We start from the raw sequence: 228,993 nt of genomic DNA, 5'->3' as shown, positions 1-228,993 counted from the left end.
GGACGGCGCCGGGTCCACCGACGTCGTCACGGTGCGCCCCGACGGCTCGACCCGCACGCTGCGCCTGCCGACGGTGCTGACCCGCACCACGCCTCCCGACGACGACCCCGACCTCCCGGAGGACGCCCGATGACCGACACCGACACCGGCGTCGACCTCAACCCCGAGCTCAAGGCGACGAGCTCGCTGTCGCTGTTCGACGGCGACGAGGGCGGCCTGCTGCTCGAGCAGCGCCGCGCCCTGCTCGCGCTCGTGAAGCTGCGGTTCATCACGGCCCGCACCCACCCCCGCGAGTGGGCGGCGCTCATGGAGAACCCCCGCGCGATCGTGTCGCGCCTCAACGACCTCTTCCTCGAGCTCGTCGTCGACACCGAGCGCGAGGTGGCGTTCAAGCGCCAGGCCGTGCCCGAGGCCGGCGGGCGCTTCCCGACGCTGCTCCACGACACCGCGTGGAACCGCGAGGAGACCATCACGCTCGTCTTCCTCCGCAACCGCCACTTCACGGACTCCGCGCGGGGCGAGGAGCGCTCCTGGGTGGACGTCGCCGAGGTCGTCGAGCACCTGCTCTCGATGCGCCCGGCCGACGCGACCGACGACGCCGGCGACGAGGCCCGGGCCCGCAACGCGGTCGCGTCGGTCTACAAGGCCGGCCTGCTCCTGGGGCCGGCCACGGCCGAGCGGTTCGAGATCAGCCCGGCCGTCGAGACGCTGCTCCCGCTGGAGCGGCTCGTCGACCTCCTGTCCTGGCTGGAGGAGCAGGCCACCGAACCGGTGACCGAACCGACCGAGCAGCCCGCGACCGACGAGACCCCCGAGGACGAGGCGTGACCGAGGAGACGACGGAGACCACCGAGGCTCCCCTCGAGCCGACCCTCGAGCCCACCCTCGAGGTGGACCCCACGCTCGACGCGGCCGATCTCGCGGCGTACACGGCCCCCGAGGTGCCCGACGAGGGCCTCCTGGAGGCCGCCGACGAGGCCCTGTTCGGCATGCACGGCGCCACCGAGGGCAGCACCCAGTGGCGGATCACGTCGCTCCAGCTCGTCAACTGGGGTGGCTTCAACGGCCACCACGTGGTGCCGCTGCACAGCGAGACCACGCTGCTCACCGGTGCCTCGGGCGTCGGCAAGTCCTCGCTGCTCGACGCGTGGACGACGCTGATGATGCCGTCGGACACCCGCCTCAACGGCGCCTCCAACGACGTCGCGCCCGGGCGGGCCCGCTCGGCGGGCCAGCGCAGCCCGCTGTCCTACCTCCGCGGTGTCGTCGACCAGGCCGAGGACCGCGCCGGCGGCGGGTCGCGGCAGGTCACGCTCCGCGGCTCCGACGAGGACACCTGGGGCGCCGTCGCCGCGACCTTCGTCGACGACCGCCAGCGGCGGTTCACGGTGCTCCGCATCTTCTACGTCCCGCGTCGCGCCACCCGCACGAGCGACGTGCTCACCCGCCTCGCGACGGTGGAGGGCGAGCTCGACCTCTCCGAGCTGCAGCAGGCCGTCGGCTCCCGCTTCGCGCCGCGCGAGCTGCGGGCGCTGTTCCCGCGGCTGCAGTGCCACGAGACCTACGCCGTCTTCGCCGCCCGTCTCCACGCCCGCCTCGGCATCGGCGCGAACGGCGACGGCGACAAGGCGCTGCGGCTCCTCGCGCGGATCCAGGCCTCGCAGCCGGTGCGCTCGGTGGACGAGCTCTACAAGGAGATGGTGCTCGAGCGTCCCGCGACGTACGCCGCGGCCGACCGCGCTGTCGAGCACTTCGACGACCTCGAGGCGTCCTACGAGACGATGGTGACGGAGCAGCAGAAGTCCGACCTGCTGGCCCCGATCGAGGACCACCACCGCGTGCTCGTCGCGGCGCAGGACCGGATCGGCGAGCTCGACGCCTACGGCGCCACGTCGCCCGGCCCCTCGCCCCTGCGGCTGTGGGAGCTGCGACGCCACGCCGGCCTGCTGGCCGAGGCGGTGCGCGCCAACCAGGCGGCCCGCGAGACCAACCGCGAACGTCGCGCGAGCATCGCGCGGAAGGTCGCCGACCTCCAGGTCGAGCTGTCGACCGCGCGCGAGGCCCACCGCGGCGCGGGCGGCGAGACGCTCGAGCTGCTGGGCGCGGAGCTGAAGAAGGAGCAGGCCCGCGCCGAGGAGCTCGCCGAGCGCCGCGACCGGCTCGCTCCCCGCGCCGCCGTGCTCGGCGTCGACCTCACCTCGGCGGAGTCCTACGCCGCGGCCCAGGCGGAGGGCCGGGTCTTCCTGGCGGGGTACGACGCGGAGCTCGCCCGCCTCGAGGACGGCGTCGTCGACGTGGCCCGGCGCCAGGGCCCGCTGCTCGAGCGCCGCGCGGAGCTGCGCAAGGACCGGGCCTCGCTGGCCGGGCGGCGGGGCCGGGTGCCCCGCGAGCTCGACGAGATCCGCCGCCTGCTCGCCGAGACCGCGGGCCTGACGACCGCCGAGCTGCCGTTCCTCGCCGAGCTCGTCGAGGTGCGGCCCGACGAGGAGCGCTGGCGCACCGCCGTCGAGACCGTGCTGGGCGGCGCGGCCCGGCAGCTGCTCGTGCCGGCCGAGAAGCTGCGTGACTTCTCCGCCGCGATCGACCACCTCGACCTGCCGCGCCGGATCACGTTCGTCGGCGCCGACCTCGACGTGGACCCGCCGACGCCGGGGTCGTCCGACCGGATCTCCGGCAAGCTCGACCACCAGGACGGGCCCTTCGCGGGCTGGGTGCGCTGGTACCTCGCCGACCCCTCCCGCGACGCGCTCTGCGTCGAGTCCGCCGCCGACCTCGACGGCGGGGGCTTCCGCGTCACCCTCGCGGGCCAGACCCGGTCGGGCCGTCGCGGCTCCCACGGCCGCAGCGGCGGCGCCGACATCATCGGCTTCTCCAACAGCGAGGCCCTCGCGGCCGTCGACGCCGCCCTGGGCCGGATCGAGGACCAGCTCGACGGCCTCGACCGCGAGCGCACCGAGGTCGCGGGCCGCAAGCGGGCCGCCGAGGCGCGGCTCGCGGCGTACCAGACCATCGCCGACGTCCCCTTCGCCGACCTCGACGTGGCGAGCAGCCAGGAGCGCTGCGACGAGCTGAGCGCCCAGCGGGAGCGCGTGCTGGGCTCCGACGCCCACCTGCGCACCCTGGCCGGCCAGGTCGACGAGATCGAGGCGGCGATGCGCGCCGCCGAGGTCGAGCGCACGCTCGCGGCCGACGAGCGCGCCGAGCTCGAGCAGGAGCACGCCCGCCTCGTCGACGCGGAGGACGCCTGCCACGACGAGCTCGACCGCGTCGAGCAGGCGGCGGACCTCACCGACGACCAGGCCGCCCGCCTCGACGCCGAGTTCGCCGCCGCTGTCGGGCCGGGCGTGGAAGGCTCGCTGGAGCGCTTCGCCGAGAACTGCTCGCGGCTCCGTGACCGCCTCGGCGAGGCGGCGCGCACGGCGTCGGAGCAGATCGCGGCCGCGTCGCGCGAGCTGGTGCGGATCTTCACGCTCTACGCCGAGCGCTGGCCTGACCCGAACCGCGGCACCGCGCTGACGAGCTACCGCGACTACGCCGACATCCTCGCGGAGATCCGCCGCACGGGGCTCGCCGACCGTCGCGAGGAGTGGCGCCGGCGGCTGGCCGACTGGTCCGGGCAGGATCTCGTGCCGCTCGCCGGCGCCATGGCCGCCGCCATCGAGGACATCGAGGACCGGCTCGCACCGATCAACGACATCCTGCGGCGCCTGCCGTTCGGTGCCGGTTCCGACCGGCTGCGCATCCGGATCCGTCGACTGACCCCGACCGCGGTCACCCTCTTCCTCGGTGACCTGCGGGAGCTCTCGCAGGGCACGGGCGAGCGGCTCGCCGGCGAGCAGCTGGAGGCCCGGTTCGTGCGCCTCCAGAGGTTCATGGCGCAGCTGCGCACCGCTGACGACCCGCGCGCCGGCGCGGCCGAGGCGCGCCTGCGGGACGCGCTCCTCGACGTACGACGGCACGTCGAGGTCTCCGCGGAGCGCTACGACCCGCGGACGGGGGCGCACCAGGCCTGGTACCGGACCCTCGGCGAGAAGTCGGGTGGCGAGTCGCAGGAGCTCATCGCGTTCGTCATCGGCGCTGCGCTGCGCTTCCGGCTGGGCGACGAGCTCCGCTCGCGGCCCCGGTTCGCGCCGGTGTTCCTCGACGAGGGGTTCGTGAAGGCGGACGCCGAGTTCGCCGGTCGTGCCGTCGCGGCCTGGCGCGGCCTCGGGTTCCAGCTCGTCGTGGGCGCGCCGTTCGACAAGTTCACGGGGCTCGAGCGGCACATGGACGAGTTCCTCGAGGTCGTGAAGAACCCCGTGACCAACGCCGCCCGCGTGCGACGTGTGGTGGACGCCACTCCCTCCTGAGCGGTCTCCTCGCGTCATCCGCGTGACGGTCGTGCGTCTTCCGACGACCACCACACGTCGGAGAGATCGGGGTCCCATGACGACGACGTCGGAACAGTGCTGCGGACCGCGGAGCGCGCGGCACGATGAACCACGACCCCCGGGTGTCGGCGTCGTCGGGCCGGTCCCGCCCTCAGACCCGTCGCACTGGCGGAGCAGGTCGCCGCGGCGGTGCTCGGTGTGCCCGGCGTCGTCGGGCTGCGGGCCGGTCGTGACGGCCTCGCCGTCACCTACCTGCCCGACCGCCTGGTGACCGGGGTGCGGCTGCACCTGAGCGGCTGCGAGGTGCACGTCGCGATGGCGTGGGAGGCGTCGGTCGGCACGACGACGAAGGCCGTACGGCGCGCCGTCGCCCCGCTCGTGGGTGGGGCCGTCGACGTGACGGTGGACGAGATCACGCCGCCCGCGCGTCGGTCCAGCCCGTTCGCGTGCCCGGCCCCGGTGTCCGCCCTCGGGCTGAGCCTGTAGCCGGGCGCAGGGCCGCGAGAGAACCTGGAAACCCAGGTGACACCGTTCAAAGAAGCATTTGAAATACTTCTTATCCACGCTCCTGGCAGCGGCCGATCGAGCGGCCGCGTCGCCACCACCCTTCGAGCAACGGGAGCGTCAGATGACCATCAACTTCACGATGTCCGACCAGCAGAAGAAGCTGCAGTACGAGGTCCGCGACTTCTCCGAGAACGTCCTGCGCCCGGTCGTCGCAGCGGCGGACGCCGAGCCCGACCCCCTCGTCGGGTTCCAGATGACCAAGCCGGCCTACGTCGAGGCCTACCGCGCGGGCATCGCGATGAGCATGCTGCCCGCGGAGTACGGCGGAGGTGGCATCTCCTGCGTCGACCTCGTGATCGCCGCGGAGGAGATCTGCGCGGTCGACCCCGGCTTCGCCTGCACCGTGCTGTGCAACGGGCTCGGGTTGATGCCCATCGCCTGGTACGGGAACGAGGAGCAGAAGCAGAGGTTCCTGACGGCGGCCACCTCCGACCCGACGGGTGAGTACCTCGGGGGTTGGACGGCGAGCGAGCCGCCGGGCAGCCCCTCCGGCACCGCCAACTTCGACATCCCGCTGCCGCGTCCCGCGGGCGTCGGTCTCACCGCCGTGCGGGGACGGGGACGACTTCGTCGTCAACGGCCGCAAGTACTGGCCGTCCTCGGCCGGGTGGGACGAGCGAGGGGTCAACGCGGGCACGCTGATCGTGCGCACCGACTCCGAGAAGGGCGGCACGGAGGGGCTCTCCGCGCTGGTGCTCGAGCGCGACACCCCTGGGGTCACCTACCGCCACCTCGACAAGATCGGTCACCGGCTGGCCTCGAACGCCGAGATCGTCTTCGACAACGCGCGCATCCCGGTCGCCAACCTCCTCCCCGGTGCGGCCGGAAACGGCGACCTGGTGATCAACCGGAACTTCGCGTGGTCGGGGCCGGTGGCTGCAATCGCCGCCGTCGGCATGGCCCGTGCGGCGTACGAGACCGCGCTCGAGTTCGCCAAGGGCAACACGGCCGGCGCTCTCCGCCCGATCATCGGGTTCCAGAACGTGGGCTACGTCCTGGGCGACGTCGCGTCGAAGATCGAGATGGCGCGCGCGTTCTGCTGGCGTGCCGCCGACTACCTCGACAAGCACGACCAGCACGCCGAGCTCGTCGGCGCGATGAACAAGATCCAGGTCACGGAGCTGATGTTCGACTGCGTCTACAAGTGCATGCAGATCGTGGGCGTGAACAGCCTCGAGACGAAGTACGGCTTCGGCAAGCTGCTCCGGGAGGCCGCCGTCCTGCCCATCTACGACGGCGGCAACATGGGCATGCAGCGCCGCCGGGTGCACGGCATCATCGCCGACCCCGCGTTCAACCCGCGCGCGATCCTGGAGGACGAGTACGTCGAGTTCGGCAAGCAGCACGAGAGCATCGGCACGCTCGTCGGCTGAACCGCAGGAACGTCGCCGTCGCGGTCCGTGGCGCAGCTCGTGCCGCGGATCGCGACGGTCCGGAGCAGCGCGCGGGAGTACCGTGTGGTCGATGCTGATCGAGACGAGCCGGCCATGAAGCACACCACCCACGCGGACTTCGCGCTCCGGGTACTGCTGTACCTGCGCGTCGCCCCGGAGCGCCGCGCCTCCATCGCCGACATCGCATCCAGTCACCGGGTGTCGCAGCACCACCTGGACAAGGTCGTCCAGCGGATGTCCGGCGCTGGGCTCGTCACGACCGTCCGCGGCCGCGGGGGCGGCGTGCACCTGGAGCGTGATCCGGCATCGATCAGCGTCGGCGAGGTGATGCGGGCCATGGAGTCCGACTTCGCGGTGGTCGAGTGCCTCGGGCCGGTGCGCTTCTGCCGGGTCGCGGGGGTCTGCGGCGCCCGCAGCGTCTTCGCCGAGGCGCTCGACGCCTACTTCGCGGTCCTCGACGCCTCCACCCTGGAGGACATCGCGTCGAACCCGCAGGGACTGCGGGGCGCGCTGGGACTCGTCCCCGGGGTGGTCGGCAACTGATCCGTGGGGGCCGGACCGGCCCACGACCGCACGCCGAGAGGATGCCGTGTCGATCGACTTCGACCTCAGCGACGCCCAACGAGCACTGAAGTCCACGGCGCGGGAGTTCGCCGAGGAGGTCCTGCGCCCCGCGGCGGAGCACGCGGACAGGATCGCCGATCCGCAGCAGGCGTTCGCCGCGATGCGGCCGGTCTACGCCCAGGCGGCGGCGGCCGGGCTGACCTCGATGTTCCTGCCGCGCGAGTACGGCGGCGGTGGCTCGTCGCAGGTCGACTTCCTCATCGCCATCGAGGAGCTCTGCGCCGTCGACCCCGGCTTCCCGACGATCCTCCTGGTCAACGGCCTCGCGCTGATGCCGATCCTGTGGCACGGGACGGAGGAGCAGAGGGAGCGGTGGATCGGGCGTGCTGCCGCCGACACCACCGGAGACTTCCTGGCGGGATGGGTCGTCAGCGAGCGCGGTGGCACCGCGAACTTCGACCACCCGAGCCCCCTCGCCGGCATCCAGGTCGTCGCCGACCTGGACGCCGGGACCGGGAGGGTCACGCTGAACGGTGAGAAGCACTGGCCGTGCAACGCCGGCGGGTGGGACCTGCGCGGTGCGGACGTGAACGTCTGCGTCGTCCGCACCGACCGGACCGTCGGAGGTCGCGGCGGGCTCGGTGCCGTGATCGTGGAGCGGGACACGGCGGGCGTCGAGTACGAGGTGATCGACAAGCTGGCCCACCGCACCTGCCAGAACGTGACGATGACCTTCCGGGACGTGCACGTCCCGGAGGAGAACCTGCTCGCCGTCGGCGACGGCGACCTCCTGATCAACCGCAACTTCACCTGGTCGAGCCCGATCGCCAGCATCGCGGCGGTCGCGGTAGCGCGAGCGGCCTACGACTTCGCACTCAAGTGGGCCCGCACCTTCACGGGGGGCGGCTCCGCGCCGATCATCCACCACCAGGCTGTGGGCAACCTGCTCAGCGACGTCGCAGGGAAGATCGAGGCGGGCCGCTACCTGTCCTGGAAAGCGGCGCACTACCAGGACACGCATCCCGGCGAAGGACACGCGCTGGGCGCGATGGACAAGGTGTTCTGCGGGGACCTCATGCAGAGCGTGGTGGTCGACTGCATGCGGATCGTGGGGGTCAACGCCCTCGACCGGAAGTTCCCGATGGCGAAGCTCTACCGCGAGGCGTCCGTGTTCTCGTTGTACGACGCGGGCAACCTCGCGATGCAGCGCCGGCGCGCGTGGGGCGTCATGGCCGACCCGGCGTTCTCGCCGGACACCTTCTCCAACTCCAGCTCGCTGCCCTTCGACCGGTCGATGGAGGGGTACGGCATCGTCACCGACCGGCGCTGACGAGCGGGGCGCGGGAGGCGTCAGTCCAGCCCGTTCGCGTGCTCGGCCTCGGCCGCCGAGCGGGGCGGGTCCTCCGCCAGCGACTCGATCGCCGCCGGGAGCACGCAGCCCTCGACGGCGGTGTCCATCCGGAAGGTGAGGGTGTAGCCGTCCTCCGTCGACGGCATGCGGAACAGGGCCGTCTCCGGGTCGTCGTCGAGGGACTGCCGGTAGACGGTCAGCGCGTCGATGACCCGCCCCCAGTCCGCCGCCCACGCACGGGCCGGCTGGTCGCCGTCGAGCACGTCGTCGTCGAGGGCGAGCACCGTGGCGGGGATCGGTCGCGCGGCCGCCAGGACGGCGTCGACCTGCGCGCGCCGCCGCTCGAGGTCCTCCGCCGGGCGTGCGATCTGGTCGCCGAGGCGCTCGACCTCGGCGCAGACGGGGTTGATCGCGAACAGGATGGTGTCGTCCTCGATGAACTCCAGGCGGTCGTGGTCGGCGTACTCGTAGAACGCGACGGCGAGGAAGGCGAGACACCCGGCGACGAGCACGCCGACGACGGCCATCGTCCCCACGACGACCCGTGACGCCCGCGGCGGTGGCGGCGAGGGCGCCTGCGGCGGGCACGGGATCTCGTACACCCACAGACCGGAGGGCTCGCGCTGCTTCACACGAGCGAGTCTCGGTCAGGAGGGGGCGCCGCGTCCGCCGTACCGCCCCCTCAGCTCATGTAACGCGGTGTTCCTGCTACTTCTGCGGTGGTCGACCGCGTGTGGAGTAGCCCGGACACCGCGTTACACCCGGGCGGGCGGCCCCCCTGTGGGACGATCGCGCCGTGACCAGCGGGGCCGACCTCACGCTCCTGACGCTGCTGCGGCGGGTCCGCGACCGGATGGACCGGGAGCACGCGCAGCCGCTCGACGTGGCCGCGCTCGCGGCCGGCGTGCACCTGTCGGCGGGCCACCTGAGCCGCGAGTTCAAGCGGGCCTACGGGGAGTCGCCGTACTCCTACCTCATGACCCGCCGCATCGAGCGGGCCATGACCCTGCTGCGCACGACCGACCGCAACGTCACCGACATCTGCTTCGCGGTGGGCTGCTCGTCGCTCGGCACCTTCAGCACGCGGTTCAGCGAGCTCGTCGGGATGTCCCCCAGCGCCTACCGGGCGCAGCCGGAGCACGCGGCCGCGGCTCTCGTGCCCTGCGTCGCCCGCCGCGTCACCCGACCGGTCAGGAATCGAGAAGCGACCCCCGGCGGGCGATCGTAGCGTTTCCCGCCATGGACATCACCATCAACGCCACCTTCCTCCCCCACGTCGACCCGGACGTCTCGCTCGCGTTCTACCGCGACGTGCTCGGCTTCGAGGTGCGCAACGACGTCGGGTACGAGGGCATGCGGTGGATCACCGTCGGACCGGCCGGCCAGCCGGACACGGCGATCGTGCTCCACTCGCCGGCCTCGATCCCGGGCCTGACGCCCGAGGAGGTCGCGACGCTGGAGGGCATCGTCGCCAAGGGCGCCTACTTCGGCGTCAACCTCGCCGTACCGGACGTCGACGCCGCCTTCGAGCGGCTCGTCGCCCGCGGCGCCGACGTCGTGCAGGAGCCGATGGACCAGCACTACGGCACGCGCGACTGCGCCGTGCGCGACCCCGCCGGCAACGAGCTGCGGATCCAGCAGCGCGCCTGACCACCCCGCCCGCCGACCGTCCCGGAGGATGGCCCGCATGAGCCCCCACGCCGCCGACACCCACGACCTGATCCGCGTCGTCGGGGCGCGCGAGAACAACCTGAAGGACGTGAGCGTCGAGCTGCCCAAGCGGCGCCTGACGGTCTTCACCGGCGTGTCCGGCTCGGGCAAGAGCTCGCTCGTGTTCGCGACGATCGCCGCCGAGTCGCAGCGGATGATCAACGAGACCTACAGCTCGTTCGTCCAGGGGTTCATGCCCTCCCAGGCCCGCCCCGACGTCGACGTGCTCGAGGGGCTGACCACCGCGATCATCGTCGACCAGGAGCGCATGGGCGCCGACCCGCGGTCGACGGTGGGCACGGCGACCGACGCGAACGCGATGCTCCGCATCCTCTTCAGCCGGCTCGGGCAGCCCCACGTCGGTCCGCCGCAGGCGTTCTCCTTCAACGTCGCCTCCATCAGCGGCGCCGGCGCGGTCACCACGTCCAAGGGCGGGCGCGAGGTCAAGGAGCGCCGCAGCTTCTCGGTGCTCGGCGGCATGTGCCCGCGGTGCGAGGGCCGCGGCGCGGTCAACGACATCGACCTCACGGCGCTGTACGACGCGTCCAAGTCCCTCAACGAGGGCGCCCTCACCATCCCGGGCTACAGCATGGAGGGCTGGTACGGACGGATCTTCCGCGGCTGCGGCTGGTTCGACCCGGACAAGCCGATCGGGGACTACACGCGGCGCGAGCTCGACGACCTCCTCCACAAGGAGGCGACGAAGATCAAGGTCGACGGGGTCAACCTGACCTACCTCGGCCTCATCCCCCAGATCCAGAAGTCGTTCCTGTCCAAGGACCGGGAGGCGATGCAGCCGCACGTGCGGGCGTTCGTCGACCGGGCCGTCACCTTCACCACCTGTCCCGAGTGCGGGGGCACGCGCCTGACCGAGGCGGCGCGGTCGTCGAAGGTCGGCGGCATCTCCATCGCGGACGCCTGCGCGATGCAGATCAGCGACCTCGCCGCCTGGGTGGGCACCCTCGACGAGCCGTCGGTCGCGCCCCTGCTGCGCAACCTGCGCGACCTGCTCGACTCGTTCGTGGGCATCGGCCTCGGGTACCTCTCGCTCGACCGCCCCTCCGGCACCCTGTCGGGCGGCGAGTCGCAGCGCACGAAGATGATCCGGCACCTCGGGTCGTCGCTGACCGACGTGACCTACGTGTTCGACGAGCCCACGATCGGGCTGCACCCCCACGACATCCAGCGGATGAACGAGCTGCTCCTGCGGCTGCGCGACAAGGGCAACACGGTGCTCGTGGTCGAGCACAAGCCCGAGGCCATCGCGATCGCCGACCACGTCGTCGACCTCGGCCCCCGGGCCGGCGCCGCGGGCGGCGAGATCGTCTTCGAGGGCACGGTCGAGGGGCTGCGGGCCAGCGACACCCTCACCGGCCGCCACCTCGACGACCGCGTCGCGCTCAAGCCCGAGGTGCGGCGGGCCACCGAGCACCTGGAGATCCGCGGCGCGGACACCCACAACCTCCGGTCCGTGGACGTCGACGTGCCGCTCGGCGTGCTGACCGTCGTCACCGGCGTCGCCGGCTCCGGCAAGAGCTCCCTCATCCACGGGGCGATGGCGAAGCGGGAGGGCGTCGTCGTCGTCGACCAGACGGCGATCAAGGGCTCGCGACGGAGCAACCCCGCGACGTACACGGGTCTGCTGGAGCCCATCCGCAAGGCCTTCGCGAAGGCCAACGGGGTGAAGCCCGCGCTGTTCAGCGCCAACTCCGAGGGCGCGTGCCCCCACTGCAACGGCGCGGGGACCATCGTCACCGACCTGGGGCCGATGGCGACGGTGACGTCGACCTGCGAGGTCTGCGAGGGGCGGCGGTTCTCCGCCGACGTGCTCGACTACACCTTCGGCGGGCGCTCCATCGCCGACGTCCTCGACCTGCCCGTCGCCGAGGCGGTCGCGTTCTTCGCCGACGGCGACGGCAAGCTGCCCGCGGCCCACAGGATCCTCACGCACCTGGCGGACGTGGGGCTGGGGTACGTCACCCTCGGCCAGCCGCTCAGCACCCTCTCCGGCGGCGAGCGGCAGCGGATCAAGCTGGCGACGCGGATGGGCGAGAAGGGCGACACGTACGTGCTCGACGAGCCCACCACCGGCCTCCACCTCGCCGACGTCGAGCAGCTCCTGGCCCTGCTCGACCGGCTCGTCGACGCGGGCAAGTCCGTCGTCGTCATCGAGCACCACCAGGCGGTCATGGCGCACGCCGACTGGATCATCGACCTCGGTCCCGGTGCGGGGCACGACGGTGGCCGTGTCGTCTTCGAGGGCACGCCCGCCGACCTCGTCGCGGACGGCTCGACGCTCACCGGGCAGCACCTCGCGGCGTACGTCGGCGGGTAGGGACGTCGGGGACTACGCGGGGTGGTCCCCGAACCGCGCCCGCAGGATCGCGCGGTCGTGCGCGACGCGGTCGAGCGCGCGCCGCGCCCCCGGGAGCGGTACGGCGAGGGAGGCGCCGCCCACGACCACGGCGGCGGCCGCGACCAGGGGTGCCGGCGTCACGGTCATCGCCGCGACGGCGCTGCACCAGCAGGCGACGAGCGCGCCGACACCCCCGAGGGTGACGTCGACGGGCCGCAGGCTCAGCGCCGCGGCGAGCCGGCCGGGCGTCGGTGCGGCGCCCTCGGGCAGGGGGCCCGTGAGCTCGGCGAACAGTCGTCGCTCGGCCCGCCGGGCCGCCGCGAGGGCAGCGCCGACGACGGCGACGAGCCCGGCCAGCACGACCACGGTCAGGACGAGCCGGGGCACCCGCTGACCGCTGGGCGTCGGCTCCCGGTCGCGCAGGTTGGGCCAGTCCATGGGCAGGGCGAGGAGCAGCAGCACCAACCCGAGCAGCGGGACCAGTCCCGCCGCGCTGAGCCAGGAGCCGCGCGTGTCCGCGTCGCGACCGACGCCCTCACCGCCGCGCTGACGAGCGGCGGCGAGGTCGGCGAGCGCGGGTCGCGGGGGCCGGGTCGCGAGGTGGACCGCCACCGCGACCAGGCCGCTCGCCACGAGGGCGAGGAACGGCGTGCCCAGGCCCACGTCGGCGTCCAGGGTGTCCGCCGCGGACCCGACCACGAGGAGCAGCGGGAGACCGACCAGCGCGCCCAGGGCCCAGCCCGCGGCGGCGGTCGCGACGATCGGTGCGGCCATCCGACGCGTTCAGCTCGGCCGGTCGCGGGTGACGACCTCGCCCGGCAGGCCCCACTCGGTGCCGCCGAGACGGGCCAGCGGGGCGAGCAGGTCGAAGCGGGGGTGGTCCCCGTCGAGCACAACGGGGTCGATCGTGAACGCGACGACGTCGGCGAGCAGGAGGGTCGCTCCGCCGACGGGGATGGTGGTGCGCAGCCGGCACTCCAGCGACGCCGGCGAGCCCGCGACGCGCGGCGGCGCCACGACCCGGCTGGGGGCCATCTGGAGCCCGACCCGGTCGGCCTCGTCGACGTCCGGGTCGACGCCGGCGCTCGTCGCGTTGACGGCGTCGATCAGCGGCTCACTGGCGAGGCTGATCGTGAGCTCGCCCGTGGCGCGGGCGTTGCGCAACGTGTCCTTCTCGCCCACCGACGTCACCTGCACCACCGGGGGGTCGGCGCTCGCGACGGTGAAGAAGGAGTACGGCGCGAGGTTGCCCACCCCGTCCGCGGAGATCGTCGAGACCCAGGCGATGGGCCGCGGCACGACGAGCGCCGTCAGCAGGCGGTAGGCGTCGACGCCCTCGTCGTCGGGACGGAGCACCACGTGGTCGGTAGCCATGCCCCCGATGATGCCCGGCGCCCCCACCCACCCCAGGACGTCATGCGGTGCGGTCGCCGGGGGCGCCGGGGCGCATGACGTCCGACGGGGTGGGGCGCCCGGTCCGGCCCACCAGCGCGAGCAGCACCACGGCGCCGACGACGGTGGTGCTGTCGATGGCGACGGCCAGGAGGAACGGGTCGGGCGAGAGGTCGGACCTCCACGCCGTGGGGGCGTAGGCCCAGATCCCGGGCATCGCCGGCTCCCACGGCCCTGCCGGCGACACCGCCCACAGGGGCACGAGCAGCGCGGCGGTCGCCGCGACGTACCCGGGCCGGCGCGCCCGCGCCGCCAGCAGCGTCGCGAGGAGGACGACGGCCGCGGCGAGCGCGACGACGAGGGGCGGCAGCGTCCACGACGAGAACCACACCAGGCCGGCGCCGTCCTGCACCGACTGCAGGACGTGCCAGCGCTCCACGAGCGTCAGCACGCCGTGGGCCAGGGCCAGCAGTGCCACGACGGCGTACGCGGCCCGCAGCACCCGCACGTGACCCTGCCGCCGCGTCTCGATCGTCTCCACGCGCTCCTCCGTTCGTCGGGCCCCGCCGCACAGCGTGGTGGCCGGGCACAACGATGCACGACGACGTCGTCCCCGTCGACGCGGGCGGGGTGCGGGACAATCGCGGGATGCAGACGTGGCGGACCGGCACCCGGTTGTCGCTGGCCGTCGACGCCCTGGCGGCGGACGAGGCCGATCCCGCGGTGGCGCGGCTCGTCGCCGCGTTCGGCGGTGAGCCGGCGTCCGTCGAGGAGGAACGGCTGGTCGGGGAGCCGCCGCGCCGGTCTCGGCGGCTGAGGTTCGCCTCGGGCGGGGAGGTCCTCCTGCAGGACGGAATCGTTGCCGCGGTCACCCTCCACGTCGTGCCGGTCCCGGGCGTGCCCCGCGGGCTCGACCTCACCGCGTGGCTCGGCGCGGGCGACGACACCCTCGACGTGCTGCGCGCCGCGCTCGGCACCCGTCGCGGTTTCGGGGGCTTCGGCACGCCGTACTTCGTCCTGGGCGAGGCCTACGCCCGCTGCGACTACCGCGACCGCCGGGGCTGGAACGAGTCCGGCAACCTGCTGGCCCTCACCGTCAGCCTCAAGCAGCCCGGCCGCGACCACCAGCCCGACACCGACTTCTGCCCCACGTGCGGCGACCTCCTCGTGCGGGGACCGGGCGACGCGCTGGACCTCGAGGCGACGGTCGGCACGCTCGCGGCGGCGGTGGCCGACGGCCGCCTGCGGGAGGACCCGTCGTGGGTGCCGCTCGGCGACGTGCTCCCCCTCGCGACGTCCGGGCTCATGGAACGGGTGGAGGCCCACCTGACCTGCACGACCTGCGCCACCGTGCTCTGCCTGACCCTGCCACGCGGAGGCGCTCCGGCCGTCGCCCGCACGTCGCTGGACCGGGCCCAGCGCCGCCCGATGGGTCCGGTGCCGCCCGTGGAGGAGTGGGGCGACGAGGCCCGGGTGGCCGCAGCACGGGACGCGATGCACTACGTCGACCACGAGCCCGGCGCGTGGTTCCTCGTCGAGGAGCGGGGCGTCCTCCTCCTCGACGCGCGGTACGTCGTCGGGAGCATGGCCGACGACTCCGCGCTGGTGCGCCTCGACGAGGGCGAGCTCGCGGCGTACCGGGCCGACGGCCACGACTACCTCACCGCCCTCGCGCGGCGCATCCACGACGGGAGTCCGCACCGGGAGGACTCGGTGTTCCGCGGGCGGGACCTCTACCGGGGGCCGGACGCGCAGCGCCTCCGGGCCGAGGTGAGCGCCGCGATCCGCGACCACACCTGGCTCGCCGCCCAGCGGCGCGGATGACGCCCGCTCAGGCGCGCCCCTCCTGCAGGAGGTCCGCCACGTGGGCCAGCGCCACGGCCACCTCGGTGAAGCTCGTGCTCAGCGGCGACATGCCCGCCCGCAGACCCATGGGCCGGCGGAAGTCGGGGACGACCCCGCGCCGCCACAGCTCCTCGACGACGGCGGCCATCGCCGGGTGCTCGAGCGTGACGTGCCCGCCCCGCCGGTCGGGGTCACGCGGTGAGGCGACGGTGACGCCGAGCGGGGCGAGGGCCTCGTCGGCGACCGCGATCGCGAACGCCGTCAGCTCCCGTGACTTCGCCCGTACGACGCGGATCCCGACCCGCTCGACGAGCCGCGCCATGTCCTCGAGCGGCAGCATGCCGAGGATGGGGGGCGTGCCGCTGATGAACCGTCGGATGCCCGGTGCCGGCTCGTAGCCCTCGCCCATCGCGAACGGGTCCGCATGGCCCATCCACCCGGCGATCGGCTGGGTCACCTCGTGCTGGAGCGCCGCGTTGACGTAGGCGAACGCCGGCGCCCCGGGCCCGCCGTTCAGGTACTTGTAGCTGCAGCCGGTCGCGAGGTCCACGCCCGCCGCGTCGAGGTCGACCTCGACCGAGCCCACCGAGTGGGACAGGTCCCAGAGCACGAGGGCGCCCACCCGGTGGACCGCGGCGGTGATCCCGGGGAGGTCGGCGATGTAGGCCGACTTGTAGGCGACGTGGCTGAGCGCGACGAGAGCGGTCTGCTCCCCCACGACCGCCTCGACCTCCTCCAGCGTCACGCCGGTGGCGGGGTCGGGACGGATCCATCGCATGCTCAGCCCCAGCTCGGCCGCGATGCCCTCCAGCACGAAGCGGTCCGTCGGGAAGTTCTCCGAGTCGGCGACGATCTCGGTGCGCCCGGGTCGGGCGGCCACCCCCGCGCGGGCGAGCTTGTAGAGCAGCACGGTGGTGGAGTCCGCGACCACCGTCTGCCCGGCCGCAGCGCCGAGAGCCGCGCGGCCGATGAGGTCGCCGAGCTCCGTCGGCCGGGTCATCCAGCGCTCGTCCCACGACCGGATGAGGCGCTCGCCCCACTCGGTGTCGACGAAGGTGCGGAGCCGCTCCGCCGTGCTGGCCAGCGGCCGGCCCAGCGAGTTGCCGTCGAGATAGGCCACGACGCCCTCGGGCAGCACGAACGCGCTGCGGTGCTCCGCGAGCGGGTCGGCGGCGTCGAGGGCCGCCGCCCGGTCGACGAGGTGCGTCGGGAGGAGGTCGAGGATGTCAGCCACTGATACCGGTCCTCACGCTGTAGAGCTCGGGGAAGAAGGTGAGGTCGAGCGCGCGACGGAGGAAGCCGACGCCGGAGCTGCCGCCGGTGCCGGGCTTGAACCCGATGGTGCGCTGCACGGTGCGCAGGTGGCGGAAGCGCCAGAACTGGAACGCGTCCTCCAGGTCGACGAGGTCCTCACAGGTCGCGTACTCCTCCCAGGCCGACGACGTGTCACCGTAGATCCGCTGGAACACCGGGACGAGGCCGGGGACCTCGACCCACGCCGCGCGCACGTCCCGCTCGAGCACGTCCGCCGGCACCGCGTGGCCCCGGCGGGCCAGGAGGCGGAGGAACGCGTCGTACACGGTCGGGGTGTCGAGGAGGCCCTGGAGCTCGGCCCGAGCCGCGGGCTTGGCGTCGAAGACCTCGAGCATGCGGGCGTTCTTGTTGCCGAGGATGAACTCGACAGCGCGGTACTGGTGGGACTGGAAGCCCGATGACGCGCCGAGGGAGCCGCGGAACTCCGCGTACTCGCTCGGGGTGAGCGTCGCGAGCACCGACCACTGCTCGGCGAGCGTCTTGAAGATGTGCTTCACGCGCGCCAGCGCCTTGCGGGCGCGGCTGACGTCGTCGGCGTCGAGGTAGCCGCGCACGGAGCGCAGCTCGTGGAGCACGAGCTTGAACCACAGCTCGGTCGTCTGGTGCTGGACGATGAAGAGCAGCTCGTCGGGGTGCACCGGGTCGCTGACCGGGTGCTGCGCCGAGAGCAGGCGGTCGAGGTCGAGGTAGGACCCGTAGTCCATCGTCGAGCGGAGGTCCGTGCGGACCCCGGGCTCGAGGGGACGCTCGCCGGCCGTCACTGCGCCATGTCCACGAACCGCGAGTAGTGGCCCTGGAACGCCACGACGATGTCGCGGGTCGCGCCGTTGCGGTGCTTGGCCACGATGAGGTCGGCCTCGCCGGGGCGCGTCGACTCCTTCTCGTAGACGTCGTCGCGGTGCAGCAGGATGACCATGTCCGCATCCTGCTCGATGGAGCCGGACTCGCGCAGGTCGCTGACCATCGGTCGCTTGTCGGCGCGCTGTTCCGAGCCACGGTTGAGCTGCGACAGCGCGATGACCGGCACCTCGAGCTCCTTGGCCAGCAGCTTGATCTGGCGGGAGAACTCCGAGACCTCGAGCTGGCGACTCTCGACCTTCTTGCCGGAGCTCATGAGCTGCAGGTAGTCGATGACGACGAGGCGCAGGTCGTGCTTCTGCTTGAGCCGCCGCGCCTTCGCCCGGATCTCCATCATCGTCATGTTGGGGCTGTCGTCGATGAACATGGGCGCGCTGGAGACCTCACCCATCTTCGTGGCGAGCTTCGTCCAGTCGTCGTCGGTCATCTGGCCGTTGCGGATGTGGTTGAGCGGCACCCGCGCCTCGGCCGAGAGCAGACGCATCGTGATCTCGGCGCGGTTCATCTCCAGGCTGAAGAAGACGCTCGTCATGTTGTTGTGGATCGAGGCCGCGCGGCAGAAGTCGAGGGCCAGGGTGGAGTTGTGCGTCGGCACCATCGACCGGCCCGCGAGGTAGAGGTGCGCTTCGTTGTCGACCTGCACGCACCGCACGGGGACGGAGGGCACCGGGCGGACCTCGGTGATGTAGCGACGCCCGATCCGAGCCGTGCTCGTCGGGCGCTCCTCCTTGTGGAGCAGGTGCTTGCGCTCGAGGCGGAAGACGTCGTCGGTCGTCGAGAAGTTGAGGATGTGGCACACCGAGTGCGCCGCGTCGCGGCCCTTGACAGCCCTCGTCGTGCGACCGCACCGGTAGCCGAGCGAGACGACCAGCTCGTGCACGTCGTCAGCCAGGCGCTGATCCGTCACCGCGAACTGGCAGGAGCCAACACCTTTGACGACCGTGCCATCGGTGTCGAGCAGGCCGGCGAGCAGGGCTCGACGGTCAGCCTCGGGGGCACGCAGGTAGGCGGCGGGAATGTGCTTGCGCCCGAGCACACCCGCCTTCCGCAGCAGAGCGGTGAAGGTGCCGTGGTCCGCCCAGCAGGTGACGCACCGCGGCCGGGGGCCTGGCAGGGGTGCACCGCACGAGAGGCAGCACCCGTCGATCGACTCCTCGGGGGCGAGCCGGATCGAGTAAGTCATCCCGCCCCGTGGCTCGACCGCGTAGCCGTCCGCCTCGACGTGCATCGGGATCTCCGGCGTCTCGGACGTCAGGCGATTCCCAGCGCGGTGTGACCGTCGCCGAGCCAGGCGCCCAGCGTGTACGGCGCGACCGGCAACGCCGCGTCGTGGCCGGTGAGTGGCGCGGCGTTGAGGACCGCGTGGTTCGCCCGCTGCTCGGCGCCGACTCGCACGGTGGCGGCGATCTGCTCGGTCGTCACGACGGACGCCCGGATGTTGTGGTTGCGGGCTCGGTTGTAGTTGTTGGCCGCCGCCCACGCCGACTTCCGCGCCGCTCTGGTCTCGGTGAGCCACTGGTGCTCCGCGTCGGCGACGATCGTCGTGCCGTCGGAGAAGACGACCTCGTAGCAGGGGCGGTCGACCATCACCTCGGTCGCCGCGACGACGCGCGTCGCCCGACCGTCGGCGTCCACGAGCTCGTCGCCGACAGCGACCTCACCCATCGTGGTCCAACCCGTCGGGGTGGGGAGCGGGGTGTCGAGCGCGAGCGCCTTCCCCATGGCAGGCCTCGCCGCGATGATGATCATCTGCCCGGAGTGCAGGCCGTTGGTCAGCTCGTCGAAGTCGGCGAAGCCCGTCGGCACGCCGTAGACCCCGCCGTCGCGGTTGCCGATCGCCTCGATCTCGTCGAGGACGCCCTCCATGATGTCCGCCAGCGGCGCGTAGTCCTCGCCCGACCGCTTCTCGGCGAGCTTGAAGACCTCGGCCTGGGCGACGTCGACGATGTCGTCGACCTCGCCCTCCCCGGCGTACCCCATGTGGACGATCCGCGTGCCGGCCTCCACGAGGCGCCGGAGCACGGACTTCTCGCGCACGATCTCCGCGTAGTACCCCGCGTTGGCCGCGATGGGCACGTTGGCCGACAGGGTGTGCAGGTAGGGCGCTCCCCCCACCCGCTGCAGCTCGCCCTTGCGCTGGAGCTCGGCGGCCACGGTCACGGGGTCGGCGGGCTCGCCGCGGCCGTAGAGGTCGATGATCGCGTCGAAGACGGCCTCGTGGGCCGGGCGGTAGAAGTCGGTGCCGCGGATCGTCTCCACGACGTCGGCGATCGCGTCCTTGCTCAGCAGCATGGACCCCAGGACCGACTGCTCCGCCGCGTTGTCCTGCGGGGGCGTGCGGTCGCCGCCGGAGCGCTGGGGGGCCTCGCCCGGCGCGTACGACGACGGCCCGTCGCCCCACTCCTCCGGAGGAGGTTCGGCGAACGACTGGTCCGTGTGCGCGACGCTCACGCTGCCTCCGATCTCGAGCCGCCGACGGGCCGGTCCAGGCCCTCGGGACGAGGGTGCCGGGGACCACCGACAGTTTCGCGGCGACCCAGCCGGGTCGTCCCGCGACGGCTGAACGTACGTGGCGCGGCGCCCCTCCGACAGCACCTTGTCCACAGGGCCTGTGGAGAACCGGTGGATAACGGTGGAGGACACGCCGCTGGACCGTCCCTTGCTGGGGACAAGCCTGTGGGAACGGCGCCCGCTAGTCGGCCCGCAGGCCTGTGACCTGCGGCAACGGGTTCTCCACCCTGTGGATGAAAACTTCTGACCTGTGGATTGCAATCGGTCGCACGACACGCCGAGAGGCGTTTCGGACGGCACCGGGTACCACCGCTATGCACAGGAGGACCCCCTTTACACACAGGCCGCCGCTTTGTCCATCGAACCCGGGCGAGTCGGGACCTCCGGCCGCCCTCGGGGGCGACGGAGCACCCTCCTAGGATCGGTCGGTGCTCGGACCACGTGACCGCGAGATCCTCCGCCTCGCCGTGCCCGCGTTCCTCGCGCTGGTCGCCGAGCCCCTCTACCTCCTCGCGGACGCGGCCATCGTCGGCCACCTGGGCACGGCCGAGCTGGCCGGTCTCGGCATCGCCGCGGTCGTGCTGCAGACCTTCGTGGGACTGTGCGTCTTCCTCGCCTACGGGACGACCGCGGCGGTCGCGCGCCTCCTCGGTGCGGGGGACCTGCGCAGGGCCCTCGACCAGGGCATCGACGGCATCTGGCTCGCCGTGCTCCTCGGCGTGCTCGTCATGGCCGTCGGCATCCCGCTGTCCCGTCCGCTCGTGGCCGTCTTCGGCGCCGGCGAGGCCGTGACGGACCTGGGGGCGACGTACCTCCGCGTCTCCCTGCTCGGCGCCGTCCCCCTGCTCGTCATGCTCGCCGCCACCGGCGTGCTCCGCGGGCTGCAGGACGTGACCACCCCGCTCGTCGTCGCGATCGCCGGCAACGCCCTCAACGTCGTGCTCAACCTGGTGCTCGTCTTCGGCGCCGGGCCCGTCCCGGCCCTGGGCATCGCGGGCTCCGCCCTCGGGTCGGTGATCGCGCAGACCCTCAGTGCGCTCGCCCTCGTCGTCGTGGTCGCCCGCGGCGCCCACCGCCACGGGGCGTCGCTGCGCCCCCGCCTCCCGGGCATCCGCGCCGCCGGGCGCGCCGGCGTGCCCCTCGTCGTGCGCACCCTGACGCTGCGAGCGGCGCTGATCGTGACGACGTACGCCGCGACCCTGACCGCCGTGCGCGGCACCGGCGCCGACGAGGCGGTGACCCTCGCCGCGCACCAGCTGGCGGCGACGCTGTGGGGCTTCCTCGCCTTCGTGCTCGACGCCATCGCCATTGCCGCCCAGGCGCTCACGGGCCGGTCCCTCGGGGCGGGGGACCGGGAGGGGACCCGCGACACCACCCGCCGGATGGTGCAGTGGGGTGTCGGCAGCGGGGTCGTCACCGGCGTGCTGCTCGCGGCGTCGAGCCCGTGGCTGCCGCGGCTGTTCACGCCCGACGCGTCGGTCCACCCCCTGCTGACGGCCGCGCTCCTCGTGATCGCGCTGGGCCAGCCCCTGGCGGGGGTCGTGTTCGTGCTCGACGGGGTGCTCATCGGGGCGGGCGACGGGGTCTACCTCGCCTGGGGCGGCCTGGCGGTGCTCGTCGTCTACGCGCCGGTCGTGCTCGGTCTGGCCCTGCTCGCGCCCCACCTGGTCGCGGTGTGGGTCGCGCTGACGTTCGTGTTCATGGGCGCCCGCGCCGTCGTGCTGCTGCGCCGCGCGCGCACCGACGCCTGGATGGTGACGGGGGCGGCCTGACCGGGCGTCACTTTCCCCGGTCGACCGGGGAAAGTGTCACTTCGCGTATCAATGTTGATGGTCTAAGCGGCGTGTTCCCCGGTCGACCGGGGAAAGTGTCGGCCCCCCGAACGCAGAACGGGCCGCCCTCCGAGGAGGGCGGCCCGTCGTGGTGGAGCTGGGGTCAGGCAGCCTGCACGTTGATCGACACGGCGGCCGACACCTCGTCGTGCAGCTTGACCGACACGTTGTGCGCGCCGAGCGACTTGATCGGGTTGGTGACCACGATCGTGCGCTTGTCGACGGACTCGCCCGTGGCGCCCGTGATCGCCTCGGCGATCTCGGCGACCGTGACGGCACCGAAGAGGCGGCCGCCCTGGCCGGCACGGACCTTGACGTCGACCGTCGCGCCCTGGAGCTTGGACTTGATCTCCTCGGCGTGCGCCTGGTCGCGCACGGCGCGCGCGGACCGCGCGGCCTTGATCGACTCGACGGTCTTCTCCGCACCGCGCGTCCACGCGATGGCGACACCGCGGGGCACGAGGTAGTTGCGGCCGTAGCCCGGCTTCACGTCGACGACGTCGCCGGCGGCACCGAGGCCGTCGACTTCCTGGGTCAGGATGAGCTTCATGGTTCTCTGACTCCCCTTCTCAGCGACCGGCGGACGAGTAGGGCAGCAGAGCGACCTCGCGGGCGTTCTTGATCGCCATGGCGATCTTGCGCTGCTCCTGGACGGTGACGCCGGTGACGCGGCGCGCGCGGATCTTGCCGCGGTCCGAGATGAACTTGCGGAGCAGGTTGACGTCCTTGTAGTCGATGACCTTGACGTCGGCCGCCTTGAGCGGGTTCTGCTTCTTCTTGGGCTTGCGGATGACTGGCTTCGCCATTGTGGTGCTCTCCTCACGAGAAAGCCCGGCTCAGTTGCCGGAATGGGTCGATGGTTGGTTCGGACGGCCCGGGGGCCGTCATGGGTGTCGCGTGCGACGCGACGCCGCGAGGATCAGGACAGGATCAGAACGGGGGCTCGTCGGAGCCGCCGCCGACACCCGGGGCACCCCAGGGGTCGGCGCCGCCACCGGACTGGCCACCGCGCGACCCGCCGCCACCCGACGGCGCGGGCGAGGCCCACGGGTCGTCGGCCGCGGGACCGGACGAGCGGGAGGGGCCACGGTCGTCGCCGCCGAAGCCGCCACCACCGCCCTGGCCCCCGCCGTAGCCACCGCCGCCACCGCGCTGTCCGCCCCCGCCGCCTCCGGCGCGGGTGACCTTCGCGGTCGCGAACTTGAGCGACGGACCGATCTCCTCGACCTCGACCTCGAAGACGGTGCGCTTCTCGCCCTCGCGGGTCTCGTAGCTGCGGGCCTTCAGCCGACCCTGCACGACGACACGCATGCCGCGCTGCAGGGACTCCGCCACGTTCTCGGCCGCCTGCCGCCAGATCGAGCAGCGGAGGAACATGGCTTCGCCGTCCTCCCACTCGTTCGTCTGCCGGTTGAAGTTGCGCGGCGTCGACGCGACGGTGAAGTTGGCGACCGCAGCCCCGGAGGGGGTGAAGCGGAGCTCGGGGTCGTCGGTCAAGTTGCCGACGATGGTGATGACGGTCTCGCCTGCCATGTCAGGTCTCCTCGTTCGGGACGTCGGTGCCCCGGTCGGGCTGCGCGACGGGTGTGCCGGTCATCGTCGCCGAAGCGACGCTGCCTGGCGACCCGCGATCCACAGCTCGATCAGGACGACTCGGATCGAGTCAGCCGCGGATGTCGGGCCGGATGACCTTCGTGCGGAGGATCGACTCGTTCAGCGTGAGCTGGCGGTCGAGCTCCTTGACCGTGGCAGGCTCGGCCTGCAGGGTCACGACGGCGTAGATGGCCTCGGCGTTCTTCTTGATCTCGTAGGCGAGGCGGCGCTTGCCCCACACGTCGACGTTCTCGACCGTGCCACCGTCGTTCCGGACGACGTTCAGGTACTTGTCGAGGGACGCGCCGACGGTGCGCTCCTCGATGCTCGGGTCGAGGATGACCATCAGTTCATAGCTACGCACAGCGGTCTCCACCTCCTCTGGACTAGGCGACCACGGTCTCTCCGTGGCAGGAGGGCTCTGCGTCACCCGCCTCCCCGGGAGGGCGGCGGGTGGTTCGCTGCTCCGCCACCCGTCGGTGGGCGCAGAGCAGACGCGTGAGACTAGCAGCGCCGTACGACGCCGGAGAAATCCTCCACAGGCCCGCCCCGCGCGGGGACAGGGCGCGGGATCGACCGGTCAGGACCGTCCGTGCCGCTGCCTACGATGGCCGGCATGAGCGAGCTCGTCATCGGTGCGCACGTCGACCAGACCGACCCGATCGCCGAGGCGCAGGCCCGGCAGGCCCCCGTCGTCCAGATGTTCCTCGGCGACCCGCAGGGCTACAAGGGTCCCGAGGTGGCGTACGCCGGGGGTCCCGCCGCGCTCCGGGAGGCCGCGGCCGCCGCCGGGGTCGGGATCTACGTGCACGCGCCCTACATCGTCAACGTCGCGACGACGAACAACCGCATCCGCATCCCCAGCCGCAAGCTGCTCCAGCAGCACATGGACGCCGCGGCGGAGATCGGTGCGCTCGGCCTGATCGTCCACGGCGGCCACGTCAACAAGGCCGACGACCCGGCGAAGGGCTTCGACAACTGGCGCAAGGCCGTCGAGGCCACCGACATCAAGGTGCCGCTGCTCATCGAGAACACGGCGGGCGGCGACAACGCCATGACGCGCTACCTCGAGCGTATCCAGGGCGTGTGGAACGCCATCGGGTCCGCCGAGGGGGCCGACCAGGTCGGGTTCTGCCTCGACACCTGCCACGCGCACGCCGGCGGCAACGCGCTGGAGTCGGTGGTGGAGGACGTCCGCGCCATCACGGGACGCATCGACCTCGTCCACGCCAACGACAGCCGCGACGACTTCGACTCGGGCGCCGACCGCCACGCCAACTTCGGCGCCGGCCGCATCGACCCCGACCTGCTGGCCTCCGTCGTGCGCGACGCGGGCGCCCCGGTGATCTGCGAGACGCCCGGCGGGGCCGACGAGCACGTCGCCGACTTCGCCTGGCTGCGCGAGCGGCTCTGACGGGCCCCCGAGCACCGCCCCGAGCACCGCCCCGCCCACCGGTAGCCTCGCTCCCGTGACGACGACGACCCCCTCCGCCCCGGTCACCGCCCGCGGCCCGCTGGCCGTGCGCACGATCACGGGAGAGGAGCACCTCGCGTTCGTCCGCAGCCGTCGCTCGGCGAGCTTCCTGCAGACCCCCGCGTGGGGCGCGGTGAAGGCCGAGTGGCGCCGCGAGTCGGTCGGCTGGTTCGCCGGCGCCGAGCTCGTGGGCGCGGCGCTCGTGCTCTACCGCCAGGTGCCCAAGGTGAAGCGCTACCTGGCCTACCTGCCGGAGGGTCCCGTCATCGACTACGCCGACGGTGACCTCGAGGGGTGGCTCCGCCCGCTCACGACCCACCTCAAGGGCCAGGGCGCCTTCGGCATCCGCATCGGGCCGCCCGTCGTCGTCGCCCGCTGGGACGCCGCGACCGTGAAGGAGGGCGTGGCCGACCCGGAGGTCCGCCGCCTCGGCCAGCTGCCCCCGACGGAGCGGTCGGCCGCCGGCGCGACCGTGGTGTCGCAGCTCCAGGAGCTCGGCTGGCGCAAGCTCGAGGCCGAGGGCGGCTTCGCGGCGGGCCAGCCCGCCTTCAACTTCCAGGTCCCGCTGCGCACGCCCGAGGGCGAGCCGCGCACGGAGGCCGAGGTGCTCAAGGGCATGAACCAGCTGTGGCGCCGCAACATCAAGAAGGCCGACAAGGCGGGCGTCGAGGTGACGACGTCGGTCGACGACGCCGCGCTCGAGGCGTTCCACGCGCTCTACGTGCACACGGCGGAGCGGGACCACTTCACCCCGCGCCCCCTGGCCTACTTCCGCACGATGCGCGACGCGCTCAACGCGGAGGAGCCCGACCGGTTCACCTTCTTCCTCGCCCACCACGAGGGCGACCTCGTCGCCGCGACCATCGCGATCCGGGTCGGTGCCCACTACTGGTACTCCTACGGCGCCTCCTCCACCGCGAAGCGCGACGTGCGCGGCTCCAACGCCGTGCAGTGGGCGATGGTCCGGGCCGCCCTGGCCGCGGGCTGCGACGTCTACGACCTGCGCGGCATCACCGAGACCCTCGACGCCGACGACTCCCACGTGGGCCTCATCCAGTTCAAGGTCGGCACGGGCGGCGAGGCCGTGGAGCACGTCGGGGAGTGGGACCTCCCCGTCAACCGGTTGCTCTACAAGGCGTTCGACCTCTACATGAGCCGGCGCTGAGAGAGGTACGACGATGAGCCTGGTCCTGAACGTCGACGGTCCCGTCTGGCGCGACCACCTGCAGTCCTTCGCGGCGGCCCACCCGGGCCTCGTGCCCGTGCTCAAGGGCAACGGCTACGGCTTCGGCCTGGGCCGGCTGGCCCGCAAGTCCACCTGGCTGGGCGTCGACACCATCGCGGTCGGCATCCACGAGGAGCTCGGCGAGGTCGCCAACCGCTTCGACGGCTCGCTGCTGGTGCTCACCCCGTGGCGCCCGTTCGGCGCCGCGCTCGAGCTCGCGCCCGGCAGCCCCCTAACCCGCCGCGTCATCCACACCGTCAGCCGGCTCGAGGACGTCGAGGCGCTGCTCGCGCACGACCCGTCCGCCCGCTTCGTCCTGGAGCGCACGACGTCCATGCTGCGCCACGGTCTCTCGGCCCGCGAGCTCCGCGAGGCCGGGGCGCTGCTCGAGGCCCGCGGGGGGCTCGCCTCCCAGCTGCAGGGCGTGGCGCTCCACCTCCCGCTGGCGCAGGGCTCGCACGTGGGCGAGGTGCGGCGGCTCATGACCGACGTGATCGCCGCGGGCCTGCACACGACGACGATCTGGGTCAGCCACCTCTCCGACGCGGAGCTCGCGACGCTCGCCGCGGCGTACCCCGACTACACCTTCCGCCCGCGCGCCGGCACGGGGCTGTGGCTGGGCGCCCGCGGCGCGACCCGCGTGACCGCCACCGTGCTCGACACGCACCCGGTGGAGCGGGGCGACGTGTTCGGCTACCGCGGCCGCTCCGCGCCGAAGGCCGGCACGATCCTCGTCGTCTCCGGCGGCACGGCGCACGGCATCGGCCTCGAGGCGCCCGCCGGCGACCTGTCCCTCAAGGCCCGCGCCGCGACGCTGGCCCGGGGCGGGCTCGACGCCGTCGGCTTCGTGCGCTCGCCGTTCTCCATCGACGGCAAGCAGCGGCTCTTCGCCGAGCCGCCCCACATGCAGGCCTCGATGCTCTTCCTGCCGGCGGGCTCGCGCGTGCCGGCCGTCGGCGACGTGGTCGACGTGCGGGTGCGCTACACCGCGACGTCGTTCGACCGCACCGAGGTGAGCTGACGCTCGACCCCGACGGGGTCGCGTGACGGCATCGCGACGTCACGCACGACCCATCCGGCGAGCGCGAGGAGCGCCACCACCCGCAGCAGGGTGAGCGCGGCGAGGGGCGCGTCGTTGGTCGAGCTCCCCGACGCCAGGGCCCCGGTGGTCGTCCACCAGAGCACGGCGGCGTGGGCCAGCTCGACGGCCTGCCACGTGAGCAGCGGCTCCAGCCGCGGCCGCGCCAGCACGGCGAACGGCAGCACCACGAGCACGTCGCCCGGCCCGGCGGCGAACAGCACGGCGCCGGCGACCACGACGAGCAACACCGCCTGCTCCGGTCGCGGGGGCCGCGGCGCCCGGAACGCGAGCACCGCGACGGCGCCGATCCACAGCGCGAGCACGACGAGGGCGACGAGCGGGTACGCCGGGAGCTCGCCCCCGCCGGCGGCCGTGCCGATCCAGCGGACGGACCCGGTGCCCGCGGCGTCGTCGAGGGCGGCGCGCCAGCCGGCCCGCCAGACGCCGGCGCCCGTGACGAGGGCGGGCAGCGACACGGCGAGCCAGGTGAGCGCCGTGACCAGGACGAGGGTGAGCGGGTCGGCGCCGGGGGTGCGCGCGGCGGTGTCCCGCGCGAGCGCCCGCGCCGCGAGGGCGACGAGGAGGCCGGCGAGCACGAGCCACGCGGCCCACGTGAGGGTGACCGCGGCGCCCAGCATCAGTCCGGCGGCGAGGGCCTGCCCGCGGCGTACCGCCAGCAGCGCCCCGGCCGCGAGGGCCACGCCGACGAGCCCGACGTCGACGAGCGCGGCGACGACGAGCAGCGGAGAGGCGGCCACGAGCACCCCGTCCCACGCCCGCAGCGGTCGGACCCGGGCGACGACGAGCACCACGAGCATCGCCGCGAGGCCGACGAGCACGGCAGCCCAGAGGACGGTCGCGGCGGCCTCCGCCCGCACGTCGTGGTCGCGGTAGAGGTCCGCCACCGGCAGCCCCGCGCGCTCCTCGCGCACGTCGGCCCCGGGGGCGACGAACGAGGCCAGCGCCGCGTGCAGGTACGTCGCGCCCGCCAGCGCCTGCGTGCCGTCGACCGTGTAGCGCGCGGGGGCCCCGCCCGCCGGGGGCGTCGCCGACGGGTCGCCGACGCGCTCGCCGTACGGCCACACGCCCTCGGCGCCGCCGCCCGCGACGTACGCGTGCGGGAGCGCGGAGAAGCAACCGGGCGCGAACCGCGGCGAGTCGGCCGTCCAGCCGTCGGTCGAGCAGCCCGCCCGCAGGCCCGCGCCGAGCGCCACGAGGAAGCCGGCGAGGAGGCAGCCGACGACCAGGGGCGTCCACCACCGGCCCCGCGCGTGCAGGCCGCCCGGACCGCCGAGCACCTCGCTCAGCCGCGCGACCGCCGGGTCGTCGAGCGTCGGCGACGCGGGTGAGGGGCGCACCGACTAGTCCTGGCGGCCCTGGCTGCCGCCGCCCGGCAGGATCCCCGTGGGCTCGCCCGTCGGCTGTCCGGTCGGCTGCCCCGTCGGCGGACCGCTCGGCTCCGGGTCGGGGGTGGGCTCGCCCGTCTCCGTGGCGGGCGGGGGCTCCTCGGTCGGCTCAGGCTCGACGGGCGCGCTCGTCGGCGGGGCCGTCGTGGTCGGCGGCGCGGTCGTCGACGGTGCCTGCGACGGCTCGTCGTCGGAGCCGCCGCCGCCGTTCCCGCTGCCGCCGCCCTGCGGCGCCTGCGGCCGGCCGCTGTCACCGTCGAGGAAGACCGGGTCCGGGAAGTCCATCTCCTCGGTGCCCTCGAGGGCGCGCTCCATCACCTCGGCCCAGGTCTGGGCCGGGAAGCGACCGCCGAAGTACTCCGGCAGCCAGCCCTGCAGCTGCATCCGGCCCGTGCCCCGCACGTAGGTGACCGCCGTGGCGAGCTGGGGGGTGTAGCCCACGAACCACGACGACGAGACCTCGCCGTCGTCGTTGGTGGCGGTGCCCGTCTTGCCGGCCGCGGGGCGGTCGATCTCGCCCGCCCGCGTGCCGGAGCCCTGCTGCACGACCTGCTGCAGCGCGTACGACGTGTCCGCGGCGACGTCGGAGGAGATGGCCCGCTCGGGCGCCTTCTCGTGCTCGTACTTGACGGTGCCGAAGCGGTCGGTCACCCGCTGCACGACGTGCACGGGGTTGTAGACGCCGTCGTTGGCGATCGCGCCGTAGGCCGCGGCCATGTTGATGGGGCTGACGTCGCCCGAGCCGAGCGACACACCGAGGTTGGTGTCGAGGCCGCGCGACTCGGTCGGGATGCCGAAGTCGCCGCCGTCGTTGGACGGGATGCCGAGGCGGTTGGCCGTGCCGAGGATCTGCTGCGGACCGTCCTCCATGTCCTCGGTGAGCTCGATGAACGCGGTGTTGATCGAGTCCTCGGTGGCGGTCTCGAGGCTGACCTGACCGTAGGACCGGTTGCCCTGGTTCTCGATCTCGCTGCCGTCGTCGGTGCGGAAGGGCGAGTTGCCGTTGAAGCGGTCGCGCAGCGAGTAGCCGTCGGTCAGCGCCGCCGCGACGGCGAAGGCCTTGAAGGTCGACCCCGGCTGCACGAGCTGCGCCGCCCAGTTGAGCTGCGAGTCGAGGTAGTCCTGGCCGCCGTAGAAGCCCTTCAGCGCCCCCGTGTTGGGCTCCACCATCGCGACGCCGACGTGGAGCGCCTCCGACTGGTTCTGCTCCGGGTCCTCGTAGTAGTTGGCGAAGCCCTCGGGGAACTCCTCCGCGACGCCGTCGGCCGCCGCCTGCATCGCCTGCTCGGTGAAGGTGGTCTCCACGCGGAGGCCGCCGCCGTCGATCTCGGAGGCGCTGAACCCGAGGTCCGACAGCTCCTCGCGCACGAGGGTCAGCATGTGGCCGCTCTGCCCGCCGTACGTGTCGTTCTGCTCGATGACGGGGAACTCCGGCAGCGCGTCGCGCACCGCGTCGGCGTCGGTGGCGGCGATGTCGCCCGCCTCGACCATCCCGTCGAGCACGTACTGGTAGCGCCCGAGGAGCCGCTGCTCGGCGTCGGGGCCGTTGGCCGGGTCGAAGCGCGTCGGGTTGTTGATGACCGAGGCGAGCACGGCCGACTGCGCGAGCGTGAGGTCCTTGGCGGGCACGCCGAAGTACGCCTGGGCGGCGGCCTGGAGGCCGTACGCACCGCGCCCGAAGTAGATGGTGTTGAGGTAGCCCTCCAGCACCTGCTCCTTGCTGAGCTGGCGCTGGATCTTCAGCGAGAGGATCGCCTCCTTCGCCTTGCGCGTCAGCGTGCGCTCCTGCGTGAGGTAGAGGATCTTCACGTACTGCTGCGTGATCGTGGACGCGCCCTGCGTGGAGCCGCCCGAGGCGTTGGAGAAGGCCGCGCGCATGATGCCCTTCGGGTCGATGCCCCGGTTGGTCCAGAAGCTGCGGTCCTCGGCCGCCACGACGGCGTCGCGGGCCGTCTCCGGCATCTCGTCGAAGGTGATCGACTCGCGGTTCTGGGTGGCGAACGACCCGATCTCCGCGTCACCGCCGCTGTAGTAGATCTTCGTCGTCTGCGTCTGGAAGTCCGAGTTGGGGTCCGGGATGTCGATGCTCTGGTAGAGCACGATGAAGCTCCCGACCGCCACGAGCGACAGGGACAGGAACACGACGGCGAACCACAGGAGCAGGCGCTTCCAGAGCGCCCGCTTCGGGCCCTTGGCGCCCTTCGCTCCCTTGCGCCCCTGCTGCGGGGGACTGTCGGCGCGTCGCTTTCCAGACATGGGGCGGGGGTTCCTCCTGCTGTGCGGGTACCGCGGGGGCGGTCAAACCCGGACAGAGTACGCACCCGCGCTGTGGGCCCGTCCCGGACACGTGACGGACGACGCGCGCTCACCGGTGGTTCACCGTTGCGGATATATCGCTACGATAGGTCGCATGGCACGTCGTGGAGAGACCATCGAGCTAGCAGTCCTCGGACTGCTGCACGAGGCACCCATGCACGGCTACGAGCTGCGCAAGCGGCTGAACCTGATGCTCGGGTGGGGTCGCCTGCTGTCCTACGGCTCGCTCTACCCGGCGCTGAAGCGGATGCTGCGCACCGGGCTCATCACGGAGACCACGGTCTCCACCACCCCCGTGACGCGGCGACCGCGCATCGTCTACGAGGTGACCGAGGACGGCAAGCTGGAGTTCAAGCGCCTCATGTCGGAGGTGGGTCCTGCCGCGTGGGAGGACGACACCTTCGACATCCGCTTCGCCTTCTTCAGCCGCACCGACATGGAGATCCGCCTGCGGGTCCTCGAGGGGCGGCGCACCCGACTGCAGGAGCGGCTGGACCGCGTGCAGTCCGACCTCCGGCGCACCCAGCAGGAGGTCGACCAGTACGCCGCGGAGCTGCAGCGCCACGGCGTCGAGTCGGTCGAGCGTGAGGTCCGGTGGCTCTCGGACCTGATCGACGCCGAGCGCGGTCGCCCCGTCGACCGGGCGCCCGGCGACGGTCACCCCCCCGACACGCCGCCCGCCGCCGCACCGGCAGCGGGCACCTGAGCCGGGCACCGCAGCACGCTCCGCAGCAGCACGCACCGCAGCACCGCCAGCAGCGACACATCCAGACCTGTCCAACCAGGAAGAGCAAGTGAGGAGAGCCCCATGGGTTCGGTTCGAGTAGCGATCGTGGGAGTCGGCAACTGCGCCACCTCCCTGGTCCAGGGCGTCGAGTACTACAAGGACGCCGATCCCGCAGGCACCGTCCCGGGGCTCATGCACGTCGTCTTCGGTGACTACCACGTCGCCGACGTGGAGTTCGTCGCCGCCTTCGACGTCGACGCCAAGAAGGTCGGCTTCGACCTGGCCGAGGCGACGCAGGCCAGCGAGAACAACACCATCAAGATCTGCGACGTGCCGCCCACCGGCGTCACGGTGCAGCGCGGCCCGACGCTCGACGGCATCGGCAAGTACTACGGCGAGACCATCGAGGTGTCCGACGCCGAGCCGGTCGACGTCGTCCAGGTGCTCAAGGACACGAAGGCCGACGTCATGGTGTCCTACCTCCCGGTGGGCTCCGAGGAGGCGGACAAGTTCTACGCCCAGGCGGCCATCGACGCCGGCGTCGCGTTCGTCAACGCGCTCCCCGTCTTCATCGCCTCCGACCCGGAGTGGGCGGAGAAGTTCCGCGCCGCGGGCGTCCCGATCGTCGGCGACGACATCAAGAGCCAGGTCGGCGCCACCATCACGCACCGCGTGATGGCGAAGCTGTTCGAGGACCGTGGCGTGACGCTGGACCGCACCTACCAGCTCAACGTCGGCGGCAACATGGACTTCAAGAACATGCTCGAGCGCGAGCGCCTGGAGTCGAAGAAGGTCTCGAAGACGCAGGCCGTCACGTCCAACCTCACCGGCAGCCTGGCCGGCAAGGTCCACGACAAGAACGTCCACATCGGTCCCTCGGACTACGTGGCGTGGCTCGACGACCGCAAGTGGGCCTACGTGCGCCTCGAGGGCCGCGCGTTCGGCGACGCCCCCATCAACCTGGAGTACAAGCTCGAGGTGTGGGACTCCCCGAACTCGGCCGGCATCATCATCGACGCCATCCGCGCCGCGAAGATCGCCAAGGACCGCGGCATCGGTGGCCCGATCATCTCCGCGTCGTCCTACCTGATGAAGTCCCCGCCGGTGCAGCTGCCGGACGACGAGGGTCGTCGTCGCGTGGAGGCGTTCATCCGCGGCGAGGAGTGACCTCCCCGCACCCCTGAACGACCGCGATCCACCCCGATCCACCCCGTTCCACGCGAACGCCCCGCGACCTCACCGAGGTCGCGGGGCGTTCGTCGTACCGGAGCGGAGCCGGGTCAGGGGCGGGTCACGAGGTGGGCACCGGCGCCCACTCGTAGGCCTGGATGACGACGAACCCGGGGCCGTGGAAGACGTACTGCAGCGCCTCGCCCGTGCCGCCGCGCAGCAGCGACTTGGCGTTCATCGAGTTGTGGACGCCCGGTGCCAGGTTGGCCGACCAGCAGACGGCGGCGTCGGAGTCGACGTAGACCGGGCCCTGCGAGGCGTCGAGCACCGTGACGAGCCCGACGGCCACGATCGCGACCGTGCCGGTGCCGCCGATCGTGGTGTTGAAGAGACCCGCGCCCATCATGCCCGCGCCCTTGGTGCGGTTGATGTCCCACTGCAGGTCGGCGTCGAAGGCCAGCAGGTTGCGGGAGTTGATCGAGATGCCCTCGTTCTCGAGGTGCAGCAGGTTGACGTAGCCCGCCGACTCCGCGAAGTAGACCTCGCCCTGGCCGCGCACCCGCATGAGGGCGAGGTTCTCGCTCGTGAACACCTTCTTCGCGAGCTTGCCGATGCTGCCGGCGCCCTCGTGGTCGAAGGTGACGTTGCCGCGGTAGGCGATCATCGACCCCTTCGCTGCAAGGACGTCGGGGCCGAGGCCGACGCGCAGCGTCTGGGGGTTCTGGAGCAGGTAGCGGTCACCGCTCTGCTGGGGCAGGTTCTCCTTGGCGAAGAGTTCGCTTCTCATGACGGAGGTTCCTACCCCAGCAGGACAGCGATCAGGCCTCCGCGGTCCGCTTGATCCGCGCCAGCGTCTGCTGCATGCCCTCCTGCAGCGCGCGCGTGAAGCCCGGAACGCCGCCGAGCACGTACTTCGTGAGGTTGAGCGACACCCCGGAGATGCCGTCGGGGGTCTCGCGGCGGTGGACCAGCGTCGTACCGCCGTCGGAGGGCACGAGCCGGTAGGACCACACGGTGCGGTTCTCCCGCACGCGGAACGCGATCTCGCGCTGGGGGTCGAAGCGCACGACCTTCGCGGTGGTCGGCCAGAACTTCCAGCCCTGCCGGTTCAGGTTGACCATCGTGGCGCCGAGCCGCACCCCGCCGGGCACGAACGTGCGCACGACCTGGTCGCTGAACTCGGCCTGCCGGGGCAGGTCGGAGACCAGCGCCCACACCTGGGCGGGGGACGCGTCGATGTCGATGGTGGCCTCGAGCTCGGTCGAGGTGGGTGCTGCGGTCACGGCGGGCTCCGTCGCGGTCGGGGGAGGGGACCCCCCGACGCTAATGAACGCGCGTCAACAAGGCAAGGGTCGGAGCCTCAGCCCTGGCGCTCGGCCCACCACGCGCGCAGCGCGGCCTCGGCGGTCGCCGGGTCCTGCGGGCCGTGGTCCATGCGCTGCTCGAGCAGGAACTTGTAGGCCTCGCCGACGTCGCGGCCGGGGCCGATCCCGAGGATCCCCATGATTTGGTTGCCGTCGAGGTCGGGCCGCATGGCGTCGAGCTCCTCCTGCTCGGCCAGCTCGCCGATGCGGCGCTCGAGGTCGTCGTACGTGCGGCGCAGCCGCTCGGCCTTCCGCCGGTTCCGCGTCGTGCAGTCGGCGCGCGTGAGGATGTGGAGGCGCTGGAGCTGGTCGCCCGCGTCCCGCACGTAGCGGCGGACGGCGCTGTCGGTCCACCCGCCGTCGCCGTACCCGTGGAAGCGCAGGTGCAGCTCCACCAGCTTGCTGACCGCGTCGATCTGCTCGCCGGAGAAGCGGAGCGCCTTCATGCGCTTGCGCACGAGCTTGGCACCCACCACGTCGTGGTGGTGGAAGGTGACGGAGCCGTCCTCGAGGAACCGCCGCGTGCGCGGCTTGCCGATGTCGTGCACGAGCGCGGCGAAGCGCACGATGAAGTCGGGCGTGCCCGGGCCGTCCGGGGCGGCGAGCCGCTCCTCGAGGTCCATCGACTGCTCGAGCACGGTCAGCGAGTGCTCGTAGACGTCCTTGTGCCGGTGGTGCTCGTCGCGCTCGAGCTGCAGGGCGGGCAGCTCGGGGAGCACGCGGGCGGCCAGGCCGGTCTCGACGAGGAGGGCCAGGCCCCGGCGGGGGTACGGCGCGCACACGAGCTTCACGAGCTCGTCGCGCACCCGCTCGGCGGAGATGACGTCGATGCGCTCGGCCATCGCCGTCATCGCGGCCACGACGTCGGGCGCCACGTCGAAGCCGAGCTGCGCCGCGAAGCGGGCGGCCCGCATCATCCGCAGGGGGTCGTCGGAGAACGAGTCCTCCGGGCGGCCCGGCGTGCGCAGCACGCGGTGGGCGAGGTCGCCGATCCCGCCGAAGGGGTCCTCGAAGACCCGCCCCGGCACGGAGACGGCCATGGCGTTGACGGTGAAGTCGCGGCGGCCGAGGTCGCCGACGAGGTCGGTGCCGTAGGCGACCTCGGGCTTGCGGGAGTCCGCGCTGTAGGCCTCGGAGCGGAACGTCGTGATCTCGATCGTCCAGTCGCCCTTGCGGCAGCCGATCGTGCCGAACGCCCGCCCGATGTCCCAGACGGCCTCCGCCCAGCCCTTGAGGAGGCGCTCGACGGCGTCGGGGTGGGCCGACGTCGTGAAGTCGAGGTCGTTCTGGAGGCGCCCGAGCATGGCGTCGCGCACGGGACCGCCGACAAGGTGGAGCGAGTGGCCAGCCGCCTCGAAGCGCTCGCCGAGCTCGTCGACGACCACGCCGATCCGCTCCAGCTCGCTGCTCACGCGCTGCTGCACCTCGACCATCGAGAGGGGCGGCGTGGGGGCGTCCGGCGTCGTCGCGGGGACGGCCGGGGAGGACTCGAGACCATCGGGCGACACGACCGATCACCCTATGTCATCGGCGCCCTCCGGCCCCGCCGCGCGGGCGCGACGGAATCCCGACCGGAAGCGCGGCTGCCCTAGCATCGGTCCATGCTCGATCGGGACGCGTCGCCGCTCCGCGCGACGACCTCCCCGAGGCTCGCCGCGCTGCTGCTCGTGCTCGCCGTGCTGCTGGGGCCGCTGTCGACGCTGGTTGCGGGCCCCGCCGGGGCGGTCGGGCCCGCCGCGGGCCCGGCCCTGGCCGACGAGGAGACCGGCACCCCGCTCACCGTGACCATCGACGGGGTGACCCCCGACGTGGGCGTCCTCGCCCCGGGCACGGTGGTGACGGTCACGGGCACCGTGACCAACGCCTCGGACGAGACGTGGACGGACCTGCAGATCTTCCCCGTCACCTCGAGCGCGCCGCTCACCACCGAGGCCGAGCTCGAGGCCGCGGCCGACTCCGACCCGCTCTCCTTCATCGGGGAGCGCCTCCTGGTGGACGGCCTGTTCGACGAGTCGGTCACGCGCCTCGCCCCGGGCGAGACCCGCCCCTACCGCCTCGACCTCCCCATCGAGCAGCTCCAGATCAGCGGTGCCCCCGGCGTGTACTGGCTGGGCGTGCACGCCCTCGGTGCCGACGGCGACGGCACGCGCAGCGGCAACGCCGTCGGCCGCGCCCGCACCTTCCTGCCGCTCCTCGACCGCGGCCGGGCGGCGGACACCGCCGGCCGCGCCAGCGTCGTCGTCCCGCTCCGCGCCCCCGTCCGGTACGCCGCGGACGGCAGCATCGCCGACCCCGAGGCCTGGGCGGTGCAGCTCGGCGACGGTGGGCGGCTGCGGCGGATCGCCGACGTGATCGACCCCGACTCCGGCGCCGGCCCGACGTCGATCCTGCTCGACCCCGCCCTGCTCGACGTCGCGCGGCGCCTCGCGGAGGGCAACCCGGCGCGCTCCCTGGCGCCGACGTCGGACCCCGAGGAGGAGCCGGAGGAGGAGCCGGACGACCCGGGCTCGACCGGCACCGACGCCACGGAGGAGCCGAGCGACGACGCCACCGACCCCGGTTCGGTGGGGGGTGACACGGGCGACCTGCAGGTGGCCGACGGTCCCCTGGCCGCGGCCGCAGCCTCCTGGCTGGAGGACGTGCTGGCCGCCGCGACGGCCGGGGACCTGCTCGTGCTGCCCTACGGCGACGTCGACCTCGGCGCCGCCGCCCTCCACGACCCGGTCGCCTACGGTCGCGCCCGGCTGCTCGCGGACGACGCCCTCGACCGCTACGGCCTCGAGGGCACCCCGGCGGTCGCACCGCGGGGCGAGGGCCTGCCCACGGGGGTCGTCGACGCGCTCGAGGACGACGTCGTCGTGCTCGTGGGCGACGGCGAGCTCGGCGCGGACGCTCCCGAGGGCCTGTCGGCGGCCGCGCCGCACGCCGAGGCCGACGGACGTCAGGTGGTCGTCGTCGACGACGCCGTCGCCGAGGGTGGGCCCGCCCCGGGCGACCGCACCTCCGGCGTGCTGCTGCGTCAGCGGCTCGCGGCCACGATGGTGGCGGGCGCGCTCGCCGACGAGGAAGGTGCCACGCAGGAGCGGGCCGTGCTGCTCCCGGCGCTGTGGAACCCGGGCGACGCCGGCACCCCGACCCGGGGCCTCACCACCGGGTGGCTCCGCTCGGTGCCGCTCACCGACCTCGCGACCGCGGTCGACGCCGAGCCCGTCGCGACCGGTCTCGCCGACCTGGCCACCGAGGTCGACCCCGCCCAGGCGCTCCCGGACGACCTGTTCGTGCTGTCGCGGTCGCTCGTGACGCGGGGCTCGCGGCTCGACTCGATCCTCCCCGAGACCGACGCGGTGCGGAGCCAGACCGAGCGAGCGGCCGCAGCCGTGCTGTCCTACGAGCACCGCGGCGACCTCGCCCGCGTGCGCTCCGGCGTGCGCGACCAGATCGAGCAGGTGCAGGGCCTCCTCGCCAGCGTCACGGTCGAGGCACCGCCCACCATCACGCTCTCCGGCGACGACGGCGACTTCAACGTCCGGGTCGTCAACGGCCTCGACCAGCCCGTCGTCGTCGAGCTCCGCGGCGACGAGAGCCGGCGGGTCACCGTCGCACCGTCCGGTCCGGTCGAGGTGCCGGCCGGCGGGAGCGCCAGCGTGCGGATGACGGTGACGATGCACCGCCTCGGCGTGTACGACGTCGACGTGCGCGTCGTCGACGAGACCGGTACGGCGCTGGGCGGCGCCGTCGCCGTGCCCGTCCGCTCGGCGGCCGTCAGCGACATCATCTGGGCGATCATCATCGGCGCCACGGTGCTGCTGGTCGGGGCGACGCTGTGGTGGTACCGCGGCCGCCCCCGCCGGCGCATCTCCACCCCGGCCTCGGTCGCCGCGGTCTCCCGGCCGGACGACGACGCCGACGCCCAGGCCGACGCCCAGGCCGACCCCCAGGCCCCCGCGCCGCCCCCCCACGGCCCCACCGGCAGCGAGGAACACGCGTGAGCCACGACGACCCCCTCGGCTCCGGCGCGCGCCACCGCGCCCCGGGTCCCGCGGACGCGACGCCCGACCCGCTGCCGCCGCCGGTGCTCAACCCGCTCTACGACACGATCCCCACCGGCGGCCAGGGCACGACGTTCGACACCGTGCCCGACGGCACGACGACGTTCCCCGTGCTCACCCCCGACGGCACCGCGCGGCACCCGAAGCACGCCGACGCGGTGGCGGCCGTGGTCGGCGGCGGACGGTCGACGACCACCTCGGGGAAGGAACCGCCGGAGGAGCCCGCGGAGGAGCCGGCGGGCAGCGCCGGCACGAGCTCCGCCGTGCTCGGCTCGAGCGCGATCATGGCCGCCGGCACGATCGTGTCGCGGCTCAGCGGCTACGTGCGGGGCATCCTGCTGGCCGCCGCGCTGGGCACGAAGCTCCACGCCGACATCTTCACGATCGCCAACACGATCCCGAACATGGTCTACATCCTGCTGGCGGGCGGCGTGTTCAACGCCGTGCTCGTGCCCCAGCTCGTGCGGGCGCTCAAGAACGACGAGGACCGCGGCGCGGCGTACGTCAACCGGATCGTCACGCTCGCCGTCCTCTTCCTCGGCACGGTGACGGTCCTGCTGGTGGTGGCCGCCCCCTGGGTGATGTCGATCTACCTGGACGGCAAGTTCGACGGCGCCGAGCTGGTCGAGCAACGGGAGTCCGCCGTCGCGTTCGCGCGCTACTGCCTCCCGCAGGTGTTCTTCTACGGCATGTTCGTGCTGCTCGGGCAGATCCTGAACGCGCGCGGCCGGTTCGGCCCGATGATGTGGGCGCCGATCGCCAACAACGTCATCTCGGTGGCGGTGCTCGTCGTCTACCTCGTCGTCTTCGGCCCGGTCGCCCCCGACGCGCTCGACTCGGCCTTCTCGGCGAACCAGGAGCTGCTGCTCGGCATCGGCTCGACGCTGGGCATCGTGGCCCAGTTCGCGATCCTGCTGCCCTACCTGCGCAAGGCGGGGGTCAGCCTCCGGCCGCGCTTCGACTTCCTCGGCACCGGTCTCGGCCACACCTTCAGGCTGGCGACCTGGACGATCGCGTTCGTCGTGGTCAACCAGGCGGCCTACACCGTCGTCGTGCGCCTCGCCTCGAGCGGCACGACCGCGGGCGAGGACGGCACCGGCTACACGGTCTACTCCAACGCGCTGCTCATCATCATGGTCCCGCACTCCGTGGTGACGGTGTCCCTCACGACCGCGATCCTGCCGCGCCTCTCGGCCGCCGCCGCCGATCGTGACCTGGGCGGCCTGGCGACCACGCTGGCGGCGACACTGCGCACGACGCTCTCCTTCGTCGTACCGGCCGCGGCCATCGTCGCCGTCTCCGCCCCCAGCCTCGCCAACGTCATCTGGGGGTACGGCGCCGCACGGGACACCTTCGACGACTTCATCCCGACCCTCGTGCTGTTCGCGCCCGCCATCGTGCTGTTCACGGTGCACTACATGATGCTGCGCGGGTTCTACGCCCTCGAGCAGACGCGGCGCGTCTTCTGGATCCAGTGCGTCATCGCGGCGGTCAACGTCAGCGTCGCGCTGCTGCTGGTGAGCCGGGCCAGCGCCCAGGACACGGTGCCGGCGCTCGTCGTCGCCTACGGCGTGGCGTACGGCGCGGGTGCGCTCGTCTCGTACTCCGTCCTCTCCCGCACCGTCGGAGGCCTCGGCACCGCACGGACCCTCGGGTTCGGCGCACGCCTGCTGGTGGCCGTCGGCCTCGCCTCGGCGCTGGCGTGGGGGCTGCGGCTGCTGCTGGAGGACCACCTGGCCCTCGGATCGGCGAAGCTCGAGGCGATCGTGACGCTCGGCCTGCTCGCCTCGGTGCTCGGCGGGACCGTCGTGCTCCTCGCCCGTCTCCTGCGGATCGACGAGGTCAACGAGGTCGTGGACGCCGTCGTGCGACGCGTGCGGCCCGCTCGACGCCGCTGACCCACGATTGACGGCGGCGGCCTACGATGTGCCCACGAGCGGACGCGTGGCCCGACCCGGGCCGAGCACAGGCCCAGCACCGGAGGGGGTGGCATGCCGACGACGATCCGGCCGGGTGACGTGCTGGCCAACCGTTACCTGCTGATCGACCTGCTCAGCGAGACCGGTGACGGCCGCTTCTGGCGGGCCCACGACCGCGTGCTCGGACGCCACGTCTCCGTCCACGTCATCCCGTCGGGCACCCCCCGGGCCGAGGTGCTGCTCGACGCCGCCCGCGGCTGTGCCCGCCTCACCGACCGCCGCTTCCTCCGCGTGCTCGACGCCGAGGTGAAGAACGGCGTCACCTACGTGGTGACGGAGTGGGGCACCGGCACGAGCCTCCAGCTCATGCTCCAGCACGCGCCCCTCGCGCCGCGGCGGGCCGCCTGGCTCGTCGGCGAGGTCGCGGGCGCCATGGCCGCCGCCCACGCCGCCGGCGTCTGCCACGGCCGCCTCGTCCCCGAGAACATCATCGTCGACCTCTCCGGCACCGTGCGGATCGTCGGCGCGCAGGTCGACGCCGCCCTCAAGGGCCTGCCGACCGCCGACGAGCGCGGGGACGTCCACGAGCTCGTCAGCCTGCTCTACGCGGGCCTCACCGGTCGCTGGCCCGGACGCTCCCCGTCCGAGATGCCGGCGGCGCCGCTGGAGAACGGCTCCGTGCTGCGGCCCCGCCAAGTGCGGGCGGGCATCCCCCGCGTGCTCGACGAGCTCTGCGACGACGTCCTCAACGCCGACGCGCCCCCGCGCGCGCCGTACGACCTCGCGACGGCGCGCGGGATCGCGGACTACCTGCGGGAGTACGTCGGCGACCCCGCCAGCATGGCCGCGGCCGAGGCCGAGCGCGGGTCGACCGCGACGAGCGGTCTGCCGACGCTGCCGCCCGAGCTGCTCGACCCCCTGCCGCCGGTGCTGCCGCACGACGCGCGACCGGCCGCCGGCCCGAGCACCCCGAGCGCGCCCGCCGTGGCCCCCGTCGCCGCGATGGCGGTCGAGGGAGCGACCACCACGCCTCCGGCCCACGACCCCCTCGACGGCGGCACCGCGGTGCGCCCCGTGCTGCCCGCGGAGTCCGGCGAGTCCGGGGACTCCGGCGCGGCCGCCGCTCCGGCGGAGGAGCCCGCCGCCGGGTCCGCCGACCAGCCGGCCCCTGCCCGTGCGCGCGCCGCGTCCACGGGTGACGTGCCGACGCAGGCCGGGGTGCCCATCTTCGACGAGGAGGCCGACGAGGTCTCCTGGCTGGCGAAGCGCGCCGAGCCGCCGCCGCCCCCGCCGGACTTCGAGCCGCCGCCCGAGCGCCCGCTGTTCGCCCCGGAGACGCCCGAGGAGATCGAGGCCCGGCGCCGCCGCGCGGCCGCCGAGTCCGCGGCGACGTCGTCGCCGACCGCCCCGGCCGCCGCCGGGAACGGGTCCGGCAGCGACGACTACTGGCCGTGGGCCACGGGGCACACGACCGGCGCGGTGATCCCGCACCCCGTGCGGGAGCCCGGCGCCCGGCGCAACGAGAAGCCGGGACGCACGTGGCTCCAGCTCGCCGGGTTCCTCGGCGCCCTCGTCGCCCTGCTCCTCGTGGTCGCGCTGGCCTACCAGATCCTCGGCTCCTCCTCCGACGACGGCGGGGGCTCGGGCAGCACGGCGTCCTCCGACTCCCCCTCGTCCCCCCTGCCCTCGTCGGCCCCGACGCCGATCACCGGCATCACGGCCGTGCCGTTCGACCCGCCCCCGGACGGGAACGGCGAGGAGAACGACGACAGCGTCCCGAACGCGCTCGACGGCGACCCCGCGACCTCCTGGAACACGCTGACCTACCGCCAGCAGCTCGGCCCCAGCGGCCTCAAGAGCGGCGTGGGTCTCCAGCTCGACCTGGGCACGGCGCAGAACCTCCGCCAGGTGCGGCTCGACCTCACCGGGTCGCCGACGTCGGTGTCCGTCTACGTGACGGCCGACCCCGTGACCTCCGTCGAGGACCTCGAGGCCGCCGGCAGCGCCGACATCACGGGCGAGGAGGGCACGATCGACCTCGCCGAGGGCACGACCGGGCAGTACGTCACGGTCTGGCTCACCTCCCTGCCCAGCGTCTCCGGCGGCTTCCGGGGCGAGATCGCCGAGGTGCAGGTCCTCGGGTGAGGACGCCGGTCCCGGGGGAGCCGGAGGGGCACGACGCGGACGACCGCGCCCTGCTGGCGGCCCACGTCGCCGGTGATCCGGACGCCTTCGGCGTGCTCTTCGCACGGCACCGGGACCGGTTGTGGGCGGTGGCGCTGCGCACGACGGGCAACCCCGAGGACGCGGCCGACGGCCTGCAGGACGGGATGGTCGCGGCGTACCGGCGGGCCGGCTCCTTCCGTGGCGACAGCGCCGTCACGACGTGGCTGCACCGGGTCGTCGTCAACGCCTGCCTCGACCGGATCCGGGCCGCCAAGGTGCGGGCGGCAGACCCGTTGCCCGACGACCTCGACGACCCCTCGCGCCGGGGCGCCGTGGTGCGCTCGGACGCGTCGCCCGCCGTCGTGCCGCGCCCGCCCGACGACCCGGCGGATCTCGCGCTCGCCGGCGACCGTCGGGCACGGGTGCTGAGCGCGCTGGGACAGCTCGGCGCCGAGCAGCGGGCCGCGCTGGTGCTGGTCGACATGGAGGGGTACGCGGTGGCCGAGGCCGCCGCGATCCTCGACTGCGCGGTCGGCACCGTGAAGTCCCGCTGCGCGCGCGGTCGCGCGCGGCTCGCCGAGCTGCTCGCCGACCTGGTTGCCACGGACGAGCCACCGGGCCTCCCGGCCGCCGGGAACCGGTGGGCGTCGGCCGACGTCCCATCACCGGGCGATCCGCGCGGCCCACCGACCGCTGCGCCCTGACCCCCGACCCGAGAGCCCGACGACCCGCCCCGGCACGACCGACGAGGAGGTGACATGCCCCCCGAGACGCCCGACACTCCCGACGAGACCGGTCCCGACCCGGTCCTCGACCCGGCGACCGCGGCGGCCGTGCGTCGTCTGCTCGCCGAGGCGCGCCACGACGAACCCGTCCCGCCCGCGGTGGCCGCACGGCTCGACGCGACGCTGGCCGGGCTGCGGGCCGAGCGCGGGGGCAGCACCGCGCCGGTCGCCCCGCCCGCGCTGCCGCCGCGCCCCGGCGGCGACGCGCCCATCGACCTCGCCGCCCAGCGTCGCCGGCGCCGCGGGTCCCTGCTCCTGGCCGCCGCGGCCGCGGTCGTGGTGGTCGGCGTCGGCGGGGTCGCCGTGCCCCGGCTGGGCGGCTCCGGCGACGACGCGACGTCGTTCGACTCCGGCGGGCAGTCCGAGGGCGCCCCCGGGGCGGGTCAGCTGCCCCAGCAGCCCTCGCCCGAGGGCAACCCGGAGGAGGAGGAGCCCGGCGCGTCCGCGCTGCCGCCCCCGACCGCCGAGGACCGCATCGTCGCCGCGGCGGGCGGTCTCGCGGCGTACGACGGCACCCTGCTCGACGGCGACGGCCGCACGCTGAGCAGCAGCTCCCTCGACGACGACCTCGCCGGGCTCCTCGGACGCGTCGCCGCGGACCCGGAGCCAGCCGTCCCCACGGGCTGCGGCGCGGAACCCGCGGACGGGGCCGTCGGCGTGGTCTCCGAGCTCGACGGCGAGAACGTCGTCGTGGAGGTCACCCCGACGCCCGGCGGCGCCGCCGTACGGGTGCTCGGCTGCGACGGTGAGCCGCGTCAGGAGGAGCAGTACGGCGCGGAGTGACCCCGTGCGGTGACCCGGCGTGGTCGCCCTCCGCGCAGGGACGTGGCCGGGGAATCTCCCTGCCCTACCATCGGTTGAGCACCGTGGAGGGCACGCCCTCGCCACCGCATCCATCCCAGGAGTCGCATTTCCATGACCGACCAGTCCACCTCGACCGCCAGCACCGCGTCCGAGCCGCGCAACGTCATCGTGATCGGCTCCGGTCCCTCGGGTTACACCGCGGCGGTGTACGCCGCGCGGGCCAACCTCAGCCCGCTCGTCTTCGAGGGGTCGGTGACCGCCGGTGGCGCGCTCATGAACACCACCGAGGTGGAGAACTTCCCCGGGTTCCGTGACGGCATCATGGGCCCGGCCCTCATGGACGAGATGCGCGCGCAGGCCGAGCGCTTCGGCGCCGAGCTCATCCCGGACGACGTCGTCGAGGTCGACCTGACCGGCGACATCAAGGTCGTGCGCACCGAGACCGCGACGTACACGGCCCGCTCGGTCGTGCTCGCCATGGGCTCGGGCTACCGGAAGCTGGGGCTCGACAAGGAGGACCTGTTCTCCGGCAAGGGTGTGTCGTGGTGTGCGACGTGCGACGGGTTCTTCTTCCGCAACCAGGAGATCGCGGTCGTCGGCGGCGGTGACTCCGCTGTCGAGGAGGCCACCTTCCTCACCCGGTTCGCGTCGAAGGTCTACCTGATCCACCGCCGTGACGAGCTCCGCGCCTCCGCGATCATGGCCGAGCGCGCGCTCGCCGACCCGAAGCTCGAGATCGTCTGGAACTCCGAGGTCGCCGAGATCAACGGCAGCGACAAGCTGGAGAGCGTGACCCTGCGCGACACGGTCACGGGCGACACGCGTCCCCTGGCGGTCACCGGCCTGTTCGTCGCGATCGGCCACGACCCCCGCTCGGAGCTGCTCGGCGGCCAGGTGGACCTCGACGACGAGGGCTACGTGCTCGTGCAGCACCCGTCAACCGCGACCAACGTGCCCGGCGTCTTCGCCGCGGGCGACCTGGTGGACCACCACTACCGCCAGGCGATCACCGCGGCCGGCACCGGCTGCGCGGCGGCCCTCGACGCCGAGCGCTACATCGCCGACCTCGACCACACGGCCGCCACCGCGCAGCAGGCGCAGGACGCCGTCGCGGCCGAGGCCGCCGTCTCCGAGGTCGTGCAGACCGCCGGTCTCTGACACCGGCGCGGGAAGGATTCGACCCCGACCGACGTTCCATCCCCACGTTCCCCCGACAGAAGAGAGGTAGCACCGTGGCTGACATCGCCGCCGTGACCGACGCCGAGTTCGAGGCGCAGGTCCTGAAGTCCGAGAAGCCCGTCCTGGTCGACTTCTGGGCCGAGTGGTGCGGTCCGTGCCGCCAGGTCTCGCCGATCCTCGACGAGATCGCCAAGGAGCACGGCGACAAGATCACGTTCGTCAAGATGAACGTGGACGAGAACCCGGTGACCCCCTCGACGTACCGCGTCACGGGCATCCCGACGCTCAACGTCTACCAGGGCGGCGAGGTCGTCAAGACGATCGTCGGCGCCAAGCCGAAGGCCGCGCTGCTGCGCGAGCTCGGCGACTTCATCGCCTGATCGGATGCGCCCCGACGGGGCCGGCTCCCTCTCCGGGGGCCGGCCCCGTCCGCATTTCCTCGCGCTAGGGTGTGGCGTCCGTCCACGCCGCCGAGGGAGTCCGCCGTGCTCGACCTGACCTACCCCGTCGTCATCGCCACCGCGAAGACCGCCTTCCGCGCACTGGGGCAGAACTTCCAGATGACCGGAACGGAGCGTGTCCCCCGCACGGGCGGCGTCATGCTGGCGGTCAACCACGTCGGGTACGTCGACTACGTCTACGGCGGCCTCGCCGCGAACCCCTCGGGCCGGTACGTGCGGTTCATGGCGAAGAAGGAGATCTTCGACAACCCGGTGGGCGGCCCCGTCATGCGGTCCTTCCACCACATCGAGGTCGACCGCGGCGACGGGGCCAAGTCCGCCGCCATCGCCGTCGACTACCTCCGCCGTGGTGAGGCCGTCGGCATCTTCCCCGAGGCGACGATCTCCCGCTCGTTCGAGATCAAGGAGATCAAGACCGGCGCGGTGCGCATCGCGGCCGAGGCCGGTGTGCCGCTGCTGCCCGTGGTGGTGTTCGGCACCCAGCGGATGTGGACCAAGGACCACCCGCGCGACTTCTCCCGCGGCACCACCATCGGCATCCACGTCGGGGAGGCCCTGCACCCGACCGGGGACGACCCCGTCGGCGAGACCGCCGAGCTCCACGCGTCGCTGTGCTCGCTGCTGGACAAGGCCGTCGAGATGTACCCGGCCGACGAGAAGAAGCCGGGCTCCTGGTGGATCCCCGCTCGCTTCGGCGGTTCGGCGCCGACGCTGGAGGAGGCCGCCAAGCTCGACGCCGAGGAGAAGCGGGCGCGGGCTGCGAAGCGCGCGGCGAAGCGGGCGTCCGGCAAGAAGTAGTTTTGTCGACAAAGCGAGTTATTGCTTTGTCGGTTGCAACCCACTCCTGCGTGCCGCACGGCGGTGTCGTGGTGCCACCCCCGTGCGCTCGTTCCTGGGTCAGTAGCGCGCGGACAGCGCGCCGTCCACCTGCAGCAATTGTCCCGACGTCCATCGCCCGGCCGGAGAAACGAGGAACGCAACCATCTTGGCGATGTCGGTCGGAGTTCCGAGCCGACCGAGAGGCGTGTGGTCAGCGGTCGTGCTCCTCGCCTCGTCGTCCATCCACCCGGTGTCGATCGGCCCAGGGTTGAGCACGTTGGCGGAGATACGGAGAGGGCCCAGCTCGCGAGCTGCCGAGATCACGATGCGGTCCAGCGCTCCTTTCGAAGCGCCGTAGGGGAGGTTCCCGGTGGTGTGGTCGCTGGTCATCGCCACGATGGCACCGCCCTCGTGCGGCACCTGTCGCGCAAACGCAGCAATCAGCAGAAGACTTGCGCGCGCGTTCACGGCGATGTGTGCGTCGAAGCTCTCGGCGGTGGTGTCGAGGATGCCCGACTCGACGCCGTGGGCGTGGCTGAGGATGAGTGCCTCGATGGGGCCTTTCTCGCGGGTCACTGCTTCGACCAGCTGGGCCGGGCCCTCGGCAACTGACAGATCGCAGGGGTGAGTCCCGGCGGCGAGATCGCTGGTGGCGACGTCCCAACCTTCCGCCTCAAGCTGGCGCGTGATCCCCGCGGCGATGCAGTTGGGCCGGCCCGCGCCGGTGATCAAGGCGATGGGCATGCTGGTCACCGTAGCTGCGTCGGCTCCTCCACGTCACCTCGATTGTGGGCACCTCGTCTTCCCTGGCCACGGGCGCAGTAAGCGTTGCACCTGGTCCGTTGAGAGGACGGTCGTGATCCCGGCCGCGCACGTCCCGAACTCGGTCACGTGGGTCAATCGGCCCGACCGTGATCGGTCAATGTCGCTGACGGCCACACCTCAGCGGGACCCACTGGATCAGCCGCGGCGGAGACTGCGGCGCGCTAGGGGCCTGCGGGATCTTGCTGAGCACTGCTCCGGCGACGTCACGGAGCAGCAGATTCAAGGTTCCACGTGAAACATGCTGTCGTCCCACCCGCGCGCCCGAACGACGGGCCTGCTCCACGCTGGAGGACTGCGCAGGGGACCGTGCTCGTACGGCGTCTTCCGTGGGCTCGGCCGGTTGGGGGTTGCCGTGCCCGGAATCGTCCCGCAAGGCCACAGGAGCCCGTAGCGGCACCGCAACGCCGCCAGACGCGCCACGGCCCCTCAGAGAAGCCGCAGGCCGCTCAGATCACGCGGTCGGTCCGATTCCGGGGATCCATGATGTCGACGATTCGCTGCAGGTCCTCGAGCGTCGCGAACTCGACCGTGATCCGGCCCTTCGACTTTCCCACGTCGACCTTCACCCGGGTTTCGAAGCGATCCGAGAGCCGCGCGGCGAACTCACTGGTCGCCGGGTCGCTCCGCTTCAACGGCCGGCGGCGCGGCAGTGCCTCGTCCGTCACGTCGCCGAGCGCGACGATCTCCTCCAGCGCCCGCACGCTGATGCCCTCAGCGACGACACGAGCCGCCAGGCGGTCCTGCGCGTCACCGTCCGGTACCGCGAGCAGGGAGCGAGCGTGGCCCGCCGACAGCACGCCGGCAGCGACCCTGCGCTGCACCGCGGGGCTCAGGCGGAGCAGACGGAGCGTGTTGCTGATCTGCGGCCGGGAGCGTCCGATCCGCTGAGCAAGCTCCTCGTGCGTGCACGCGAAGTCCTCGAGCAGCTGTTGATAGGCCGCCGCCTCCTCCAACGGGTTGAGCTGCGACCGGTGCAGGTTCTCGAGCAACGCATCGCGGAGCATGTCCGTGTCGTCGGTCTCCCGCACGATGGCAGGAATGACGTCGAGGCCGGCCTCTTGCGTGGCCCGCCAGCGGCGCTCACCCATGATGAGCTCGTAGGCATCGTCCGATGTCTTGCGCACCACGACCGGCTGGAGGAGCCCGACCTCGCGAATCGAGTGCACCAGCTCCGCCATCGCGTCCTCGTCGAAGACCTGGCGGGGCTGACGCGCGTTGGGGGCGATCGCCGTCACTGGCAGCTCGGCGAAGTACGCGCCCGCCACCGGCGCGAGGCCCTGAATGTCGCCAGTCGCTGCGGAGTCGCTGCTACGGTCCGTTTCACGTGAAACGCCGCCTGCACCTCCGGTGTCGGCAGCGCCGCCGCCAGCGGCGGACTCCGGCTGAGCGTCCTCGAGATCCTCGTCCACGTCGGACGCCACGGGCGCCGCCGTCGGGATCAAGGAGCCCAGGCCGCGGCCCAGGCCGGGCTTGGGCTTGCGCTGCGGCTTGCTCACGACCGCACCGCCCGCTGAGTGATCTCCCGAGCGGCCTCCAGGTACGCCATCGCACCGGGGGAGCCCGGGTCATAGGTCATTACCGTCTGGGCGTACGACGGCGCCTCACTCACGCGCACCGACCGCGGAATCATCGTCTTCAGGACCTGCTCTCCGAAGTGGGAGCGGACCTCCTCCGCCACGCCGGCTGCGAGGCGGGTACGTCCGTCGTACATCGTCACCAGAATGGTCGAGATGCGGAGCTCGGGATTGAGGTGCTTCTTCACCATCTCCACGGTCTCCAGGAGCTGACCGAGGCCCTCGAGCGCGTAGTACTCGGCCTGGATAGGGATCAACATCTCGTGGGCTGCCACGAGTGCGTTGAGCGTGAGCAGACCCAGCGACGGCGGGCAGTCCACCAGCACGTAGTCGTAGCGGTCCTCGCCGACCTCCGGACCACCCACACCCGGGTGTGCGCTGATGGCCTTGTTCAACCGGTTCTCGCGCGCCACCACGCTGACGAGTTCGATCTCCGCCCCTGCCAGGTCGATCGTGGCCGGGACGACGTCGAGCCCCTCCACCTCCGGACAGGGCTGCAGCACGTCCGCGAGCGGAGCGCCGTCGACCAGCAGGTCGTACGTCGACGGCGTGCCTCGGCGGTGCTCGATGTTCAAGGCAGTCGACGCGTTGCCCTGCGGATCCAGATCGATGATGAGGACGCGCTGACCGAGCTGCGCGAGGGCCGCGCCGAGATTCACCGTCGACGTCGTCTTGCCGACGCCGCCCTTTTGATTGGCCACGACCATCACTCGCGTCCGTGCGGGACGGGGCATCGCCATACGGCGCGCGCCATCGCGCACCAACAGCGACGCCTCGACCGCACGAGCAAGCGGGGTCGTCGTGTCATCACTCGGCGGCGTCGCCTCCGCCAGGTCGGCCGCCGTGCGGGGGCGGTACGGCGCCGCAGCACCCTCCGCCGTTTCACGTGAAACCACGTTGTCGACCTTTCGTCACTGCCTGTGGAAGAACTTCGTCAATCTGTGGAAAACCGGCGCGGAGCCCGCTCAACCACGCGGATCTGCCCTGTGCACAAACGTCGGACGTGTAACAGCCTGAGGCGCCCGCACGACACACGCATCCACCGCACGATCAGCGACCCAACCTATCCGGGTCACTTCGTCCGCACCACTCGAACCAGCGTGGTCGGTGGATAAAGCACGCCCTCGCCGACCACGAGCACGTCTGCGCTCCCACGCGACCAGCGGCGGAGGACTTTCCCCGCGGCGGCGATCTCCTCGGGCGCCCGCTCGCCCTTCATCGCGAGCATCTGCCCCCCGACCGCGACCAGCGGCATACACCAGCGAGCCAGCTTGTCGAGGGCCGCAACCGCGCGGGACGTCACCACGTCGAAGCCGTCCCCGGGATCGACATCCTCCGCCCGCGCTCGCACGACGTGCACGTTCGTGAGACCCAGGTCGTCTGCGACCTCTTCCAGATACGTAGCCCGACGGAGGAGGGGTTCGATCAGCGTCATGCGCAGGTCCGGTCGGCGGATGGCCATGACCACACCCGGGAGCCCGGCGCCCGACCCGACGTCCGCCACCGACGCGCCTTCCGGGACAGCGTCGGTCACCACGGCACAGTTCAACAGATGGCGCTCCCACAGCCGCGGCACCTCGCGCGGACCGATCAGCCCACGCTCCACGCCGGCCGTCGCCAGCGAATGCGTGTATGCCTCCGCGAGGGGGAAGCGCTCAGGCGAGAACACCCCCCGCGCCGACGCAGGCGCGAGGGGTGTTTCACGTGAAACGTCGTTCATCGGGCCGTCACGCGGGAAGCACGACCACGTGGCGCCGCGACTCCGCACCCTCCGACTCGGAGGTGAGCCCAGCGGCTGCCACGGCGTCGTGGACGACCTTGCGCTCGAAGGGCGACATCGGCTTCAGCGAGACCCGCTCGCCCGAGGCCCTCACTTCCTCGATGGCGTCGGCAGCGATCTTCTCGAGCTCCGCACGCCGGTCCGAGCGGTATCCGGCGACATCGAGCATGAGGCGCGACCGCTCGCCCGTCTCGCGGTACACCGCCAGCCGCGTCAGCTCCTGGAGCGCCTCCAGCACCTCGCCCCTGGTGCCAACGAGCTGGTCGAGGTCGCCGCCGACGATGGACACGGCGGCACGGTCGCCCTCGACGTCCATGTCGATGTCGCCGTCCAGGTCGGCGATGTCGAGGAGCTCCTCCAGGTAGTCCGCCGCGATGTCACCCTCACGCTCGAGCCGGGCCACCCGGTCGCCGCCGCTCGTCGCAGGCGCACCCGCGCCCGCCGTCACCTCGTCGGTCGTCTCCGCCACGTCAGACATCTCGTTCACCGATCTTCCGAGCGCTCTCAGCGCTTCTTCTTGGACTTGGTCGGGACGCTCTTCGCGCCACCCGACGGCCGGGGGCCGCCACCCTGCTGCTTCGAACGCTGCGCCTTGGTCTGACGCTGGGGCTGCACCCGCGGACGCGGCGCCTCCGCCGCCTCGTCGATGACGGCCGTGCCGCCGGCGCCCTTCTCGAGGGAGACGTCGCCGGTCGCGACACCCTTGCGCTTGGCCTTCTCCGCGTCCCGCTCCGCCTTGGCCTTGGCGGCCGGCGTGCCCGGGGCAGGGTTGCGACGGATGACGTAGAACTGCTGGCTCATGGTCCAGAGGTTCGACGTCGTCCAGTACATGAGGACACCGATCGGGAAAGCCACGCCGCCCACCGCGAAGACCACCGGGAGCACGTAGAGGAGCATCTTCTGCTGCTGGGCGTAGGGGCCCGTGAGCGCCTCCGGCGGCATGTTCTTCGCCATCAGCTGCCGCTGCGTGAGGAAGGTCGTCGCCGTCATGGCGACCACCAGGACCGCCGCCAGGATCATGACGGCCGTGCCGTCACCGCTGAGGAAGGTGCCCGAGATCGGGATGCCCTCGTTCGTTCCGGCCGCGCCGAACAGACGCGACTGGCCGAACTGGTCCGCCAGGTCCTCCGTCAGGAAGCCGTGGGCCGTGCCCTTCTTCGCCGCCTGGTCGATCATCCGGAACAGGGCGAAGAAGATCGGCATCTGCAGCAGGATCGGCAGGCACGAGGCGAACGGGTTCGTGCCCGCCTCCTTGTAGAGCTTCATCGTCTCCTGGGCGAGACGCTCCCGGTCGTGCTTGTACTTCTTCTGCAGCTCACGCACCTGCGGCTGCAGCAGCGCCATGTTGCGGCTCGACTTGATCTGCTTGACGAAGAGCGGGATCAGGGCCGCGCGGATGACGAGGGTCAGACCCACGATCGACAGCAGCCACGAGGCACCGCCGTTGGGGTCGAGGAAGAGCGAGAACAGCTTGTGCCACGCCAGCATGACCGCGGACACCACGTAGTAGAGCGGCGTCATGATCAGACCGCCGATGGTGCCGAAGAATTCGAACACGGGGAATGCTCCTCGTTATCAGTGACGTGACGCCGGCCGGCGCTCGGGAACCGGGTCGTAACCCCCGGCTGCCCACGGATGACAGCGTGACACGCGCCGGACCGCGAGCCACGACCCCCGGACGCTGCCGTGCTGGGTCACCGCCTCGAGTGCGTACGCCGAGCACGACGGGTGGTAGCGGCACACCTGGCCGTACAGCGGGCTGATGAACAGCCGGTACAGCTTGAGGAAGCCGATCAGCAGGTACTTCATGCGCGCTCCCGGGGGCGGGACACGCGCTGCAGCCCTCGCTCCAAGTCGGCCATCAGGTCGGCCGACGTCGCGTCCGCGGAGGCCGGGAGCGCCCGCACGACCAGCAGACCGCTGGCAGGGGTGGCCCCGCGCCGTACGAGGGAGTCGACGTCGTGCCGGAGCCGGCGCTTCACGCGATTGCGCACCACGGAGTTGCCGACGGCCTTGCTCACGACGAAGCCGACGCGGAGGGAATCCTCCGCGTCGGCCCAGTGACACACCAACGTGCGGGAGCCCGCACGGCGCCCGGAACGCACCGCCGTGGCGAAATCGTGCCCACGACGCATGCGCTGGTCGCGCGCGAGCACGATCGCCGTCTCCGCAGGGGGAGACGTCAGACGGTCAGGCTCTTGCGGCCCTTGCGGCGGCGCGCCGTGATGATCGCGCGGCCGGCACGGGTGCGCATCCGCAGGCGGAAGCCGTGCACCTTGTGACGACGGCGGTTGTTCGGCTGGAACGTGCGCTTGCTCACGAGACTCTCCGGGGGTCAGCTGGATTCGACGATGTCCATCACCGGGACGGGGGTCTCAGCCATCGGCTGGCACCGCCCGCCCACGGCTCGGGTCACGTCGACCCCTCCGTGGACATGCGGCACCGGTCGAGACAGCCCCGGCGACCTAGGAACGGTACGCGCTGGGGAGGAAGGGGGTCAAACCCTCACAGGCTGTGGACAAACTACACCGTTGTTCTTCTGTCCACAGGCCTGTCCACCGGTGTGGAAAGCCGTAGGGTGACGGAGGTCGCCGAGAGCGACAGGCCGCGACGCCGGCTGCCGTCCCGCGACACCGTTCGCTGACCAGCGGCGACGGTCGCGACGGCGGCCGCGGACACCCCCGGCGGGACGCACGTCAGCCCTCCCCTCGGTTCTGCACAGCCTGTGGACAAGACTGTGGAAATTGGTCGGTGATGCGGCAGGATCGACCCCGACCCCGAGCCCGACCGGCGCTCGGCAGCGATCGGGAGGAGCCCTGATGGAGAACGGAGCGGCCGAGCTCGCGAAGGCGTGGCGATCGGTCCTCGCGGACCTCCAGGTGCACCAGCGCGCGTGGTTGCGCGCCAGCCAGCCGGTCACGCTGCACGAGACCACGGCGATCATCGCGGTCCCCAACGAGTTCACGCGCGCCCAGCTGGAGGGCCGGCTGCGGTCCCAGCTCGAGGGCGGCCTGAGCGACGCGTTCGGCCACGACGTCCGCATCGCCGTGACGATCGACCCGACCCTGCCCGTCGACCTCACGCCCGAGGACGAGGACGCGCCGGCCGCCGAGACCGCGGGCACGTCGACGTTCGCCGGTCCGTCGGCCACCGAGCCCGAACCGCCCGCCGTCGACGCCACCCGCACCAGCTCCGCGGCCTCCGGCACGGAGACCCGGCTCAACCCCAAGTACACGTTCGAGACGTTCGTCATCGGCTCGTCCAACCGGTTCCCGCACGCTGCGGCCGTCGCCGTCGCCGAGGCGCCCGGCAAGGCCTACAACCCGCTGATGGTCTACGGCGACTCCGGGCTCGGCAAGACCCACCTGCTGCACGCGATCGGTCACTACGTGCGCAGCCTGTACGCAGGGGCGAAGGTCCGCTACGTCTCCTCCGAGGAGTTCACGAACGAGTTCATCAACGCGGTCCGCGACGACCGGCTCGACCGGTTCAAGCGCAAGTACCGCGACGTCGACGTGCTCCTCATCGACGACATCCAGTTCCTGGAGGGGAAGACCCAGACGCAGGAGGAGTTCTTCCACACCTTCAACACGCTCCACAACGCCAACAAGCAGATCGTGCTGACCTCCGACCGCGCGCCGAAGCGGCTCGAGGCGCTGGAGGACCGGCTCCGCAGCCGGTTCGAGTGGGGCCTCATCACCGACGTGCAGGCGCCCGACCTCGAGACCCGCATCGCGATCCTGCGCAAGAAGGCCGCGATGGACCGGCTCACCGCTCCGCCGGACGTGCTCGAGTTCATCGCCTCGAAGATCCAGACCAACATCCGCGAGCTCGAGGGCGCCCTCATCCGCGTGACGGCGTTCGCCAACCTCAACCGCCAGGGCGTCGACCTGTCCCTCGCCGAGATCGTGCTCAAGGACCTGATCCCCGAGGGCGGCGAGCCCGAGATCACGCCGGCCGCGATCATCGCCCAGACCGCGGCGTACTTCGGCGTGCCCATCGACGAGCTCACCGGCCCGAGCCGCGGTCGCCACCTCGTGCAGGGCCGCCAGATCGCCATGTACCTGTGCCGCGAGCTCACCGACCTCTCCCTGCCCAAGATCGGCCAGCAGTTCGGCAACCGCGACCACACGACGGTCATGTACGCCAACAACAAGATCAACCAGCTGCTCGCCGAGCGGCGCTCCGTCTACAACCAGGTCAGCGAGCTCACCAACCGCATCAAGATGCACGCCCGTCAGGGCGGCTGAGCGCGGGCCACGAGAAGCGGCCACGGAAGCGGCCACGACAGGCGGCCGCCGACAGGGCACCGAGGCCGAACTACACGGTTGTCAGATGTGGAGCGCCCTGTCCACGAACCCCCGTTGTCGTTCACACCCCCTGTGGACACCTGGGGAGCGGACGCGGACGACCGGATCGCGTCCACAGCGTCCTTGTGATTCACCCCGACCGCCGTCCACCTCTCGTCCACACCCCTCCACGCGGGCCGACCTGGGCAGATGGCGTCTCTCCACAGAGTGCACAACCGCTACGACTTCTCCTGGTAACCCCACGAGGACCGATGACCGCGAACGTCCTCCACGGCCCCGACCTGGGGATGAATGACACGATCCGGCCCACCCGGTGCGGTCCGTTGCCCGCACATGGCAGGATGCGATTCCCACCCGTGTGCCGCCCGTGGCGGCTGATCGGACACCGCATCCAGGAGGACCTCCAGTGAAGTTCCGCGTCGAACGCGACGTCCTCGCCGACGCCGTCGCCTGGGCTGCGCGCAGCCTGCCGGTGCGGCCGAGCGTCCCCGTCCTGTCCGGTCTGCTCATCAGGGCGGCCGAGGACGGCCTCGTGCTGTCGACGTTCGACTACGAGACCTCCGCCCGGGCGACCCTGTCGGCCGACGTGATCGACGAGGGCACGGTCCTCGTCAGCGGCCGCCTCCTGGCCGACATCACCCGCAGCCTCCCGAGCAAGCCGGTCGAGATGACCCTCGACGGCGCGCGCGTCTCGCTCGTGTGCGGCTCGGCCCGGTTCACGCTGCAGACCCTCCCGGTGGAGGAGTACCCCTCGCTCCCCGAGATGCCGACCGCCACCGGCACGGTCCGCAGCGACGTGTTCGCCCACGCGGTCGCCCAGGCCGTCACGGCCGCCGGCCGCGACGACATGCTCCCCGTGCTCACCGGCGTGCGGCTCGAGATCGAGGGATCGACGATCTCGCTGCTCGCCACCGACCGCTTCCGCCTCTCGCAGCGCGAGCTCGAGTGGGACCCGCGCAGCCCCGACGAGTCGTTCGCGGCCCTGGTGCCCGCCAAGGTGCTCGCCGAGACGGCGAAGTCGCTGACCGCCGGCACCGAGGTCACGATCGCGCTCGCCGCGAGCGGCTCCGGCGAGGGCATCATCGGCTTCGAGGGCGCGGCCAACGGCGGCGTGCGGCGCACGACCACCCGCCTCCTCGACGGCGAGTTCCCCAAGGTCCGCAGCCTCTTCCCGACCGAGCACCAGACGGTCGCGACGCTCAGCAAGGCGGCGCTCGTCGAGTCGGTCAAGCGCGTCTCGCTCGTCGCGGAGCGCAACACCGCCGTGCAGCTCGCGTTCGCCGACGGCGTGCTGACCCTCGACGCCGGCTCCGGCGACGAGGCGCAGGCGTCCGAGTCCGTCGAGGCGGACGTCACGGGCGGCGACATCGTGACCGGCTTCAACCCCCAGTTCCTGCTCGACGGCCTCGGCGCCATCGACCAGCCGACGGTGCAGCTGGCGTTCACGCAGGCCACCAAGCCGGTCGTCATGAGCGGGATCGTCGACGACGGCACGGACCCCGGCTTCCGCTACCTGCTGATGCCGCGCCGCCTCCTGTCCTGAGCCGACCCCGCTCCCCGTCGTACGGCGCTGGAGCGGGTGCGTAACGTCGACAACGCGAGCCGGTCGAGCGACCGGCCTCATCCGACAGCGTGTGTGAATCGAGGGAGTGCGTCATGGAGATCGGCCTGATCGGACTCGGCAAGATGGGCGGCAACATGCGCGAGCGCATCCGCCGCGCGGGCCACACGGTGGTGGGGTACGACCGCAACCCCGACCTCGCCGACGTCGACAGCCTGGAGGCGCTCGTCGAGGCGCTGCCCTCGCCGCGCGTCGTGTGGGTGATGGTGCCGGCCGGCGGGCCGACCCACGACACGATCACGGCGCTCGGTGACCTGCTGGGCGAGGGCGACCTCGTCGTCGACGGCGGCAACTCGCGCTGGACCGACGACCAGGCCCACGCCGAGCAGCTCGGCGCCAAGGGCATCGGGTTCGTCGACTGCGGCGTCTCGGGCGGCGTGTGGGGCCTCGAGAACGGCTACGCGCTCATGTACGGCGGCTCGCCCGACGACGTGGCGAAGGTGCAGCCGGTCTTCGACGCGCTCAAGCCGGAGGGTGAGTTCGGCTCCGTCCACGCGGGCAAGGTGGGCGCCGGCCACTTCTCGAAGATGGTCCACAACGGCATCGAGTACGCGATCATGCAGTCGTACGCCGAGGGCTGGGAGCTCCTCGAGAAGGTCGACATGGTCGAGAACGTGACCGAGGTCTTCCGCTCGTGGCGCGAGGGCACGGTCATCCGCTCGTGGCTCCTCGACCTGCTCGTGGCCGCGCTCGACGAGGACGAGAACCTCAGCGGGATCCGGGGCTACGCCGACGACTCCGGCGAGGGTCGTTGGACCGTCGAGGCCGGCATCGAGAACGCCGTGGCGACGCCGGCGATCACCGCGGCGCTCTACGCCCGCTTCGTGTCCCGCCAGGACGACTCCCCCGCGATGAAGGCGATCGCGGCGATGCGCAACCAGTTCGGCGGCCACGCGGTGCACACCGCGGCCCCTGCGGGCGGCGACGCGCCCGAGTCCGGAGAGTCGTCGGGCGAGGCGCACCCCGCCCACCAGTGAGCGCGTCGAGCTGACCGGCTGGCGCTCGCCCGGGTTCCTAGAGGGCGAGCGCCAGCCGCACGGCCGAGAAGGCCAGCCAGGCACCGATCACGATCTTCGTGACGGGGTGCCCGACGATCCTGTCGATCGAGGGGGGCGTTCCGCGGCGTACGCGGCGGGTCGCCACCACGACGGCGAGCACGAGCACCGCGGCCAGCAGCGGCAGGCCGAACGGGTGCGACGCGAACGAGTCGCCCCACTGGCCGTGCACGCCGTAGACCCACGAGCGCGTGAGCCCGCAGCCGGGGCACGGCAGGCCGGTGAGGAGGCGGAACGGGCAGATGATCGGGCCGTCCTCGATACCCGCTGGATCCATGGCGACCGCGACGCCCAACGCGACGACCCCGCCGGCCGCGATCCACTCGGTGGACGCGACCCGCGGGGTCGTGGTGGTCGGTGCGGTGCTCACGCACCCATCATGACGGGTCAGGGCAGCGGACGGCCCTGCGAGTCGGGCAGCTTGCGCATCGCGATGAGCACCAGGTCGATGAGCGACCAGATGCCGCAGCCGCCGCAGGTCAGCAGCTTGGCGATGCCGAGGCCGTTCTGGCCGAGGTAGAACCGGTCCACACCGAGGCCGCCGAGGAACAGCGACAGCAGCAGCGTGGTCAGCCACTCCTTGTCGGAGAACAGGCCCGGGATCTGCTTCGCGGGGAAGATGTTCGGGTTGTCCGTCGACCGCACCGGGGTGTCGCCCTTCAGCTGGCCGGCGGTCGCCATCTGGCGGAGCTGGTTGACGTCGAGGGGGCCCTGCTCCTGGCCCATGATCGAGATGAAGTAGAGGCCGCCGCCGGAGGGGGCGCCGTACGCGGGGGGCTGCTGGTAGCTCATGGCGAGCAGCCTAGGCCGCCGAGGGCGCGCTCAAACCCGATCGGGCACATGCGCCGTCGTGCGGCCGCGACGCCCACGGTCACGGGCGGACCGCCTAGGCTCGTGCTCCACCGACCACCATCGTCCACCCCCGTCCAAGCGAGGCCGTCCCGCTCGTGCACGTCTCCCACCTGTCGCTCCACGACTTCCGGTCCTACGCGACCCTCGAGCTGCCGCTCGAGCCCGGCGTGACCGCGTTCGTGGGCCGCAACGGACAGGGCAAGACGAACCTCGTCGAGGCGATCGACTACCTGTCGCGGCTCTCGTCGCACCGGGTCGCCTCCGACGCCCCGCTGGTGCGGCACGGCGCCGAGCGCGCCGTCGTGCGCGCGGCGGTGGTGCGCGACGGCCGCACGGCCACGCTCGAGGTCGAGATCAACCCGGGCAAGGCGAACCGCGCGCGGGTCAACCGGTCGGCGCTCCCCCGGGCACGCGAGCTCGTCGGCCTCGTGCGGACCGTCGTCTTCGCGCCCGACGACCTGGCCCTCGTCAAGGGCGACCCGACCGACCGGCGGCGGATGCTCGACGACCTCCTCGTGCTGCGCGCGCCGCGCTTCGCCGGGGTGAAGGCCGACTACGAGCGGATCCTGCGGCAGCGCAACACCCTGCTGAAGACGGCGGGGTCCGCGCGGCGGAGCGCCGCCGAGGGGGCGCTGGCGACCCTCGACGCCTGGGACGCCCACCTCGTCAGCGTCGGCGCCGAGCTGCTCGCCGCGCGGCTGGCGCTCGTCCACGACCTGCGGCCCTACCTGGCGAAGGCCTACGCGGCGGTCGCCCGCGGGGTGGGGCGGGACGCGGCGGACGCCGAGTACCGCAGCTCCGTCGAGCTGCCCGTGCCCGCCGCCGGACCGACCCCCGTGGCCGCCGAGCTCGTCGAGCCGTTCCGGATCGGCCTCGAGGAGCGCCGGAAGGACGAGCTGGACCGCGGCCACACGCTCGTCGGCCCCCACCGCGACGACCTCGACTGCTCGCTCGCCTCCGCGACGACCCGGCTGCCGGTCAAGGGCTACGCCTCGCACGGCGAGTCCTGGTCGTTCTCGCTGGCGCTGCGGCTCGCGTCGTACGACCTCCTCCGCGACGACGGCGACGACCCCATCCTCGTGCTCGACGACGTCTTCGCCGAGCTGGACGCGGGTCGCCGCGACCAGCTGGCGGGGCTCGTGGCCGGCGCCGAGCAGGTGCTCGTCACGGCGGCGGTCGCCGACGACGTGCCGCCGGCCCTCGCCGGCGCGCGCTTCCACGTCACGGAGGGCGAGGTGCGGCGTGACGCCTGAGACCCCCCCGTCGCCGGAGCCTTCCGAGACGCCGTACGACGCGGAGCAGCCCGAAGTCGACGAGGTGGCCGCACGCACGGAGCCGGACGAGCCCCACGACGCCTCGGGCCTCGACCTGGCCCGGGCCGCGGCGCGGGCGGCGGCCGCCGCGGGCGGTCCGGTCGCGACACCACGCAAGGCCAAGCGGAGGTCCGGCGACCCCGGCGGGTTCGCCGACACCGCGCGGCGGGGCGGGCGGCGCGGGGAGACGACGCTGTCCGGGCCCGGTCCGGACCGGCGGGACCCGCGGACGGTGGAGGCCGACGTACGCCGCCTGGTCGCCCAGCGCGGCTGGGACGCGGACCTGCGGGTCCACGCCGTGTTCGCCCGGTGGGCCGAGATCGTCGGCGACGAGATCGGCGAGCACTGCCGGCCGGAGTCGTACGTCGACGGGCGCCTCGTCGTCCGCACCGATGCCACTGCGTGGGCGACCCAGCTGCGGCTGCTCGCGCCGTCGCTGGTGAAGCGGCTCAACGACGAGCTCGGCCACGGCAGCGTGGCGGCGATCGAGGTGCTGGGGCCGCAGGCGCCGTCGTGGTCGAAGGGCCGGCGGAGCGTGCGCGGCCGGGGTCCGCGCGACACCTACGGCTGAGCAGCAGGATTCGCCGGGAGAGGTTCTGAGGCCCTGGAGGACGTAGGGGGACCCAGCGGCCACCCTGATCGCCCGTCTCGGAGGCCCTCTCCGGACTCCTATCGGCATTTCTCAGCCGAGATTCATCCCCAACCAGACCGCCCGGTGCGTGTCTGAGGCGCTCAGCGGCGCTAGAATCGATCCTGGAGTGGCCGCCGCGACCGGCGGCCACGCGCGCGTCCGTGGGAGTGACCGGAGGCGCCCGGGTCGAGAGAAGAGGAATCGCCTTGAGCGACGAGCAGGTGGAGCAGCCGCAGGAGCCCCAGGAGCCGCAGTCCCAGGACGAGGCGCTGGAGGAAGCCGCGGAGCAGCAGCCCCCGGCCGAGAAGGTCTCCTCCTCCCTGGTGGAGGACGGCAACTACGACGCCTCGGCCATCCAGGTGCTCGAGGGCCTCGAGGCGGTCCGCAAGCGCCCGGGCATGTACATCGGGTCCACCGGCGAGCGCGGCCTTCACCACCTCATCTGGGAGATCGTGGACAACGCGGTCGACGAGGCCCTGGCCGGCCACTGCGACACCATTAAGGTGACGCTCAACCCCGACGGCTCGGTGAGCGTCTCCGACAACGGGCGTGGCATCCCCACCGACACCGCCCCCGGCCAGGAGCTCCCGGCCGCGACGCTCGCCCTCACCGTGCTCCACGCGGGCGGCAAGTTCGGCGGCGGCGGCTACAAGGTGTCCGGCGGTCTGCACGGCGTCGGCTCGTCGGTCGTCAACGCCCTGTCCTCGTCGCTCCGCCTCGAGATCAAGAACCGCGGCCACGTGTGGGAGCAGGAGTTCTCGTCCGGCGTGCCCGACTACGCGCTGCGCCAGGTGCGGCCGCTGGAGGAGGGCGAGGCGACGGGCACGACCGTCACCTGGGTCGCCTCCCCCGACGTGTTCGAGACGACGGAGTACCGGCTCGAGACGATCACGACCCGTTTCCGTGAGACCGCGTTCCTCAACAAGGGCCTCCGCATCGAGCTGCGCGACGCCCGCCCGAAGGCCGACGAGCTCGCCGAGGCGGTCGCGGGCGGCACGGGCGCGGAGGACGACGTCGCGGAGACGACCGACGCCGACCTCCACGTGGCCGAGGTCGACGGGGTGAAGGCGCTGGAGCAGGTGTTCCAGTACGACCGCGGCCTGGCCGACTACGTCGACTTCCTCAACAAGCGGAAGGTCCCCGTCAGCCCGATCATCGCGGCCGAGGCGGAGACCGGGGACAGCGCGCCGAACCCGATGAGCCTCGAGCTCGCGATGCAGTGGCAGCAGACGTCGTACAACGAGTCCGTCCACACGTTCGCGAACACGATCAACACCCCCGAGGGCGGCACGCACGAGGAGGGTTTCCGAGCGGCGCTCACCTCGCTGATGAACCGGTGGGGCGAGGAGTGGGGCCTCATCAAGAAGAAGGAGGAGCGCCTCACGGGTGACGACATCCGCGAGGGGCTCACGGCGATCATCAGTCTCAAGATCTCGAACCCGCAGTTCGAGGGCCAGACGAAGGCGAAGCTGGGCAACACCGAGGCCAAGGGCTTCGTGCAGTCGGTCGTCAACGACCAGCTGGGTGCCTGGCTCGAGCAGAACCCGACGGACGGCAAGAACATCATCCGCAAGGCCATGGCCGCGGCCTCCGCGCGTCTGGCGGCTCGCAATGCCCGCGACATGGCGCGGAAGCGCAAGGGCCTGCTCGGTGGCGGCGGTCTGCCGGGCAAGCTCCGCGACTGCAGCTCCCGCAACCCCGAGGAGTGCGAGGTCTTCATCGTCGAGGGTGACTCCGCGGGCGGCTCGGCCGTGATGGGCCGGGAGAACCGCATCCAGGCGATCCTCCCGATCCGCGGAAAGATCCTCAACGTCGAGAAGGCGCGCATCGACAAGGTCCTGGCCAACCAGGAGGTCCAGGCGATCATCTCGGCGCTCGGCACGGGCGTGAACGACGAGTTCGACCCGGCCAAGCTGCGCTACCACAAGATCGTGCTGATGGCCGACGCCGACGTCGACGGCCACCACATCAACACGCTGCTGCTGACGCTGCTGTTCCGCTTCATGCGTCCGCTGATCGAGGGCGGGTACGTCTACCTCGCGCAGCCGCCGCTCTACCGGATCAAGTGGAACAAGCCCCACGAGCACGAGTACGTCTACTCCGACGCCGAGCGCGACGCCGTGCTGCGGGACGGCCAGGCCAACGGGAAGAAGCTCCCGAAGGAGTCGGCCATCCAGCGCTACAAGGGTCTGGGCGAGATGAACGCCGACGAGCTGTGGGAGACGACGCTCGACCCCGACAACCGGGTGCTGCTGCAGGTGACGCTGGAGGACGCGGCGCAGGCGGACGAGATCTTCTCGATCCTCATGGGCGAGGACGTCGAGCAGCGCCGCTCGTTCATCCAGCGCAACGCCAAGGACGTCCGCTTCCTCGACATCTAGGCCCGCCCGGCCCCGACGGGGCCGGAGCGCGCGTCCTGGACATCGCTAGCAACACGGAGAGAGAGCAATCGTGACCGAGATCCCCACGGACCTGACCGGTGGCCCCGACGGCCCCGACGGGTCCGACCCGCGGGTGCGGCCCATCGACCTGCAGGAGTCGATGAAGCGGTCCTACATCGACTACGCGATGGCGGTCATCGTCGGGCGCGCGCTGCCCGACGTGCGCGACGGCCTCAAGCCGGTGCACCGCCGCGTGCTCTACGCGATGTACGACGGCGGCTACCGTCCCGAGCGCGGCTTCAACAAGTGCGCCCGCGTCGTCGGTGACGTCATGGGTAACTACCACCCCCACGGCGACTCGGCGATCTACGACACCCTCGTGCGCCTCGCGCAGCCGTGGGTGATGCGCAACCCGCTCGTCAACGGCCAGGGCAACTTCGGCTCGCCGGGCAACGACCCCGCGGCCGCGATGCGGTACACGGAGTGCCGGATGGCGCCGCTCGCCATGGAGATGGTGCGGGGCATCGACGAGGACACCGTCGACATGGTCCCGAACTACGACGGCAAGACGATGGAGCCCTCCATCCTGCCGTCGCGGTTCCCCAACCTCCTGGTCAACGGCTCGGCCGGCATCGCGGTCGGCATGGCGACCAACATCCCGCCCCACAACCTCCGCGAGGTGGCCGAGGGCGCGAAGTGGGCGCTCGACCACCCGGACGCCACCCGCGAGGAGCTGCTCGAGGCGCTCCTGGAGCGCATCAAGGGCCCGGACTTCCCCAACGGCGCGCTCATCGTCGGCAAGGAGGGCATCGAGCAGGCCTACCGCACGGGTCGCGGCTCGATCACCCAGCGCGCGATCATCGAGGTCGACGAGGACAAGTCGGGCCGCACGGTCCTGGTCATCACCGACCTGCCCTACATGGTGAACCCCGACAACCTGCTGATGAAGATGGCCGAGCTGGCCGACGCCGGCAAGGTCCAGGGCATTGCGGACGTCCGCAACGAGACGTCCTCCCGCGTGGGCCAGCGCATCGTCGTCGTGCTCAAGCGCGACGCCGTCGCCCGGGTGGTGCTCAACAACCTGCTCAAGCACACGGAGCTGCAGACCAACTTCAGCGCCAACATGCTGGCGCTCGTCGACGGGGTGCCCCGCACGCTGAGCCTCGACGCGTTCATCTCGAACTGGGTGGCGCACCAGATCGAGGTCATCCAGCGTCGTACGCGGTATCGCCTGCGCAAGGCGGAGGAGGACGCCCACCTGCAGCGGGGTCTCGTCAAGGCGCTCGACGCGCTCGACGAGGTCATCGCCCTCATCCGGCGCTCGCCCGACGTGGCCGAGGCGCGGGACGGGCTCATCGAGCTGCTCGACGTCGACGAGATCCAGGCCGACCACATCCTCGCGATGCAGCTGCGCCACCTGGCAGCGCTGCAGCGCCAGAAGATCATCGACCGCCTCGCCGAGCTCGAGCGGATCATCGCGGAGCTCGAGGCGATCCTCGCCAGCGAGCTGCGGCAGCGCGAGATCATCGCCGAGGAGCTCGCGGTGCTGGTGGAGAAGTACGGCGACGACCGCCGCACGCAGATCATCGCGGCCGCCGGCGACATGTCGATGGAGGACCTGATCCCCGACGAGGACCAGGTCGTCACGATCACGCGCGGCGGGTACGCCAAGCGCACGCGGGCCGACCAGTACCGGCTGCAGAAGCGCGGCGGCAAGGGTGTGCGCGGCGCGTCCCTGCGCGGCGACGACGTGGTGGAGCACTTCATCGCGACGACGAGCCACCACTGGCTGCTGTTCTTCACGACGGCCGGTCGCGTCTACCGCACGAAGGTCTACAACCTGCCCGAGGCGAGCCGCGACGCGAAGGGCGGCCACGTGGCCGGTCTCCTGAGCTTCCAGCCCGACGAGGAGATCGCGCAGGTGCTGGCGATCCGTGACTACGACCAGGCGCCGTACCTCGTGCTGGCCACGCGGAACGGCCTCGTCAAGAAGACGCGGCTCGGCGACTACAACTCGCCGCGGCAGGCGGGCGTCATCGCGATCAACTTCCGCGAGGACGACGACGAGCTCATCGGCGCCGAGCTGGTCGACGACCGCGACGAGATCCTGCTCGTGTCCCGCAAGGGCCAGGCGATCCGCTTCCCGGCCGACGACAGCCAGCTGCGGCCGATGGGTCGGGCGACGTCGGGCGTGACGGGCATGAAGTTCCGCGAGGGCGACCAGACGCTGTCGATGTCGGTCATCCGCTCGTCGCAGGTCGAGGCGGAGGAGGCTGCGGCCGCTGCCGCGGAGGCCGCCGGCGAGTCAACCGCGCCGGGAGCGCTGCCGGGCGTCAAGGAGCAGTACGTCTTCACCATCACCGACGGCGGCTTCGCGAAGCGCACGCGGATCAGCGAGTACCGCACGCAGTCGCGCGGCGGCCTCGGCATCAAGGCGATGGCGCTGGCCAACGAGGACCGCGGCGGCCTCGTCGGCGCGTTCATCGTGGAGGAGGGTGACGAGGTCCTGTCGATCACCCAGACCGGCCAGGTCGTGCGCAGCCCCATCAACGACGACTTCCGCGTGACGGGCCGCTCGACGATGGGCGTGAAGTTCGTGACGCCCAAGTCGGGCGACGCTGTGGCCGTGGTCGCGCGGTCGGTCGAGGCCCGCGCCGAGGAGGTCCTCGAGGAGAGCGGCGTCGCGGCGCCGGAGGGCGACGAGCCGGTCACCGACGACCCGGTGGAGAGCGCCGCGACGGCGGAGCCGGTGGTCGACGGGGCAGCGGATGCAACAATCGCTACCAGCGAGGGCACCGACGAGCCCGACGTGGACGCAACTGAAGGCGAGGCGTGATGACCGACGACTCCCGCACCGGGACGGCCGTGCGGCCGACCCAGGTCGGCCCGGGTGCAGGCAAGGCCCCCGGCTCCGGCCCGACGGGCAAGGGCGCCGGTTCCGCTGCGGCCGGCGCCGACACGGCGGCTGCGGCCCGGCAGAAGCGGCGCGTGCGTCGCGCGCGGCTGCGCCTGACCCACATCGACCCGTGGTCGGTGATGAAGACGGCGTTCCTGCTGTCGATCGCCTTTGCGATCGTCACGGTCGTCTCCGTCTTCATCGTCTGGACCGTCCTCGACGCCGCCGGCGTGTGGGACTCCATCAACTCGACGATCGCCGACGTGGTGGGCTCCGACGCCGACAGCTTCGACATCGAGGGCTACGTGGGCATGTCCCGGGTCATGGGCCTCACGCTGCTCATCGCGGCCGTCGACGTCGTGCTCATCACCGCGATGGCGACGCTCGGCGCGTTCCTCTACAACCTCGCGGCGGCGCTGCTCGGCGGCATCGACGTGACCCTCGCCGAGGAGCGCTGAGCACCCGGTTCACCCGGTTTTGGTGGTGCCGAGGGGCTCTAGTAGTGTCTCCCCGGCACCAGCCACGGGCCTATAGCTCAGACGGTTAGAGCGCTTCCCTGATAAGGAAGAGGTCACAGGTTCAAGTCCTGTTAGGCCCACCCACCACGAACGCCCCGCGGATCTCCGCGGGGCGTTCGTGATTTCCGGTCCCCGTCGCTCTGGGTCAAGGTGTGAGGCCTGCGGTTTTCGTGGGGCTGGCACCACGACCGGGGGACGGGGCGCGGGTGGTGTGGGTGGTCTGACCGTGGGCGTGGCGCCGCGAAGCGCGGGGGGGCGGAAATGTGCGCCTGGTGCATCCCAGGTCGCGTCCGGACTGCTCCAGCTGCACATTTGCCGGACCGGTTCTGGGACCCCTCCTGGGTCGTGGTGCCAGGCCTTCGGTATCTGCGGGGCTCACACCACGACCGGGGTACGGCGCGGCGTGGCGTGGGTGTGGCGCGGCGAAGCGCGCCGGCTCGACAACGTGCATCCGGGCCACGACTCATCGCTGCCGGGTTAGCTCAGTCGCACGGTTCTCGGTTCACTGAGCGGACGGTCAGTGGGCGGCGTCCTCGAGCCCCGCCAGGGCAGTGGACCAGGGGATGCGCTCCTGCTCCAGACGCACGTCTCCCTCGGCGCGCAAGCAATCCAAGGCGCGACGTTCCATTGCCGTCAGGGTGGGCAACTCGGCGCGGGTGGGGGCCGGTTCCTGCACCCACAGGTCGCGGTGCGCGAGCAGGGTGTCCTCGTCCATGAGTGTGGTGGTGGCGTGCGGGACGTGGGCGCGAAGCCGGTTGAGGATCGCGAAGCCGTGGGAGTCGAGGTCGCCCCAGTAGATGACGCGGCTGTCGGCGACCCAGGGCAGACCGGCGACCGCGTCGACGGCATACCCCGATCCGTGCAGGGCGACTGCTCTGGGCCAGTCGGGCATGGCGAGCACGGACTCGAGGTTCTCGAACACGAACACCAGGCAAGGGCGCATCGAGGCCGTGGCCAGCTCCGCCGCCGGTACGGCGAGGTCGCGGAGCCCACCGATCGCCAGTGCGGGGTCGAGGATGCGCAAGCGCATCAGTCGGTCCGCCTCCACCAGGCCGAGGTCACGAGACCCCGTGGCGGCGGCGTGCAGATCGGTCACGATCGAACGGTGCGATGCGAACCACTTGGTGTCGACGCCACGGACGGGAACCTGCCGGGGGCGGAGGCCGCGTACCGAGGTGGCTACCAACCATCGGGTCACCTCGACCACCTGCCGGAACGCGTGGTCGTCCCAGCCGACGAGCTGTGTCCGGTGGCGACGCACGGCAGCATCCAGCTCGGGAGAAGCTCCTAGGTTCTCCCGGAGATGAGCGACGCGTTCGACCAGGAGCGTCCAGTCCCTTCTGGGTACACCGCCGCCGAACGCCGCCACTGCCCCGGGGCCGTCGAGTCGGAGACGGACCGGCACCTCTTGCTGGCCGATGCGCTTCCAGGAGCGTGTCTCCCAGTCGACAGTCGCACCGACCGGAAGGCCGAGCGACCTCCAGCCGCGCACCCAGGCCTCGACCTGAGCCTGGTCAGCAAGGGCTGTTCTTTCGGAGGGTGGCTTCAGCGCCACGGACAGAGCTGCGCCCTCAGGCTCGTGGGCAGCCCAGTCGGCAAGCCGGGCGGCCAGACGATCCCGGGCTGCGCGCCCGGGCGGTCTCGATGTCGATCACTTCTTCTCCTCGCGTCGCTCGTTCCAGGGAATGTCGGCGAAGGTGGAAAGTCGTCGGGTGGGGTTCTCGATCGAAGTGGCGCCCCCGACGTACGGCTCGATGGTCTGCAAAAGTTTCTGCGGCGTCGCGAGCACCATCTGGAAGCCGAACTCGACGAAGACGTCGAGCGCCATGCGGGTGTAGCGCGTGTCCGCCTTGTCGAACGCCTCGTCGAGCACGATCGTGCCGTAGCGGGGCACAGCGTCGTCAGTGTCGGCCAGCTGGTAGCGCAGCGCCGCCGCCAGGCAGAAGATCACAAGCTTCTGCTGTTGTCCCCCCGACATCGCCGCGCCAGAGTCATACGTCGCCTGCACCCGCCCGTCCCGGTCGATCTCCTCGGCGAGGAAGGTCACGTGCAGGCGGGTGTCGAGGCAGTGGAGACGCCACGTGCGGTCCACGTGATCGCTCGACGCCAGTCTGCGCATGATGTCGGCGAGGATCGCGAACCGCCGCTCCGCGGAACCGACGTCGTCGTCGGTCCAGCTCCCGTCCACAACGGAGCGTAGATCGGCGAGGAAGCGGTGGACCGTCTCCGTACGTCTTGTCTTGATGCGCAGCTTCAGGAACCTGTCGACGTCGAACGGCGAGCGCCGGAGCGAGGCGTTGACGGGTCGGATGCGTTCTTCGATCTCGCGAGGTGCATCGTGGATGTCGCTGACGAGCTCGCCGATGAGGTCGCGGGAGCGGTCGCGGAGCAGACGCAGGAAGTTCGCCTCGTGGTCGGGGAGCCCCTGGGCGACGATCGAGTCCAGGAGGTCGAGGTAGGCGCCACGGTCGCCCACGGTCGCCACGAGCTCGGCGGTCGCCGCCGCAGCGGGCCATTGGTCGTTGAAGTGGGTGGCCGCCCCGACCACGGCGTGTCCCGCGCTGGCGACCGCGCTGAGCGCCGCGGTGTTCTCCTGGCCCAGCTGCTGCGTCACGTCCTGGGAGATGTCGCCGATCCGCTCGCGCGTGATCCGGCGCCCGCCGTGGCGACGGAACCGCTCGTCGAGGGCAGCGGTCGTCCCGGCGTCGATCTCGGCGACGGCACCGGAGGCGACGTCGCCCTCGATCTCGGCGACGACGGCGGCCACGGCGGCGCGCGAATCGTTCGCGATGCGCAGCTGGAAGCGCAGCTCGTCCCGTTGCTCTGTTGCTGCATCCAGCTGCTGCTGTGCCTGGTGCTGAGCAGTCAACGCGGCATGGAGGTCGCCACGGTTCGCGGAGACCTCGACAAGCTGCTGCTCGAGCGCCGCCACCGCGGCCGCAGCTCCGCGTCGGTCGATGTCGCCCCAGCTTTGACGCCGCAAGGTGCGGAGGACGGCCTGACGGCTGACCGCCGCCGTGCGGTCCCGGTCGGACCGGTTGGCGGCCTCCTCGAGCTCGTTCCGCCGCGTGGCGGCCTCCCTGCGTTGCACACTGAGTGCTTCGAGCTTGCCGTCACGGTCGCCGAGCACCCACCGCCCGCGGTCGTTGATGCGCCGACGGTCATCCTTCTCGTAGCGTGTGCGGGACGTCTTGAGCTGGCCGTTGATGGTCACGGCACGCACGTGCTCGCCCAGCGAGTCGGGTGAGTCGACGCAGGCGTAGTCGTACCGTTCCGAGAGCTGGCCCGCGATCCATGTGGAGAACGGGCCAGGAGCGACGGTGACCCGGTGGACGAGCGAGAGCTCGGACCGTGCGGGCCGCGCGGGCGGGGCGGAGGCGCTCACCTCCTCGAACACGAGTCGCGCTCGCAGCGATCGGGTGTCGATCCAGCGCCGCACGGCGGGGAGGTGCTCCGAGCGCACCAGCAGCGTCAGGGCGAAAGGGCGGAGCACTCGTTCGATTGCGCCGGTCCAGTCGGCGTGGTCGGCGCGGACCTCGAGCTGTTCGGCGGCGAACGGAAGAGCCGCGACCGGTACGGCGAGGTCCAGCGCCAGCTCTGCGCGGATCGTCAGGAGGTCGTCAGGCACCGTGCTACCGGTGGTGCGGATCGAGGCGACTTCTCGATCGAGGCGCTGCACCTCGGCGCGGGCCTCCGCCAGCGCCCGCATCTGCTCGTGGTTCATCCCCGGGGGCGGCTCCTGGGCGAGGATCTCGTCGATGGCCCGGACCAGCTCCGCGAAGCCGTCCGCATCCTCCGGCGCGCCGTCGACACCGACAGAGCGCAGCGACGTGTCGAACTCCTGCCAGCGGGCACGAACAGCGCCAGCTGTGTCCCGCGCGAGCCGGATGCGCTCCTGCAGTCGGTCCACCTCCGCCCCGCCGAGTGAATGCACCCGTCGCTCCGCGTCCTCGTGGGCGGTCCGGGCGGCCGCGTGCGCGGTGTCGGCCTGCTCGACCTCGATCGTCAGCACGCGGAGTCGTTCCTCCAGGTCGGCGAGATCGGTGCGCGCGAGATCGAGCGTGCGTCGAAGGCGGTAGGGACGCACGGCGTCGATGAGCGTGCGGGTGCGGTCGGCAGCGTCCTGCGCCGCGTCGTACCGCTCCGCGTGCTCCCTGAGGGCCAGCAGGTCGTCGCGCTGTCGACGCAGCTGGACCACGCGGTCGTGCGCGTCGCGCAGCTCGCCGAACTGCTCGACGGCCGTGTCGGCAAGGGCGAACGTGCCGGGGGTCGGCAGCATGTAGTCGCGGAAGAGCTGGTCGAGGCTGTCGAGGCTCTTGGCGGCCTGCGTCTTGTGCAGCAGCTGGAGCGCGGTCTCCTCCGCGATGCCGAAGACCGAGCGCATCCGTGCGTAGAACTTGCTGTGGCTGTGGTTGCTCGTGACGACGGCCGTCGGCCACCGTTGCGCGATCTTGCGAGTCTCGATGCCGGCGGCGACGAAGTCCTGGAGGTCTTCAAGGTCGACGGCGGAGCGCTCCAAGAGACACAGGTCGTTGATCTCGGCCGATGTCGAGGCGGTGGCGCGGAGGAAGAACAATCGCGCGAGGGAGGCGGTGCCGCCGAGGCCGTCCTCGAACCGGAGCACGATGCCGCTCCAGGTGGCGCGGTCTCGCAGGTAGGCGCTCACCACCTTGTCCTCGGTCGCGTCGACGGTGCGGGACCAGGCCCCACGGACATAGCTGTAGACGCTGCGCTGGTCGTCGCGGCGCCGGCCACCTTGGGCCGCCTGGTTGAGGCGCAACCACTTGTCGGGCGTCAGCACGGCGGCGATCGCGTCGAGGAGGGAGGACTTGCCCGACCCCGACGGACCCGTGATGAGGTGGCCCCTGCGGGCGACCGGGATGCGGTAGATCGCGTCGTGGAACGTGCCCCAGTTGGCCACCTGCACCTCCGCGAGCCGCCACTGCGGATCAGCCTGACTCTTCCCGGCGGTCAGCTCGAACAGAGCCTCACTCACGACTCCTCCTCGTCGGCCGGGTCTGTCACGGCTGGCTCGGCGCCAGCGATCCGCCGGTACTCCGCGGTGAGCGCGACGACGTGGTCGTGATCGAGCAGGAACTTGACCACCGGCGAGATCTCCGCGCGGCCCTCGCCGGCGGCGTGGATGACCCGCAGCTTGTTCATCATGCGACCCCAGGCTCCGTTGAGGTTGCGCAGGTAGGACGACGCGTCGCCCGTGCGGTAGACGTCCAGCCGCTCGTAGACCTCCTCCTGCCCGACGATCACGCGTGCCTCGCCCGGTGCGGCCAGCACCTGCTGCCGGAGCACGAGCAGCATCGCGGTGTCGAGGAACGTGAGCGTCTCGGTGCGGAGCGGACTCGGGACGTCCAGCTCGGTGGTGCGCACCTTGCGGGTGAACGCGAACTCGTCGACGGGGTCGAGGACGAGCTCGAGGAACACGTCGTGGAGACGCGAGCGGATCGCCGCCTCGTCGGCGACCAGTGCTGCCCACAGCTGCGGTCGCTGCCGACCTGACAGGTAGGGACCCTTGAGGAGCTCGAGCAGAGCACGTCGGGACTGCTCGTGCAGGCGCCCTCGGTCACCCGTCCACAGGCCCAGAGCCTCGGACTCCGCCGCCTGTTCGTTCATGCGATCCTCCTGGTGAACACATGGGTCGTGACCTCCGCCGCACGAGGAACGCCGTCACGGCCGGTCCACGCCAACACCTCGGTCACGTCGCTCCTCACCTGCCCGTGCGCCATCGCGAGCGAGAGGAGTCCCACGATGCTCGCCAGCCCCTGGGTGGCGGGCGCGACGGCGAGGACCCCGGCGACGGTGACCTCGCCCCGGCCGTCGACGACCGCGTTGACGTTGTCGATGAGCTCCGCGAAGTCGATCTCACTCTCCCGGGCGATCGCAGCGAGGGCTGCCAGATCGACCGTGGTCGGCTCGGCTGCAGCGAGCGTCGCGCCGGTGCGGAACTCCATCGGGTCGTGCACCGCGATCTCCCCGACGCTCGTCATGCGGAGGGTCGAGAGCTCCAGCTCGCGGTCGAGCGGGGCGTACGGCTTGAGGTGCCTGCTGGCGGGAACTGCAGCGGCAAGCGCCTCCTGCAGGGCGTCGCGCAACGCCCGGTCGCGTTGGAACTCCTGCGAGAAGACGTAGCGCCGAAGGCCGCGGGCGAACTCCGTGAGCACGCCGTGCACCTCGCGGCTGCCGCGCTTCAGGTCGCGCACGAGCGAGCGCAGTGCATGCCGCGACTCCGGCTCGAGCGTGTCGACCATGGCGCGGTCGAGCACCGCGGCGAGATCGGACTCGAGCTCGGAGGACCGTTCGGCGTCGCGGAGGAGGGCGGAGAACGCGCTGAAGGTCTGACCTTCGTCGGAGGACTCGATGAGGTCGACCCCGCGGAAGACGTCGTCGAGGACCGCGCCCGGGTCGTCGGAGTCGAGGACGCGGGCCCGCAGCTGGTGGTTCAGCTCCTCGAAGCGAGCGCGAACACCGGCGAAGTCTCCGGGGAGGTCGCGCGCCTGCAGGAGCACCTCCCCGAGACGCTCCCGCACCTGACGTTCGTCCAGCACGTCGACTTCACCTGAGGCCACCCGGGCGATCTGCTCGTCGATGTGCTGGCGCTCGGCGCGGAGCGCATCGAGTCGTCGGGACACGTCGGGATCGGTGTCGATCGCCAGCTGTCGCACGGCTTGGGCGAGGTTGACCAGGCGGGACTGCGTGATCGTGGAGCGGGGTGCCTCCAGCTGGGCGAGCACCCGGAGGGCGACGACGGCGTCGGGCGAGAGCTCGATCGTCTCACCGCGCGCTTCTGCGGCCGGCCGACGCACGAGGAAGCCGGCGGAACGCCAATCGTCGCAGTAGCCGCGGGCGTTCTGGGGCAGGTCGACGTGGTCGCGCAGCACCTCGAGGTCGCCATCGACGAGCTCGTAGAGATCATCTGCCGCCAGGCGGGCACCCGGCGCGCCGAGGTGCTGCGCGAGAACCGCAGCGATCACCGGAGCATGGTCTGCCCGGAGGAGCCGGAGCGCGGCACTCTGCTCGACGAGACGCTGGTAGGCGAGTGCCGTCGCGAGAGCCGACATGCCGGGCATCCTGCCAGCGGGGGCTGACAGTTCCGAGGCAATCTGATGGTTTGGCGCCACTGCAAATCCAGGGCGCAGGGACCTACGGCAGCCGATAGGTGGTGGCGCGTCGCTCGCCCTGCTGGACCAGGCTGCCCTCCGATACAAGGCGCTTGAGCAGCTGTCCCGCTCGGTAGCGATCCAGACCGAGCATCGCTCGCACGGCCGCGTTGGTCAATGGTGCTTCCGTCGCTGCGCGCAGCACCACCTCGTCCATGCTGCGCTCTGGCCCGATCGCGCCGAGCGTGTACGAGGACCGCCCTCGCGTCCCCTGCTGTTCCAGCATCCCGTTGTCACGAAGCCGGCGAAGACGAGACCTGGCCTCCACACTGTCGATGCCCAGTTGCTCGCGTGCTCGGCTGTTGGTAATCCGACCATCGCGCAGGACGGTGAGGAGCAGCAGGCGATCTCCTTCGTGGAGCTGGCCCTGCCGCTCGTACTCGGCCAACCAAGCTCGCTCCGAGATGGACACGAGCCCGTGCAGCTTCAGTGTCACCTGGAAGCTGTCGCCCAGCTCCTCGAAGATCGGCTCATCCAGCATCTCGAGACGCATTCCGTCCTGGATGATGTCGATGCCCTGGCCGCTGTCCTCGGCCAGTCCGAAGCGACGCAACACGTCGATGATGGTGTGGTTGCGGGGCGCTTGAGCCTCCCTCAAGGTCGCCACGGTCACCGGCGCTGGTAATCGCCCGGGACTGGTGACCGTGACTGAAGAAGGCCGAATTTCGATGACGACCGGCGACTGATCTCGTGAGTAGTCGCGGTGTGCAACTGCGTTTGCGACTGTCTCCCGCACGACGCGCCGAGGAAGGCGAGGCACGTCATGACGGCGCGCTCCGGTAACGATCATCTCCGTGCCGATCTCGCGTAGCACCCAGCTCGTTGCCGCCTCCGCCTGGTGCTGCACCGGACCACGCATTGAGCCGCGCCGCACGTAGCTGGCCGAATCGTCGGACTCGTAGGTGCGAATGTCGATGACGAACTTGGCTGTACCGAGCGTGTCGACGGGGTCAGTGAGAATGAGGGCGCCGGCGATCGTCAGAGATCCGTCCGCATGCAGGAGGCCGCGCTCGCGCCACCGATCGGCACGTGCGTCGTCTGACCACCCGTGCTGGTGCGCAACCTCCCGAGCGATGTCGGCCTGCACATCCTGGGGCGAGATCCCGCTCGGGCTCGTCTCGTATCGGCGCAACGCCCGTGTCGACATGAGCTCCCACAGCTCCGCGCCGAAGACTGGGACATTCCGGCCACCCCTGCGCTTGAGCACTCGGCCGTCACTGGTCTGCGCCACCTCGTCCTCGCGTGGTTCTACGTCGACGACGACGATCGGGGTGCCGTCGACAGACCCTTCGGAAATCGAGTACCGCCCCACGTTCATGGCCGTGAGCGCTGCCTCGTGCACGGTGTCGTCGATGCCTTGGTCGTGACGGCGACCGACGATGACTCGCTCGTCGGTGACACCAACGAAGACGGTCCCGCCGCCGGTGTTGGTGAACGCGACCATCGCCTCTTGCAGCTTCTTGGCAGACGCGCCGGTCTTGAGCTCGACGTCGTCGCTCTCCCGCGACGCGATGAGGCGGAACTCGTCCGCAGTCCATGAGTGCACGTGGTGATTGTGACATCTTTGAAGACGAAAATGGATTGCATCCACAGCGTCCAGTTTCATCTCCAAAACTTTCGCATTGTTCGGCGGGCCGTCAGTGGCCCGAGTAGTAGTTGTCGTCGTCCTGCCGCTGCCACGCGACGCCCTGGGGGCTCATGACCTCGGCGGTGACGCTCTTCGCGGACAGGCTCATCCCGATGCGGGCTCCGTTCGGCAGGGTCCAGTGCCGGGTGCGGCTCAGGGGGTTGTCCCGGCGGACCTCGGCGTCCGTGGAGGGGCCCCAGCGCGTCGTACCGGCTGCGGCGGAGGCCGCGAACGCGTCACCGAGGAAGGCGACCGAGTCGCGGGAGACGTCGCGGATCGCGTCCGTGGTCCAGAGGCGCACCCGCGTGAGCTGGCCCCGGCGCTTCTCGACCGCGACGTCGGGGACGGTGAGGCCGCCGGCCCGGTTGACGACGTACCGCTTGCCGTCCTCCACCTCGATCTCCCAGCCGAGCTGGGTGGCGACGTCGTACGCCGCGTCCTCCGCGAGCGGCCACGCCTGCGTCGCCCAGTGGTCGAGCACGTGGACGACGTCGTCCGGCGCGATCGCCGTCCAGGCTCGTTGCTCGGCCTCGGCGGGGGCCGTGGGGGCGGCGTGGTCCGGCTCGAGGTCGGGGAATCGCAGGGGGTCCTCGCCGGGGTCGAGGTCGTCGTACCGCTTCTTCGGCCAGGTGACGCCCCGCGGGGCGGACTGCGGCTCGCGCCACGCGCTGTAGGTGAGGTCGGCGGGTGACTTGATGCCGTACGCGACGCGGAGCGCGGCGACGCACCGCTCGGCGAGGGCGCGGAGCTCGGCGGTCGTCGCGGGGACGAGGAACGGGGAGAGCCAGTTGGCCTCGCCCCTGCGCGGGGGTTGCCAGCCGTGGTCGGCGAGGAAGCCGGTGCGTGCGCCGGCGTGGGTACCCGAGGCCTCGGCGGCGACGTCGTCGGGACCGCCGGCGAACTGCACGTAGGCGAGGTCGTCGCCGCGTGCCGAGACGATGAGGAAGACGCGGTCCCCGACGGCGCGGAGGGCGGCGACGAGGTCGTCGGTGAAGGCGTCCCATTCGATCATGCGGCCATCGTGCCGGAATCGCGTGACGCGACCTAGGCTGCGTCGGGTGAGCGTGGTGCCGTCGCGGGAGTTCGACCTACCGGGGCTGCCCGCGCCGTACTTCCTGCAGGTCTACGCCTACTCGCCCCCGGGAACGCCGGCGCAGACGTTCCGCTACCGGCTCCAGCTGCGGGAGCGGCGACGCGTGTTCGGGGTGCCGTGGTGGCCGCGGCTGGTGACGCGGGACGAGGTGACGTCGTACGAGGTGAGTGACCCCAAGCGCCGGCGCTTCACGGTGGCGCGGTTCCTGCGGCGGCTGGTGGAGGAGGGGTACGTCGCGGAGGGGGACCTGCCGGCGAAGGCGCTCAGGCAGCGCTGAGCGCCCTCGCCGGGTGTTGCGTCGTCAGGCGGCTGCGTCAGAGCGCCGGGCCGTAGCCGCGGCACTCCGGCTGGAAGCCCTCCGGACCACCGTTGAGGGCGTTGACGGTGAGCTGCAGGGTCGGCTCGTCGAGGAACAGCCCGACGTGGCCGACGCGGTCGTCGGCGCACAGGTCCTGGAGCACGACGTTCTCGGCGCCCGGGATGGACTGGGTCGCGTAGGGCGTGACGACGGTGTCGTACTTCGTCTGGATCGTCAGGTAGTCCGGGCCCGCGGGAACGGTCGGGTCGGCGAGGAACTGGTTCATGAAGCGGCTGCCGCGGGCCTGGTCGGTCACGCCGGGCGCCTGGAGGAAGGCGGCGAAGCCCTCCGCGAAGCCGAGGAGGCGGAGCGACTGGCCGAGGGTGGCGATGCCGTTGAGGGTGGTGCCGTTCTGGCTGCCGCCCCAGGCGACGTAGTCGTCGATCTTGGAGGCGCCGCCGCCCTTGATGTAGGCGTAGGCGATGAGCCCGCCCTGGCTGTGGCCGACGACGTCGACCTTCGCCGAGCCGGTGCGGGTGCGCACCTGGTCGACGAAGGCGCCGAACGAGGCGACCGACTTCTCGACCGCGCCGAGGCCACCGACGCGGCCGAAGGAGGAGAGGGTCATGCCGTAGTTCTGGGCGTAGACGCAGTACCCCTCGTTGAGCAGCCGCGGCGCCAGCTTCACGAAGTTGGACCCGAAGTTCACGAAGGTCGCGTGCTGCAGGATGACGGGCTCGGGGTGCTCCGGACTCGGCGTGCAGCTCCAGTTGTTCACGCCGGGCAGGTAGGCCGGGCTCGCGATGAAGTTGGCGACGGCGGTGGCGAGGTTGCCCTCGCGGTACGTCGGGGCCGCGGCCTGCGCGGTCGTGCCGGAGCCGGCCGCGACGGTCGCGAGGCCGAGGGTGAGCGCGCACGCGGCGGCGCGGAGGAGCTTCTTCATGTCTTTCTACCCCCGAGGGTCGGTGTGGACGGTGCTCTCTGCCAGTGGCATGTGATCTGGCACACGCATCGTAGCCCGAACGGGTGGTGCGTCACCGGTCAGCCGGGTGGGGTAGCCTCGGACGTCGTTCGACCTGCTCAGGAGGCCCGGAGTCCATGAAGAAGATCATCGTCACGCTGCTCGCCGTCGGTGGGGTGCTCCTGGCCAAGAAGAAGATGGACGAGAGCAAGGCCGAGCAGGCGCTGTGGGCCGAGGCGACGGACCCGGTGTCCAAGTAGTTTGTGTTCGCGCCGCAGCTGCGGCGCACCGCGTCGGTACGACGCGTGAGGGGCCTTGGCGCAATTGGTAGCGCACCTGCTTTGCAAGCAGGGGGTTAGGGGTTCGAGTCCCCTAGGCTCCACATACACCATCCTTCGGTTGGTTGGGACGCACCGCAACGAATCGGCTGCCGCGACAGGAGTTGCCCCTGCCAAGCCGGCCGAGGACTCGTTGGCTCACAGCCTCGGGGCGCTCCTCTCGTACGGACCTCGATGGCGCGATCGGCGTCCTCATGTGTGGTCCGGCCGCGGGCTAGCGTCGGAATCCCCAGGGCAGCCGCAAACCCCTCTTGGCGTCCTCATGGCAGTTTCGTTGATTCGCGACGACCGTCGCCGTCTATTCGTTACGTTCGGTCCGTAGCGAGAGGGGGGGGCATGCCGGACGTGTGGGACGAGTACGAGCGCTGGAACAAGGCGATCGCCGAGGTGGTGTTTGCTCCGTCGGATGAACCCCGGCCTGTCTACTTGGACCTCGAGGACCATCTGGTAGGCGATGTCTCCTCCAAGGTCGAGGTCGCCCCCAGTGGTGTCCTTCCTGCACTTTGCGCGAGCGTCGGGGCGACGTTGAATCGTGTAGACGGACCCGCGCAGGTCTTCGCCGGTCATGACGTTCGCCTGCGGAGGTGGATTCGCAGTGGTCGCAAGGCGCACCCGCCCATCGTCGGTGTTCTGGCCTGCTTCTCCCTGGCCGCGGCGCAGATGGCCGGCGGCGACGGAATGACGGCCAACAACTACTTCGGTCGACTCCGCCAGGTGGTCAACTGGCGATCTGGTGACTCCTCGCTCGAAGTTGCCTACCGCCGGGTGGCCGAACGCTACTGGAACGAGCTGAACCGGTGGCTAGTGCAAGAAGGGGGAGGCCGAGGGATTCCGACCGCCTACTCGCTGGCGCATCGGTACGTCGGACTGTCCGTCTCCCAAGTTGTCGTCAGAAGCAGTGATCGGGAGAAGTTGAAGGACTTTTTTCATTCCATGGGCTTTGCTCCCGGCAGCCAGGTCGCTCCGGCGGACCTGGTCACTTTGCTCGACGGCTGGATCAGACAGGCGCAATCTCCGGTGAGCGCAAACCTCACGCGTCTCTGGTCGAAGGGTCAAGCCCGGTTGCGCGTCGCCGAGGCGGCCGCGGTGACGCTCGCATCCTGGGATGGCGCAGTCGTCGACCGCCGCGTTAGTGGCACTTCGACGACTGGACGGTTGAACCTGACCCTCGAACTCGGGGGCTTCCCTCGCAAGAGGTTCGGGATCTCAGGACTGTTCTTCGTGCCTCAGCCGCACGTCGGTCGCACCTTTCGCCTCCTCACCGCCGACTCGGGGACTACCATCGATCTCGTCCCCGACATTCCCGGCGCTCTCGGCCTGGCTCCGGGCGCCTTTCTTCACCCTGGCGATGTTCTGTCCGGGGTCCTCAGGTTGCACGACGACCTATCGGGTTTGACGTTGGAACGCAGGCCGCGACGCGTGGTCGCATTTCGCGAGGACGAGCTCTCCCGACGCTGGGTGGAAGTCCACCAGGTCATGCTCGGCGATGACCTACGCCTCCTTGTGGAGGATGGCCTGGCGCCCCGGGTTGCTGAGATCTTGACCGTTGTTGCTAGGCCAGGATGGGAGGCGGTGACGCCCTATCCAGGGCAGCCCGAAGGCTGGACCCTCTTCGTCGGTGTCGAGATCCTAAACCACCCTGGGCCGCTGATTCCGTCGCACAAGATGGACGATCTGTCGGCGCTCGTCCCACTGACTGCGTCCACCCTAAAGGTGTCCGGTGGTTTCGTCATTCCAGGAACCGTTCGTGGGAAGTGGCACGCAGCTCAGCCCCCCGAGATTCGTGCCGTCAGTGATGCTGCGGGTGGCTTCAAAGTTCGTCTCGTCCAGCTAGACCGCTCTTCCGACCAGGCCGAGGAGCGGCATGTGGCTGAGTGGTCCGACGGCGGCACAGGTGTTCTCATCGAGCCACTTGATGGCCTCAACCTCCTCGACGCGGACTACCGGGTTGAACTGGTGCCGAGCGGCCAGAAGGACCCGTCAAGCACCGCGATGATCTACCTGCGATCGGGCGACACTCGGGACGAACGACAGTGGCATCTGGCTGAGTCGATCAACTACGGTCCTGGGATCGGCGCGCTCGGCGTCGCCACCGAGACGGACTCGATGTCAGTCCAGGGTCATGCTGTGTTTGGCTCAACAAACCCGCCACCCGCTCCGCGCGACACCCCTCCACCGGTCCCGTCATGGTCGAAGGACGTCGGCGCAAGACGACGCGATTCCCATCCCGTGCGTGTCACGGTTCCTGATCCCAATTCCTGCATCCGGACGGGCGCGCATCACGAAGATGTCGAGACCATCGAGTACGACTTTAAGGGTCGGCCGACCACGTCGTGGTACTACGGTCGGTGCAGGACGTGCGGCCTCGTCAGACGTTACTCAACGAAGGTCAAGACGCGGCGGCAGGTTCCAGAGCCGGTCCAAGCGCAATTGACAATCTCGGCGCACGACCTCACCGGCCTGAGCAAGAAGAGTCAGCCCGCGGACGACCGCGACTGGGCGGTGGCGTTCGACACCCTGCTGCACCTCGGCGGCGGGCCGTGGGCCACCCTGGAGAAGGTCGCCCTGCAGATCGAGCCAACCGGGCTTTTCGTCGACCATTTCGCGCGAACCCTGGAGGCTCTCGGGCACATCTCCGTGCGTCGCGATAAGAGGACGCTCCGGCCGGATGCATGGGAGGTCAGTCCCACGCAACTGACGGGTTGCGCGACGGGCCGGTTTGCCTTCAATGGGTACTGGCCGCCGGGGCTCTACAACGAGGTCGTGGACGCCATCGAGGCAGACGGGGCGGACACCACGGCCGATGGTCGGGAGCCACCTCAATACTTCGCAACTCAGTTCGGTAGCAAGGCGCAGTCACTCACGGATGAGCACGAGCTGGCCGTCATCCCGGACGCCTGGCGGGCTCTCGCCGGAGCCCTGCCTGCGCTGAGCACGATCCTGAAGCAACTTCCGAGGCAGCAAGCGTCCGCTGACGGCGAGATCTCCTGGTTCGACGTAGTCAATAGCTCGTGGAAGCGCGTTGACAGCTATGAAGCGCGGGGTGCCTACCGCATCCGAAAGTTCGCCACCCTTGATGTCGTCCGGTCCGCCGAGGACGTGGAGCGAGGAACGTTCGCACGGTGTCCGGTTCAACTCGGCAAACATCTTGCCGCACTGATGGACGGCCGGCCGTTGGTCGCATATGACCCCGACCACCAGTTGTTCATGGTGCCCATCGGCGCAGAGCTGCCCGGGCTCTACGGACGGGCATTGACGGCGGCTTCCTGCCTGCCGCCCGTAATCGTCCGGGACACAGGTTCGGTTGGGTACGCGAAAGTCCCGGAGGAACTTGCAAGCCGCATGTTCGATCTACTCACTCGATAGGAGAACATCAGTGCCATCACGAGCCGGCATGCCGGCCCCTGCAGGTGTAGCCGCCGCCATCGAGGAGGCCGTGCTCTCCTACATCGACACTGCTTACTGGCTGCGCGACAGGGGCCTGGCAGCGGAACGTCGCGCACTGCTGTCCGAACCAGGAATGCTGTTCCAGGATCCGCTCCTTGAGCCGGTGCTCCCTTACCCGAACGTGCGCCCTGCCCTCGATGTCTGCCGGACAGTGGGCCTCAACGAGTCCGAGACCGACGTCTTGTTGAAGGGCGTCTTCGGCGACTGGGCTGGTCGCGACATGCTCCTCCGCGAGCATCAGGCCGACGCCCTGACCCTCTCCATGGCCGACAAGTACCCAGTTATCACGTCGGGCACTGGGTCCGGCAAGACGGAGAGCTTCCTGCTCCCGGTTCTCGCGCGGCTGCTGCTCGAAGCTCGATCCTGGAACGGGGTCGAACAGCCGAACGCCTGGTGGGATGCGCGGCCCGAGAGGTGGTCACCGACCCGGACCGAAGCGCGCGACGCAGCAGTCCGAGTGATCGTCCTCTACCCAATGAACGCCCTCGTAGAGGACCAGGTCTCGCGCCTCCGTCGGGCGCTCCGACGGATCGTGAGCCTTGGCGGACCGAATCTGTGGTTCGGCCGGTACACAGGCGCGACCCTGGGAGGCACTGCCATGCCGGAACGCGGACGGCATCGCGGTCTCAGCCGGGTTGCAACGGAAATCAGGGCTATGGTCAGCGAGATCGACGGCGTGAAGGGCCTCGGCGAGGATCTGACATCGCAGATGAGCGATCCGCGTCAGAACGAACTCGTCACACGGTGGGACATGATCCAAACGCCACCAGACATTCTGATCACAAACTACTCGATGCTGAACGTCATGCTAATGCGCGACCTTGAGCAGCCGATCTTCTCCAAGACCCGAGACTGGTTGCGCGCCGACCGGACACGTTCCATCTCACTCGTCGTGGATGAGTTGCATCTCTACCGCGGGACTCAGGGCGCCGAGGTCTCGATGATCGTCCGCGCCCTGTGCGACCGGCTCGGCCTCGAACCCGACTCAGGTCAGTTGAAGATTATCGCCACCAGCGCATCGCTTGACGACGATCGGGCCGAGTATCTCGAGCGGTTCTTCGGAACTAGACGGGATGCGTTCGTGACGGTGCCCGGTCGCCCGCGCAGCGTCTCAGCAGAGCTCCCACTCAATGCAGGCGAGGTCAAGACGAGACTCGAGCGTGGCAGCCTGACGGGCATCGACGAGGCGGTCGCGGTTGCATGCCAGGACAAAGATCCCGCGCTAGGTGTCCGCGCGACGCCTCTCGGAGAGGTGGCACGTCGCCTGTTTGATACCGGCGACCGGGATCTTCTCGCGCAAGTCCTCGACCATCTGGGCTCCGCTCCCGCGGAAGAGCAGATCTCGTTCCGCAGCCACATGATGGTTCGGACCATGCGCGGGCTATGGGCGTGTGTTGATCCCCAGTGTCCAGAGGCGTCTGGTGCCAGTACCGCAATCGGAAAACTCCATCCACGGCCCGCCGGATTCTGCAATTGCGGTGCCCGCGTCCTTGAACTGCTCTACTGCGACCACTGCGGCGACGTCAGTCTCGGCGGCTGGATCGTTGGTGAGGAAGACGGCGGAGTATTTCTCGCGTCAACACCTGCCAGCGACGGCGCCGACAGCGACAAGGTCGTCTTCCGGCGCCCGTCAAGCAGGTACCTCTGGTACCGCCCGGGAACCGTCCCGCCATCCGCGACGTGGAGCCACGGCGGACCGGGCAGCATCGACGTGAAGTTCAACTTCGCCGGCGCGGAGCTGAGCCCGAAACTCGGGTACGTCCGACACGCTCCTGCTGCCGAAGCCACGGGCGTAATCCTTGTACCTGCCGGCGCAGGGGAGTGGTCGCCACCCGCCCTCCCGTCCCGCTGTCCCTCCTGCGGCCACCGCGACATGCAACAGCGCTTCCGCCAAGGCGTCGTGCGCTCACCAATCCGAGCACACACGCAAGGCACCGACCAGGCGGCTCAACTACTTGTTTCGGAAGCAACGCGTGCCGTCTCCGCGAACGAGCGCCCCGACAAGACGATCGTTTTCACTGACAGCCGCGACGACGCGGCCGAGACCGCCATCGGTCTCGCGCAGAACGGTTTTGCCGATCTGTTGAGGCAGCTCCTCCAGAAGACCTTCAATGCCGAGAACGACAACGTTCGAATCCTTCGGGACGGGCCGAAGCCTGGGGCTCTAGGTCCGAGCGAGCTTGTCCGCTGGAGTGCGTTGGGGCAGGAGTTCCCCGATGTCATGAGGGCGTACATGCTCGCCGCTGCGGGCGCAGCGGACGATGCTGCACTAGCCACTATCGACTCATTCGAAGCCCAGAACGCCTTCCTGCACCATGTCTCGCTGCCAGATCTCATCGCCCGTCTGACAGGGGAGCTCGTTGCGCTAGGCGTACCGCCCGGTGGCCAGCGAGCCGTCTTGATGACACTCGAAGGCGGGGAGCCTTGGTATCGAGCGTTCGAACCTCCGATACCCGGCGAATGGGTACCGCTGGCCGCCGGTCCAACCCGCGACCAATACCAACAGCGATTTCGTCGCTACCTGACAATGGCGCTCGGGGACGCACTTCTCGGCGGCCGTGGTCGCGACATCGAGAGCGCCCTCGTGGCCCACCTTGCTCCCCGGCCAACAGGCGACGACCTGTTCGACGCCGTCCTGGCCTCGACCATCCGGCTTTACGGACGCGCGAACCGGTGGACCCCGGGTCATTCCTCTGATGCAGCCACCATGCCTCGCCGCGTGACCGATTTCTTGCGCCGCGCAGCCGCGGCGAACTCGCTCGATAGTGACGAATTAATCGCCCGAGTCGCATCGCATCTCGGTCCCGCGATGGACGGATCGTCACTGGGGCTTGAGAAGGGAGACCTTCCAGTCATCCTCCGCCGTCATGGAAGCCGTGTTTGGGTCTGCTCAACCTGCTCCACTCGCCACCTCCACGAGTCAGCCGGTACATGCGTCCGTGAGTCCTGTGCGGGGAGGCTCGAGGTCAACGAACACAACGTCCTTGCCGAGTTGGACTACTACATCAGGTTGAGTCACCTCGAACCGAGTCGGCTGGCCGTCGCCGAGCTTACTGGGCAAACGAGTCCTGCTTCCGAGGCTCGGGCCAGGCAGCGGAGATTCCGCGGCGCCCTGCTCCCACAGCCGCGGGAGAACGAGCGCACGACCCCGCTCGATGTCCTCAGCGTGACGACGACCATGGAGGTCGGCATCGACATCGGTAGCCTGAGCTCGACCGTGATGGCGAACATGCCCCCGCAGCGATTCAACTATCAGCAACGCGTCGGACGTGCTGGACGTGCAAACCAGCCGTTCTCGTACGCCCTAACCTTGTGTCGCGACCGATCTCACGACGACTACTACTTCGTTGAGTCGCGTCGGATGACTGGGGACGTACCGCCCCAGCCATTCCTGGATACCGGTCGCCCGCTCATTCTGCGCCGCGTGGCCACAGCGGAGGTGCTTCGTCGGGCTTTCAGGGCTCTCGCAACGCCGCCGACTGAGCATTCCTCCGTGCACGGGTCCTTCGGCCAGGTCAGTGACTGGTCAGCGATAAGAGGCGAGATCACTATGTATCTCGCAACGTCACCAGAGGTCGCACCAGTAGTGGAACGGTTGGCTGCCTACACGGGCGTGGCGAGCGGAGATGTCGGTGCCATCAGAGACTGGATTCGCACCAGGCTCGGCAGCGAGATCGACTCCGCGTGCAGCGATCCTCTACTGACACAGGCCGACCTCTCGGAAAGGCTCGCCAACGCAGGAGTACTCCCGATGTTCGGTTTCCCGACGCGCGTTCGCACCCTCCATTACGTGCCAGGAGGCGGACTCGGCCCCGAAGAGGTCTCCGACCGGCAACTTGGACAAGCAGTGTCCATGTTCTCCCCCGGTTCACAAATCACGAAGGACGGCTGGGTGTACACCGCCAACGGCTTCGCGTCCTACTCCAGGACCGGCCGAACCAGCGGCAATCCGCTGGGCCCGTCGACCTTTGTTCGGCGCTGCCAGCAATGCACCTTTACGATCGCGGGCACGGACGGCGAGCCCACCTCCATTTGTCCGGTCTGTGGCGCCGTCCTGGAGCAGACGACCATGCACCAGCCCCTGGGCTTCCGTACAGCAGCACAGCGCGACGATCGAGGGGGCGACGAGGAGGTATCGAGCGCCGCGTCTCGGCCGGTCCTCGGCTGGGCCGAGGAGCCGGCAACGCCTACTCCCGTCGCAGCAATGGATACATGGGTTATGGACCAAGGCAAACTGCTGACGATCAACACCAACGGCGGTCGCCTCTTTCAGACCGAACGTCAGCCTGACGGCAGCCACGTTGTTCGGGACGATCCAACCAAGAGCGGCGGATTTGGGATCGGCGACATCCGAGTGACTGACGCCCTGATGATCGTTCCCGCCCGTCTCCATGTCGAGGACGGTGTCGTGCCGATCCTCGAGAGACAGTCCAGCAGCGGCCGTGCGGCGCTCTACTCGTTCGCGGAGGCCCTCCGGAGGGGAGTGCAAGCGGAGCTCGATGTCGATCCCGCCGAAGTCACTGTCGGTCTCCAACCACGCCGAGCGGGTGATGTGGTCACCGCGGGCATCTACGTGGCGGACCAACTCGAGAACGGTGCGGGCTACGCCTCGGAGCTGGGACGGGGTGATCGACTCGTGCGTGTGGTCTCGCGGATCGCTGATGACCTCGGCTCCATCTGGTCCGCTGCTTCCCACGAGGTTTGCGATTCGTCATGCCCAGACTGTCTTCGCTCGTACGACAACCGTCATCTTCACCCCATGCTGGACTGGCGTCTCGCGCTGGACATCGCTGAACTCGCGCTCGGTCGCCAAGCGTCAGCCAGCCGTTGGGCTCGGATCTCTCGACGTACCGCTAGACGGTTCGCCGACGCATTCAGTGACGCACTGGGCCACATCGAGGTTGGCGAGCAAGGGGGAGTGTCCTTCCTCGCCCATGGTCAACGAGTTGTCGGCCTCGGTCACCCTCTGTGGCGGCGCGATAAGGCTTCTGTTGCTACCCCTCTGGGTGCGTTCGTTGCCTCCATGAGCGGCAACGGGCGGGTCGCGTCGGTCGTTGACGGCCGCCTAGCGGCGGCCTTTCCAGAGCGGATCTTTCGCGAGTTGCAGCCTTGATCGTGCCGGGAGCAGCCACTCGCGGGAAGTCCGCCGATGCAGCCCTGGGTCCGCAGACGCAGGACCCTTGTGTGCGGCGGCGGATGAGGGCGGGCAGCCGACACGGAACTGGGTGAGGATGCAGAGCGTGCGCGGGCTGTCGAACACCGGTTCGAGCTGGTAAGCTTCCCGCATGACTGCTGGGCGCCTGCCGATGGTTGATGCGACCGAGACTGCGGAGCATCCAGCGGATGGAGCTGCCTTCCGTTTTGTCGACCTCTTCGCGGGAGTTGGCGGGTTTCACGCTGCACTGAAGGCGTACGGGGGCGAATGCGTCTACGCGGTGGAGATCGACAAGGCTGCGGCAGCGACGTATGCGCGGAACTGGGGCCACGATCCTCTCGGTGACATCACGAATGACGCTAACGACGACGTCATGAACGTGCCTCCCCACGAGGTGCTCGCAGCCGGCTTCCCGTGCCAGCCCTTCTCCAAGTCGGGCGCTCAGCGCGGCATGGACGAGACCCGCGGCACGCTCTACTGGAACATCCTCCGCATCATCGAGGAGCGCAAGCCCAAGGTCGTCCTGCTCGAGAACGTCCGCAACCTGGCAGGGCCCCGACACTTGCATGAGTGGCAGGTCATCATCGAGACGCTCCGCGCGGAGGGTTACCGCGTGTCGGACACGCCCGCCATCTTCAGTCCGCACCTTCTCCCGCCAGCCCGCGGCGGGCGACCGCAGGTGCGGGAACGAGTTTTCATCACCGCGACGCACGACCCGTCGGGCATCGGTGACGACAGCCTCGACGTCGAGCCCGTGGCTTACCCGGGTGTCGGGATCGACGGGTTCGAGCCGAAGATCGAATGGCATCTCGAAGATCTCCTGGACGACTCGCATAACATCCCCGGGTGCAACCTCACGTCGGCCGAGCGGTCGTGGATCGACGCGTGGGACGAGTGGGTCCAGACCTGGTACGAGCAGACCGAGGGGCGCCGTCCCCCCGGCTTCCCAATCTGGGCGGATGCGTGGACGGACTTGGCTCAGGTGTTGAGGGACTTCGGCGGCGTGCCGGACTACCGCGACCTCATGGACGCTGACCCTCTGCTTCCGCAATGGAAGGCCGGTCACCTCGCAAAGAACTACGCGCTGTACTTCGAGCACCGAGAGTGGATCGATCGGTGGGCCAAGCGGCACAAGATCTACTCGAATGGCTTCCCGGCGAGCCGGCGGAAGCTGGAGTGGCAGGCCCAGGACGCGGCGCGGCTCTGGGACACGGTCATGCACTTCCGTCCCTCGGGGATTCGCGCCAAGCGGCCCACGTATCTTCCCGCGCTGGTCGCAATAACTCAGACATCAATCGTGGGTCCTCGCCAGCGCCGCCTCTCGCCGAGGGAGACCGCACGGCTGCAGGGCTTGCCGGACTGGTATGACTTCGGCGGGCAGAAGGCCTCTGCGACCTACAAGCAGATGGGCAACGGGGTCAACGTCGGCGCCGTTTGGCATGTCCTTCGTGAGCACGTCGCGCGGGACGAGGAGATCCTCAAGAGCACGTCCGCGGGGAGGAAGATCCTGGAGGCAGTCAGCGGCGCTCCACTGTCCCCCGATGAGGTTCTCGCGGCCATGCGTTAGTCGAAGGTCGCCGAGAAGATCAGGAAGTTGTCGATGTTCTTCTTCGCGATCATGACCTTCACGGCCCGGGCAGCACCGTCAGGCTGCTTGCCCTGGTTGAAGTCCGACAGCACCAACCCGAAGTTGGCCGTGTTGACCTCGAGGATCATCATCCGGTGGTACCGCACGGCGGACTTAAAACGCTTCCAGTAGGAGAGCGGGTCGAAGGGCTTGCCGTTGTCGAAGCCGACCGACCGCTTCCACTCGTTCCACTCGATGGTGGCGCGGTGGTCCTCGTTGGCTCGATCATGCCAAGTCTCGTGCTCGTAGATGACGTACCAGAAGCGGTCGTACTGCTCGATGCAGCGCCGGATGTTCTCAGCGTCGTTGCCCGGTGAGACGCTTGCTGTCGAGTTGGACGCCTTGAGATCGCCGTAGTACTCAACCCGATCCCCGTCGGTGAAGACGAGGTCGTAGTCGAAGCCGCCCCGCTTCTTCGCTTTCTGGTACTCGACCAGGTCGCCCAGTCGGTGCTCTCGGATGAACTTCGCCAGGCGGTACTCGAGGTAGAAGCCGGGCCATTCGGCCTGGAACGTGTCCGGCCAGTTGGCCTGGTGCATCTCCTGTACGGCCGTCAACGCCTCCGTGCGCTCGGGGCCAAGGATCTCCAGGTTGAAGCGGTCGAACACCTCGACTCGCGGGTGCCTCTCCTCGGTCCGGCCCTCGAGGTAGGACGCCAGCTCATCGGCTCGCACGCTGGTCAGGCGGTTACCGCCGTTGTCCTCGCGCGAGAATACGCCGAGGGTCTGGGCTTGAAAGAGGTCGTTGGTCCAGACATGGGCCGCCGAGTTGTTCGCCTTGCGCAGGACGTAGGTACTTGGGTCGAAGTCGACGAAGATCGCGACGCCCCGGTAGTGATAGATCCCCACGAACCGTGGGACGAGGCTGTCCTCGACAGCCCGAGCATGGACGGCCACCCATTTGTTCGGGATCTGGATCCGCTTCTTAAAGCTCTCCCACGGAGTGCCGAGGTAGGTGACCTGCGCTCGCATGATGATGTTGGCGCGGTACCGGACGATGCGCGCACCGGCGAAGACCTCCGCTGTCGCCCCTGGCAATGCCGCCAGGAGCAAGTCGTCCTTCTGGCGCTCCGTCAGCGTGGTGTCGACATCAGCGAGGAGCTCGCCGCGCGGGCCGATCTGGTCGACGACAACGTTGCCCATGGGTTCTTCGTACCAGTGCGTAAACGACCGCGACAGCGAATCGGGGCAGTTGGCCCTAGTTCGGGTGGCGCCGTAGGTGCTGCTGCTCGAGCCGGGCCATGTAGTTGACCTGTACCAGGTCTCCGGCCGCGGCCACAGGCTCATGCTCCCAGATGCGCAGCACTCGCCAACCTGCTTCGCCGAGCTCGCGATCGGTGTCGCGGTCCCGCTCGCGGTTGCGCTCCACCTTCCAGCGCCACCACTCCGCGTTGCTCTTCGGCGCGTGGTGGTGCTCGGGACACCCGTGCCAGAAGCACCCGTCGACGTACACAGCCAGCTTTGCCTTCGTGAAGGCGATGTCGATCGTCCGGCGGTTGTTACCGGGCACCTTCATCTGCACGCGGAAACGCATACCTCTGCGGTGCAGCTCTCGGCGGAGCGCCATCTCTGGTTTCGTGTCCCGCCGCGCCAGGGTGGACATCTTGCGGCTCAGCGCACCACCCGGGCTCTTGCGCTTGGGCTCCTCCGTCGGGACGGGCGCGTCACTGGACACGACACCAGCAAAGCAGAACCGGGTCGCCGGGAACATGCGGTGCACACAGTGGTGGCAAACCGCAGGGATCACTCCACCAACCGCCGCAACGCCCCGCCCAGCTCCGCGACCACGACCTCCCCCGCCCGCCCATCGGTGATCGCCACCAGACACAACGCCCGCACACACCGCGCCAGCCACTCATCGCTCAAGTCAGAAACCAGCTCCCCCGCCCCCCGCCGATCAGCCAAGAACGACGCGATCGGCTCATCCGGCACCACCAACCGCGCCAGGTCCTCGATCGAATGAGGCTGGCTCACGAGCACGTGGCGATACGCCTCGGCCACGGCCACGACCTCCCCCGCGAGGCGGTCGAGCGCGGCGTACAGGGGTAGGTCGGCGAGGCTGTCGAGGAGCTGCGGCAGCAGCGTGTCGGCGATGGAGCGGGTGAGGGCGTCGAGGACGGCGTCGGTGCCGCTGAAGTGGCGGTAGAACGTCGCCCGCGTCAGGCCCGCCTCCCGGGCGAGGCCGCTGACGCTCAGGCCCTCGCCCGTCAGCAGCAGCCGTTCGGCGGCCGCCAGGATCGCGTCGCGGCTCCGTCGTCCGTCGGCACGCTGGGCCTCCGGACGACTCATGACGCGAGCCTATCGACCGAGAACTCTTGACGAACAAGTGAGACAGGTGTCAGGTTTCCGGTGCACACGCGTGCTCCGAACCCTCCCTCTCGGAAGGCCCTCCCATGCCTGCTCTGTCCCGTCGCGCCCTCATCGGTGGCGCCACCGCCGCTGCTGCCGTCGCCGGTCTCGCCCGGCCCGCCTGGGCCACGGTCCCCGTCCGCCGCGACCGCCGCCGTGTCGTCATCATCGGCTCGGGCTTCGGTGGCGCGGTCGCCGCGCTCCGGCTCACGCAGGCCGGCGTACCCGTCACCCTCCTCGAGCAGGGCCGCCGCTGGCCGACCGCCCCGGGCAGCGACACCTTCCCGACGGTGTCCACGCTCGACGAGCGGGCGCTCTTCTACGGCTCGGCCCCCGAGCTGTTCGGCCGGCCGCTCAGCCCCGCGCCGTACGTCGGCCTCTTCAACGCCACCCCCAGCCCGACGATGACGGTGATGAGCGGGGTGGGGTACGGCGGCGGCTCGCTCACCTACCAGGGCATGAGCCTCGTGCCGGACCGTGCCGTGTTCGAGCACGAGTTCCCGGCGGGGCTGGACTACGACGAGCTCGCGACCGAGCACTACGCGGAGGTCGCCCGCATGCTCCGCCTGGCCACCGCGCCCGATGAGCTCATCGCCTCCGCGCCGTACCGCGCCGCCCGCACCTTCCGCGACCGCGCCCTCGCCGCCGGCCAGAGCGTCGAGAAGATCCCGATGCCCATCGACTGGAGCTTCGCGCTGCGCGAGCTGCGCGGTGAGCTGCCGCCGTCGTTCACCAACGGCGACTGCGCGTTCGGCGCCAACAACGGCGGCAAGCACAGCCTCGACGTCACGTACCTCAAGGCCGCCGAGGAGACGGGCCTGCTCGAGGTGCGGCTCCTCCACCGCGTCACCGACGTCGCGCGGACCGCCGCGGGGGAGTGGGAGGTGACCGCCGCGCGTACCGACCTCCGCGGCACCCGCCAGGAGACCGTCGTGCTCACCGCGTCCACGCTCGTCATGGGCGCCGGCAGCGTCGGCACGACGAAGATGCTCGTGCGCGCCGCCGCGACCGGCGCGATCCCCGACCTCCCCGACGCCGTGGGCCGCGGCTGGGGCACCAACGCCGACCGGATCTACGTGTGGTCGGACCCGCTGCGCGGGTTCGGTACGCCGCAGGGCGGCCCCGTCGTCTTCGGCAGCAAGGACTGGGCGGACCCGGCACGCGCCACCACGGTCATCCAGGCGTCGATCCCGCCCATCGGCATCGCCGGGCTCGACCTCGACCCGCGCAGCACGATGATGGTCGGCTACGGGGTGAGCGCCGCGCGCGGGCACTTCGCCTACGACGGTCTCACCGACTCCGCCAACCTCCGCTGGCTTCCGGAGGGCGACCACGCGGTGCAGTACGGCGCGATCGCCCCCCGCGCGCACAAGATCGCCGGTTTGGGCTCGGTGCTCGTGGACACCAACGCGCTCGTGCCCTCGACGTGGCACCCGCTCGGCGGCGTCAACATGGGCGAGGCCTGTGACCTGGAGGGGCGGGTGCTGGGGCAGAAGGGGCTGTACGTGCTCGACGGTGCGCTGCTGCCGGGGACGGCTGCTGCGTGCAACCCCTCGATGACCATCGCGGCCGTCGCCGAGCGGGCGATGAAGCGGATCGTGCGGGACGACGTGGGGGCGGTCATCTGACGGCGGTCGCGACGCGTCTGGATCCACGATGCCGCGCTGCGTTCGACTACGTGGAGGGTGTGAAGACCGCTGGCGCGTCGCCACGCATCGGCGATGATGGCCCTCGGCCGTGGCAGCTCCGGGGGCGCTGTCGGTGGGCCGTGGTAGTTCTTCGTGCTGACGGAGGGAGTGGCATGAGCACGCAGTTCGAGTTCCACCTCACGGGAGCCGACGCGCCCCACGGCGAGCTCGAGGCCGATCAGCTGCTCGCGATCGTCGCCGGTCTCAAAGCAGTTGCGACGAAGATCGGCCGGGTCGAGACAGACGCGGAGGCCCTCGGACGTGTCCCCCAGCGGACGCAGCGGGTGGCCAAGCTGCTCATCGGCCTCCAGCCGGGCAGCACCCGTGTCCTCGCCCGCCGCGCGGGACCTGGCGACGGCAGCCTCGATTTCGACCTTGCCGAGGAGCGGGCATTCGATGAAAGGTTCGCCGACCTCGTGGAGGCCATCGCCATCGACGAGCGACCCAGCTGGGTCGGTGACTCTCTGTCGCGGGCTGCGGCCGATCTCACCGGCGCGCTCCGCAACGCCGCACCTCGCGTCGAGTTCAAGGTTGACGGCACGGTGCGACGGACGTTCAGCACGTCAACGACCCACCGCGAGACGTGGTCCGTCGAAGGTCGGCACGACGGCGACCAGGTGACGTTCGTCGGCCAACTGTTCGCGGTGAACCTTCGTTCGCATCGGCTCCAGGTCCAGGACGACGTCGGGCATCAGATCGCGCTCCCACAGGTGGCCGACGACAAGACCGCCGCCAGCCTGATCGGCACTCACGTGGTCGTGACCGGCACGCCCGAGCGCGACGCCGACGGCACGCTCACCCACCTCCACGACGCCATCATCGTGACCGCGCCTGATCCGCTGTCGGGTTCCGGGGTGCCGGCCTCGGTGCCCCTCGACGACATCCTCGCGAGCGCCCCCGGCCTCGAACCGGGTGGGATAGAGGGGCTCACCGACGACGAGTTCGACGCGTTCTTCGCTGCCATGGACCTCTGACTGATGCCGGACGAGGCTTCACGGGACGAATCAGTTGCCGGGGTCGTCATCGACACCGACGTATACAGCGCTTTGTACACCGACCCTGAGCGCGCCTCACGACGCGGAATGGCCGTCGAACAGTGGCGAGAGGTGCTGCAAGGAACACAGGTCCTCATCTCCTTCCAGACCCGCGCGGAGGTGATGGCTGGGATGCAGATCGGGAACTGGGGCGAGTCGAGGAAGGTGGCTGCCATGGCCAAGCTGGACAGTGCCCCGACCATCCCGGCTGACATTGACGTCATTCGCTCCTATGCCGACCTGACCGCCGCGTGCCGGCTCATCGGTCACGCCCTGCAGGCCAAGATCCACTCCGCCGACCGGTGGGTCGCGGCCAGTGCGTTGGCGAAGGGCCTGCCGCTGTTGAGCGGCGACCGCGTCTATCGCGACACGCCCGGATTGCGTCTTCTCGGCTGAATCACACGCAGTCCTCCTGCGTTCCCGACACCGAGGCCGCCGCGGCAGCGGCGCGGGGAGAACCGCGGGGTGGGCAGCGGCAGCGACGTCCATACGCATGCAGAGTCATGGCCGTCCCCGGCCTCTCGTCTGCTGGGGATGCAGTGCCCTCGGCGACCGGCGCCGCTCTGACAGCTGGCGGCGTGGTGAGTCGGCAATCTTCGCTCGCACGTCCCCGTGGGGCTGGTCCAGACGCAGGAGCGGTGCGCAAGGTCATCAGCACACCGGCGGTCTCCCGGCGAGCCGCCCGAGGGCTGGGTGAGCCCGGCCGCCGAGCGCGCCCCGCAGCGAGCGCGCTCGGCGACGGTCATCTGAGGGATCAGCTGCCGAGGATGACCTCCCAGCTGCCGGTGTGCACGTGCTCGACCGTGCCGTCGGTGCCGACGCGCACCGTCACCAGCGTGTCGGCGGCGTCGGTGAGCTGCGCGAGCACGTGGTCGTCGTCCTCCCATGCAGTGTCGGCGACCCACCAGCCGTCGGCGGGCTCGAACTCGGTGACCGGCTCGCCCGTGGCGCTGTCGAGGAAGGCGAGCGTGCCGGAGCCGGCACCGTCGCGGTAGGCGTCGTCGCCGAGCACCAGGCTGCCGTCGGGCGAGAACGACAGCACGCCGTAGTCCTGCTGGCCCCAGACGTCGGCGTTGTCCTCGTCGGTGATGCCCCACCACAGCTTCTCGGGCTCGACCTCCTCGTCGCGGTAGACCAGGCCGAGCAGCTGATCGTTGCCGGCGGTCTCGCGGGCGTCGACGAGGATCTGGGGCGTCCACATCCACCGCGGCGCCTGGCCGGGGGAGAGCCGGTGGCTCACGTCGCCGTTCGAGACGTAGACCCGGCAGTCACCCTCGGCGCAGGAGGTGCCGGTGACCGCGCCGATGCGCCGGGTGTCCCCGACGGGGTCGGCCGCCGGGAGGTCGAGGCGGGTCCAGGTCGGGCGGCCGGCCTCGATCACGGCGACCTGACCGCGCTGCAGCACGGCGACCCTCTCGTGGGCGTCGTCCGCCACCAGGTTGCCGTCGGAGGCGCGACCGAGGCCGGTCCAGCCGAGCTGGGTGCCGCTCCGGTCGAAGATCGAGAGGCGCGGCGCCCAGGCCGCGACGGAGGAGTCGTGCCGGGTCACGGCGACGCGGTCACCGATCGCCGCGACGTCGATGACCGTGTCGAAGCCGTCGTCCGGGAGCACGAACGACGTGCCGTCCTCGAGGTGGATCGTGGTGCCGTCGGCCCACACGATGCCGGGGGCGGCGCCCTGCGGGGCGTCGGGGTCGATGGTGATCGGACCGGCGTCGTACGACGGCGTGCTCGCGCCCGGCGCGACGTCGGCGCTGGCGCCGAGGGTCGTGCCGCCGACGGCCAGGGTGCCGAGGGTGAGGGCGACGAGGGTGGGGACGAGACGTGCGCGCATGACGGTTCTCCTGTGCAGAGGTGGGAGGTCGACGGCCCCGGTGCGGGCGCGGCGACGAGGCTGCGACGGGGAACCGTCGTGCCCGAGATCGTTCTGACAGGAGGACGCGGCGGGGGTCCGGTCGGTTGCACGAGGATCGGGATCCACCACGATGGAGCCATGACGAACCAGCCCTGGACCACCGGCCGCTGGACGCACGCCCCGGTCGCGGCCGCTCCCGACGGCGACGACCTCGTCGTGACGGCGGCGGAGGGGTCGGACGCGTGGCGCCGCACGTCGTACGGCTTCGTCCACGACTCCGCGCACGCGCTGGTGGCGCCGTTCGCGGTGGGTACGGCGGTGGAGGCGACCTTCACGGCCGACCTGCCCGAGCAGTTCGACCAGGCGGGCGTGTTCGTCGCCGTCGACGAGGAGACCTGGGTGAAGGCCGGGCTGGAGCGCTCCGACGGGCGGCTTCAGCTCGGCGCGGTCGTGACGCACGGGTGGTCGGACTGGTCCGTCGCGCCCGTCGACGACTGGGCGGGGCGGCGCGTCACCGTGCGGGTCAGCCGGTCCGAGGACGCGCTCATCGTGCGGGCGGGTCCGGAGGGCAAGGATCGGCAGTTCGTCAGGGTGACGCCCCTCGACGGGGCGCGCCCCGCGGAGGCGGGGCCGTACCTCTGCTCACCGACCCGTGCGGGGCTCGCCGTGCGGTTCCACGCCTGGGGGGTGACCGAGGCCGACGGGGGCCTGCACTGAGATGAGGCTCAGGCGGGCGACACCGTGTCCGCCTCGACCGGCAGCCGTCCTCGCGCGCCGGCGCCGGTGACGGAGCACGACGCGCCCGCGGCCGCCGCACGGACGGCGGCGACGAGCTCGACCCCGCGGGCGAGCCCGACGGCGAGGACCCCGCAGAAGCAGTCGCCGGCGCCCGTCGTGTCGACCGGTCGCACCACCGGGGCGACGACGTGCTCGACCCGCTCGCCGTCGACGACGAGCGCGCCGTCCCCGCCCAGGGTGACGACGAGGGTGCCGGAGAACGGCAGCGCCCGGACCTGCTCGACGACCGCGTCCACGTCGGTGGCCTCCGGGCGGTCGAGCATCGCCGCCAGCTCACCCCGGTTGGGCACCAGGACGTCGGCGTGGGCGAGCAACGCGTCGCGCTCGTCGGCCGTCGGCGGGGGCGCGGGGTTGAGCACGACCGTCCCGCGCGCGTGCGCGGCGGCGGCGACGACGGTCGCGGTCGGCACCTCGAGCTGCAGCAGCACGACCGCCGCGTCCCGGACGGCGTCGGTCGCGACGTCGTCGACGCCCAGCTCGGCGTTGGCTCCCGGGTCCACCACGATGAGGTTCTGGCGCTCCGCGTCGAGCGCGACCGTCGCGTGGCCCGTCGCGACGCCGGGCACGCGGCGTACTCCCGCGACGTCCACGCCGCGCTCCCGCAGGTCGTCGAGCGAGAGGTCGGCACCGCTGTCCTCGCCGACGGCGCCGACCATCGCCACCGCGCCGGGCGCCCCGGCGAAGGTCGCGGCGGCCGCCGCCTGGTTGGCGCCCTTGCCGCCGGGCCCGATGCGCGACCGCGTCGTGCCGATGACCGTGGCACCCGGCTCGGGCAGGCGGGCGACGTCGACGACCCGGTCGACGTTGAGGCTGCCGACGACCGTGACCAGCGGGACCGAGGGCGGGGCGGACGTGGTCACTGGGTGCTCCTCGAGCTGCTGGATCGGACGACGAGGCGGGGCAGCAGCGCCTCGTGGACGGGGACACGGTCGTCGCCACCACCGCGGAGGTCCTCGACGAGGGCGACCGCGCGGGCGCTGATCTCGGCGAGCGGTTGCCGGACCGTGGTCAGCGAGAGCCGCGGGTGCGAGCTGAGGGGGATGTCGTCGTACCCGGTCACCAGCGCGTCCTCCGGCACCGCGACACCGCGCGCGTCGAGCTCCTGCAGGACACCGAGGGCGATGACGTCGGCCGCGCAGACCACCGCCTCGGGGAGCGTCCGGTCGGCGAGCCGACGGGCGGCCTCCACCCCCCACTCCACGCTGAACTGCCCGAGCAGCTCGTCGCCGCCGACGAGCTCGATGCCCCGGCCGGCCGCGTGCTCGCGCACGGCGTCGTAGCGCTTGATGGAGGAGGAGTCGAGGGGCTGCGCCCCGACGTACGCCGCGGTGCGCACGCCCTGCTCGACCAGGTGGTCGACGACGAGGCGCATGCCCTCGGACTCGTCGGTCCCGACCCAGTCCGAGTCCACGTCGGCGGCGACCTGGTCGAGCATGACGAGCGGGACCGAGGCGGCCGCCTCACGGAGCACCTCGCCGCTCGCCTCGTGGTCGACCGGCGTGACCACGAGCACCTCGACCTGGCTCCGCTGCAGCGAGCGGACGCGGTCGCGCTCGATCGCGACGTCACCCGCGGAGCTGCACACGTGGAGGGACAGGCCCAGGTCGCGGAGCCCGCGCTCCACCTGGTCGACGAGGGCCGTGAAGAAGGGGTTGGTCAGGTCGGGGACCACGATCCCGACCGACGAGGTGCGGTCGCTGCGCAGGGCGCGCGCCGCGGGGTTGACCGAGTAGTCGAGCTGCGCCGCCGCGTCGAGCACCCGCTCCCGGAGCTGGGGACTCACCGGCACGTTCCCCGTGAGCACCCGCGAGACGGTCGCGGTGGAGACCCCCGCGAGCTTCGCGACGTCGCCGATCCTTGCTCGGCCAGCCATGTGGTTCCTCTCCCAGGGGCGGTCCCGCGGGCCCTCCCCACCTCGTCGAGGAGAAGTAACACCGTGGAAACGAGGCGCGGTTACGCTCGCTGCAATCGATTACAGGAGTCGATTACACCAGAGATCGACGGACAGTGAAAGGAGGGACGAGATGGAGCAGTCGGACCCCCGCCCCCTGCTGGAAGCCCGTGGCATCGTGAAGCGCTACGGGAGCGTCGAGGCCCTGGGCGGCGCGGACTTCACCGTCCGTCACGGCGAGGTGGTCTCGCTGATCGGCGACAACGGCGCCGGAAAGTCCACCATGGTGAAGATCCTCTCGGGTGCGGTGCAGCACGACGAGGGCGACCTGCTGCTCGACGGAGTCGCGATCATGCCGAAGAGCCCGGTCGACGTCCAGCGCCTCGGTATCGAGACGGTCTACCAGGACCTCGCGGTCGCTCCGGAGCTCTCGGCGGCGGCCAACCTCTTCCTCGGCCGCGAGCTGCTCAAGACGGGCCCCTCCCGGCTGCTCGGCGCGCTCGACGAGAAGCGGATGCTGCGGGAGGCGGTCGAGCACTTCACCCGGCTCGGCGTGCGCCTGCGCGACCCGCGGACCGCCGTCGCCAACCTGTCGGGCGGCCAGCGGCAGAGCGTCGCCGTGGCGCGGGCCGCCGTGTGGGCCACCAAGCTGATCATCCTCGACGAACCCACCGCGGCGCTCGGTGTCGAGCAGACGCGACGCGTCCTCGACCTCGTCCGCCGGGTGCGGGACTCCGGCATCTCGGTCGTGCTGATCAGCCACAACATGCCCGACGTGCTGGCCGTGAGCGACCGCATCGAGGTGCTCCGGCTCGGGCGTCGCGTCGCCCAGTTCACCTCCGGCAACGTGCGCAGCGACGACCTCATCGCGGCGATGACGGGTGCCCTGACCCTCGAGGACGTCCGGTGACGACCCCCACCCCCACGACCACGCCCACCACCACGTCGACCCCGTCGACGACGCCCCCGGAGACCGGTGCCCCGACGCGGGGCGGGCGGCTCGGCGGCATCGTCCGCTCGCTGCTCGGCCAGAACAGCATCTGGATCCTGCTGGCCTTCATCCTCATCGCCGTCGTCTTCTCGGTGCTGGACCCGCGGGCGTTCCCGACGCAGTTCAACTGGACCAACATCGCGATCAACGCCTCGATCCTGCTCATCCTGGCCACCGGGCAGACCTTCGTCATCGCGACGAGCGGCATCGACCTGTCGGTCGGCTCCGTCCTCGTGTTCTCCTCGGTGGTCGCGACGAAGACGATGGTCGAGCTCGGCGAGCGCGCCGGCGACCCCAGCAGCCTCGGCGCCATCCTGGTCGGCCTGGCCGCGGGCCTCCTCGCGGGTCTGGCCTGGGGCGTGCTCAACGGCGCGCTCGTCGCCGTCGCCAAGGTGCCGCCGCTCATCGTCACCCTCGGCTCGATGGGCATGGCGATGGGCTTCGCCCAGATCATCACGGGCGGCAACGACGTGCGCGGGGTGCCGATCGACCTCATCACGACGGTGGGCTCCGGCCGGCTCTTCGACACGATCCCCTACCTGGTGCTGATCGCGCTGGCGGTGGCGCTGCTCGCCGGCTACGTGCTCAACCGCACCCGGTTCGGCCGCTTCACGCTCGCCATCGGCTCCGACGAGGAGGCCTCGCGACGCAACGGCCTGCCCGTGCGGCGCCACATCATCAAGGTCTACGGGCTGGCCGGTCTCCTGGCGGGCCTCGCGGGGTTCCTGTCCGTGGCCCGGTTCGGCGCCACCACCATCAACGGCCACGCGACCGCCAACCTCGACACGATCGCGGCGGTCGTGCTCGGCGGCACCAGCCTCTTCGGCGGCCTGGCGTCGGTCTTCGGCACCACGGTCGGCGTCTTCATCCCGACCGTGCTCAAGAACGGCTTCACCATCATCGGCGTCCAGCCCTTCTGGCAGAACGTCGCCGTCGGCGCCGTGCTGATCGCCGCCGTCTACTACGACCAGCAGCGCCGCCGCTCGCGCTCGCACCGCTGAGCGAGCCGTGTCCGTGCCCGTGTCCGCGCGACGAGAGGAGCAGGTCGTGGTGCCACCCGAGGAGCAGCCCGCCGTCGACGCCGCCGTCCGCGCCCACCTCGAGCGGTGGACGCACCTGCGCGCGGTGCTCGAGGAGGAGCGATGAGCGCCGCGCTGCGCGCCAGCAGTGCCCGGTTCGGCCACCTCTACACGGTCTTCGACCCGGCGCCGGCAGCCCCTCCCACCGGGCCGCTCGCCGGGTGGACCGTCGGGGTCAAGGACAACCTCGCCCTGGCGGGCCGCACGACGTACGCCGGCTCCCCGGTCCCCTGGGACCCCCGCCCCGCGCGTCGGTCGGCCCGGGCGGTCGAGCTGCTCGAGCGGGCCGGGGCCCGCGTCGTCGCGTCCACGGCGATGGACGAGCTGGCCCACGGGTTCACCACCTCCAACGAGCACCGGCCGGTCTGCCGCAACCCGCACGACCCGGACCGCACGGCCGGTGGCTCCTCGGGGGGCTCGGCGGTGGCGGTCGCGCTCGGTGACGTCCGCCTGGCGCTGGGGACCGACACCAACGGATCGGTCCGCGTGCCGGCCTCGCTCTGCGGCGTCGTGGGGTTCAAGCCCGGCTTCGGTCGCGTGGACGCCGGCGGGCTCGTGCCCTTCGCGCGCAGCCTCGACCACGTCGGGTGGTTCACCCGCACGGTCGCCGACAGCGCCGCGGTGCTCGACGTGCTCGTCCCCGGGGACGACGCGCCCGGCCCCGTGCGGACGGCCGCCGTCGACGTCGGCGACTGGGCGGACGCCGACGGGCTCGCCGCCCAGGAGCGCGCCGTCGCTGCTCTCGGTGTGCGCGAGCGGGTCGCCTTCCCCTGGTTCGAGGAGGCCATGGCCGCCTCGCTCGTCGTCACGGCGGTCGAGGGCGCGGAGGCCCACCACGCGACGCTGCTCCGTCACCGGCAGCGGCTCGGCCGCGGCGTACGCACGGGGCTGACGGCGGGTCTCGCGGTCCCGGGCGCGGCGTACGTCGCGGCGCAGCGCTACCGCGAGCTCCTGCGCCGCCGGGTCGGGCAGCTGCTGCACACGACCGACGTGCTCGTGCTGCCGACCACGCCGGGGAGCGCCCCGCGCCACGACCAGGACCGGATCGCCCTGGGGCACGGTCGCGAGGCGGACCGCGAGCCCTACCTCGGGGTCCTCACGGCGCCCTTCTCGTTCCTCGGCCTCCCGGCCGTCTCGGTGCCCTCCGGCGGCGACCTGCCGGTCGGGGTCCAGCTCGTCGGACGGGCCGGCTCCGAGCGTGCGCTGCTGCAGGTGGCGGCCCGGCTCGAGGCCGCGATCGGGGTGCCCGCGTGATCCCGATCGACGACCCCGACGTGCTGGCCGAGGTCGAGGCCGCGTCCGCGCGGTACGAGAGTGCGCTCGCCACCGGCGACGTCGACGCCCTGGTCGACGCCTTCTGGGTCGACCGCGCCGCGGTGCGGATCGGGGACGACGAAGAGCTGTTCGGGCACGCCGCGATCACCGCGTGGCGCCGGGCCACGGCCGCGGGACCGGTGCGCCGCACGGTCCGCGAGCGCGCCGCCACCGCCTTCGGGCACGACCTGGCCACCGTGCACCTCGTCACCGACTACCCCGACGAGGGCCGCACCGGCCGGCAGACGCAGCTCTGGCTGCGCACCGACGCCGGGTGGCGCGTCGCGCAGGCCCACGTGTCCCGACCCGCGAGCCCCCGCCGACCCGAGGAGCGACCATGACCCGCCCGGACCGCGACGTCTACCGCGTCCGCACCGCCCACGGGGTGCGGGACGTCCGCCCGGAGGACGGCGTCGTCCTGCCCCACGAGCACGTGCTCGTCGACTCCCGCGTCTGGTGGGAGGGCGAGGGGGCGTGGCGCGACTTCGACGACCCCGCCGCGGTGGCCGCGGCGACGGCGGAGCAGCTGCACGCCCACCCCCAGAGCACGCTGCGGCAGAACATGCTGCTGAGCGACTGGTACCTCGCGGCCCAGGAGCTGCGGCTCGCCCGCGACGCCGGCACCCAGCTGGTCGTCGACCTGACGGTCCTCGGCAGCGGCCCCAGCGTCGAGGTGGCCGTGCGCGCCGCCGACCAGGCGGGGATCGCCCTCGTGGTCTCCGCCGGTCGCTACCTGGAGCCGGCGTTGCCCGCCTCCGAACTGCCGGTCTCCGAGGACGAGCTGGTCGACCGGTGGACCCGCCAGGTGGAGGAGGGCTTTGCCGGCCTCCTGCCCGGGGTGATCGGCGAGATCGGCACGAGCTGGGACATCACGGAGGTCGAGGCGACGTCGCTGCGGGCCGCCGGGCGCGTGCAGGCCGCGACCGGCCTGCCCCTGAACATCCACGTGCACCCCTTCGCCAAGCGGGCGCTCGAGGCGATCGCGATCGCCGAGCGCGCCGGGGCCGACCCCGCCCGGATCGCCGTCTCCCACCTCGACTGCGAGATCGACCTGCCGCAGCTCGAGGACATCATGCGCACCGGGGCGTTCGTGGAGATGGACAACTTCGGCACCGGGCGGGCCCGGTTCGTCAACGGTGCGAGCTACCCCGACGACGACGAGCGGCTCGACGCCATCGCCCACTTCCTCGACGGGGGCTTCGGCGCGCAGCTGCTGCTGTCCCACGACATCAACCACCGGAACTCCCTGGTCGCCCACGGCGGCTGGGGCTACCGGCACCTGGCCCGCGACGTGCGCGGCCGTCTCGTCGACCGCTTCGGCGAGGACGTCGCGCTGCGCCTCACGGCCCACAACCCCCTGGCGTTCCTGCACGTCGACGCCTGATCCACGACCACCACCACCGAGCAGCACCGAGAGAGAGAAGCGCCCACCCATGACCAGTCGTGTCCTCGTCGTCGGCGAGAGCTGGAACACCTTCGCCCAGCACACCAAGGGCCTGGCGGCCTACACCACGTCGGGCTACGAGGAGGGCGCCGAGCAGCTGCTCCGCGTGCTCGGCGAGGCCGGCCACCAGGTCGACTACATGCCGAACCACGTCGCCGTGGAGGGCTTCCCCTACGAGGTGGAGGTCCTGCGGGAGAAGTACGACGTCATCGTCCTCAGCGACGCCCCGGCCGACTCGTTCCTCCTGCCCCACGCCGTGTTCGTCAAGGGCGAGCGTCGGCCCAACCGGCTGGCCGTCATCGGTGAGTTCGTGCACCAGGGAGGGGGGCTGCTCATGATCGGCGGCTACATGTCGTTCTCGGGGTTCGAGGGCCGCGGACGGTTCTCCCTGACCCCGCTGGCGGAGGTGCTCCCCGTCGACATGCTCGTCCACGACGACCGCATCGAGTCCCCCGAGGGCGTGGTCCCGAAGCCGGTCGCCGCGCACGCCGTGCTGGAGGGCGTCGACGAGCAGTGGCCCTACTTCCTGGGCTACAACCGCTTCGGTGCGAAGGCCGACGCGACCACGCTCATGGAGGTCGGCGGCGACCCGTTCCTCGTCGTCGGCGAGCACGGCGCGGGTCGGACGGCGGCGTTCGCGTCGGACTGCTCGCCGCACTGGGGCAGCCCCGAGTTCATGGCCTGGGACGACTACGCCTCGTTCTGGTCGCAGCTCGTCGCCTGGGTGGGTGGCGCGTGAGGCGCTTCGTCGTCGCCTACTTCGCGCTCGCGGAGGGCGACACGCTCGCGGCGTACCGGGACTGGACGCTGTCCTACGTGCGTCCCACGATGCGCGCGATGCCCTCCGTGGTCTCGTTCCTCGACTTCGCCGTGACCGGCTCGATGGACGACCAGGACAGCAGCTGGGACGGCTGCGAGATCGTCGAGGTGACGGACTTCGCGGCGTTCGAGCGCGACAACGAGACCGGCTCGGGCGGCGAGCTGGCGGCGGCCTGGCGTGACAGACTCGCCTCCTGGTCGATCGGTTACCTCGAGGACCTCGAGGCGACCGCGGCCCCGGTCGACTGACGGGAGTCCTCGGCAGTGCACAAGCTCTTCGAGATCGTCGGCCACCGGTCCGACGACGGGGTCCACGACCGGCTGCACGACCTCGAGCACCGCGGGCTGGTCGTGCGGCTCGTGCTGCCGACCGCCGAGCTCGGGCGCCGTCGCTTCAGGGCGACGGGATCCGACGGGCAGGAGTACGGCGTCGCGCTCGACCGCGAGGCCGTGCTCCGCGACGGGTCGGTGCTCCGCCTCGACGCGGACGGTGCCGTCGTCGTCGAGGTCGAGGAGCCGGCGACGCTCACGCTGCGCGCCACGTCGCGCGAGGGCGCGATGCAGCTCGGCTGGCACGCGGGCCACCTGCACTGGAGGGTCCGCATGGAGGACGACCTGCTCGTCGTGCTGCTCGACGGACCGGCCGCCGACCACCTCGCCCGGATCCGGCCCTGGCTGGACCGGGGCGCGGTCGAGGTCGTCGAGTGAGCAGCCGCACCGCGCTGCTGCTGCACGCCGACCCGGCCTTCGGCGCCGGCGCGGCGTCGTTCTCCTCCGGTCTCGAGACCCTGGCGGCCGACGGCCTGCTGACCGGCCCGGAGCAGCTCGTCGACGTGATGCTGGCCGCGGTGCGGCTGCGCTGGCACACCTTCGACCGGGTCTTCCTCGCCCGCAGCCACGCGCTCGGCAGCGGCGAGGTCGAGGCGCGTCTCGACCTCGACCGCGAGGTCGAGGTGTCGATGGTCGGCGAGGCCGCCCGGGTGGCGTCCCGCCGGTCCGGCACCGCGCTGCTCGGCACGTGGCAGCGGCTGCACCACGAGGCAGCGGCGACCTACCGCCGGCGCGTCCTCGCCGAGGAGGGCACCGGCCACCTCGGCGTGGCCCAGGGCCTCGTCTGGGCCGACCTGCCGCTCGCCGACGCCGAGGCCCTGTCCTGCTGGGCGGTGCTGACGGCGTGCGCGAGCAGCGCCGTGCGTCTCGCCGTCGTGGGGCACCGCGGTGCCCAGGAGGCCCTGGTCGAGGTCGAGCGCCGGGTCGCACCCCTCCTCGCCGCGCCGGTCGACGCCGCCGCGGTGCCCCATGCCTTCACCCCCGTCCACGACGTCGCGATCGAGCGGCACGCCCGGTCCGACGTCAAGCTCTTCGCCTCCTGAGGAAACGAGGGACCCTGATGAACCTGTCACCCACCGAGCGGGAGCGGCTGACGATCTTCACCGCCGCCGAGTTCGCCCGCCGCAACCTGCGGCTCGGGATCCGGCTCTCGCACCCCGAGGCCGTCGCCTACCTGACCGACGAGGCCATGCTGCTGGCCCGCCAGGACCGCTCGTTCGCGGACGTCCGCGACGAGGTGTCCCGGCTCCTGACGCCCCAGCAGGTGCAGGAGGGCGTGCCGGCGATGATCCCCCTGCTGATGATCGAGCTCCCGATGGCGGAGGGCACCAAGCTCCTCGCCGTCTACGACCCCATTCCGACGCCCGCGGACGACCTCCGCCCCGGCGGTGTCACGACCCGGGGCGAGACCCAGGAGCTGTTCACCGACGTCGAGGCGATCGAGGTCGAGGTGGTCAACACCGGCGACCGCGACGTGCAGGTGCGCAGCCTCACCCACTTCTTCGAGGTCAACCGGGCGCTGCGGTTCGACCGTGCGGCGTCCTACGGCCGGCGCCTGGCCGTGCCGTCGGGCCAGGGCGTGCGCTTCGAGCCCGGGCTGCCGCGCACGGTCGCCCTCGTGCCGATCGGCGGCGACCGGGTGGTGCGCGGCCAGGCCGGCCTGGTCGAGGGCCGCCTCGACGATCCCGACGTGCGCCGACGGGCCTTCGAGCGTGCCGCGGAGCGCGGCTACCTGGCGCAGCAGGACCCGTCCGAGCAGGAGGAGCAGGCATGAGGGGCATGGATCCCGCGGCGTACGCCCGGGTCTACGGACCGACGACCGGGGACCGGTTCCGGCTCGGCGACACGTCCCTGGTCGCCGAGATCGAGCACGACTACGCGCAGCCCGGCTGGGAGCTCCTCATCGGGGCCGGCAAGTCGCTGCGCGACGGCGAGGGGATCGCCGCGAACGTCACCGCGGCGGACGGCGCCCTCGACGTCGTCATCCAGAACGCCACGATCATCGACGCCGTGCTCGGCATCGTGAAGGCGGACATCGGGATCAAGGACGGCCGCATCGCGGGCATCGGCAAGGCCGGCAACCCCGCCGTCATGCCGGGCGTCGACCCGCGTCTCGTCGTGGGGCAGAGCACGACGCCGATCAACGGCCACGACGTCATCGTCACGGCGGGCGCGGTCGAGTGCCACGCCCACATCCAGTCGCCGGAGCAGACCGAGCACGCGCTCGCGGGCGGCACCACGACGCTCGTCGGCAGCTCCCCGGGCCCGGTCTTCGAGGTCGGCTCGGGCAGCGCCCACGTGATGGGCCGCTTCCTGCAGGGCGCCGAGGACTCGCCGGTGAACTTCGCCCTCCTCGCCCGCGGCGGCTCGGACCCGCGCGCGGTGGAGGCGGCCGTGGCCGGTGGCGCGATGGCGGTCAAGGTGCACGAGGACTTCGGCGCCTCGCCGGCCGTCATCGACGGGTCGCTGGTCGCGGCGGACCGCCACGACTTCGCCGTCCACCTCCACACCGACTCGATCAACGAGTTCGGCTTCGCCGAGGACACGATGGCGGCGGTCGGCGGCCGGACGATCCACATGTACCACGTGGAGGGTGCGGGCGGCGGCCACGCTCCCGACCTGCTCCGGGTGGTCTCCTACCCCAACGTCATCCCGTCGTCGACCAACCCGACCAACCCCTTCACGCCCGCCGCGCTGGAGGAGGGTGTGCCGATGGCGATGATCGGCCACAACCTCAACCCGAGCGCTCCCGAGGACGTCGCGTTCGCCGAGGCACGGATCCGGCCGCAGACCATGGCGGCGGAGGACTACCTGCACGACATCGGCGCGATCTCCATCTTCGGCACGGACACCCAGGGCATGGGCCGTCTCGCCGAGAACGTGGCGAAGGCCTGGCAGCTCGCCAGCGTCATGAAGGACCGCCGCGGGCCCCTGCCCGAGGAGACCCGCCCCGGCGCGGACAACGAACGCATCAAGCGGTACGTCGCGAAGCTGACCGTCAACCCCGCGATCGCCGTCGGGATCAGCGATCACGTCGGCTCGCTGCAGCCCGGTCGCATGGCCGACCTCGTCATCTGGCCGCGGGCGTCCTTCGGGATCAAGCCGTCGCACGTGATGAAGGCCGGCATGGTCGTGTGGGCGGCGATGGGCGACGCCAACGGCTCGATCCCCCTCTCCGAGCCTGTGGTGCAGCGGCGGATGTGGGGGGCGCTGGGCAAGGCGAGCCCGCGGGTCAGTGCCGTGTTCGCCTCGCAGCTGGCCCTCGAGACGCTCGACGGGCTGGGGCTGGACAAGCCCGTCATCCCCATCACCTCGACCCGGGGCCTGCGGAAGTCCGACATGCTGCGCAACGACGCGCTGCCCCACGTCGAGGTCGATCCCCGCACCTTCGAGGTGCGCGTGGACGGCGAGCTGCTCGACACCGTGCCGGCGCTGTCGGTGCCGCTGTCCCGGAGGTACCTGCTGCGATGACCTCCCCTGCACCCGGACCGGCCCCGGCTCCCGGATCCGCGCCCGCCCCCGCGCGGGTCGGCATCGGCGGCCCCGTCGGGTCGGGCAAGACCGCGCTGCTCGAGCAGCTGGTGCCCGCCCTCGCAGCGCTGGGCAAGCGGTCCTGCGTCGTGACGAACGACCTGGTCACCCAGGAGGACGCCGAACGGGTCCGTCGCGCCGGCGTCATCGATCCCGCCCGCGTGCTGGCCGTCGAGGCCGGCGCCTGCCCGCACACGGTGATCCGTGAGGACCCGACGCTCAACATCGAGGCCGCCGACCAGCTCGAGGCGCGGTTCCCCGACACCGACGTCATCCTCATCGAGAGCGGCGGCGACAACCTCGCCTCCACGTTCTCCGACGACCTCGTCGACTACTGGCTCTTCGTCATCGACGTCGCCGGCGGCGGGGACATCCCGCGCAAGCGGGGGCCGGGCGTCGTCCGGGCCGACCTCCTCGTCGTCAACAAGACCGACCTCGCGCCGTACGTGGGTGTCGACCTGGAGCTGATGCTGGCCGAGGCGTGGCAGGTGCGCGGCGGTCGTCCGGTGCTCGCGACGAACTGCCGCGCCGGGGGCGGCGTGGACGCCGTGGCGCGACTCCTGGCCGACGAGGTGCTGTTCTGAGCGAGCGCCACCTCGACCTGGCCTTCGGGGTCGTCGACGGTCGGACCGCCCTGACCCGACGCCACCACCGCTGGCCGTACGCGGTCGGTCGCGTGTTCCCCGGCGCCGGTGCTTCCGCCCAGGTGATCGTGCAGTCCGGCAGCGGCGGCATCATCACCGGCGACCGCCTGCGTCAGCGGATCAGCGTCGCCGACGGTGCCCGGGCGCAGGTGTGCGGGCAGGGCGCGGTGTCCGTGCACCGCCGCGGCGCGGACGCCGGGGCGGTCGAGGAGCTGGAGCTCGTCGCGACCACGGGCGGGCACCTCGAGAACCTCGCCGAGCCCCGGCTCCTGCACGACGACAGCGACCTCGAGCAGCACACCCGGGTGGAGCTGGGGCAGGGCACGGTGCTCACGGTCGAGTCGGTGGTCGTCATCGGGGAACGGTGCAACTACGACTCCACCCTGGAGGTCCGGGTCGCGGGACGCCTCCTCGCGCGCGAGCGCACCCGGTTCACCGGTGCCGACCTCCCGGCGGGAACGCGTGCCGTCGGGCTCCTGGTGCTCGCGGGGAGCGGCCCCTCCGCACCGGTCGTCCACGAGGCGGAGTGGGTGCAGTGGGAGCGGGCCGCGGCGGGCGGGGCGGCGTACGGCGCGGTCTCGCGCCTGCCCCACGGTGCGGGTCTCGCGGTGCGCGTGGCGGCCCGCGACGGTGCGGCGCTGCGGGACGCGATGGACCGGGCGATCGGGGTGGTGCACCGCGCGGACGGTGCCCCCGAGATCTCTCCTTCGTGACGTGTGCCACACGAAACGGCGACGTAACGTGCGGTACCTACGCTTCGATGTAATCGATTGCACAGCGTCCGGACGGAAGTCCGGGAAGCCTCACGGACGCCCGACGGAAAGGCCCCCCATGAACTCCAAGATCGCTCTGCTGGGTGCCGGGACGTTCCTCGTCCTGGCTCCGATGCTGTCCGCCTGCGGCTCCGACGACGCCGGCGACGGGACGGTCGCGATCACCCTCGTCCCGGGCACGAAGGGCAGCCCCTTCTACGAGGCGATGGCCTGTGGCGCCGAGGCTGCCGCGGCCGACAACGACGTCGACCTCACGGTCGCCGCCCCCGACAGCTGGGGCGCCGCCCAGCAGCTGCCGGTGCTCGACACCGTCGCGGCCCAGGCCCCCGACGCGCTCCTCGTCGTGCCGACCGACGTCGAGGCCCTCACGCCGCGGCTCACCGAGATCAAGAACAACGACACCCCGATCGTCGAGCTCGACCAGAAGATCACCGACGACTCCGTCTCGGTCTCGCGCATCGGCTCGGACGACACCGAGGGCGGTCGCGAGGCGGCGAAGGCGATGGCCGAGGCCATCGGTGGCTCCGGCAAGGTCATGGCGATCAGCTCGCCGCCCGGCACGGACGCGCAGTACGTGCGGGTCGAGGGCTTCATCGCGGAGCTCGAGGAGAACTACCCCGACATCGAGTTCATCGGCGAGGAGTACGCGCTCAACGACGTCACCGCCGCCGCCGGCTTCGTGACCTCGAACCTGGCCAGCACGCCGGACCTGGCCGGCATCTTCGTCGCGAACGACGTCAACGCCATCGGCGCCGTCACCGGCCTGCAGGAGGCCGACGCCGTGGGTGACGTCAAGGTCGTCGCCTACGACGCGGCCGAGACCGAGGTCGACGCGCTGCGTGACGGATCGATCCAGGCGCTCATCGCCCAGGACCCCTACGGCGAGGGCTACCAGGGCGTGGAGCAGGCGTTGGCCGCGATCAACGGCGACGACACGGAGGCCTCCATCTCCATCCCGCTGCAGACGCTGACCCTGGACGACGAGGCCGCGCTCGACGAGTACCTCGAGCGCAACGGCGGCTGCTGACCGCCCGACCGCTCCCCCCGACCGCTGCTGCGCCCGACCACCACCCCCGAGGTCGGGCGCAGCAGCTCGCGGTCGGCGCGGGCCGCGCCGTACGCCCGCATGCCCACCGGCACCCCGACGCACCGCGCGATGACCTCGTCGACCGGGCCCTCCAGCGGCGTGACCCGCGGCCTCGCCGCCAGGAGAGCGGCCGTCAAGCGCGACTGGTGCGCCAGGTCGGTGAGGTCGCCGAGCGGCAGCGAGGCGTAACCCGCCGCGACGCCCACGGGCTCCGCATCGAGGTGGCTGACGGCCAGGACGTCGAGCCCGCCGGCAGCCCGGCACACCCGCGCCGCGTAGTCGAGCAGCACGAGGTCGAGGTGCCCGGTGCGCCAGTCGCCCTGGTAGGTGCCGTAGCCGTTGTGCGCCTCCGGCAGCCGGAGCGCGCGGTCCTCCGTCGGGAAGGGACCGGCCCCGTGGCGTGTGGCGTAGGACCGCACGGCGCCCCAGACCTCGCCGCGCTCCAGTCCGGCCTCCCGGAGCAGCTCCTGCGCGGGCGCGGGCGTCACCGTCGACCACGTCGTGTGCGGGTGGAATCCGCGCCACTCGTCGAGCAGCACGCCCTGCGAGCCCTCGAGCACGAGCGCCCCGGTCGCGGCGGCCGCCGCCAGGTAGGCGACGTCCGGCACGATCTCGACCGCCGCCCCGAACTCCAGCAGGTCGACCGCCATCTCCCGCAGCGACGGCACCTCGTGCGACCCCTGCGCGAGCAGCGGCGCGTAGTGCTCCAGCAGCGCCGCGAGCTTCACCCGCAGCACGTCCGGGGTCCGGCAGTCCCGCACCCGGATCGCCGCCGGGCCGCCGTTCTCGGGCAGCGCGTAGAGCTGCGTCTCCCCGACCCCCAGGCCGCACGAGCCGTGCCGCGCGTCGCCGCGCAGGTCCTCCCGCGTGCGGTTCGCGGCGCGGTGCACCGCCGTGACGACCAGGGCGTCGGGGCTGACGGCGATCATGCCGAGGGGATCCGGTACGCCGCACGCGGCCAGCTCGTCCGCCTCGGCTCCCAGCGCCTCGGGGCTCACCAGCACGTACCGGCTCAGGTAGGACGCCACCCCCGCGAGCGTCCCGCTGCCGAACTGCCGGAAGGTGTGGTGGACGCCGCCGACCACGACGTTGTGCGCCGCCTGCGGTCCGCCCGAGAAGCGGACGACCGCGGCCACGCCGCCCTCCGCGCAGAGCCGGTCGACGGTCGCGCCCTTGGCCTCGTCGCCGAAGCCGAGGCCGACGACGATGCGGTGCGGCTGGGTGGTCATCTCGCTTCTCCTCTCGTTCGTGTGGTCGGGCCCGGCTCAGGCCAGGTCGTCCGGTTCCGCGCCCAGGTCGCGCGCGACCCGGGCGGGGAGCGTGGCGGTGCCCCGCGCCGTACCGACCGTGGCGAGCGCCCGCGAGACCGCACCGCCGCTCGTGCTGCCGACGTCGCGCAGGTCCTCGAGGCCCTCGTCGAGGTCGATGGCGTCCTCGAGCAGGCCGACCGTCAGCGCGATGAGGTCGCAGACCGCGCGCGGGTCGTCGAGGCGCAGCAGGCGCTCGCCGAGCAGGTCGCGCCAGTAGCCGTTGACCCGCGGGTCGTCGTAGTGCGCCGTCTGCCGCGGCAGGATGAAGAAGACCTCCCAGCGCTCCTCGACCTCGCGCCACAGGTCCGCCGAGCGCACGTCCTCCCGGGCCTCCACGCCGAGGATGTCGCGCAGCTGCCGCGCCCGGATCTTCGGCTTGCCCATCTCGTCGCCGATGACGAACAGGTAGCCCTTCTTGCCGCGCTTCTCCCACGCGTCGGTGGCCGTGTGGCGGGCCATGACGTAGGCCGCCAGCTCGTAGGACTCGCTCATCTGGCCGCCGCCGTTGCCCTCGAGGAAGATCGAGCGCAGCTGCTCGTCCATGCGGTTGTCCGACTCGAACTGGCCGACCTGCAGCGGCACGTAGTCGGTGTCCGCGTCGCCGATCGCGCCGAACATGATCTGCGGGTCGTCGACGTAGCCCTTCCGCTGCAGCAGCCCGTGCAGCTTCGCCAGCTCGCCCTGCATCTGCTGCGGGACCGTGCCCATCGAGCCCGTGACGTCGAAGAAGACGGCGATCGGGGTGCTGTTCGGGTGCTCCGCCGAGTCGCGCGACTCGCGGACGGTGACGCCGTTCGGGTCGAGCGTCGGGTGTGCCTTCCACTGCGAGGTCGGCTTGCGGCGTACGTCGTCGCTGTAGCCGAACGCCGCCCGACCGGCGCGCCTGCGGGCGCCCGCCGACGCGGCGAAGGTCCGGTCGCTCCATGCTCCGTTGCCCATTGTCCTGTTCCTCTCGTGTCTGTCGCTTCGGTGTGGGTGTGTGGGGCCGTTCAGACGGCCAGGTCGAGGGGGCGGAACCGCCGCGGCCCGTAGAGCCGGTCGAGCAGCTCGTCGTACTCCCCCTGCAGGTCAGCGGCCCGCGGCCGCATGCCGGGGGCGTCCTGCCGAAGGCCGGCGGAGAACCGCCGCTGCACCCGCTGGTCGGGCCGCAGCATCGCCAGGCCGAGCGCGCCGAGCATCGCGACGTCCGTCGCCGGGGTGACGACGTCGCGGGTGACCTCGGGCGGGTACGCCGCGGCCTGCGACGCGACGACGCCCTCGGCCGGGCGGCCGGGCCGGGTCGCGAACGACCAACCCGCGAGGACGACCCCGTGCTGCTCCGGATGGATGAGCACGTTCTCCGGGAGGAGGGCGCCGTGCACGAGGCCGGCCGCGTGGACCGCGGCGAGCGCGCGGATGATCCGCCGCTGCATCCAGGCCCAGTCCCGACCGTCGAGCCCGTCGGGCGCGGCTGCCTGCACGGCGGTCAGCGCGACGTACCCGTCCGCGCGGGTCAGCGAGCCGAGCACGTTGGCCTCGCGCTGCTCGGCGCCGCGGCCGCCGCCGGGGCTGCGCAGGGTGGCGGTGTCGAGGAGGCGGGGGAGGTACGGCACGAGCCAGCTGTCGCTCTGTTCCATGAGCCGGGTCAGGGCCGTGCGCTCGTTGCGGAGGTAGCGGAACGACGAGCGCCGGCGGGCGATCTTGACGACCGCGTCGCCGCCGGGGACCGCGTAGAGGTTCGCGACCGTGCCGCGGCCGACCTGCGCGCCGAGGGTCCAGGTGCCGTTCGCGCCGATGATCGTGCCCTCGTCGGCGGCCTCGATGCCGTTGCTCCACTGCTCGAAGAAGGTCGTGGCCTTGGCGAAGGCGGCGTCGCCGCGGGCGGCGTCGATCGCCGGGTCGCGACGGTCGGGGTGGAGGGCGGTGGCGATGACGCGGTGGGTACGCCGCGCGCGACGCCGCGCCTGGTCCGAGCCGTCCTGCGGGCCGAAGAGGTCGGCCGGGGTGGCGGCGTCCTCGATGCGTCGGAGGAGGTCCGTGTCGGTGGTCATGACTAATAGTCTGCGCGACAATTAATGGGCAGGCAAGGGGTTTGAGTCAGATTGACAAAAAGTTTCCTGGCGGGGCTCGGGGGCGGCCGCCCGTGCGGACGTCATGCGATCTGGTGGCCGGGCGGTACGGCGCGCATGACGCCCGGGAGGGATGGCTCCGGACGTCATGCGTTCTGGTCCCGGGGGCAGCCGGGGCGCATGACGTCCGCCGGCCGTGCGGCATCCCGGGCGGCATCCCGGGCGGGTAGTCCCTGACGTTGGGCACCGTGTCGCGCCGTACCGACGGCGTGTCGCGTGCGGAACGTCAGGGAGTACGCAGGTCAGGAGATTGCTCGCGGGTAGTCGTGGGACGTCATGCGAAGCGGGCGACCCGACGGCCGGAACGCATGACGTCCGCGAATCTCGGGGGCCCGGCGCGGCCCGGGGAAAGGGTCACGAACGCCGGCGTTCAAGGGCGGTCGGCTGTCGTTGGAGCCCCTTCGCGGTCGCCACCCGAGCGCGCCGTACGTGACAACCCGGCACGACGTCAGCCGTGGGAGGCGGGGCGAGGGTGTTCACTCCAGCGGAGAACAGTTCCCCGGAGGGGCCGTCACGGGGGGTCCGGGGATGCGTTCTCCGCTCCGGCGGAACAGCCCTCAGCCCAGCCGCTCCGCCATCGCCGCGCCCAGCTCATGCCCCGAGCGCCACGCGGTCGCGACGCGGGGGGTCGGGCCCCAGCCGTCGCCGCAGACGCCGATGCCGCGGTCGTCGAGGAGGTACGGCGCGTCGCGGTCCCCCGTCGGCCGCGCGAACGACCACCGATGGACGACGGTGCCCGCCGGCGCGGGCAGGTCGAGCAGCCGGCGCAGCGCGGCGGTCATCGCGGGCGCCGCCTCCTCCGGGGCGTCGAGGTGCTCCCGCGCCAGCTCCGGGGTCGAGTGCGCGACGAGCACGGGGGCGTCGTCGCCACGGCGCCGACCGTCGTCCGCGACGAACGACAGCGGGTCGTCGGCGAAGACGCCGTCGACGTCCCAGGTGCGCTCCTCGAACGAGGCCACGAGCGCCAGCACCGGCTCGAACCCGCGGTCCAGCCGGGCGCCGAGGTCGGCGAGCGGGTCGGCCAGCAGCCGTCGGGCCTGCGGGTCGGGCATCGCCAGCACGACCGCGCGCACGGGCTCGCCGTCGACGACCGGACCCGCGGGCCCGAGGTCGACGGAGGCGACGGTTCCGCGGCGTACGTCGAGGGGCGAGGCGAGGTCCTCCACGAGCGAGCGCAGGCCGCCGGGCGCGCCCCAGCGCACGGGGCCCTCCTTCGGCTCCAGGCCGTCCGCCACGTGGAAGGTGTCCGTCCACGCGCGGGCGAGGCCAGCGGTGCGCCACCGCTCGACCACCGCCGCGAAGTCGGCGTCGTCGCGGGGCACGGTGAAGTACGACGCCCCCAGGTCCACCGGCCGCTCGTCGATGCGGCGCGACGCCATCCGCCCGCCGACGCGGTGGCCGCGGTCGACGACGCGCACGGGCACACCGGCGTCGGTGAGCGCGCGGGCGCAGGCGACGCCGGCGATGCCGGCACCCACCACGAGCACGGGGTTCACCGCGCCACCCCCAGCGTCGCGCGCACGGCCGCGGCGGCGCGGTGGCCGCTCACGAGCGCACCCTGGATGGAGGCGGTGTCGCGGTGGTCGCCGGCGACGAAGATCCCGTCGCCGAGGCCCGTACGGCGCCGGTGGGTCAACGGCGCCAGCTGGGCCGGCAACGCGTGGGGCACGTCGTCGCGTCGCAGGAGCCGCCACGAGCCGGCGTCCGTGCCCAGCAGCGCGGCGGCGTGGGACCGCATCTCCGCGGACGACGGGACGGGCCGGTCGGGGCCGAGGAGCGCCGAGGCCGCGACCAGGTGCTGCCCGGGCGGCGCGTAGCTCGGCGCCGCCGCCGACATCACCGCCGTGTTGACGAGCGGACCGGTCGGGCGGTCGTGGCCGTCGACGTGGAGCAGCCGGGCTCGTTCGGGGGGCGCGGGGGGCTCGTCGGTGGTGTACCACTCCGTCACCACCCCGCGCTGCGGCGGCGCCGGCGTGCCCACCAGCCCCTCCGCGGCGGGGGCCGCCGTCGCCACCACGACCGCGCGGGCGTGGTGCTCGCCGCTGGAGGTGCGGATGAGGGGGGTGCGGCCCCGCACGACCCCCTCGACCTCGACGCCCGTCTGCACGGGCGCGGCCAGGCGTGCCGCCAGCTGGCGGGGGAGCGCCTCCATCCCCTCCCGGGGCAGGGCGGGGGTGGCGGCGACGAACGAGCTGATGAGGAGCCGCGCGAACTGCGCGGACGTGGCCCCGCTGTCGTCGAGCACGACCCCGGCGAGGAACCGGTCGAGCACGGTGCGCGGGACGCCCCGGACCCCGGCCGCGTCGAGGCTGCCGGCCAGGTCGCTGTCGGGCTTCGCCAGCAACCGCGCGGTCAGGGGACGGCGCGACGGGCGGAGCACCGGCGCGAGCCAACGGGCGAGCCGCAGTCCCGAGGGCACGTCGCCCGCCACCGCCGCCGCGGACGCGCCCAGCAGGTGGGGCGCGTGCCAGGGGTGGCCGAGCCGCCGCGTCCCCGAGGCGTCGCGGAGGGCGACGCCCGCGTCGAACGCGTGGAGGTCGAGGGCGTCGGTGTCGACCCAGCGGCGTACGGCGGGGTAGCCCGGGTTGAGCAGCTGGAAGCCACGGTCGAGGAGGTGACCGTCGACGGACTCTGTGCGGATGCGCCCCCCGGGGGCGTCGGAGCGCTCGAGCACGACGACGTCGAGCCCGGCGCGCTCCAGCTCGTGCGCACACCGCAGACCGGCCAGGCCGGCACCCACCACGACGACGTCGGACTCGGTCACCATGACGCCAGCATGGGCGAGGTGGCCAAGCGGGTCCGGTGCGTCAGGCCAGGGCGGCCTGGATCTCGTCGGCGAGGCGCTGCGCCGCCTTCTTGTTCTTGCGGCCGTCGAGGAGCGCCTTGGGTCGGCCCGGCTGCGTGTCGAGGTCGATCGTCACGTGCGAGCCCTGGGGCGTCGGGGTGATGAGCACCGAGGTCTCGAGCTCCCACGTGAAGGCCGTCTTCTTCGTGACGAACGCCAGCTGCAGCCCGTCGGGACTCTGGCCGACCGGGCGGTGGCCCTGGTCGTGGACCACGCGCTGGACCGCGTCGGTGACGGCGGCGGGGGAGGCGGGGACGTCGAACTCGTTGCGCGCACGGGAAGCCATGGGCAGTGCCGTGCCCGGCCCGCGGGGGGCGCAAACCGACCGGTGACCTCACAGGTCGGGGCACTGCGTCGTCAGACTGGGGAAGATGCGTGTGCGAGCAGAGGAGGAGCCGTGGCCGAGGAGACGCTCGCCGAGGTGGCGGAGGAGCGGCGGCGCCTGCTGGCGCTCGCCTACCGGATGACCGGCACGCTGGCCGACGCCGAGGACGTCGTGCAGGAGACCTACGTGCGCTGGTACCGCCTCGACGACCCCGAGCGCGCCGCCATCGCCAACCCCGCCGGGTGGCTGACGCGCGTCGCGAGCCGGGTCGCGCTCGACCAGCTGACGTCGGCGCGGGCGCGCCGGGAGCGGTACGTCGGCGAGTGGCTCCCCGAGCCCGTGCCGGCCGACCTGTTCAGCGGCACGGCCCCGGCCCCGGCGCCCGACCCGGCCGACCGGGTGACGCTCGACGAGGCCGTCAGCACGGCGCTGCTCGTGGTGCTCGAGGCGATGACCCCGGCGGAGCGGGTGGCGTTCGTGCTGCACGACGTCTTCGCGGTCCCGTACGACGAGGTCGCCGCCGTCGTCGGACGCTCGGCCGCCGCCACCCGTCAGCTCGCCACGTCGGCCCGCCGGCACGTGCGGGAGCAGCGGTCGACGGTGGTCGTGCCCCAGGACCACGACACGGTGGTGCGCGCGTTCGTGGCGGCGGCCGGGCGGGGCGACCTCGACGCGCTGCTGCGGGCCCTGGCCCCCGACGTGGTGCTCCGCAGCGACGGGGGCGGCCTGGTCAGCGCGGCCCGCAAGCCGGTGCACGGCGCCGACCGGGTGCTGCGCTTCCTGCTCGGGGTGCGCACCAAGCAGCCGGCGATGGTGCTGGAGGAGGTCGCGACCGCCGACGGGCTGGGCTACCGGATGACCGTCGACGGCCGGATCCACGGGGTGGCGTCGTTCCGGGTCGAGGACGGCCGGATCGTCGACGTGTGGCTGTGCGTCAACCCCGAGAAGCTGCGCGCCTGGGCGTGAGGGTCAGGCGTCACATCTCGCGCGCGAGGATCGCGAGGAACTCGTCGGCCATCGCCAGCTGGCGCACGAGCTTCGCGCGGCGCTCGACCGCGTCGGCGTGCACGGCGGCCAGCTCCTCGCGGGCGGCGGCCACGGCCTCGGGGGTGGCGGTCGGGTCCCGCAGCACCTCGACGTCGGTGAGCGCGTCCTTCATCTCCTCGAGGGTGAAACCGAGGGGCTTCATCCGACGGATGACGAGGATCTTCTCGACGTCGTCCTCCGTGTAGAGACGGAACCCGCCCTCGGTGCGTCCCGACGGCTGGAGCAGCCCGACCTCCTCCCAGTGCCGCAGGCTGCGGAGCGACAGCTCCGTCCGGGCGGCGACCTCGCCGATGTGCATGACGGCGGGCGGGTCGCTGCTACCGAGCGGGTCGCTCATGGTGGTCGGGCTCACTTCCTCGCGGGTGCGGTCTCAACCCTCACGCAACGTTAGGGTCGATGCGGACGCGGCGCCCGCCGTACTGCCCCTCACCCTGCCGAACGGAGCCCGCCGTGTCGAACGCACCCGTGCCCACCGCGCCCGTGCCGAGCGACGGGGCGCCCACCGTGCGCGCCGCCCTGCGCTCGCCCCGCCTGCTGCGCACCGAGGTGCTCGCCGGTCTCGTCGTGGCGCTCGCGCTCATCCCCGAGGCCATCTCGTTCTCGATCATCGCCGGCGTCGACCCGCGGGTCGGCCTCTTCGCCTCGTTCACGATGGCCGTCGCGATCTCGTTCCTCGGGGGCCGGCCCGCGATGATCTCGGCCGCCACGGGGGCGGTCGCCCTCGTGATCGCGCCCGTGATGCGGGACCACGGGTTCGACTACCTCATCGCGACGGTGCTGCTGGGCGGCCTGCTGCAGGTCGTGCTGGCGCTGCTCGGGGTGGCGCGGCTGATGCGGTTCGTGCCGCGCTCGGTGATGGTCGGGTTCGTCAACGCGCTGGCGATCCTCATCTTCGTCGCGCAGCTCGAGCACCTCGTCGACGTGCCCTGGGCGGTCTACCCGATGACCGCCGTCGGCATCGCCGTCATCGTGGGGCTGCCGCACGTGAGCGCGGTGGTGCCGGCGCCCCTGGTCGCGATCGTGGCGCTGACGGCGTTCACCGTGGTCGGGTCGGTGGGGGTGCCCGACGTGGGGGACCAGGGCCGGCTGCCCGACAGCCTGCCGTCGTGGTTCGTGCCCGACGTGCCGTGGACGCTGGCGACGCTCGAGGTCATCGCGCCCTACGCGCTGGCGATGGCGCTCGTCGGCCTGCTGGAGTCGCTGCTGACCGCCAAGCTGGTCGACGACATCACCGACACGGGCTCCGACAAGACCCGCGAGGCCTGGGGCCAGGGCGCGGCGAACGTCGTCACGGGCTTCTTCGGCGGGATGGGCGGCTGCGCCATGATCGGCCAGACGATGATCAACGTGAAGGTCTCGGGCGCCCGCACGCGCCTCTCCACCTTCCTGGCCGGCGTCTTCCTGCTCGTGCTGGTCGTCGGCTTCGGCGACGTCGTCGCCCTCATCCCCATGGCGGCGCTCGTGGCCGTGATGGTCATGGTCGCGGTCGGCACGTTCGACTGGCACAGCGTGCGGCCCGCGACGCTCCGTCGGATGCCGCGCTCGGAGACCGCGGTCATGGTGGCGACCGTCGCGGTGACGCTGTGGACCCACAACCTGGCGGTCGGCGTGGGCGTCGGCGTGCTGGTGGCGATGGTGCTGTTCGCCCGGCGGGTGGCCCACCTGACGGAGACCGAGCGGGTGGTGGTGGGCGACACCGCGTCGTACCGGGTCACCGGCGAGCTCTTCTTCGCCTCCAGCAACGACCTGACGCGGCAGTTCGCCTACGCGGACGACCCCGCGCGGGTCGTCATCGACCTCAGCGCGGCCCGCGTCTGGGACGCGTCGTCGGTGGCGGCGCTGGACGCGATCACGACGAAGTACGAGCGGCGCGGGACCGCCGTGGAGATCGTCGGGCTCGTCGGCGCGAGCGCCGACCGGCACGAGCGGCTCACCGGGCGGCTGGGCGAGCACTGAGGCGGGTGGCCCGGCCCGGTCCGGGTCAGCGGTGGTCGGAGACGATGCTGACGATGTCGCCGAGATCTCCGTCGGCGCGGTCCCGCTCGTCCCAGACCGGCCCGCCGCCGAGGCGGTCGGCCTCGTCGAGCGTGCCCCGCCAGACCTCCGTGTCGTCCTCGCGCCCGAAGCGCAGGACACCGCCGTGCGCACCGACGACGAGCACCGTCCCGCGTTCGGTCACCGCTACCGGCCGACCGTCGAGGGTGCAGGATGCGATGTCTGCGCGGACCTGCAGCAGGTCGATACGGATGCGTCCACCCGCGAGCACGTGGTGGATCGGCCGGGAGTACGGCGCGGTGACGAGCGCCCGGCGAGCCGCGCCACCGAGGAACCCGTCGGGGACGTGGTCGATGTCGAACGCCGACAGGGTCCACCGAGCCTCGTCGTCCTGGAGCAGCACCATGACGACCAGGTCGGAGCCGTCCGCAGCCGGGACCTCGACCGCCAGCGCGCAGAGTGGCGCTGACCGCTCGATGTCGCCCCCGAGGTACGTCGCGTGGCCGACCGTGCGCTCGTAGATGCGGCGCGGAGGTCCCGTGCGGAGCCAGTCCTCGTCGAAGCCGGCCTCCAGCTGCATCGCCAGGCCTTCCAGGCGCTGCTCGCGCTCCCCGTTCCCGTCCATGCGTCGATGATCGCAAGGGGCCGGGGTCGCTGGCTCGATCGACCCGGGCGGAGCTGTGCGGTTGGGGGAGGCCCGACGCCGAGCCGGCTGCACCAACGTCCCAGTTCGGGGCCCGGTGTCGGAGTCACGTGTCCAGGACCGGTGCCGGGACCCGCGCCAGGGCGGGCACGCTCAGCGCGGAGCGAGCTGCTCGAGCAGCATCCGGCGCAGCCACGACCGGTAGTCGTCGTCGGTGAACCCGGCGTCGACCGTCAGGCGCGTGTAGGTCTCGCTGGCAGCCAGCACCCAGAGCGTCGCGGCGAGCTCCTCGGCCGACACGTCCTCCCGCAGCCAGCCGCGGCCCGCGGCGTACGCGATGCCGGTGCGGAACGCGCCGTGCGCCGAGGCCATCTCGCGCTCCCAGGCGGCGGCGACCACGGGGTCGCCGGCCGCGGCGGCGCGCCACGCCTGCCAGAAGGCGGCGGCCCGGTGGTTGGAGGTGGCGTAGAAGTCGACCAGCACCTCGACCGCACCGGCGAGGTCCTCCTGCGCGGCGACCGAGCGGAGGAACGTCGTGTCCAGCACCTCGTCGACGCCGCTCTCGTCGAAGACGGCGACCTCGCGTGCACCGTCGAGCAGCCCGCTCTTGGGACCCATCTTGCGGACGGTCTCGACGGACACGCCGGCGGCGGCGGCGATCTGGGGGAGGGAGGTGGCCGCGTAGCCCTGCTCGCCGAACAACCGGAACGCCGCCCGGTGGACCTCGGCGCGTGTCAGCCTGGCCTGGGCGCTGCGACGCGAGTTGTCGTAGGTGCGCTTCTTCCTTTCGGGCACTGACTCAGGCTACTCTGTGTATCTAAAACCCCATTGGGGTATCGAATGAACCTGGAGGTCCCGTGTCCACTGCCGTCATCTGCAGCATGCCGGCCGAGGGGCACGTGCGGCCCCTCCTGGTCGTCGCCGCCGAGCTCCAGGCGCGGGGGTGGCGGGTGCGGATGCTGACGGGCGCGCGCTATGCCCCGATGGTGCGGGCAGCCGGCGTCGACTTCGTGCCGCTCCCGCCGGCGGCGGACACCCTCGACGAGCTCGGCGCCGGCGACCGCAAGCGCGGTCGCGACGCCATCAACTCCGGCGTGGAGCAGGCGTTCTTCGCCCCGGCGCCGCTCGCCGGGCAGACCCTGCTCGCGATGCTGGAGGAGGAGCCGACCGACGTCGTGCTGCACGAGCCCACCTTCGTCGGTGTGCAGGCCCTCCACCGCCTGGCGCCGGAGCAGCGTCCCTTCGTCGCGATGTGCGGCATCATCCCGCTCGGTCTCTCGAGCCGGGACACGCCGCCGTACGGTCTCGGGATCACGCCGCTGCGCCGGACGCTGCCCAACCGGCTGCGCAACGCCGTGCTCACCGCGGTCGCGACGCGGGTCGTGCTGCGCCCCGTGCACCGGGCGGCCGACCGGATGCTCGCCGGCATGGGGGCGCCGGCGCTCCGGGGCCGGTTCTTCATGGACATCCTGCGCAGCGCGGACCTCATCGCGCAGTTCACCGTCCCGGCGTTCGAGTTCCCGCGGAGCGACGCGCCGGAGTCGCTGCGGTACTACGGCCCCATGACCCGCGTCGAGCAGAGCGGCCTGGAGGCGCCGCCGTGGTTCGCCGAGCTCGGCAAGCACCGCCCGGTCGTCCACGTCACCCAGGGGACGGTGGCGAACACCGACTTCGGCGAGCTGGTGCGACCGACGGTCGAGGCCCTCGGCGACCTCGACGTGGACGTCGTCGTCACCACCGGGGGCCGTCCCGTCGCGGCGCTGTCGGAGGCCCTGGTCGGCCTCGCGCCGCAACCCGGGCGCCTGCACGTCGGCGAGTTCCTGCCCTACGACAAGCTGCTGCCGCTCACTGACGTGCTCGTGACGAACGGTGGGTACGGCGGCCTGCACCACGCCCTCCAGCACGGCGTCCCCGTCGTGGTCGCCGGCGACTCCGAGGACAAGGTCGAGACGTCGGCCCGTGTCGCGTGGTCGGGAGCGGGGATCCGGCTGGGCACCAGCACGCCGACGGTCGCCCAGGTGCGCGCGGCGGTGCAGCGGATCCTCGGCGACCCGTCGTACGCCCGCGCGAGCCGCGCCATCGGCGACGCCATCGCGACGTCGCCGGGACCGGTGGGGTTCGTCGACGACGTCGAGGAGCAGGTACGCCGTCGTCAGGCCGCTGGGGTGGCCTGACGGGGGCCTGGTCCCTGTCGCTGCTCCGCGTCGTGGCCCCAGCGCCACGGAAAACAGCGCGCTGGGGCCACGACTCAGGCGAGCCGCAGCGTGACGTCCCCGCCGTCGGGCCGCGCGGCGTCGAGGATCGCGCTCGGCACCCGGAACACCCGACCGGGGGCCGCCGGCCAGGGCAGGCGGCGCGTGCCGACGACCCGACCGTCCTGCACGGCCTCGACGCGGGGGCGCTCCACCCAGGTGTCGGTCCAGAGCAGCAGCCGACCTCGGGCCGGGGCCGGACCGGCAGGATCGACCACCTGCGGCGCCACCCAGCGCAGGGGTGACTCCACCCGCAGACGCACGCCGGACAGGGAGCCCGGCCCGGCGTCCTGTCCCAGCCACTCCACCACCGCCGGCACGACCTGCCGGCCGTCGATCGCCGCCACGTCCGCGGTGTCGACGGGGTGCAGCAGGTTCCCGACGGCGAAGACGCCCGGCGCGGTGGTGCGCAGCCCGGCGTCGACCAGCGGGCCCCGCGTGCCCCGGTCGAGCTCGAGCCCACCGGACCGGGCGAGCTCGTGGTCCGGGATCCAGTCGCCGGTGGTGACGACGACGTCGCAGGGGACGGTACGGCGCGCGCCCGCCCCGTCCTCGACCACGACGCCCGTGACGCGTCCGCGCCCCTCGATGGCGACGACCCGGCTGCGGGCGAGGACCGGCACGCGGAGGGCGAGGCGGCCGAGGAGGCGGAACGCGGCGTACGACTCCGAGCGCTCGTGCTCGGTGACCATCGCGACCGTGCGGCAGCCGGCCTCGCGGAGCGTGAGGACGGCCGACCAGCTGACGAGCTCGCCGCCGATGACGACCGCGCGCTCGCCGACGGGGCGGTGGTGCAGGTGGACCAGGTTCTGCAGCTGCCCGGTCGTGAGCACCCCGTCGGGCCTGTCGCCGGGGATGTGCCGCGCCGGGCGGGCCCGCTCGCGGGCGCCGGTGGCGAGCACGACCGCGCCGGCCTCGACCACGCGGCGCCCGGTCGGCGCGGTGACCTCGAGCGCGCGGTCGCCCGCCCAGCCGGTCACCATCGCGCGGGTCTCGACGATGACACCGGCCTCGCGGGCGCGGTCGACGAGCACCCGGGCGTACGCGGGGCCGCGCAGCACGCGGTGGAGGTCGCGGATGCCGTACCCCGTGTGGTCGCTGTGCCGCGGGATCCCCCCGGCCTCGCGCTCGCGGTCGAGCACGAGCACGGTGGCCGCCGGCCCGAGGGCCTCGGCGAGGGCGGCGGCCGCGGTGAGGCCGGAGGGCCCGCCCCCCACGACGACGACGTCGGCGCGGGTCGGCGGCGCGGTGGCGTGCGCGGTGGCAGGGACGGTCATCGGTCGGCTCCTGCGAGGAGGCTGGCGCCGCGCGTCTCGAGCGCGGCCTGGGCGTCGGCGCCGCAGAAGAAGCCTTGGCAGCGGCCGTTCATGAGGCGGGTACGACGGCGGAGACCGTCCATGTCGCGGGGCGGGAGGGTCGAGTCGAAGGCGTCCCGCACCTCGCCCGCCGTGACGCGCTCGCAGAAGCAGACGACGTGGCCGTAGGCCGGGTCGGTGGCGATCCGCTCGGCGTCGGCGTAGGGCCGCAGGCCGGCCTCGCCGATGTTCGGGATCCGCGGCGGTGCCGGCAGGTCGTCCCGCAGCCCGACGTCGACGCCACCCGCGGCGAGCAGGCCCGCGACGTGCTCGGCGATCGCGATGCACGCCGTCAGGCCCGTCGAGCGGATGCCGCCGACGAGCACGTAGCGCCGCTCGTCGTCGCGCTCGAGCAGGTAGTCGCCGCCCGGCACGGCGGCGCGGAGGCCGGCGTAGGTCGTCGTGACCTCCTCGTCGAAGAGGGTCGGCATGATCCGCTCGCCCTTCTCGCGCAGGAAGGCGAAGCCCGCCGCGGAGGTGCCGGTCGCGGTCTTGTCGTCGAGGTCCTCGGCGGTGGGCCCGAGCATGACGTTGCCGTAGACCGTCGGGCTCACCAGCACGCCCTTGCCCCGGGACGAGGGCACGGGCAGCACGATGAGGGGCGCCAGCGGCCGGGCGAGCTTGTCGAAGACGAACAGCTCGCCCCGGCGCGGCGTCACCGTGAAGCGGTCGTGCCCGAACAGCCCGTCGATGGTGTCGGCGTGCAGCCCGGCCGCGTTGACGACCCACCGGGCGTGCACGTCGCCGCCCGTGGTGCGCAGCAGCGTGCCGTCCGGCGTCGGCTCGGCGGCCGTCACCCGGTGCTCGAGCAGCACCTCGGCTCCGCGCGCCACCGCGTCGGTGGCCAGGGCGATCGTGGTCGACCACGTGCAGATGATCGACTCGTCCGGGACCGTGAGCCCGCCGAGCGCTCCGGGGCCGAGCGAGGGCACGGCGTCGTAGACCTCGGCGGCGGAGACGATCGCGCACGCGTCGTACCCGTTCCTCCGCGCCTTCTCCCGCAGCCCCGGCAGGGCGACGAGCTCCTCCTCGCTCCAGGCGACGAGGAGCGCACCGGTGCGCTCGACGGGGATGCCGGTCTCCTCGGCGAAGTCGCCGAGGAGGTGGTAGCCCTCGGCGACCAGCCGCGACTCCACCGTGCCCGGGCTCGCGTCGAAGCCCGTGTGGAGGATCGCGGTGTTGGCCTTGCTGGTGCCGTCGCCCACGTCGCTGCGGGCCTCGACGATCGCGACGCGCAGGTCGGCGCCCGCCAGGCGGCGGGCGATCGCCGACCCGACGACGCCGCCACCGATGACGGCGACGTCGACGTCGACGCGACGCGGCGTACCTGCGGGAGAGGGGGTGGTCACGGGTGCTCCGTTCGTTCGGTGCGGGCCACGAGCGCGGCGGCGTCGTGCCAGCGCTGCTGCTCGGACGCGGCCCGGTCGGGGGACCAGGTGGGGTGGACGACACGGCTCGGTACGACGCGGGGCAGCGCCTCGGCGGGCGTGAGGGCGGCGTCGAGACCGAGCCGGGCCGCGACCGCCGCCCCCAGCGGGGTGGCGTGGGCGGAGGGGTGGACCTCGACGGGCACCTGCACCCGGTCGGCGAGCGCCTGCACGAGCACGTGGGAGCGGGTGAGGCCGCCGTCGACGCGCAGGCTCGCCACGGGGGCGCCGTCGTGGCGGACGGCCTCGAGCAGGTGGGCGACGGAGGCGGCGACGCCCTCGACGACGGCGCGCACCACCTCGCCGCGGCCGGTGCCGAGGCGCAGGCCGGTGAGCGACGCGGTCGCGCCCGGCTGCCACCACGGGGCGGCGAGCCCGGTGAGGGCGGGGACGAACTGCACCCCGCCGGCGTCGTCGGCGGCCACGGCGTCGACCTCGCTCGCGCCGGCGAGCACGCCGAGACCGGCGAGCCAGTCGACCGCCGAGGCCGCCGTGTAGACCTGGCCGTCGACGCAGAAGCGCGTCTCGTCGCGCAGCCGCCAGGCCGGCGACGTGGTGAGCCCGCTCGACGACAGGACGGGGTCCGTCCCCGTCTGCGCCAGCAGGAAGGCGCCGGTGCCGAAGGTGCACTTGACGGTGCCCGCGTCCCAGCAGCCCTGGGCGAGGAGTGCCGCCTGCTGGTCGACGACCAGGCCGGTGACGGGCACGCGCGGGCCGAAGACGTCGGTGGTGCCGACGACGTCGTCGCTGGCGACGATCGCGGGGAGCTCCTCGTCGCCGAGCCCGAGGAGGTCGAGCAGGTCGGGGTCCCAGCCGGTGGGGTCGTCCAGCGTGGTGAGCATCGAGCGACCGGCGGTCGAGACGTCGGTGACGAACGCCCCGCAGAGCCGGTGGACCAGCCAGGTGTCGAGCGTCGTCACGACGCCGTCGCGCGTGACGTGGTCGCGTAGCCAGCGCAGCTTGGGGGCGGAGAAGTAGGGATCGAGCACGAGGCCGGTACGGCGCGCGACCTCGTCCGCCGCCCCCCGGGCCCGCAGCGCGTCGGTGACGCCGGCGGCCCGGCGGTCCTGCCAGACGATCGCGGGGGAGAGGGGCGTGCCGGTCGCGCGGTCCCAGGCGAGCACGGTCTCGCCCTGGTTGGCCAGCGCCACGGCGGCGAGGGCGCCGTCGGGCAGGGCGGCCGCGGCGAGCGCCCGCCGGCCGGTGTCGACGACCGCCTGCCAGATGACCAGCGGGTCGTGCTCGACGCCCCGCTCCGCGAGGTGGCGCGGCGCGTGGGCGACCTCGGCCGCGGCGACCGCGGTCCCGTCGGGGGCGACCACGACGGCCTTGGTGCCGGAGGTGCCCTGGTCGATCGCCAGCACGTGCATCGGCAGCTCCTCGGGTGGTCGGTAGTTGGTATATACCATGCGCCCTAGGCCAAGCCTGGCGCAAGTGCTACCTTGCGGCGGTGCCCCCGACCGCGTCCTCCCCGACCCCGCGCGGGGGCGTGCCGCGGTACGCCGAGATAGCCGCTGACCTGCGCCGACGCATCGTCGAGGACGAGCTCGCGCCGCACACGCTGGTGCCCTCGGAGCGCGAGCTGTCCGAGCTCCACGGGGTCTCGCGGATGACGGCCCGCCACGCGCTCACGGTCCTCGCGAACGAGGGCTACGTCTACCGTCGCACCCCCCGCGGCACCTTCGTCGCCGAGCAGCGGCACGTCTTCCGCATCGGCAGCTTCAGCCGCGAGGTCGAGCGCGGCGGCCGGACCCCCACGGCGGTCGTGCTGTCGGCCGAGGTGGGCGAGGCGGACACCGCCGCCGCCACCGCGCTCGGCCTCGTCCCCGGGGCGCCCGTCCACGTCGTGCGCCGCCGCCGCAGCGCCGACGGCGAGGCCATCGCGCTCGAGACCTCCGTCTTCCCCGTCGCGCTGACGCCGGGCCTCCTCGAGGCGGACCTGACGGGCTCGCTGTGGGAGCTGCTCGCCGCGACGTACGGCGTGGTGGTCACCACCGCGCGCGCCACGCTGGCCTCCGTCGTGCTCGACGACGAGTCGTGCCGGCTGCTCGATGCGGTCGCCGCGACGCCGGGGACGCGGCTGGAGCGGTCGGCGTACGACGCGGACGGGCGCTGCGTGGAGTTCGCCCGCGACGTCTACCGCTCGGACCGTGCCGTGTTCGAGGTGGAGGCCGACGTCACCAGGTGACGACCTCGACGTCGGGCCAGCGGAGGCGGGCGGCGGCGACGACCGAGGGCCGGGCGTTGACGAGCACCCTGCGTCGGGCGGGCGCGAGCAGCGGGAAGTCGGACGCGGCGTCGGTGTAGGCCACGTCCCAGCGGTGCAGCCCGGCCGCGGCGGCGCGCACGACCTTGGCCGCGCCGTACGTGTGGTCCGTGAGCTGCACCCCGCCGAGCCGGCCGTCGAGGCGGGAGGCGACGACGGCGACGTCGTGGAGGTCGAGGGCGTCGAGATAGGCGCGGACCGTGATGTCGAGGCCCGCCGAGACGACGGTGACGGCGCCCTCGGCGAGGTGCGCGCGGACGGCCTCGACGGCCGCGTCGACGCGCCAGCGGTCGTCGCCGGCCAGCTCGGCGCCGAGCGCCCGCCCCGAGGCCTCGACGCGGGCGCGGGTCGTGCCGGCGAGGGCGGCCCGCACGACGACCCGGGACGCGGGCGCCTGGAGGGGCGGGGTGGCGATGGTCGCGGCGTACGCGGTCAGCGGGCCGAGCGCGAGCGGCAGGAGCCAGGGCCGCCGCCGGAAGCGGCGGCGCAGCAGCTCGACCGTCGAGTCGCGCCGCACCAGCACCCCGTCGAAGTCGAACACGGCATGGTGCGGGGGCTGCTGGTGGTCCACGCGGGCGACCGTACCTGCGTCGAGTTGGGTCGGACTGCGCGGCAGAGCCGTCGAGTTGGGTTGTACGGCGCGGCAGATCCGTCGAGCTGGGTTGTACGGCGCGGCAGATCCATCGAGTTGGGTCGTACGGCGGCGCGCAGTTCGCGCTCGTGCCGCCGGAGAACCCAACTCGACGCTCACGCCGCGCCGTCCGACCCAACTCGACGCTCACGCCGCGCCGTCCGACCCAACTCGACGCACACGCCGCGCCGTCCGACCCAACTCGACGCGGCCTCCATAAGCACCCCGTCCGATGGTGCATGGATCCACGCATGGACTGCCGCGTGTAACACGCGGGTGACAGGACCGGCCTACGGTCGCAGGGTGACCGTGTTCCGACAGACCCTCGGGCCGACGACCTACACCTTCGGCCACCTCGTCGACCTCATGGCCAAGGCGTCGCCGCGCCGCTCGGGCGACGAGCTCGCCGGGTGCGCGGCGGAGACCGACGCCGAGCGGGCCGCCGCGCAGTGGGCGCTGGCCGACGTGCCGCTCGACCTCTTCCTCACCGAGCTGCTCGTGCCCGCCGAGACCGACGACGTCACGCGCCTCGTCCTCGAGCAGCACGACGCCGCGGCGTACCGGCAGATCTCCCACCTCACCGTCGGCGGCCTGCGGGACTGGCTCCTCGACACCGTCACCCGCGACGACGCCGCCGAGCGCCTGGCGGGCATCCGCTGGGCGCTGACGCCCGAGATGGTCGCCGCGGTCAGCAAGCTGATGCGCAACCAGGACCTCGTCACCGTCGCGCGCGCCGTGCAGGTGACGACGGCGTTCCGCACGACCGTCGGCCTCCCGGGACGCCTCTCCACCCGGCTGCAGCCCAACCACCCGACCGACGACCCCCGCGGCATCACGGCGGCCACGCTCGACGGGCTCCTGCTCGGCGCGGGCGACGCGGTCATCGGCATCAACCCGGCGACCGACTCCCCACAGGCGGTCAGCGACCTGCTGCACCTCCTCGACGACGTGCGGCAGCGCTACGAGATCCCGACCCAGTCGTGCGTGCTCACCCACGTCACCACCTCGATCGGGCTCATCGAGGCGGGCGCCCCGGTCGACCTCGTCTTCCAGTCCATCGCCGGCACGCAGGGCGCCAACGAGGGCTTCGGCGTCACGCTCGAGCTGCTCCGGGAGGCCAACGAGGCCGCGCGCTCGCTACGCCGCGGCACCGTCGGCGACAACGTCATGTACCTCGAGACCGGCCAGGGCTCCGTGCTCTCCGCCGACGCCCACCTCGGCACCGAGGGGCGTCCCGTCGACCAGCAGACGCTGGAGGCCCGGGCGTACGCCGTGGCCCGCGACCTCGACCCGTTCCTCATCAACACGGTGGTCGGGTTCATCGGTCCCGAGTACCTCTACGACGGCAAGCAGGTCGTCCGCGCCGGTCTCGAGGACCACTTCTGCGCCAAGCTGCTGGGCCTGCAGATGGGCGCCGACGTCTGCTACACCAACCACACCGAGGCCGACCAGGACGACATGGACGTGCTGCTGACGCTCCTCGCCGCGGCCCGCGTCGGCTTCGTCATCTGCGTGCCGGGCGCCGACGACGTGATGCTCGGTTACCAGAGCCTCGGCTTCCACGACGCCCTCTACGCCCGCGACCTGTTCGGCACGCGCCCCGCGCCGGAGTTCGAGGAGTGGCTGACCCGCTGCGGCCTCATGTCGGAGAGCGGGCGGGTGCTGCCCGTCGACCCGAGCACCTCGGTGCTCCGCACGCTGGGAGCCGGCGCATGAGCGACGACGACTTCTGGGCCGCCCTCCGGCGCACCACCCAGTCGCGGATCGGCCTCGGCCGCGCCGGCGACACGATGGCGCTGGGCGACGTGCTCGCCTTCCGCGCGGCCCACGCCCAGGCGCGCGACGCCGTGCACGTGCCCGTCGACATCGACGCCCTGGTGGCGGACCTCGAGTCCCGTGGCCTCGGTACGCCGCTGCTGGTGGCCAGCCGGGTCGGCGACCGCGGCGAGTACCTGCGCCGCCCCGACCTCGGACGTCAGCCCCGCGAGCTCGACCACCTCCCGCGGGACACCGGGGCCGACATCGGGATCGTGCTCGCCGACGGGCTCTCGGGCCAGGCGCTGACCGACCACGCGCCCGCGCTGGTCGCCGCGCTGGTCGAGCGCCTGACGCCGCGCTACTCGCTGGCGCCGCTCGTCGTCGCCACCAACGCCCGCGTCGCCCTCGGCGACCACGTGGGCGCCCACCTCGGCGTCGAGACGCTGCTGGTGCTCGTGGGCGAGCGGCCCGGCCTGTCCGTGCCGAGCAGCCTCGGCATCTACCTGACCCACCACCCGCGCCCCGGGCGCCGCGACTCCGAGCGGAACTGCATCTCCAACGTGCACCCGCCCGACGGGCTCGACCACGACCACGCCGCCCGCATCGTCGACGCCCTCGTGGCCGGCGCGCGCGAGCTGGGGGAGTCGGGCGTGCGGCTCAAGGACACGTCGCGCTCGCTCGACGCGGCCGCGGACGGACCGGTCGCGCTCTCCTGAGGCTCCGTGCGTCCACCAGCTGACCCGCCGGCACGCCGCGGTGTGACGCCGGTCGCGGGCGCGTGACCGGCGCCACCACCTGTCGGGACGAGGGGCCGTCGAGACGCCCCCTCACAACGCTGACCTGCGGGGTTAACGACCGCGACACCGGACCGACGTCGTCCGCTCCTCGCTGTGACCGCCCGGTTGCGGGTCTGTGACGGCACCATTACATAAGCGGATCCTTATTCTGCTCCGCAGTAGATCTATTGGACGCATATGTTGCGGGCCGCGCATAGTCCTCTCGACCCCTCCGCCTCACGCTCGGTTCGAAGGCGGTTCACGTCGGCACCCCCCGAGCCGATCTGCACACCCCCGAGAGGACCCCATGCGCACCTCCCTCACGTCCCGGCTCCGCGCCGCGGCCCGTCCCCGCACGGCAGCGCTCACGGCGGCCGCCGTCGCCTCGATGACGCTCGCCGCCTGCGGCGGCGGCTCCGGCAGCTCCGACGACCCCGGCACGCTCCGCTTCGGCCTGTCCGCCGAGCCCGTCACCCTCACGACCGGCGTCTGGCAGGGCTCCGCCACCAACTTCGTCCTGACGCTCATCCACCGCGGGCTCATGACGCTCGACGAGGACGGCGAGCTCGTCCCCGGCCTCGCCGCGTCGGTCGAGACGCCGGACCCGACGACGTACGTCTTCACGCTCCACGAGGGCCTGACGTTCTCCGACGGCTCGCCGCTGACGGCGACCAACGTGAAGAACTCGCTGGAGTACTACGCGGACCCCGCCAACGGCTCGACCCTCATCGCGGGACTCCAGGACATCGCGTCCATCACCGCCGACAGCGACACCCAGGTCACCGTCACGCTCGAGGCGCCGAACAACGCGTTCCTCGAGTTCCTGGCCGTGCCGACCGCCGCGATCGTGCCCGACGCGAGCCTCAACGCCGACACGCCCAACATCGTGGGCGCCGGCCCGTTCGAGATCGAGGAGCAGAACGAGGGCGTCGGCATGACGCTCGCGAAGTTCGACGGCTTCTACGACGCCGCCGACGTCGCGCTCGACGAGATCGACGTGGCCTACTACCCCGACGGCGACGCCCGGGCGAACGCGCTCGTGAGCGGCGACGTCGACATGATCGACTACGTCACCTGGGAGAACTTCGACCGCGTCGGCAGCACCGACGGCGTCGAGCTCGCCGCGCAGCCGGGCCCGTTCCAGTACGTGCAGTTCAACGCCACCGACGGCCCCTTCGCCGACCCGCTGGTGCGCGAGGCCGTGGCCTACGCGATCAACCGCGACAACGCGCTGACCGCCGCCTTCCAGAGCCACGGCGAGCCGCTCGAGGGCGTCGTCACCTCCGACGACCCCGCCCTCGAGGGCCTCGGCGACGAGCTGTGGAGCTACGACCCCGACCGCGCGAAGGAGCTGCTGGCCGAGGCCGGCTACCCCGACGGCTTCTCCGCGACGCTGCTCGCGACGTCGCAGTACACCTTCCTCCAGGACACCGCGCTCTCGGTGCAGCAGGACCTGCAGGCGGTCGGCATCGACGTCACCCTCGACGCCCCCGACTGGTCGGGCCGCCTCGAGAAGGGCGCGGCCGGCGACTACGACCTCGCCGTGTCCGGCGACGTCGGCATCGTCACCAACCCGATCTACCTGCTGTCCTTCGTCCAGGGCCCCGACAACTTCAACCGCAGCTTCGGCTACGCGAACGAGGAGATCGCCGCGGCCCTGACCGACGGCCTGCGGGCGACGGACGACGAGACCCGCGCCGCGGCGTACGAGGAGGCGTTCGACCTCGTCGCGACCGACGTCCCGTTCGCCTCGATCGACACCCGCGACCAGGCCTGGGCCTACAGCGACGACGTCGAGGGCTTCACCAACCTGCCCGGCTTCCACACGTTCTTCAGCGGCTACACGCTGGCGAACACCTCCATCGAGCGCTGAGAACAGCGTCGGAGAGGAACCTGTCGTGACCACGTACGTGCTGCGCAGGATCGGGGTGGGTGTCGGACTCGTCCTCCTGGTCCTGACGCTCATCTTCCTGGCCCTGCACCTGGTGCCCGGTGACCCGGCGATGCTCCTGCTCTCGCAGGGCGACGGCGGCTCCGCGACCCCCGACGCGGTGGCCCGCGTGCGGGAGCAGCTCGGGCTCGACCAGCCGCTGCTGACGCAGTACTGGCAGTTCCTCTCCGGCGCCCTCACCGGCGACCTCGGGGAGTCGTTCCGCAACGGCCAGGCCGTCTCCGAGGCGATCGGCGAGCGTCTCCCTCGGACGCTCGAGCTCGTCGGCCTGGCCACCCTCATCGCGGTCGTCGTCGGCGTGCCGTGGGGCGCGCTGGCGGCCCGCCGGGGCGGCTGGTTCGACTCCGTCACCTCGGTGCTGACGTCGATCGGCGTCGCGCTCCCGGTGTTCGTCTTCGGTGCGCTCCTCGTGCTCCTGTTCTCGCTGAAGCTCGGGCTGCTGCCCGCCGGCGGGTTCACGGAGTGGGGCGACGACCCGGCCCGCCACGCACAGCTGCTCGTCATGCCGGCGATCGCACTGGCCGTCGGCTTCGCCTCGACCGTGGCCCGCATGACCCGCTCCGCGGTGCTCGAGATGCTCCACCAGGACTGGGTCCGTACGGCGCGGTCCCTCGGCCTGTCGCGCCGGACGGTCTTCCGGAAGTACGTGCTGCGCAACTCGCTCAACCCGGTCGTGACCACGGTCGGCATCGGGGTCGGCACGCTGCTCGGCTCGACGGTGCTCGTCGAGCGGGTCTTCAGCTACCCCGGGCTCTCCAGCCTGCTGGTCGACGCGGTGACGGCCCGCGACTACCCCGTCGTGCAGGGCGTCGTCATCACCATCGCCGTGCTCTTCGTGTCCATCAACATCATCGTCGACGTGCTCTACGGGGTGCTCGACCCGAGAGTGAGGCGCTGACATGCGACGCCGTCTGGCTCACGCGCTGACCCCGCTGCGGCTCGCCGCCCTGCTGTACGTCGGCCTCATGCTCGTCGTCCTCCTGGCCGCCCCGCTGCTGGCGCCGGCCGACCCGCTCGCGCAGGACGTGGCCAACCGCCTCGCCGGCCCCGGCGGAGCGCACGTCCTCGGCACCGACGAGCTGGGCCGCGACATCCTCAGCCGGATCATCTACGGCGCCCGGGTCGAGCTGCTCATCGCGCTCGGCGCGACCGTCGTGTCGATGGTGCTCGGCACCCTGCTCGGGCTCCTCGGCGGCTACTTCGGCGGCATCGTCGAGGTCATCACGATGCGGGTCGTCGTCGACGTGCTGCTCGCGTTCCCGCCGATCATCCTGGTGCTGCTGGCCGTGACCCTCCGGGGTCCCGGCACCGGCACCCTCATCGCGGCGATGGGCGTGCTCTTCGCCCCGACGTTCGCCCGCATCGCCTACGGGCAGGTCATCTCGGTGAAGCGGCTCGAGTTCGTCGAGGCGGCCACCGCCTTCGGCGCCCCGACCCGCACCCGGCTGTTCGGCGTCATCCTCCCCAACATCTCCGCCCCGCTCATCGTGCAGGTCTCGCTCACCATCGCGACCGCGATCCTGCTCGAGTCCGGCCTCAGCTACCTCGGGCTCGGCGTCGTGCCGCCCACCCCCTCGTGGGGCTCGATGGTGGCCCAGGGCCAGCGCTACCTGTCCAGCGACCCGCACGTCCTGCTCGTGCCCGGAGCCTTCGTGGTGCTGACGATCCTGGCCTTCGGCCTGGTCGGCGACGCCCTGCGCTCGGGGCTCGACCCGAAGTCGAGGAGCAACCGATGACCCAGCCCGTGCTCGAGAAGGCCCCGCCGCCGCCCGCGACGGCGCTGCTGGAGATCGACGACGTGTCCGTCGAGTTCGGCGGCGGCAGGAAGTGGAAGGCCGTCACCCACGGCATCAGCTTCTCCGTCGCGCCCGGGGAGACCGTCGCCCTCGTGGGCGAGTCCGGTTCGGGCAAGTCGGTCACCGCGATGGCGGTCCTGGACCTGCTGCCGGAGAACGCGCGCCGTACCGGCTCCATCCGTCTCGACGGGGAGGAGCTCGTCGGGGCGAGCGAGAAGCGGCTGCGGCAGGTGCGCGGCCGCGACGTCGCCGTCATCTTCCAGGAGCCGATGACGGCCCTGAACCCGGTCTACACGATCGGGCACCACCTCGCGGAGGCGATCCGCAGCCACCGGGACGTCTCCAAGGCGGAGGCCGCCGAGAAGGCCGTCGCCCTGCTGCGGCAGGTGCACATGCCGCACCCCGAGGAGAAGGTGAAGCACTACCCCCACCAGCTCTCCGGCGGGCAGCGGCAGCGCGCCATGATCGCGATGGCGATGGCCTCGGAGCCCCGGCTCCTCATCGCCGACGAGCCGACGACGGCGCTCGACGTGACGGTCCAGGCCGAGATCCTCGACCTGGTGCGCGAGCTGCAGCAGCGCACCGGCATGGGCGTCCTCATCATCACGCACGACATGGGCGTCGTCGCCGACGTCTCCGACCGCGTGGTCGTCATGCGCGACGGCCGCGTCGTCGAGACGGCCCCGTCGCGCGAGCTGTTCGGCCGACCCCAGCACGACTACACGAAGGCCCTGCTCGAGGCCGTCCCGCGCCTCGGCTCCGGTACGACGAGCTCCGCCGTCGCCGACCGCTCGGCGCCGCCCGTGCTGGAGCTCGAGGGCGTCGCCATCGAGTACCCGGGCTCGTGGCGCAAGGCCGGCTTCCGGGCCGGCCACGACCTCGACATCAGCGTCGCGCCCGGCGAGATCGTCGGCCTCGTCGGCGAGTCGGGCTCGGGCAAGTCGACCATCGGCCGCCTCGCGATGGGGCTGCTCCCCGTCGCCGCGGGCCGGATGGAGGTCGGCGGGCGCGACGTGTCCGCCGGGTCCCGGGCCGACCTCGTGCACATCCGCTCGCAGGTCTCCATGGTGTTCCAGGACCCCGCGTCCTCGCTCGACCCCCGCCGCACCATCGGCCGGTCGATCACCGACCCCCTGCGCTGGACGGGCAAGCTGACGAGCACGAAGGCGTGCCGGGCCCGCGCGCAGGAGCTGCTCGACGACGTGCGGCTGCCGAAGGAGTGGGTGGACCGCTACCCCCACGAGCTCTCCGGCGGCCAGCGCCAGCGCGTCGGCATCGCCCGCGCGATGGCGACCAACCCGCGCCTGCTCGTCGCCGACGAGCCGACCTCGGCGCTCGACGTGTCGGTGCAGGCGGCGGTGCTCGACCTGTTCTCCGACCTGCAGCGCGAGCACGGGTTCTCCTGCCTCTTCATCACCCACGACCTCTCGGTCGTCGAGCAGCTCGCGACCTCCGTCGTCGTGCTGCAGCACGGCCGGGTCGTCGAGCAGGGGCCGACCGCGCGGGTGCTCGACTCCCCGCAGGAGGACTACACCCGTCGTCTCATCGCCGCGGCCCCGGTGCCCGACCCCGACCTGCAGGCGCAGCGCCGCGCCCAGCGTCTGGCCGGCTGACCCGTGGAGACCCGACGGCTCGAGATGTACGTGTCGCTCGTCGACGCCCAGAGCTTCCGCACGGCCGCGGAGCAGCTCTTCATCAGCCAGCCCGCCCTCAGCCAGCAGATCATCCGGCTGGAGTCCGACCTCGGCATCCAGCTGCTCGACCGCTCCACGCGCCCGTTCACCGTGACGGCGGCCGGGCGGGAGTTCTACCTGCGGTGCCGCTCGGTGCTCGAGCAGGTGCACGGCCTCGAGGGCCTGCTCAACGAGCTCCAGGCCGGGGAGCTCGGCCGGGTGCGCGTCGCGCTGACCCGCGCGCTCGTCTACGGGCACCTGCCGGCGGTGATCAAGGAGTTCCGCGACGCCTCGCCGCGGGTGGACCTCCCCATCACCTACTCGACCACCGTGCAGATCCTCGAGGAGCTCGAGGGCGGGCGGCAGGACGTGGCGGTGCTCTACACCCGCCACACCGACAAGGGCTTCTCCTGCGTGGAGCTGTACGCCGAGCCGTACCTCCTCGCCCTGCCCGCCGACCACCCGCTGGCCGAGCGCACGGAGGTCGCGGTCGCGGACCTGCGCCACGAGCAGATCATCACCATCCCCCGCCACGCCGCGCCGGAGGTGCACGACGCCCTCGTGGTGGCGTGCATGAAGGCAGGGTTCTCGCCCCGCGGGCCCGTCGCGGCCGGTTCCTACCTCGACCACATCGGCATGGTCGCGGCGGGCGCCGGCGTCTCGTTCCTGCCGCGGTCGCTCGCCGCGACCCGGCTGCCCAACGTGGTCTACCGCCCGATCGTGGAGCCCCGCCTCACGGCGACGGCCTACCTGGTCTGGCACCCCGAGCGCGCCACCCCGGAGGTCCAGCGCTTCCTCGACGTCGTCGTCGCCGCCTACCAGCGGGACGCCGACGCCGAGCGGCCCTGGATGCCGGCCTACCAGGACGCGCTCGCGGCCGAGGGTCGCCACAGCCACCGCGACGGCGACGACCCGTGGCTGGCCGTCCCCGACGCACCCGCGTCGTCCACCGTCCCGTTCCGCTCCCGAGAGGAGAACAGCGCATGAGGATCGCGCTCTGCCAGATGCTGACCACCGAGGACAAGGAGGCCAACCTCGCGCAGATGGCCCGCCTCGCCGAGGTGGCGGTCGCCCGCGGGGCGGACCTGCTCGTCTTCCCCGAGTTCGCGATGTTCGAGCTGCCGGCCATGTCGCGGGACTTCGTCGCCGCCGCCGAGCCGCTCGACGGTCCGTTCGCGGGCCAGGTCGCCCAGCTCGCCAAGGAGCACGGCGTCGCGATCGTCTTCGGCCTCGTCGAGACCTCGCCCGACCCGGACCGGGCCTACAACTCGCTGCTCGTGCTCGACGCCGACGGGCAGCGCGTCGCGGCGTACCGGAAGCAGCACCTCTACGACGCGTTCGGCTACCGGGAGTCGGAGTTCATCTGCCCCGGCGACCTCGACGCCCCCGAGACGTTCGAGGTCGACGGGGTCACCGTGGGCCTGCTGACCTGCTACGACCTGCGCTTCCCCGAGGCGGCCCGCCGCGTCGTCGACGCGGGCGCCGACGTGGTGCTCTACCCCGCCTCGTGGGTGCCGGGCCCGCGCAAGGAGTACCACTGGAAGACGCTCCTGCTCGCCCGCGCCATCGAGAACACCGTCTTCGTCGCCGGCGTCTCCCAGGCGCCGCCGATGGGCATCGGCTCCGCCGTCGCCGTCGACCCGATGGGCACCGTGCTCGCCGAGCTCGCCGAGGCAGTCGACGTGACCGTCTTCGACGTCGACACCGCCCGCACCGGCGTGGTGCGCGCGAGCAACCCCAGCCTGGCCAACCGCCGCTACCGCATCGCGTGAGCGGCCGGCGCGAGCCCGCGCCGTACCCGACCCCGCACGTTCCCCGAAAGGACCTCCCCATGACCACGACCCCGCAGCTGGGTGCCTGGCTCTCCGACTCGAACACCGCGGTGGCGGAGATCGTGGCGAAGCTCGGCTACGACTTCGTCATCCTCGACATCGAGCACGGCCCGTTCGACCTCGAGACGCTCGAGCGCTTCCTGCCCGTGCTCAAGGGCCTCGGCCTGAAGGTGCTCGCGAAGGTGCTCGTGCCCGAGCGCGGCCCGATCCAGCAGGCGCTCGACTTCGGCGCCGACGGCGTGATCATCCCGCACATCGAGAACGTCGAGCACGCGCGGCTGATCACGAGCTACGCGAAGTTCCCGCCCCTCGGCGACCGCAGCGCGGCCGGCGGCCGCACCGTGGGCTACGGCGGGTTCTCGGAGGAGTGGTACCGCAACGCCGACGCCACCACCCTCGTCTTCCCGATGATCGAGGACGCGGGCGCGTTCGACGACGCCGAGGCGATCCTGGCGCTCGACACCGTCGACGGCGTCTTCATCGGCCCCACCGACCTGTCGCTGCGCCGCGGGCGCGGGCACTACGCGCGCAGCGAGGAGGACTTCGCCGACATCGCGCACATCGCGAAGCTCGCCGAGGCCGCCGACAAGCCGTGGGTGCTCCCCGCCTGGTCCGAGGCCGAGAAGCGCCTCGCCGTCGAGCACGGTGCCGCGTTCATCGCGCTGCAGATGGTGCACGAGGCGATCGTGCAGGGCTTCACCGCGCCGAAGGCGCTGATGGAGGGCATCCTCGCCGAGGCGTGAGCCGCGGCCTCGCCGCACACCGACGCCGCACACCGACGCCGCACACCGACGCCGCGCACCGACGCCGACGGGCGGCGGGACCTCGAGTCCTGCCGCCCGTCGGTCTCGTCTGCGGGCCTTGTCTGCGGGCCTTGGGGGCGGGAGTCGGGCGGGCCGGGGCGGGGGTCGGAACTGTGCGCTTGGTGGAGCTCGGATCGTGCGGGACCTGTCTCAGCTGCACATCTCACGGCCCCGGCGCGGGGCCGTGCCGGATGGGCCGCGTTCGAGACGGGCCGATTCCTGGGTACGCCGCGGGTGGATGCGCGCCGTACCGGGACGTCATGCGGTCCGGTGCCCCGGGCGACGGCTGCGTATGACGTCCGGCGGGCGGGCCGGGGCAGGGCCGGGCCAGGGGTCGGAACTGTGCGCCTGGTGCAGCTCGGTTCGTGCGGGGCCTGCCTCAGCCGCACATTTCACGGCCCCGGCGCGGCTCAGGGATGAGCGAGCGGTCAGGCAGCCGACATGCGGTAGCCGACGCCCCGCACCGTGTGGATGATCGACTTGTCGCCCGAGGCCTGGGTGAGCTTGCGGCGCAGGTTGCCGATGTGGACCTCGACGAGGTGCGAGTCGCCGACCCAGTCGTTGCCCCACACGGTGCGCAGGAGCGCCTCGCGGGTCCACACGCGGGCGGGCGTGCGCATGAGGTGGGTGAGCAGGTCGAACTCGGTGCGCGTCAGGTCGACCTCCGCGTCCTCGACGAACGCGCGCCGGCCGTCGACGTCGATCCCGACGACGCCGTGCTGCAGCACCTCGTGACCCTCGGGCACGACGATGCCACCGAGCACGACCGGCTCGCCGCCGCTCGCGGCCGGCTCGGCCGTCGGGCCCGTCGGCGCGCTGCGCGGACGACGGAACATCGCGGTGACGCGCGCCTGGAGCTCGCGGGGACTGAAGGGCTTGACCAGGAAGTCGTCGGCGCCGGTCTGCAGCGCCATGAGCCGGTCGACCTCGTCCTGGCGGGCGGAGACCACCACCAGGTAGGCGTCGGAGAACTCCCGGACGCGCCGGCACACCTCGAGACCGTCGATGCCCGGCAGGCCGAGGTCGAGGGTGATGAGGTCGGGCTCCCACTCGCGGGCGAGCTGGAGCCCGTCGCGCCCGGTCGCCGCCGTGCGGATCACGAACCCCTGGGCCGACAACGTCAGGTCGATCAACGACCGGATGTCGGCATCGTCCTCGACGACGAGGGCACGACGATCCGGGCTGCCGTCCCCCGCGACTCCTGGCTCCACGAGCGCGATTCTGTCAGATGGGTCGTCGTGCGCGTCGCAGGCCCGGCCGAGCCGGTCCGTACTCTTGGTCCGTGTCCCCGTCCCGCCTCCACCCGGTGCTGCGGCCGCGCGTCTGGCCGCTCCACCTGCTCGGCGTCGTCGCCGTGACGGTGGCGCTGTCGCTGGGGCTGTGGCAGTACGGCGCGTGGCAGGCCCACCGCGAGCGTGCGGCCGCCGAGGTGAGCACCCAGGACCCGGCTCCGCTGGCCGACCTGCTGGTGCCCGGTGAGGGCTTCCCGGGCGCCGACGTGGGCGCGCCCGCCGAGGTCGAGGGCACGTGGCGCGACGACCTCACCTTCCTCGTCGACGACCGGAGGGTGGACGGCGTGGCGGGCAGCTGGATCGTCACGCCGGTCGCGACGACGGACGGTGACGGGGCCCTGCTGCCCGTGGTGCGGGGCTGGACGACCGACCCCGACGCCGCCCCGCCGGCCGCGGGCACCGTCACCGGTGCCGGCTGGCTGCAGCCCGGTGAGGGCACGGGTGCCGTCGACGACGACCCGACCGACCGCGTGCTGCCCCAGCTGCGCCTCGCGGACGTCGTGCGGCTCGTCGACGCGGAGATCTACCCGGGCTACCTCGTGCTCGACATCGACGGCGAGACCGGCGTCGCCGCCGACAACGCGGCGGCCGACGGGCTGCGGGCCGTGACCCCCGACCAGGTCCCCGAGGTCGCGCCGAACACGAGCCTGCGCAACCTGCTCTACGCCATCGAGTGGTGGGTCTTCGCAGCCTTCGCGGCCTTCGTCTGGTGGCGCTTCGCCCGCGACGAGGTCGACCGCGCGCGGGCGGCCGACGAGGCGCCCGAGCCGGGTGACGAGGAGCGCACCGACCCGGCGGAGGACGCTCAGGAAACCGCAGTAGCGTCGTCCTCGTGAGAGGCACCCTGCTCCGTTACCGCGTCATGGCCACGATCGTCGGCATCCTCCTGGTCGTGCTGATCCTCGTCGGCGTCCCGCTGGCGAACTTCGACGGCTCGTCGATGTGGGGCTTCATCCCCAGCACCCCGGACTGGGTCACCCCCGGCTCCGGCCCCCAGCAGCTCGGCGAGGACATCACGCACTACCTGGGCGTGGCGCACGGCTGGCTCTACATGATCTTCCTCGTGACGGCGTTCCTCCTCGCGCGCAAGGCGCTGTGGGAGCCGGGCTTCACCGTCGTCACGCTCCTCTGCGGCACCATCCCCGTCCTGTCCTTCTGGGCCGAGCACCGGGCGACGAAGCGGGTCCGCAAGGAGTACGCCGACGAGCTCGCCCCGGGCGCCACCACGAGCCCGACGGTCTGACGCGGGCCGCGGCGCACCGCCGGCCCACCCCACGACGCAGAACGGCCGCCCCGATCGGATCGGGGCGGCCGTTCGTGCCGTGCGGGCCTGGCTCAGGCCTTGTCGTCCTTGATCTCGACGACCTCGGCCGGGTCGTCCGGCGTGGTGACGGGGTGGGGCTGCTCGGCCGAGTCGGCGAGCGCCTCGCCCGGGCCGGCGCCACCGTTCTCGTCGGCCTGGGGGGCGTCGGGGTCGGCCGCGGCAGCCGGCTTCGTCGCCGGGTTGCTGGCCGGAGCCGGCGGCGGGGGCGGCGTGTAGGTCGACTGCCAGTTGTCGCCACCGCTGCTCGTCAGCTTCTTCACCGCGAACGCGGCGCCGCCCGCGAGCAGGGAGAAGAGCACCAGCTTGCGCAGGCGGCCCTTCTTCTTCGGCGGGTCGCTCTGCAGGTCGGCGACCTTCGCCTCGGCCTTCTGCAGACCGGCCAGCGCCTTGCCCGCCGCCAGGTCCTTGCCGTCGATCACCTTCGCGCGGCCCTGCGCGACGTACGGCGCAGCAGCAGCCGCAGCGGCACCCGCGGTGGCCGCGGCCTTCGCCTTGCCGTCGGCGATGTGCGGCGCCGCCTTCTCGCGCGCCTCGGCGATCACCGGGGCCGACTTCTCCTTCGCGGCCTCGACCGCGGCCTCGATCTGGGGCCGCACGGTGTCGGCGAGCTCGCTCGCCTTCTCGTGCGCCTGCTCGAGGATCGTCTTCTTCTTCCGGAAGCCCATCACAGTCCTCTCTCGTCGCGTTCGACTCATTCGATCATGCCGTGCCAAGCCGGGGCCTACACCTGCGTCCCGGACCGGTTCCCCGGGCCGTCCCGCGCAGCCGCGCAGATCCGCGCTCCACGGCGTTGCGCGTGCGTGCGAGCATTGCGTGGGCGGCGGAACGGCCGTCCGAGCAGACGAACGGAAAGGCTGACATGGCTGACCTCAAGGCCACCCTGAAGACGAACCGCGGCGACATCGTCGTGACGCTCTTCCCCAACCACGCGCCGAAGACGGTCGACAACTTCGTCGGGCTCGCCGAGGGCACGAAGGACTACAAGGACGACGCCGGTCGCAGCGGCGTGCCGTACTACGACGGCCTCGGCTTCCACCGGGTCATCGACGGCTTCATGATCCAGGGCGGTTGCCCGCTCGGCACCGGCACCGGCGGCCCGGGCTACACCTTCGACGACGAGATCCACCCGGAGCTCGTCTTCGACAAGCCCTACCTGCTCGCCATGGCGAACGCCGGCACCCGCATGGGCAAGGGCACCAACGGCTCGCAGTTCTTCATCACCACGACGCCGACCGCGTGGCTGAACCGCAAGCACACGATCTTCGGCGAGGTCGTCGACGAGGAGTCGAAGAAGGTCGTCGACGCGATCGGCACCACCAAGACCGCCGCCGGCGACCGCCCGGTCGAGCCGGTCGTCATCGAGTCGGTGGAGATCACCCGCTCGTGAACGGCGTCCCGGCCGGGGTGCCGGTCTGCTACCGCCACCCCGGCCGGGAGTCGCACATCGCGTGCCAGCGCTGCGGGCGACACATCTGCCCCGACTGCATGCGGGACGCCTCCGTCGGCTTCCAGTGCCCCGAGTGCGTCGCCGAGGGCCAGCGGAGCATCCGCCGTCCCACGGCTCCCTTCGGGGGTGAACGCACGGCGCGGCCCGAGCTCACGTCGTACGTGCTCATCGCGCTCAACGCGGCCGTCTTCGTCGCCCTCCTCGCGGCCGGCGGCGCGAACAGCGCGCTCGGCCGCCTCCTCCTGCTGACGCCCCGGGGGGCGTGCGAGGCGGGCGGGGGGCAGGTGTACGTCGACATCTCCAACGCCACCGCCTGCGGTTTCGCGCCCAACGGGTCGTGGACGGAGGGCGTCACCACGGGCGCCTTCTGGCAGCTGGTGACGAGCGGCTTCTCCCACGTCGCCATCTGGCACATCGCGGGCAACATGCTCGCCCTCTACTTCCTCGGCCCGTTCGTCGAGCGCGTGACGGGTCGGTGGCGGTTCCTCGCCATCTACGGGATCTCGCTGCTCGCCGGCTCGGCGGCCGTCATGTGGCTCTCCGAGCCCTACTCCTCGACCCTCGGCGCCTCCGGCGCGATCTTCGGGCTCATCGGCGCGGCGCTCGTCGTCGTGCTGCGGGTCGGTGGCGATCCCCGGCAGCTCGCGCTCTGGCTCGGTCTCAACGTCGTCATCACCGTCGCCGGCGGCAGCGGCATCTCCTGGCAGGGCCACCTCGGCGGTCTCCTGGGCGGCATCGCGGCGGCCGGGGTGATCGTGCTGGCCCCCCGCAGGAACCGGCTGCTGTGGCAGGCGAGCGGCCTGCTCGCCATCGCGGCGGTCGTGATCGGGCTGGTCGCGCTCCGCGTGGCCGAGCTCGTCTGAGGTCGAATCACACGCGTGTAAGTTCTCCACACTGTGGATAACCCCTGTGGATAACTCGGCGGCACTTTCCCCGGTCGACCGGGGAACACGCCGCTTAGACCATCAAGTTTGATGGTCTAAGTGACACTTTCCCCGGTCGACCGGGGAAAGTGCCGGCCCGCTCGCCGTCCACGACCGGGCGGAAATGCGGACGACGCCGGCCCGCGGGTGCGGGCCGGCGTCGTCGTCAGGACGCGTGGGGGAGGGCTACTCCCACTTGGTGGCGTAGGAGAACCCGACCGCCATGAACGCGATGCCGACGACGAGGTTCCACTGGCCGAGGGCTCCGAAGACCCAGATCGACGAGATGTCGTCGGCGAAGAGGTAGAACGTGCAGATCCACACCAGGCCGATGCCGAAGCAGGCGAGCATGCCGACGACCACGCCGTTGCCGCGGCCGAGCGGGGTGGAGCGGTGGGCGCCGACGACGAGGCCCAGCAGGATCGCGCCGAAGCCGATCGCGTAGTTCCACAGCCCCAGCTCCCAGACCCAGCGCCGCGGCTTCTCCTCGGCGGGGATGAGGCCCCACTGGTCGTAGTTGTCGAGGCCGAGCGAGCGCCACGTCAGGGCGATCCACGCGATGCCGGCGACGACGAGCAGCACCATGAGCACGAACCGCACGCTGAGCAGCGGGGGACGCTCACCGGCGAGCGGGTCACGCCGGCTCTGCAGGCGACCACGCAGACCGCCCGGAGCGGACGCCGTCGCGGGCGTCGTGTCCTTCGCGGACGCCTTCGACGCGCGCTTCGTCTTCGACGTCGCGGCCGACGTCTCCGCGGCCTCCGAGGTGCTCTCGGGATCGGACTGGGACTTGCTCACGACATCTCCTCGTCGGACGACGCGGTCGTGCAGGTTCGCACGCCGCGGGCTAGCGTAGTCGTCGTGCCCCCCGGTCCTCACCCGAGCCCGCCGAGCGACGCGTCGCGCGCACCGCGCCCGCGTCCCCGGTCGTGGCGTTGGGGCACCCCCGTGGTGCTGCTCCTCTCGGGCGGGCTGTTCGTCACGAGCGCCCTCAGCAGCGATGGCACGGACCTCCGTCCGGGGCGCTACCAGGACCTCGCGGGCCTCGTCAGCAACGAGGCCGCCCAGGCGGAGGCGCTGACGGAGCGGGTCAACGACCTCGACCGCGAGGTGCAGCAGCTCTCGGAGGGCCTCGGCGACGCCCAGGTCGACGACCTGCAGAGCCAGGTGGAGACCCTGCGTGCCCCGGCCGGCCTCACCGAGGTCGCCGGCTCCGGCGTCACCATCACGCTGAGCGACGCCCCGCTGTCGGTCCGTGAGTCGTCCGACCTCAACCAGAACCTGCACGTCGTGCACCAGCAGGACATCCAGACGGTCGTCAACGCGCTGTGGGCGGGCGGCGCCGAGGCCATCACGATCCAGGGCCAGCGCATCGTCACGACGACGGGCATCAAGTGCCAGGGCAACGCGATCCTCCTCCAGGGCATCGCCTACCCGCAGCCCTACGTCATCTCCGCCATCGGCGACCCGACCACGCTCGAGACCGCGATCGACGACGACCCCACCATCGACACCTACCGGGAGCAGGCCGCCGACCCGCGCATCGCCGTGGGCTGGGAGATGCAGGAGGACGACGACCTCGTCGCCAGCGAGTACCGCGGCCTCCTCGACGTCCAGCTCGCCGAGCCGCTGGGCTGACCTCCCGCCCCGGTACGCCGCGGTCGCACCCACGCACGAGCCCCCCGCCCGGATCGGGCGGGGGGCTCGGGTGCGTCAGGGGATCAGTCCGCCACCGCCGCCGTCACCGGGGTCGGGCTCCTCGGTGGCGGGGGGCTCGGTGGCCGGGGGCTCCGTCGTCTCCGGGGGCGGCTCCGGCTCCCGGTAGTTGTTGTAGACGATCGTCACCGTGTCGCCCTGGCTGAGGGTGCGGCCCTCGCCGGGCGACTGGCGGACGACCTCGCCGAACGCCTTCGTCTCGTCCAGCGTCGGGATGGCATCGGGCACGAAGCCCTGGGCCCGGATGGCCTCCTCGGCCTCGGTGCGCGTGGACCCCACCACGTTCGGGACCTGCTTCGGGCCCTCCGACATCTGGAGCGTGACCACGGTGCCGGGGGCGAACTCGCCGCCGTTCCCGCCCTCGGGGTCCATGGCGACGATCGTGTCCCTCTCCTCGTCGGAGGGCACGTACTCGCACCGCGCATCGAACTCGCTGAGCTGCGCGAGCGCCTCCTCGCACGTGTCGCCCGTGACGTCGGGCAGCATCACCGTCTCCGGTCCGGTGGAGACGATGAGCGTGATGGTCGTCCCGGGGTCCGCGAAGGTGTCGCCGGACGGATCCGTGCCGATGACGAGACCCTCCTCGACCGTGTCGCTCGTCTGCGGCTCCACCTGGCCGGCGACACGGAATCCCGCGTCGGCCAGCTCGGCGCGCGCCACGTCCTGGGTCTCGCCCGCGACGTCGGGGATGGCCTTGTCGGTCGGCGGGTCCTCGAAGAGGTCCACCCGGTTGACGAACCACACGGCCACGAGGATCAGCGCGATGAGCAGCGCCACGATGGCCGCGATCCACGGACCGCGCCGCGGCCCGCGCTCCGGGTCGGCCGTCTCGGGCACGCGCCGCGTCGGCGGCGGTACGGCGGGGGTCGCACCGGCGGTCGGCTGCTCGGCCTCCTCGGGGATGGCCGGGGCCTGCACGGGCCGGCCCGCGAGGTAGCGCTCGATGTCGCTGCGCATCTGCGCCGCGCTCTGGTAGCGGTCCTCGACGCGCTTGGCGAGCGACTTCATGACGATCTGGTCGATCTCGGGCGCCAGCGTCGGGTCGAGCTCGGAGGGACGCTGGGCCTGCTCCCGCACGTGCTGGTAGGCCACCGCGACGGGGGAGTCGCCCACGAACGGCGGACGGCCGGTGAGCAGCTCGTAGAGCAGGCAGCCGGCGGAGTAGACGTCGGAGCGCGAGTCGACGACCTCGCCGCGGGCCTGCTCGGGGGAGAGGTACTGCGCCGTGCCGACGACGGCCGCCGTCTGCGTCATCGTCGAGGAGGCCTCGGAGATGGCGCGGGCGATGCCGAAGTCCATCACCTTCACGTCGCCGCTCGGCGTGAGCATGACGTTCCCGGGCTTGATGTCGCGGTGGATGATGCCGGCGCGGTGGCTGTAGTCGAGGGCCGAGAGCACGCCGCTCGTGATCTCCAGGGCGCGCTCGGGCAGGATCTTGCGGCCCTCGCGGAGCACGTCGCGCAGCGTGCGGCCCGCCACGAACTCCATGACGATGTAGGGCTGCGCGACGCCGTCGTCGGAGATCTCCTCGCCCGTGTCGTAGGTCGACACGATCGAGGGGTGGTTGAGCGACGCCGACGACTGCGCCTCGCGACGGAAGCGCGCCTGGAAGGTCGCGTCGCTCGCGAGGTCGGTGCGGAGGCGCTTGACGGCCACGACGCGGCCGAGCCGCGTGTCGGTGCCCTTGCGCACCTCGGCCATGCCGCCGCGGCCCAGCAGCCCACCGAGCTCGTAGCGCCCGCCCACCAGGGTCGGGCTGTCGGCGTCCGTCATCGCTCTCCCTCCGGGCCCACCGCGGGGCGCGGGGGCGAGTACCTCGGGTCAGACACGGTCCGGGTTCCTCACGGTGCTTCGGTGGTCGCGGTGTCGGTCGGGACGGGCAGGGTCGGCTCGGTCTCCGTCGGCTCGGTCTCGGTCGGCTGGGTCTCGGTCGGCTCGGGCTCCGGCTCGGGGCCCCAGAAGCGGACCGTCACCGCGTCGCCCTCGGTGAGGCCGGACGACGGGATGATGTCGCTGACGGTGTTGGGCACCTGGGAGCCGTCGTTCTCGATCTCCTCCCGCGTGACCTCGAGGCCGAACTGGTCCCGCAGCTCGTCGCGCACCTCGTTGACGTTCCGCCCGCGGTAGGAGTCGACGTCGAGGTCGAACGTCTCCGGACCCGTCGAGGTCGTCTCGCTCGTGGGCTCCGACGTCGTGGGCTCCGAGGTCGTCGAGCTCGGCGGCGGCGCGGAGGAGGTCTCCGTCGGCGGCGCGACCGGGTCCTCGTCGTCCCCGCCGCCCGTCGCGACGAAGATCCAGACGAGCGCGGCGACGAGCAGCAGGGCGAGCACGCCCGCCACCCACGGCAGCACCGGCTTCCTGCGGGGCTCGTCGGGCTCGGTCGTCTCCTCGGTGACGACGGCGGCGGCCCCGGTGGGCGGGACCGCGGTGGCAGCGGCCGCGGCGGCCGGGACCGCCGCGCCCCCCAGCACCTGCGTGGCCTGGGTCGGTGCGGGCTCGGCCGGTGCGGCGACGGGCGCCGCGACCGACGAGGGGTCGCGCAGGGCGCGCGCGAGCTCGGACCCGTCGGCGAACCGCTCCTCCGGCTTCTTGGCCATCGCGCGCCGTACGACGCTCGCGAGCCCCGGCGGCACGTTCCCCGGCAGGTCGGGCACGGGGTCGCGGAGGTGGGCCAGGGCGGTGGCCACGGCCGTCTCGGCGACGAACGGGCGCCGGCCGGCGAGGCACTCGAAGGCGACGACGCCGAGCGAGTAGACGTCGGCGGCCGGTCCGGCCGTCATGCCCTGCGCCTGCTCGGGCGAGATGTACTGCGGCGTGCCCATGACCATGCCGGTCTGGGTGAGCGCCAGCCCGTCGGCCGCCCGGGCGATGCCGAAGTCGGTGATCTTCACGGTGCGGTCCGGCGTCACCAGCAGGTTCGCGGGCTTCACGTCGCGGTGCACGATGCCGGCGCGGTGCGCGGCGCCGATGCCGTCCGCGGCCTGGGCCATGATGTCGACGACGATCGCCGGGTCCATCGGCTGGTCGGGGCGCAGCAGCGCCGAGAGCGGCTGGCCGTCGACGAGCTCCATGACGAGGTACGGCCGCGTCGAGCCCGACCCGTCGGACGTCGCCGACTGGCCGAAGTCGAAGATGCCGGCCACGTTGGGGTGGAAGAGCGCGGCGGCGTTGCGGGCCTCGGTCTCGAAGCGTCCGCGGAAGGTGGGGTCGTCGGCGTACTCCGCCTTGAGGATCTTGACCGCGACGACACGACCGAGCACGGTGTCGGTCGCGCGCCACACCTCCCCCATGCCGCCGGTCGCGACGCGCGCGTCGAGGCGGTAGCGGCGCGCGTCGTCGGCGAAGCGCTCGGGGCTGTTCGGGTCCATCGTCACTCTCCCACTCCCAGTGCCTGCTCCATGACGGCCTTCGCGATGGGGCCACCGAGGCCGCCACCGGAGATCGACACGTTCGGCGAGACGTTCTGCAGCATCACGGCGACGGCGACCTGCTGGCCGTCACGCTCGCCGTAGGACACGAACCAGGCGTACGGCCGGCAGCCGTCGCAGTTCTCCGCCGTGCCGGTCTTGCCGCCGACCTCGACGCCGTCGATGCGGGCCTGCCGGGCGGTGCCCTGCTCGACGGTGTTGACCATCAGCTCCTGCAGGATCCCGGCGGTGCGCGAGGAGACGACCTCGGCCCGCTCCTCCGGCTCGTGCCGCGTGATGGTCTCGCCGTCGGGCGAGGTGATCCGGTCGATCAGGTAGGGCTCCATGAGCACGCCGTCGTTGGCGATCGTGGCCGCCACCATCGCCATCTGCAGGGGCGTGGCGCGCACGTCCTGCTGGCCGATGCCCGACTTCGCGAGGAGGTCGTCGGAGGCGTTCTCGGGGTACGCCGACGCGGCGGTGCCCGGGTAGTCCTCCGCCGGGTCCGCATTGAACCCGAAGGCGTCGGCGACCTCGGTCATGCCCTCCTGGCCCTCCTCGACCGCCAGCTGCAGGAACGTCGTGTTGCACGACTGCTCCATCGCCTGGGAGAGCGAGACGGTGGTCTCGCCGCAGGAGCGCCCGCCGTTCGCGATCGACGTGCTGGTGCCCGGCAGCTCGTAGCTGCTGCCGCCCGGCACCTGCGTGTTCGCGTCGACGTCGGGGTGGTCCTCCAGGTACGCCGCGGCCGTGACCAGCTTGAACGTCGAGCCGGGCGGGAGGGTGGTCGCCACGGCGCGGTTGGTCAGCGGGTTCGCCTCGTCGTCGTACAGCGCCTGGTAGTTCTCCTGGACCTGCGTGACGTCGCGCAGCGCCAGCTGGTTGGGGTCGTAGGTCGGCAGCGAGACCGAGGCCAGGATCCGGCCCGTGCTGGGCTCGAGCGCCACGACGGCCCCCTGCACCTCGTCGCCCTGGGCGGCCAGCTGGTCGTAGGCGACCTGCTGCACGTCGGGGTCGATGGTGAGGCCGACGTTGCTGCCGGCCGGGTTGCGGTTGGCGAGCAGGTCGGAGAGCTGGTTGACGAAGAGGCTGGGGTCGTCGCCGGAGAGCACCCGGTTCTCGGCGCGCTCCAGGCCCGAGGCGCCACCGAAGTAGAACCATCCGGTCATGTGCGCGTACTGCGCCGCCACCGGGTACTGCCGCTGGTAGAGGTAGCGGTCGTCCACCGGCACGCTGAGCGCGATCTCCGTGTCGCCCGCGAGGATCGAGCCGCGCTCGGCCGAGAAGCGGGCCTCCTGCACGCGGCGGTTCTCGGGGCGGTCGTTGAGCTCGCCGGAGCGGAAGAACTGCAGGTTCGTCGACTGCGCCAGCAGTGCGATGAAGAGGAGCATGCAGAACACGCCCACGGTGCGGATCGGCTTGTTCACGGCTTCACCACCTTGACCACCTGGGTGGCCTCGTCGGCGCCGGAGTCGTAGGTGCCGTAGGGCTCCTCGACGCCCGGGAGCGGGCGGCGGGCCTGGTCGGAGATGCGCAGCAGGAGGCCGACGAGCACCCAGTTGGCGACGAGGGAGGAGCCGCCGTAGGACAGGAACGGGGTGGTCAGACCGGTCAGCGGGATCAGGGTGGTCACGCCGCCCACGACGACGAACACCTGGAGCGCGACGATCGTGGCGAGGCCGGTCGCGACCAGCTTGCCGAAGCCGTCGCGGCAGACCAGCGCCGTGCGCAGGCCCCGCTCCACGATGATCGCGAACAGCAGGATGACGGCCATGACGCCCGTCAGGCCGAGCTCCTCGCCGATGGCGCCCACGATGAAGTCGGACTCCGCGAACGGGATGCGCCAGGGCTGCCCCTCGCCGAAGCCGCGGCCGATCAGGCCGCCCCACGCCATGCCGAACATCGACTCGACGAGCTGCCCGCTGCCGGGCGTGCGGTCGACGTAGTCGAACGGTGAGAGCCAGATCTCGAAGCGGTTCCGCACGTGGCTGAAGGCCTGGTAGCCGAGGAAGGCGCCGGCGACGAACAGCCCGCCGCCCACGACGAGCCAGCCCGGGCGCTCCGTCGCGACGTACAGCAGCACCAGGAACATGCCGAAGAACATGAGCGACGAGCCGAGGTCGCGCTGGAAGACGAGGATGCCGAGGCTGACGAGCCACATGCCGAGGATCGGGCCGAGGTCGCGGCCGCGCGGCAGGTCGACGAACAGCAGGCGGCGGCCCGCGAGCGCCAGCGCGTCGCGGTGCAGCACGAGGTAGCCCGCGAAGGTGATGACGAGCAGCAGCTTCGCGATCTCGCCCGGCTGGAAGGAGAAGCCGGCGACGTTGATCCAGATGCGGGCGCCCCGCACCTCGTTGCCGATGAGCGGCATCATCGGCAGCAGCAGCAGGCCGATCGCCAGGAGGCCCGAGGTGTAGGTGTAGCGCTGCAGCACCCGGTGGTCGCGCAGCAGGGTGATGGTCAGGATGAACAGCACCACGCCGAGGGTCATCCAGATCAGCTGCTGGCGGGCGAAGTTGCTGTTGTTGGCCAGGTCGAGCCGGTGGATCACCGCGAGGCCGAGCCCGTTGAGGGCGGCGACGACGGGGAGCAGGATCGGGTCGGCGTACTGCGCCGTCATGCGGATCGCCACGTGCGCGGCGATCATCAGCACGGCCAGCCAGCCCGTGTAGCCGATCATGTCGGGCGGGACCTCGCCCTCGATGCCGAGACCGACCGCCGCGTAGGCGCCGGCCCCGACGCCGAGGGCCAGGAGCAGGAGGAAGAGCTCGGCGCCCCGGCGGGACCGGTGCACGAACTGGTCGGGGGATGCGGAGGTGACCTGCGACATCGTCAGCCGACCTCGCGCGAGTCGGCGCCGGCGGACTGCAGCTCGGCGGTCGGAGCGGAGGTGGGGCCCGACGTCGGGGAGGACGGCATGTCCTCGGTCTCGCCGGGCGTCTGGCCCGGGGCCTCCTCGCCCGAGCCGCCGCCGGTGGTGCCCGCGGCCTCGGCGTCCTCGAGGGCCGTCGTCCAGCGCCGCTCGAACTCCTCCTTGGCGCTGTCGACGTCGTCGTGGACGGGCAGGCCGTCCTGGATCGCGTCCGCGAGGCGGGGGTTGACCGCCTCGACGTCCTCGATCGAGATGTCGGTGCCCTCGACGGCGTCCTGCAGCGAGAACCCGGCCAGGCTGTAGTCGAAGCCGCGGTAGACGACGACCTCGCCGTCCTGCACGCCGACGTAGTAGCGGCCCTGGAGGAAGCCGTAGCCCGCCCCGACCGCCGCGGCGAGGAGACCGGCGACGACGACCAGCCAGAAGAAGCGCTTGACCCACACGAACCGGCGGGGCGGCAGGGGCGCGTAGCGCGCCGCCTCGGGGTCGATGGGGTCGCTCGGGATCGCCCAGCCGACGTCGGGCGGGATCGTCGCCTGCACCGGCTCCATCTCGCCCGTGTCACCGGAGCGGTGGCCCCGGAAGAGGCCGGTGAGCCCGCTGGCGCGGCGCGGCAGGTCGGCCGCGGCCCCGACGAGCAGGGGCTCGGTCTCCACGGGCTGCCGGGTGACGTCGGCGACCACGCAGGTCACGTTGTCGGTGCTGCCCGCCTCGAGGCTGGCTCGCACGAGCTCGATGGCGGCGAAGTCGGGGGTGCCGGACCCGAGGATGTCGAGCAGACGGTCGTCGTCGAGCACGCCGCACGCCCCGTCGCTGCAGAGCAGGAGCCGGTCGCCCTCGGCGAGGTCGACCAGGAAGAGGTCGGGGTCGGTCTCGTGGACGCCGTCGAGGGCCTTGAGGATGAGGTTGCGGTGCGGGTGCGTCCGCGCCTCCGCCTCGGTGATCCGGCCCTCGTCGATGAGGCTCTGCACGAAGGTGTGGTCCTTCGTGAGCTGCGTGATCTCGCCGGAGCGCACCAGGTAGGCCCGGCTGTCGCCCACGTGGGCGACCCCGAGCCGGGCGCCGTCGAAGACGCCGACCGTCGCGGTCGTGCTGGTGCCGTTGAGGCTGGGGTCGTCGTCGACGAGCTCGCCGATGCGGTTGTGCGCGCGCAGCAGGCCGCCCGCGACCTGGCCGAGGAGGTCGTCGGCGGGCCCGTCGTCCAGCTTGCGCAGCTGGCTGATGGCCGTGCTCGAGGCGATGTCACCGCGGGCCGCGCCGCCGACACCGTCGCAGACGGCGAGGAGGTGGGGGCCGGCGTACCCGGAGTCCTGGTTGTCCTTGCGCACCCGGCCCACGTCGGAGACCGCCGAGAAGTCGAGGTGGAGCCCGACCCGGTCGCCGGGGACCGCGGGCACCTCGCCCGTGGTCTCGTTGGGGCCGATCTCCGTGTAGTCGACGCGCTCCTCGGGCTCCGGCTCCGCCGGGATGACGGGACGGGGGGCGGTGTCGTCCGCGGCGGGGGCGAACGCCTGGTCCTCGGGGGAGGCCCCCGGACGGATCGTCGGCACCTCGCGGGTGCTGTCGTCCTGGTCGTCCCGGTCGCCCGGGTCGCGGGGAGTGCGGGGACCGTCGGGAGTGCTCGTCACGGCGGCCTACTTCCTCAGCTCGAGAATGGTCTTGCCGATCCGCACCTGGGCGCCGAGCGTGAGCGTGGTCGGCTGCGAGATGCGCGCCGTGCCGACGTAGGTGCCGTTGGTGGAGCCCAGGTCCTCGACGAACCACTGGTCCCCCGACTGCGCGATCCGCGCGTGGCGGGTGGAGACGTAGTCGTCATCGAGGCGGATCGCCGCGTCGTTCCCGCGGCCGATGAGGATCGGTCGCCCGTCGAGCTCGGCGCGCGCCCCGGCGTTGACGCCCTGCACCACGATGACGTGGGTCGGCGCGCCCCGGCGGCGCGGCGGGGGCTGCTTCGGCGCCTTGCCCTTCGGGCCGGCCTTCGTCTTCGGCGTCGCCGGCACGCGCGTGCCGAACATGTCGGCGCGCACCACCGAGACGGCGGCGAGCACGAAGATCCAGAGGATCGCCAGGTAGCCGCACCGCAGCAGGAACAGGGTCAGCTCGCTCATCGGGCTCCCTCCGCGACCAGGCGCACCGTCATCGTCGTGTTGCCGATCCGCACCACCGAGCCGTCGTCGAGCGGAGACTGGGCGACCTTCTGGCCGTCGACCAGCATGCCGTTCGTCGAGCCGAGGTCCACGACCGACACCTGGAGGGGGCCGCCGTGCTGGCTGCTCCCCACCCGGAACTCGATGTGGCGGCGGCTCACGCCCGGGTCGTTGATGCGCACGTCGGCGTCGGTGCCCCGGCCCACCACCGCTCCGGGCGGGGTGAGGGGGTGCCGGGTGCCGTTGATCTCGAGGTACGCCGTCGCGCGACCCACCTGCGTGTTCGTCGCGTTGCTCGTGACCTTCGCCTGGGCGCGGCTCCGCACGCGGAGGCGACCCGTGGGGAGGTCCTCGGCGACCTCGAAGCTGATCTGCACGGGGCCCGGGAACACGTAGGACTGCGCGTCCGCGTGGTCGCGCAGGCTGTCGGCCATCTCCTGGGACAGCGTCGACGCGTAGGGGCCCAACCGGTCCAGGTCGGTGCGGGAGAGCTCGACGTGGAAGTCGTTGGGCACGAGGCGCCGGTCGCGGCTCAGGATCTGGGCGTTGTTGTCGACCTCGCGCTGCAGCGCCGCCGAGATCTCGACGGGCTGGACGGCGCTGCGGAAGGCGCGGGCGAACACGCCGGAGATCATGGACTCCAGGCGGCTCTCGAAACGCTGGAAGCCTCCGCTCATCACCCACCTCCTCCGCCACGCCCGTCGGGCGGGACCACTCGTCGTCCGTCGGTCTGCTCGCGGCGTGCGGGCACGCAGCCGCCCCCGCGCTCGGTGGCGGGTGGTGCCGATCGTAACCATGGCGGGGTGGCGGGGCCGTCTCCCACGGCGGTGGGGGTCCAGCCGGGACCGTGCTCGGTTTGGGGATCGGCGGGGGGCTGGGATACGTTTGCCCGGCTTCACGCGCGAGTGGCGGAATAGGCAGACGCGCACGGTTCAGGTCCGTGTGCCCGAAAGGGCGTGGGGGTTCAACTCCCCCCTCGCGCACAGTGGCCCACCTGCAGAAATGCAGGTGGGCCTCGTGCGTTGTGCACCGATCTGCACAGAGCGCCTCCTGGTCCGGCTGCGTTCCGGGCGCCGCGCACGGGCTCCACGGGTCCCGCGTCAACGCCACGCTCGGGGAGCGGGTCTGCTCTGCGGTGGGGTCGCGTCGGACTACCGGGCGCGCGCGAGGTGCTGGTCGAGCGCGGCGGTCAGGGCCGCGGCGCCGGAGACCGGTCCGCCGAGCTGCTGGAGGCCGTCGCCGGTGTGGAGCAGCAGGGTGGGGTAGTGGTCCACCCCGAGCTGGCGGACCTGGCGCACGTCCCGCTCGGCCTCGACACGGACCGACGGGTCGGTGAGTGCGTCGCCGACGGCGTCGGGGTCGATGTCGTGGCTCGCGGCGATGTCGCGGTAGACCCCGGGGTCGGAGAGGCTGCGGCCGTCGAGGTACCAGGCGCGCTGGACCGCTCCGGCGAGCTCGAGCACCGCGTCGGGCCGCTGCCGGCGCAGGGCAACCAGGCCGGCGGCTGCGTCGGCGGAGTCCATCACCAGGGTGCCGTCGGCGAGGACCCGCTCGTAGGCGGCGCCGAACTCGACGCCGGTCAGGTCGCTGATCCGCTTGTTGGCCTCCGGGATGTGGGGGAAGGCGCCGATCGGCTGTGCGCGGTCGCCGGAGAAGAGCCCACCGGAGAGGACCCGGATGTCCACCCGGTCGGCATTCTCGGCGGCGAACGCCCGGACGGTCGGCCCGAAGCCGTAGCACCAGCCGCAGTAGGCGTCGAAGGCGTAGGTGATCTGTACCTGGTTCATATCGGTCTCCTGCGGGTCACGTCGGGTTCGACGACGGAGTGGCGATCCGCCGGCGGGTGCTCGGCGGTAGCAGTTGCCCGGGTGTTCCGGACACTCACTACGGTAGAAGTCGACGTCGACCGTCACGAGGTGACGAAGGGACTCCTGATGGTGAGAAACGGACATCCCGATGTGCAGCGAGTGCCCTACGCAGCCGGCGCGGGTGGGGACCTCCTCGAGGTGGTCACCCTCGAGCAGCTGAGGCGACGCATGGCGAGGCGGGGAGTCGGCCGCCGCACCGAACGACCCGAGTTCCACCTGCTGCTGCACTTGGACGGTGGCGAGATGGTGCACACCGTCGACTTCCGCGAGTACGCGGTGGGCGCCGGATCGTGGTTGTGGGTCCGACCCGGGCAGGTGCAGCGCTTCGGCGACCTCAGCGGCGTCGACGGAGCCCTGGTCCTGTTCCGCGAGGAAGCCCTCGACCCCTCTGCGGCCAGTGCCGCCGGCGTCGGTGACCCCTTCGGGCGCACCCTGTGGACACCCGACAGCGAGAGCGCCGCGGCAACCGTCCGCTCGCTCGATCACCTGCGCCTCGAGTTCGAGTCGCTGCCCCGACACAGCCACGTGCGACTTCCGGTGCTGCACCATCTCCTGGCGGCGCTCCTGCTCCGGCTCACCGACCCCAGCGGCCAGCTCGGCACGGCGGCCGCGCCGGAGCACTCCGAGCCGTTCCTCGCCTTCCGCAGGCTGGTGGAGGTCGGCTTCGTCCAGCACCGCGACGTCGAGCACTACGCCCGGGAGCTCGGCTACTCCTCGCGAACCCTGCGCCGAGCGACCATCACCGCTACCGGAGTGGGTGCGAAGGAGTTCATCGACCAGCGGGTGGTGCTCGAGGCCAAACGGCTGCTCACCCACGAGGACCAGCCGGTGGAGCGGATCGCCGCGCGGCTCGGCTTCCCCGACACGAGCAACTTCGTGAAGTACTTCGCGCACCGGACCGCCACGACGCCGGCCACGTTCCGCGCCCGGGCCCGGGGACGGGACCAGCCCCCGGGCGGACGACGGCGGAGCCGGAGCACGGCCTGACGCGGCGGTCGACGCGCTGGCGCCACGACCTCAGACGGTGAGCGCCGCGACCTCGTCCGCGCCCAGCTCGAGCGTCAGCGCCTCCACCAGCGCGGGCAGCTGCTCGACGCTGCGGGCGCTCGCGATCGGCGCCGAGACGACGGGCTGCGCGCGCAGCCAGGCCAGGGCGACGGCCGTGGGCGTGACGCCGTGGGCCTGGGCGATCTCCCGCTGGGCGGCGAGGACCCGGTCGGCGCCGGGCTTCTCGGCGTACCCGGCCGCGGTGCCCGCCCGCGGGGAGTCGACGGTGGCGCCGGGGGTGTACTTGCCGGTGAGGAAGCCGCTGGCGAGGGCGGAGTACGGCGACTCGCTGATCCCCAGCTCCGCGAGCGTGGGCACGAGCTCGGCCTCGATCTCGCGCGCGAGGAGGTTCCAGCGGTCCTGGCTCACGGTGAACGGGGTGACGCCTGCCTCGGCGGCGATGGCCACCGCCGAGCGGAGCCGGGCGGGCGCGAAGTTGGAGGCGCCCAGGTGGAGCGCCTTGCCCTCCGCGACGAGGGCGCCGAAGGCCGCGACGTACTCCTCCTGCGGGACCGCGTCGTCGTCGACGTGCGCGTAGTAGAGGTCCACCCGGTCCGTCTGGAGCCGCTCGAGCGACTCCTCGAGCGCGCGGCGGACGTTGTCGGGGGCGAGCCCCTCGCGACCGTCGCCCTGGCCGACCTTCGTGGCGATGACGACCTGGTCGCGCACGCCGCGGTCGGCCACCCACGCGCCGATGATCCGCTCGGAGTCGCCGATGGAGCGGCCGTCGACCCACTGGGGATACATGTCGGCCGTGTCGATCGAGCGTCCGCCGGCCTCCAGCCAGGCGTCGAGCACCGCGAACGAGGCGTCGCGGTCGGCGGTCCAGCCGAAGACGTTGCCGCCGAGGGTGAGGGGGCCGAGGTCGAGGGCGTCGTGCGAGGAGGGCACAGGTTGCTCCTGGGGTGGTCGGGATCGTCCGTTCCCCGTGCCCAACACGCGGCGGCGCCGTGTGTTCCCGACGCGCCGCGGTGACTCAGACCCGGACGGCGATCTCGGTGCCCAGCGTCGCGCCCTGCTGCAGGTCGAGGTGGTCGCCCGACCAGAACTTGCCGGGGTCGTAGTAGTTCGTCGGGCGCTCGCCTTCGAGGAGGCCCATGGCCTGGTACGTCGCGGCCACCACCTCGGCGCAGTAGGTCTCCTCCACCCGCGCCGTACGCCGCAGCCGGCCGCGCGCCCACCGGCCCGCCAGCGCCGCCGTGGCCGGGAACGGGGTGCCGTCGAGCCGCGCGATGGTGCGGAGCACCGCCGCCTCCATCTCCGGCGTCACGCCGCTGTCACCCGCGCCCGGCACGTCGAGCTGGCGCAGCCACGCGTGCTGCTCGTAGCGGCCGCACCACTGCTCGACCGCGTCCCGCAGGTCGTGGAGCTGGACGCCGCGGTGGTGGCTGCCCGTCCAGACGTCGAGCAGGCCCTTGCCGAGCTCCGCGTGCCACATGAGCGGTGGCATGTCCTCGAGCACGACGGCCATGCCGACGTGGTTGACGGGGGCGTTCGTGACCGCCCGGATCGCGCGGTCGGCGCCCGAGCGGCCGCGGAAGAGCCAGAGGTCGCCCGTGCGCGTGAGGTCGACCGCGCCCGGGAGGGTGAGGCTGTAGGCATCCACGGTGGGCATCCTCGCAGGCTGCGTCGTCCGGCCCCCGTGTAACGCGGTGTCCGGGCTACTGGAGCAGTGGTCGACCACCGCACTAGTAGCACGAACACCGCGTTACACGAGGAGGGGTGAGGAGGAGGGGCGAGACGGAGGGGAGGGACGGGAGGGGGCCGGAGCCGACCCGCCTACCGGCGCCGCCGCACGCGCGCCTGGATCCCGTCGCCGACGTCGACCAACGGGTCGTCGGCGGCCGACTCGGCGCCGTCCGGGCGACCGTCGCCGTCCGCGTCGCCCTCGCCCGGGCCGGAGTCGCCGTCGGGGAAGGCGGCGAGCATGCCGTCGGGGTCGACGAACTCGACCCGGTGGCCGTCGAGGCTGAGGCGGCGGGCGCCCTCGAGCAGCATGCGCCGACCGACGTCGCGCACCTCGTGGACCCGCGTCAGGTCCAGGACGACGGCCGACTCGCTCGGGGCCTCGTCGGCGAGCTCGCGGAGGAAGCGCTCCATGCCGACGAAGTCGACCGACCCCTGGAGCTCGAACACCTCGCCGTGACCGTCGCCCGTGGGCAGGGGAGCCCGCTCGCGCACCAGCGAGCGGGCGGGAGGCGGCACCTCCATGAGGTGCATGCCCATGTCGGTGGAGAGCCGCTCGAAGACCTGCACGCCGCGGACCGAGTTGCCGTGCTGGTCGAGGCGGGGGGAGAAGACGGCGAGCCCGGCGCGTCCCGGCAGCGCGCCGATGAGCCCGCCGGAGACGCCCGACTTGGCGGGGATGCCGACGGTGGTGAACCAGTCGCCCGCGGCGTCGTACATCCCGCAGGTCGCCATCACGCTCAGCACCTGCCGGGCCACCCAGCGGGGCACGACCTCCTCGCCCGTGACGGGCTGGACGCCGCCGTTGGCCAGCGTCGCGGCCATCGCGGCCAGGTCGGCGACGTCGACGAGCAGCGAGCACTGCTCCGTGTAGCCCGCGACGACCTCCTGCGGATCGTCCTCGACGATGCCGTGGTTGCGCAGCATGTAGGCGATCGCGCGGTTGCGGTCGGCGGTGGCGAGCTCGGAGGAGCTGACCTCGTCGTCCACCGCGAGCTCGCGGCCGGCGAAGGCGGCGAACCCGCGCCGTACCCGGTCCATGCCCACCAGTGCGTGCACGGTGATCGCGCCCGCGTTGATCATCGGGTTGAGCGGACGACCGGAGTCCTCCTCGAGCGACAGCTCGTTGAAGGCCTCGCCCGAGGGCTCGACGCCGACCTTGGCGAGCACGGCGTCGAGGCCGAGGTCGGCGAGGGCGAGCGCGTAGGCGAACGGCTTCGAGATGGACTGGATCGAGAAGCGGACGGCGTCGTCGCCGACGGCGTACCCCGTGCCGTCGACGGTGCAGAGGCCGAGCGCGAGCCGGTCGGGATCAGCGGCGGCGAGCTCCGGGATGTAGGCGGCGAGCTCGCCGCTGGAGTCGGTGCCGCAGACCTCCAGCACCTCGGTCAGGTAGTCGGGCAGCGGGGTGCGCACGCACCCACTCCATCACGGTCCTGCGGCCAGGTGTCGCCGGACGTGTCACCATGGCCCCACGGGGCGGAGGGAAGGTCGGCCGGCTGTGGGCAATTCTCGTGGGCACGTGGCGGCCGTCGTCGCCCTGGGTGCCCTCGCGTTGACCGCTGTCGTCGTGCTGAGCACCGGGCACCCGCACCCGAACGTCGCCACCGTCTTCCTGCTGGCCGCGGGCCTCGTCGCCGCGGTGGGCTGCTTCATCCGCGCCGCGGGGAGCGCCGGTCCCCGCCGTCGTGCCTGGTCGATGCTCGCCGTCGCGGCCACGATCGCCGCGGCCGGCAACGGCGTCGTCGCGGTGCTGGTGGGTGGCTCGCTCGGCGGTCCCGCCGTCGACGCCACCATCGGCGTCGCCCTGCTCATCGCGATCGTCGGCATCCTCCTCTTCCCGCAGGAGAAGCTCTCGCGCACGGAGGCCACGACGCGCATCCTCGACGGGGTCGTCGGCGGCTGCGCGGCCCTCATCATCGCGAGCGCGCTCGTCTACTCCCAGCTCCTCGCCTCGACGCAGGGCGGCGGTCTCGAGCGGGCCGTCGTGCTCGTGATCCCGGTGCTCGACGTCATCGTCGTGACCGCCGCGGCGAGCCAGCTCCTCCGCGCCGACGAGGTGGACCGCTCGGCGCTCGCCCTGCTGATGATCGGCTTCTTCTGCTACGCCGTGGGCGACCTGCACTACGCCGTGCTCGACGCCGAGGGGTCCTACGTCTTCGGCACGTGGACCGACCTGGGCTGGATCCTCGGCTACCTGACGATCGCCGTCGCGACCGCGGTGCCCGGGCGTGCGGGCCGGCGCGAGCGGCGACGGCGGCCCGGCGGCATCGCCAGCACCGGTGCGGTCTTCGCGATCATCCTCGGCGCCGGCGTCATCCAGATCGTCGCGGGTGTCCCCCGCGACGTCCGGACCGGCACGGGCATGCTCTGGCTCGTCCTCGTGATGTCGGCCGCAGCCCGGCAGATGCTCCTCATCTCCGAGAACCACGCGCTCCGCCGGGGCCTCGAGCGCACGGTCGACGCCCAGACCGGGGACCTGCGCCACCTGCTGCGGGAGCGCAGCGCCCTCATCGACAGCGTCGGCGACGGCATCTACGCGGTGGACCGGGAGGGGCGGATCACGCTGATGAACCGCTCCGCGCGGGAGATGCTGGGCCTCGACGGCGAGCTGGACCGCACCACCCACGCGCACACGCTGTTCCACACCGACCTGGAGGGCGCGGAGGACCCGCTCGTGGCCTGCTACATCACCGAGGCCATCCAGCTGGGGAGCACGACGGCCTCGGAGGACGACGTCTACGTGCGGGGCGACGGCGTGCGGCTCGAGGTCGAGATCACCGCCAGCCCGATCCTCGAGGACGACGGGTCCGTCAGCGGCGCCGTCGTGGCCTTCCGTGACGCCACGCAGCGGCGCGAGGTGGAGCGGATGAAGCGCCAGTTCCTCTCGGTGGTGGGCCACGAGCTGCGCACCCCGCTCACCGCGATCCAGGGCAGCCTGCAGATGCTGGACGACGGGGTCGCCGGGCCGCTGCCGGCGCCCGGCCCCCGCCTCCTGCGCATGGCCACCGAGAACTCGGAGCGGCTCGGCCGCCTCGTCAACGACATCCTCGACGTCGAGCGCCTGAGCTCCGGCCAGATGCCGATGCAGATCGTCCCCCACCGGGTCGACGCCCTGATCGCCGACGGGCTGGGGGCGGTCGACGCGCTCGCCGACGCGCGGTGCATCCGCGTCACCGCGGCCGCGGACGACTCCGTGGTCGTCGCCGACGAGGGCCGGTTCGGGCAGGTGATCACGAACCTCGTGGGCAACGCGCTGAAGTTCTCGGAGCCCGGCACCGAGGTCAGGGTCACGGCCGACGGGACCGGCGACGAGGTGGTGGTGGGCGTCCACGACCAGGGCCGCGGCATCCCCGAGGCCCAGATCGAGGCCGTCTTCGAGCGGTTCCGGCAGGTCGACTCGTCCGACGTCCGCCGCGAGGGCGGGATGGGCCTCGGCCTCGCGATCACCCGCGAGATCGTCCACCAGATGAAAGGTCGGATCTGGGTGACCAGCGAGGTCGGTGTCGGCACGACCTTCTGGTTTACCCTCCCCCGGTCCGCCGGCACCGATGCCGGCGGCGACGGCGCGGCGTCGGCTGCGTCCAGCACGAGCAGCGAGGAGTGAAGTGAGTCCCCACGACGACGCCCCCACCACGCCGAGCGGTGGGGGAGCGCCCCTGGTCATCTCGGTGCGGTCCGCGACCGGCACCGGACAGACCCCCCTGTCGGCCTTCGACGACGCGCTGCACGCCGCGGGCGTGGGCGACCTCAACCTCATCCCCCTCTCCTCGGTCGTGCCGCCGAGCGCGGAGATCCGTCGCGGCGACCACAGCCCGTTCCCGGCCACGCACGGCGATCGCCTCTACTGCGTGCTGTCCGTGGCCCACGCCGAGCTGCGCGGGGCGTCCGCCTGGGCCGGCATCGGGTGGACCCACGGGGGCGAGAAGGGTGGCTACTTCGTCGAGCACCACGGCGGCAGCTCGGAGTCGGTGCAGGAGCTGATCCGGCTGACGCTGACCGACATGGCCGAGCGGCGCGGGATCCCGGTGGGGGAGATCCACCAGGAGATCGTGGGCGTGCACTGCGACGACCTGCCGGTCTGCGCGGTCGTCGTCGCGGCGTACGAGGCCAGGGGCTGGGGCGCCGCGTGGTGAGCGGCGCGGAACGGGTCGCCGTGCGGGTCGAGCGACGGTCCGCGCTGGGCGCCTCCCCGGAGGAGGTGGCGCGGCTCTACGGCCTCTACGAGGCGGCGTTCGGTCCGCTGCGGGTGCTGGCGGCGGCGCGCCACGTGCTCACCCACGAGGAGTTCGCCGAGGAGATGGCGGACGAGCGCGTCGACAAGTACGTCGCGATCGACCCCGACGGGGCCATCGTGGGCATCTCGACGTTCACCAACCAGCTCGACGCGATCGTCTGGATCAGCCCGGAGTACTACGCCGCGCGCTTCCCCGAGGAGTCCGCGCGCTCCGCGGTCTACTACCTCGGCTTCACGCTGGTCGACCCGCGCTTCCACCGGCACCGCGCCTTCGAGTCCATGGTCGAGACGATCGTCGAGCGCCTCCGGGCCGAGCAGGCGGTCTGCGTCTGGGACATGTGCTCCTTCAACCGCGACCAGCTCCAGCTGGAGGCCGGTATCGTGGCGATACTCGACCGGTCCGGAGGCGCGACGATGAGCACGCTCGACACGCAGACGTACGTCGCGGCGGACTTCCAGGGTCGATGACCTCCCCCCTCGCGCTCGTCGTGGACGACGACGACGACATCCGGCTCCTCGTCGAGCTGGCGCTGACGTCGTTCGCCGGCTGGCGGGTCGTGACGGCGACCGACGGGCGCGAGGCGGTCGCAGCGGCGCGGGAGCACCGGCCGTCCGTCGTGCTGATGGACGTGATGATGCCGGAGATGGACGGCCTGGCTGCAGCGGCGACCCTGCTGGGGGACCCGGCGACCGCCGACATCCCCATCGTGCTGGTGACGGCGAAGCTGACGGTGCCCGGCGAGCCGGAGCCCTGGGCGGACCTCGCCGTGGCGGGCGTCATCGCCAAGCCGTTCGACCCGGTCGGCCTCGCCGACCAGGTGCGGGTGCTCGTCGGCTGGTAGCCGAGAGCTGTCGGCGGCACGGCCTACGGTCGTCGCATGCCTCTCCACCACACGATCGACTACGTCGAGCTGTCCGTCGGCGACCTCGGTGCCTCGACGAGCTTCTACGCCGACGCGTTCGGCTGGCGCACGACGAGCTACGGGCCGGGCTACACGGGCTTCCACGACGATCCCGGCAGCGACCACGAGGGCGGCGGCCTCGCGCTGGACGACGAGCGTCCGGGTCGCCCGCTCGTGCTGCTCTACTCGGCCGACCTCGACGCCACCCTGGCCGCGGTGGAGGCGGCGGGCGGAACGGTGACGCAGGGCCCGTACTCCTTCCCCGGTGGCCGCCGGTTCCACTTCACCGACCCCACCGGCAACGAGCTGGGGGTGTGGTCCGAGCGCTGACGGACGTCAGGGCCGCCGGCCGAGGAACCCGACGAGCCGGGCGGCGTACGACGCGGTCGGCGCCGGCGGCACCGGGGAGCCGAACCGGTGGGGCCGGTCCTGCGGCGTGACGACGGCGCCGGCGACCGGGAGCAGCGCCCGCGCGAGGTCCTCGGGCGGCAGGGGGCGCCGGGCGTCGACGGTGGCGGCGACGTCCCAGCCGTGCACGGTGATCTCGAGGGCCGCCGTGGCGACGAGCGTGCCTGCCGCCAGGTGCGCCGACCCCGTGCGCACGGCGGGAAGCGTCGGTCGTGACCACGAGCCCAGCAACGCGCAGGCCTTCGCCTGCAGCACGGTCACGAGCGGCACCGGGTGCTCGGGCAGCCGTGGCGGCGGCAGGGGCACGACGAAGCCGGCGGCGGCCTCGCTGAACGCGTCGAGGCCGTCCTCCATGTGGGCGAGCAGCTGCTCGAGCGTCCACCCGGCGCACGGCGTCGGGAGCGCGAGGTGGTGCGGCTCGACGGTCGCGAGCCGGCCGCCGGTCCACGCCAGCGCACGCTCCAGCAGGGCGACCTCGACCGGGACGGCCAGGTCGCCGACGGTCACGGCGTGCCCGCGGTCACCGGGTCGGCACCCGGGACGTGGTCGGCCGGCAGCCGGGGCGGGAGCCCGAACGTCGCGAACAGCCGGGTGTCGAAGAAGGCGCTGACGTGGCGCACGCGGTCCCCGTCGAGGTCGAGCACCTGCAGGTGGAAGGGCTCGAAGTGGCCGGCGGGGGTGCGCATGTAGAGACCGAAGGCCGGCGCGCCGTTGGCGTCCGTGCGCACCATCGGCATGTCGTAGCCGCCGCCCGGGCACTTCGTGCCGATGAGCTCGGCGATGACGTCCGCGCCGACGTACCAGCCGGTGAAGGGCGGCATCTCCCAGCTCGCCTCGGTGGTCAGGAGCTCGACGATCGCGGTGAGGTCCTTGCGCCAGAAGGCGTCGACGTAGCGGTCGAGGAGCCGCTGCTGGGCGGGGTTGAGGTCCTCCGCCACGGTCTCGTCGGTGAGGCCCTGCTGCTGCAGCTGGGCGTGCGCGCGCTGGAGGGCCGAGTTCACCGCGGCGACCGACGTGTCGAGCGCGGCGGCGGTCTCCTTCGCGGTCCAGCGGAGCACGTCGCGGAGGATCAGCACCGCGCGCTGACGGGCCGGCAGGTGCTGGAGCGCCGCGACGAACGCGAGGCGGATCGAGTCCCGCTCAGCGACGACGACCGCCGCGTCGGGCACGGGCTCCAGCCACGGGACCTCGGCGTCGGGGGCGAGCTCGCCGACGGTCGCCTCCGGCGTGCCGAGGGCGCTCGGCAGCGGTCGCCGGGGCTTGCTCTCGAGGTTGGTGAGGCAGACGTTCGTGGCGATGCGGTAGAGCCAGGTGCGCACCGAGCTGCGGCCCTCGAAGCTGCGCGACGCCTTCCAGGCGCGGAGGAAGGTCTCCTGCACGAGGTCCTCCGCCTCGTGGGTCGACCCGCTCATCCGGTAGCAGTGCGCGAGGAGCTCGCGGCGGTAGCGCGCGGTCAGGGCGTCGAAGTCGTCGAGCTCCGTGGTCAGGTCGGTGGTCACCGGGCGCTCCTGGGGGGTGGGACAGGGACGGACGACCATCATGACCCCACCGGGGCCCGGAACTCATCGGTCCGGGGCCGATGAGTGGGCGCCGGTCGCCCGGTCGGAGCACGTGACCGGCCCACGAGGGGCCGCACCACGAGGGGATCCCCACCATGACCACCACGCAGCCCACCCCGCAGCAGGCAAACGAGCGGATGCTCTTCGTCAACCTCCCGGTCGCCGACCCGGCCGCCACCCGCGCGTTCTGGAGCGAGCTCGGCTTCACCGTCAACGAGGCGTTCAGCGACGACCGGGCCGTGTCGGTGCAGCTCAACGCGCTGACGTCCGTGATGTTCCTCGAGCACGCCTACTTCCACTCGTTCCACGGCACCACCGCGCCCGCGAGCGGCACCGGGGCGCTCTACTGCCTCTCCGCGGGCAGCGCCGACGACGTCCGGGCCCTCGTCGAGCGGGCGCTGGCGCTCGGGGGCTCGCCGGCGGGCGAGCCGCAGGACGACGGCCCGATGTTCGGGTGGTCGTTCCGTGACCCGGAGGGCCAGATCTGGGAGGTCATGTGGATGGACCCGGCGGCGCTGGGCTGAGTCGAGCCGAGCCGCCGTCGGTGGGGCGAGGCACACTGGGCCCGTGAAGCTCTGGAAGGTGCTCGGCCTCGCCGGTCTCGCCGGCGTCACCGCGACCGGCGTCGTCATCGCCCGTGACCAGCGCGCCCGCGCGCAGCTGACGCCCGACGAGGTGCGTGCCCGGTTGCACGAGCGTCTCGAATCCGTCGTCGCCGCAGACCCGTCCGACTAGCGACCGGCTCCGAACGACCACACAGCGAGCTCCGTGCGGTCGTCCTGGGGTACGACGTCGATCTCGCCGGCGTCCCGCAGCCGCCAGGCATCCCCCTCCCTGAGCCCTGGCGCTGCGGGAACGTCGAGCGCGCCACGCGCGACGTACAGGTGGAGCAGGGGCGCGTCGGGCAGCCGCAGGGGTACGCCGCGGCGCGGCCGCGCGACCCACAACGTGGCCCCGCGGGTGCCGACCGGTGGCGCGTCGGGGCCGCCTGCGACGGGCACGAGCCCGGCGGCGAGGTCCGCGGGATCGACGGTGGCGCGCGTGGTGCGCGGCCGGTCGCCACGCGCGTCGGGGCGCACCCAGGCCTGGAGGAAGCGTGTCGGGCCGGCGTCGGGGTCGACGAGCTCGCTGTGCCGGATGCCGCTGCCGGCGCTGGTGACCTGGACGGTCCCGGCTCCCAGCGTCGCGCTGCCGCCCGCCGGGTCGCCCGTGTCGGTGTGGGTGAGGGCACCGTCGAGCACCCAGGTCACGATCTCGACGTCGGTGTGCGGGTGGTCGGGGTAGCCGCCACCGGGTGCCACGCGGTCGTCGTTGTGGACGACCAGCGGGCCGAACCCGAGGTTGGCCGGGTCGTAGTGGGCGCCGAACGAGAACGCGTGGGTGGTCGTGCGGTCGTCGGTGACGGTGCGGAAGGCGTCGGCGCCGCGTCGTACCTCGGCAGGCATGGGGCCACCGTAGGGGTTGGCGGGGGCAGGTAGTCGCCTTAGCATATGCGCATGCGTGCAGATAGAGGCGTCGTCGCGGGTCCCGCCGACGACGAGGTGGACCTGGCCGTCGAGATCTTCCGGCTGCTCGCCGACGCCACCCGCGTGCGGCTGCTGTCGGCGCTGCGCGACGGCGAGCTGAGCGTCAACGACCTGGCCGAGCGGGTCGCCAAGCCGCAGGCCGCGGTCTCGCAGCACCTCGCGAAGCTGCGGATGGGGCGGATGGTGACGACGCGGCGGCAGGGCAACCAGGTGTTCTACCGCCTCGCGAACGACCACGTGCGCACCCTCGTCGTCGACGCGCTGCACCACGCCGAGCACGCCGCCGGCGGGGTCCCCGCGCACCACGCGGAGGGCGCGCGGTGAGCGCGGGCCACGGCCACGGTCACGGCCACGGTCACGGCCACGGTCACGGTCACGGTCACGGGCCGGCGCGTCCCGGGTGGCGCGCCCGCCTCGCCCACGCCGTGCGGCCGCACAGCCACGACCCGGCCGACTCCCTCGACGCGGCGCTGGAGGCGAGCGCCGTCGGGATCCGCACGCTGAAGATCAGCCTGGCCGTGCTGCTGGCGACGGCGCTGGCGCAGGCGGTCGTCGTCGCGTTCACGGGGTCGGTCGCGCTGCTGGCCGACACCGTCCACAACTTCTCCGACGCGCTCACGGCGGTGCCGCTGTGGATCGCGTTCCTCCTCGGGCGCCGGGCGCCGACGCGGCGCTTCACCTACGGGTTCGGGCGTGCCGAGGACCTCGCCGGTCTCTTCGTCGTCGCGATGATCGCGCTCTCCGCGGTGGTCGCCGGCTGGCAGAGCATCGACCGGCTGCTGCACCCGCGGACCGTCGAGGCGCCGGTGGCCGTCGCGGTCGCGGGCCTCATCGGGTTCGTGGGGAACGAGGCGGTGGCGGCCTACCGGATCCGCACCGGACGGCGCATCGGCTCGGCCGCGCTCGTCGCGGACGGCCACCACGCGCGCACCGACGGGTTCACGTCGCTGGCGGTGCTCGTCGGCGCCGTCGGCGTGATGCTCGGCGTGCCGGCCGCCGACCCCGTGGTCGGCCTCGTCATCACGGCGATGATCCTCGTCGTGCTCGTGGGCGCCGCCCGTGACGTGCTCGGCCGGCTCCTCGACGCCGTCGACCCGGCGCTGACCGACGCGGCCCTGCGGTCGCTGAGGGCGGTGGAGGGGGTACGGGGCGTGGAGGACCTCCGGCTGCGCTGGACCGGGCACCGGCTCCGCGCCGAGGTGGCGGTGCTCGCCGACCCCGGCCTCGACCTGGCGGCGGCGCACGACCTCGCCCACGAGGCGCAGCACGCCCTGCTCCACGGGGTGCCGAAGCTCGTCGCGGCGACGGTGCACGTGGGGCCGTGGGTGGAGGGCGTCGCCGCGCGCGACCCGCACGCGGGCGTCGCGCACCACCCGACCCCCGCGGTGCTGCCGGGGCTGACCGGGGCGTGACGCCCCGCCTCAGCCCTCCCGCACGCGGTCCTGCGCCCAGAGGGCGAGGGGGGCGAGGAGGGCGGCGGCGTCGTGGCCGGCGTCGGTGAGCGAGTACTCGACGTGCGGGGGCACGACGGGCCGGGCCGCCCGCAGCACGAGGCCGTCGGCCTCGAGGGTCTGCAGCGTCTGGATCAGCATCTTCTCGCTGACGCCGGGGATGGCTCGCTTGAGCTCGCTCCACCGCAGGGTGCGGCCGTCGAGCTGCAGCAGCACCAGCAGTCCCCACTTGCTCGTCACGTGCTCGACGAGGAGGCGCATGTGGGGGCAGCCGGTGTCGAGGGCGGAGAGGTGGGGGATCGTCGGCGGCATGGGCCTACCTTACCTGGGGGTGGGTACCCCACTTCAAAGTCGGTACCCCCGTGCGGGAAGGGTTGCTGACCCGTCCTCGTTGAGCCCCTCGAACAGCACCGCACGGCGCGGTGCGCGAACAGAGGAGGAACGACATGACGATCGTGGTGACGGCGGCGAGCGGACAGCTCGGACGACTGGTGGTGGAGAAGCTGCTCGAGCGCGGTGTCGCGCCGGGCGACGTCCTGGCCACGGCCCGTGACACGGCGAAGCTCCAGGTGCTGGCGGACCGCGGCGTACGCACCGCCCGTCTCGACTACGACGACGTCGACGCGTCGGTGCTCTCGGCGGGTGACGTGCTGCTGCTCGTCTCCTCGAGCGCGGTCGGCCAGCGGGCGCGGCAGCACGGCAACGTCGTCGAGGCCGCGAAGGCCGCCGGCGTGGCGCGGATCGTCTACACGTCGGTGACCAACGTGGACAGCCCGACGCTGGTCGTCGCGCCGGAGCACAAGGTCACCGAGGAGCTCATCGAGGCCAGCGGCCTGCCGTGGACGTTCCTGCGCAACGGCTGGTACACCGAGAACTACCTCCCCGCCTTCGGCCAGGCGGCCGAGCGCGGCCAGGTCGCCGCGGCGGCGGGCGACGGCCGGGTCTCCAGCGTCGAGCGGGCCGAGCTCGCCGAGGCGGCCGCGGTGGTGCTCTCCTCCGAGGGCCACGACGGTGCGGCCTACGAGCTGGTCGGCCAGGAGGCGTGGACCCACGCCGAGCTCGCGGCCGTCTTCGCGGACGTGCTCGGTCGCGAGGTCGCGTACGCCGCGCTCCCCGCCGACACCTACCGCGAGGTGCTCCTCGGAGCGGGGCTCGACGAGGGCACCGCCGGCTTCCTCGTGGCCGCCGACCAGAACATCCTCGACGGCGAGCTCGCTCGCACCGGCGACGACCTCGCCACCCTGCTGGGGCGCGCGCCGCGCACGATCGCGCAGACGGTCCCCACCTGGGCCTGACCTGGGCCTGACCTGGGCCTGACCCACCGATGAGTCAGGACTGTCACCGCGGTCTGTGATCCTGACGCGCACGTGTGGTGCGCGCCCAGGGGAAGGACCGCGATGGCAGAGATGATCCGAGCAGAGGGCCTGGAGAAGAGGTACGGCGAGGTCCGAGCCCTCGCGGGGCTCGACCTCGCCGTGCCCGAGGGCACGGTGCTGGGCCTCCTCGGCCCCAACGGGGCGGGGAAGACGACGGCGGTGCGCATCCTCGCGACGCTGCTGAAGCCGGACGGGGGCCGGGCCGAGGTCGCGGGTGTCGACGTGGTGGGCGACCCCGACGGGGTGCGGCGCCGGATCGGTCTCTCGGGGCAGTACGCCGCGGTCGACGAGCACCTGACCGGCTTCGAGAACCTGGAGATGGTGGGCCGGCTCTACGGGCTGGGCCGCGCCCGGGCGCGTGAGCGCGCGCGGGAGCTGCTCGAGCGCTTCTCCCTCGCCGACGCCGGCGACCGGCCCTCGAAGACCTACTCCGGGGGCATGCGCCGCCGCCTCGACCTGGCCGGGGCGCTCGTCGCGTCCCCGCCGGTGCTCATCCTGGACGAGCCGACGACGGGCCTCGACCCGCGCAGCCGCCTCGAGATGTGGGACGTCATCCGCGAGCTGGTGGGATCGGGCTCGACGCTGCTGCTGACGACGCAGTACCTGGAGGAGGCCGACCGCCTCGCCGACGACATCGTCGTCATCGACCACGGCCGCGCGATCGCCCGCGGCACCGCCGACGACCTCAAGGCCCAGGTGGGCGGGGAGCGCATCGAGGCCGTGCTGCGCGAGCGCGGCGACGCCGAGCGCGCCCGCGCCATCCTGGCCGACGTCGCGATGGCCGGGGCCGAGGTGCAGACCGACGACACCGGGCGCACGCTCACGGCGGCCGTCGACGACGGTGTGCCCGCGCTCCGGCGCGTGCTCGACGCCTTCGAAGGCTCCTCCATCGCGCTGCTCGACGTCGGGCTCCGCCGGCCGACCCTCGACGACGTCTTCCTGTCGCTCACCGGTGCGGTGGCCGACGAGTCCGCGACTGCGTCCGGCGCGGCCGGCACCACCGAGAAGGAGGCCGGCCGATGAGCTCCCTCGCCCGCACCGCCAGCGACGGCTGGGTCGTCACCAAGCGCAACCTCATCAAGATCAAGCGGGTGCCCGAGGTGCTCGTCTTCGTGCTCGTCAGCCCGATCATGTTCATCCTGCTGTTCGCCTTCGTCTTCGAGGGCGCGATCGGCGCGGAGGGCGGGGTCGGCTACCGCGAGTTCCTCATCGGTGGCATCTTCGCCCAGACCGTCGTGTTCGGCGCGACGTTCACGGGCGCCGGCCTGGCCGAGGACATGCAGAAGGGCATCATCGACCGCTTCCGGTCGCTGCCGATGTCGCCGTCGGCGGTGCTCATCGGGCGCACGACCTCCGACGTGGTCTACAACGTGCTCTCGTTGATCATCATGGCGCTCACCGGCCTGCTCATCGGGTGGCGCATCCGCGAGGGCGCCGTCGACGCGGTCCTCGGGTTCGCGCTGCTGCTCCTGTTCGCCTATGCGATCAGCTGGGTGATGGCCTACATCGGTCTGCTGGTGCCGAGCGTCGAGGTCATCAACAACGCGTCGTTCATCGTCATCATGCCGCTGACCTTCGTGTCCAACGCGTTCGTCCCGCTCGAGAGCTTCAGCGGGGTGCTCCGCACCCTCGTCGAGTGGAACCCCGTCTCGACGCTCACCCAGGCGTGCCGCGAGCTGTTCGGCAACTACGACCCGTCGGTGCCCGTCGGCGACGCCTGGTCGATGCAGCACCCGGCGCTCTACACGCTGATCTGGGTCGGCCTCATCCTGGTGGTGTTCGTGCCGCTGAGCGTGCGGCAGTACCGGCTCTCGGCGGCGCGCTGACGCTCTGCCCTCTGCGCTCGCTCCGCTCGCGGGTGCTCGGCGGCCGCGGGACGTCATGCGATCCGGTGGTCGGGGGCCGCCACTTCGCATGACGTCCCGGGGGATGGGGCGGGGGCGCGCTAGACGTCCTCCACCGGACGGCGGCGGAGCTCGATGCTGATCTGGTCGGCGTCGAGCACCGCCATCACGTCGCGCACGGCCGACGACGCGAAGGCCCCCTCGCGGGCGAGGTCGAGGAGCACACCGCGCTGGGCATCGATGACGTCGGCGCGGTCGACGGGGCCGGCGCCGTCGGCCTCGGCGTCCCGCTGGAGGCGCTCGGCGGTCGCGCGGAGCACCTCGACGAGCTGCCGGCGGTCCCGGTCCAGCGCGGCCTGGTCGACGCCGGCGGGTCGCACGCGCCGCACGACCCAGCCGATCGTCGCGCCCTGCCCCACGAGGGAGCCCGCGGCCACGAGGAACCCGAGGAACACGAGCAGCGACCGGTCGGGCGCGTCGGCGGGCAGGGTCTGGGCGGCGGCGAGCGTGACCGCGCCCCGCAGGCCCGCCCACACCACGACGGCGCCCTCGCGGGGGCCGAGCGGCTCGGCGATGAGGTAGTCGATGTCGGCGAGCCGGCGCCGTACGCGCACCCCGATGCGCTCGATGCGCTCCGGCTCGAGGCGCAGGCGCTCGACCCGGGACGCCCCGCGCCGTCCCCGGGCGTGCTTCTCCGCCCGCGCGGTGAGGGCGGCGGCGAACCGGTCGGGGTCCTCCGCCAGCTCCCGCATCCGGTCGACGCGGTCGCGCACGGCCGCCCCGCGCCGCGCGCGCCGGGACAGGGCCAGCAGGAGCGGGGCGACGAAGGCGGCCCGCACGAGCAGCACGATCGCCAGGGCGGCGGCCGCGATCGCCACGGTGCGGCCGAGGTGGTGGTCGTCCTCGTCGAGGTCGACGAGCAGCCCGAAGAGCTCGAGCCCCATGACGAGGAAGATCGCGCCTTCGAGGAGCACCTCCACGGTGCGCCACACCTCGGCGTCCGACAACCGGTGCTGGGGGCTCAGCACGCGGGGCGCGCCCGTCCCGGTGACGAGGCCGGCGACCACCGCCGCGACCAGCCCGGACGCCCCGAGGTGCTCGGCGGGGAGGGCGGCGGTGAAGGGTACGGCGAGGGACAGCGCCGTGTTGACCGGAGCCTGCAGCGTGCGGGCCCGCAGCCACAGGTTGACCCGGCCCACGACGACGCCGATGGCGGCCGCGACGACGACGGCGACGGCGAAGTCGCGGGCGATCCCGCCCACGCTCCAGCCGGTGGCGGCTGCGGCGACCGACGCGCGCAGCAGCACGAGCGCGGTGGCGTCGTTGAGCAGCCCCTCGCCCTCGAGGATCGCGACCACGCGCGGGCTGATCCCGAACCGCTTGACGATGGACGTCGCGACGGCGTCGGTCGGGCTCATGATGGCGCCGAGCGCGACCCCCCAGGCGAAGCTGAGCCCGGGCACGACGAGCGTGAAGAACCAGCCCAGCACGAGGGCGCTCGCCAGCACCAGCACGACCGACAGCCCGCTGATGGCGCGCAGCTCGCGCCGGAACTCGATGGCCGGCATCGACACGGCCGCCGAGTAGAGCAGCGGCGGCAGCACGCCCGCGAGGATCCACTCCGGCTCGACCTCGACGGCCGGCACGAAGGGCAGCAGCCCGACGACGCCCCCCACCGCCAGCAGCAGGAGCGGCGCCGCCACGCCGAGCCGGTTGCTGACCATGGAGACGAGGGCGATCGCCACGACCGCGAGCACGACGAGCGTCAGGGTCTGCTGCTCCATGGGCCGATTGTCCGCCCACCCACGCGTGTAACGCGGTGTCCGGGCGACTTCTGCGGTGGTCGACCACTTCCACAGACGCCCGGACACCGCGTTACACCGGGGAGGGGCCGCCGTGGCACCATCCCCGACGGGCCCTCCGGGGAGCTTCGACGGGACGGGTGGACGTGGACGCGCTGTGGGTGCTGGTCGCCGGCTTCGCCGGTGGCGTGCTGACGTCGACGGTCGGCGTCGCCTCCCTGCTGACCTTCCCGGTGCTGGTCGCCGTGGGCCTGCCGCCGGTCACCGCCAACGTCAGCAACACGATCGGTCTGGTCCCCGCCGGCCTCGGCGCGGCGGCCGGGTTCCGTGACGAGCTCCGCGCCCACCCGCGGCTCGCGGCGCAGCTCCTCTGCCTCACCGCCGTGGCAGGCATCGGTGGCGCCGCGCTGCTCGTCCTCCTGCCCGCGGGTGTGTTCGAGGCGATCGTGCCGTGGCTGATCCTCGGCACCTGCGTCCTCGTGGCCCTGCAGCCCCGCATCGCCGCGTGGCTGCGCCACCGCCGCGGCGAGGACGGCGAGGCCCGGATCCGGCTCACCCCGCTCGTGGTGGGCTGCGTGCTCCTGGTGGGGGTGTACGGCGGCTACTTCGGCGCCGGCGCCGGCGTCATGATGCTCGCCGTGCTGGCCCTCTCGTTCGACATCGAGCTCCACGTCGCGGGTGCCCTCCGCACGCTGACGGTGATGGCCGCCAACATCACGGCCGGCGTCGTGTTCGCCCTGACGGCCGACGTCGACTGGGGCGTCGTCGGACTGCTGGCGGTCGGTTCCGTCCTGGGGGGCTACGTCGGCGCCCGCATCGCCAAGCGTCTCCCCGCCACGTGTCTCCGCGTCGCGATCGTCGTGGCCGGCACGGGGTCCGCCGTCGCGATGCTGCTCTGATCCCGACCAACGACGCCCCGACCAACGACGCCCCGACCAACGACCCCCCGGCCCCGACCATCGGCTGATCCGCGGCGTACCCCCGCCTGCCTAGCGTCGGCCGCGTGGACCCCGTCACCCTCGCCGCACTGGCCGGCCTCGCGCTGGTCGACAGCACGAGCCTCGGCACGCTCGTGCTGCCGCTCCTCCTCCTGCTGGCGCCGCGGGTCGACGTGCGCCGGTACGCCGCGTACCTCGCCGTCGTCGGTGGCTTCTACGCCGCCGTCGGTGTGACGCTCGTGCTCGGCGCAGGCGCGCTCCGCGACCTCGTGCTCGACCTGGGCGACCTGACCTGGCTGCGCTGGGCACAGCTCGTCGTCGGCGTCGTGCTGCTGGCGGCGGGTGCCGTGGGCGACAAGGTGCTGGCGTGGTGGCGGCGACGCCCGGGGCACGCGCCCGAGCAGCCCGCCGACCGGGCGGGCACCTGGGCGGAGCGGCTGGTGGGCGCCGACGCGTCGTACCGGGTCGTGGTCGGTGTCGCCCTCGCCGCGGTGCTCGTCGAGGTGGCGAGCATGCTGCCGTTCCTCGCCGCCATCGGGCTCATCACCGCGGCGGACCTCCCGGTGGTGGGCACCGTCGGCGTCGTGGCGGCCTACGCCCTGGTGATGGTGGCGCCGGCCCTCCTGCTCCTCGCGGTGCGGCTCGCGCTCCGGGACCGCGTCGAGGCGCCGCTCGCGCGTCTCGCCGCCTGGCTGCGTCGGGTCACGGACGGCGCGGTCTACTGGGTGCTCGCCATCGTCGGCCTCCTGCTGGCGGCCGACGCGGCGAGCGCCCTCGGCACCGGCTGACCGCGGACGACGAGGGCGCCGCCGGAAATCCGGTCCCCGTTCCCGGCTGTCTGGCAGGCTTCACCCGTGCGCGGAGCAGGCAAGCGGATCGCCCTCGAGATCGTCGGATGGACCCTGGTGGTCGGCGGCATCGCAGCCCTGGTGCTGCCCGGCCCTGGTCTGCTCATGCTGTTCGGCGGCCTGGCGGTGCTCTCGCAGCAGTACGAGTGGGCCGAGCGGCGCCTCGCCCCCATCGAGCGCGCGGCGATGCGCACCGCCGCGGAGGGCGTCGAGACGTGGTTCCGCGTCGCGATGTCGACGCTCGGTGCACTGTGCCTGACCGCCCTGGGCGTGCTCTGGATCGTGCGTCCGCCGGCGCCCGGCTGGTGGCCGGTCCGCGACTCGTGGTGGCTCCTCGGCGGTGTCGGCACCGGCATCACGTTCATCGCGTCGTCGGCGATCGCCCTGGGGCTGATCGTCTACAGCCTGCGTCGCTTCGGTCGCCCGGGCCAGAAGATCGACCCGGGCCCGACGCCCGCCCAGCCCTGAGTCGGGGCCCCAGCGGGCCGTTTTCCGTAGCGCTGAGGCCACGACACCTCAGGCGCTGACGGACTCCTGCGCCCGCACGTTGTCGGCGGCCACCGCCGCGGCCTGCTCGAGCGCTGCGGCCGCGGTGCGCAGGGACGCGACGTACGCCCCGTCCCACTCCTGCACGAAGCGCTCCCGGTCGGCGCCCTGCCACGCGGCCTGCTGCAGGCGCGAGGTGAGGGTCGCCTCGAGGGTGCGGAGCCGGTCGGCGACGGCCGTCATCCGGGTGCCGAGCGCGGTGACCTGCTCGGTGTTCATGCCGTGGAAGCTGCTCATCGCGCGTCTCCGCTCTCGGGGATGCTCTCGGGGGTGGGGACGGCGTCCGCCGCCAGGGCCCGTACGTCGCGGCGCACCTGCTCGACGTCGACGGGGGCGATCCGGACCCGCCCGCTGCCGGCCGCGGTGCGCGCCACCCAGCACCCGCGCGGGCCGGTGAACAGGCCGAGGAGCTCGCCGGGCCCGTCGGCGCCGACGCCCGACCCGGCCCGCAGCACCGTGACGTCCGCGCGCAGGTGGGCCGTGCCCAGCTGCGCCAGGAGGGCCGGGGGCGTGACGGCGACCGCCGCCGGGCCCGAGACGTCGCCCGCCGGGACGGAGAGCGTGACCGGGTCCCCCGTCGTACCGCTCGCCGCCTCCGGGTGCAGCACCGCACCGACGAGGAGCGCGCCGAGGTCCGCCGCACGGGCGAGGGAGAACCGGTGCTGGCCGTCGGTGCCGACCTGCTCGACGAGCACGAACTCCGCGACGACGTGGGCGTAGAGGAAGTCCTGCACCGCGGCGCCGGTGCGGGCCACCGCGACGACGGTGCCGGCGGCCCGGCGCAGGGTCAGCACGGAGAGCACGTCCTGCCGCACGAGCAGGTCGAGCTCGACGCGGTCGCCCTGCAGCTCGGGCGCGCCGTCGCCGCCGGGTGGGGAGACGATGCCGCGGGCCAGCAGCCCGCGCAGGGCCGTCGCGAGCGCCTGGTCGCGGACCGCGCCGGTGAGGTCGGCCAGGTAGGGCGTCACCGCCGGCCCCTCCGCGTGGCCGAGCACCGCCAGCTCCTCGTCGGTGAGGGTGACGACCGGCCTCGCGAGGTCGGCGGGGGCGCCGCGCTCCGCGGTGACGGCGGCGCTCACGGCGCTCACGAGCCCACCGCCGCCGGGCGACCGAGCCCGAGGAAGCCACGGGCCCAGTCGCGGGCCGCGTCGAGCGCCCGGGAGGCCTGGTCGGAGGCCCAGGTGGCGACGCCGTCGGCGGCGCGGGTGACGAACTGGCCGATCGCGGCGCGGTTGTCGTAGACGTAGTTGCCGGCGCTCCACACGCCGTAGGCCGCGACCCCGATCGCCGCCGCCGTCGCGATGGGCGCCGCGAGCGCCGTGCCTCCGACGAGGAGGGTGACGGCACCGACCGCGCCGACGCCGCCGACGATGCGGCCGACGGTGTCGCGCCAGCCGTCGTACCCGGTGCCGGCCACCGCCTGCCACGCGCCCTGGAGCGCGGTGAGGGGCAGCGAGAGGCGCGACAGCATGCCCATGATCCCGGTCGTGCGCGTGGCGAGGAGCGCCTCGATCGCGTCGCGCACCTTCTCGAAGCGGGTCAGCGCACCGAACCCGGTCGCCGGGTGGCGCAGCGCGTCGAAGAACCCGCGCAGCTGCAGCAGGCCCTTCCCGGCGCCCCAGATCTTCGTGAGCGCGGTGGCGGTCGCGATGCCGCCGGGCACGAGGGAGAGCCAGCCGTAGCCCTGCGGGGCCGTCGAGTCGGCGCTGCTGACGCCCTCCTGCTCGTCGGCGTTGCGCCGGACGATGCGCCCGGCCGTGTCGAGCGCCGCGGCGACGTCGGTGATGCTGCTCCGCGCGAGGGTGCCCCACTCGTCCTTGCAGCGGGTGGCGTCCGGGCCCTGCCAGCTCTCCGCCGCAGCGATCGCGCCGGAGAGCTCCGACGACAGGTCCCGCAGCTCACCGGCCCCCGCCTCGAGCTCGACCGCGAGCGCGCGGAGCTCCTCGACGTCGGCCCCGACGAACGTCCCCATCGCCCGCACCTCCTCCTCGGCCGGCGACGGACCCCACGGCCGCCGCGCGATCCTGAACCTAGGCGCGGCGCCGGGGCGGCGTCATCCGGAGGTTTCCGGCTCGACCGCGACGTACCGGACGCCCATGGCGACCACCTCGTCCAGCAGCTCCTCCCGCGTCAGCGGCGGGTCGGGGTCGAGCACGAACCGCACCGTCAGGAACTCCATCGTCAGCACGGCGACCCACGCCATGCGGGCGGCGCGGGGGCGGTCGGGGGCGGGGAGGCGGACGGCGAGGTACGCCGCGAGCACGTCCCGCACGCGGCGCTCGAGCAGCTCCCGGCTCGCGAGGTTGCGCGCCCCGGGCAGGTCCTCCCACACGAGCCGCAGCAGCGCCACGTCGGCGGAGAGCGCGGTCAGCAGGGCGTCGGCGGCGGAGCGGACCATGGCGGGACCGGTCGCGTCGAGGCGGTCGAGGAGCACGCGGGTCACGTCCTCGCTCACCTGCTCGATCCAGCGCTGGGTGAGGACGTCGACGAGGGCGGCCTTGTCGGGGAAGTACTGGTAGAGCGAGCCGGGGCTCACGTCGGCGCGGGCGGCGACCCGGTTGGTGGAGAACGCGTCGTAGCCGTCCTCGGTGAGCACGACGCGAGCGGCCGCGACGATCCGCTCGACCATCGCCCGCGAGCGCTGCTGGCGCGGCTGTCTCCGCAGGCCAGGGACGGGTCGCTGCGTCGAGGCGGTCCGGCGCGCGGCGTCCATACGCGAATTGTAGGCGAGTGATCGCTCGCGTCAGGCTGACGTGCATGAGCGCCTCCCTCCAGCCCGAGCTCACCGCCCCCGTCCCGCCGCCCTCCCGCTTCCGCGCCGCCGAGGCCCGCAGCCGCCGGCTCGGCCGCACCTTGCGGGTCGTCGCCCGCGTGCGCGAGGTCGACGAGGACCTGATGGCCCGGATCGGCGCCGCCCTCGGTGAGCAGGACGAGGTCGGTGCCCGGCTCGCCGCCGCGCTGCGTCTCCCCGCGGGCGACCCGCGGCGCGTCACCCACCGCCAGCTGCGGGTGGCCCTCGCGGACGGGATCCGCGCCGTACCGGACGCGCCGGAGGCGCTGCGCGCGTTCCTCGCGCACGTGGAGGCCACCCCGTCGTGGGTCGACCCCGTGCTGGTCGAGGAGGGGGCGCGCGTCTACCGGCGGTTCGGGCAGAACGCCGCCGACGTGCTCCTGCAGCTGTCGCTGATCGGCGGCTACCGCTTCGGCGGGCCGCCCGACCTGCTCGTCGCCACCGGCGGCCTCGTCGGCGGCTCGACCCGGCGTCGGCTCGCCGAGACGCAGACGTGGACCGCCGCGCTCTCGCAGCCGGGCGCGCTCCAGCGCGACGCCGACGGTCGCTGGGGCGAGGGCTGGCGGCTCACCGTGCACGTGCGCGCCATGCACGCGCTGGTCAACGCCGGGTTCACGGAGCACTGGGACGTCGAGCGCTGGGGCCTGCCCATCAACCAGGCGGACCAGGCCGGCACGCTCGGCCTCTTCGACGGCGTCGTGCTCCTCGGGGCCCGGGCGCTCGGCGTACCGGTGACGCCGGCGGAGTCGCGCGCGGTGATGCACCTGTGGAAGTACGTCGGGTGGCTCCTCGGCGTCGACGAGCAGTGGCTGGTCGACGACGAGCGGGAGCGGCACCGGATCAACTACCACGTGCTGCTCGCCCAGGGCGACGTCACGCCCGCCGGCGCGCGGCTCTCGCAGGACATCGTCGCGATGCTGCGCACGCTGCCGCACGGCCGGTGGAAGGCGGAGCGGACGCTGAGCATGCTCTCGCTGTTCCTCGGGCGGGAGTCGATGCGCGACCTCGGGCTGCCGTGGCGCCCGCCGTGGGCGCACGCCTGCGTGCTGGGGCTGAACACGTGGCGCTACCGGATCGACCGGCGGCTCCCCGGTGGCGAGGCCCGGCTCGACCGGTGGGGCGAGGACGTCGTCGCGCGGGTGATGGCGGACTACTTCGGCGACGACGAGCCCGCCGTCGGCGCGCTGCCCGGGTGAGGGGGCCGGGTGAGGGGGCGCCGCTCAGGCCCCCGGCTCGTCCCCGGAGGCGACGTTGAACATCCAGGCGATGCCGAAGGGGTCCGTGACCTGGCCGAAGAGGGCGCCCCACATCTGCTTCTCCAGCGGTACGTCGACGGTCCCGGCCGCGCTGAACGCGTCGTACCAGCCGCGCAGCGTCGCCTCGTCCTCCGCGTCGCCGTTGAGGGCGATCGCGACGTCCGTCCCGTGGACGACCTCGTTGTCGGGGCCGCCGTCGGACGCCATGAGGCGGAGGCCGCCGTCCGTGTGGAGGAACGCGTGCATGACGCCGTCGGCCGCCGGACCCTCCATGCCCATGTCGCCGAAGGTCATCACGTCGAGCGTGCCGCCGAGGATCGACTGGTAGAGCTCCATCGCCGCGCGGGTCTCGCCGTCGAAGATCAGGTAGGTGTTCATGTGGGTCGTCACGGTGCGCTCCGGGGTCGCGAGCGGCCGCCGGTCGGCCGCGTCGGGGGAGCAGACCACGGCGGTGGCCCGGAGTCATCGGTCGTGAGCACGGCTTTCGCGGAACCTGTCGGTCCCGTGTGGCACCGTGCCGCCATGGCCCGCCGTCCCGACGTCCCGCCCACGCTGCTGGCGCGCCTGCGCCCGGTGCTCGCGGCGTTCCCCGAGTGCGTCGAGGAGGACGCGTGGACGGGCGTGCGGTGGCGCGTCGCGGGGCGCACGGTCGCGCACGTCTTCGGCGGGGAGGACCAGCTGTTCCGCGTCACGTTCCGCGCCGAGCCCGACGAGGTGATGGCGTTCCGCCACCTGGGGGAGCCCTACTTCGTGGTCGGCGGCAACGCCGTGGGCCTCGTGCTCGACGACGCGACCGACCTGCAGGAGCTGGCCGAGCTGCTCACCGACTCCTACTGCCTGCAGGCGCCCGAGCGTCTGGTCGACCAGGTGCAGCGGCCGGGGACCTGCTGACGGGACGCCTGCCCCGCAGCGTGGTGTCGGACACGTCACCCCTCCACCACGGGCACGGCAGCGAGCGCGAGGCCGGCCACACCCCACAATGTGCAGGCTGCCTGCGCGTGGTCCGGCGAAACGAGGTCGGAACCGCATCGCCGGCTCGCGCGTCGAAGCGTCGCCGGGACTGAACCGCCCCGGCTTCCACGAACCGGAGGACCTCATGGCAACCACCCCCCGCCCCACCCGTCTCGTCGTCCGCCTCGCCGTCGCGGCCGTCACCGCGGCGCTCGCCGCAGGCACGCTCACGGCCTGCGGCAGCGACTCGAACGACCCCGACCGCGCGACGGTCCCCACGCTGAAGAGCGAGGCGTCGGAGGTGTGTCCCGGGGGGACGCGGGGCGACGACGGCCTCGTCACCTGCAGCGACCTGTTCGCTGACGGAGCCCCCGTCCGGCTGCCGGCCGATCCCGGGGACGACGCCCGCTTCGGCGCGATCGTGCGGGGAGGTGGCGGGCTGTGGACCCGCGAGGGAGTCGTGCCGCTCTCGGAGGCGGCGACCGCCCAGGTGACCGCCGAGAACGCCGACTCGGACTCAGCAGTCGTCGCCGACGGCATGCCCTACGCCTCGCAGATCTACGGCGCGCGGATCGAGGACGGGAAGGTCGTCGAGCTGCGGCCCGTCGTGCGCGTCGCGGAGGACGCCATCGTCGCGCGCACGTTCGCCGGGGCCGTGCTCGAGGGAACGATCAGCGGGTTCCGTGACGGCGGGTACGACGCGTCCATCGAGCTCCCGGTGCGCATCGAGGTCGCGGACCGGGCCGCGGACGGCAGCCTCGATGCCACGATCGTCAATGCGGACGAGGCCGTGCGGTCCAGCACCGGGACGTGCCTGCCGGCGCTGTCCGCCGACGCCGCGACGAACCCGCTGCGGGACTCCTTCTCCGCTGCGATCGGGCTGGAGCGCTACCCCTCGATGCACGCCGACTTCGACGACGAGATGCTGCTGACCTGGAACGACGACACGAGCGACATGGGGGCCGAGTTCTACCCGAGCATGGCCACCATCATGGGCGGGGACCCGTTGGCGGAGCAGTGGGACCTCGTCGTGCACGGCACGCCGACCGCGGGACCGGCCCTCCTCCTGTCCCGGGTCGAGGGGGGCGGCGGCGCCTGCTCCTGAGCCCGGCGGACCGGCTCAGCCCACGCCCTCCGGCACGACCCGCCGCGACGCGACGAGCGCGGGCGACAGGGCGGGGTTGACGCTGCTGGCGGTCTCCGTGGTGAGCGCGGCGGCGGCGGCGCCGGACCGCACGGCGTCGACGAGCGGCACGCCGCGCACCAGGTCGGCGAGCGTGGCGCCGACGAGCGCGTCGCCGACGCCGTTGGTGTCGACCACGGAGGCCGGCACCACGGGGGTGCGGACGAGCACGTCGGGCTGGCCCACGACCTGGCCGGCGGGACCCAGGGTCAGCACGACGGCGCGCACCCCGGTGGCGAGGAGGGCGTGCACCACGGCGTCCGGGTCCACGGTGCCGTCGGGACCCGCCGGGAGGGCGCGGCCGCGGTCGGCGAGCAGCGCCCGGGCCTCCTCGACGTTGGTGAACAGCACGTCGATGGCGCCCAGGTCGGCGGGCAGCCGGGGAGCCTTCGACGTCGCGACGGTGTCGACGGCGAGGCGGAAGCCGCGGGTGCGCCGCGCGGTCGCCAGCCGCGTCTGCGTGGAGCTCGGGAGGGTGGCGTCGGCGAACACCCACGCGCCCGGGTCGACCCGCGAGAGCGGCTCGGCGACGCGGTCGGGGGTGATCTCGTCGAAGGCGCGCAGGTCGCTCGCGCCCACGACCAGCTCGCCGTCCGGGCCGCGCACGGCGGCGGACGTCGCGGTGGTCTGTCCCGCCAGCGGCCGCACCGCCCAGCGGTCCACCCCGAGGCGGTCGAGGTCGTCGAGGAGGGCGCGGCCGGGGACGTCGTCGCCGACGACCGACACGAGGGCCGCGCGGGTGCCGAGCCGGCTGAGGTTCTCGGCGACGTTGCGTGCGACCCCGCCGAAGGACGTCGCGCCCGTGGCGGCGTTCGACGAGCCGAGGACGACGGGTCCACCGATGCGGTAGGACCGGTCGACCACGGCGCCGCCGATGCAGGTCACGTGGGGCGAGGTGGTCACGTCGAGGACGGTACGACGCGACGGGGCCCCATAGCACGCCCAGAGCGTCAGGAGTGCCATGCGTCACACGCGCCGGTGCCGCGCGCGCACCGTCGGGGGCACCGGCTCACCCGTCCGTGCCACGATGGGCGGCATGCTGCGTTTCGTCGGTACGGGGGCGAGCCACGTGGGGCTCGTGCGGGACCACAACGAGGACGCCGCCTACTCCTCGCCGTACCTCGCGCTCGTCGCGGACGGCGTCGGCGGGGCGGCGGCCGGCGAGGTGGCGTCGGCGACGGCGGCCTACGTCGTGGCCGCGACCACGCGTGCCCACCCCGACGACGACCCCGTGCTCGTGCTCGGTGACGCGATCCGTCGGGCCGTCGTCGACCTGCACCGGGGGGTGGCGCTCGACCCCGAGCGCCGGGGGATGGCCACCACGCTCACCGCCCTGGCCACCGACGGGCACCGCGTCGTGCTCGCCCACATCGGCGACTCGCGGGCCTACCTGCTGCGCGACGGACAGCTGTCGCGCGTCTCCCACGACCACACGCTCGTGCAGGCCCTCCTCGACTCGGGCGACATCACGGCCGAGTCGGTGCGCCACCACCCGATGCGCAACGTCGTGATGCGGTCGCTGCACGCGGGCTCCGGCGACGAGGCCGACCTGCAGCCCGACATCCACGTGCTCGACGCGCGGCCGGGCGACCGCTTCCTCGTGTGCAGCGACGGCCTCACCGACATGGTCGAGGACCGCGCCGTCGCCCACATCGTCAGCACCCGGGACGCGGAGACCGCCACCCGCGACCTCGTGCAGGCGGCGCTCGACGGCGGCGGCCGGGACAACGTCACCGTGCTCGTCGTCGACCTGCTCGACGACCCCCGGACCGTGCGTCTCTCCGGCGACGGTCAGCTCCTCGGCGCCCTGCGCGACCCGCGCAACGTCGTCGACCCGGGCACGCTGCAGCACCCCTGAGGTGGGGCGGCGCGGCCGCCGACCAGATCGTGGACCCCCCTTGCGGGTGAGGCGCGTCGTGCGCCAAGGTGCGCTTACTCAGGTAAGCCTTACCTAACTCACAGGCTGCGGTCATCGGGTCCGCACACCTGGGTCGCGGCAACCGCCGCCATCCCACGGAGGTCCACCATGCGTCCCTCTCCGCGTCCCACTCCCTCGCCGCGCGCCCACGTCCGCCGCGGCGCCCTGCTCGCCGGCGCCGCCGGCCTCGCCGTCGGCGCCGCCCTCCTGGCCGCGCCCGCGCAGGCCGCCACCGTCGTCGCGACCACGCCGACGACGGGCCTGGCCACCTCGGACACGGTCACCGTCACGGTCACGTTCGACCCGGCCACCGAGGCGCGCTACTCCATCGCGCAGTGCGACAAGAACGACGTCCCGCTCGGCCGCTCGTGCAAGGCGGCCGGCGCCGTCAGCACCACCGTCCCCGCGTCGGGCACCGTCACCCGGACGCTCGCGGTCGAGCAGCTCTTCACGAACACGAGCTTCGTGCCGGGCCTCTCGCCCAGCTCGCCCGACACCGACTGCGGGTCGATCGGTCCCGACGACTGCGTCCTCGTCGTGCAGACCTACACCGCGGCGTACGTGCCCGTCAGCACGACCTACGTCGACCTCGCGTTCTGATCCCGCCGACGGGTGCCCGACGCCACCGGTGTCGGGCGCCCGTCCGTCGGGCCCGCCCCCAGCACACCGCCCACGAGGAGCACCACGGTGACCAGCACGACCGCGCGCCCCGCGCGCCCCCTCCGACGTCTCGGGAGCGCCGCCCTCGGCACGCTCCTGCTCGCCCCCCTGGCGGGCCTCGCGGGCCCGGCGCCCGCCCCGGCGCTGGCGGCGAGCCCGCCCGCCGCGCCCAGCGCGCTCGGCGCGCCCGTGACCACCGGTCAGCTGACGTGGGGCATGAAGGCCTCGTGGCGCACCTACACGGCCGCCGAGTCCGTCTGGGACGACACGGTCTCCGTCAACGACGCGGGGGAGTACCAGTGGCCCCTCGTCGCCGGCTCGTACGACGCGGAGACCGGCACCACGTCGCTCTCCTTCGACGGGGCCGTGCACTGGCGGGGGCACTGGTACCCGAAGGAGGCGCACCTCATCGACCCGCCGGCGGGCTGGGAGGGGTCGACGGAGCTCTACGTCCTCGACGTCCTGCTCGAGGACCCCGAGGTCACGATCGGCCCGGACGGCTCCACGCTGACCGCCGAGGTCGTCGCGCGCGACGCCGGCACGTGGGAGGTCGTCGACCACGGCCGCATCGTCATGGCCGACCTCGACGTCAGCGGCCTGGCGCCGACGCTCGACGACGGCACCGTCGCGTGGAGCGGCATCCCGAGCGCGCTGCCCGACTACCCGGCGCGGGAGGTCTTCGGCAACCAGTACCGCGCGGGCCAGACGCTCGACCCCGTCAGCGTGACCTACGTCGGCGAGGGCGGGGCCCCCGACCTCTCGGAGTCGTGGGACGAGCCCGGCACCGCCGCGGTCACCCGCACGGGCTCGGCCGTCCTCGTGAAGGACCTCATGCAGGTGTGGCAGGAGCCGCTGTGGGAGGACCCCGAGCGGGGCATCGTGCACGCCCGGTGGTCCGACGACACGAACACCACCGTCGCCCAGGCGCTCGACCTGCGCACGATGCAGCCGCTCGGCGAGCCCGTCGTGGTGCCGGGACGGGCGGGGAGCGCGCCGTACGTCGTCGACCGCGAGCGCCAGCGCATCTGGTTCGCCTCCGCGTCCGGGGCGACCGCCCCGGTGGACTCCTACCTGGCGTGGGACCCGGAGGCGCGGACCTACCGCACGGGCACCCTGGCGGTGCCGCTCACCCGCCGTCCCAACCAGACCCTCGCCGTCTGGGACGAGCAGCGTGACCGCCTCCTGACAGTCAACCGCGAGGTGCCGGCCGGGGTCGCGAGCAGCGCCTTCGAGCAGCACCTCTGGTTCCTCAACGTGCTGACGCTGCAGGAGGACGGCAGCCTCGCGGAGGAGCGCTACCCGCTGCCGACCGCGTCGGAGTCCCGCGCGAACCGCTTCGCCTACGCGACCATGGCCGCCACCTTCACCGGTGGCGCGGTCAAGGTGGCGGCGGACGGCTCGCTCCTCCTCAAGCAGATCTCCTACACACCGACCGGCTCGACCACCGCGCTCGCGACCCCGGTCCGCCGCATCGCCGTCGTCGACGGCGCGGCCCAGGTCACCGACCTGCCCGGCAGCGAGAGCCCGCGGGCCGTGGGCGTGCTCACGACCCCGCAGGGCCACGTCGCCCTCGCCACGCAGGGCTCGCTCTACTTCGACGACGTCCGGTCGGCCGTGCGCAGCTACCGCCTCACCGCCGCCGGGACCATCGAGCCCGTCGGTGACTGGGTGGACCTGGCGCCCCGCCTCGTCGACGACTACGAGATCGACCCGGCGGACGGCTCGGTGTGGGGCCAGACGGCCAGCACCCAGCGGCTCGTGCTCGTCCGGGACGGCCGCGTCGTCCTCGACCGTCGCGACGACCTGCTGAGCGCCCGGTCCGCCGGGCTCGTCGTGCCCGGCGACGGCACGGTGTGGGCCCAGGGCAGCGACGGCGAGGCCTACACCTGGGACACGCCGTACGGCCACGGCTACGTGGGTTTCGCGCTCGACGGCATCGTGCCGACCCCCACCACGCAGCCGGAGCCCCGCACCGTGCGCATCGGCACGGCCGGCGGCACCGCGCCGGCCTCGTTCACGGCGGAGGCGACCGGTACGCCCGCGCCCACCACCCGCTGGCAGGTCAAGGCCCCCGGCAGCTCGCGGTTCGTCGACGTCCCCGGCGGCACGGGGACGACGCTGGAGGTGGTCGCGGACGCCGCGAGCCAGGGGTCCGTCTACCGTGCGGTCCACACCAACGCGGCCGGGTCGGTCCCGTCGGCCGAGGCCGCGCTCACCGTGGAGAGCATCCCGGTGGTGGTCGCGCCGCCGACCTCCGTGATCGCCACCGCGGGCTCGCCCGCCAGCTTCTCCGTGCTCACCACCGGCCACCCCGAGCCGACCGTGACCTGGCAGCGTCGCGTCGACGGCTTCTGGGCCGACGTGGTGCCCGACGACGACGTGCTGGTCGCGTCCGCCGAGGGCAGCTCGACCCTCACGGTGCGGGCGACGGAGGTGGAGCAGTCGGGCGCACAGTTCCGAGCACGGGCGGTGAACACCGCCGGCACGACGACCACCCGCACCGCGACGCTGACCGTCACCCCGGCGGTCGAGGTGCCCGAGGAGGGCCTCGACCTCAAGGGCGTCGTGCTCGACTGGTCGGGCTCCGCCGAGCTGCAGGCCCGGCCGCCGTTCGGCTCGTCGAGCTACTTCAGCGCAGGGGTCTCGGACGGCGAGCCGGCGACGTACGCCGCGAGCGCGGGCGACGTCGAGATCCTGCACGTGGCGGCGGACGGCTCCGAGGCCGCGGCCACCTGGGACACCCGGGCGGCGCAGACGTCCGGTGACGTCACGCAGGTCGCCCGGCTCGGGGGCGGCCTCGCCGAGCTCGAGGCCGACGGCACGGCGATCGTGCGCTGGGACGGCGCGTGGTCGGTGAACTTCTACGACGGGCTGGTGCCCTTCACCCTGACCGATCCCGTGCTGACGGTGGCGGCCGACGGCACCGGCGAGCTGACCGCGGACATCAGCGGCTACGCCTCGTCGCTGTCGGACCCCGGCACCCGCACGCCGCTGGAGCCGGTCCCCGACGTCACCGTCGCGACGTTCTCCGGGGTGGAGATCGATCCCGCGGGCGTCGTCGAGGTCGTGCCCGACTACGCGGGGGTCGAGGTGGTCACCCCGCCGGACCACGCGGTCCAGGACCGCACCGGGGCCGGGTGGGGCTCCTGGCCGCAGGAGTTCGTCGACGTTCACGGACGCACCGGGCTCGCGTCGTACTGGTACTCCAGCGGCGGCGCCGCCGATCCCCGCAAGCCGGCGGCGCCGTTCACGGTGGACCTCGGCGACGCCGTGCCCGTGGGCGGTCCGGGGACCGTCGCCCCGTCCATCACCCGGCAGCCGGTCGACGTCGGTGTCCGCGCCGGTCAGGACGCCACCTTCACCGTGGCGGTCGCCGGCGAGCCCGCGCCGACGGTGCGCTGGCAGGTGCGGTCCGACGGCGGGGCCTGGAACGACGTGGCCGGCGCGGAGGGCCCGACGCTCCTGCTCCGGTCGGTCGCGGTGGGCGCGTCCGGCACGCGCTACCGGGCCGTCGCCACCAGCTCCGCCGGGACGGTCACCAGCGCCGAGGCGACGCTCACCGTCACCCCCGTCGACGCCCGCCCCGGGCTCGGTCGCGGTCGGCAGCACGGTGCGGTGGGACCCGCTGGCGGCGTACGGCACCGCCGGGCGCGCCAAGGGCTTCTCCCTCTGGCTGGCGGGGCACGACGGCAAGCGGGTCCGCGGCACGGTGTTCGTCACCGCGCGCCAGGTCGGCACGAGCCGCGTGCTGGCGCGGGCGTGGACCTACGAGGGGCGCACGACCCGCATGGCCACCCCGGTGCTGCCGTCGCGGGGCAACTGGCAGGTCAGGATCGTCTTCGTGCCCGAGGACCCGGCCTACCGGACCGTCACGCGGTCGCGCTCCCTGTGGGTGACGACGACGGGTCGCTGAGCAGGATCAGGCGATGTCGGCGGCGACGCCGTCGGCCGCGGCGAACGCCCGCTCGACGAACCCGCCGATGCTCTCGAGGGCCTCGCCGGCTTCCTTGAGGAGGCCGGCGGCGGCCTGGAAGACGTGCACCTGCTTGTCCCAGACCTCCAGCTCGACCGCCGTGCCCGCGTCGGCGAGGGCCTCGGCGAGACGCACGCCGTCGGCGTACAGGCTCTCGGCGGAGCTGACCTGCACCAGCGTCGGCGGCAGGCCGCGGCGCGCGGCGTGGGTCGGCGACTCGATGGGGTCGTCGCCCAGGCCCTTGCGCCGGTTGACCCGCGCCGCGACCTGCTGGAAGCGGCCGATGGCGCTGCGGGGGAAGAGGGTGCAGCCCGGGTAGGGCAGCTCGGGGGCGAGGAAGTCGACGAGCGGGGACATCGCGACGATGCCGGCCGGACGGGGGAGGCCGGCACGCTGCGCGGCGACGGCCAGCATGACCGCCAGGAACCCGCCGGCGGAGTCGCCCATGAGCACCGTGCGGTCGGGGTCGGCCCCGTGGGCGAGCGCGTGCCGGTAGGCGTCGAGGGCGTCCTCGAGCGCGTCGGTGATGGTGTGGCGGGGGAGCTTGCGGTACTCCGGCGCCAGCACCGTCGCGCCCGTGCGGTGCGCGACGCGGCTCAGCAGCTGGCGGTGGAGGTGGTTGCCGCCGACGAGGAAGGCGCCGCCGTGGAGGTAGACCACGGTGGTGCCGCTGTCGGCCGATGCGGCCGTCGTGATGCGCGTGGCGGAGCAGTGCGGCAGGCGGTAGCGCTCGAACGCGGTGCCGGGCAGGGGGCGGAGCAGCCGCCCGACCTGGTCGACGACCGCGTAGGGCCACGGCAGGCCCGGCGCGAGGGCCCACGCGGTGATGAGCGGGCGCACCGTGGCCCGGAGCGTCAGGTCGAGCGCCGTCGAGCGCACGCCCCCGCCACCGAGGTCGCGCCGCACGAGGAGGGAGCCCGCCGGGGCGGCGGAGAGGGTGCGTCGCGCGCTGCCGCGTCGCCGTTGCGTGCCGGTCGTCATGACCACCTCCTGTGCGCCGGTCTCCTCGGACCGCTGGTCGCGTGGGGGCCAGTGTGCCCCACGTCACCTAGACGTCACAGGCGATCGGCAGCGGTGCGTCCGACCTGAGTCAGAGCACGAAGCCGAACAGGGGGCTGTCGGGATCGACCTTCTGGACGCGGAGGTTCGACGTGCGCATGCGCTCGACCAGCCCCTCCAGCTCGGCCGGGTCGCCCAGCTCCACGCCGACGAGGGCGGGACCGGTCTCGCGGTTGTTGCGCTTCGTGTACTCGAACAGCGTGATGTCGTCGTCGGGGCCGAGCACCTCGTCGAGGAACCGCCGCAGCGCCCCGGGCTCCTGGGGGAACTCGACGAGGAAGTAGTGCTTCACGCCCTCGTGCACGAGCGCCCGCTCGACGACGTCCGCGTAGCGCGAGACGTCGTTGTTGCCGCCCGAGACCACGCAGACGACGGTGCTGCCGGGCACCAGGCCGCCGTCGGGGTCGGCCACCACCTGGCGGAGCGCGGCGCTCGCCAGGGCCCCCGCGGGCTCGGCGATGATCCCGTCGGCCTGGTAGAGGTCGAGCATCTCGACGCAGATGAGTCCCTCGGGCACCGCCACGGTGGCGAGGTCGACCGGGCCACCGCCGTGGCTGCGGGCGGCGTCGACCGCGGCGTACGTCACCGCGCCGACGCGGCGCACCGCCGCGCCGTCGACGAACGGGTCGACGTGCTCGAGGTCGGTCGGCCCGCCGGCGTCGAGCGCCGCCGCCAGGGAGGCCGCGCCCGCGGGCTCCGCCGCCACGACCCGCACGCCCGGGGCCCGCTCCGCGAGCAGCGTCAGGGCCCCGGCGAGGAGACCGGCGCCGCCGACCGGTACGACGATCGCCGCCGGCTCGAGGCCGGCGTCCGCCGCCTGGTCGACGATCTCGGCGGTCACGGTGCCCTGGCCCGCGATGGTCTGGGGGTGGTCGAACGCCGGGACGACGGTGGCCCCGGAGGCCTCGGCGAACTCGGCGCAGGCGGACGCGGCGTCGTCGTACGCCTCGCCCGCGATGACCACCTCGACGAGCGCGCCGCCCAGCGTCGCCACCCGGTCGCGCTTCTGCCGCGGGGTCGTGCGCGGCAGGAAGATCGTCGCGCGCACGCCCGCCCGGGCACACGCGTAGGCGACGCCCTGGGCGTGGTTGCCGGCGCTGGCGCACGTGACGCCCCGCTCGCGGGCCGCCGCGTCGAGACCCGCGATGACCGTGTAGGCGCCGCGCACCTTGTAGGACCGCACGGTCGTCAGGTCCTCCCGCTTGAGCCACACGTCGAGCCCGGTCGCGGCCGACAGCCGCGCGCTCCGCTGCAGCGGCGTCGGGGGGATGACCGGCGCGAGCAGGGTCGCGGCGGCCTCGACGTCGTCGGCGGTCGGCAGCGCGGTCGTGGGGGCGGGCGGGACGGTCACCGACTCAGGGTAGGGCGCGCCCGTCGGTCCCCCCGACGGGCTCCTACGATGGCCGCCATGTGGGACCCGCTCCAGATCGCCGTCGTCGCGGTCTCGCTGGCGGCGGCGGCGTGGTGTGCGTGGTACGTCGTCCGCGACCTCCGCCCCGACCCGCGGCTCGCCGCACCGCTGTGGCTCGTCGAGCTGCTGCTGGTCGCGCAGCTGGTGGTCGGGATCGTCGAGGTGGTCCGCGGAGCGCCCGACGGTGTCAACGTGGTCACGTTCATCGGCTACCTCGTCGCGCTGCTCCTCGTCATCCCCGTCGGCATCTGGTGGGCCGGCGGCGAGCCCGGCCGTGCCGGCACGGGCGTGCTGCTCGTCGTGCTGCTCGTCATCCCCGTCCTCGTCGTGCGTCTCGAGCAGATCTGGAGCCCCGCCGGTGCCTGAGCCGACCACGTCAGCCGCGCCGCGGCGTACCTCCTCGGGGTGGGGCCGCGTGCTCGTCGCCGTCTACGCGATCCTCGCGCTCTCGGCGACCGGGCGCTCCTCGGTGCAGCTCGCCACGCACGCCGACGAGGCACTGGTGCCCTACCTGCTGTCGGCGTTCGCGGCGCTCGTGTACGTCGCGGCGACCCTCGGCCTCGCCCGCTCCGGTGCCCGGTGGCGGCAGGTCGCCTGGGTCGCGGTGTGCGTCGAGCTGGTCGGCGTGGTCGCCGTCGGCACGATCAGCGTCGTGCACGCCGACTGGTTCCCCGACGACACCGTGTGGTCGGTGTTCGGGCAGGGCTACGGCTACCTGCCGCTGCTCCTGCCGTTCCTCGGCGTGGCGTGGCTGCTGCGGACGCGGGGCTGAGCTTCTCCTCTCCCCTCCCTCCCCCTCTCGCGGTCGTGGTGTGAGACCTGCGGAAAGTGGTGGTCTCACACCACGACCGGGAGGGACGTTCCGTGGTCGTGGTGTGAGACCTGCGGAAAGTGGTGGCCTGGCACCACGACCCGAGGGGGTGTCAGGCGGCGGCAGCGGTACGCCGCGGCACACCCAGCGCGCGGAGATCGGCCGCGATCCGCTCGGGGTGGTCGCGCAGCTCCTGGGCGGTGCACCGGACGACGAGGTACGTCGGCGAGGTGAGCGCCCGCTGCCGGGCGATGTCGTCCACCCACTGCTGGGCGTCGCGGTGGAACGCCCCGTCGACCTCGAGCGCGACGGTGATCCCGGACGCGGTCACCCACGTCGCGTCGGTCCATCGCCGACGACCCTCCCGATCGCGCCGCTGCTGCTGGCGGACGGGATCGGCGAGGTCGTGCTCCCGGCACATGCGTCCGAGATCGATCTCGGCCATCGACTCGGCGCCGCCGGCGATGTCGCCGAGCGTCCGCCGGAGGTGGGCCGAGCGCGCGAGCGGACGCAGCCGTTCGAGCCAGTCGAGGAGCTCGTCGCTGTCGGTCAGGCGCTGCTGGACGACCGCCGCGAGCAGGCCGCCGGCCGCGCGCTCGGACGGCAGTCGGGCGGCCAGGAGCAGGGCCGCAGGTGCTACCCGTAGCACCGGGAGCCCGTCCACCTCGGTGCACCAGCCCTCGAAGGGCCGTCGTGTGCGATGGAGCCGGACCCCCGGGTGCTCGAGCGGCTCGAGGTGGAGGCCCGCCCGGACGATCGCGGTGACCTCGTCGCCCTCCCAGCCGCGCAACCCGTGCACGGCCAGCGCCGTGCGGCCCGAGAGTGCCGCCGCCCCGGGCGGGTGCAGCACCGCGAGGCGCCGCCGTTGGCGCTCGGTCAGGGTGCCCGTGGTCATGCTGACGACCGTCGGGCCTGCCAAGGACCAGCGACCGGAGCCGACGCGGCGGCGTACCACCGCGTCACCCACCCCCTCACCGCGCAGCTGGGCGCGGGTGACGAGACCGTCCTGCGCGGCAGCGAGTGCCGCGACGGCCGCCAGGCGCGCACCGCGCTCGGACTTCGAGGTCATGCCCCCAGCGTCGTCGCTCTGCCGCGTGGGTGCGCGTCGTCCTCCACAGGCGCCCTGCCCCCCTCGCCGGTCGTGGTGTGAGGCCTCCGGAAAATGACGGCCTCACACCACGACCCGGGCGGGGATCAGCGCAGCCGGAACCGCGTCCAGAGCGCGCCGGCGGCGAGGAGCAGGAGGCCGCCGAGGGTGAGGGGGAGGACCGGTACGTCGCGGCCCCCGTCCCCCGCGTCGTCCGCCTCGCTGCTCGCGGGGGCGGCCAGGCCGAGCTCGCCGTCGGGGTCGTCGTCCGTCGTGGTGCGCGTCGTCGGGTCGCCGGCGGGCGGGACCGGGCCGGCGGGCGCCGCGCCGGGGACCGTCACCGACGGGTCGGCGAGGTTCCCCGGGAGGCCGACGACGCCGCCGGGACCGCGGGCCCCGCCGAGGCCGACGGCGTCGAGCAGGCCCCCCACGGCCGCCTGGCCGGCGGGGGCGGCGCCGACGACGAGGTCGAGGTCCTGCACCCGGGCGCCCCCGTCGGCCGCGACCGCGAGGGCACCGCCCGCGCGCACCCGCTGCGCCCGGTCGGTCGGCGCGGCCTCGCAGCCGGTGCCGGCCGGCAGGAGCACGTCGCGGCCCCCGCTGCGGGCGACGGCCGTCGCGCCCGGGGCCACCCGCACCTCGCCGGACCACACGACCGCGCCCTCGCGGCGGCAGGTGACCGCGACGCGCGCGTCGTCGTCGAGGTCGTCGGCGGCGGTGACGCGCACGCGGCCCGCCGAGTAGACGCCGTGGGTCGACAGCAGGCTCTCTCCGTCGGCGACAGCGGTCGCGACCACGGAGCCGCCCGGCACCTCGTCGGCGGGAGCGCCGGACTCCTCCGTCGACGTGCAGAGCGCGCCGACGGGGAGCTGCGCGGTGAGCCCGACCCGCTCGCCCCGGGCCATCGGCAGCTGCATCGGGAAGCCCGGCAGGGTCTGGTCGCGCCAGCGGCAGGTCACGGAGACGAGGGCCCGGGCCGGCGCCATCGCGGCCCCGACGCCGGACACCCGCCGGTCGACGACGACCCGCGCCAGGTCGAAGCGCGTGGTCACGACGAGCGCGCCCTGCGGCGCCTCCGGGGTGACCGTGGTGCCGGTCGCGGGCGACACCGCCACGTCCGTCGCGCCCTGGTCCTGGGTGACGCCGCCGGAGCAGACCGCGCCGTACGGCACCGGCAGCGCCGCGCTGACCTGGCCGTCGGTGAGCTGGAGCGTGCGCGGGAAGCCGTGCACGGGCACCCCGCCCCGCACGCAGTCGACGCGGACGGCGGTCGGCCCGGCGGCGTACAGCGGCGCCCCGTCGCCCTCCGCCTCGTGCGTGACGGTGAGCTGCCCCGACGGCACGTTGACCTCGGCGCAGACGCCCGCGCCCTCGGGGCAGGGGTTCGGCAGGATCGCGCCCTCGACGACGAAGCGGCTGAGGAGGCTGCCGGCGGAGTACGCGTCGGGCTGGGCCGTCAGCTGGAGGTCGCGCGTCTCGTAGGGCGCCAGCTCGACCTGCGGCCACGTCACCTCGCTGCCCGCGCTGCGCGGCTGCGTGGGATCAAAGCCGGGCTGCTCCGGCAGCGAGGGCAGGCCGAGCAGCCCTCCGGTCAGACCGTCGACCACGTCGAGGAGCAGCCGTACGACGGCGCCCGCGGTGGCCCCGACGACGTCGAGCCCGACGGGCAGCGTGCCGACGGGGGCGGCCGTGGTGATCGGGTGCGGGCCGGGGTTCGCGAGCCGCACCGTGTAGGTCACCGGCTCACCGGGGCCCGCGTAGGCCCGGTCCGTCTCCACCGTCACGACCGGCGGCAGGGTCGCGGCGTACGGCGTCAGCCCCACCTTGGCGCTCTCCACCGGGGGCAGCGTCGAGCCGCTCCAGGCGTTGCGCGCCGTCGCGGCGGCGGTGTTCCACGCGACCGAGCCGACGGCCGCGTCGTCGGGCAGGCCGACGGTGAGGGTGACGTCGAAGCCCTCGCCGATGTCGTACGTCGCGCCCGACGTCAGCCGCAGCGCGCGGGCCCCGTCGAGGTCACCGCGGTCCTGCCACGCGGCGCAGCCCTCCGCCGGCGGCGCGGTGCCGAGCGAGTGGCAGACGTCGCTGTCGTCGGCCGTGGCGACGCGCACCCCGGTCGGCGCCTCGACGTCGAGCAGCTCGACCTCGAACCCGCTGCCGCGGGGCGTGCCCGACGCGGCCCCGGCGAGGAGCGTGTCGTCGAGCGTGGGGAGGACGTCGACGAGCGTCACGTCCTTCAGGGGCGTCGTCGCCGTGTTGCGCCAGCGCAGCGTGTAGGTCGCCTCGCCGTCATCGGCGAGCCCGAGCGAGGGGGCGGCCTTCGGCTCCTCGTCGGCGTCGCCCTGCACCTGCACGTCGACGGAGAACGAGGCGGCGCCGTCGCCGGTCTCCACCTGCACGGTGCTCGTCGCGAGGCAGCCGGGCGCGGTGTGCGCCAGACCGGTCGCCGAGGTCGGCACCGAGCGCGACGTCGTGGCCGGCCGCTGCGCGCACACCTGGGAGATCGGCGTGCCGGGCGCCACGAGCCGCGCCTCGTGCGCCAGGAGCCCGGGTCGCTCCGCGACCACCGGGAGGGACAGCTGCAGGCGCACGCGGGCGCCGGCCTCGTCCGTCACCTGGGCGGGGAGGTCGTCGGCGTCGAGCACGGCGCGCACGAGCGTGCGACCGCTGCCGCCCGCGTTGCGGGCGACGACCAGCGGCAGCTCGACGTCACGCTCCGTCACCGTCTGGCCGCGGCCAGCCGCCCGGTTCGTGACCTCCAGCGTCGCGGGCAGCGTGGCCGGCACGCTCCCGTGCCAGTCGAGGCCCTCGGGGAGCCGCTCCGCCAGCACCAGGTCGGTGCTCGAGCCGGCCGGGAGGAGCGCGCTGCCCGTGACGTCGAGCGTCGTGGTGGCGCCGACCTCGGGGAGGGTGGCGGCGGCGTAGGACGCGTCCACGCCCAGCTGCGGCCGCGCGACCACGGTGAGCACGGCGTCGCGGCTGCTCAGCTGGGTGGTGTCGTCGCCGTACGTCGCGGACGCAGCCGACCGCGCCACCACGACCTCGCCGGGGTCGACCTCGGGGTCGACGTAGCCGAACACGGCCCAGCTCATGGTGTAGGACTCGATGCCCGTGCTCGCGGGGAACTCGATGGCGCGGACCCGACCGACGGCGGAGTCCGGCACGGAGAAGCCCACCCACTGCCCGCGGTCGTCGAGCGTCGTCGTGCCGCCGGTGCGGTGCAGGGTGACGCGGCGGCCGTCGGTGAGGAGCGCCCGCGCGCGGTAGCTGCCGGGGACGGCCTCACCGGTCGCCCCGTCGGCGTCGTTGTCGACCCACAGCGCCGCGGTGGTGGCGTGGAAGGCGGGGGCGCAGGAGCCGCTGGAGGGCTCGTGGCGCGTGCCGCTGCCCAGGCAGGGCATCTGCTGGGCGACCCCGACGGCGTAGCCCGACCCGTCCTCGATGTTGTTGTAGGAGGTCTTGAAGCCGGCCTGCGCGAGGCCCGTCGCGCCGTTGGGCTGGAACTGCTCGAGCGAGAACGCCGGCTGCGCCGGGAGCACGCCCAGCCAGTTGCCCGGGTAGGTCGCCTGCGACCGGTCCTCGGCCGTGCCGTCGTCGGAGGTGCTGGTGCGGACCTGGCCGAAGGCGCCGGCGAACAGCGAGCCCGGGCTCGCACCCGGTGCGCCCATGACGGTGACCTGGGCGCTGTCGGTCGCCGGCTCGCCCGTCCAGCGGTGACCGCCGCCCGCCGTCGTGGGCGTGACGCGGAGCGACAGCGGCAGCTGCGCGCGGTCGGTCTGGCCCTGGTCGATCCGGGCCGTGACGGTGCCGGTCACGGCGCCGTCGGCGCCCCGCTCGCGGCAGCTGGCGGGGAGCGCGCCGCCCTCCGGCGTCCACGTGAGCGTGCGGCCCGCGACCTGGGCGCCGGCCGGGGTGGCACGCACGAGCGTGAGCCCGCGGGCGAGCTCGGCCCTGATCTCGAGCCGTCCGGGGAACCAGTTGCCCGTGTCGGGCTGCACGCAGGAGACGCGGAGGTCGAAGGTCACCTCGTCGCCGGGACGACGCAGCGACGAGTCCCGCAGGCCCACGTGGGCGATGGCAGTCGTGGTCGCGTCGACGTGGGCGGTGACCCCCTCGTCGTACCCCGGCGGCGCGTGCCGGCTCGTCCCCGCGTTCGAGCTCGTGGCCGTGGGCTCGAGCTCCCAGCTCGTGCCGTCGGGCGTGGTGTCGTTGGGCGGGGTCAGCGAGAACCGCGCGAGCGCGGTGCCGCCGGCCGGCAGGCCGCCGCTGAGCCGGACGACCAGCGCCTCGTCCTCGACGGCCTGCGTCACCGTCAGCCCGGCGGGGGCGGTGCCGGGCTCCTCGCCCCGCTGGTACGCCGCGGCGTCGCCCAGCGGGATCCGCGCCACCACGTCCGCGCAGCCGTCGTGGGAGCGCGTGCACACGAGCGCGACCTCGTAGTCGAACGGCGTGCCCGACGCCAACGTGTTGCCGGACGTCAACCGGATGCCGACCTCGAGACCGCTGGTCGCCTGCGCCGGACTGCCGGTCAGGACGAGGGCGACGAGGACGAGCACGAGGGCGAGGCCGCCCCTGACGACGGGACGGAGGCGCGCGGACCCGGACACGTGTGGACTCCCCGAGAGAGGGCCACGGCCCCGCGCCGACCGGCGTCAGACGACGTCGGCGGGCCCGAGACCGCGACGGAGCTGATGCGTGGATGAGTGAAGTTACTCCCCGGGAGCCGTGAGCGACACCCCCGCGAGGTGACGGCTGCGTGACGTGCGCGTGGCGCCGGGGCCGTGGCTGGCGATCACGGCTGGGCCGCGCCGGCGAGGAACGAGCGCAGGAGGGGACCGGCCGTGGTCGAGCCCGAGGCGCCCTCCTCGACGAAGACGGCGACGGCCAGGTCGCCCTGCGTGGCGATCATCCAGGCGTGGGTGGCGGGCGGGGTCGCCGTGCCGAACTCGGCGGTGCCGGTCTTGGCGCCCACCGGCGGTCCGGGCAGGTCGGCGAGCAGCCGCCCGCTGCCGTCGGTGACCACGGCCCGCATCAGGTCCTGCAGCGCCGCGGCCTCGTCGGCGGTGAGCGGCGCAGCGGCCGGCACGGCGTCGGCGGTGTGCTCGGGGAGCAGCGTCGGCAGCACCGCGCGGCCGTCGGCGACGGACGCGGCGACCGTCGCCATCGCCAGGGGGGAGGCGAGCACGCGGCCCTGGCCGATGGTCGCGGCGGCGGCCTCCGTCGCGCCCTCGGGCGCGGGCACCTGGCCGAAGTACGCCGGGAAACCGAGGTCCTGGTCGACGCCGAGCCCGAGCGCGGCGGCGGCCTCGGCGAGGGCCCCGTCGGGCAGCGCGTCGGCGCTGCCGATGAAGGCCGTGTTGCACGAGCTCGCGACCGCCTGCCGGAGCGTGATCTGGCCGATGCCGGCCGCCGGGTAGTCGTCGTAGTTCTCGAACACCCGGCCGTCGACGGTGATCTGCGCCGGGCAGGCGACGGTGTCGTCGGGGCCGATCCTGGCCCGCAGGAGGGCGAGCGACGTGACGACCTTGAACGTCGAGCCCGGCGCGTACTGCCCGAAGGTCGCCGCGTTCTGCCCCCCGGCGCCTGGGCCGTTGGCCGCGGCGAGGAGAGCGCCGTCGGAGGGACGCACCGCCACGAGGGCGCTGGCCGGTCCGACGTCCGCCAGCAGGCCCTCGGCGAGGCCCTGGAGGTCGATGTCGAGGCTGGTCGCCAGCGGGGTGCCCGCCACGGCGTCGGCCGCGTGGAGCTCGCGGGGCTCGGCGTCGGAGCCCTCGGCCGGCACCACGACGACCCGGAGGCCGTCCGTGCCGCGCAGGTCCGCGTCGTACCGCCGCTGCAGCCCGCCGAGGCCCACGACGTCGCCGGCGCGGATCGCGCCGTCGGACTCCTCGACGATCTCCGCGGTGGCCTCCCCGACCGAGCCGAGGATCGGCGCCGCGAAGCCCCGCGTCGGGGCGAGCGGCACCTGGTCGGGGATCGAGGCGACCCCCGGCGTGCCGCCCAGCAGGTTGAGGTCGGCCTCGTCGGCGCGGAGCACGATCGCCTCGACGTACGCCCGGTCCCCGGCCGCCGCGACCCGCTGCACGAACGCGTCGGCGTCGATCCCGAGGGCCTCCGCCAGCGTGCGCGCGGACGCCTGGGCGGTGGCCGCGTCGATGCGGGACTTGTCGATGCCGAAGCGCACGACGTCGCGGAGCGTGACGATCGGCGTGCCGTCGCCCGCCAGCACGTCGCCGCGGACGGCGGTCACCGCGTCCGCCCGCAGCGTCTCGCCCTCGGCGAGGGAGGACTCGACGACGGTCGGCGACCAGGCGACCTGCCAGTCGTCGCCCGCGCTGCGCAGCGCGACGGTCGTCGTGTGGGTCCAGGTCTGGTCGCCGAGCGGCCAGGCCCAGTCGAGCGTGGCGGTGCCCGCGTCGCCGTCGACCGTGACGTCGCCGGTCGTGACCTGCGGCTCGACGTCGCCGAGCCCGGCGACGACCGCCTCCAGCTCCGCCGTGGCCTCCTCGGGGGTGGCGCCGGTCAGGGGGACGTCCGCGAGGTCGCCCGCGACGAGGCCCTCACGCAGGCTCGCGACCGCGCGCTCCGCCTCCTCCCGGTCGCCGTCGTCGGAGCACGCCGCCAGCAGCGATCCGGCGACGACCGTCGCCACCGTCCCCGCCAGCACGCGTGCTGTGCGACCGCGAGCGCCACCCGTCATCGTGCTCCCCCTGTGAGTTCCCTGATTCCCGCCTGCGGGCCTGATTGTCTCCGACACAATGCTGGGGTCCACCACTACTCCGGGGGCACCACGAAGGAGCACGGCATCCACCACGACGACCTCGAGCAGGGCAACGCGTCACGTCCGGTGCGGGGCGAGGACGCGATCGACGTCGTCGCGCTCGACGCCTGGCTGCGCGCGCACGCGCCGGAGGAGGACCTCCCGCCCGGTCTGCCCGAGGTGCGCCAGTTCCCCGGCGGCGCGTCGAACCTGACCTACGCCCTCCGCTACGGCTCCGGGGGCTCCGGGGGAGACGCGCGCGAGCTCGTGCTGCGCCGTCCGCCCCATGGCGCCCGGGGCGGCAGCGCCCACGACATGGGTCGCGAGTTCGACATCCAGCGCTCCCTCCGTCCGGCCTTCGACCTCGTGCCGAGGATGGTGGCGCACGCCGGTGACAGCTCTCCGCTGGGCGCCGACCTCTACGTGATGGAGCGCGTCCCGGGCACCATCCTGCGCGGCGAGCTCGACCCCGGACCTGGCGGCCGTGGTCCGCCCCGCCGACCTCGACGGCCTCTGCGCCCGGTTCGTCGACGTGCTCGGCCGGCTCCACGACGTCGACGTCGTGGCCCACGACCTCGAGCGCTTCGGCCGCGGCGGCAGCTCGGTCGCCCGCCAGGTCGCCGGCTGGACCCGCCGGCTCGAGGCGGCCCGCACCCCCGACGTACCCGACTTCTCCGCCACGACGGCCTGGCTCGAGGCCGAGCAGCCCGCCGACGTGGGTTCCTGCCTCGTGCACAACGACTTCCGGTTCGACAACCTCGTGCTCGCCGGCGGCCCCGGCACGGACGCGCCGTGGGAGGTCGTCGGGGTGCTCGACTGGGAGCTCGCCACCGTCGGCGACCCGCTCGCCGAGCTGGGCAGCGCCCTGGCCTACTGGGTGCAGGCCGACGACGAGCCCGTCTTCCGCTCCGCCCGCCGCCAGCCCACCCACCTCGAGGGGATGTGGACCAGGCAGCAGGTCGTCGAGACGTACGCCGCGGCCCGCGGCCTCGCCGTCGACGCGGAGGCCTGGCGGTTCTACGAGGTGTTCGGCCTGTTCCGGCTGGCGGTGATCGCGCAGCAGATCTGGGCGCGGTACGTCGCGGGTGCCACCACCAACCCCGCGTTCGCAGGCCTCGGCGGGATGGTCCAGCTGCTGGCCCGGCGCTGCCGCACGGTCATCGACGACGGCCCGATCGGCTGGGCGGCCTGATGGGCACGCTGCTGCTCGTGCGCCACGGCCAGTCCTCGTGGGGCGGCGCCGAGGACGGGACCGACGAGGAGGCCCTGACGCCGCTCGGCTGGGAGCAGAGCCGGCTGCTCGGCGCTGCCCTCGCCGCCCGGGGCGTCGTGCCGGAGCTCGTCGTCCACGCCGGCCGGCGGATGCACCGCGAGACCGTCGAGGCCCTCACCGTCACCGGTGGCTGGGGCGCCCGGACCACCGTCGACGAGCGGTGGGCGGACTACGACCACGGCGAGGTGCTCCGCGCCCACCTGCCCACGATGGTCGGGGGCGGCGATCCCGACCCGCAGCAGTTCCAGCAGTGGCTGCAGATGGCGATGATGCGGTGGACGAGCGGCGACCACGATGACTACGCCGAGTCGTTCGCGGCGTTCACGCGGCGTACGCAGGCCGCGCTCTCCGAAGCCGCCGACCGCGTCGGGCGCACCGGCACGATCGTCGTCGTCACGTCCGGAGGACCCGTCGCGTGGCTGACCGCGGCGATGGTCGGGCTGTGGAACCCCGAGTCCGACCCCGCCGAGCTCGCCGGTCCCTGGACGCGGCTCACGCCGGTCGTCGTCAACACGTCCCTCACCAAGGTGACGGTGGGGCTGCGCGGCGTGCGGCTGGTGTCGTTCAACGAGCACAGCCACCTCGAGACCGGGCCGGCGTCCGCCTGCTGAGCGGCGCCGTGCTCGGGTCGTGGCCCCAGCGCCACGGAAAACGGCGCGCTGGGGCCACGACCCGGGGCGAGGTCAGACCAGCTTGCGGAACAGCGGCATCGGCGCGTGCTTCATGACGACGCTCAGCGGCGCCCACGGCAGCGGGGGCACGCAGGCGGAGTCCTTCTCCTTCTCGATCGCGGCGACCATCGCGCGGACGCCCTTCTCGGTCGAGACCAGCATCGGCGGGTTGCCGCCGGTGCCGTCGTTCATCTCGGAGGCGATGAAGCCCGGGTAGAGCACCGTCACCTTGATCGGCGTGCCGTGCACGTCGGCGCGGACGCCCTCGGCGAGGTGGGCGACCCCGGCCTTGGTGGCGGCGTAGGTCGCCGTCGCGCCCGGCATCCCGCGCATCGCCGCCATCGACGAGATCATCACGAGGTGGCCGGCGTGCTGCGCGCGGAAGACCTCGAGCGCCGCGTCGGTCTGGGCGAGCGCCCCCAGGAAGTTGGTGACCGCGGTCTGGCGGTTGGCGTGGTGCTTGCCCGTGCCGAGCGGTGCGCCCTTGCCGAGGCCCGCGTTGACGATCACGCGGTCGAGGTGGCCGAGGGTGGCGGCCAGGTCGGCGAACACGGCCGCGACGGCATCGTCGTCGGTGACGTCGAGCTCGCGGACCTCGACCCGGCGGCCGGGGTGGGCGGCCGTGATCTCCGCCCGCAGCTCCTCGAGCCGGTCGAGGCGACGGGCGCAGAGCGCGAGGTCGTGCCCGAGCGCGGCGAACTGGCGCGCCATCTCCGCGCCGAGACCCGAGCTGGCGCCGGTGATGAGGATCGTCTTCGTCATGGCGCCAGTGTGACCGACGGGTCGGGGGACCGCTCGATCCGTCGCGACAGCAGGGCCAGGCCGAGCGCCCCGGCCGTGAGGGCGAGGGAGACGGCGACGGGGGCGCGGTACCCGGCCCCCGCGGCCAGCACCAGCCCGCCCAGGGCGGGGCCGAGCGCGTTGCCGACGTTGAACGCGGAGACGTTCACGGCCGAGGCCAGCGTCGGGGCGTCGCCGGCGAGGCCGAGCACGCGCGCGTTGATGGCGGAGGCGATCGAGAACGCCGCGATGCCGAACAGGGCGGAGGAGGCCACGATCGCCCCCGGCAGGTCGGCGGTGGCCGCGAGCACGACGAGGGCCACCGCGAGCGCCACGAGGGAGGCCTGCACGTTGAGCAGCAGGTTGCGGTCGGCGTAGCGGCCGCCGAGCGCGACCCCCGCCACCGAGCCGAGCCCGAAGGCCAGGAGCACCACGGGGACCCAGCCCTCCGTGAGGCCGCCGACGTCGGTGACGACGGGCGCCAGGTAGGAGAACGTGCAGAACACCGCCGCCTGGAACAGTGCGGTCGTGCCGAGCGCGACCCAGAGCGGTGCGCGGCGGAAGGTCCGGAGCTCGCGGCGCAGGACGGCGCCGTAGGACGCGTCCCCGACCTCCCGCGTCTCCGGGACCAGCAGGGCCGTGGCCACGGTCGCGAGCAGGGTGAGCAGGCCGACGGCGAGGAACGCGGCACGCCAGCCGCCCTGGCTCCCCACGAGCGACCCGAGCGGTACGCCGACGACGTTCGCGACGGTGAGCCCCCCGACGACGACGGCCATCGCGCGCGCCGTGGCGCCCGGGGGCGAGATCGCCACCGCGGTCACGGCGGCCACCGCCCAGAAGGTCGCACAGGCGACCGCGGCCACGACCCGGGTGGCGAGCAGCGTCGCGTAGTCGTCCACGACGACCGCCGCCAGGTGCGCCACGGCGAAGACCACGGCGGAGACGAGGAGGGTGGTGCGCCGCGGCAACCGGAGCGTCAGGAGCGCCATGGCGGGGGCGCCGACCACCATCCCCACGGCGAAGCCGCTGATGAGCCCGCCCGCGGCCGGGATGCTGACGTCGAGGTCGCGCGCCAGGTCGGGCAGCAGCCCGGCGAGCATGAACTCCGACGTGCCCAGGCAGAAGATGGTCGCGCCCAGCACGAGCACGGCGAGGGGCAGGCGGGGCGGGGAGCCCGGACGGTCCGAGGTCATGGCGCGACGACGTCGTCGATGAAGGCTTACCGAGCTCTCAGCGTGACGCGTCGACGACCTGGGTGCCGACCGTGGGGGCGCCGGGGGAGTGCTGCGCCGGCTCCTCCACGGAAGCGGGGTGGAGGACCCCCCGTTCCTCCGGGTGCGGCTGCGGCAGCAGGGTCGTGGCGAGCACCAGCAGCAGGCCCAGCAGCACGGCGACGGCGACCGACGGCCAGAGCGGGGACGTGGCGCGGAGCGTGGTGCTCCCACGACCGGGTGCGGGCTGCATGCGGGGGTTCCTCCTCGGGGGGCGGGGCGGTGCGCTTCCTCCCCCAAGGACGCGTGAGACTCCCCGACGGTTGCACACCGCTCCAACCGACTGCGTCACACCGCCGGGTCTCGAACGGCGCCTGGGCGCGAGGGCACAGCCGGTCACGCCGCCACGGCCGCGTCGCGGGTGGTGAGGAGCATCGCCGCGGCGAGCTCGCCGACGAGCCGGTCGAGCTCGGGCCCGGCGGTGGCGTGGTGGTCGGCGACGTCGAGGAACGTGGCCGTGCAGCCGGCGCCGGACGCGGCGTACACGCAGCCGTCCCGCACGTGGCCGAAGCGCCGCTCGCCGGCGTCGCGGAGGCGGCGGACGTCGCTGCGGAGCCGGGGCGGGAGGTCCGGGATCCCGGTGCTCCCGATGAGGGTCGCGAGCCGCTGGAGGATCCGGCAGACCTCCTCGACGTCGTCCACGACGCGTACCTCGGCCGCCACCTGCGGCAGCGGCACCCAGGGCCGGTCGCGCAGGGCGTGGCGGGCCCGGGCGGCGAGGTCGGCACGCCGTTCCGTGGTCGCCAGCGCGTCGGTGGCGAGGCGGGGGTCGGAGCGCTCGAGGGCGAGGAGCGTGGAGGAGTACGCCGCACGCGCGGCACGGAGGAGCAGGTCGACGTCGGCGAACTTGAGCACGGGCCCACGGTGCCCGCGGTAGAGGGCGGGGTGGCGGCTCGCTGACGGACCCCTGACGGCGTGGGGCCCTGTCTTGACGGGATCTGTCGTCGGTGCGCGCGTCGGGCGTGGGACGTCATGCGGTGCGGTGCCTCGGGGCAGCGGTTCGCATGACGTCCGGGAGGGGGGTGGTGCCCGGGGCAAGAAATGTGCGCCTGGGGCAGCCCGGATCGAGCTGGACCCGTCCCAGCCGCACAGTTCCGCGGCCCGCCGGGCGCGACCCCGCCCGACCCGGTGGCGCCTCAGTCGGCCATGCGGTCGCGACGCCACCGGTGCTCGGACCGGAACCGGCGGAACAGCCTGACGCCGATGACGACCATCAGCACCGGGGTGACCACGACGAGCGCGATGCGCACGGGCACGGGGACCGGCTCGAGCCGCTGGACGACGAGGACCACGATCAGCACGGTGGTCAGGCCGAGGTCCTTGGCCCGTTCGCGACCAGGCCGCTTGGGCGGGGTGAGCCGCTCGACCTCGGCAACGCGTCGCGCGGAGACCGAGTCGGGATGCCGTCGCGCGTACCGGATCCGAGCCGCCGCGAGCAGCGAGCCCGCACCCAGCAGGAGCGCCAGGACCGCGGCCACGATCCCGAACGGACGGGCGTCGTCGGCACCGCGGAACGCGAGGACGGTCATGACGGCCGCCGCCACCAGGCAGATGGCGCCGTTCGCCAGCATCTTCCCGGGGGTGAGGGCAGTCCGCTCTTCGGGCCTGCTCACGATGCGTCTCCTGCTCGTCGACGGTGAAGGCAGGCCCCCGATGACCTGGACCGTCGCTACCCACGAGCCGAGCCGGCAAACACGGCGGTTCCCGCTCTCACCCCGGGACGTCATGCGCCGCGGTGCCCCCGACCGGCGATCCGCATGACGTCCGCGAGGGGATCGACTCCCCACCCCCCACAAAAAGACAGTCTTGACTGTTTGTTGCCGCCTGCGCCACGATCCCCTCGTGTCCGCCCCCCACATCGCCGAGCCCGCCGCCGGCCGCGTCCCCCAGGGCGAGCGCACGCGGGCGATGCGCGCCCGGCTGCTCGAGGCCTGCGTGGACGTGCTGGTGGAGCGGGGCTGGGCCGGTACGTCGACGACCGTCGTCTCCCAGCGCGCCGGCGTCAGCCGCGGTGCGCAGCTCCACCACTTCCCGTCGAAGACCGACCTGGTGGTGGCGGCGGTGGAGCACCTGGCGGCGGTACGACGCGAGGAGCTCACCCGCGCCGTCGCAGCCCTCCCGGCCGAGGCGCGGAGCACGCGCGCAGTGCTGGGGCTCCTCGCCGAGCTGTTCACCGGCCCCGTCTTCGCCGCCGCCCTCGAGCTCTGGGTCGCCGCCCGGAGCGACGCGGCCCTGCTCGAGGTGGTGGCCCCGTTCGAGCGGCACCTCGGGCGGGAGACGCACCGCTTCACGGTCGAGCTGCTCGGGGCCGACGAGGAGCGGCCGGGGGTGCGCGAGCTGGTGCAGGCGACGCTCGACCTGGTGCGCGGCCTCGGTCTCGCGCAGACGCTCGGCGACGACTCGGCCCGCCGCGCCCGGATCCTCGACCAGTGGGCACTGACCCTCGACGCCGCGCTCGACACCGCCGCGCCCGACACCGCCGCACCCGCCACGCCAGCCCTCCAGGAGATCCCGTGACCGATCCGAACCCCGTGCTCGAGGGCGTGCTGGCCGACCTGGCGGCGCTCACCCAGCGCCTCGACGACCGCGTGACGGACCTCCCCGACGACGCCACCGGCTGGCGCCGCGCGACCCCGGCCGCGGGCTGGGACGTCGGGGCCCAGGTCGCCCACCTCGCGTGGACGGACGTCGCCGCGGCCACGGCGGCCCGCGCCGTACGGGGTGAGGAGGAGAAGGCCGCATGGGACGCGATCGTCATGGTCGCGATCGAGGACCCGACCGGCTTCGTCGACCGGAGCGCCGCGGAGGGGGCCGCGGTGCCGGCCGCCGACCTGCTCGCGCACTGGCGGGCCTGCCGCGCCGACCTCGTCGCCGCGCTCCGCGCGCTGGCGGCGGAGCGACCGGGGGAGAAGATGCCGTGGTTCGGTCCGCCGATGAGCCCGGTGTCGATGGGCACGGCGCGCTACATGGAGACCTGGGCCCACGGCCTCGACGTGACGGACGCCCTGGGGATCGACGCGCAGCACGACGACGGCGTGCGCCACGTGTGCCACATCGGCGCACGGACCCGCGGCTTCTCCTTCGCGACGCGCGGGCTGGAGGCGCCGACGGCCCCGGTCCACGTGCGCCTGGCGCTGCCGTCGGGCGCCACCTGGACCGACGGGCCGGAGGACGCCGAGCAGCGCGTCGAGGGTCCGGCCGTCGACTTCGCGCGGCTCGTCACGCAGCGTGCGCACCGCGACGACCTCGCCCTCACCGCGACGGGACCCGACGCCGACCGCTGGCTCGACATCGCCCAGGCGTTCGCCGGCCCCCCGGGCGAGGGCCGCGCCCCCGACGCCACTCCCCGCACCCCCACCACCGAAGGAGCGCGCGCATGACGGGAACCAGCAGCGACCTGCTGCGCATCGGCAACTGCTCGGGCTTCTACGGCGACCGACTCTCCGCCATGCGCGAGATGCTCGAGGGCACGACCACCGGACCCGACGGCCGCCCGCACGGCATCGACGTCATCACGGGCGACTACCTGGCCGAGCTCACCATGCTCATCCTCGGCAAGGACCGCATGCGCGACCCGGAGGCGGGCTACGCGAAGACCTTCCTCCGCCAGGCGGAGGACTGCCTCGGCCTGGCGCTCGAGAAGAACGTGCGGATCGTCAGCAACGCCGGCGGCCTCAACCCGGCGGGCCTGGCCCGGCGGCTCGCCGAGGTGGCGCGCGGTCTCGGGCTGAGCCCCCGGATCGCGTACGTCGCGGGCGACGACCTCGTCCCGGGCCTGCAGGCGGGCACGGTCCGCCTCCAGCCCGCGGCGGGCGAGGAGCGCGACCTCGCGGACGCCCTCACGGCCAACGCCTACCTCGGCGCGTTCGGCATCGCCGAGGCCCTCACGGCCGGCGCGGACGTCGTCGTCACGGGCCGGGTCACCGACGCCTCGGTGGTCGTCGGGCCCGCCGCGGCCCACTTCGGCTGGACCCCGGACGACCACGACCAGCTCGCCGGCGCGGTCGTCGCGGGCCACGTCATCGAGTGCGGCTGCCAGGCCACCGGCGGCAACTTCTCCGGGTTCGGGGACCTGCCCGCCGACGCGCTGACGACCCCGCTCGGGTTCCCGATCGCCGAGGTGCGGCGCGACGGCTCGTTCGTCGTCACGAAGCACGACGGCACCGGCGGCGCGGTCACCACCGACACGGTGACGGCGCAGCTCATGTACGAGATCCAGACCCACCGCTACCTCGGCCCCGACGTCACCGCCCACCTCGAGTCGGTGCGGCTCACGCAGGAGGGGCCCGACCGCGTGCGCGTGGACGGCGTCACCGGCAGCGCCCCGCCGCCGCGCCTCAAGGTCGCCGTCAACGTGCTGGGCGGCTGGCGCAACAGCCTCGAGCTCGTGCTCACCGGTCTCGACATCGACGACAAGGCCGCCTGGGTGCGGGCGCAGGTGGAGTCGGCGCTCGACGCCTCGCCCGCCGGCCGGCCCCGCGACCGTCGCCTGGTCCGACACCGGCCCGGCGACCCCGGACGCCCCCACGGAGCAGTCCGCCTCCGTGCTGCTCCGCGTGACCGCGCTCGACCCGGCCCCCGAGCCCGTCGGTCGTGCCTTCACCTCGGTGGCCGTCGAGCTGGCGCTCGCGTCGTACCCGGGCTTCGCGATCACCGCGCCGCCCGCCAAGCCGGTGCCCTACGGCGTCTACCACCCGGCGTACGTCGACCGCGCGGCCGTCGAGCACACCGTCGTGGTGCTCGACGCCGACGGGTCGGAGAAGGAGCGCGTGCTGGTGCCGCACCCGGCGCGGACCGTCGAGCCGGACGACGGGGAGCTCGCGCGGCGACCCTCGCCGTACCCCGCGCCCGTCGACACGCTGACCCGCCGCGTGCCGCTCGGCTCCTTCGTCCACGCCCGGTCGGGCGACAAGGGCGGCGACGCCAACATCGGGCTGTGGGTCGCGACGAGCGGCCACCGGCACGACCCGGAGCGGTACGCCGCGCGCGTCACCTGGCTCACCAAGCTCATCTCCCCGAGCCGCATCCGCGAGCTCGTGCCGGAGGCAGCCGATCTCGAGGTGGAGGTGTATCCGTTGCCGAACCTCGGTGGCGTCAACGTCGTCGTGAAGGGCCTGCTCGGCGAGGGGGTGGCCGCGTCGACGCGGTTCGACCCCCAGGCGAAGGGCCTGGGCGAGTGGGTCCGCAGCCGCATGGTCAGCGTCGAGGACGCGCTCCTGTGAGCGCGCGGACCGACGTGACGACGTCCCTCACGGGCGACGTCGTCTTCACGGCGACCCCCGAGCGGCGGGCCCTGCGGGAGGCGGCCGCCGCGTTCACTCGCCGCGAGATCGCCCCGCACCTGCAGGAGTGGGAGGACGCCGGGGCGCTGCCCCGCGAGCTCCACGCGGCCACCGCGAAGGCGGGCCTGCTGGCCGTCGGGTTCGACGAGGCCGTCGGCGGCGACGGTGGCGACCTCCTCGACTCCGTGACGGTCACCGAGGGCATCTTCGAGGCCGGCGGCTCCGGCGGGCTGATCGCCAGCCTCTTCACCCACGGCATCGCGCTGCCCCACATCGCCACCGCCGGCGACCCCGACCTCGTCGACCGCTTCGTGCGGCCCACGCTGGCCGGCGAGACGATCGGCTCCCTCGGCATCACCGAGCCCGAGGGCGGCTCCGACGTCGCCTCCATCCGCACGCGGGCGGTGCGCGACGGCGACCACTTCGTCGTCAACGGCGCGAAGACGTTCATCACCTCGGGCACCCGCGCCGACTTCGTGACCACCGCGGTGCGCACCGGCGGCGAGTTCACGCCCGGCCAGGGCCACGGCGGCGTGTCGCTGCTCGTCATCGAGGCCGGCACGCCCGGCTTCTCCGTCGACCGCGGGCTCGAGAAGATGGGGTGGCACTGCTCCGACACGGCCCAGCTCTCGTTCGTCGACTGCCGCGTCCCGGTCGCCAACCTCGTCGGCGCCGAGGGCACCGGCTTCATCCAGATCGCGCAGCAGTTCGTGGTGGAGCGGATCGGCCTGGCCGTGCAGGGGTACGCCGCGGCCGCCCGCTCGTTGGCGCTCGCCGCGGCGTACGCGCAGGAGCGGGAGACGTTCGGCAAGCCCCTGGCGTCGCGGCAGGTGGTGCGGCACAAGCTCGTCGAGATGCGCCGGCAGGTCGAGGTCGCCCGCACCTACACCCACGCGGTGGCCGCGCGCCACGTCGCGGGGGAGCAGGTCATCGCGGAGGCGTGCCTCGCGAAGGAGACGGCGGTCAAGACCGCCGAGGCGGTCTGCCACGAGGCCGTGCAGCTGTTCGGCGGCACCGGCTACATGCGGGGCTCGGAGGTCGAGCGGCACTACCGCGACGTCCGGCTCCTCGGCATCGGCGGCGGCGCCAACGAGGTGCTGGCGGACCTCTCCGCCCGCCTGCTGGGGTACGCCGCGTGAGCCGCCCGCGACTCCTGCGTCCGCTCGGCGGCGAGGTGTCGGTGCACGTCGCGGCGCCCGTCGACCGGGTCTGGGCGCTGGTCAGCGACGTGACCCGGATCGGGGAGTTCTCGCCCGAGACGTTCGAGGCGCGCTGGACGCGCGGGTCCACCGGCCCGGCGGTCGGCGCCACCTTCAAGGGCCACGTGAAGCGCAACGGGGTCGGCCCGACGTACTGGTCGGGGTGCCGCGTCACCCGCTGCGAGCCGGAGCGGGTCTTCGAGTTCGCCGTCGGCACGGACGCCGTGCCGATCAACAACTGGGGCTACCGGCTGGAGCCGGAGGGCACGGGGACGCGGGTCACCGAGTACTACCGCCTCGAGCCCAGCCTGCCCCTGCGCCTCTACTGGCTGGTCCTCGGGCCGCTGCGGGGACGCACCAACGAGCGCGGGATGCGGACGACGCTCGAGCGCATGAAGACCGTCCTGGAGGAGGAGCAGTGAGCGAGACCGTCACGGTCGAGCAGGAGCGTCGCGCGGCGATGCTCGAGAAGCTCGACGCGCTCGACGCCGAGCACGCCAAGGCCGTCGCGGGCGGCGGGGAGAAGTACGTCGAGCGCCACCGGCGTCGCGGGAAGCTGCTGGCGCGCGAGCGCATCGAGCTGCTCGTCGACGAGGGCACGGCGTTCCTCGAGCTCTCGCCGCTGGCCGGCTGGGGCTCCGACTTCACCGTGGGCGCCTCGCTCGTCACCGGCATCGGGGTCGTCGAGGGCGTGGAGTGCCTCATCACGGCCAACGACCCGACCGTGAAGGGCGGCGCGTCGAACCCGTGGACGCTGAAGAAGGCGTTCCGGGCGGCGCAGGTCGCGGCGGAGAACAACCTGCCGACGATCGCGCTCGTCGAGTCGGGCGGCGCCGACCTGCCGACCCAGAAGGAGATCTTCATCCCCGGCGGCAAGATGTTCCGCGACATCACGCGGGCCTCGGCCGACCGGCGCCCCACCATCGCGCTGGTCTTCGGCAACTCCACCGCCGGCGGCGCCTACATCCCGGGCATGAGCGACTACACCGTGATGGTCAAGGAGGGCGCCAAGGTCTTCCTCGGCGGCCCGCCGCTCGTGAAGATGGCGACGGGCGAGGAGTCCGACGACGAGTCGCTCGGCGGCGCCGAGATGCACGCCCGGGTCTCCGGCCTCGCCGACTACCTGGCGGCCGACGAGCACGACGCGCTGCGGATCGGGCGCCGGATCGTCGCGCGCCTCGGGCACCGCAAGGCCCGCGCGGACCGCGAGCTCCCGGCGTACGCCGAGCCGGACCTCGACCCCGAGGGCCTGCTCGACCTCGTGCCGACCGACCTGAAGGAGCCGTTCGACCCGCGGGAGGTGATCCTGCGGCTCGTCGACGGCACCCGGCCGGGCGTGGGGCCGGACGCCAACGTGCCCTTCGACGAGTTCAAGCCGCTCTACGGCCCCTCGCTGGTGACCGGGTGGGCCCGCATCCACGGGCGGCCCGTCGGCATCCTCGCCAACGCCCAGGGCGTGCTGTTCAGCGAGGAGGCGCAGAAGGCGACCCAGTTCATCCAGCTCGCCAACCAGGTCGACACGCCCCTGCTGTTCCTCCACAACACGACGGGCTACATGGTCGGCGCGGAGTACGAGCAGGGCGGGATCATCAAGCACGGCGCGCAGATGATCAACGCGGTCTCCAACTCGACCGTGCCGCACCTGTCGGTCGTCATGGGCGCGTCCTACGGCGCCGGCAACTACGGCATGAACGGCCGCGCGTTCGACCCGCGGTTCCTCTTCACCTGGCCCTCCGCCAAGTCCGCCGTCATGGGTCCGGCGCAGCTCGCCGGGGTCATGGAGATCGTCGCGAAGGCCTCCGCGGAGTCGAAGGGCCAGGAGTTCGACGCCGAGGGCTTCGCGGGCATCAAGGCCTACGTCGAGCAGCAGATCGAGGAGCAGTCGCTGCCCTACTTCCTGTCCGGGATGCTCTACGACGACGGCGTCATCGACCCGCGCGACACCCGGACCGTGCTCGGCATCTGCCTGTCCGTGATCGACAACAACCCGACCCGGGGCGCCGAGCGCTTCGGCGTCTTCAGGATGTGACGCACCGATGATCCGATCCGTTCTGGTCGCCAACCGCGGCGAGATCGCCCGCCGCGTCATGGCCACGTGCCGCCGCCTCGGCATCGAGACCGTCGCCGTGCACTCCGACGCCGACGCGGACCTGCCGTTCGTGGCGGAGGCGGACCGCGCCGTACGCCTCCCGGGGAGCACGCCCGCCGAGACCTACCTGCGGGCCGACCTCGTGCTCCAGGCCGCGCGGGCGTCGGGCGCGGACGCCGTGCACCCGGGCTACGGCTTCCTGTCGGAGAACGCCGACTTCGCCCGCGCCGTCGTCGAGGCGGGCCTGACGTGGATCGGGCCGTCGCCCGCGTCCATCGAGGCCATGGGCGACAAGATCCGGGCCAAGGAGCTCATGCTCGACGCGGGCGTGCCGCAGCTCGACCGGCTCGAGCCCACCGCCGTGACGGCCGCCGACCTGCCGGTGATCGTCAAGGCGTCGGCCGGTGGTGGCGGTCGCGGGATGCGCGTCGTGCGCGAGCTCGACGACCTCGAGGCGGCCGTGAAGCTGGCCTCCGACGAGGCCGCCTCGGCCTTCGGCGACCCCACCGTCTTCGTCGAGCGCTTCTTCGAGCGCGGCCGCCACGTCGAGGTGCAGGTCGTCGGCACCCCCGAGGGCGTCGTCGTGCTCGGCGAGCGGGACTGCTCCCTGCAGCGCCGCCACCAGAAGGTCGTCGAGGAGGCGCCGGCCCCCGGCCTGCGCGAGGAGACCTGGCGGGCGCTCCACGAGGCCGCCCGCCGCGCGGCGGACGCGATCGACTACCGCGGCGCCGGCACCGTCGAGTTCCTCATGGACGCGGCGTCCCAGGAGTTCTTCTTCCTCGAGATGAACACCCGGCTCCAGGTCGAGCACCCCGTCACCGAGCAGGTCTTCGGCATCGACCTCGTGGAGGCGCAGATCGCCGTCGCCGAGGGGCTGCCGCTGCCGGACCCGCGGCGCGAGCCGCAAGGGGCACGCGATCGAGGTGCGTCTCTACGCCGAGGACCCGGCCGCCGACTACCAGCCGCAGTCGGGCCTGCTGACGGCCTTCGACGTGCCCGGCGCCGACGTGGCCTTCACCGTCGACCCCGGCCCGTCGGGCCTGCGGCTCGACGCGGGCTTCGCGGCCGGTACGGAGGTGGGGACGCACTACGACGCGATGCTCGCGAAGGTCATCGCGTGGGCGCCGACCCGTCGGCAGGCCGCCCGGTCGCTGGCCGGCGCGCTGCGGCGGGCACGGATCCACGGCGTGCGCACCAACCGCGACCAGCTCGTCGCGCTGCTCGAGGACGAGGCGTTCCTCCGCGGCGACGTGTCCACGGCGTTCCTGGGGGAGCGGGACTGGGTCACGCCGGTCGACGACGACCGGGTCGGGCGGGCCGCGATGGCGGCCGCCCTCGGGCTCGCCGAGGCTGCCCGTGCGGAGCGCGTCGTGCAGACGCGGATCCCGGTGGCCTGGCGCAACGTGCCGTCGCAGCCGCAGCTCACGTGGTTCGAGCACCCGGACGGCGACCTCGCCGTCGCGTGGTGGGGCGGCCGGGACGGCTACCGCGTCGAGGGCCTCGACGGGACCGTCGTCGCCGCCGCTCCCGACGAGGTGACGTTGGAGAGCGGGGGCGTGCGCGCGACGTACCGGCTCGTGGTGCCGCCGGGCGGTGCCGGCACGGTCGAGGTGGACGGGCCCGACGGGCACGTGGCGCTCGACGTGGTCCCCCGCTTCATCGACCCCGCCGACGCGGTGGCGAGCGGCTCGCTGCTCGCGCCGATGCCGGGCACGGTCGTGCGGGTGGCCGTGGAGGCGGGGGCGACGGTCGCCGCGGGCGACACGGTGCTCGTGCTCGAGGCGATGAAGATGCAGCACGCGGTCGCCGCCCCCCACGACGGCGTCGTCGCCGAGGTGGGCGTGGCCGCCGGTCAGCAGGTGGCGGCGGGCGACGTGCTCGCGGTCGTGGAGCCGGTCGAGGACTCGGCCGAGGACGAGGGAGAGCAGGCATGAGCGCGATGTTCACGGAGCCCGACGAGCGCGTGGCGCTGCGGGAGGCGGTCGGGAAGCTGGCCGGCAAGTACGGCCACGAGTACGTCGCGAAGCAGGCCCGCGACGGCGGCAAGATGACCGAGATGTGGCTCGAGATGGGCCGCTCCGGGTTCCTCGGCGTCAACATCCCCGAGGAGCACGGCGGCGGGGGCGGCGGCATGGCCGACCTCGCGGCGGTGCTCGAGGAGTCGGCCGCGGCCGGTGCGCCGCTGCTCATGATGGTCGTGAGCCCGGCGATCTGCGGCTCGATCATCAACCGCTGCGGCACGCGCGAGCAGAAGGAGCGCTGGCTGCCCGGCATCGCCGACGGCACCCACCTCATGGCCTTCGGCATCACCGAGGCCGACGCGGGCTCCAACTCGCACAACATCACGACGACGGCCACGCAGGACGGCGACCACTACGTCCTCAAGGGCCAGAAGACCTACATCTCCCGGCGTCGACGAGGCGCAGAGCGTGCTCATCGTGTCGCGGATGAAGGACGCCAGCACCGGGAAGCTGCGCCCCGCGCTGTTCGTCGTGCCGACCGACGCCCCGGGGTTCGGCAAGCAGGTCATCCCGATGGCGTGGCAGGCGCCGGAGAAGCAGTTCACGCTCTTCCTCGACGACGTGCGCGTGCCGGCGACGTCGCTCGTCGGCGACCCGCACTCCGAGGACGGCGGCATGTGGCAGCTCTTCGCCGGCCTCAACCCCGAGCGGATCATGGGTGCCGCGTTCTCCTGCGGCATGGCGCGCTACGCGCTCGACAAGGCGGTGGCCTACGCCAAGGAGCGCTCGGTGTGGCGCGAGGCGCCCATCGGCGCGCACCAGGGCATCGCGCACCCGCTCGCGAAGGTGAAGATCGAGCTCGAGCAGGCGCGGCTGCTGTGGCAGAAGGCGGCGGCCCTGTACGACGCGGGCGACGACTTCGGCGCGGGCGAGTACGCCAACATGGCCAAGTACGCCGGCGGCGAGATCGCCTGCAACGCCACCGACGTCGCGGTGCACACGCACGGCGGGAACGGGCTGACCGTGGAGTACGGGCTCGCGAACATGCTCGTCGCCGCGCGGCTGGGCCGGATCGCGCCCGTGAGCCGCGAGATGATCCTCAACTTCGTCGCGATGCACACGCTGGGGCTGCCGAAGTCGTACTGAGCGCGGGCCCTCGTGGGCGCCCCCGGCCGCCGGACGTCATGCGCTGCGGTGGCCGGGGGCGCCGTCGCGCATGACGTCCGGCGAGGGGAGGGCCCGCTACTTCAGCGGGTCGTGCCCCCAGTTCATCAGCGAGTACCGCCAGTTCGTCTCCGACACGTCGCCGTCCGGCCGCTGCTTGAGGTGCCGGTGCACGTAGCCCACGACCTTCGTCATGTGGGCCGCGTCGTCGTCGGTGAGGTCGGTCTTGTTGGTCCGCTTGATCTCGACGATCCGGCGCCCGGACTTGTGCCCGGTCGACTCGCCCGACCCCTGCCCGACGGACTTCGACTCGTCCGTCCCGAGCCACTTCTCGAGCTCGGCGGGGGCCATGTTCACCGCGTCCTGCCAGTCGTCCCACACCTCGGCGACGGCGTCGTTGGTCTCGCTCATGGCACGACGCTACGAGCGGGGGACAACCACACCTCACACGTTGCGCTCGCGCCGCTGGCGGCGCCGTCCGACTACAGGTCAGGGGAGGTGGAGCCCGCTGGCACCGGGCGCGAGGCCGAGTGACGCCGCGTGCTCCCGCAGGTACTCCCGCAGGTAGGGCAGCGCATAGTCGACCTTCCCGTGGCCGGCCGAGACGATCACCCCTGCCTCGATGAGTCGCTGCTTGTAGGTGTTCGCGTATTGCGGCTGGACCCGCATCCGACGCGCGATCTCGCCCATCCGGCTCGGGCCGCGGTCATGACTCATGGCGACGAGGAAGGTCTTGTCGACGTCGGAGAGGTCGGCCAGTGCGGTCTCGTGCACAAGGCTCCCCATGCGTCGCCGCGCGGCCTCGACGGCCTGCTTCGCGTGCGCGACCGTGGCGACGGTCGCTCCCCGCGACGCCCTCCACAGCTGATGACCGACGAGCTGGATGAGGAAGGGGTAGCCCGAAGTCCCCGCCGCCGCGAGACGTGCTGCCTCTGGCTCGAGCGTCCGTCCTGCCTCTGCCATCGTCGAGCTGATGGCGGCCTCTACCTCCTCGATCGCGACGCCCCCGAGTGCGTGGCGGCTAGCACGCCGCAAGAACGTCAGCACGTCGTCGGACAGCAGCCCTGCCACCGCCGAAGGAAGCCCGGCCATCGCGAGCGCGAACTCGCGGCCCTCACGGATGAGGTGCTGGGTCAGCGCTGCGACCGCGCGCAGGTCGGCACTCGCGCCCCGATGGACCTCGTCGATCGTGATGAGAAGTCCCGTGCCGTGGCGTTCGAGGTCGTCCAGCAACGCGGTGACCCTTTGGCGGAGGTCGTCCTCGATCTCGGGCGTCAGTTGCGTGGTCACGCCCACCAAGCCCGGCAGGGTGGCGCCCGTGATGCGTCGGCGAGGGCGGGGGACGCGCTCCTCGAGGATTCGCGCGACTCGGACGTCCAGACGCTGCGCCAGCCCATCGGTGGCGGTCTCCGTGAGCGCGAGCCAGCCGTGGCGCAGGGCCATGTCCTCGGTCTCGTTGAGCATGACCGTCTTGCCGACACCACGTACGCCTGTGAAGATCGTGATTCGTCCCGGCGAACCAGGCCCGTCGACGAACGTGTCTGCGAGCTCGTCGAGAAGGTCACCCCTGCCGACGAGGACCGGCGGGTCTGCGCCCGCGGTGGGTTTGAAGGGGTTGGCGGTCACGATGCGGCCTCCGAGAGCGCTGACGGCTCTTGTTAGTCGTTGTTAGTCCTTATTAGTCCTTCTTAATCGGAGGATAGCGTCGGACTCGGTGACCGACGCGTCAGGCGCGTTCGAGTCGCTGCCCCTCACCTCACACATCCCTGACCTACGTCGTCAGACCTCCGACGGCCCGCACGGGGCCGACGCGAGCAGGAGGAGACGGACATGCGGGTGGCAGTTGCCGGCGGTACGGGGCTGGTCGGGGCGCTCACGGTGGCGGAGCTCGAGCGGGCGGGGCACGAGACCGTCGTGTTGGCGCGCTCGACGGGCGTCGACCTGGCGCGGGACGCCGACACGTTGACGGAGGACCTGGCGAAGCGCCTGGTCGGGGTCGACGTCGTCATCGACGTGCTCAACGTGATGACGCGGGACGCGACGGAGTCGGCGGAGTTCTTCGGCCGCACGACGGCGGCGCTGCTCGCGGCGGAGGACAGTGCCGGTGTGGGCCACCACCTGGTGCTGTCGATCGTGGGCATCGACCGGGTCCCTCACGACTACTACGTCGGCAAGCTGCGTCAGGAGGAGCTGGTGACGGCCGGGCCGGTGCCGTGGACGATCCTCCGCGCGGCGCAGTTCCACGAGTTCGCCGGGCAACTGCTGGGCGGCCTGACCTTCGGGCCGATCGGCCTCGCCCCCCGCATGCCGGTGCGCCCGGTGGCGGCGGCGGAGGTCGCCGCGCACCTGGCCCGGCTCGCGGTCGAGCCGCCCCGCCGGGCCACCCTCGACCTCGCGGGCCCGCACCGTGAGGACCTCGCGGCGATGGTCCGCCGGACGGCCCGGCGCGACGGGGGGCCGCGCCTCGTCGTACCGGTGCGGGTGCCCGGGGCCTACGGCCGCGGCGTGCGGGCCGGAGCGCTCGTGCCGGAGGCGCCGGACCTCGTCGGGCAGCAGTCGTTCGCGGAGTGGCTGCGGGCGCGGTGACCGCACTCAGTGCGCGGCGAACCGCTTGTTGACCACGCGGGTGAGCCACGCCGGCGAGAAGCGCGACGCGACGGAGAGCACCTGCGTCTGGCGGCCCACCGGGAAGTGGACCTGGTGGATCGCTCGCGCGGCGCGGCCCGGCTCGACGGTCGCGAGGATCTCGTCGGCCACGTCCTGGGGGCCCAGGCGCACGCCCAGTGTGTCGGTCGTGCCGGTGCGCACGCCCTCGAGCATCGCGGTCTGCACGAACAGCGGCCACAGCGCCACGACACGGATGCCCTGCGGACCCCACTCGATGTCGAGCGCCTCGGTGAGGCCACGGACGAAGAACTTGGTGGCGCTGTAGTTCGCCAGCTCCGCCTGGCCGTAGATCGCCGACGCCGAGCAGAGGTTCACCAGGGTCGAACCCGGCTTCAGGTGCGGGTGGGCGGCGTGGGCGCCGTTGACGACGCCGCGGACGTTGACGTCGATCTCCTTGTGGTGGCGCGCGACGTCGATGTCCTCGAACTTGCCGGCGAGCAGGATGCCGGCGTTGTTGACGAGCACGTCGAGGCGGCCGGTCTGCTGGACGAAGTCGTCCACGGCGTCGCGGAAGGCGTCCGCGTCGGTCACGTCGAGCCGTCCGACGACGGCGGTCGCGCCGACGGCCTCGATCTCGGTGGCGAGGGTGGCGAGGCCGGCCTCGTCGAGGTCGTAGCCGCCCACGGTCCAGCCCTTCCTGGCGAACGTGAGCGCGGTGGCACGGCCGATACCGGCAGCGGCGCCGGTGATGAACACGGTGCGGGAGGTCATGGGCGTATTGCTACCACTGGGTAACCAACCGGGTCAGCAGGTCGTGAGGTGGACCACGCAGGTGCCTGGTCCCTCGGCGTGAGGACGGCGGCAGGGCGGGCCGGGGCGCCTCCGGGGTGAGGACAACGCGGACGGGCGCGAGCCGGGCGAGGAAAGTGCGCGGGCGGCCCGGGACCGTGAAGGAAGACGCGGACCGGACGGGGCCGGGAGCCGGGCGTGTCGGGCCCAGGGTCCGCGTTCTCTTTCGCCCCGTCGAGGACCGGTCCGCGTTTTCTTTCCCCGGGCGCCCCGGCCCCGGCCCGCCCCCGGACCGGCCCCGGCGCCGAGCCGGGCTTGGCCCCCTCCCGCACGCTGGCGCCATGCACGCGCGGCTCGTCCTCCCCCACCAGCTGTTCGACGAGCAGCGCACGGCCGACGCCGACCTGCTCGTGCTCGTGGAGCCCGACCTGTTCTTCCGGCAGTACGCCTTCCACACCCACAAGCTCGTCCTCCACCGCGCCTCGATGCGCCGCTTCGCGGCCGAGGTGGAGCAGGCGGGCCGCGCGACGGCGTACGTCGAGAGCCGGGGCGACCGCGAGACCGAGGCCCAGCTGGTCGACCTCCTGCGCGAGCGCGAGGTGACGGAGGTCAGCTGGTTCGACGTCGTCGACGACTGGCTCGACCGGGACCTGCGTCGGGTCGCGGACCAGGTGGGTGCCGGGACCACCGTCGAGGAGACGCCCGCGTTCCTGACGTCCGACGCCGACGTGCAGGAGCAGCTCGGACGGCGGCGGGGGAGCCGGCCGCGGATGTCGACGTTCTACGCGTGGCAGCGCCGACGTCTCGACGTGCTCATGGACGGCGACGGGCCGGTCGGTGGGAAGTGGTCGTTCGACGAGGACAACCGCGAGCCCTACCCGAAGGGCGGCCTCGACGTGCCGCCGCTGCCGCGCCTGCAGCGCGACGAGCACGTGCGGGACGCGATCGCGTGGGTCGCCGCCGAGTTCCCCGACAACCCGGGCGACCCGGACGACTTCCGGTGGCCGACGACCCGGTCCCAGGCGAAGCGGTGGCTCGCGAGGTTCGTCGAGGACCGGCTGCGGCGCTTCGGTCCCCACGAGGACGCCATCGCCGCCGACGAGCCGTTCCTCCTCCACAGCACGCTCAGCCCCGTCATCAACATCGGGCTGCTCTCGCCGCGCGAGGTGCTCGACGCGGTCCTCGCGGCCGACGACGTGCCGCTCCCCAGCCTCGAGGGGTTCGTGCGGCAGGTGATCGGCTGGCGGGAGTACATGCGCGGCATCTACGTCACGCAGGGCCGTCGCCTGCGCAGCACCAACCGGCTGCACCTCACCCGGGGCCTCGGTCCGGGCTGGTGGGACGGCTCGACGGGGCTGCACCCGGTCGACGTCGTCGTGCGGCGCGTGCTCCGCCACGGCTACGCCCACCACATCGAGCGCCTCATGGTGATCGGCAACGCGATGCTGCTGCTGCGCACCGACCCCGACGACGTCTACGAGTGGTTCATGGCGCTGTTCGTCGACGCCTACGACTGGGTGATGGTGCCCAACGTCTACGCGATGAGCCAGTTCGCCGCCGCCGAGGCCATCACCACCAAGCCCTACGTGTCGGGCTCGAACTACGTGCTGAAGATGAGCGACTTCTCCAAGCGGGACGGGGAGGCGGGCTGGGCGGACGCCTGGGACGCCCTCTACTGGCAGTTCGTCGACGACCACCGGGACGGCTTCGCCGCCAACCCGCGCACCTCGATGGCCGTCCGCACGCTCGAGAAGATGAAGGGCGCGCGCCGCCGCGAGCTGGCCGAGGTCGCCGATCGGTGGCTGGGCGGCGACGTACCGGGGGTGACGCCGGAATGAGGGTCCGCTTCGACGGCGAGATCGCCGGCGTCGGGTCCGCCGGCGGCACCCGCGTCGTCGTGGGCCGCTGGGTGCGCTCGCCGTTCGGCGAGGTCGCCGACGCGATGGTCGAGACCGCGGCGGGGCACCGCGTGCTCGTCGCGCCCACCCGGGAGCTGGCGGACTTCATCGCCGCGACGTACACCTTCGACGAGGTCCGCATCGAGCCCACCACGCTCGTCGCGGGCCCGGACGCGCGGCGCTTCACCAGCGCCTCGCTCGACCTCGCGATCGGCGTCGGCCGCCCCACGGCGCTCGGCCGGCTCGTCGGCCTGGTGCCGCGCCGCATCGCGACCGCTCCCGCCTGGTGCGCGGTCACCGACCCGGTCGCCCGCGTCGTGCTGCGCGGGGTGCGCACCCGCGGGACGGCGGGCGGCGGCCGCCGGGAGTGGTACGGCGCGACCGGCGTCCGCGCGGTCACGACCCTCGACGGGTCGTTCGACGGGGTGCCGCTCGGGGAGCTGCGGCCCGTGGACCCGCCGTGCCGCTTCGGGTTCAGCTCGACACCGCCGCGCCCGAGCCTCACCGCGGTGGTCACGACCATCGACCTGCCCGGCGCCCGCGCCGTAGGGTCGCAGGATGCAGGCGACCGTGGAGATCGAGCGTGACCTGTCGGCCCCACCCGACCGAGTCTGGCGCGCGCTGACCGAGGCCGACGAGCTGAGCGCCTGGTTCTGGCCGGAGCGGTTCGCGGCCGTCGCCGTCAGCGACCCCGTCGAGGACGGCGTGTGGCGCGTGGTCTCCGACGTGGTCGGCATGGGCGTCAGCGGACGCTACGAGGGCGCCTGCGCCCCCGGCTGGGCGCGCTGGACGTGGCGCTGGGACGGCGAGGAGCAGGAGAGCACCGTCTCGGTGGGCCTCGAGCCGACGTACGCCGGCACGCGGCTCCGCGTCGTCCACTCCGGTCTGCGCCACGAGGACCTCGACTCCCACCGCGAGGGCTGGGAGGGCTGCCTCGACCGGTTGCCGGAGCACCTGGCCAAGCCCCTCGCCCTGTGACGACCCGCTGACGGTCCCGTCCGGGGTCGGGCTGGGGTGCTACTTCACCGCCAGCACGGGGATGTCGGCCTCGAGGATGACCTTCTGCGACACGCTGCCGAGCAGCAGCTTCCCGACGGGGCTCCGGCGGCGCACGCCGACGACGACGAGCACCGCCCCCAGCTCGGTGGCCCGCGCGAGGGATCGCCTCGGAGGGGTCGGGGTCGCGCAGCTGCTCGACCTCCACCGCGACGGCGGCACCGGCGACGCGCGCCCGGAGCTCGGACAGGTCGTCCGGCGACGCGCCGCGCTCCTCGAGCGGCGCCTCCCCGGTGAGCACGTTGACGACGTGGGCGGGGACGCCGAGGCGCTCCGCGTAGTGCAGGCCGGTGGCGAGCACCGCCTCGGCGGTGTCGGTGGCGGCGTGGGCGATGAGGACGGTCACGGTGTGCTCCTGCGGTTCGTGGGATCGAGGGGTGGGGGATCGAGGGGTGGGGGCGAGCCGGGCCGGCTCAGTCGTCCTCGACGAAGACGACGTCGCGCTTCTTGCGGATCGCCGGCAGCACGGAGACGACCAGCACGGCCAGGCCGATGGCGAGGAGCGAGGCGGAGAGCGGCCGCGTGACGAAGGTCGAGGGGTCGCCCTGCGAGATCAGCATCGCCCGGCGGAAGTTGTCCTCGAGCAGCGGACCGAGCACGAAGCCCAGCAGCAGGGGAGCCGGCTCGCAGCCGCACTGGATGAGCACGAAGCCGAGCAGGCCGAAGAACGCGATCATCAGCACGTGGTAGGCGTTGAGGCCGACCGCGTAGGTGCCGATCGAGGCCAGCACGACGATCGTGGGGAAGAGGATCCAGTACGGCGTCTTCAGCATCCGCACCCAGATCCCGATCAGCGGCAGGTTGAGCGCGACGAGCAGCGCGTTGCCGACGAACATCGAGACGATGAGACCCCACACCAGGGCGGGCTGCTCGTCGATCACGGTCGGGCCCGGCGTGATGCCCTGGATGATGAACGCGCCGATCATGAGCGCCATCACCGGGTTGGACGGGATGCCGAGGGTCAGCAGCGGGATGAAGGACGTCTGCGCGGCCGCGTTGTTCGCGGACTCCGGGCCCGCGACGCCCTCGATGGCGCCGTGCCCGAACTCGCCGGGGTTCTTCGAGAGCTTCTTCTCCATGGAGTACGACGCGAACGACGCCAGGATGTGACCGCCGCCCGGGAGGATGCCGAGCAGGGAGCCGACCACGGTGCCGCGCCCGACGGGGCCGGGCATCCGCTTGAAGTCGGAGCGGCTGGGCCAGAGGCTCGTGACCCCGCCGACCAGTCCACCGCGGCTCTGCGGGTCGCGCAGGTTGCGGAGGATCTCGGCGATGCCGAACACGCCGACCGCGAGGGCGACGAAGCTGATGCCGGAGAAGAGCTCGGGGATCCCGAAGGCGAACCGGGGCTGCCCCGTGTAGGTGTCCTGGCCGACCGTGCCGAAGAGGATGCCGAGCGCGATCATCGCCAGGGCCTTGAGCACGGACCCGCGTGCGAGGGCGATGGACATGACGAGGCCGAGCACCACGAGGGCGAAGTACTCCGCCGCGCCGAACGACAGCGCGACCTTCGCCAGCGGGGGCGCCGCGACGGCGAGCACGACCGTCGCCACGGTGCCCGCGGCGAAGGAGCCGAGCGCCGCGGTGGCCAGGGCGACGCCGGCGCGTCCGCGGCGGGCCATCTCGTGGCCGTCGATCGCCGTCACCGCCGACGACGACTCCCCCGGGAGGTTGATGAGGATCGCGGTGGTCGAGCCGCCGTACTGGGCGCCGTAGTAGATGCCCGCCAGCATGATGAGCGCGGTGGTGGGGCTGTCGAAGTTGAAGGTGATCGGCAGCAGCATCGCGATCGTCGCGGTGGGGCCGATGCCGGGCAGCACGCCGACGGCGGTGCCGAGGGCCACGCCGATGAGGCAGAAGAGCACGTTCTCCCACTGCAGGGCCGTCTCGAGGCCGAGCGCGAGGTTCGAGAAGAGGTCCACGGTCGCCCCCTCAGAACCAGTACAGCGGCAGCCGCAGCTGCAGCGCGAGGACGAAGACGACGTAGCAGGCGACCGTGATGCCGGTGGTGGCGAGCGCCGCCTTGACCAGGGTCGTCGTGGGGGAGGCGAGGCAGGTGACGAAGACGGTGATCACCGTGGTCGGGATCAGGCCGAGCACCGGGATCAGGTAGGCGAACGCCACGACCGCGCCGGTGACGCACACGATCGCGCGCCACGGCAGGCGCGTGAGGCCGGGGGTCGACTCGCCGCCGCGGACCGTGCCGAGGCCGATGACGGCGCCGAGCACGACGAGGGCCAGGCCGAGCACGAACGGGAACATCCCGGCGCCCATCTCGTCCCAGCTGCCGAGGCCGTAGCCGAGCGAGGGGACGGCGAAGGCGAGGCCGAGGCCGGCGAACAGCAGACCCGCCACGAGGTCGCCGTGCTTGTCGTGGAGGCCGGACCCCGTCGTACCGGCGTCGGGTTCGGTGCTGCTGGGGGGTGGTGACGACATGGGTCTCTCCGGGGTGCGCTGAGTGGCGGTCGCGGGCAGGGCGCGGCGACGCGGTCACGACGGGTGGTGTCCGGGGCCGGGCGGGTGGTCGCGCGGTGGCGCGGCCGCCCGGCCCCGGGGCTCTGCGGTGAGGGGTGCTGCGGTGAGGGGTGCTGCGGTGAGGGGATCTGCGGGATGGGGTCCTCAGCTGAGGACGTCGCCCCAGAGGTCGATCTGCTCGGTGAGCTTCGTCGTCACGGCCTCGGGCTCGACCTGGTCCGCGGCCACCGGAGCGGTGCCGAGGCTGGCCATCTGGTCGATGACCGACGAGTCCTCCAGCGCGACCGCGAGGGCGTCGCGCAGGGTCGTGATGATGTCCGACGGGGTCCCGGCCGGTGCGTAGAGCGCGTGCCACACCGCGACCTCGACCTCCGGGAAGCCGGCCTCCGCCGTGGTGGGCAGGTCGGGGAGCGACTCGACGCGCTCGGGCGTGGTGACGGCGTACGCCTTCACGTCGCCCGCCTCGATCTGGCCGGTGGTGTTGGTGGTCTGGTCGCAGAGCACGTCGACCTGGCCGCCGACGAGGTCGGCGATGGCGGGCGCGGCGCCGTCGTAGGGCACCTCCTGCAGCTCGATGCCGAGCTCCTGCTGGATGAGGCGGCCGCACAGGTGCGAGGCGGAGCCGACACCGGCGTTGGCGATGGTGACGTCGCCCTCGTTCTCCTCGAGGTACGCGAAGAGGTCCTCGAGGTTCTCGGGCTCCAGGTCGCCGCGGGCGATGATCGTCATCGGCACCTCGGTGACGAGGCCGACCGGCTCGAAGTCCTCCAGCGGGTCGTAGGCGAGGTCGTCGTAGAGGGTGGGGGCGGTCGACATGCCGATGTGGTGCATGAGGAGCGTGTAGCCGTCGTCGCGGGCGCTCGCGACCTGGCCGGCGCCGACCGTGCCGCCCGCGCCCTCGACGTTCTGCACGATGAGCTGGACGCCGAGCTCCTCGGCCATCGGGTCGCCGACCAGGCGGGTCACCGTGTCGGTGGGGCCACCGGCGGCGAAGGGCACGACGATCTCGACGTTGCGGTCGGGGTAGCCCTCGCCGCTCGCGCTGCTGCTGCCGGGCGCGCAGCCGGTGGCGGCGACGAGGGCGAGCGTGGCGAGACCGGCTGCGGCGGTGGTGCCGCGGACGGCGGTGCGGCGGGCGGGGCTGTTCTTCGTGGGCATGGTGGCTCCGTACGACGGGCAGGGGCAGATGGCCTGCCGCTGCGGTGGACTGCCCTGCGCGGGTCCCGAACCCGGCGAGGTGGACCGACCGTAGGAGTGACGTGGGTCACTCGTCTGTAGGGAGCACCCGTTCCTAACGTCCCCTTAGGAAAGCACCGGGCAGGCGTCCCCGGAATGCCCCCACGCCGGTGCGGGTGTCCCTACGATGCGCCGCATGAGGATCCTCATCGTCGAGGACGACGACTCGGTCGCGGGCGCGCTCCGGGCCGTGCTCGAGCGTCACGGGCACGCCACCGTGCGCGCGACGCGGTCCGACGACGCGCTCCGGCGGCACCGGGGTGCGGACGCCGTGCTGCTGGACCTCGGGCTCGCCGAGGGCGACGGCTTCGACGTGCTGCAGGGTCTGCGCCAGGTCTCCGACGTGCCGGTCATCGTCGTCTCGGCCCGCGGGGACGAGCGCTCGGTGGTGCGGGGGCTCCACCTGGGCGCGGACGACTACCTCGTGAAGCCGATCCGCATGAGCGAGCTGCTCGCGCGCCTCGGGGTCGTCACCCGCCGGCGGGGTGCGCAGGACGCTGGATCCGACACAGGTCAGCGGGTCGTCGCCGGCGACGTCGAGGTCGACCTCGCGACCCGGCGCGTGGTGGTGGGCGGCGCGCCGGTCGCCCTGACGACGAAGGAGTTCGCGGTGCTGGCGGTGCTCGCCCGTCGGCCCGGTGAGGCGGTCAGCAAGCAGCTGCTGCTCGACGAGGTCTGGGGGGACACCTCGCAGAGCGCGGCGCGCTCGTGCGACGTACACCTGACCCAGCTCCGCGGCAAGATCGGTCGGCCCGGGCTGGTCGAGACCATCCGGGGCTACGGCTACCGCCTGCAGGTCGACTGATGCGGCTCCGGGTCGCCGTGCCGCTGCTCGTGGCGGTCGTGGTCGCGCTGGGCCTGCTCCTGACGCCCCTCATGGAGTCGATCGCCGAGCGGCGCACGAGCGAGATCGAGCAGGAGCGGCGCGGGGCGGTGCTGCGCACCGCGGACCTCGCGCGGGCGGCCATCGAGGACGGCGACACGGTGCCGCTGCAGCGCTACCTCGACCGCTACCACGCGCTCTTCGGCGAGGACGTCGTCGTGCTCGACGACTCCGCCCGCGTGCTGGCCTCCGTCGGCGACCTCGACCCCGGCGCGGAGGAGGTGCTCCAGCGGGTGCGGGACTTCGGCACCAACCTGGCGCAGCTCGACGTCCCGCTCGTCACCCCGTGGTCGGCCGACCGCGTGCTGCTCTCGACCCCCGTGGTGATCGAGCAGGACCTCGCGGGCGGGGTGGTCGTGACCGAGGTCGACCTCCGTCGCTCCCAGCGGGCGGTGCTCGAGGGGTGGCTGGTGCTGCTGGTCCCGGTCTCCCTCGGCCTCGTCGCGCTCGCGGCCGCGGCCGTCTGGACGACCGGTTGGATCGTGCGTCCCGTCCACCGCCTCGACCGGGCGACCCACGCCCTCACGAGCGGCGCGCCCGTGGACGACCTGACGCTCTCCGGTCCGCCCGAGCTGCGGCGGCTGGCCACGTCGTTCCAGCTGATGGCGACGACCCTCGCCACGACGGTGGAGCAGCAGCGGGACCTCGTCGCCAGCACGTCCCACCAGCTGCGCAACCCGTTGGCCGCCGTGCGGCTCCACGTCGACCTGCTGGCCGGGGACGGGACGGCCGACCCCGGCGTGGTGGCCGCGGTGCAGCGCGACCTGGACCGGCTCGACACCACCGTCGACCGCCTCCTGGGGCTCGCGGAGGCGGAGCACCGCATCAACGAGCGCCGCGCCGCCCTGGCCCTGCGCGAGGGCGGCCCGCCCGTGGGCGGGACCAGCGACGGCGCCGCGCTCGAGACCCACCTCGAAGAGCGCTGGGCGCCGACCGGCGCCGCGGTGACGGCCACCGTCGCGCCCGACGTCGTCCTCGCGGTGACCGTGCACGACCTGGTCGAGATGGTCGACACGGCCATCGAGAACGCGGTGAAGTACGCCGGCGACGCGCCCCGCATCCACGTCTCCCTGGCGCCCGCCGCCACGTCCGCTGCCGGCGAGGAGCCGGGCGGCCGGGCGGTCGTGACCGTCGAGGACGACGGTGCCGGCCTCACCGACGACGAGCTCGTCCGCGTCGGCGAGCGGTTCTGGCGCTCGTCGCGCCATGCCGACCGGCCGGGCACGGGGCTCGGGCTGGCGCTGGTCGACGCCCTCGCCCGCGCGAACGGCGGCACGATGACCGTGCGGCGGTCCGCGGCCGGCGGCCTCGCCGTCGAGCTCGACCTGCCCCGCGCCGAGGGGCGCCGATGACCGGCCGGGTCTCGCGCCGGGGCCTCGTCCGCGCCGCCGGCGGTACGGCGCTGGTCGCCGGCCTCGCGGGCCTCGGGCCGGCGGTGGCGTCGTCGGGCACGCGGCGCTCGGCCGGCGACCTGGTCGTCGCGGGGGGCGAGCTCGGCGGCAGCTTCACCCGGTTCGCCCGTCTGCTCGGCGGCGAGCTGCGGGACTCCGGGCCCGTCGGTCACGTCCGGGTGGTCGCCAGCGGTGGCTCGCTCGACAACCTCGCGCTGCTGCGCTCGGGCTCGGCGGACCTGGCGCCGAGCCTGGCCGACGCCGTCGCTGTGGACGCCGACGCGGCGGTCGCGGTGGCCCGGCTCTACCAGACGACGCTCCACTGCCTCGTGCGCGACGGGAGCCCGTTCCGCTCCGCGGGCGACCTCGCGGGACGGCGCGTCGCCGTCGGCCCGCTCGGCTCCGGGTCCGCCGAGACGGCCCGGCGGCTGCTCGAGCCGACCCTGGGCGTCGACCTGCGCGCCGCCTCGCACGCCACGGGGGCGGTCGCCCTGGCCGGCGGGTCCGTGGACGCCCTCCTCTGGTGGGGCGGCCAGCCGTCGCCGGAGCTCGCCTCGCTGGTGCGCACGCACCCGTTGCGGGCCCTCGACCTGGGGGCGCTGGTGGACGCCACGCGGGGCCCCGCCGCGCCGTACCAGAGCGTGCGGCTGCCCCGCGACGTGTGGGACCAGGCCGACGACGTGCGCACGGCCGGGGTCGCCGTCCACCTGCTGTGCCGGCCGGCGCTCGACGACGCGACCGTGGCGCACGTCGTCGACACGCTGCTGGCGGCGGGGCCCCAGCTGGTGCCGCAGCCGTCGGGCGGGCTGCAGTACCTGGCGCCCGCGAGCCTCTTCGACACCTACCCGGTGCCGCTCCACCCCGCGGCCGCGCGGCGCTACCGCGAGCGGCACGGCTGAGCCGGGTGCCCGTGGACTGCGACCGTCAGCGCGGGACCGACGCCACGCGGACCTCCGGGCCCGGTCCGGGCTGGCAGTGCGGGCACCACCACGTACGGCGGTGCGCCGCGTCGTTCGGCAGCTCCGCCACCACCTGCACCGTGGTGCCGCACCGCAGGCACGGGCGCCGCGCCCGGCCGGCGACCCAGTGGCTCTCGCCGCGGCGCGCGATCCCGGTGGTGACCTGGTAGGCGCCCGGCACGGTCGCCGAGTGGCGCAACGCGGTGGCGGCACGATCGACCAGGGCGGGCACGTCCACCTCGCCCACCGGCGTCCACGGGCTGCGGCCCACGAGGAACGCCAGCTCGTTGACCCACAGGTTGCCGAGCCCGGCGAGGTTCGTCTGGTCGAGCAGGGCGGAGACGAGGGGGGTCGTCGGGTGGGCGAGCAGCCGCCGTACCGCCTCCGCCGGGTCCCAGTCCTCCCGCAGCGGGTCGGGACCGAGGTGGCCCACCAGCGCGGACTCGTCGGCGGTCGCCACGAGGGCGAGGTCGTGCAGCTTCTGCCCCCAG

The 228,993-nt window shown here is 72.9% G+C and carries 210 protein-coding genes, 3 tRNA genes and 7 pseudogenes (2 of these 220 only partly in view); 122 read left to right on the top strand and 98 right to left on the bottom strand.

Annotated elements, in window-relative coordinates; all coding sequences use genetic code 11:
• The 8 genes and pseudogenes from QE405_RS17310 to QE405_RS17275 all read left to right on the top strand — a co-directional run.
• Positions 1–133: the final stretch of a DUF3375 domain-containing protein gene (locus QE405_RS17310; protein ID WP_307203016.1), read on the top strand. Its footprint begins 1,379 nt before the window's first position; 133 of the gene's 1,512 nt are visible here — the last part of the coding sequence; its start codon lies off the left edge, out of view; its stop codon occupies positions 131–133.
• Positions 130–828: a DUF4194 domain-containing protein gene (locus tag QE405_RS17305; RefSeq protein ID WP_307203014.1), complete on the top strand. Its 699-nt coding sequence runs from the start codon at positions 130–132 to the stop codon at positions 826–828. Before QE405_RS17310 ends, QE405_RS17305 begins: the two co-directional genes overlap by 4 nt.
• Complete coding sequence (locus QE405_RS17300) at positions 825–4,349, top strand: ATP-binding protein (RefSeq protein WP_307203013.1); 3,525 nt, start codon at positions 825–827, stop codon at positions 4,347–4,349. Before QE405_RS17305 ends, QE405_RS17300 begins: the two co-directional genes overlap by 4 nt.
• Before the next feature lie 210 nt (positions 4,350–4,559).
• On the top strand, positions 4,560–4,856 hold the full coding sequence (locus tag QE405_RS17295) for a hypothetical protein (RefSeq protein WP_307203011.1): 297 nt from the start codon (positions 4,560–4,562) through the stop codon (positions 4,854–4,856).
• 142 nt (positions 4,857–4,998) lie between these two features.
• A pseudogene (locus tag QE405_RS21010) lies at positions 4,999–5,304 on the top strand (acyl-CoA dehydrogenase family protein); the annotation flags it as partial.
• A gap of 73 nt (positions 5,305–5,377) precedes the next feature.
• Positions 5,378–6,310 carry an acyl-CoA dehydrogenase family protein gene (locus QE405_RS17285; protein ID WP_307203009.1) on the top strand — a complete coding sequence of 311 codons (933 nt, stop codon included), beginning with the start codon at positions 5,378–5,380 and terminating at the stop codon, positions 6,308–6,310.
• A gap of 114 nt (positions 6,311–6,424) precedes the next feature.
• Positions 6,425–6,874, top strand: a complete 450-nt coding sequence (locus QE405_RS17280; protein WP_307203007.1) for an RrF2 family transcriptional regulator — start codon at positions 6,425–6,427, stop codon at positions 6,872–6,874.
• Positions 6,875–6,920: 46 nt separating this feature from the next.
• Complete coding sequence (locus tag QE405_RS17275) at positions 6,921–8,225, top strand: acyl-CoA dehydrogenase family protein (RefSeq protein ID WP_307203006.1); 1,305 nt, start codon at positions 6,921–6,923, stop codon at positions 8,223–8,225.
• A gap of 20 nt (positions 8,226–8,245) precedes the next feature.
• On the opposite strand, the gene QE405_RS17270 is transcribed toward QE405_RS17275, so the two are convergent.
• Positions 8,246–8,878: a hypothetical protein gene (locus tag QE405_RS17270; protein ID WP_307203004.1), complete on the bottom strand. Its 633-nt coding sequence runs from the start codon at positions 8,876–8,878 to the stop codon at positions 8,246–8,248.
• Positions 8,879–9,042: 164 nt separating this feature from the next.
• On the opposite strand from QE405_RS17270, the gene QE405_RS17265 reads away from it, so the two are divergent.
• Genes QE405_RS17265 through QE405_RS17255 form a run of 3 tightly spaced genes read left to right on the top strand, consistent with a single transcriptional unit; the run spans position 9,043 to position 12,291 of the window.
• A complete protein-coding gene (locus QE405_RS17265; protein ID WP_444939689.1) occupies positions 9,043–9,474 on the top strand; it encodes a helix-turn-helix transcriptional regulator in 432 nt (143 codons plus the stop codon).
• Positions 9,475–9,485: 11 nt separating this feature from the next.
• Complete coding sequence (locus QE405_RS17260; protein ID WP_307203002.1) at positions 9,486–9,896, top strand: VOC family protein; 411 nt, start codon at positions 9,486–9,488, stop codon at positions 9,894–9,896.
• A gap of 37 nt (positions 9,897–9,933) precedes the next feature.
• A complete protein-coding gene (locus QE405_RS17255; RefSeq protein ID WP_307202999.1) occupies positions 9,934–12,291 on the top strand; it encodes an excinuclease ABC subunit UvrA in 2,358 nt (785 codons plus the stop codon).
• Between the two features lie 12 nt (positions 12,292–12,303).
• On the opposite strand, the gene QE405_RS17250 is transcribed toward QE405_RS17255, so the two are convergent.
• From QE405_RS17250 to QE405_RS17240, 3 genes are read right to left on the bottom strand one after another with little or no spacing between them, the layout of a single operon-like run.
• Entirely contained in the window at positions 12,304–13,086 is a 783-nt protein-coding gene (locus tag QE405_RS17250; RefSeq protein WP_307202998.1) for a hypothetical protein, read from the bottom strand.
• Between the two features lie 9 nt (positions 13,087–13,095).
• A complete protein-coding gene (locus QE405_RS17245; protein ID WP_307202996.1) occupies positions 13,096–13,686 on the bottom strand; it encodes a flavin reductase family protein in 591 nt (196 codons plus the stop codon).
• A gap of 40 nt (positions 13,687–13,726) precedes the next feature.
• Positions 13,727–14,245, bottom strand: a complete 519-nt coding sequence (locus tag QE405_RS17240; protein ID WP_307202994.1) for a hypothetical protein — start codon at positions 14,243–14,245, stop codon at positions 13,727–13,729.
• A 107-nt stretch (positions 14,246–14,352) separates the two neighbouring features.
• Here QE405_RS17240 and QE405_RS17235 point away from each other — a divergent pair, with 107 nt between their 5' ends.
• The gene (locus QE405_RS17235) at positions 14,353–15,528 is read left to right on the top strand and encodes a hypothetical protein (RefSeq protein ID WP_307202993.1); all 1,176 of its coding nucleotides are present in this window, start codon (positions 14,353–14,355) and stop codon (positions 15,526–15,528) included.
• Between the two features lie 7 nt (positions 15,529–15,535).
• On the opposite strand, the gene QE405_RS17230 is transcribed toward QE405_RS17235, so the two are convergent.
• The 5 genes and pseudogenes from QE405_RS17230 to QE405_RS17215 all read right to left on the bottom strand — a co-directional run bounded on the left by QE405_RS17230 (position 15,536) and on the right by QE405_RS17215 (position 20,172).
• Positions 15,536–16,783 carry a kynureninase gene (locus tag QE405_RS17230; protein ID WP_307202991.1) on the bottom strand — a complete coding sequence of 416 codons (1,248 nt, stop codon included), beginning with the start codon at positions 16,781–16,783 and terminating at the stop codon, positions 15,536–15,538.
• On the bottom strand, positions 16,776–17,624 hold the full coding sequence (locus tag QE405_RS17225) for a tryptophan 2,3-dioxygenase (protein ID WP_307202989.1): 849 nt from the start codon (positions 17,622–17,624) through the stop codon (positions 16,776–16,778). The genes QE405_RS17230 and QE405_RS17225 overlap by 8 nt, the downstream gene beginning before the upstream one ends.
• A pseudogene (locus QE405_RS21005) lies at positions 17,621–18,301 on the bottom strand (replicative DNA helicase); the annotation flags it as partial. The gene QE405_RS17225 and the pseudogene QE405_RS21005, both read right to left, overlap by 4 nt.
• Positions 18,302–18,628: 327 nt before the next feature.
• Positions 18,629–18,904, bottom strand: a pseudogene (locus QE405_RS21000) (hypothetical protein); the annotation flags it as partial.
• Positions 18,905–18,972: 68 nt separating this feature from the next.
• Positions 18,973–20,172: a DnaB-like helicase N-terminal domain-containing protein gene (locus tag QE405_RS17215; RefSeq protein ID WP_307202985.1), complete on the bottom strand. Its 1,200-nt coding sequence runs from the start codon at positions 20,170–20,172 to the stop codon at positions 18,973–18,975.
• Between the two features lie 488 nt (positions 20,173–20,660).
• On the opposite strand from QE405_RS17215, the gene QE405_RS17210 reads away from it, so the two are divergent.
• Entirely contained in the window at positions 20,661–22,004 is a 1,344-nt protein-coding gene (locus QE405_RS17210; protein WP_307202982.1) for an MATE family efflux transporter, read from the top strand.
• A gap of 163 nt (positions 22,005–22,167) precedes the next feature.
• Here QE405_RS17210 and rplI read toward each other — a convergent pair whose 3' ends face one another.
• From rplI to rpsF, 4 genes are all read right to left on the bottom strand, one after another.
• A complete protein-coding gene (gene rplI / locus QE405_RS17205; RefSeq protein ID WP_163771526.1) occupies positions 22,168–22,614 on the bottom strand; it encodes a 50S ribosomal protein L9 in 447 nt (148 codons plus the stop codon).
• A gap of 19 nt (positions 22,615–22,633) precedes the next feature.
• Entirely contained in the window at positions 22,634–22,870 is a 237-nt protein-coding gene (gene rpsR / locus QE405_RS17200; protein WP_163771524.1) for a 30S ribosomal protein S18, read from the bottom strand.
• A gap of 124 nt (positions 22,871–22,994) precedes the next feature.
• Positions 22,995–23,597, bottom strand: coding sequence for a single-stranded DNA-binding protein (locus QE405_RS17195; protein WP_307202980.1), 603 nt, complete (start codon positions 23,595–23,597; stop codon positions 22,995–22,997).
• 130 nt (positions 23,598–23,727) lie between these two features.
• The gene (gene rpsF / locus QE405_RS17190) at positions 23,728–24,021 is read right to left on the bottom strand and encodes a 30S ribosomal protein S6 (RefSeq protein ID WP_307202978.1); all 294 of its coding nucleotides are present in this window, start codon (positions 24,019–24,021) and stop codon (positions 23,728–23,730) included.
• A gap of 252 nt (positions 24,022–24,273) precedes the next feature.
• Here rpsF and QE405_RS17185 point away from each other — a divergent pair, with 252 nt between their 5' ends.
• From QE405_RS17185 to QE405_RS17175, 3 genes are read left to right on the top strand one after another with little or no spacing between them, the layout of a single operon-like run.
• A complete protein-coding gene (locus QE405_RS17185; RefSeq protein WP_307202976.1) occupies positions 24,274–25,071 on the top strand; it encodes a deoxyribonuclease IV in 798 nt (265 codons plus the stop codon).
• 55 nt (positions 25,072–25,126) lie between these two features.
• Positions 25,127–26,296, top strand: a complete 1,170-nt coding sequence (locus tag QE405_RS17180) for a lipid II:glycine glycyltransferase FemX (protein ID WP_307202974.1) — start codon at positions 25,127–25,129, stop codon at positions 26,294–26,296.
• Between the two features lie 13 nt (positions 26,297–26,309).
• Complete coding sequence (locus QE405_RS17175) at positions 26,310–27,377, top strand: alanine racemase (protein WP_307202972.1); 1,068 nt, start codon at positions 26,310–26,312, stop codon at positions 27,375–27,377.
• Here QE405_RS17175 and QE405_RS17170 read toward each other — a convergent pair.
• Together QE405_RS17170 and QE405_RS17165 are read right to left on the bottom strand one after the other, a co-directional pair.
• On the bottom strand, positions 27,338–28,795 hold the full coding sequence (locus QE405_RS17170; protein ID WP_307202970.1) for a hypothetical protein: 1,458 nt from the start codon (positions 28,793–28,795) through the stop codon (positions 27,338–27,340). The genes QE405_RS17175 and QE405_RS17170 overlap by 40 nt on opposite strands.
• A gap of 3 nt (positions 28,796–28,798) precedes the next feature.
• Complete coding sequence (locus tag QE405_RS17165) at positions 28,799–31,099, bottom strand: transglycosylase domain-containing protein (protein ID WP_307202968.1); 2,301 nt, start codon at positions 31,097–31,099, stop codon at positions 28,799–28,801.
• 154 nt (positions 31,100–31,253) lie between these two features.
• On the opposite strand from QE405_RS17165, the gene QE405_RS17160 reads away from it, so the two are divergent.
• The gene (locus tag QE405_RS17160) at positions 31,254–31,865 is read left to right on the top strand and encodes a PadR family transcriptional regulator (RefSeq protein WP_307202966.1); all 612 of its coding nucleotides are present in this window, start codon (positions 31,254–31,256) and stop codon (positions 31,863–31,865) included.
• A 102-nt stretch (positions 31,866–31,967) separates the two neighbouring features.
• Entirely contained in the window at positions 31,968–33,053 is a 1,086-nt protein-coding gene (locus QE405_RS17155; protein WP_307202965.1) for an inositol-3-phosphate synthase, read from the top strand.
• 124 nt (positions 33,054–33,177) lie between these two features.
• Here QE405_RS17155 and QE405_RS17150 read toward each other — a convergent pair whose 3' ends face one another.
• The 3 genes from QE405_RS17150 to QE405_RS17140 form a co-directional block, all read right to left on the bottom strand.
• A complete protein-coding gene (locus QE405_RS17150; RefSeq protein ID WP_307202963.1) occupies positions 33,178–33,843 on the bottom strand; it encodes an AIM24 family protein in 666 nt (221 codons plus the stop codon).
• Between the two features lie 31 nt (positions 33,844–33,874).
• Positions 33,875–34,339: an SRPBCC family protein gene (locus QE405_RS17145; protein WP_307202961.1), complete on the bottom strand. Its 465-nt coding sequence runs from the start codon at positions 34,337–34,339 to the stop codon at positions 33,875–33,877.
• Positions 34,340–34,416: 77 nt separating this feature from the next.
• Positions 34,417–35,853: a CCA tRNA nucleotidyltransferase gene (locus QE405_RS17140; protein ID WP_307205909.1), complete on the bottom strand. Its 1,437-nt coding sequence runs from the start codon at positions 35,851–35,853 to the stop codon at positions 34,417–34,419.
• A 168-nt stretch (positions 35,854–36,021) separates the two neighbouring features.
• On the opposite strand from QE405_RS17140, the gene QE405_RS17135 reads away from it, so the two are divergent.
• The 8 genes from QE405_RS17135 (at position 36,022) to QE405_RS17100 (ending at position 46,581) form a co-directional block, all read left to right on the top strand.
• Entirely contained in the window at positions 36,022–38,409 is a 2,388-nt protein-coding gene (locus tag QE405_RS17135; protein ID WP_307202959.1) for a DUF6049 family protein, read from the top strand.
• Positions 38,406–40,367 carry a murein biosynthesis integral membrane protein MurJ gene (murJ, locus tag QE405_RS17130; protein ID WP_307202957.1) on the top strand — a complete coding sequence of 654 codons (1,962 nt, stop codon included), beginning with the start codon at positions 38,406–38,408 and terminating at the stop codon, positions 40,365–40,367. Before QE405_RS17135 ends, murJ begins: the two co-directional genes overlap by 4 nt.
• A gap of 93 nt (positions 40,368–40,460) precedes the next feature.
• Complete coding sequence (locus QE405_RS17125; RefSeq protein ID WP_307202955.1) at positions 40,461–42,533, top strand: protein kinase family protein; 2,073 nt, start codon at positions 40,461–40,463, stop codon at positions 42,531–42,533.
• The gene (gene sigM / locus QE405_RS17120; RefSeq protein ID WP_307202954.1) at positions 42,530–43,258 is read left to right on the top strand and encodes an RNA polymerase sigma factor SigM; all 729 of its coding nucleotides are present in this window, start codon (positions 42,530–42,532) and stop codon (positions 43,256–43,258) included. Before QE405_RS17125 ends, sigM begins: the two co-directional genes overlap by 4 nt.
• A gap of 54 nt (positions 43,259–43,312) precedes the next feature.
• Positions 43,313–44,122: a hypothetical protein gene (locus QE405_RS17115; RefSeq protein WP_307202952.1), complete on the top strand. Its 810-nt coding sequence runs from the start codon at positions 43,313–43,315 to the stop codon at positions 44,120–44,122.
• Between the two features lie 132 nt (positions 44,123–44,254).
• The gene (gene trxB, locus QE405_RS17110) at positions 44,255–45,301 is read left to right on the top strand and encodes a thioredoxin-disulfide reductase (protein WP_307202950.1); all 1,047 of its coding nucleotides are present in this window, start codon (positions 44,255–44,257) and stop codon (positions 45,299–45,301) included.
• A gap of 74 nt (positions 45,302–45,375) precedes the next feature.
• The gene (gene trxA / locus QE405_RS17105; RefSeq protein ID WP_307202948.1) at positions 45,376–45,702 is read left to right on the top strand and encodes a thioredoxin; all 327 of its coding nucleotides are present in this window, start codon (positions 45,376–45,378) and stop codon (positions 45,700–45,702) included.
• Between the two features lie 105 nt (positions 45,703–45,807).
• Positions 45,808–46,581, top strand: coding sequence for a lysophospholipid acyltransferase family protein (locus QE405_RS17100; protein ID WP_307202945.1), 774 nt, complete (start codon positions 45,808–45,810; stop codon positions 46,579–46,581).
• 99 nt (positions 46,582–46,680) lie between these two features.
• On the opposite strand, the gene QE405_RS17095 is transcribed toward QE405_RS17100, so the two are convergent.
• The 9 genes from QE405_RS17095 to rpmH all read right to left on the bottom strand — a co-directional run bounded on the left by QE405_RS17095 (position 46,681) and on the right by rpmH (position 53,101).
• Entirely contained in the window at positions 46,681–47,346 is a 666-nt protein-coding gene (locus QE405_RS17095; protein WP_307202944.1) for an SDR family oxidoreductase, read from the bottom strand.
• 527 nt (positions 47,347–47,873) lie between these two features.
• Positions 47,874–48,923, bottom strand: a complete 1,050-nt coding sequence (locus QE405_RS17090; RefSeq protein WP_307202941.1) for a ParB/RepB/Spo0J family partition protein — start codon at positions 48,921–48,923, stop codon at positions 47,874–47,876.
• Positions 48,920–49,897 carry a ParA family protein gene (locus tag QE405_RS17085; RefSeq protein ID WP_307202938.1) on the bottom strand — a complete coding sequence of 326 codons (978 nt, stop codon included), beginning with the start codon at positions 49,895–49,897 and terminating at the stop codon, positions 48,920–48,922. Before QE405_RS17085 ends, QE405_RS17090 begins: the two co-directional genes overlap by 4 nt.
• A gap of 176 nt (positions 49,898–50,073) precedes the next feature.
• Positions 50,074–50,670, bottom strand: coding sequence for a 16S rRNA (guanine(527)-N(7))-methyltransferase RsmG (gene rsmG / locus QE405_RS17080; protein ID WP_307202935.1), 597 nt, complete (start codon positions 50,668–50,670; stop codon positions 50,074–50,076).
• Positions 50,671–50,728: 58 nt separating this feature from the next.
• Positions 50,729–51,259, bottom strand: coding sequence for a Jag family protein (locus QE405_RS17075; RefSeq protein WP_307205907.1), 531 nt, complete (start codon positions 51,257–51,259; stop codon positions 50,729–50,731).
• Positions 51,260–51,285: 26 nt separating this feature from the next.
• Positions 51,286–52,338 carry a membrane protein insertase YidC gene (yidC, locus tag QE405_RS17070; protein ID WP_307202933.1) on the bottom strand — a complete coding sequence of 351 codons (1,053 nt, stop codon included), beginning with the start codon at positions 52,336–52,338 and terminating at the stop codon, positions 51,286–51,288.
• Positions 52,339–52,356: 18 nt separating this feature from the next.
• Positions 52,357–52,590 carry a membrane protein insertion efficiency factor YidD gene (gene yidD / locus QE405_RS17065; protein WP_307202931.1) on the bottom strand — a complete coding sequence of 78 codons (234 nt, stop codon included), beginning with the start codon at positions 52,588–52,590 and terminating at the stop codon, positions 52,357–52,359.
• Entirely contained in the window at positions 52,587–52,937 is a 351-nt protein-coding gene (gene rnpA / locus QE405_RS17060) for a ribonuclease P protein component (RefSeq protein ID WP_307202928.1), read from the bottom strand. The genes yidD and rnpA overlap by 4 nt, the downstream gene beginning before the upstream one ends.
• A 26-nt stretch (positions 52,938–52,963) precedes the next feature.
• The gene (gene rpmH, locus QE405_RS17055) at positions 52,964–53,101 is read right to left on the bottom strand and encodes a 50S ribosomal protein L34 (RefSeq protein ID WP_163771486.1); all 138 of its coding nucleotides are present in this window, start codon (positions 53,099–53,101) and stop codon (positions 52,964–52,966) included.
• A 499-nt stretch (positions 53,102–53,600) separates the two neighbouring features.
• Between rpmH and dnaA the strand changes: the two genes are divergently transcribed.
• The 3 genes from dnaA (at position 53,601) to gnd (ending at position 57,689) form a co-directional block, all read left to right on the top strand.
• Complete coding sequence (dnaA, locus tag QE405_RS17050; protein WP_307202926.1) at positions 53,601–55,031, top strand: chromosomal replication initiator protein DnaA; 1,431 nt, start codon at positions 53,601–53,603, stop codon at positions 55,029–55,031.
• A 466-nt stretch (positions 55,032–55,497) separates the two neighbouring features.
• Complete coding sequence (dnaN, locus tag QE405_RS17045) at positions 55,498–56,634, top strand: DNA polymerase III subunit beta (protein WP_307202924.1); 1,137 nt, start codon at positions 55,498–55,500, stop codon at positions 56,632–56,634.
• A 113-nt stretch (positions 56,635–56,747) separates the two neighbouring features.
• Positions 56,748–57,689, top strand: a complete 942-nt coding sequence (gene gnd, locus QE405_RS17040) for a phosphogluconate dehydrogenase (NAD(+)-dependent, decarboxylating) (RefSeq protein WP_307202922.1) — start codon at positions 56,748–56,750, stop codon at positions 57,687–57,689.
• Positions 57,690–57,726: 37 nt separating this feature from the next.
• Here gnd and QE405_RS17035 read toward each other — a convergent pair whose 3' ends face one another.
• Both QE405_RS17035 and QE405_RS17030 read right to left on the bottom strand, forming a co-directional pair.
• Positions 57,727–58,137 carry a DUF2752 domain-containing protein gene (locus tag QE405_RS17035; protein WP_307202920.1) on the bottom strand — a complete coding sequence of 137 codons (411 nt, stop codon included), beginning with the start codon at positions 58,135–58,137 and terminating at the stop codon, positions 57,727–57,729.
• Between the two features lie 17 nt (positions 58,138–58,154).
• Entirely contained in the window at positions 58,155–58,559 is a 405-nt protein-coding gene (locus QE405_RS17030; protein WP_307202917.1) for an NINE protein, read from the bottom strand.
• A gap of 155 nt (positions 58,560–58,714) precedes the next feature.
• On the opposite strand from QE405_RS17030, the gene recF reads away from it, so the two are divergent.
• The 6 genes from recF (at position 58,715) to QE405_RS17000 (ending at position 66,438) form a co-directional block, all read left to right on the top strand.
• Complete coding sequence (recF, locus tag QE405_RS17025; RefSeq protein WP_307202916.1) at positions 58,715–59,872, top strand: DNA replication/repair protein RecF; 1,158 nt, start codon at positions 58,715–58,717, stop codon at positions 59,870–59,872.
• Positions 59,862–60,503 carry a DUF721 domain-containing protein gene (locus QE405_RS17020; RefSeq protein ID WP_307202913.1) on the top strand — a complete coding sequence of 214 codons (642 nt, stop codon included), beginning with the start codon at positions 59,862–59,864 and terminating at the stop codon, positions 60,501–60,503. The genes recF and QE405_RS17020 overlap by 11 nt, the downstream gene beginning before the upstream one ends.
• Before the next feature lie 266 nt (positions 60,504–60,769).
• Positions 60,770–62,944, top strand: coding sequence for a DNA topoisomerase (ATP-hydrolyzing) subunit B (gene gyrB, locus QE405_RS17015; protein ID WP_373459471.1), 2,175 nt, complete (start codon positions 60,770–60,772; stop codon positions 62,942–62,944).
• A gap of 70 nt (positions 62,945–63,014) precedes the next feature.
• Entirely contained in the window at positions 63,015–65,780 is a 2,766-nt protein-coding gene (gyrA, locus tag QE405_RS17010) for a DNA gyrase subunit A (RefSeq protein ID WP_307202911.1), read from the top strand.
• The gene (locus tag QE405_RS17005) at positions 65,780–66,298 is read left to right on the top strand and encodes a DUF3566 domain-containing protein (protein ID WP_307202909.1); all 519 of its coding nucleotides are present in this window, start codon (positions 65,780–65,782) and stop codon (positions 66,296–66,298) included. The genes gyrA and QE405_RS17005 overlap by 1 nt, the downstream gene beginning before the upstream one ends.
• Positions 66,299–66,364: 66 nt before the next feature.
• Positions 66,365–66,438: transfer RNA gene (locus tag QE405_RS17000), tRNA-Ile, on the top strand.
• 437 nt (positions 66,439–66,875) lie between these two features.
• Here the strand turns inward: QE405_RS17000 and QE405_RS16995 are convergent.
• From QE405_RS16995 to QE405_RS16970, 6 genes are all read right to left on the bottom strand, one after another.
• Positions 66,876–67,970, bottom strand: a complete 1,095-nt coding sequence (locus tag QE405_RS16995; protein WP_307205904.1) for a Wadjet anti-phage system protein JetD domain-containing protein — start codon at positions 67,968–67,970, stop codon at positions 66,876–66,878.
• A 39-nt stretch (positions 67,971–68,009) separates the two neighbouring features.
• Positions 68,010–71,354: an ATP-binding protein gene (locus QE405_RS16990; protein ID WP_307202908.1), complete on the bottom strand. Its 3,345-nt coding sequence runs from the start codon at positions 71,352–71,354 to the stop codon at positions 68,010–68,012.
• Positions 71,351–71,986 carry a DUF4194 domain-containing protein gene (locus QE405_RS16985; protein ID WP_307202906.1) on the bottom strand — a complete coding sequence of 212 codons (636 nt, stop codon included), beginning with the start codon at positions 71,984–71,986 and terminating at the stop codon, positions 71,351–71,353. The genes QE405_RS16990 and QE405_RS16985 overlap by 4 nt, the downstream gene beginning before the upstream one ends.
• Positions 71,983–73,431, bottom strand: coding sequence for a DUF3375 domain-containing protein (locus QE405_RS16980; protein WP_307202904.1), 1,449 nt, complete (start codon positions 73,429–73,431; stop codon positions 71,983–71,985). The genes QE405_RS16985 and QE405_RS16980 overlap by 4 nt, the downstream gene beginning before the upstream one ends.
• An 82-nt stretch (positions 73,432–73,513) precedes the next feature.
• Complete coding sequence (locus QE405_RS16975; protein ID WP_307202902.1) at positions 73,514–75,076, bottom strand: ATP-binding protein; 1,563 nt, start codon at positions 75,074–75,076, stop codon at positions 73,514–73,516.
• Between the two features lie 91 nt (positions 75,077–75,167).
• The gene (locus QE405_RS16970; RefSeq protein ID WP_307202900.1) at positions 75,168–76,169 is read right to left on the bottom strand and encodes a DUF6301 family protein; all 1,002 of its coding nucleotides are present in this window, start codon (positions 76,167–76,169) and stop codon (positions 75,168–75,170) included.
• A 46-nt stretch (positions 76,170–76,215) separates the two neighbouring features.
• On the opposite strand from QE405_RS16970, the gene QE405_RS16965 reads away from it, so the two are divergent.
• Complete coding sequence (locus QE405_RS16965; protein WP_307202898.1) at positions 76,216–76,527, top strand: hypothetical protein; 312 nt, start codon at positions 76,216–76,218, stop codon at positions 76,525–76,527.
• Between the two features lie 37 nt (positions 76,528–76,564).
• Here QE405_RS16965 and QE405_RS16960 read toward each other — a convergent pair whose 3' ends face one another.
• Positions 76,565–77,491 (bottom strand): esterase/lipase family protein, encoded by a 927-nt coding sequence (locus tag QE405_RS16960; protein WP_307202894.1) that lies wholly within the window; start codon positions 77,489–77,491, stop codon positions 76,565–76,567.
• Positions 77,492–77,646: 155 nt separating this feature from the next.
• Between QE405_RS16960 and QE405_RS16955 the strand changes: the two genes are divergently transcribed.
• From QE405_RS16955 to QE405_RS16935, 5 genes are all read left to right on the top strand, one after another.
• Positions 77,647–77,769: a DLW-39 family protein gene (locus QE405_RS16955; protein ID WP_307202892.1), complete on the top strand. Its 123-nt coding sequence runs from the start codon at positions 77,647–77,649 to the stop codon at positions 77,767–77,769.
• Between the two features lie 49 nt (positions 77,770–77,818).
• Positions 77,819–77,891: transfer RNA gene (locus QE405_RS16950), tRNA-Ala, on the top strand.
• 292 nt (positions 77,892–78,183) lie between these two features.
• Positions 78,184–81,213, top strand: a complete 3,030-nt coding sequence (locus QE405_RS16945) for a hypothetical protein (protein WP_307202890.1) — start codon at positions 78,184–78,186, stop codon at positions 81,211–81,213.
• 70 nt (positions 81,214–81,283) lie between these two features.
• Positions 81,284–86,407, top strand: coding sequence for a DEAD/DEAH box helicase (locus QE405_RS16940; protein ID WP_307202888.1), 5,124 nt, complete (start codon positions 81,284–81,286; stop codon positions 86,405–86,407).
• A 172-nt stretch (positions 86,408–86,579) separates the two neighbouring features.
• Positions 86,580–88,016, top strand: coding sequence for a DNA cytosine methyltransferase (locus tag QE405_RS16935; RefSeq protein WP_307202886.1), 1,437 nt, complete (start codon positions 86,580–86,582; stop codon positions 88,014–88,016).
• On the opposite strand, the gene QE405_RS16930 is transcribed toward QE405_RS16935, so the two are convergent.
• From QE405_RS16930 to QE405_RS16920, 3 genes are read right to left on the bottom strand one after another with little or no spacing between them, the layout of a single operon-like run.
• A complete protein-coding gene (locus QE405_RS16930; RefSeq protein ID WP_307202885.1) occupies positions 88,013–89,218 on the bottom strand; it encodes a hypothetical protein in 1,206 nt (401 codons plus the stop codon). The genes QE405_RS16935 and QE405_RS16930 overlap by 4 nt on opposite strands.
• A 55-nt stretch (positions 89,219–89,273) precedes the next feature.
• Positions 89,274–89,786, bottom strand: a complete 513-nt coding sequence (locus tag QE405_RS16925; protein ID WP_307202883.1) for a very short patch repair endonuclease — start codon at positions 89,784–89,786, stop codon at positions 89,274–89,276.
• A 32-nt stretch (positions 89,787–89,818) separates the two neighbouring features.
• Positions 89,819–90,364, bottom strand: a complete 546-nt coding sequence (locus QE405_RS16920) for a TetR/AcrR family transcriptional regulator (protein WP_307202881.1) — start codon at positions 90,362–90,364, stop codon at positions 89,819–89,821.
• Positions 90,365–90,468: 104 nt separating this feature from the next.
• On the opposite strand from QE405_RS16920, the gene QE405_RS16915 reads away from it, so the two are divergent.
• The 3 genes from QE405_RS16915 (at position 90,469) to QE405_RS16905 (ending at position 93,542) form a co-directional block, all read left to right on the top strand.
• On the top strand, positions 90,469–92,052 hold the full coding sequence (locus QE405_RS16915; RefSeq protein WP_307202878.1) for a GMC oxidoreductase: 1,584 nt from the start codon (positions 90,469–90,471) through the stop codon (positions 92,050–92,052).
• Positions 92,053–92,225: 173 nt separating this feature from the next.
• Positions 92,226–93,086: a hypothetical protein gene (locus QE405_RS16910; protein WP_307202876.1), complete on the top strand. Its 861-nt coding sequence runs from the start codon at positions 92,226–92,228 to the stop codon at positions 93,084–93,086.
• 3 nt (positions 93,087–93,089) lie between these two features.
• Entirely contained in the window at positions 93,090–93,542 is a 453-nt protein-coding gene (locus tag QE405_RS16905) for a PIN domain-containing protein (RefSeq protein WP_307202874.1), read from the top strand.
• Positions 93,543–93,900: 358 nt separating this feature from the next.
• Here QE405_RS16905 and QE405_RS16900 read toward each other — a convergent pair whose 3' ends face one another.
• Positions 93,901–94,980, bottom strand: coding sequence for a hypothetical protein (locus tag QE405_RS16900; RefSeq protein ID WP_307202872.1), 1,080 nt, complete (start codon positions 94,978–94,980; stop codon positions 93,901–93,903).
• 159 nt (positions 94,981–95,139) lie between these two features.
• Between QE405_RS16900 and QE405_RS16895 the strand changes: the two genes are divergently transcribed.
• A complete protein-coding gene (locus QE405_RS16895) occupies positions 95,140–95,718 on the top strand; it encodes a DUF1349 domain-containing protein (protein ID WP_307202871.1) in 579 nt (192 codons plus the stop codon).
• Positions 95,719–95,726: 8 nt separating this feature from the next.
• On the opposite strand, the gene QE405_RS16890 is transcribed toward QE405_RS16895, so the two are convergent.
• Both QE405_RS16890 and QE405_RS16885 read right to left on the bottom strand, forming a co-directional pair.
• The gene (locus tag QE405_RS16890) at positions 95,727–96,659 is read right to left on the bottom strand and encodes a PfkB family carbohydrate kinase (protein ID WP_307202869.1); all 933 of its coding nucleotides are present in this window, start codon (positions 96,657–96,659) and stop codon (positions 95,727–95,729) included.
• On the bottom strand, positions 96,656–97,672 hold the full coding sequence (locus tag QE405_RS16885; RefSeq protein ID WP_307202867.1) for a LacI family DNA-binding transcriptional regulator: 1,017 nt from the start codon (positions 97,670–97,672) through the stop codon (positions 96,656–96,658). Before QE405_RS16885 ends, QE405_RS16890 begins: the two co-directional genes overlap by 4 nt.
• Positions 97,673–97,823: 151 nt before the next feature.
• On the opposite strand from QE405_RS16885, the gene QE405_RS16880 reads away from it, so the two are divergent.
• From QE405_RS16880 to QE405_RS16815, 14 genes and pseudogenes are all read left to right on the top strand, one after another.
• Positions 97,824–98,600 (top strand): ATP-binding cassette domain-containing protein, encoded by a 777-nt coding sequence (locus QE405_RS16880; RefSeq protein WP_307202865.1) that lies wholly within the window; start codon positions 97,824–97,826, stop codon positions 98,598–98,600.
• Positions 98,597–99,682: an ABC transporter permease gene (locus QE405_RS16875; RefSeq protein WP_307202863.1), complete on the top strand. Its 1,086-nt coding sequence runs from the start codon at positions 98,597–98,599 to the stop codon at positions 99,680–99,682. Before QE405_RS16880 ends, QE405_RS16875 begins: the two co-directional genes overlap by 4 nt.
• Positions 99,683–99,823: 141 nt before the next feature.
• Positions 99,824–101,014, top strand: a complete 1,191-nt coding sequence (locus tag QE405_RS16870) for an amidase (RefSeq protein ID WP_307202861.1) — start codon at positions 99,824–99,826, stop codon at positions 101,012–101,014.
• Positions 101,011–101,415 carry an AtzH-like domain-containing protein gene (locus tag QE405_RS16865; RefSeq protein WP_307202859.1) on the top strand — a complete coding sequence of 135 codons (405 nt, stop codon included), beginning with the start codon at positions 101,011–101,013 and terminating at the stop codon, positions 101,413–101,415. The genes QE405_RS16870 and QE405_RS16865 overlap by 4 nt, the downstream gene beginning before the upstream one ends.
• Positions 101,412–102,458, top strand: a complete 1,047-nt coding sequence (locus tag QE405_RS16860; RefSeq protein ID WP_307202858.1) for a hypothetical protein — start codon at positions 101,412–101,414, stop codon at positions 102,456–102,458. The genes QE405_RS16865 and QE405_RS16860 overlap by 4 nt, the downstream gene beginning before the upstream one ends.
• Positions 102,459–102,507: 49 nt before the next feature.
• The gene (locus tag QE405_RS16855; protein ID WP_307202856.1) at positions 102,508–103,257 is read left to right on the top strand and encodes a glutamine amidotransferase; all 750 of its coding nucleotides are present in this window, start codon (positions 102,508–102,510) and stop codon (positions 103,255–103,257) included.
• A complete protein-coding gene (locus QE405_RS16850; RefSeq protein WP_307202854.1) occupies positions 103,254–103,586 on the top strand; it encodes a hypothetical protein in 333 nt (110 codons plus the stop codon). Before QE405_RS16855 ends, QE405_RS16850 begins: the two co-directional genes overlap by 4 nt.
• A 15-nt stretch (positions 103,587–103,601) precedes the next feature.
• Positions 103,602–104,045, top strand: a complete 444-nt coding sequence (locus tag QE405_RS16845) for a hypothetical protein (protein ID WP_307202852.1) — start codon at positions 103,602–103,604, stop codon at positions 104,043–104,045.
• Entirely contained in the window at positions 104,042–104,710 is a 669-nt protein-coding gene (locus QE405_RS16840; RefSeq protein WP_307202850.1) for an urease accessory protein UreF, read from the top strand. Before QE405_RS16845 ends, QE405_RS16840 begins: the two co-directional genes overlap by 4 nt.
• A 17-nt stretch (positions 104,711–104,727) precedes the next feature.
• A complete protein-coding gene (ureB, locus tag QE405_RS16835; protein WP_307202847.1) occupies positions 104,728–105,441 on the top strand; it encodes an urease subunit beta in 714 nt (237 codons plus the stop codon).
• On the top strand, positions 105,438–107,138 hold the full coding sequence (gene ureC, locus QE405_RS16830) for an urease subunit alpha (protein WP_307202846.1): 1,701 nt from the start codon (positions 105,438–105,440) through the stop codon (positions 107,136–107,138). The genes ureB and ureC overlap by 4 nt, the downstream gene beginning before the upstream one ends.
• Positions 107,135–107,782, top strand: a complete 648-nt coding sequence (gene ureG / locus QE405_RS16825) for an urease accessory protein UreG (protein ID WP_307202843.1) — start codon at positions 107,135–107,137, stop codon at positions 107,780–107,782. The genes ureC and ureG overlap by 4 nt, the downstream gene beginning before the upstream one ends.
• Before the next feature lie 122 nt (positions 107,783–107,904).
• Positions 107,905–108,555, top strand: a complete 651-nt coding sequence (locus tag QE405_RS16820; protein WP_307202841.1) for an urease accessory protein UreD — start codon at positions 107,905–107,907, stop codon at positions 108,553–108,555.
• Positions 108,556–108,673: 118 nt separating this feature from the next.
• Positions 108,674–109,486, top strand: a pseudogene (locus QE405_RS16815) (substrate-binding domain-containing protein); the annotation flags it as partial.
• 17 nt (positions 109,487–109,503) lie between these two features.
• Here QE405_RS16815 and QE405_RS16810 read toward each other — a convergent pair.
• The 6 genes from QE405_RS16810 to QE405_RS16785 all read right to left on the bottom strand — a co-directional run bounded on the left by QE405_RS16810 (position 109,504) and on the right by QE405_RS16785 (position 116,251).
• Positions 109,504–110,931, bottom strand: a complete 1,428-nt coding sequence (locus tag QE405_RS16810; protein WP_307202840.1) for an adenylosuccinate synthetase — start codon at positions 110,929–110,931, stop codon at positions 109,504–109,506.
• 36 nt (positions 110,932–110,967) lie between these two features.
• On the bottom strand, positions 110,968–111,951 hold the full coding sequence (locus QE405_RS16805; protein WP_307202838.1) for a hypothetical protein: 984 nt from the start codon (positions 111,949–111,951) through the stop codon (positions 110,968–110,970).
• A 50-nt stretch (positions 111,952–112,001) separates the two neighbouring features.
• On the bottom strand, positions 112,002–113,042 hold the full coding sequence (locus tag QE405_RS16800; RefSeq protein ID WP_307202837.1) for a hypothetical protein: 1,041 nt from the start codon (positions 113,040–113,042) through the stop codon (positions 112,002–112,004).
• A 635-nt stretch (positions 113,043–113,677) separates the two neighbouring features.
• The gene (locus QE405_RS16795) at positions 113,678–114,616 is read right to left on the bottom strand and encodes an NAD(P)/FAD-dependent oxidoreductase (RefSeq protein WP_307202835.1); all 939 of its coding nucleotides are present in this window, start codon (positions 114,614–114,616) and stop codon (positions 113,678–113,680) included.
• Positions 114,613–115,887, bottom strand: coding sequence for an FAD-dependent oxidoreductase (locus QE405_RS16790; protein WP_307202833.1), 1,275 nt, complete (start codon positions 115,885–115,887; stop codon positions 114,613–114,615). The genes QE405_RS16795 and QE405_RS16790 overlap by 4 nt, the downstream gene beginning before the upstream one ends.
• A gap of 40 nt (positions 115,888–115,927) precedes the next feature.
• On the bottom strand, positions 115,928–116,251 hold the full coding sequence (locus QE405_RS16785) for a hypothetical protein (RefSeq protein WP_307202831.1): 324 nt from the start codon (positions 116,249–116,251) through the stop codon (positions 115,928–115,930).
• A 111-nt stretch (positions 116,252–116,362) separates the two neighbouring features.
• On the opposite strand from QE405_RS16785, the gene sigJ reads away from it, so the two are divergent.
• Positions 116,363–117,256, top strand: a complete 894-nt coding sequence (gene sigJ / locus QE405_RS16780; protein WP_307202829.1) for an RNA polymerase sigma factor SigJ — start codon at positions 116,363–116,365, stop codon at positions 117,254–117,256.
• Between the two features lie 10 nt (positions 117,257–117,266).
• On the opposite strand, the gene QE405_RS16775 is transcribed toward sigJ, so the two are convergent.
• Complete coding sequence (locus QE405_RS16775) at positions 117,267–117,674, bottom strand: MerR family transcriptional regulator (RefSeq protein WP_307202827.1); 408 nt, start codon at positions 117,672–117,674, stop codon at positions 117,267–117,269.
• A 113-nt stretch (positions 117,675–117,787) separates the two neighbouring features.
• On the opposite strand from QE405_RS16775, the gene QE405_RS16770 reads away from it, so the two are divergent.
• Positions 117,788–119,293: a SulP family inorganic anion transporter gene (locus QE405_RS16770; protein WP_307202825.1), complete on the top strand. Its 1,506-nt coding sequence runs from the start codon at positions 117,788–117,790 to the stop codon at positions 119,291–119,293.
• A 25-nt stretch (positions 119,294–119,318) separates the two neighbouring features.
• On the opposite strand, the gene QE405_RS16765 is transcribed toward QE405_RS16770, so the two are convergent.
• Positions 119,319–119,957, bottom strand: a complete 639-nt coding sequence (locus QE405_RS16765) for a hypothetical protein (RefSeq protein WP_307202823.1) — start codon at positions 119,955–119,957, stop codon at positions 119,319–119,321.
• A 171-nt stretch (positions 119,958–120,128) separates the two neighbouring features.
• Positions 120,129–120,770: a TetR/AcrR family transcriptional regulator gene (locus tag QE405_RS16760; RefSeq protein ID WP_307202821.1), complete on the bottom strand. Its 642-nt coding sequence runs from the start codon at positions 120,768–120,770 to the stop codon at positions 120,129–120,131.
• Between the two features lie 62 nt (positions 120,771–120,832).
• Between QE405_RS16760 and QE405_RS16755 the strand changes: the two genes are divergently transcribed.
• Positions 120,833–122,149 carry a glycosyltransferase gene (locus tag QE405_RS16755; RefSeq protein ID WP_307202820.1) on the top strand — a complete coding sequence of 439 codons (1,317 nt, stop codon included), beginning with the start codon at positions 120,833–120,835 and terminating at the stop codon, positions 122,147–122,149.
• Positions 122,150–122,223: 74 nt separating this feature from the next.
• On the opposite strand, the gene QE405_RS16750 is transcribed toward QE405_RS16755, so the two are convergent.
• The 3 genes from QE405_RS16750 to QE405_RS16740 are packed head-to-tail and all read right to left on the bottom strand — an operon-like array spanning position 122,224 to position 126,418.
• Entirely contained in the window at positions 122,224–123,504 is a 1,281-nt protein-coding gene (locus QE405_RS16750) for an NAD(P)/FAD-dependent oxidoreductase (RefSeq protein WP_307202817.1), read from the bottom strand.
• Positions 123,501–124,931, bottom strand: a complete 1,431-nt coding sequence (locus QE405_RS16745; RefSeq protein ID WP_307202815.1) for an NAD(P)/FAD-dependent oxidoreductase — start codon at positions 124,929–124,931, stop codon at positions 123,501–123,503. Before QE405_RS16745 ends, QE405_RS16750 begins: the two co-directional genes overlap by 4 nt.
• Positions 124,928–126,418: an FGGY family carbohydrate kinase gene (locus tag QE405_RS16740; protein ID WP_307202813.1), complete on the bottom strand. Its 1,491-nt coding sequence runs from the start codon at positions 126,416–126,418 to the stop codon at positions 124,928–124,930. Before QE405_RS16740 ends, QE405_RS16745 begins: the two co-directional genes overlap by 4 nt.
• Positions 126,419–126,459: 41 nt before the next feature.
• Between QE405_RS16740 and QE405_RS16735 the strand changes: the two genes are divergently transcribed.
• Complete coding sequence (locus QE405_RS16735; RefSeq protein WP_307202811.1) at positions 126,460–127,197, top strand: GntR family transcriptional regulator; 738 nt, start codon at positions 126,460–126,462, stop codon at positions 127,195–127,197.
• Here QE405_RS16735 and QE405_RS16730 read toward each other — a convergent pair.
• A complete protein-coding gene (locus QE405_RS16730; RefSeq protein WP_307202809.1) occupies positions 127,187–127,846 on the bottom strand; it encodes a haloacid dehalogenase-like hydrolase in 660 nt (219 codons plus the stop codon). The two genes, QE405_RS16735 and QE405_RS16730, sit on opposite strands and share 11 nt — an antisense overlap.
• Positions 127,847–128,209: 363 nt before the next feature.
• Here QE405_RS16730 and QE405_RS16725 point away from each other — a divergent pair, with 363 nt between their 5' ends.
• The 9 genes from QE405_RS16725 to QE405_RS16685 all read left to right on the top strand — a co-directional run bounded on the left by QE405_RS16725 (position 128,210) and on the right by QE405_RS16685 (position 138,435).
• The gene (locus QE405_RS16725; RefSeq protein ID WP_307202807.1) at positions 128,210–129,622 is read left to right on the top strand and encodes an ethanolamine ammonia-lyase subunit EutB; all 1,413 of its coding nucleotides are present in this window, start codon (positions 128,210–128,212) and stop codon (positions 129,620–129,622) included.
• Positions 129,619–130,380 carry an ethanolamine ammonia-lyase subunit EutC gene (eutC, locus tag QE405_RS16720; protein WP_307202805.1) on the top strand — a complete coding sequence of 254 codons (762 nt, stop codon included), beginning with the start codon at positions 129,619–129,621 and terminating at the stop codon, positions 130,378–130,380. The genes QE405_RS16725 and eutC overlap by 4 nt, the downstream gene beginning before the upstream one ends.
• Before the next feature lie 367 nt (positions 130,381–130,747).
• Entirely contained in the window at positions 130,748–132,313 is a 1,566-nt protein-coding gene (locus QE405_RS16715) for an ABC transporter substrate-binding protein (protein ID WP_307202803.1), read from the top strand.
• Positions 132,314–132,338: 25 nt separating this feature from the next.
• On the top strand, positions 132,339–133,289 hold the full coding sequence (locus QE405_RS16710; RefSeq protein WP_307202801.1) for an ABC transporter permease: 951 nt from the start codon (positions 132,339–132,341) through the stop codon (positions 133,287–133,289).
• A 1-nt stretch (position 133,290) separates the two neighbouring features.
• Positions 133,291–134,127 (top strand): ABC transporter permease, encoded by an 837-nt coding sequence (locus QE405_RS16705; RefSeq protein WP_307202799.1) that lies wholly within the window; start codon positions 133,291–133,293, stop codon positions 134,125–134,127.
• Positions 134,124–135,800, top strand: a complete 1,677-nt coding sequence (locus QE405_RS16700) for an ABC transporter ATP-binding protein (protein ID WP_307202797.1) — start codon at positions 134,124–134,126, stop codon at positions 135,798–135,800. The genes QE405_RS16705 and QE405_RS16700 overlap by 4 nt, the downstream gene beginning before the upstream one ends.
• 3 nt (positions 135,801–135,803) lie before the next feature.
• Entirely contained in the window at positions 135,804–136,847 is a 1,044-nt protein-coding gene (locus QE405_RS16695; protein WP_307202795.1) for a LysR family transcriptional regulator, read from the top strand.
• Entirely contained in the window at positions 136,844–137,632 is a 789-nt protein-coding gene (locus tag QE405_RS16690; protein ID WP_307202792.1) for a carbon-nitrogen hydrolase family protein, read from the top strand. Before QE405_RS16695 ends, QE405_RS16690 begins: the two co-directional genes overlap by 4 nt.
• Before the next feature lie 59 nt (positions 137,633–137,691).
• The gene (locus tag QE405_RS16685; RefSeq protein ID WP_307202788.1) at positions 137,692–138,435 is read left to right on the top strand and encodes an HpcH/HpaI aldolase family protein; all 744 of its coding nucleotides are present in this window, start codon (positions 137,692–137,694) and stop codon (positions 138,433–138,435) included.
• A 488-nt stretch (positions 138,436–138,923) separates the two neighbouring features.
• Here QE405_RS16685 and QE405_RS16680 read toward each other — a convergent pair whose 3' ends face one another.
• On the bottom strand, positions 138,924–139,706 hold the full coding sequence (locus QE405_RS16680; protein ID WP_307202787.1) for a response regulator transcription factor: 783 nt from the start codon (positions 139,704–139,706) through the stop codon (positions 138,924–138,926).
• A gap of 71 nt (positions 139,707–139,777) precedes the next feature.
• Between QE405_RS16680 and QE405_RS16675 the strand changes: the two genes are divergently transcribed.
• Both QE405_RS16675 and QE405_RS16670 read left to right on the top strand, forming a co-directional pair.
• Complete coding sequence (locus tag QE405_RS16675; RefSeq protein WP_307202785.1) at positions 139,778–140,623, top strand: SURF1 family protein; 846 nt, start codon at positions 139,778–139,780, stop codon at positions 140,621–140,623.
• The gene (locus QE405_RS16670; protein WP_307202784.1) at positions 140,620–141,030 is read left to right on the top strand and encodes a DUF3817 domain-containing protein; all 411 of its coding nucleotides are present in this window, start codon (positions 140,620–140,622) and stop codon (positions 141,028–141,030) included. Before QE405_RS16675 ends, QE405_RS16670 begins: the two co-directional genes overlap by 4 nt.
• 92 nt (positions 141,031–141,122) lie before the next feature.
• Here QE405_RS16670 and QE405_RS16665 read toward each other — a convergent pair whose 3' ends face one another.
• Positions 141,123–141,779 carry a hypothetical protein gene (locus QE405_RS16665; protein WP_307202782.1) on the bottom strand — a complete coding sequence of 219 codons (657 nt, stop codon included), beginning with the start codon at positions 141,777–141,779 and terminating at the stop codon, positions 141,123–141,125.
• 191 nt (positions 141,780–141,970) lie between these two features.
• Here QE405_RS16665 and QE405_RS16660 point away from each other — a divergent pair, with 191 nt between their 5' ends.
• Positions 141,971–142,498, top strand: coding sequence for a peptidylprolyl isomerase (locus tag QE405_RS16660; protein ID WP_163771391.1), 528 nt, complete (start codon positions 141,971–141,973; stop codon positions 142,496–142,498).
• Positions 142,495–143,421 (top strand): rhomboid family intramembrane serine protease, encoded by a 927-nt coding sequence (locus tag QE405_RS16655; protein WP_307202779.1) that lies wholly within the window; start codon positions 142,495–142,497, stop codon positions 143,419–143,421. The genes QE405_RS16660 and QE405_RS16655 overlap by 4 nt, the downstream gene beginning before the upstream one ends.
• Positions 143,422–143,667: 246 nt before the next feature.
• Here the strand turns inward: QE405_RS16655 and QE405_RS16650 are convergent, their stop codons facing one another.
• On the bottom strand, positions 143,668–144,279 hold the full coding sequence (locus QE405_RS16650) for a cell division protein CrgA (RefSeq protein ID WP_307202777.1): 612 nt from the start codon (positions 144,277–144,279) through the stop codon (positions 143,668–143,670).
• A gap of 150 nt (positions 144,280–144,429) precedes the next feature.
• Here QE405_RS16650 and QE405_RS16645 point away from each other — a divergent pair, with 150 nt between their 5' ends.
• Positions 144,430–145,119, top strand: a complete 690-nt coding sequence (locus tag QE405_RS16645; protein ID WP_307202775.1) for a DUF881 domain-containing protein — start codon at positions 144,430–144,432, stop codon at positions 145,117–145,119.
• Between the two features lie 75 nt (positions 145,120–145,194).
• Here QE405_RS16645 and pknB read toward each other — a convergent pair whose 3' ends face one another.
• The 7 genes from pknB to QE405_RS16610 form a co-directional block, all read right to left on the bottom strand.
• Complete coding sequence (gene pknB, locus QE405_RS16640; protein ID WP_307202773.1) at positions 145,195–146,970, bottom strand: Stk1 family PASTA domain-containing Ser/Thr kinase; 1,776 nt, start codon at positions 146,968–146,970, stop codon at positions 145,195–145,197.
• Between the two features lie 68 nt (positions 146,971–147,038).
• On the bottom strand, positions 147,039–148,565 hold the full coding sequence (locus QE405_RS16635) for a serine/threonine-protein kinase (protein WP_307202771.1): 1,527 nt from the start codon (positions 148,563–148,565) through the stop codon (positions 147,039–147,041).
• A gap of 2 nt (positions 148,566–148,567) precedes the next feature.
• On the bottom strand, positions 148,568–150,031 hold the full coding sequence (locus tag QE405_RS16630; protein WP_307202769.1) for a peptidoglycan D,D-transpeptidase FtsI family protein: 1,464 nt from the start codon (positions 150,029–150,031) through the stop codon (positions 148,568–148,570).
• The gene (locus QE405_RS16625) at positions 150,028–151,434 is read right to left on the bottom strand and encodes an FtsW/RodA/SpoVE family cell cycle protein (protein ID WP_307202768.1); all 1,407 of its coding nucleotides are present in this window, start codon (positions 151,432–151,434) and stop codon (positions 150,028–150,030) included. The genes QE405_RS16630 and QE405_RS16625 overlap by 4 nt, the downstream gene beginning before the upstream one ends.
• A gap of 2 nt (positions 151,435–151,436) precedes the next feature.
• A complete protein-coding gene (locus QE405_RS16620; protein ID WP_307202766.1) occupies positions 151,437–153,104 on the bottom strand; it encodes a PP2C family protein-serine/threonine phosphatase in 1,668 nt (555 codons plus the stop codon).
• A gap of 6 nt (positions 153,105–153,110) precedes the next feature.
• Complete coding sequence (locus QE405_RS16615; protein ID WP_307202764.1) at positions 153,111–153,584, bottom strand: FHA domain-containing protein FhaB/FipA; 474 nt, start codon at positions 153,582–153,584, stop codon at positions 153,111–153,113.
• Positions 153,581–154,300, bottom strand: coding sequence for an FhaA domain-containing protein (locus tag QE405_RS16610; RefSeq protein ID WP_307202761.1), 720 nt, complete (start codon positions 154,298–154,300; stop codon positions 153,581–153,583). Before QE405_RS16610 ends, QE405_RS16615 begins: the two co-directional genes overlap by 4 nt.
• Positions 154,301–154,522: 222 nt before the next feature.
• On the opposite strand from QE405_RS16610, the gene QE405_RS16605 reads away from it, so the two are divergent.
• A tRNA-Leu gene (locus QE405_RS16605) sits at positions 154,523–154,606 on the top strand.
• A gap of 168 nt (positions 154,607–154,774) precedes the next feature.
• On the opposite strand, the gene QE405_RS16600 is transcribed toward QE405_RS16605, so the two are convergent.
• Complete coding sequence (locus QE405_RS16600; RefSeq protein WP_307202759.1) at positions 154,775–155,410, bottom strand: DsbA family protein; 636 nt, start codon at positions 155,408–155,410, stop codon at positions 154,775–154,777.
• A 180-nt stretch (positions 155,411–155,590) separates the two neighbouring features.
• Between QE405_RS16600 and QE405_RS16595 the strand changes: the two genes are divergently transcribed.
• Positions 155,591–156,478 carry a helix-turn-helix domain-containing protein gene (locus tag QE405_RS16595; RefSeq protein WP_307202756.1) on the top strand — a complete coding sequence of 296 codons (888 nt, stop codon included), beginning with the start codon at positions 155,591–155,593 and terminating at the stop codon, positions 156,476–156,478.
• 30 nt (positions 156,479–156,508) lie between these two features.
• On the opposite strand, the gene QE405_RS16590 is transcribed toward QE405_RS16595, so the two are convergent.
• The 3 genes from QE405_RS16590 to QE405_RS16580 form a co-directional block, all read right to left on the bottom strand.
• Entirely contained in the window at positions 156,509–157,429 is a 921-nt protein-coding gene (locus QE405_RS16590) for an aldo/keto reductase (RefSeq protein WP_307202754.1), read from the bottom strand.
• An 85-nt stretch (positions 157,430–157,514) separates the two neighbouring features.
• A complete protein-coding gene (locus QE405_RS16585) occupies positions 157,515–158,153 on the bottom strand; it encodes a hypothetical protein (RefSeq protein WP_307202752.1) in 639 nt (212 codons plus the stop codon).
• A 164-nt stretch (positions 158,154–158,317) separates the two neighbouring features.
• Complete coding sequence (locus QE405_RS16580; RefSeq protein ID WP_307202750.1) at positions 158,318–159,640, bottom strand: glutaminase; 1,323 nt, start codon at positions 159,638–159,640, stop codon at positions 158,318–158,320.
• 106 nt (positions 159,641–159,746) lie between these two features.
• Here QE405_RS16580 and QE405_RS16575 point away from each other — a divergent pair, with 106 nt between their 5' ends.
• Genes QE405_RS16575 through QE405_RS16555 form a run of 5 tightly spaced genes read left to right on the top strand, consistent with a single transcriptional unit; the run spans position 159,747 to position 163,693 of the window.
• Positions 159,747–161,831 carry a sensor histidine kinase gene (locus QE405_RS16575; RefSeq protein WP_307202748.1) on the top strand — a complete coding sequence of 695 codons (2,085 nt, stop codon included), beginning with the start codon at positions 159,747–159,749 and terminating at the stop codon, positions 161,829–161,831.
• 1 nt (position 161,832) lies between these two features.
• Positions 161,833–162,360 (top strand): pyruvoyl-dependent arginine decarboxylase, encoded by a 528-nt coding sequence (locus tag QE405_RS16570; protein ID WP_307202747.1) that lies wholly within the window; start codon positions 161,833–161,835, stop codon positions 162,358–162,360.
• Positions 162,357–162,929: a hypothetical protein gene (locus tag QE405_RS16565; RefSeq protein ID WP_307202745.1), complete on the top strand. Its 573-nt coding sequence runs from the start codon at positions 162,357–162,359 to the stop codon at positions 162,927–162,929. The genes QE405_RS16570 and QE405_RS16565 overlap by 4 nt, the downstream gene beginning before the upstream one ends.
• Positions 162,926–163,303 (top strand): response regulator, encoded by a 378-nt coding sequence (locus tag QE405_RS16560; protein ID WP_307202743.1) that lies wholly within the window; start codon positions 162,926–162,928, stop codon positions 163,301–163,303. The genes QE405_RS16565 and QE405_RS16560 overlap by 4 nt, the downstream gene beginning before the upstream one ends.
• Before the next feature lie 36 nt (positions 163,304–163,339).
• Positions 163,340–163,693 carry a VOC family protein gene (locus QE405_RS16555; RefSeq protein ID WP_307202740.1) on the top strand — a complete coding sequence of 118 codons (354 nt, stop codon included), beginning with the start codon at positions 163,340–163,342 and terminating at the stop codon, positions 163,691–163,693.
• 6 nt (positions 163,694–163,699) lie between these two features.
• Here the strand turns inward: QE405_RS16555 and QE405_RS16550 are convergent, their stop codons facing one another.
• Positions 163,700–164,278 (bottom strand): TIGR03086 family metal-binding protein, encoded by a 579-nt coding sequence (locus tag QE405_RS16550; RefSeq protein ID WP_307202738.1) that lies wholly within the window; start codon positions 164,276–164,278, stop codon positions 163,700–163,702.
• Positions 164,275–165,270: a sigma-70 family RNA polymerase sigma factor gene (locus tag QE405_RS16545; RefSeq protein ID WP_307202737.1), complete on the bottom strand. Its 996-nt coding sequence runs from the start codon at positions 165,268–165,270 to the stop codon at positions 164,275–164,277. Before QE405_RS16545 ends, QE405_RS16550 begins: the two co-directional genes overlap by 4 nt.
• Positions 165,271–165,425: 155 nt before the next feature.
• Between QE405_RS16545 and QE405_RS16540 the strand changes: the two genes are divergently transcribed.
• Together QE405_RS16540 and QE405_RS16535 are read left to right on the top strand one after the other, a co-directional pair.
• On the top strand, positions 165,426–165,854 hold the full coding sequence (locus QE405_RS16540; protein ID WP_307202735.1) for a VOC family protein: 429 nt from the start codon (positions 165,426–165,428) through the stop codon (positions 165,852–165,854).
• Between the two features lie 43 nt (positions 165,855–165,897).
• Complete coding sequence (locus QE405_RS16535) at positions 165,898–166,065, top strand: hypothetical protein (RefSeq protein ID WP_307202733.1); 168 nt, start codon at positions 165,898–165,900, stop codon at positions 166,063–166,065.
• Here the strand turns inward: QE405_RS16535 and QE405_RS16530 are convergent.
• Positions 166,062–166,775, bottom strand: coding sequence for a pirin family protein (locus tag QE405_RS16530; protein WP_307202732.1), 714 nt, complete (start codon positions 166,773–166,775; stop codon positions 166,062–166,064). The genes QE405_RS16535 and QE405_RS16530 overlap by 4 nt on opposite strands.
• Positions 166,776–166,826: 51 nt before the next feature.
• Between QE405_RS16530 and QE405_RS16525 the strand changes: the two genes are divergently transcribed.
• Both QE405_RS16525 and QE405_RS16520 read left to right on the top strand, forming a co-directional pair.
• Complete coding sequence (locus QE405_RS16525; protein WP_307202729.1) at positions 166,827–167,180, top strand: ArsR/SmtB family transcription factor; 354 nt, start codon at positions 166,827–166,829, stop codon at positions 167,178–167,180.
• Complete coding sequence (locus QE405_RS16520; RefSeq protein ID WP_307202728.1) at positions 167,177–168,268, top strand: cation diffusion facilitator family transporter; 1,092 nt, start codon at positions 167,177–167,179, stop codon at positions 168,266–168,268. Before QE405_RS16525 ends, QE405_RS16520 begins: the two co-directional genes overlap by 4 nt.
• A 9-nt stretch (positions 168,269–168,277) precedes the next feature.
• On the opposite strand, the gene QE405_RS16515 is transcribed toward QE405_RS16520, so the two are convergent.
• Complete coding sequence (locus QE405_RS16515) at positions 168,278–168,619, bottom strand: winged helix-turn-helix transcriptional regulator (protein WP_307202726.1); 342 nt, start codon at positions 168,617–168,619, stop codon at positions 168,278–168,280.
• 134 nt (positions 168,620–168,753) lie between these two features.
• Here QE405_RS16515 and QE405_RS16510 point away from each other — a divergent pair, with 134 nt between their 5' ends.
• The 3 genes from QE405_RS16510 (at position 168,754) to QE405_RS16500 (ending at position 171,509) form a co-directional block, all read left to right on the top strand.
• Entirely contained in the window at positions 168,754–169,602 is an 849-nt protein-coding gene (locus tag QE405_RS16510) for an SDR family oxidoreductase (RefSeq protein WP_307202724.1), read from the top strand.
• Between the two features lie 102 nt (positions 169,603–169,704).
• Positions 169,705–170,706: an ATP-binding cassette domain-containing protein gene (locus QE405_RS16505; RefSeq protein WP_307202722.1), complete on the top strand. Its 1,002-nt coding sequence runs from the start codon at positions 169,705–169,707 to the stop codon at positions 170,704–170,706.
• A complete protein-coding gene (locus tag QE405_RS16500) occupies positions 170,703–171,509 on the top strand; it encodes an ABC transporter permease (protein ID WP_307202720.1) in 807 nt (268 codons plus the stop codon). Before QE405_RS16505 ends, QE405_RS16500 begins: the two co-directional genes overlap by 4 nt.
• 119 nt (positions 171,510–171,628) lie before the next feature.
• Here the strand turns inward: QE405_RS16500 and QE405_RS16495 are convergent, their stop codons facing one another.
• Positions 171,629–173,311, bottom strand: a complete 1,683-nt coding sequence (locus QE405_RS16495; RefSeq protein ID WP_307202718.1) for a cation:proton antiporter — start codon at positions 173,309–173,311, stop codon at positions 171,629–171,631.
• 164 nt (positions 173,312–173,475) lie between these two features.
• Between QE405_RS16495 and QE405_RS16490 the strand changes: the two genes are divergently transcribed.
• The 3 genes from QE405_RS16490 to QE405_RS16480 all read left to right on the top strand — a co-directional run bounded on the left by QE405_RS16490 (position 173,476) and on the right by QE405_RS16480 (position 175,583).
• On the top strand, positions 173,476–174,228 hold the full coding sequence (locus tag QE405_RS16490; protein WP_307202716.1) for a sulfite exporter TauE/SafE family protein: 753 nt from the start codon (positions 173,476–173,478) through the stop codon (positions 174,226–174,228).
• Positions 174,229–174,332: 104 nt separating this feature from the next.
• On the top strand, positions 174,333–175,055 hold the full coding sequence (locus QE405_RS16485; RefSeq protein ID WP_307202714.1) for a GAP family protein: 723 nt from the start codon (positions 174,333–174,335) through the stop codon (positions 175,053–175,055).
• 66 nt (positions 175,056–175,121) lie between these two features.
• Entirely contained in the window at positions 175,122–175,583 is a 462-nt protein-coding gene (locus QE405_RS16480) for a PGPGW domain-containing protein (protein WP_307202712.1), read from the top strand.
• Between the two features lie 48 nt (positions 175,584–175,631).
• Here the strand turns inward: QE405_RS16480 and QE405_RS16475 are convergent, their stop codons facing one another.
• The 4 genes from QE405_RS16475 to QE405_RS16460 all read right to left on the bottom strand — a co-directional run bounded on the left by QE405_RS16475 (position 175,632) and on the right by QE405_RS16460 (position 178,374).
• Positions 175,632–175,898: a hypothetical protein gene (locus QE405_RS16475; protein ID WP_307202710.1), complete on the bottom strand. Its 267-nt coding sequence runs from the start codon at positions 175,896–175,898 to the stop codon at positions 175,632–175,634.
• Entirely contained in the window at positions 175,895–176,749 is an 855-nt protein-coding gene (locus QE405_RS16470; protein ID WP_307202708.1) for a hypothetical protein, read from the bottom strand. Before QE405_RS16470 ends, QE405_RS16475 begins: the two co-directional genes overlap by 4 nt.
• Positions 176,746–177,633 (bottom strand): hypothetical protein, encoded by an 888-nt coding sequence (locus tag QE405_RS16465; RefSeq protein WP_307202706.1) that lies wholly within the window; start codon positions 177,631–177,633, stop codon positions 176,746–176,748. Before QE405_RS16465 ends, QE405_RS16470 begins: the two co-directional genes overlap by 4 nt.
• 81 nt (positions 177,634–177,714) lie before the next feature.
• Positions 177,715–178,374 (bottom strand): TetR/AcrR family transcriptional regulator, encoded by a 660-nt coding sequence (locus QE405_RS16460; RefSeq protein WP_307202703.1) that lies wholly within the window; start codon positions 178,372–178,374, stop codon positions 177,715–177,717.
• Positions 178,375–178,418: 44 nt separating this feature from the next.
• On the opposite strand from QE405_RS16460, the gene QE405_RS16455 reads away from it, so the two are divergent.
• Positions 178,419–179,648 carry an oxygenase MpaB family protein gene (locus tag QE405_RS16455; protein ID WP_307202701.1) on the top strand — a complete coding sequence of 410 codons (1,230 nt, stop codon included), beginning with the start codon at positions 178,419–178,421 and terminating at the stop codon, positions 179,646–179,648.
• Positions 179,649–179,672: 24 nt separating this feature from the next.
• Here QE405_RS16455 and QE405_RS16450 read toward each other — a convergent pair whose 3' ends face one another.
• Complete coding sequence (locus tag QE405_RS16450) at positions 179,673–180,155, bottom strand: VOC family protein (protein WP_307202699.1); 483 nt, start codon at positions 180,153–180,155, stop codon at positions 179,673–179,675.
• Positions 180,156–180,230: 75 nt separating this feature from the next.
• On the opposite strand from QE405_RS16450, the gene QE405_RS16445 reads away from it, so the two are divergent.
• Together QE405_RS16445 and QE405_RS16440 are read left to right on the top strand one after the other, a co-directional pair.
• Complete coding sequence (locus QE405_RS16445) at positions 180,231–180,599, top strand: MmcQ/YjbR family DNA-binding protein (protein ID WP_307202697.1); 369 nt, start codon at positions 180,231–180,233, stop codon at positions 180,597–180,599.
• Between the two features lie 205 nt (positions 180,600–180,804).
• Positions 180,805–181,764 (top strand): hypothetical protein, encoded by a 960-nt coding sequence (locus tag QE405_RS16440; protein WP_307202694.1) that lies wholly within the window; start codon positions 180,805–180,807, stop codon positions 181,762–181,764.
• A 15-nt stretch (positions 181,765–181,779) separates the two neighbouring features.
• Here the strand turns inward: QE405_RS16440 and QE405_RS16435 are convergent, their stop codons facing one another.
• Positions 181,780–182,745: a PfkB family carbohydrate kinase gene (locus QE405_RS16435; RefSeq protein ID WP_307202693.1), complete on the bottom strand. Its 966-nt coding sequence runs from the start codon at positions 182,743–182,745 to the stop codon at positions 181,780–181,782.
• Positions 182,746–182,878: 133 nt separating this feature from the next.
• Here QE405_RS16435 and QE405_RS16430 point away from each other — a divergent pair, with 133 nt between their 5' ends.
• The 3 genes from QE405_RS16430 (at position 182,879) to QE405_RS16420 (ending at position 188,431) form a co-directional block, all read left to right on the top strand.
• On the top strand, positions 182,879–183,700 hold the full coding sequence (locus QE405_RS16430) for a PP2C family protein-serine/threonine phosphatase (RefSeq protein WP_307202691.1): 822 nt from the start codon (positions 182,879–182,881) through the stop codon (positions 183,698–183,700).
• A gap of 168 nt (positions 183,701–183,868) precedes the next feature.
• Positions 183,869–184,360: a neocarzinostatin apoprotein domain-containing protein gene (locus tag QE405_RS16425; RefSeq protein WP_307202689.1), complete on the top strand. Its 492-nt coding sequence runs from the start codon at positions 183,869–183,871 to the stop codon at positions 184,358–184,360.
• Positions 184,361–184,447: 87 nt separating this feature from the next.
• On the top strand, positions 184,448–188,431 hold the full coding sequence (locus QE405_RS16420) for an HtaA domain-containing protein (protein WP_307202687.1): 3,984 nt from the start codon (positions 184,448–184,450) through the stop codon (positions 188,429–188,431).
• Here the strand turns inward: QE405_RS16420 and QE405_RS16415 are convergent.
• Complete coding sequence (locus tag QE405_RS16415; protein WP_307202683.1) at positions 188,340–189,374, bottom strand: alpha/beta hydrolase; 1,035 nt, start codon at positions 189,372–189,374, stop codon at positions 188,340–188,342. The genes QE405_RS16420 and QE405_RS16415 overlap by 92 nt on opposite strands.
• 109 nt (positions 189,375–189,483) lie before the next feature.
• Positions 189,484–190,803 (bottom strand): threonine ammonia-lyase IlvA, encoded by a 1,320-nt coding sequence (gene ilvA, locus QE405_RS16410; RefSeq protein ID WP_307202680.1) that lies wholly within the window; start codon positions 190,801–190,803, stop codon positions 189,484–189,486.
• A 57-nt stretch (positions 190,804–190,860) separates the two neighbouring features.
• On the opposite strand from ilvA, the gene QE405_RS16405 reads away from it, so the two are divergent.
• The gene (locus tag QE405_RS16405) at positions 190,861–191,229 is read left to right on the top strand and encodes a hypothetical protein (RefSeq protein ID WP_307202679.1); all 369 of its coding nucleotides are present in this window, start codon (positions 190,861–190,863) and stop codon (positions 191,227–191,229) included.
• Entirely contained in the window at positions 191,222–191,635 is a 414-nt protein-coding gene (locus QE405_RS16400; protein WP_307202677.1) for a hypothetical protein, read from the top strand. Before QE405_RS16405 ends, QE405_RS16400 begins: the two co-directional genes overlap by 8 nt.
• A 151-nt stretch (positions 191,636–191,786) precedes the next feature.
• Here the strand turns inward: QE405_RS16400 and QE405_RS16395 are convergent, their stop codons facing one another.
• From QE405_RS16395 to QE405_RS16385, 3 genes are all read right to left on the bottom strand, one after another.
• On the bottom strand, positions 191,787–192,743 hold the full coding sequence (locus QE405_RS16395; RefSeq protein WP_307202675.1) for a hypothetical protein: 957 nt from the start codon (positions 192,741–192,743) through the stop codon (positions 191,787–191,789).
• Between the two features lie 125 nt (positions 192,744–192,868).
• Complete coding sequence (locus tag QE405_RS16390) at positions 192,869–197,365, bottom strand: DUF5979 domain-containing protein (RefSeq protein WP_307202673.1); 4,497 nt, start codon at positions 197,363–197,365, stop codon at positions 192,869–192,871.
• Positions 197,366–197,550: 185 nt separating this feature from the next.
• Positions 197,551–199,458 (bottom strand): penicillin-binding transpeptidase domain-containing protein, encoded by a 1,908-nt coding sequence (locus QE405_RS16385; RefSeq protein ID WP_307202671.1) that lies wholly within the window; start codon positions 199,456–199,458, stop codon positions 197,551–197,553.
• Between the two features lie 544 nt (positions 199,459–200,002).
• Between QE405_RS16385 and QE405_RS16380 the strand changes: the two genes are divergently transcribed.
• Positions 200,003–200,710: a phosphotransferase family protein gene (locus tag QE405_RS16380; RefSeq protein WP_307202670.1), complete on the top strand. Its 708-nt coding sequence runs from the start codon at positions 200,003–200,005 to the stop codon at positions 200,708–200,710.
• Positions 200,710–201,402, top strand: coding sequence for a histidine phosphatase family protein (locus QE405_RS16375; RefSeq protein WP_307202668.1), 693 nt, complete (start codon positions 200,710–200,712; stop codon positions 201,400–201,402). The genes QE405_RS16380 and QE405_RS16375 overlap by 1 nt, the downstream gene beginning before the upstream one ends.
• Positions 201,403–201,474: 72 nt before the next feature.
• Here the strand turns inward: QE405_RS16375 and QE405_RS16370 are convergent, their stop codons facing one another.
• From QE405_RS16370 to QE405_RS16350, 5 genes are all read right to left on the bottom strand, one after another.
• Positions 201,475–202,224, bottom strand: coding sequence for an SDR family oxidoreductase (locus QE405_RS16370; protein WP_307202666.1), 750 nt, complete (start codon positions 202,222–202,224; stop codon positions 201,475–201,477).
• On the bottom strand, positions 202,221–203,435 hold the full coding sequence (locus tag QE405_RS16365; RefSeq protein WP_307202665.1) for a Cmx/CmrA family chloramphenicol efflux MFS transporter: 1,215 nt from the start codon (positions 203,433–203,435) through the stop codon (positions 202,221–202,223). Before QE405_RS16365 ends, QE405_RS16370 begins: the two co-directional genes overlap by 4 nt.
• Positions 203,436–203,472: 37 nt before the next feature.
• Positions 203,473–203,706 carry a hypothetical protein gene (locus QE405_RS16360; protein WP_307202663.1) on the bottom strand — a complete coding sequence of 78 codons (234 nt, stop codon included), beginning with the start codon at positions 203,704–203,706 and terminating at the stop codon, positions 203,473–203,475.
• Positions 203,707–203,849: 143 nt separating this feature from the next.
• Positions 203,850–204,368 carry a hypothetical protein gene (locus QE405_RS16355; protein WP_307202661.1) on the bottom strand — a complete coding sequence of 173 codons (519 nt, stop codon included), beginning with the start codon at positions 204,366–204,368 and terminating at the stop codon, positions 203,850–203,852.
• Between the two features lie 281 nt (positions 204,369–204,649).
• The gene (locus tag QE405_RS16350; RefSeq protein WP_307202658.1) at positions 204,650–205,126 is read right to left on the bottom strand and encodes a hypothetical protein; all 477 of its coding nucleotides are present in this window, start codon (positions 205,124–205,126) and stop codon (positions 204,650–204,652) included.
• Positions 205,127–205,355: 229 nt separating this feature from the next.
• Here QE405_RS16350 and QE405_RS16345 point away from each other — a divergent pair, with 229 nt between their 5' ends.
• From QE405_RS16345 to QE405_RS21095, 11 genes and pseudogenes are all read left to right on the top strand, one after another.
• On the top strand, positions 205,356–206,030 hold the full coding sequence (locus tag QE405_RS16345) for a TetR/AcrR family transcriptional regulator (protein WP_307202656.1): 675 nt from the start codon (positions 205,356–205,358) through the stop codon (positions 206,028–206,030).
• A complete protein-coding gene (locus tag QE405_RS16340) occupies positions 206,027–206,893 on the top strand; it encodes a TIGR03084 family metal-binding protein (RefSeq protein ID WP_307202654.1) in 867 nt (288 codons plus the stop codon). Before QE405_RS16345 ends, QE405_RS16340 begins: the two co-directional genes overlap by 4 nt.
• Positions 206,890–207,918 (top strand): annotated as a pseudogene (locus QE405_RS16335) (acyclic terpene utilization AtuA family protein); the annotation flags it as partial. The gene QE405_RS16340 and the pseudogene QE405_RS16335, both read left to right, overlap by 4 nt.
• Before the next feature lie 139 nt (positions 207,919–208,057).
• Positions 208,058–208,735, top strand: coding sequence for an AtuA-related protein (locus tag QE405_RS16330; RefSeq protein ID WP_307205978.1), 678 nt, complete (start codon positions 208,058–208,060; stop codon positions 208,733–208,735).
• On the top strand, positions 208,732–209,934 hold the full coding sequence (locus tag QE405_RS16325; protein WP_307205902.1) for an acyl-CoA dehydrogenase family protein: 1,203 nt from the start codon (positions 208,732–208,734) through the stop codon (positions 209,932–209,934). Before QE405_RS16330 ends, QE405_RS16325 begins: the two co-directional genes overlap by 4 nt.
• Complete coding sequence (locus QE405_RS16320) at positions 209,931–210,416, top strand: SRPBCC family protein (RefSeq protein ID WP_307202651.1); 486 nt, start codon at positions 209,931–209,933, stop codon at positions 210,414–210,416. Before QE405_RS16325 ends, QE405_RS16320 begins: the two co-directional genes overlap by 4 nt.
• A 38-nt stretch (positions 210,417–210,454) precedes the next feature.
• On the top strand, positions 210,455–212,023 hold the full coding sequence (locus tag QE405_RS16315) for an acyl-CoA carboxylase subunit beta (protein ID WP_307205901.1): 1,569 nt from the start codon (positions 210,455–210,457) through the stop codon (positions 212,021–212,023).
• 7 nt (positions 212,024–212,030) lie between these two features.
• A pseudogene (locus tag QE405_RS16310) lies at positions 212,031–212,909 on the top strand (ATP-binding protein); the annotation flags it as partial.
• Between the two features lie 97 nt (positions 212,910–213,006).
• Positions 213,007–214,017 carry a biotin/lipoyl-containing protein gene (locus QE405_RS16305; RefSeq protein WP_307205899.1) on the top strand — a complete coding sequence of 337 codons (1,011 nt, stop codon included), beginning with the start codon at positions 213,007–213,009 and terminating at the stop codon, positions 214,015–214,017.
• Positions 214,014–214,307 (top strand): annotated as a pseudogene (locus QE405_RS21100) (acyl-CoA dehydrogenase family protein); the annotation flags it as partial. The gene QE405_RS16305 and the pseudogene QE405_RS21100, both read left to right, overlap by 4 nt.
• A 223-nt stretch (positions 214,308–214,530) precedes the next feature.
• Positions 214,531–215,190, top strand: coding sequence for an acyl-CoA dehydrogenase family protein (locus QE405_RS21095; protein ID WP_444939688.1), 660 nt, complete (start codon positions 214,531–214,533; stop codon positions 215,188–215,190).
• A 96-nt stretch (positions 215,191–215,286) separates the two neighbouring features.
• Here the strand turns inward: QE405_RS21095 and QE405_RS16295 are convergent, their stop codons facing one another.
• Both QE405_RS16295 and QE405_RS16290 read right to left on the bottom strand, forming a co-directional pair.
• Entirely contained in the window at positions 215,287–215,619 is a 333-nt protein-coding gene (locus QE405_RS16295; protein WP_307202649.1) for a DUF3140 domain-containing protein, read from the bottom strand.
• A 78-nt stretch (positions 215,620–215,697) separates the two neighbouring features.
• A complete protein-coding gene (locus tag QE405_RS16290; RefSeq protein ID WP_307202647.1) occupies positions 215,698–216,834 on the bottom strand; it encodes an ATP-binding protein in 1,137 nt (378 codons plus the stop codon).
• A gap of 204 nt (positions 216,835–217,038) precedes the next feature.
• Between QE405_RS16290 and QE405_RS16285 the strand changes: the two genes are divergently transcribed.
• A complete protein-coding gene (locus tag QE405_RS16285; protein ID WP_307202645.1) occupies positions 217,039–217,794 on the top strand; it encodes an SDR family oxidoreductase in 756 nt (251 codons plus the stop codon).
• A 6-nt stretch (positions 217,795–217,800) separates the two neighbouring features.
• Here the strand turns inward: QE405_RS16285 and QE405_RS16280 are convergent, their stop codons facing one another.
• Positions 217,801–218,586 carry an SDR family oxidoreductase gene (locus QE405_RS16280; protein ID WP_307202641.1) on the bottom strand — a complete coding sequence of 262 codons (786 nt, stop codon included), beginning with the start codon at positions 218,584–218,586 and terminating at the stop codon, positions 217,801–217,803.
• Between the two features lie 359 nt (positions 218,587–218,945).
• Between QE405_RS16280 and QE405_RS16275 the strand changes: the two genes are divergently transcribed.
• From QE405_RS16275 to QE405_RS16265, 3 genes are read left to right on the top strand one after another with little or no spacing between them, the layout of a single operon-like run.
• Positions 218,946–220,442, top strand: a complete 1,497-nt coding sequence (locus QE405_RS16275; RefSeq protein ID WP_307202640.1) for a cryptochrome/photolyase family protein — start codon at positions 218,946–218,948, stop codon at positions 220,440–220,442.
• Positions 220,439–221,089: a hypothetical protein gene (locus QE405_RS16270; RefSeq protein ID WP_307202638.1), complete on the top strand. Its 651-nt coding sequence runs from the start codon at positions 220,439–220,441 to the stop codon at positions 221,087–221,089. Before QE405_RS16275 ends, QE405_RS16270 begins: the two co-directional genes overlap by 4 nt.
• Positions 221,061–221,480 carry an SRPBCC family protein gene (locus QE405_RS16265; protein ID WP_307202636.1) on the top strand — a complete coding sequence of 140 codons (420 nt, stop codon included), beginning with the start codon at positions 221,061–221,063 and terminating at the stop codon, positions 221,478–221,480. The genes QE405_RS16270 and QE405_RS16265 overlap by 29 nt, the downstream gene beginning before the upstream one ends.
• Before the next feature lie 39 nt (positions 221,481–221,519).
• On the opposite strand, the gene QE405_RS16260 is transcribed toward QE405_RS16265, so the two are convergent.
• The 4 genes from QE405_RS16260 to QE405_RS16245 form a co-directional block, all read right to left on the bottom strand.
• Complete coding sequence (locus QE405_RS16260; protein ID WP_307202634.1) at positions 221,520–221,720, bottom strand: universal stress protein; 201 nt, start codon at positions 221,718–221,720, stop codon at positions 221,520–221,522.
• A gap of 251 nt (positions 221,721–221,971) precedes the next feature.
• On the bottom strand, positions 221,972–223,480 hold the full coding sequence (locus QE405_RS16255) for a tripartite tricarboxylate transporter permease (RefSeq protein WP_307202632.1): 1,509 nt from the start codon (positions 223,478–223,480) through the stop codon (positions 221,972–221,974).
• A 10-nt stretch (positions 223,481–223,490) separates the two neighbouring features.
• Positions 223,491–223,994, bottom strand: coding sequence for a tripartite tricarboxylate transporter TctB family protein (locus QE405_RS16250; RefSeq protein ID WP_307202631.1), 504 nt, complete (start codon positions 223,992–223,994; stop codon positions 223,491–223,493).
• A 183-nt stretch (positions 223,995–224,177) separates the two neighbouring features.
• On the bottom strand, positions 224,178–225,191 hold the full coding sequence (locus QE405_RS16245; protein ID WP_307202629.1) for a tripartite tricarboxylate transporter substrate-binding protein: 1,014 nt from the start codon (positions 225,189–225,191) through the stop codon (positions 224,178–224,180).
• Positions 225,192–225,405: 214 nt separating this feature from the next.
• On the opposite strand from QE405_RS16245, the gene QE405_RS16240 reads away from it, so the two are divergent.
• From QE405_RS16240 to QE405_RS16230, 3 genes are read left to right on the top strand one after another with little or no spacing between them, the layout of a single operon-like run.
• Positions 225,406–226,074 (top strand): response regulator transcription factor, encoded by a 669-nt coding sequence (locus tag QE405_RS16240; protein WP_307202627.1) that lies wholly within the window; start codon positions 225,406–225,408, stop codon positions 226,072–226,074.
• On the top strand, positions 226,074–227,504 hold the full coding sequence (locus QE405_RS16235) for a HAMP domain-containing sensor histidine kinase (protein ID WP_307202625.1): 1,431 nt from the start codon (positions 226,074–226,076) through the stop codon (positions 227,502–227,504). The genes QE405_RS16240 and QE405_RS16235 overlap by 1 nt, the downstream gene beginning before the upstream one ends.
• On the top strand, positions 227,501–228,442 hold the full coding sequence (locus QE405_RS16230) for a TAXI family TRAP transporter solute-binding subunit (protein WP_307202623.1): 942 nt from the start codon (positions 227,501–227,503) through the stop codon (positions 228,440–228,442). Before QE405_RS16235 ends, QE405_RS16230 begins: the two co-directional genes overlap by 4 nt.
• 25 nt (positions 228,443–228,467) lie before the next feature.
• Here QE405_RS16230 and QE405_RS16225 read toward each other — a convergent pair whose 3' ends face one another.
• On the bottom strand, positions 228,468–228,993 hold the 3' portion of the coding sequence (locus QE405_RS16225; RefSeq protein ID WP_307202621.1) for a DNA-formamidopyrimidine glycosylase family protein. It continues 305 nt past the right edge of the window; the window shows 526 of its 831 coding nt (coding positions 306–831); its start codon lies off the right edge, out of view — the gene reads right to left on this strand; the stop codon is at positions 228,468–228,470.

The organism is Nocardioides zeae (assembly GCF_030818655.1).
Taxonomy (GTDB): domain Bacteria; phylum Actinomycetota; class Actinomycetes; order Propionibacteriales; family Nocardioidaceae; genus Nocardioides; species Nocardioides zeae_A.
This window is presented reverse-complemented; position numbering and strand designations above follow the sequence as displayed.

What these genes read in the sequence shown, in the direction of transcription:
- QE405_RS17305 (WP_307203014.1), top strand. Translation starts at nt 130, where the DNA reads ATGACCGACACCGACACCGGCGTCGACCTCAACCCCGAGCTCAAGGCG.
- QE405_RS17280 (WP_307203007.1), top strand. Translation starts at nt 6,425, where the DNA reads ATGAAGCACACCACCCACGCGGACTTCGCGCTCCGGGTACTGCTGTAC.
- QE405_RS17260 (WP_307203002.1), top strand. Translation starts at nt 9,486, where the DNA reads ATGGACATCACCATCAACGCCACCTTCCTCCCCCACGTCGACCCGGAC.
- QE405_RS17255 (WP_307202999.1), top strand. Translation starts at nt 9,934, where the DNA reads ATGAGCCCCCACGCCGCCGACACCCACGACCTGATCCGCGTCGTCGGG.
- QE405_RS17250 (WP_307202998.1), bottom strand. Translation starts at nt 13,086, where the DNA reads ATGGCCGCACCGATCGTCGCGACCGCCGCCGCGGGCTGGGCCCTGGGC.
- QE405_RS17245 (WP_307202996.1), bottom strand. Translation starts at nt 13,686, where the DNA reads ATGGCTACCGACCACGTGGTGCTCCGTCCCGACGACGAGGGCGTCGAC.
- QE405_RS17235 (WP_307202993.1), top strand. Translation starts at nt 14,353, where the DNA reads ATGCAGACGTGGCGGACCGGCACCCGGTTGTCGCTGGCCGTCGACGCC.
- rplI (WP_163771526.1), bottom strand. Translation starts at nt 22,614, where the DNA reads ATGAAGCTCATCCTGACCCAGGAAGTCGACGGCCTCGGTGCCGCCGGC.
- rpsR (WP_163771524.1), bottom strand. Translation starts at nt 22,870, where the DNA reads ATGGCGAAGCCAGTCATCCGCAAGCCCAAGAAGAAGCAGAACCCGCTC.
- QE405_RS17195 (WP_307202980.1), bottom strand. Translation starts at nt 23,597, where the DNA reads ATGGCAGGCGAGACCGTCATCACCATCGTCGGCAACTTGACCGACGAC.
- QE405_RS17185 (WP_307202976.1), top strand. Translation starts at nt 24,274, where the DNA reads ATGAGCGAGCTCGTCATCGGTGCGCACGTCGACCAGACCGACCCGATC.
- QE405_RS17175 (WP_307202972.1), top strand. Translation starts at nt 26,310, where the DNA reads ATGAGCCTGGTCCTGAACGTCGACGGTCCCGTCTGGCGCGACCACCTG.
- QE405_RS17165 (WP_307202968.1), bottom strand. Translation starts at nt 31,099, where the DNA reads ATGTCTGGAAAGCGACGCGCCGACAGTCCCCCGCAGCAGGGGCGCAAG.
- QE405_RS17160 (WP_307202966.1), top strand. Translation starts at nt 31,254, where the DNA reads ATGGCACGTCGTGGAGAGACCATCGAGCTAGCAGTCCTCGGACTGCTG.
- QE405_RS17155 (WP_307202965.1), top strand. Translation starts at nt 31,968, where the DNA reads ATGGGTTCGGTTCGAGTAGCGATCGTGGGAGTCGGCAACTGCGCCACC.
- QE405_RS17150 (WP_307202963.1), bottom strand. Translation starts at nt 33,843, where the DNA reads ATGAGAAGCGAACTCTTCGCCAAGGAGAACCTGCCCCAGCAGAGCGGT.
- QE405_RS17140 (WP_307205909.1), bottom strand. Translation starts at nt 35,853, where the DNA reads ATGGTCGAGGTGCAGCAGCGCGTGAGCAGCGAGCTGGAGCGGATCGGC.
- QE405_RS17135 (WP_307202959.1), top strand. Translation starts at nt 36,022, where the DNA reads ATGCTCGATCGGGACGCGTCGCCGCTCCGCGCGACGACCTCCCCGAGG.
- QE405_RS17125 (WP_307202955.1), top strand. Translation starts at nt 40,461, where the DNA reads ATGCCGACGACGATCCGGCCGGGTGACGTGCTGGCCAACCGTTACCTG.
- QE405_RS17115 (WP_307202952.1), top strand. Translation starts at nt 43,313, where the DNA reads ATGCCCCCCGAGACGCCCGACACTCCCGACGAGACCGGTCCCGACCCG.
- trxB (WP_307202950.1), top strand. Translation starts at nt 44,255, where the DNA reads ATGACCGACCAGTCCACCTCGACCGCCAGCACCGCGTCCGAGCCGCGC.
- QE405_RS17095 (WP_307202944.1), bottom strand. Translation starts at nt 47,346, where the DNA reads ATGCCCATCGCCTTGATCACCGGCGCGGGCCGGCCCAACTGCATCGCC.
- QE405_RS17075 (WP_307205907.1), bottom strand. Translation starts at nt 51,259, where the DNA reads ATGTCTGACGTGGCGGAGACGACCGACGAGGTGACGGCGGGCGCGGGT.
- yidD (WP_307202931.1), bottom strand. Translation starts at nt 52,590, where the DNA reads ATGAAGTACCTGCTGATCGGCTTCCTCAAGCTGTACCGGCTGTTCATC.
- dnaA (WP_307202926.1), top strand. Translation starts at nt 53,601, where the DNA reads ATGGAGAACGGAGCGGCCGAGCTCGCGAAGGCGTGGCGATCGGTCCTC.
- gnd (WP_307202922.1), top strand. Translation starts at nt 56,748, where the DNA reads ATGGAGATCGGCCTGATCGGACTCGGCAAGATGGGCGGCAACATGCGC.
- QE405_RS17030 (WP_307202917.1), bottom strand. Translation starts at nt 58,559, where the DNA reads ATGAGCTACCAGCAGCCCCCCGCGTACGGCGCCCCCTCCGGCGGCGGC.
- QE405_RS17005 (WP_307202909.1), top strand. Translation starts at nt 65,780, where the DNA reads ATGACCGACGACTCCCGCACCGGGACGGCCGTGCGGCCGACCCAGGTC.
- QE405_RS16985 (WP_307202906.1), bottom strand. Translation starts at nt 71,986, where the DNA reads ATGAACGAACAGGCGGCGGAGTCCGAGGCTCTGGGCCTGTGGACGGGT.
- QE405_RS16980 (WP_307202904.1), bottom strand. Translation starts at nt 73,431, where the DNA reads ATGTCGGCTCTCGCGACGGCACTCGCCTACCAGCGTCTCGTCGAGCAG.
- QE405_RS16970 (WP_307202900.1), bottom strand. Translation starts at nt 76,169, where the DNA reads ATGATCGAATGGGACGCCTTCACCGACGACCTCGTCGCCGCCCTCCGC.
- QE405_RS16960 (WP_307202894.1), bottom strand. Translation starts at nt 77,491, where the DNA reads ATGAAGAAGCTCCTCCGCGCCGCCGCGTGCGCGCTCACCCTCGGCCTC.
- QE405_RS16955 (WP_307202892.1), top strand. Translation starts at nt 77,647, where the DNA reads ATGAAGAAGATCATCGTCACGCTGCTCGCCGTCGGTGGGGTGCTCCTG.
- QE405_RS16945 (WP_307202890.1), top strand. Translation starts at nt 78,184, where the DNA reads ATGCCGGACGTGTGGGACGAGTACGAGCGCTGGAACAAGGCGATCGCC.
- QE405_RS16935 (WP_307202886.1), top strand. Translation starts at nt 86,580, where the DNA reads ATGACTGCTGGGCGCCTGCCGATGGTTGATGCGACCGAGACTGCGGAG.
- QE405_RS16930 (WP_307202885.1), bottom strand. Translation starts at nt 89,218, where the DNA reads ATGGGCAACGTTGTCGTCGACCAGATCGGCCCGCGCGGCGAGCTCCTC.
- QE405_RS16925 (WP_307202883.1), bottom strand. Translation starts at nt 89,786, where the DNA reads ATGTTCCCGGCGACCCGGTTCTGCTTTGCTGGTGTCGTGTCCAGTGAC.
- QE405_RS16920 (WP_307202881.1), bottom strand. Translation starts at nt 90,364, where the DNA reads ATGAGTCGTCCGGAGGCCCAGCGTGCCGACGGACGACGGAGCCGCGAC.
- QE405_RS16915 (WP_307202878.1), top strand. Translation starts at nt 90,469, where the DNA reads ATGCCTGCTCTGTCCCGTCGCGCCCTCATCGGTGGCGCCACCGCCGCT.
- QE405_RS16910 (WP_307202876.1), top strand. Translation starts at nt 92,226, where the DNA reads ATGAGCACGCAGTTCGAGTTCCACCTCACGGGAGCCGACGCGCCCCAC.
- QE405_RS16905 (WP_307202874.1), top strand. Translation starts at nt 93,090, where the DNA reads ATGCCGGACGAGGCTTCACGGGACGAATCAGTTGCCGGGGTCGTCATC.
- QE405_RS16900 (WP_307202872.1), bottom strand. Translation starts at nt 94,980, where the DNA reads ATGCGCGCACGTCTCGTCCCCACCCTCGTCGCCCTCACCCTCGGCACC.
- QE405_RS16895 (WP_307202871.1), top strand. Translation starts at nt 95,140, where the DNA reads ATGACGAACCAGCCCTGGACCACCGGCCGCTGGACGCACGCCCCGGTC.
- QE405_RS16885 (WP_307202867.1), bottom strand. Translation starts at nt 97,672, where the DNA reads ATGGCTGGCCGAGCAAGGATCGGCGACGTCGCGAAGCTCGCGGGGGTC.
- QE405_RS16880 (WP_307202865.1), top strand. Translation starts at nt 97,824, where the DNA reads ATGGAGCAGTCGGACCCCCGCCCCCTGCTGGAAGCCCGTGGCATCGTG.
- QE405_RS16870 (WP_307202861.1), top strand. Translation starts at nt 99,824, where the DNA reads ATGAGCGCCGCGCTGCGCGCCAGCAGTGCCCGGTTCGGCCACCTCTAC.
- QE405_RS16860 (WP_307202858.1), top strand. Translation starts at nt 101,412, where the DNA reads ATGACCCGCCCGGACCGCGACGTCTACCGCGTCCGCACCGCCCACGGG.
- QE405_RS16855 (WP_307202856.1), top strand. Translation starts at nt 102,508, where the DNA reads ATGACCAGTCGTGTCCTCGTCGTCGGCGAGAGCTGGAACACCTTCGCC.
- ureB (WP_307202847.1), top strand. Translation starts at nt 104,728, where the DNA reads ATGAACCTGTCACCCACCGAGCGGGAGCGGCTGACGATCTTCACCGCC.
- ureC (WP_307202846.1), top strand. Translation starts at nt 105,438, where the DNA reads ATGAGGGGCATGGATCCCGCGGCGTACGCCCGGGTCTACGGACCGACG.
- ureG (WP_307202843.1), top strand. Translation starts at nt 107,135, where the DNA reads ATGACCTCCCCTGCACCCGGACCGGCCCCGGCTCCCGGATCCGCGCCC.
- QE405_RS16810 (WP_307202840.1), bottom strand. Translation starts at nt 110,931, where the DNA reads ATGACCACCCAGCCGCACCGCATCGTCGTCGGCCTCGGCTTCGGCGAC.
- QE405_RS16805 (WP_307202838.1), bottom strand. Translation starts at nt 111,951, where the DNA reads ATGGGCAACGGAGCATGGAGCGACCGGACCTTCGCCGCGTCGGCGGGC.
- QE405_RS16800 (WP_307202837.1), bottom strand. Translation starts at nt 113,042, where the DNA reads ATGACCACCGACACGGACCTCCTCCGACGCATCGAGGACGCCGCCACC.
- QE405_RS16790 (WP_307202833.1), bottom strand. Translation starts at nt 115,887, where the DNA reads ATGGTGACCGAGTCCGACGTCGTCGTGGTGGGTGCCGGCCTGGCCGGT.
- QE405_RS16785 (WP_307202831.1), bottom strand. Translation starts at nt 116,251, where the DNA reads ATGGCTTCCCGTGCGCGCAACGAGTTCGACGTCCCCGCCTCCCCCGCC.
- QE405_RS16775 (WP_307202827.1), bottom strand. Translation starts at nt 117,674, where the DNA reads ATGAGCGACCCGCTCGGTAGCAGCGACCCGCCCGCCGTCATGCACATC.
- QE405_RS16765 (WP_307202823.1), bottom strand. Translation starts at nt 119,957, where the DNA reads ATGGACGGGAACGGGGAGCGCGAGCAGCGCCTGGAAGGCCTGGCGATG.
- QE405_RS16750 (WP_307202817.1), bottom strand. Translation starts at nt 123,504, where the DNA reads ATGACCGTCCCTGCCACCGCGCACGCCACCGCGCCGCCGACCCGCGCC.
- QE405_RS16740 (WP_307202813.1), bottom strand. Translation starts at nt 126,418, where the DNA reads ATGGTATATACCAACTACCGACCACCCGAGGAGCTGCCGATGCACGTG.
- eutC (WP_307202805.1), top strand. Translation starts at nt 129,619, where the DNA reads ATGAGCGACGACGACTTCTGGGCCGCCCTCCGGCGCACCACCCAGTCG.
- QE405_RS16715 (WP_307202803.1), top strand. Translation starts at nt 130,748, where the DNA reads ATGCGCACCTCCCTCACGTCCCGGCTCCGCGCCGCGGCCCGTCCCCGC.
- QE405_RS16705 (WP_307202799.1), top strand. Translation starts at nt 133,291, where the DNA reads ATGCGACGCCGTCTGGCTCACGCGCTGACCCCGCTGCGGCTCGCCGCC.
- QE405_RS16700 (WP_307202797.1), top strand. Translation starts at nt 134,124, where the DNA reads ATGACCCAGCCCGTGCTCGAGAAGGCCCCGCCGCCGCCCGCGACGGCG.
- QE405_RS16690 (WP_307202792.1), top strand. Translation starts at nt 136,844, where the DNA reads ATGAGGATCGCGCTCTGCCAGATGCTGACCACCGAGGACAAGGAGGCC.
- QE405_RS16685 (WP_307202788.1), top strand. Translation starts at nt 137,692, where the DNA reads ATGACCACGACCCCGCAGCTGGGTGCCTGGCTCTCCGACTCGAACACC.
- QE405_RS16660 (WP_163771391.1), top strand. Translation starts at nt 141,971, where the DNA reads ATGGCTGACCTCAAGGCCACCCTGAAGACGAACCGCGGCGACATCGTC.
- pknB (WP_307202773.1), bottom strand. Translation starts at nt 146,970, where the DNA reads ATGACGGACGCCGACAGCCCGACCCTGGTGGGCGGGCGCTACGAGCTC.
- QE405_RS16635 (WP_307202771.1), bottom strand. Translation starts at nt 148,565, where the DNA reads ATGGACCCGAACAGCCCCGAGCGCTTCGCCGACGACGCGCGCCGCTAC.
- QE405_RS16625 (WP_307202768.1), bottom strand. Translation starts at nt 151,434, where the DNA reads ATGTCGCAGGTCACCTCCGCATCCCCCGACCAGTTCGTGCACCGGTCC.
- QE405_RS16615 (WP_307202764.1), bottom strand. Translation starts at nt 153,584, where the DNA reads ATGAGCGAGCTGACCCTGTTCCTGCTGCGGTGCGGCTACCTGGCGATC.
- QE405_RS16610 (WP_307202761.1), bottom strand. Translation starts at nt 154,300, where the DNA reads ATGAGCGGAGGCTTCCAGCGTTTCGAGAGCCGCCTGGAGTCCATGATC.
- QE405_RS16600 (WP_307202759.1), bottom strand. Translation starts at nt 155,410, where the DNA reads ATGAACCAGGTACAGATCACCTACGCCTTCGACGCCTACTGCGGCTGG.
- QE405_RS16585 (WP_307202752.1), bottom strand. Translation starts at nt 158,153, where the DNA reads ATGCCCACCGTGGATGCCTACAGCCTCACCCTCCCGGGCGCGGTCGAC.
- QE405_RS16560 (WP_307202743.1), top strand. Translation starts at nt 162,926, where the DNA reads ATGACCTCCCCCCTCGCGCTCGTCGTGGACGACGACGACGACATCCGG.
- QE405_RS16555 (WP_307202740.1), top strand. Translation starts at nt 163,340, where the DNA reads ATGCCTCTCCACCACACGATCGACTACGTCGAGCTGTCCGTCGGCGAC.
- QE405_RS16540 (WP_307202735.1), top strand. Translation starts at nt 165,426, where the DNA reads ATGACCACCACGCAGCCCACCCCGCAGCAGGCAAACGAGCGGATGCTC.
- QE405_RS16530 (WP_307202732.1), bottom strand. Translation starts at nt 166,775, where the DNA reads ATGCCTGCCGAGGTACGACGCGGCGCCGACGCCTTCCGCACCGTCACC.
- QE405_RS16525 (WP_307202729.1), top strand. Translation starts at nt 166,827, where the DNA reads ATGCGTGCAGATAGAGGCGTCGTCGCGGGTCCCGCCGACGACGAGGTG.
- QE405_RS16515 (WP_307202726.1), bottom strand. Translation starts at nt 168,619, where the DNA reads ATGCCGCCGACGATCCCCCACCTCTCCGCCCTCGACACCGGCTGCCCC.
- QE405_RS16510 (WP_307202724.1), top strand. Translation starts at nt 168,754, where the DNA reads ATGACGATCGTGGTGACGGCGGCGAGCGGACAGCTCGGACGACTGGTG.
- QE405_RS16505 (WP_307202722.1), top strand. Translation starts at nt 169,705, where the DNA reads ATGGCAGAGATGATCCGAGCAGAGGGCCTGGAGAAGAGGTACGGCGAG.
- QE405_RS16500 (WP_307202720.1), top strand. Translation starts at nt 170,703, where the DNA reads ATGAGCTCCCTCGCCCGCACCGCCAGCGACGGCTGGGTCGTCACCAAG.
- QE405_RS16495 (WP_307202718.1), bottom strand. Translation starts at nt 173,311, where the DNA reads ATGGAGCAGCAGACCCTGACGCTCGTCGTGCTCGCGGTCGTGGCGATC.
- QE405_RS16475 (WP_307202710.1), bottom strand. Translation starts at nt 175,898, where the DNA reads ATGAGCAGCTTCCACGGCATGAACACCGAGCAGGTCACCGCGCTCGGC.
- QE405_RS16465 (WP_307202706.1), bottom strand. Translation starts at nt 177,633, where the DNA reads ATGGGGACGTTCGTCGGGGCCGACGTCGAGGAGCTCCGCGCGCTCGCG.
- QE405_RS16460 (WP_307202703.1), bottom strand. Translation starts at nt 178,374, where the DNA reads ATGGACGCCGCGCGCCGGACCGCCTCGACGCAGCGACCCGTCCCTGGC.
- QE405_RS16455 (WP_307202701.1), top strand. Translation starts at nt 178,419, where the DNA reads ATGAGCGCCTCCCTCCAGCCCGAGCTCACCGCCCCCGTCCCGCCGCCC.
- QE405_RS16445 (WP_307202697.1), top strand. Translation starts at nt 180,231, where the DNA reads ATGGCCCGCCGTCCCGACGTCCCGCCCACGCTGCTGGCGCGCCTGCGC.
- QE405_RS16440 (WP_307202694.1), top strand. Translation starts at nt 180,805, where the DNA reads ATGGCAACCACCCCCCGCCCCACCCGTCTCGTCGTCCGCCTCGCCGTC.
- QE405_RS16430 (WP_307202691.1), top strand. Translation starts at nt 182,879, where the DNA reads ATGCTGCGTTTCGTCGGTACGGGGGCGAGCCACGTGGGGCTCGTGCGG.
- QE405_RS16425 (WP_307202689.1), top strand. Translation starts at nt 183,869, where the DNA reads ATGCGTCCCTCTCCGCGTCCCACTCCCTCGCCGCGCGCCCACGTCCGC.
- QE405_RS16415 (WP_307202683.1), bottom strand. Translation starts at nt 189,374, where the DNA reads ATGACGACCGGCACGCAACGGCGACGCGGCAGCGCGCGACGCACCCTC.
- QE405_RS16405 (WP_307202679.1), top strand. Translation starts at nt 190,861, where the DNA reads ATGTGGGACCCGCTCCAGATCGCCGTCGTCGCGGTCTCGCTGGCGGCG.
- QE405_RS16395 (WP_307202675.1), bottom strand. Translation starts at nt 192,743, where the DNA reads ATGACCTCGAAGTCCGAGCGCGGTGCGCGCCTGGCGGCCGTCGCGGCA.
- QE405_RS16385 (WP_307202671.1), bottom strand. Translation starts at nt 199,458, where the DNA reads ATGACGGGTGGCGCTCGCGGTCGCACAGCACGCGTGCTGGCGGGGACG.
- QE405_RS16375 (WP_307202668.1), top strand. Translation starts at nt 200,710, where the DNA reads ATGGGCACGCTGCTGCTCGTGCGCCACGGCCAGTCCTCGTGGGGCGGC.
- QE405_RS16370 (WP_307202666.1), bottom strand. Translation starts at nt 202,224, where the DNA reads ATGACGAAGACGATCCTCATCACCGGCGCCAGCTCGGGTCTCGGCGCG.
- QE405_RS16365 (WP_307202665.1), bottom strand. Translation starts at nt 203,435, where the DNA reads ATGACCTCGGACCGTCCGGGCTCCCCGCCCCGCCTGCCCCTCGCCGTG.
- QE405_RS16360 (WP_307202663.1), bottom strand. Translation starts at nt 203,706, where the DNA reads ATGCAGCCCGCACCCGGTCGTGGGAGCACCACGCTCCGCGCCACGTCC.
- QE405_RS16315 (WP_307205901.1), top strand. Translation starts at nt 210,455, where the DNA reads ATGCTCGAGAAGCTCGACGCGCTCGACGCCGAGCACGCCAAGGCCGTC.
- QE405_RS21095 (WP_444939688.1), top strand. Translation starts at nt 214,531, where the DNA reads ATGAAGGACGCCAGCACCGGGAAGCTGCGCCCCGCGCTGTTCGTCGTG.
- QE405_RS16295 (WP_307202649.1), bottom strand. Translation starts at nt 215,619, where the DNA reads ATGAGCGAGACCAACGACGCCGTCGCCGAGGTGTGGGACGACTGGCAG.
- QE405_RS16285 (WP_307202645.1), top strand. Translation starts at nt 217,039, where the DNA reads ATGCGGGTGGCAGTTGCCGGCGGTACGGGGCTGGTCGGGGCGCTCACG.
- QE405_RS16280 (WP_307202641.1), bottom strand. Translation starts at nt 218,586, where the DNA reads ATGACCTCCCGCACCGTGTTCATCACCGGCGCCGCTGCCGGTATCGGC.
- QE405_RS16275 (WP_307202640.1), top strand. Translation starts at nt 218,946, where the DNA reads ATGCACGCGCGGCTCGTCCTCCCCCACCAGCTGTTCGACGAGCAGCGC.
- QE405_RS16270 (WP_307202638.1), top strand. Translation starts at nt 220,439, where the DNA reads ATGAGGGTCCGCTTCGACGGCGAGATCGCCGGCGTCGGGTCCGCCGGC.
- QE405_RS16265 (WP_307202636.1), top strand. Translation starts at nt 221,061, where the DNA reads ATGCAGGCGACCGTGGAGATCGAGCGTGACCTGTCGGCCCCACCCGAC.
- QE405_RS16250 (WP_307202631.1), bottom strand. Translation starts at nt 223,994, where the DNA reads ATGTCGTCACCACCCCCCAGCAGCACCGAACCCGACGCCGGTACGACG.
- QE405_RS16245 (WP_307202629.1), bottom strand. Translation starts at nt 225,191, where the DNA reads ATGCCCACGAAGAACAGCCCCGCCCGCCGCACCGCCGTCCGCGGCACC.
- QE405_RS16240 (WP_307202627.1), top strand. Translation starts at nt 225,406, where the DNA reads ATGAGGATCCTCATCGTCGAGGACGACGACTCGGTCGCGGGCGCGCTC.
- QE405_RS16235 (WP_307202625.1), top strand. Translation starts at nt 226,074, where the DNA reads ATGCGGCTCCGGGTCGCCGTGCCGCTGCTCGTGGCGGTCGTGGTCGCG.
- QE405_RS16230 (WP_307202623.1), top strand. Translation starts at nt 227,501, where the DNA reads ATGACCGGCCGGGTCTCGCGCCGGGGCCTCGTCCGCGCCGCCGGCGGT.